At 58.9% G+C, this 230,686-nt stretch carries 210 protein-coding genes and 2 pseudogenes (2 of these 212 cut by a window edge); 118 read left to right on the top strand and 94 right to left on the bottom strand.

From position 1 onward, the window contains the following. Positions 1-2,321 carry the 5' portion of a DUF3772 domain-containing protein gene (locus tag KP808_RS17315; protein ID WP_230016566.1) on the bottom strand. It extends 88 nt beyond the left edge of the window, so the window shows 2,321 of its 2,409 coding nt (coding positions 1-2,321); the start codon lies at positions 2,319-2,321; the stop codon falls past the left edge of the window. Between the two features lie 215 nt (positions 2,322-2,536). On the opposite strand from KP808_RS17315, the pseudogene KP808_RS17310 reads away from it, so the two are divergent. From KP808_RS17310 to KP808_RS17300, 3 genes and pseudogenes are all read left to right on the top strand, one after another. Then, a pseudogene (locus KP808_RS17310) lies at positions 2,537-2,644 on the top strand (TetR/AcrR family transcriptional regulator); the annotation flags it as partial. Between the two features lie 139 nt (positions 2,645-2,783). Beyond that, positions 2,784-3,512, top strand: coding sequence for a helix-turn-helix domain-containing protein (locus tag KP808_RS17305; RefSeq protein WP_230016565.1), 729 nt, complete (start codon positions 2,784-2,786; stop codon positions 3,510-3,512). A gap of 79 nt (positions 3,513-3,591) precedes the next feature. Further along, the gene (locus KP808_RS17300) at positions 3,592-4,554 is read left to right on the top strand and encodes a DMT family transporter (protein WP_230016564.1); all 963 of its coding nucleotides are present in this window, start codon (positions 3,592-3,594) and stop codon (positions 4,552-4,554) included. A gap of 21 nt (positions 4,555-4,575) precedes the next feature. On the opposite strand, the gene KP808_RS17295 is transcribed toward KP808_RS17300, so the two are convergent. From KP808_RS17295 to KP808_RS17275, 5 genes are all read right to left on the bottom strand, one after another. Further along, a complete protein-coding gene (locus KP808_RS17295; RefSeq protein WP_230016563.1) occupies positions 4,576-5,388 on the bottom strand; it encodes an oxidoreductase in 813 nt (270 codons plus the stop codon). A gap of 77 nt (positions 5,389-5,465) precedes the next feature. Beyond that, positions 5,466-6,467, bottom strand: coding sequence for an NADP-dependent oxidoreductase (locus tag KP808_RS17290; protein WP_230016562.1), 1,002 nt, complete (start codon positions 6,465-6,467; stop codon positions 5,466-5,468). A gap of 77 nt (positions 6,468-6,544) precedes the next feature. Beyond that, the gene (locus KP808_RS17285) at positions 6,545-7,405 is read right to left on the bottom strand and encodes an alpha/beta fold hydrolase (RefSeq protein ID WP_230016561.1); all 861 of its coding nucleotides are present in this window, start codon (positions 7,403-7,405) and stop codon (positions 6,545-6,547) included. A 16-nt stretch (positions 7,406-7,421) separates the two neighbouring features. After that, positions 7,422-8,210, bottom strand: coding sequence for an SDR family NAD(P)-dependent oxidoreductase (locus KP808_RS17280; protein ID WP_230016560.1), 789 nt, complete (start codon positions 8,208-8,210; stop codon positions 7,422-7,424). A gap of 343 nt (positions 8,211-8,553) precedes the next feature. Further along, positions 8,554-9,153 carry a TetR/AcrR family transcriptional regulator gene (locus KP808_RS17275; RefSeq protein WP_230016559.1) on the bottom strand — a complete coding sequence of 200 codons (600 nt, stop codon included), beginning with the start codon at positions 9,151-9,153 and terminating at the stop codon, positions 8,554-8,556. Positions 9,154-9,269: 116 nt separating this feature from the next. On the opposite strand from KP808_RS17275, the gene KP808_RS17270 reads away from it, so the two are divergent. The 3 genes from KP808_RS17270 (at position 9,270) to KP808_RS25970 (ending at position 11,801) form a co-directional block, all read left to right on the top strand. Continuing rightward, positions 9,270-10,154, top strand: a complete 885-nt coding sequence (locus KP808_RS17270; RefSeq protein ID WP_230016558.1) for an alpha/beta fold hydrolase — start codon at positions 9,270-9,272, stop codon at positions 10,152-10,154. Between the two features lie 45 nt (positions 10,155-10,199). Next, entirely contained in the window at positions 10,200-10,514 is a 315-nt protein-coding gene (locus KP808_RS17265) for a hypothetical protein (protein ID WP_058399997.1), read from the top strand. Positions 10,515-10,769: 255 nt separating this feature from the next. After that, entirely contained in the window at positions 10,770-11,801 is a 1,032-nt protein-coding gene (locus KP808_RS25970; protein ID WP_058399972.1) for a methyl-accepting chemotaxis protein, read from the top strand. 134 nt (positions 11,802-11,935) lie between these two features. On the opposite strand, the gene KP808_RS17255 is transcribed toward KP808_RS25970, so the two are convergent. From KP808_RS17255 to KP808_RS17245, 3 genes are all read right to left on the bottom strand, one after another. Beyond that, on the bottom strand, positions 11,936-12,268 hold the full coding sequence (locus tag KP808_RS17255) for a hypothetical protein (protein ID WP_230018910.1): 333 nt from the start codon (positions 12,266-12,268) through the stop codon (positions 11,936-11,938). A gap of 4 nt (positions 12,269-12,272) precedes the next feature. After that, complete coding sequence (locus tag KP808_RS17250) at positions 12,273-14,345, bottom strand: hybrid sensor histidine kinase/response regulator (protein ID WP_230016557.1); 2,073 nt, start codon at positions 14,343-14,345, stop codon at positions 12,273-12,275. 333 nt (positions 14,346-14,678) lie between these two features. Then, positions 14,679-16,130 carry an NCS1 family nucleobase:cation symporter-1 gene (locus KP808_RS17245; RefSeq protein ID WP_058399974.1) on the bottom strand — a complete coding sequence of 484 codons (1,452 nt, stop codon included), beginning with the start codon at positions 16,128-16,130 and terminating at the stop codon, positions 14,679-14,681. Between the two features lie 344 nt (positions 16,131-16,474). Between KP808_RS17245 and KP808_RS17240 the strand changes: the two genes are divergently transcribed. Together KP808_RS17240 and KP808_RS17235 are read left to right on the top strand one after the other, a co-directional pair. Then, entirely contained in the window at positions 16,475-17,194 is a 720-nt protein-coding gene (locus KP808_RS17240; RefSeq protein ID WP_219169716.1) for a GntR family transcriptional regulator, read from the top strand. 10 nt (positions 17,195-17,204) lie between these two features. Beyond that, positions 17,205-17,936, top strand: coding sequence for an aspartate/glutamate racemase family protein (locus KP808_RS17235; protein ID WP_002554379.1), 732 nt, complete (start codon positions 17,205-17,207; stop codon positions 17,934-17,936). Positions 17,937-18,180: 244 nt separating this feature from the next. Here KP808_RS17235 and KP808_RS17230 read toward each other — a convergent pair whose 3' ends face one another. Together KP808_RS17230 and KP808_RS17225 are read right to left on the bottom strand one after the other, a co-directional pair. After that, on the bottom strand, positions 18,181-19,416 hold the full coding sequence (locus KP808_RS17230) for a zinc-dependent alcohol dehydrogenase (protein ID WP_057403113.1): 1,236 nt from the start codon (positions 19,414-19,416) through the stop codon (positions 18,181-18,183). 102 nt (positions 19,417-19,518) lie between these two features. Then, positions 19,519-20,424, bottom strand: coding sequence for a LysR family transcriptional regulator (locus tag KP808_RS17225; RefSeq protein WP_057403112.1), 906 nt, complete (start codon positions 20,422-20,424; stop codon positions 19,519-19,521). Positions 20,425-20,585: 161 nt separating this feature from the next. Here KP808_RS17225 and KP808_RS17220 point away from each other — a divergent pair, with 161 nt between their 5' ends. The 3 genes from KP808_RS17220 to KP808_RS17210 are packed head-to-tail and all read left to right on the top strand — an operon-like array spanning position 20,586 to position 24,159. Continuing rightward, the gene (locus KP808_RS17220; RefSeq protein ID WP_004660684.1) at positions 20,586-21,476 is read left to right on the top strand and encodes an NAD(P)-dependent oxidoreductase; all 891 of its coding nucleotides are present in this window, start codon (positions 20,586-20,588) and stop codon (positions 21,474-21,476) included. Positions 21,477-21,479: 3 nt separating this feature from the next. Further along, the gene (locus KP808_RS17215; protein ID WP_058399977.1) at positions 21,480-22,997 is read left to right on the top strand and encodes an aldehyde dehydrogenase family protein; all 1,518 of its coding nucleotides are present in this window, start codon (positions 21,480-21,482) and stop codon (positions 22,995-22,997) included. Between the two features lie 4 nt (positions 22,998-23,001). After that, positions 23,002-24,159, top strand: a complete 1,158-nt coding sequence (locus KP808_RS17210) for a M20 aminoacylase family protein (protein WP_058399978.1) — start codon at positions 23,002-23,004, stop codon at positions 24,157-24,159. A 123-nt stretch (positions 24,160-24,282) separates the two neighbouring features. On the opposite strand, the gene KP808_RS17205 is transcribed toward KP808_RS17210, so the two are convergent. After that, positions 24,283-25,209, bottom strand: coding sequence for a LysR family transcriptional regulator (locus tag KP808_RS17205; RefSeq protein ID WP_002554373.1), 927 nt, complete (start codon positions 25,207-25,209; stop codon positions 24,283-24,285). 151 nt (positions 25,210-25,360) lie between these two features. On the opposite strand from KP808_RS17205, the gene KP808_RS17200 reads away from it, so the two are divergent. Beyond that, complete coding sequence (locus tag KP808_RS17200) at positions 25,361-26,143, top strand: YqcI/YcgG family protein (RefSeq protein WP_230016556.1); 783 nt, start codon at positions 25,361-25,363, stop codon at positions 26,141-26,143. A gap of 6 nt (positions 26,144-26,149) precedes the next feature. Next, a complete protein-coding gene (locus KP808_RS17195; RefSeq protein ID WP_058409604.1) occupies positions 26,150-26,791 on the top strand; it encodes a LysE family translocator in 642 nt (213 codons plus the stop codon). A 13-nt stretch (positions 26,792-26,804) separates the two neighbouring features. On the opposite strand, the gene KP808_RS17190 is transcribed toward KP808_RS17195, so the two are convergent. Then, positions 26,805-28,181 carry an L-serine ammonia-lyase gene (locus KP808_RS17190; RefSeq protein ID WP_058409603.1) on the bottom strand — a complete coding sequence of 459 codons (1,377 nt, stop codon included), beginning with the start codon at positions 28,179-28,181 and terminating at the stop codon, positions 26,805-26,807. Between the two features lie 129 nt (positions 28,182-28,310). Here KP808_RS17190 and KP808_RS17185 point away from each other — a divergent pair, with 129 nt between their 5' ends. Then, positions 28,311-29,222 carry a LysR substrate-binding domain-containing protein gene (locus tag KP808_RS17185; protein WP_122281815.1) on the top strand — a complete coding sequence of 304 codons (912 nt, stop codon included), beginning with the start codon at positions 28,311-28,313 and terminating at the stop codon, positions 29,220-29,222. Between the two features lie 12 nt (positions 29,223-29,234). On the opposite strand, the gene KP808_RS17180 is transcribed toward KP808_RS17185, so the two are convergent. The 3 genes from KP808_RS17180 to KP808_RS17170 form a co-directional block, all read right to left on the bottom strand. After that, positions 29,235-30,563 carry a DUF3100 domain-containing protein gene (locus KP808_RS17180; RefSeq protein ID WP_230016555.1) on the bottom strand — a complete coding sequence of 443 codons (1,329 nt, stop codon included), beginning with the start codon at positions 30,561-30,563 and terminating at the stop codon, positions 29,235-29,237. 630 nt (positions 30,564-31,193) lie between these two features. Then, on the bottom strand, positions 31,194-32,585 hold the full coding sequence (hglS, locus tag KP808_RS17175) for a 2-oxoadipate dioxygenase/decarboxylase HglS (RefSeq protein WP_230016554.1): 1,392 nt from the start codon (positions 32,583-32,585) through the stop codon (positions 31,194-31,196). Between the two features lie 23 nt (positions 32,586-32,608). Then, on the bottom strand, positions 32,609-33,856 hold the full coding sequence (locus tag KP808_RS17170) for a 2-aminoadipate transaminase (protein WP_230016553.1): 1,248 nt from the start codon (positions 33,854-33,856) through the stop codon (positions 32,609-32,611). A gap of 253 nt (positions 33,857-34,109) precedes the next feature. On the opposite strand from KP808_RS17170, the gene amaB reads away from it, so the two are divergent. After that, positions 34,110-35,600, top strand: a complete 1,491-nt coding sequence (gene amaB, locus KP808_RS17165) for an L-piperidine-6-carboxylate dehydrogenase (RefSeq protein WP_230016552.1) — start codon at positions 34,110-34,112, stop codon at positions 35,598-35,600. Between the two features lie 44 nt (positions 35,601-35,644). Then, the gene (gene amaA, locus KP808_RS17160; protein ID WP_230016551.1) at positions 35,645-36,931 is read left to right on the top strand and encodes an L-pipecolate oxidase; all 1,287 of its coding nucleotides are present in this window, start codon (positions 35,645-35,647) and stop codon (positions 36,929-36,931) included. A gap of 12 nt (positions 36,932-36,943) precedes the next feature. On the opposite strand, the gene KP808_RS17155 is transcribed toward amaA, so the two are convergent. After that, complete coding sequence (locus KP808_RS17155; protein WP_230016550.1) at positions 36,944-38,317, bottom strand: sensor histidine kinase; 1,374 nt, start codon at positions 38,315-38,317, stop codon at positions 36,944-36,946. Further along, entirely contained in the window at positions 38,314-38,976 is a 663-nt protein-coding gene (locus tag KP808_RS17150; protein ID WP_002554362.1) for a response regulator, read from the bottom strand. Before KP808_RS17150 ends, KP808_RS17155 begins: the two co-directional genes overlap by 4 nt. Before the next feature lie 168 nt (positions 38,977-39,144). Here KP808_RS17150 and KP808_RS17145 point away from each other — a divergent pair, with 168 nt between their 5' ends. The 7 genes from KP808_RS17145 to KP808_RS17115 all read left to right on the top strand — a co-directional run bounded on the left by KP808_RS17145 (position 39,145) and on the right by KP808_RS17115 (position 47,149). After that, positions 39,145-39,408 carry a PepSY domain-containing protein gene (locus tag KP808_RS17145; RefSeq protein ID WP_002554361.1) on the top strand — a complete coding sequence of 88 codons (264 nt, stop codon included), beginning with the start codon at positions 39,145-39,147 and terminating at the stop codon, positions 39,406-39,408. Beyond that, entirely contained in the window at positions 39,408-39,953 is a 546-nt protein-coding gene (locus tag KP808_RS17140; RefSeq protein ID WP_230016549.1) for a cytochrome b/b6 domain-containing protein, read from the top strand. The genes KP808_RS17145 and KP808_RS17140 overlap by 1 nt, the downstream gene beginning before the upstream one ends. Before the next feature lie 38 nt (positions 39,954-39,991). Further along, positions 39,992-41,290, top strand: coding sequence for a sialidase family protein (locus tag KP808_RS17135; protein WP_230016548.1), 1,299 nt, complete (start codon positions 39,992-39,994; stop codon positions 41,288-41,290). Further along, on the top strand, positions 41,287-41,907 hold the full coding sequence (locus KP808_RS17130; protein ID WP_230016547.1) for a hypothetical protein: 621 nt from the start codon (positions 41,287-41,289) through the stop codon (positions 41,905-41,907). The genes KP808_RS17135 and KP808_RS17130 overlap by 4 nt, the downstream gene beginning before the upstream one ends. A gap of 10 nt (positions 41,908-41,917) precedes the next feature. Further along, a complete protein-coding gene (locus KP808_RS17125; protein WP_230016546.1) occupies positions 41,918-43,951 on the top strand; it encodes an LTA synthase family protein in 2,034 nt (677 codons plus the stop codon). Between the two features lie 349 nt (positions 43,952-44,300). Continuing rightward, complete coding sequence (locus tag KP808_RS17120; RefSeq protein WP_230016545.1) at positions 44,301-44,915, top strand: biliverdin-producing heme oxygenase; 615 nt, start codon at positions 44,301-44,303, stop codon at positions 44,913-44,915. Further along, the gene (locus KP808_RS17115; RefSeq protein ID WP_122258035.1) at positions 44,912-47,149 is read left to right on the top strand and encodes an ATP-binding protein; all 2,238 of its coding nucleotides are present in this window, start codon (positions 44,912-44,914) and stop codon (positions 47,147-47,149) included. Before KP808_RS17120 ends, KP808_RS17115 begins: the two co-directional genes overlap by 4 nt. Positions 47,150-47,195: 46 nt before the next feature. Here the strand turns inward: KP808_RS17115 and KP808_RS17110 are convergent, their stop codons facing one another. The 14 genes and pseudogenes from KP808_RS17110 to pobA all read right to left on the bottom strand — a co-directional run bounded on the left by KP808_RS17110 (position 47,196) and on the right by pobA (position 64,402). Next, entirely contained in the window at positions 47,196-47,888 is a 693-nt protein-coding gene (locus KP808_RS17110) for a permease (RefSeq protein ID WP_230016544.1), read from the bottom strand. Next, positions 47,885-48,341 (bottom strand): annotated as a pseudogene (locus KP808_RS17105) (hypothetical protein); the annotation flags it as partial. The pseudogene KP808_RS17105 and the gene KP808_RS17110, both read right to left, overlap by 4 nt. Before the next feature lies 1 nt (position 48,342). Further along, the gene (locus KP808_RS17100; RefSeq protein ID WP_122281806.1) at positions 48,343-49,047 is read right to left on the bottom strand and encodes a permease; all 705 of its coding nucleotides are present in this window, start codon (positions 49,045-49,047) and stop codon (positions 48,343-48,345) included. Positions 49,048-49,099: 52 nt separating this feature from the next. Next, positions 49,100-52,477, bottom strand: coding sequence for a toxin VasX (locus tag KP808_RS17095; RefSeq protein WP_230016543.1), 3,378 nt, complete (start codon positions 52,475-52,477; stop codon positions 49,100-49,102). 293 nt (positions 52,478-52,770) lie between these two features. Further along, entirely contained in the window at positions 52,771-53,541 is a 771-nt protein-coding gene (locus KP808_RS17090; protein WP_230016542.1) for a DeoR/GlpR family DNA-binding transcription regulator, read from the bottom strand. Between the two features lie 39 nt (positions 53,542-53,580). Beyond that, positions 53,581-54,267, bottom strand: coding sequence for an SDR family NAD(P)-dependent oxidoreductase (locus KP808_RS17085; RefSeq protein ID WP_058408790.1), 687 nt, complete (start codon positions 54,265-54,267; stop codon positions 53,581-53,583). 54 nt (positions 54,268-54,321) lie between these two features. Continuing rightward, positions 54,322-55,446, bottom strand: a complete 1,125-nt coding sequence (locus KP808_RS17080; RefSeq protein WP_230016541.1) for a sialidase family protein — start codon at positions 55,444-55,446, stop codon at positions 54,322-54,324. Next, a complete protein-coding gene (locus tag KP808_RS17075; RefSeq protein WP_005744538.1) occupies positions 55,433-56,848 on the bottom strand; it encodes a sodium:solute symporter family protein in 1,416 nt (471 codons plus the stop codon). The genes KP808_RS17080 and KP808_RS17075 overlap by 14 nt, the downstream gene beginning before the upstream one ends. Positions 56,849-56,926: 78 nt before the next feature. Continuing rightward, positions 56,927-57,961: a 4-hydroxythreonine-4-phosphate dehydrogenase PdxA gene (gene pdxA, locus KP808_RS17070; protein WP_005731526.1), complete on the bottom strand. Its 1,035-nt coding sequence runs from the start codon at positions 57,959-57,961 to the stop codon at positions 56,927-56,929. Then, a complete protein-coding gene (locus KP808_RS17065; RefSeq protein WP_230016540.1) occupies positions 57,954-59,213 on the bottom strand; it encodes a four-carbon acid sugar kinase family protein in 1,260 nt (419 codons plus the stop codon). Before KP808_RS17065 ends, pdxA begins: the two co-directional genes overlap by 8 nt. Then, entirely contained in the window at positions 59,210-60,379 is a 1,170-nt protein-coding gene (locus KP808_RS17060) for an iron-containing alcohol dehydrogenase (protein ID WP_230016539.1), read from the bottom strand. The genes KP808_RS17065 and KP808_RS17060 overlap by 4 nt, the downstream gene beginning before the upstream one ends. Before the next feature lie 10 nt (positions 60,380-60,389). Then, positions 60,390-61,268: a 4-hydroxy-tetrahydrodipicolinate synthase gene (gene dapA / locus KP808_RS17055; RefSeq protein ID WP_230016538.1), complete on the bottom strand. Its 879-nt coding sequence runs from the start codon at positions 61,266-61,268 to the stop codon at positions 60,390-60,392. 170 nt (positions 61,269-61,438) lie between these two features. Then, positions 61,439-62,764, bottom strand: a complete 1,326-nt coding sequence (locus KP808_RS17050; protein ID WP_230016537.1) for an MFS transporter — start codon at positions 62,762-62,764, stop codon at positions 61,439-61,441. 453 nt (positions 62,765-63,217) lie between these two features. Continuing rightward, positions 63,218-64,402 carry a 4-hydroxybenzoate 3-monooxygenase gene (gene pobA, locus KP808_RS17045; RefSeq protein ID WP_005731534.1) on the bottom strand — a complete coding sequence of 395 codons (1,185 nt, stop codon included), beginning with the start codon at positions 64,400-64,402 and terminating at the stop codon, positions 63,218-63,220. Between the two features lie 152 nt (positions 64,403-64,554). Here pobA and KP808_RS17040 point away from each other — a divergent pair, with 152 nt between their 5' ends. Beyond that, positions 64,555-65,424, top strand: a complete 870-nt coding sequence (locus KP808_RS17040) for a helix-turn-helix domain-containing protein (RefSeq protein WP_230016536.1) — start codon at positions 64,555-64,557, stop codon at positions 65,422-65,424. A gap of 51 nt (positions 65,425-65,475) precedes the next feature. On the opposite strand, the gene ppnN is transcribed toward KP808_RS17040, so the two are convergent. After that, positions 65,476-66,849, bottom strand: a complete 1,374-nt coding sequence (ppnN, locus tag KP808_RS17035; protein WP_002554339.1) for a nucleotide 5'-monophosphate nucleosidase PpnN — start codon at positions 66,847-66,849, stop codon at positions 65,476-65,478. Between the two features lie 452 nt (positions 66,850-67,301). Between ppnN and KP808_RS17030 the strand changes: the two genes are divergently transcribed. The 7 genes from KP808_RS17030 to KP808_RS17000 all read left to right on the top strand — a co-directional run bounded on the left by KP808_RS17030 (position 67,302) and on the right by KP808_RS17000 (position 73,597). Beyond that, a complete protein-coding gene (locus KP808_RS17030; RefSeq protein WP_005731537.1) occupies positions 67,302-67,976 on the top strand; it encodes a TIGR04211 family SH3 domain-containing protein in 675 nt (224 codons plus the stop codon). A 366-nt stretch (positions 67,977-68,342) separates the two neighbouring features. Further along, entirely contained in the window at positions 68,343-69,944 is a 1,602-nt protein-coding gene (locus KP808_RS17025) for a tetratricopeptide repeat-containing response regulator (protein WP_122281114.1), read from the top strand. Beyond that, the gene (locus KP808_RS17020; RefSeq protein ID WP_010212559.1) at positions 69,941-70,636 is read left to right on the top strand and encodes a sensor histidine kinase; all 696 of its coding nucleotides are present in this window, start codon (positions 69,941-69,943) and stop codon (positions 70,634-70,636) included. Before KP808_RS17025 ends, KP808_RS17020 begins: the two co-directional genes overlap by 4 nt. A 276-nt stretch (positions 70,637-70,912) precedes the next feature. Next, positions 70,913-71,122, top strand: coding sequence for a hypothetical protein (locus tag KP808_RS17015; RefSeq protein ID WP_058401306.1), 210 nt, complete (start codon positions 70,913-70,915; stop codon positions 71,120-71,122). A gap of 53 nt (positions 71,123-71,175) precedes the next feature. After that, entirely contained in the window at positions 71,176-71,937 is a 762-nt protein-coding gene (locus tag KP808_RS17010; RefSeq protein WP_230016535.1) for an SDR family NAD(P)-dependent oxidoreductase, read from the top strand. After that, positions 71,934-72,575: a dTDP-4-amino-4,6-dideoxy-D-glucose acetyltransferase VioB gene (vioB, locus tag KP808_RS17005; protein WP_230016534.1), complete on the top strand. Its 642-nt coding sequence runs from the start codon at positions 71,934-71,936 to the stop codon at positions 72,573-72,575. Before KP808_RS17010 ends, vioB begins: the two co-directional genes overlap by 4 nt. 5 nt (positions 72,576-72,580) lie before the next feature. Next, the gene (locus tag KP808_RS17000; RefSeq protein ID WP_057455990.1) at positions 72,581-73,597 is read left to right on the top strand and encodes a ketoacyl-ACP synthase III; all 1,017 of its coding nucleotides are present in this window, start codon (positions 72,581-72,583) and stop codon (positions 73,595-73,597) included. Between the two features lie 63 nt (positions 73,598-73,660). On the opposite strand, the gene KP808_RS16995 is transcribed toward KP808_RS17000, so the two are convergent. From KP808_RS16995 to vioA, 3 genes are all read right to left on the bottom strand, one after another. Then, entirely contained in the window at positions 73,661-77,182 is a 3,522-nt protein-coding gene (locus tag KP808_RS16995; RefSeq protein ID WP_230016533.1) for a glycosyltransferase, read from the bottom strand. Positions 77,183-77,256: 74 nt separating this feature from the next. Next, the gene (locus tag KP808_RS16990) at positions 77,257-77,982 is read right to left on the bottom strand and encodes a class I SAM-dependent methyltransferase (RefSeq protein ID WP_057402142.1); all 726 of its coding nucleotides are present in this window, start codon (positions 77,980-77,982) and stop codon (positions 77,257-77,259) included. After that, the gene (vioA, locus tag KP808_RS16985; protein WP_230016532.1) at positions 77,982-79,100 is read right to left on the bottom strand and encodes a dTDP-4-amino-4,6-dideoxy-D-glucose aminotransferase VioA; all 1,119 of its coding nucleotides are present in this window, start codon (positions 79,098-79,100) and stop codon (positions 77,982-77,984) included. The genes KP808_RS16990 and vioA overlap by 1 nt, the downstream gene beginning before the upstream one ends. A gap of 384 nt (positions 79,101-79,484) precedes the next feature. Between vioA and KP808_RS16980 the strand changes: the two genes are divergently transcribed. Then, positions 79,485-80,726 carry a glutamine synthetase family protein gene (locus KP808_RS16980; RefSeq protein ID WP_230018908.1) on the top strand — a complete coding sequence of 414 codons (1,242 nt, stop codon included), beginning with the start codon at positions 79,485-79,487 and terminating at the stop codon, positions 80,724-80,726. A 54-nt stretch (positions 80,727-80,780) separates the two neighbouring features. Beyond that, positions 80,781-82,190 (top strand): MFS transporter, encoded by a 1,410-nt coding sequence (locus KP808_RS16975; RefSeq protein ID WP_004664422.1) that lies wholly within the window; start codon positions 80,781-80,783, stop codon positions 82,188-82,190. A 79-nt stretch (positions 82,191-82,269) separates the two neighbouring features. Here KP808_RS16975 and KP808_RS16970 read toward each other — a convergent pair whose 3' ends face one another. The 4 genes from KP808_RS16970 to flgA form a co-directional block, all read right to left on the bottom strand. Continuing rightward, entirely contained in the window at positions 82,270-83,016 is a 747-nt protein-coding gene (locus tag KP808_RS16970; RefSeq protein ID WP_004658708.1) for a flagellar brake protein, read from the bottom strand. 82 nt (positions 83,017-83,098) lie between these two features. Then, entirely contained in the window at positions 83,099-83,566 is a 468-nt protein-coding gene (locus tag KP808_RS16965) for a flagella synthesis protein FlgN (protein ID WP_230016531.1), read from the bottom strand. Between the two features lie 49 nt (positions 83,567-83,615). Then, positions 83,616-83,930 carry a flagellar biosynthesis anti-sigma factor FlgM gene (gene flgM, locus KP808_RS16960; RefSeq protein ID WP_058408781.1) on the bottom strand — a complete coding sequence of 105 codons (315 nt, stop codon included), beginning with the start codon at positions 83,928-83,930 and terminating at the stop codon, positions 83,616-83,618. Between the two features lie 161 nt (positions 83,931-84,091). Beyond that, a complete protein-coding gene (gene flgA, locus KP808_RS16955) occupies positions 84,092-84,850 on the bottom strand; it encodes a flagellar basal body P-ring formation chaperone FlgA (RefSeq protein WP_002554323.1) in 759 nt (252 codons plus the stop codon). Positions 84,851-84,928: 78 nt separating this feature from the next. Between flgA and KP808_RS16950 the strand changes: the two genes are divergently transcribed. After that, complete coding sequence (locus KP808_RS16950) at positions 84,929-85,855, top strand: chemotaxis protein CheV (RefSeq protein WP_002554322.1); 927 nt, start codon at positions 84,929-84,931, stop codon at positions 85,853-85,855. A 51-nt stretch (positions 85,856-85,906) separates the two neighbouring features. Next, positions 85,907-86,734, top strand: coding sequence for a protein-glutamate O-methyltransferase CheR (gene cheR / locus KP808_RS16945; protein ID WP_005744560.1), 828 nt, complete (start codon positions 85,907-85,909; stop codon positions 86,732-86,734). Between the two features lie 92 nt (positions 86,735-86,826). Here cheR and cynR read toward each other — a convergent pair whose 3' ends face one another. Beyond that, positions 86,827-87,738 (bottom strand): transcriptional regulator CynR, encoded by a 912-nt coding sequence (cynR, locus tag KP808_RS16940; RefSeq protein ID WP_230016530.1) that lies wholly within the window; start codon positions 87,736-87,738, stop codon positions 86,827-86,829. 73 nt (positions 87,739-87,811) lie between these two features. Here cynR and cynS point away from each other — a divergent pair, with 73 nt between their 5' ends. The 7 genes from cynS (at position 87,812) to KP808_RS16905 (ending at position 93,899) form a co-directional block, all read left to right on the top strand. Continuing rightward, on the top strand, positions 87,812-88,279 hold the full coding sequence (gene cynS, locus KP808_RS16935; RefSeq protein ID WP_004658714.1) for a cyanase: 468 nt from the start codon (positions 87,812-87,814) through the stop codon (positions 88,277-88,279). A 10-nt stretch (positions 88,280-88,289) separates the two neighbouring features. Further along, on the top strand, positions 88,290-88,763 hold the full coding sequence (locus tag KP808_RS16930; RefSeq protein ID WP_003370064.1) for a nuclear transport factor 2 family protein: 474 nt from the start codon (positions 88,290-88,292) through the stop codon (positions 88,761-88,763). A gap of 279 nt (positions 88,764-89,042) precedes the next feature. Continuing rightward, entirely contained in the window at positions 89,043-89,450 is a 408-nt protein-coding gene (flgB, locus tag KP808_RS16925) for a flagellar basal body rod protein FlgB (RefSeq protein ID WP_002554317.1), read from the top strand. Between the two features lie 3 nt (positions 89,451-89,453). Next, on the top strand, positions 89,454-89,894 hold the full coding sequence (gene flgC, locus KP808_RS16920) for a flagellar basal body rod protein FlgC (RefSeq protein WP_002554316.1): 441 nt from the start codon (positions 89,454-89,456) through the stop codon (positions 89,892-89,894). Positions 89,895-89,909: 15 nt separating this feature from the next. After that, positions 89,910-90,596, top strand: coding sequence for a flagellar hook assembly protein FlgD (gene flgD / locus KP808_RS16915; RefSeq protein ID WP_002554315.1), 687 nt, complete (start codon positions 89,910-89,912; stop codon positions 90,594-90,596). A 25-nt stretch (positions 90,597-90,621) separates the two neighbouring features. After that, positions 90,622-91,947 (top strand): flagellar hook protein FlgE, encoded by a 1,326-nt coding sequence (gene flgE / locus KP808_RS16910; protein ID WP_230016529.1) that lies wholly within the window; start codon positions 90,622-90,624, stop codon positions 91,945-91,947. Positions 91,948-92,138: 191 nt separating this feature from the next. Next, positions 92,139-93,899, top strand: coding sequence for a flagellar hook-basal body complex protein (locus KP808_RS16905; protein ID WP_230016528.1), 1,761 nt, complete (start codon positions 92,139-92,141; stop codon positions 93,897-93,899). Here the strand turns inward: KP808_RS16905 and KP808_RS16900 are convergent, their stop codons facing one another. Beyond that, positions 93,900-94,091: a hypothetical protein gene (locus KP808_RS16900; protein WP_122258547.1), complete on the bottom strand. Its 192-nt coding sequence runs from the start codon at positions 94,089-94,091 to the stop codon at positions 93,900-93,902. Between the two features lie 283 nt (positions 94,092-94,374). On the opposite strand from KP808_RS16900, the gene KP808_RS16895 reads away from it, so the two are divergent. The 50 genes from KP808_RS16895 (at position 94,375) to KP808_RS16650 (ending at position 150,338) form a co-directional block, all read left to right on the top strand. Continuing rightward, positions 94,375-95,115: a flagellar basal body rod protein FlgF gene (locus tag KP808_RS16895; protein ID WP_058401318.1), complete on the top strand. Its 741-nt coding sequence runs from the start codon at positions 94,375-94,377 to the stop codon at positions 95,113-95,115. Between the two features lie 46 nt (positions 95,116-95,161). Further along, positions 95,162-95,950 (top strand): flagellar basal-body rod protein FlgG, encoded by a 789-nt coding sequence (gene flgG, locus KP808_RS16890; RefSeq protein WP_058401319.1) that lies wholly within the window; start codon positions 95,162-95,164, stop codon positions 95,948-95,950. Between the two features lie 84 nt (positions 95,951-96,034). Beyond that, positions 96,035-96,748, top strand: coding sequence for a flagellar basal body L-ring protein FlgH (flgH, locus tag KP808_RS16885; protein WP_003370084.1), 714 nt, complete (start codon positions 96,035-96,037; stop codon positions 96,746-96,748). A gap of 13 nt (positions 96,749-96,761) precedes the next feature. Further along, on the top strand, positions 96,762-97,871 hold the full coding sequence (locus tag KP808_RS16880; protein WP_058401320.1) for a flagellar basal body P-ring protein FlgI: 1,110 nt from the start codon (positions 96,762-96,764) through the stop codon (positions 97,869-97,871). Positions 97,872-97,881: 10 nt separating this feature from the next. Further along, complete coding sequence (flgJ, locus tag KP808_RS16875; protein ID WP_058408776.1) at positions 97,882-99,126, top strand: flagellar assembly peptidoglycan hydrolase FlgJ; 1,245 nt, start codon at positions 97,882-97,884, stop codon at positions 99,124-99,126. A gap of 11 nt (positions 99,127-99,137) precedes the next feature. Continuing rightward, positions 99,138-101,198 carry a flagellar hook-associated protein FlgK gene (flgK, locus tag KP808_RS16870; protein ID WP_230016527.1) on the top strand — a complete coding sequence of 687 codons (2,061 nt, stop codon included), beginning with the start codon at positions 99,138-99,140 and terminating at the stop codon, positions 101,196-101,198. Between the two features lie 13 nt (positions 101,199-101,211). After that, positions 101,212-102,804, top strand: a complete 1,593-nt coding sequence (locus tag KP808_RS16865; protein WP_230016526.1) for a flagellar hook-associated protein 3 — start codon at positions 101,212-101,214, stop codon at positions 102,802-102,804. Between the two features lie 88 nt (positions 102,805-102,892). After that, positions 102,893-106,468, top strand: a complete 3,576-nt coding sequence (locus KP808_RS16860; protein ID WP_230016525.1) for a glycosyltransferase — start codon at positions 102,893-102,895, stop codon at positions 106,466-106,468. A 141-nt stretch (positions 106,469-106,609) separates the two neighbouring features. Continuing rightward, positions 106,610-109,516 carry a glycosyltransferase gene (locus KP808_RS16855; RefSeq protein WP_230016524.1) on the top strand — a complete coding sequence of 969 codons (2,907 nt, stop codon included), beginning with the start codon at positions 106,610-106,612 and terminating at the stop codon, positions 109,514-109,516. 284 nt (positions 109,517-109,800) lie between these two features. Then, a complete protein-coding gene (locus tag KP808_RS16850; RefSeq protein ID WP_002554302.1) occupies positions 109,801-110,727 on the top strand; it encodes a ketoacyl-ACP synthase III in 927 nt (308 codons plus the stop codon). A 327-nt stretch (positions 110,728-111,054) separates the two neighbouring features. Then, positions 111,055-111,903 carry a flagellin domain-containing protein gene (locus KP808_RS16845; protein ID WP_057402995.1) on the top strand — a complete coding sequence of 283 codons (849 nt, stop codon included), beginning with the start codon at positions 111,055-111,057 and terminating at the stop codon, positions 111,901-111,903. A 72-nt stretch (positions 111,904-111,975) separates the two neighbouring features. Continuing rightward, positions 111,976-112,368: a flagellar protein FlaG gene (locus tag KP808_RS16840; protein WP_058408770.1), complete on the top strand. Its 393-nt coding sequence runs from the start codon at positions 111,976-111,978 to the stop codon at positions 112,366-112,368. 82 nt (positions 112,369-112,450) lie between these two features. Continuing rightward, entirely contained in the window at positions 112,451-113,929 is a 1,479-nt protein-coding gene (gene fliD, locus KP808_RS16835) for a flagellar filament capping protein FliD (RefSeq protein ID WP_230016523.1), read from the top strand. A gap of 125 nt (positions 113,930-114,054) precedes the next feature. Next, positions 114,055-114,453, top strand: a complete 399-nt coding sequence (fliS, locus tag KP808_RS16830; RefSeq protein ID WP_058408768.1) for a flagellar export chaperone FliS — start codon at positions 114,055-114,057, stop codon at positions 114,451-114,453. A 26-nt stretch (positions 114,454-114,479) separates the two neighbouring features. Then, a complete protein-coding gene (gene fliT, locus KP808_RS16825) occupies positions 114,480-114,776 on the top strand; it encodes a flagellar protein FliT (protein WP_002554297.1) in 297 nt (98 codons plus the stop codon). Positions 114,777-114,953: 177 nt separating this feature from the next. Further along, complete coding sequence (gene fleQ / locus KP808_RS16820; protein WP_002554296.1) at positions 114,954-116,429, top strand: transcriptional regulator FleQ; 1,476 nt, start codon at positions 114,954-114,956, stop codon at positions 116,427-116,429. Positions 116,430-116,551: 122 nt separating this feature from the next. Then, positions 116,552-117,766: a sensor histidine kinase gene (locus KP808_RS16815; protein WP_230016522.1), complete on the top strand. Its 1,215-nt coding sequence runs from the start codon at positions 116,552-116,554 to the stop codon at positions 117,764-117,766. Further along, positions 117,766-119,181: a sigma-54-dependent transcriptional regulator gene (locus KP808_RS16810; protein WP_230016521.1), complete on the top strand. Its 1,416-nt coding sequence runs from the start codon at positions 117,766-117,768 to the stop codon at positions 119,179-119,181. Before KP808_RS16815 ends, KP808_RS16810 begins: the two co-directional genes overlap by 1 nt. Positions 119,182-119,424: 243 nt before the next feature. Beyond that, positions 119,425-119,754, top strand: coding sequence for a flagellar hook-basal body complex protein FliE (gene fliE / locus KP808_RS16805; RefSeq protein WP_002554293.1), 330 nt, complete (start codon positions 119,425-119,427; stop codon positions 119,752-119,754). Positions 119,755-119,769: 15 nt separating this feature from the next. After that, the gene (gene fliF / locus KP808_RS16800; protein WP_002554292.1) at positions 119,770-121,554 is read left to right on the top strand and encodes a flagellar basal-body MS-ring/collar protein FliF; all 1,785 of its coding nucleotides are present in this window, start codon (positions 119,770-119,772) and stop codon (positions 121,552-121,554) included. After that, positions 121,547-122,563, top strand: a complete 1,017-nt coding sequence (fliG, locus tag KP808_RS16795) for a flagellar motor switch protein FliG (RefSeq protein ID WP_002554291.1) — start codon at positions 121,547-121,549, stop codon at positions 122,561-122,563. The genes fliF and fliG overlap by 8 nt, the downstream gene beginning before the upstream one ends. Positions 122,564-122,578: 15 nt before the next feature. Continuing rightward, positions 122,579-123,397 carry a flagellar assembly protein FliH gene (fliH, locus tag KP808_RS16790; protein WP_230016520.1) on the top strand — a complete coding sequence of 273 codons (819 nt, stop codon included), beginning with the start codon at positions 122,579-122,581 and terminating at the stop codon, positions 123,395-123,397. Next, entirely contained in the window at positions 123,387-124,745 is a 1,359-nt protein-coding gene (gene fliI, locus KP808_RS16785; protein ID WP_230016519.1) for a flagellar protein export ATPase FliI, read from the top strand. The genes fliH and fliI overlap by 11 nt, the downstream gene beginning before the upstream one ends. Before the next feature lie 6 nt (positions 124,746-124,751). Then, positions 124,752-125,201 (top strand): flagellar export protein FliJ, encoded by a 450-nt coding sequence (fliJ, locus tag KP808_RS16780; protein WP_002554288.1) that lies wholly within the window; start codon positions 124,752-124,754, stop codon positions 125,199-125,201. Between the two features lie 85 nt (positions 125,202-125,286). Continuing rightward, positions 125,287-125,637, top strand: coding sequence for an STAS domain-containing protein (locus KP808_RS16775; protein ID WP_058401333.1), 351 nt, complete (start codon positions 125,287-125,289; stop codon positions 125,635-125,637). Further along, complete coding sequence (locus KP808_RS16770; RefSeq protein ID WP_058401334.1) at positions 125,594-127,300, top strand: fused response regulator/phosphatase; 1,707 nt, start codon at positions 125,594-125,596, stop codon at positions 127,298-127,300. The genes KP808_RS16775 and KP808_RS16770 overlap by 44 nt, the downstream gene beginning before the upstream one ends. Before the next feature lie 33 nt (positions 127,301-127,333). Further along, entirely contained in the window at positions 127,334-127,690 is a 357-nt protein-coding gene (locus KP808_RS16765; RefSeq protein WP_058401335.1) for an Hpt domain-containing protein, read from the top strand. A gap of 125 nt (positions 127,691-127,815) precedes the next feature. Continuing rightward, positions 127,816-129,219 (top strand): flagellar hook-length control protein FliK, encoded by a 1,404-nt coding sequence (locus KP808_RS16760; protein WP_230016518.1) that lies wholly within the window; start codon positions 127,816-127,818, stop codon positions 129,217-129,219. A 768-nt stretch (positions 129,220-129,987) separates the two neighbouring features. Beyond that, positions 129,988-130,488: a flagellar basal body-associated protein FliL gene (gene fliL / locus KP808_RS16755; RefSeq protein WP_058402554.1), complete on the top strand. Its 501-nt coding sequence runs from the start codon at positions 129,988-129,990 to the stop codon at positions 130,486-130,488. 9 nt (positions 130,489-130,497) lie between these two features. After that, positions 130,498-131,466, top strand: a complete 969-nt coding sequence (gene fliM, locus KP808_RS16750; protein ID WP_058402555.1) for a flagellar motor switch protein FliM — start codon at positions 130,498-130,500, stop codon at positions 131,464-131,466. 61 nt (positions 131,467-131,527) lie between these two features. After that, complete coding sequence (fliN, locus tag KP808_RS16745; RefSeq protein ID WP_002554280.1) at positions 131,528-131,986, top strand: flagellar motor switch protein FliN; 459 nt, start codon at positions 131,528-131,530, stop codon at positions 131,984-131,986. After that, positions 131,987-132,427: a flagellar biosynthetic protein FliO gene (fliO, locus tag KP808_RS16740; protein ID WP_058402556.1), complete on the top strand. Its 441-nt coding sequence runs from the start codon at positions 131,987-131,989 to the stop codon at positions 132,425-132,427. It abuts the gene before it with no gap. Beyond that, positions 132,427-133,179 carry a flagellar type III secretion system pore protein FliP gene (gene fliP / locus KP808_RS16735; RefSeq protein ID WP_058402557.1) on the top strand — a complete coding sequence of 251 codons (753 nt, stop codon included), beginning with the start codon at positions 132,427-132,429 and terminating at the stop codon, positions 133,177-133,179. The genes fliO and fliP overlap by 1 nt, the downstream gene beginning before the upstream one ends. Before the next feature lie 25 nt (positions 133,180-133,204). Then, complete coding sequence (locus KP808_RS16730) at positions 133,205-133,474, top strand: flagellar biosynthetic protein FliQ (RefSeq protein ID WP_002554277.1); 270 nt, start codon at positions 133,205-133,207, stop codon at positions 133,472-133,474. A gap of 6 nt (positions 133,475-133,480) precedes the next feature. Beyond that, positions 133,481-134,266, top strand: a complete 786-nt coding sequence (fliR, locus tag KP808_RS16725) for a flagellar biosynthetic protein FliR (RefSeq protein WP_002554276.1) — start codon at positions 133,481-133,483, stop codon at positions 134,264-134,266. A gap of 1 nt (position 134,267) precedes the next feature. Further along, positions 134,268-135,404 (top strand): flagellar biosynthesis protein FlhB, encoded by a 1,137-nt coding sequence (gene flhB / locus KP808_RS16720; protein ID WP_230016517.1) that lies wholly within the window; start codon positions 134,268-134,270, stop codon positions 135,402-135,404. Between the two features lie 450 nt (positions 135,405-135,854). Further along, positions 135,855-137,984, top strand: coding sequence for a flagellar biosynthesis protein FlhA (gene flhA / locus KP808_RS16715; RefSeq protein WP_002554274.1), 2,130 nt, complete (start codon positions 135,855-135,857; stop codon positions 137,982-137,984). 11 nt (positions 137,985-137,995) lie between these two features. After that, the gene (gene flhF, locus KP808_RS16710; RefSeq protein WP_002554273.1) at positions 137,996-139,324 is read left to right on the top strand and encodes a flagellar biosynthesis protein FlhF; all 1,329 of its coding nucleotides are present in this window, start codon (positions 137,996-137,998) and stop codon (positions 139,322-139,324) included. Between the two features lie 115 nt (positions 139,325-139,439). Next, positions 139,440-140,273, top strand: coding sequence for a flagellar synthesis regulator FleN (gene fleN / locus KP808_RS16705; protein WP_003412391.1), 834 nt, complete (start codon positions 139,440-139,442; stop codon positions 140,271-140,273). Continuing rightward, complete coding sequence (gene fliA / locus KP808_RS16700; RefSeq protein ID WP_002554271.1) at positions 140,270-141,010, top strand: RNA polymerase sigma factor FliA; 741 nt, start codon at positions 140,270-140,272, stop codon at positions 141,008-141,010. Before fleN ends, fliA begins: the two co-directional genes overlap by 4 nt. A gap of 252 nt (positions 141,011-141,262) precedes the next feature. Further along, the gene (locus tag KP808_RS16695) at positions 141,263-141,637 is read left to right on the top strand and encodes a chemotaxis response regulator CheY (protein WP_011169086.1); all 375 of its coding nucleotides are present in this window, start codon (positions 141,263-141,265) and stop codon (positions 141,635-141,637) included. Between the two features lie 19 nt (positions 141,638-141,656). Beyond that, positions 141,657-142,442 (top strand): protein phosphatase CheZ, encoded by a 786-nt coding sequence (locus KP808_RS16690; RefSeq protein WP_002554269.1) that lies wholly within the window; start codon positions 141,657-141,659, stop codon positions 142,440-142,442. 33 nt (positions 142,443-142,475) lie between these two features. Further along, positions 142,476-144,758, top strand: coding sequence for a chemotaxis protein CheA (locus KP808_RS16685; protein WP_230016516.1), 2,283 nt, complete (start codon positions 142,476-142,478; stop codon positions 144,756-144,758). Between the two features lie 50 nt (positions 144,759-144,808). After that, positions 144,809-145,969, top strand: a complete 1,161-nt coding sequence (locus tag KP808_RS16680; protein ID WP_058402389.1) for a protein-glutamate methylesterase/protein-glutamine glutaminase — start codon at positions 144,809-144,811, stop codon at positions 145,967-145,969. Next, complete coding sequence (locus tag KP808_RS16675; RefSeq protein WP_054987607.1) at positions 145,969-146,709, top strand: flagellar motor protein; 741 nt, start codon at positions 145,969-145,971, stop codon at positions 146,707-146,709. The genes KP808_RS16680 and KP808_RS16675 overlap by 1 nt, the downstream gene beginning before the upstream one ends. A gap of 6 nt (positions 146,710-146,715) precedes the next feature. Further along, complete coding sequence (motD, locus tag KP808_RS16670) at positions 146,716-147,603, top strand: flagellar motor protein MotD (RefSeq protein WP_004664478.1); 888 nt, start codon at positions 146,716-146,718, stop codon at positions 147,601-147,603. Positions 147,604-147,647: 44 nt separating this feature from the next. Next, the gene (locus KP808_RS16665) at positions 147,648-148,436 is read left to right on the top strand and encodes a ParA family protein (RefSeq protein WP_057403002.1); all 789 of its coding nucleotides are present in this window, start codon (positions 147,648-147,650) and stop codon (positions 148,434-148,436) included. A gap of 75 nt (positions 148,437-148,511) precedes the next feature. Continuing rightward, positions 148,512-149,399: a CheW domain-containing protein gene (locus KP808_RS16660; RefSeq protein WP_230016515.1), complete on the top strand. Its 888-nt coding sequence runs from the start codon at positions 148,512-148,514 to the stop codon at positions 149,397-149,399. Between the two features lie 57 nt (positions 149,400-149,456). Then, entirely contained in the window at positions 149,457-149,936 is a 480-nt protein-coding gene (locus tag KP808_RS16655; RefSeq protein ID WP_003370201.1) for a chemotaxis protein CheW, read from the top strand. Next, complete coding sequence (locus KP808_RS16650; protein ID WP_004644274.1) at positions 149,937-150,338, top strand: DUF2802 domain-containing protein; 402 nt, start codon at positions 149,937-149,939, stop codon at positions 150,336-150,338. A gap of 566 nt (positions 150,339-150,904) precedes the next feature. Here KP808_RS16650 and KP808_RS16645 read toward each other — a convergent pair. Further along, positions 150,905-151,453 carry an adenine phosphoribosyltransferase gene (locus KP808_RS16645; RefSeq protein WP_122280570.1) on the bottom strand — a complete coding sequence of 183 codons (549 nt, stop codon included), beginning with the start codon at positions 151,451-151,453 and terminating at the stop codon, positions 150,905-150,907. A 61-nt stretch (positions 151,454-151,514) separates the two neighbouring features. Beyond that, entirely contained in the window at positions 151,515-152,249 is a 735-nt protein-coding gene (gene fnr, locus KP808_RS16640) for a fumarate/nitrate reduction transcriptional regulator Fnr (protein WP_122280569.1), read from the bottom strand. A 152-nt stretch (positions 152,250-152,401) separates the two neighbouring features. Between fnr and KP808_RS16635 the strand changes: the two genes are divergently transcribed. After that, positions 152,402-152,872, top strand: coding sequence for a hypothetical protein (locus KP808_RS16635; protein WP_058402106.1), 471 nt, complete (start codon positions 152,402-152,404; stop codon positions 152,870-152,872). 14 nt (positions 152,873-152,886) lie between these two features. Here KP808_RS16635 and hemN read toward each other — a convergent pair whose 3' ends face one another. The 8 genes from hemN to KP808_RS16595 all read right to left on the bottom strand — a co-directional run bounded on the left by hemN (position 152,887) and on the right by KP808_RS16595 (position 160,428). Then, positions 152,887-154,269 (bottom strand): oxygen-independent coproporphyrinogen III oxidase, encoded by a 1,383-nt coding sequence (gene hemN, locus KP808_RS16630; RefSeq protein ID WP_122280568.1) that lies wholly within the window; start codon positions 154,267-154,269, stop codon positions 152,887-152,889. Between the two features lie 96 nt (positions 154,270-154,365). Next, positions 154,366-155,049: a sulfite exporter TauE/SafE family protein gene (locus KP808_RS16625; RefSeq protein WP_122280567.1), complete on the bottom strand. Its 684-nt coding sequence runs from the start codon at positions 155,047-155,049 to the stop codon at positions 154,366-154,368. After that, positions 155,042-155,245 (bottom strand): cbb3-type cytochrome oxidase assembly protein CcoS, encoded by a 204-nt coding sequence (gene ccoS, locus KP808_RS16620; RefSeq protein ID WP_122280566.1) that lies wholly within the window; start codon positions 155,243-155,245, stop codon positions 155,042-155,044. The genes KP808_RS16625 and ccoS overlap by 8 nt, the downstream gene beginning before the upstream one ends. Next, on the bottom strand, positions 155,224-157,698 hold the full coding sequence (locus tag KP808_RS16615; protein ID WP_122280565.1) for a heavy metal translocating P-type ATPase: 2,475 nt from the start codon (positions 157,696-157,698) through the stop codon (positions 155,224-155,226). The genes ccoS and KP808_RS16615 overlap by 22 nt, the downstream gene beginning before the upstream one ends. Positions 157,699-157,700: 2 nt before the next feature. Then, positions 157,701-158,237, bottom strand: coding sequence for a FixH family protein (locus KP808_RS16610; protein ID WP_122280564.1), 537 nt, complete (start codon positions 158,235-158,237; stop codon positions 157,701-157,703). 10 nt (positions 158,238-158,247) lie between these two features. Continuing rightward, positions 158,248-159,660 (bottom strand): cytochrome c oxidase accessory protein CcoG, encoded by a 1,413-nt coding sequence (gene ccoG / locus KP808_RS16605; protein ID WP_122280563.1) that lies wholly within the window; start codon positions 159,658-159,660, stop codon positions 158,248-158,250. A gap of 64 nt (positions 159,661-159,724) precedes the next feature. Beyond that, positions 159,725-160,177 (bottom strand): type II toxin-antitoxin system VapC family toxin, encoded by a 453-nt coding sequence (locus KP808_RS16600; RefSeq protein WP_058402113.1) that lies wholly within the window; start codon positions 160,175-160,177, stop codon positions 159,725-159,727. Beyond that, positions 160,177-160,428 (bottom strand): type II toxin-antitoxin system prevent-host-death family antitoxin, encoded by a 252-nt coding sequence (locus KP808_RS16595; RefSeq protein WP_057404212.1) that lies wholly within the window; start codon positions 160,426-160,428, stop codon positions 160,177-160,179. Before KP808_RS16595 ends, KP808_RS16600 begins: the two co-directional genes overlap by 1 nt. 564 nt (positions 160,429-160,992) lie before the next feature. On the opposite strand from KP808_RS16595, the gene KP808_RS16590 reads away from it, so the two are divergent. After that, on the top strand, positions 160,993-162,564 hold the full coding sequence (locus KP808_RS16590) for a metallophosphoesterase (RefSeq protein WP_230016514.1): 1,572 nt from the start codon (positions 160,993-160,995) through the stop codon (positions 162,562-162,564). Between the two features lie 71 nt (positions 162,565-162,635). Here KP808_RS16590 and ccoP read toward each other — a convergent pair whose 3' ends face one another. The 4 genes from ccoP to ccoN are packed head-to-tail and all read right to left on the bottom strand — an operon-like array spanning position 162,636 to position 165,857. Beyond that, positions 162,636-163,613 carry a cytochrome-c oxidase, cbb3-type subunit III gene (gene ccoP, locus KP808_RS16585; RefSeq protein WP_230016513.1) on the bottom strand — a complete coding sequence of 326 codons (978 nt, stop codon included), beginning with the start codon at positions 163,611-163,613 and terminating at the stop codon, positions 162,636-162,638. Then, a complete protein-coding gene (locus KP808_RS16580; RefSeq protein ID WP_005744598.1) occupies positions 163,610-163,801 on the bottom strand; it encodes a CcoQ/FixQ family Cbb3-type cytochrome c oxidase assembly chaperone in 192 nt (63 codons plus the stop codon). Before KP808_RS16580 ends, ccoP begins: the two co-directional genes overlap by 4 nt. Before the next feature lie 5 nt (positions 163,802-163,806). Then, positions 163,807-164,415: a cytochrome-c oxidase, cbb3-type subunit II gene (ccoO, locus tag KP808_RS16575; RefSeq protein ID WP_058409187.1), complete on the bottom strand. Its 609-nt coding sequence runs from the start codon at positions 164,413-164,415 to the stop codon at positions 163,807-163,809. Then, entirely contained in the window at positions 164,415-165,857 is a 1,443-nt protein-coding gene (gene ccoN / locus KP808_RS16570; protein WP_122258529.1) for a cytochrome-c oxidase, cbb3-type subunit I, read from the bottom strand. Before ccoN ends, ccoO begins: the two co-directional genes overlap by 1 nt. Before the next feature lie 670 nt (positions 165,858-166,527). On the opposite strand from ccoN, the gene KP808_RS16565 reads away from it, so the two are divergent. Then, positions 166,528-167,217 (top strand): alpha/beta family hydrolase, encoded by a 690-nt coding sequence (locus tag KP808_RS16565; protein ID WP_230016512.1) that lies wholly within the window; start codon positions 166,528-166,530, stop codon positions 167,215-167,217. 1 nt (position 167,218) lies between these two features. Here KP808_RS16565 and KP808_RS16560 read toward each other — a convergent pair whose 3' ends face one another. The 3 genes from KP808_RS16560 to KP808_RS16550 form a co-directional block, all read right to left on the bottom strand. Then, on the bottom strand, positions 167,219-167,677 hold the full coding sequence (locus KP808_RS16560; protein WP_230016511.1) for a hypothetical protein: 459 nt from the start codon (positions 167,675-167,677) through the stop codon (positions 167,219-167,221). Positions 167,678-167,768: 91 nt separating this feature from the next. Then, a complete protein-coding gene (locus KP808_RS16555) occupies positions 167,769-169,361 on the bottom strand; it encodes an Ig-like domain-containing protein (RefSeq protein WP_230016510.1) in 1,593 nt (530 codons plus the stop codon). 51 nt (positions 169,362-169,412) lie between these two features. Then, entirely contained in the window at positions 169,413-171,293 is a 1,881-nt protein-coding gene (locus KP808_RS16550) for a hypothetical protein (protein ID WP_193601267.1), read from the bottom strand. A 765-nt stretch (positions 171,294-172,058) separates the two neighbouring features. Between KP808_RS16550 and KP808_RS16545 the strand changes: the two genes are divergently transcribed. Further along, positions 172,059-173,924, top strand: coding sequence for an autotransporter outer membrane beta-barrel domain-containing protein (locus tag KP808_RS16545; protein WP_230018906.1), 1,866 nt, complete (start codon positions 172,059-172,061; stop codon positions 173,922-173,924). A gap of 64 nt (positions 173,925-173,988) precedes the next feature. Here KP808_RS16545 and KP808_RS16540 read toward each other — a convergent pair whose 3' ends face one another. The 4 genes from KP808_RS16540 to acnA all read right to left on the bottom strand — a co-directional run bounded on the left by KP808_RS16540 (position 173,989) and on the right by acnA (position 180,784). Then, on the bottom strand, positions 173,989-174,513 hold the full coding sequence (locus KP808_RS16540; RefSeq protein WP_193601266.1) for a hypothetical protein: 525 nt from the start codon (positions 174,511-174,513) through the stop codon (positions 173,989-173,991). A 942-nt stretch (positions 174,514-175,455) separates the two neighbouring features. Next, positions 175,456-177,021 carry a methyl-accepting chemotaxis protein gene (locus KP808_RS16535; RefSeq protein WP_058402127.1) on the bottom strand — a complete coding sequence of 522 codons (1,566 nt, stop codon included), beginning with the start codon at positions 177,019-177,021 and terminating at the stop codon, positions 175,456-175,458. Positions 177,022-177,117: 96 nt separating this feature from the next. Next, complete coding sequence (locus KP808_RS16530; RefSeq protein ID WP_230016509.1) at positions 177,118-177,909, bottom strand: CPBP family intramembrane glutamic endopeptidase; 792 nt, start codon at positions 177,907-177,909, stop codon at positions 177,118-177,120. A gap of 130 nt (positions 177,910-178,039) precedes the next feature. Then, positions 178,040-180,784: an aconitate hydratase AcnA gene (gene acnA / locus KP808_RS16525; protein WP_230016508.1), complete on the bottom strand. Its 2,745-nt coding sequence runs from the start codon at positions 180,782-180,784 to the stop codon at positions 178,040-178,042. Positions 180,785-180,976: 192 nt separating this feature from the next. On the opposite strand from acnA, the gene rlmM reads away from it, so the two are divergent. After that, the gene (gene rlmM / locus KP808_RS16520; RefSeq protein ID WP_230016507.1) at positions 180,977-182,050 is read left to right on the top strand and encodes a 23S rRNA (cytidine(2498)-2'-O)-methyltransferase RlmM; all 1,074 of its coding nucleotides are present in this window, start codon (positions 180,977-180,979) and stop codon (positions 182,048-182,050) included. A gap of 931 nt (positions 182,051-182,981) precedes the next feature. Here the strand turns inward: rlmM and KP808_RS16515 are convergent. The 5 genes from KP808_RS16515 to KP808_RS16495 all read right to left on the bottom strand — a co-directional run bounded on the left by KP808_RS16515 (position 182,982) and on the right by KP808_RS16495 (position 188,248). Further along, positions 182,982-184,442 (bottom strand): aldehyde dehydrogenase family protein, encoded by a 1,461-nt coding sequence (locus tag KP808_RS16515; RefSeq protein ID WP_230016506.1) that lies wholly within the window; start codon positions 184,440-184,442, stop codon positions 182,982-182,984. Positions 184,443-184,626: 184 nt separating this feature from the next. Continuing rightward, positions 184,627-185,487 carry a GNAT family N-acetyltransferase gene (locus KP808_RS16510; RefSeq protein ID WP_122280554.1) on the bottom strand — a complete coding sequence of 287 codons (861 nt, stop codon included), beginning with the start codon at positions 185,485-185,487 and terminating at the stop codon, positions 184,627-184,629. A gap of 38 nt (positions 185,488-185,525) precedes the next feature. Next, complete coding sequence (locus tag KP808_RS16505; RefSeq protein ID WP_230016505.1) at positions 185,526-186,710, bottom strand: NAD(P)/FAD-dependent oxidoreductase; 1,185 nt, start codon at positions 186,708-186,710, stop codon at positions 185,526-185,528. 19 nt (positions 186,711-186,729) lie between these two features. Next, on the bottom strand, positions 186,730-187,122 hold the full coding sequence (locus tag KP808_RS16500; RefSeq protein ID WP_058409115.1) for a RidA family protein: 393 nt from the start codon (positions 187,120-187,122) through the stop codon (positions 186,730-186,732). Continuing rightward, positions 187,112-188,248: a DSD1 family PLP-dependent enzyme gene (locus tag KP808_RS16495; RefSeq protein WP_230016504.1), complete on the bottom strand. Its 1,137-nt coding sequence runs from the start codon at positions 188,246-188,248 to the stop codon at positions 187,112-187,114. Before KP808_RS16495 ends, KP808_RS16500 begins: the two co-directional genes overlap by 11 nt. Before the next feature lie 95 nt (positions 188,249-188,343). Between KP808_RS16495 and KP808_RS16490 the strand changes: the two genes are divergently transcribed. Together KP808_RS16490 and recR are read left to right on the top strand one after the other, a co-directional pair. Beyond that, positions 188,344-189,228 carry a LysR family transcriptional regulator gene (locus KP808_RS16490; protein ID WP_058409113.1) on the top strand — a complete coding sequence of 295 codons (885 nt, stop codon included), beginning with the start codon at positions 188,344-188,346 and terminating at the stop codon, positions 189,226-189,228. Between the two features lie 110 nt (positions 189,229-189,338). Then, a complete protein-coding gene (recR, locus tag KP808_RS16485) occupies positions 189,339-189,941 on the top strand; it encodes a recombination mediator RecR (RefSeq protein ID WP_002554228.1) in 603 nt (200 codons plus the stop codon). Positions 189,942-189,962: 21 nt separating this feature from the next. Here recR and KP808_RS16480 read toward each other — a convergent pair whose 3' ends face one another. Together KP808_RS16480 and fliK are read right to left on the bottom strand one after the other, a co-directional pair. Further along, positions 189,963-190,286: an EscU/YscU/HrcU family type III secretion system export apparatus switch protein gene (locus KP808_RS16480; RefSeq protein ID WP_005744620.1), complete on the bottom strand. Its 324-nt coding sequence runs from the start codon at positions 190,284-190,286 to the stop codon at positions 189,963-189,965. Next, a complete protein-coding gene (fliK, locus tag KP808_RS16475; RefSeq protein WP_230016503.1) occupies positions 190,286-191,923 on the bottom strand; it encodes a flagellar hook-length control protein FliK in 1,638 nt (545 codons plus the stop codon). The genes KP808_RS16480 and fliK overlap by 1 nt, the downstream gene beginning before the upstream one ends. A 190-nt stretch (positions 191,924-192,113) precedes the next feature. Here fliK and ccmA point away from each other — a divergent pair, with 190 nt between their 5' ends. The 10 genes from ccmA to KP808_RS16425 are packed head-to-tail and all read left to right on the top strand — an operon-like array spanning position 192,114 to position 199,492. Beyond that, complete coding sequence (gene ccmA / locus KP808_RS16470) at positions 192,114-192,755, top strand: cytochrome c biogenesis heme-transporting ATPase CcmA (protein ID WP_058409111.1); 642 nt, start codon at positions 192,114-192,116, stop codon at positions 192,753-192,755. Beyond that, positions 192,752-193,423 carry a heme exporter protein CcmB gene (gene ccmB, locus KP808_RS16465; RefSeq protein ID WP_230016502.1) on the top strand — a complete coding sequence of 224 codons (672 nt, stop codon included), beginning with the start codon at positions 192,752-192,754 and terminating at the stop codon, positions 193,421-193,423. Before ccmA ends, ccmB begins: the two co-directional genes overlap by 4 nt. Positions 193,424-193,477: 54 nt before the next feature. Beyond that, the gene (locus tag KP808_RS16460) at positions 193,478-194,281 is read left to right on the top strand and encodes a heme ABC transporter permease (RefSeq protein WP_230016501.1); all 804 of its coding nucleotides are present in this window, start codon (positions 193,478-193,480) and stop codon (positions 194,279-194,281) included. Beyond that, positions 194,278-194,454: a heme exporter protein CcmD gene (ccmD, locus tag KP808_RS16455; protein WP_057401186.1), complete on the top strand. Its 177-nt coding sequence runs from the start codon at positions 194,278-194,280 to the stop codon at positions 194,452-194,454. Before KP808_RS16460 ends, ccmD begins: the two co-directional genes overlap by 4 nt. Beyond that, entirely contained in the window at positions 194,451-194,918 is a 468-nt protein-coding gene (ccmE, locus tag KP808_RS16450; protein WP_058400919.1) for a cytochrome c maturation protein CcmE, read from the top strand. Before ccmD ends, ccmE begins: the two co-directional genes overlap by 4 nt. A 3-nt stretch (positions 194,919-194,921) precedes the next feature. Next, positions 194,922-196,895, top strand: coding sequence for a heme lyase CcmF/NrfE family subunit (locus KP808_RS16445; protein WP_230016500.1), 1,974 nt, complete (start codon positions 194,922-194,924; stop codon positions 196,893-196,895). Then, positions 196,892-197,428, top strand: coding sequence for a DsbE family thiol:disulfide interchange protein (locus KP808_RS16440; protein WP_230016499.1), 537 nt, complete (start codon positions 196,892-196,894; stop codon positions 197,426-197,428). The genes KP808_RS16445 and KP808_RS16440 overlap by 4 nt, the downstream gene beginning before the upstream one ends. Next, on the top strand, positions 197,425-197,895 hold the full coding sequence (locus KP808_RS16435) for a cytochrome c-type biogenesis protein (RefSeq protein ID WP_004665807.1): 471 nt from the start codon (positions 197,425-197,427) through the stop codon (positions 197,893-197,895). The genes KP808_RS16440 and KP808_RS16435 overlap by 4 nt, the downstream gene beginning before the upstream one ends. Further along, the gene (ccmI, locus tag KP808_RS16430) at positions 197,892-199,073 is read left to right on the top strand and encodes a c-type cytochrome biogenesis protein CcmI (protein WP_230016498.1); all 1,182 of its coding nucleotides are present in this window, start codon (positions 197,892-197,894) and stop codon (positions 199,071-199,073) included. The genes KP808_RS16435 and ccmI overlap by 4 nt, the downstream gene beginning before the upstream one ends. Before the next feature lie 11 nt (positions 199,074-199,084). Next, positions 199,085-199,492, top strand: coding sequence for a hypothetical protein (locus KP808_RS16425; protein ID WP_122257972.1), 408 nt, complete (start codon positions 199,085-199,087; stop codon positions 199,490-199,492). A gap of 59 nt (positions 199,493-199,551) precedes the next feature. On the opposite strand, the gene KP808_RS16420 is transcribed toward KP808_RS16425, so the two are convergent. Both KP808_RS16420 and KP808_RS16415 read right to left on the bottom strand, forming a co-directional pair. Continuing rightward, a complete protein-coding gene (locus tag KP808_RS16420) occupies positions 199,552-200,550 on the bottom strand; it encodes a sulfate ABC transporter substrate-binding protein (protein WP_002554215.1) in 999 nt (332 codons plus the stop codon). A 103-nt stretch (positions 200,551-200,653) separates the two neighbouring features. Continuing rightward, the gene (locus KP808_RS16415; RefSeq protein ID WP_005780523.1) at positions 200,654-201,487 is read right to left on the bottom strand and encodes an ion transporter; all 834 of its coding nucleotides are present in this window, start codon (positions 201,485-201,487) and stop codon (positions 200,654-200,656) included. Between the two features lie 417 nt (positions 201,488-201,904). On the opposite strand from KP808_RS16415, the gene KP808_RS16410 reads away from it, so the two are divergent. After that, positions 201,905-202,450 (top strand): GNAT family N-acetyltransferase, encoded by a 546-nt coding sequence (locus tag KP808_RS16410; protein ID WP_230016497.1) that lies wholly within the window; start codon positions 201,905-201,907, stop codon positions 202,448-202,450. A gap of 20 nt (positions 202,451-202,470) precedes the next feature. On the opposite strand, the gene KP808_RS16405 is transcribed toward KP808_RS16410, so the two are convergent. The 6 genes from KP808_RS16405 to KP808_RS16380 all read right to left on the bottom strand — a co-directional run bounded on the left by KP808_RS16405 (position 202,471) and on the right by KP808_RS16380 (position 208,042). Continuing rightward, positions 202,471-203,904: an efflux transporter outer membrane subunit gene (locus KP808_RS16405; protein WP_058400924.1), complete on the bottom strand. Its 1,434-nt coding sequence runs from the start codon at positions 203,902-203,904 to the stop codon at positions 202,471-202,473. Continuing rightward, a complete protein-coding gene (locus tag KP808_RS16400) occupies positions 203,901-204,785 on the bottom strand; it encodes an efflux RND transporter periplasmic adaptor subunit (RefSeq protein WP_230016496.1) in 885 nt (294 codons plus the stop codon). The genes KP808_RS16405 and KP808_RS16400 overlap by 4 nt, the downstream gene beginning before the upstream one ends. Beyond that, positions 204,782-204,991 (bottom strand): DUF1656 domain-containing protein, encoded by a 210-nt coding sequence (locus KP808_RS16395; RefSeq protein ID WP_005744635.1) that lies wholly within the window; start codon positions 204,989-204,991, stop codon positions 204,782-204,784. Before KP808_RS16395 ends, KP808_RS16400 begins: the two co-directional genes overlap by 4 nt. Beyond that, positions 204,988-207,075: an FUSC family protein gene (locus tag KP808_RS16390; protein ID WP_230016495.1), complete on the bottom strand. Its 2,088-nt coding sequence runs from the start codon at positions 207,073-207,075 to the stop codon at positions 204,988-204,990. The genes KP808_RS16395 and KP808_RS16390 overlap by 4 nt, the downstream gene beginning before the upstream one ends. After that, complete coding sequence (locus tag KP808_RS16385; RefSeq protein ID WP_002554194.1) at positions 207,072-207,524, bottom strand: MarR family winged helix-turn-helix transcriptional regulator; 453 nt, start codon at positions 207,522-207,524, stop codon at positions 207,072-207,074. The genes KP808_RS16390 and KP808_RS16385 overlap by 4 nt, the downstream gene beginning before the upstream one ends. 278 nt (positions 207,525-207,802) lie before the next feature. Continuing rightward, positions 207,803-208,042, bottom strand: coding sequence for a hypothetical protein (locus KP808_RS16380; protein ID WP_010198023.1), 240 nt, complete (start codon positions 208,040-208,042; stop codon positions 207,803-207,805). A 37-nt stretch (positions 208,043-208,079) separates the two neighbouring features. Here KP808_RS16380 and KP808_RS16375 point away from each other — a divergent pair, with 37 nt between their 5' ends. Then, positions 208,080-208,748 carry a polysaccharide lyase family 7 protein gene (locus KP808_RS16375; RefSeq protein ID WP_005733740.1) on the top strand — a complete coding sequence of 223 codons (669 nt, stop codon included), beginning with the start codon at positions 208,080-208,082 and terminating at the stop codon, positions 208,746-208,748. Positions 208,749-208,767: 19 nt separating this feature from the next. Here the strand turns inward: KP808_RS16375 and KP808_RS16370 are convergent, their stop codons facing one another. Next, positions 208,768-210,156 (bottom strand): heavy metal sensor histidine kinase, encoded by a 1,389-nt coding sequence (locus KP808_RS16370; RefSeq protein WP_230016494.1) that lies wholly within the window; start codon positions 210,154-210,156, stop codon positions 208,768-208,770. Continuing rightward, complete coding sequence (locus KP808_RS16365) at positions 210,135-210,824, bottom strand: heavy metal response regulator transcription factor (protein WP_002554192.1); 690 nt, start codon at positions 210,822-210,824, stop codon at positions 210,135-210,137. Before KP808_RS16365 ends, KP808_RS16370 begins: the two co-directional genes overlap by 22 nt. 170 nt (positions 210,825-210,994) lie before the next feature. On the opposite strand from KP808_RS16365, the gene KP808_RS16360 reads away from it, so the two are divergent. The 3 genes from KP808_RS16360 (at position 210,995) to KP808_RS16350 (ending at position 213,062) form a co-directional block, all read left to right on the top strand. After that, positions 210,995-211,600: a hypothetical protein gene (locus KP808_RS16360; protein WP_122280541.1), complete on the top strand. Its 606-nt coding sequence runs from the start codon at positions 210,995-210,997 to the stop codon at positions 211,598-211,600. A 74-nt stretch (positions 211,601-211,674) separates the two neighbouring features. Beyond that, positions 211,675-212,295: a cytochrome b/b6 domain-containing protein gene (locus tag KP808_RS16355; RefSeq protein WP_058409100.1), complete on the top strand. Its 621-nt coding sequence runs from the start codon at positions 211,675-211,677 to the stop codon at positions 212,293-212,295. After that, positions 212,292-213,062, top strand: coding sequence for a molybdopterin-dependent oxidoreductase (locus tag KP808_RS16350; RefSeq protein WP_003370326.1), 771 nt, complete (start codon positions 212,292-212,294; stop codon positions 213,060-213,062). The genes KP808_RS16355 and KP808_RS16350 overlap by 4 nt, the downstream gene beginning before the upstream one ends. 330 nt (positions 213,063-213,392) lie before the next feature. On the opposite strand, the gene efeO (KP808_RS16345) is transcribed toward KP808_RS16350, so the two are convergent. Genes efeO (KP808_RS16345) through efeU form a run of 4 tightly spaced genes read right to left on the bottom strand, consistent with a single transcriptional unit; the run spans position 213,393 to position 217,668 of the window. After that, positions 213,393-214,217 (bottom strand): iron uptake system protein EfeO, encoded by an 825-nt coding sequence (gene efeO / locus KP808_RS16345; protein ID WP_005733750.1) that lies wholly within the window; start codon positions 214,215-214,217, stop codon positions 213,393-213,395. Positions 214,218-214,246: 29 nt separating this feature from the next. After that, positions 214,247-215,569: an iron uptake transporter deferrochelatase/peroxidase subunit gene (gene efeB, locus KP808_RS16340; protein ID WP_230016493.1), complete on the bottom strand. Its 1,323-nt coding sequence runs from the start codon at positions 215,567-215,569 to the stop codon at positions 214,247-214,249. Positions 215,570-215,593: 24 nt separating this feature from the next. Beyond that, the gene (efeO, locus tag KP808_RS16335) at positions 215,594-216,805 is read right to left on the bottom strand and encodes an iron uptake system protein EfeO (protein ID WP_230016492.1); all 1,212 of its coding nucleotides are present in this window, start codon (positions 216,803-216,805) and stop codon (positions 215,594-215,596) included. A gap of 8 nt (positions 216,806-216,813) precedes the next feature. Further along, positions 216,814-217,668, bottom strand: a complete 855-nt coding sequence (efeU, locus tag KP808_RS16330; protein ID WP_044323083.1) for an iron uptake transporter permease EfeU — start codon at positions 217,666-217,668, stop codon at positions 216,814-216,816. Positions 217,669-217,981: 313 nt separating this feature from the next. Here efeU and KP808_RS16325 point away from each other — a divergent pair, with 313 nt between their 5' ends. Together KP808_RS16325 and ada are read left to right on the top strand one after the other, a co-directional pair. Then, positions 217,982-218,596, top strand: a complete 615-nt coding sequence (locus KP808_RS16325; RefSeq protein ID WP_122259462.1) for a DNA-3-methyladenine glycosylase family protein — start codon at positions 217,982-217,984, stop codon at positions 218,594-218,596. Between the two features lie 70 nt (positions 218,597-218,666). After that, positions 218,667-219,773, top strand: coding sequence for a bifunctional DNA-binding transcriptional regulator/O6-methylguanine-DNA methyltransferase Ada (gene ada, locus KP808_RS16320; RefSeq protein ID WP_230016491.1), 1,107 nt, complete (start codon positions 218,667-218,669; stop codon positions 219,771-219,773). Here the strand turns inward: ada and ampC are convergent. Further along, positions 219,762-220,919: a class C beta-lactamase gene (ampC, locus tag KP808_RS16315; protein ID WP_058409094.1), complete on the bottom strand. Its 1,158-nt coding sequence runs from the start codon at positions 220,917-220,919 to the stop codon at positions 219,762-219,764. The two genes, ada and ampC, sit on opposite strands and share 12 nt — an antisense overlap. Then, a complete protein-coding gene (locus KP808_RS16310; protein ID WP_005744526.1) occupies positions 220,919-221,065 on the bottom strand; it encodes a hypothetical protein in 147 nt (48 codons plus the stop codon). Before KP808_RS16310 ends, ampC begins: the two co-directional genes overlap by 1 nt. Between KP808_RS16310 and KP808_RS16305 the strand changes: the two genes are divergently transcribed. Both KP808_RS16305 and zapE read left to right on the top strand, forming a co-directional pair. After that, entirely contained in the window at positions 221,064-222,509 is a 1,446-nt protein-coding gene (locus KP808_RS16305) for a SulP family inorganic anion transporter (protein WP_058400933.1), read from the top strand. The genes KP808_RS16310 and KP808_RS16305 overlap by 2 nt on opposite strands. A gap of 50 nt (positions 222,510-222,559) precedes the next feature. After that, positions 222,560-223,675: a cell division protein ZapE gene (zapE, locus tag KP808_RS16300; RefSeq protein ID WP_058400934.1), complete on the top strand. Its 1,116-nt coding sequence runs from the start codon at positions 222,560-222,562 to the stop codon at positions 223,673-223,675. A gap of 3 nt (positions 223,676-223,678) precedes the next feature. Here zapE and rarD read toward each other — a convergent pair whose 3' ends face one another. The 8 genes from rarD to KP808_RS16260 all read right to left on the bottom strand — a co-directional run. After that, on the bottom strand, positions 223,679-224,563 hold the full coding sequence (gene rarD, locus KP808_RS16295) for an EamA family transporter RarD (protein WP_058409093.1): 885 nt from the start codon (positions 224,561-224,563) through the stop codon (positions 223,679-223,681). 177 nt (positions 224,564-224,740) lie between these two features. Beyond that, positions 224,741-225,388: an HAD family hydrolase gene (locus tag KP808_RS16290; RefSeq protein ID WP_058400936.1), complete on the bottom strand. Its 648-nt coding sequence runs from the start codon at positions 225,386-225,388 to the stop codon at positions 224,741-224,743. A 6-nt stretch (positions 225,389-225,394) separates the two neighbouring features. Further along, a complete protein-coding gene (locus KP808_RS16285) occupies positions 225,395-226,621 on the bottom strand; it encodes an MFS transporter (protein ID WP_230016490.1) in 1,227 nt (408 codons plus the stop codon). Next, complete coding sequence (locus KP808_RS16280) at positions 226,618-227,532, bottom strand: ABC transporter substrate-binding protein (RefSeq protein WP_230016489.1); 915 nt, start codon at positions 227,530-227,532, stop codon at positions 226,618-226,620. Before KP808_RS16280 ends, KP808_RS16285 begins: the two co-directional genes overlap by 4 nt. 8 nt (positions 227,533-227,540) lie before the next feature. After that, positions 227,541-228,137, bottom strand: a complete 597-nt coding sequence (gene nudK / locus KP808_RS16275; RefSeq protein WP_058409091.1) for a GDP-mannose pyrophosphatase NudK — start codon at positions 228,135-228,137, stop codon at positions 227,541-227,543. Continuing rightward, positions 228,134-229,042, bottom strand: a complete 909-nt coding sequence (gene mtnP / locus KP808_RS16270) for an S-methyl-5'-thioadenosine phosphorylase (RefSeq protein ID WP_058409090.1) — start codon at positions 229,040-229,042, stop codon at positions 228,134-228,136. The genes nudK and mtnP overlap by 4 nt, the downstream gene beginning before the upstream one ends. Continuing rightward, positions 229,039-230,160: a fatty acid desaturase family protein gene (locus KP808_RS16265; RefSeq protein WP_230016488.1), complete on the bottom strand. Its 1,122-nt coding sequence runs from the start codon at positions 230,158-230,160 to the stop codon at positions 229,039-229,041. Before KP808_RS16265 ends, mtnP begins: the two co-directional genes overlap by 4 nt. A 2-nt stretch (positions 230,161-230,162) precedes the next feature. Further along, positions 230,163-230,686, bottom strand: the 3' portion of a protein-coding gene (locus tag KP808_RS16260) for an HAD family hydrolase (protein ID WP_058409089.1). 175 nt of this gene lie beyond the right edge of the window; the window shows 524 of its 699 coding nt (coding positions 176-699); the start codon falls outside the window, past its right edge; the stop codon is at positions 230,163-230,165.

Here is a 230,686-nt window from a genome sequence, read left to right as displayed (position 1 = left end):
CTTAGACGCCCCAGGACCGTAAACAACAGGTCACTCCGTGCGCCGCCCACCGAACGCGGGCTGTTCACGTAGCCACTGGCGCTGATGATCAAACCGGTATTGGTCAGGTCTTTGAAGGTGACTGAAGGTGCAGGCGTGTCGAGTATCGCTTCGTGCTCGGTAAAGGCCTGCAACAGCAGCTCGCGTATTTGCAGAACATCTGTTTCGAGGGGCAGGGTAAGCGTGATTCCGACCACCCCCAACGCATTGCCCATGGTGACGTTGCGCACGTTTTGCGTGATGAACTGCGAGTTCGGCACGATCACCGTCGAGCGGTCGCCCATCTGGATTTCGGTCGCACGTACGTTGATCCGGCGAATATCGCCTTCGACCCCTGCCAGGCTTACCCAGTCTCCCACTTTGACCGGACGTTCGGTCAGCAGAATCAGGCCCGAGATAAAGTTCTGCACAATGGCTTGCAGGCCGAAACCGATCCCCACCGATAGCGCACTGACCACCCAGGTTAAATTGGTCAGGCTGATCTTGAGCGTGGACATCACCACGGCCACCACCAGCACAAAGCCGATATAGCCGATCAAGGTCACCAGCGAGGCCTGCATGCCCGCATCCATGTTGGTCTCGGGCAGCAGGCGTTCTCCGAACCATTCCTTGAGTACACGCACGCCCAGCAGGCCGACAACCAGGCAAATCAGTGCCATCAGAATATCGCTGGGGACGATGTTCAGGTTGCCCAGGGATTTGGACGTGACGTCCATTTGAGTGAAACTTGCGAGCAGGTCGCCCGGGCTGGAACCCGAAGGCAGGAAAGCCAGCAGCAACGCGGTAAGCAACAGCAGGGTACGGCCTATGCCTGCCAGTACGGTGCTCGCCTGGGCTTGGTGACGGGCGGACAAGCCCAGCGCCGAACCCAACGCCATGCCGCCAGGTTGTTTGGGCGACAGAAGGGTCTCGCAGATGTCACCGAAGCAGGCGATTAATAGATACGCAGTGGACGCCACCACGCTCACCCAAAGCAGTTTCACCGCCAGAAAGTAAGCCAGCGTCAGGTAGCCGCTGAGCAACGCCAGCAAGCTCAGGCCGACCCATACCGCAACGATAAAGGGAAGCAGCCCGACGAAACCTGCTGGCCGCTCCAGCTCGAAGCGTCGGCGGGTTCGGCGGTAGCGCACCAAGGCGTAGAAAAACACCAGCGAAACCGCCAGCGCTGTCAGGCCATTGACCGCTACCGTCAGGGCCAGGCTGCTGGCTATGACACTGTTGATGCGCTCCTGCGTGCCGATGATCATGAGTGCCAGCGCCAAGGCTGGCGGGAAGCGGCCCAGTGCCGTGGCGATCTGGTCAGGGATTTGCGGCAGACGCCATGAGGCGTGTGCCCGCATCAACAACGCGCGGCCCAGACCGACGATGAAAGCGCAGAAAGTGATCAGCGTCTGCACCTGATCGAGCAGGTTGACCACGTCGTTGCTGAGCACCGCATTGCGCACGATCCCCCAGCGCAACAAGGAAGTGGCAACGGTAATGGTGAGAATGGTCGATAGCCCTACAGCCAGTGCCAGGGCGCTGCGGCGCAGGCGGCCTTCGGGTAGCCAGCGAATCATCGACCAGATCAGCAAGCGCTCCAGCAGGCGGCGAACAACGACCCACACGAACAGCGCGGCGACTACGATGCTGATGAATTGCACACGGTTTTCCGGTGCCAGCGTGCTGCTGAGCACTTGGCGGACATCCACCAGAAGTCTGTTCAAGCGTCCCAAGTCGTCATCGGTAGGACGAATCAGCGTGGACCAGAACGCCGAGCTGAGCGGGCTCGCTGTCCGCGTGCTGATCTGCGAATCGAAAAGGCTGCGGCGCAGATTGAATATCTGCGTAGCCAGGTCCCGGGCTGACTGGCTTAGCGTGTTGGTTTGGCGCTCATCATTGACCAGCGCGTTTTTCTGAGCGGTCAATGTCTTGCGCTGACTGGTCAGACTTTGCGCCTCGTCCGGTTGCGCCGGCCCGAGAATGTTGAGCTGATCATTCAGGTGTTCGATGTCGACAGCTTGGCGGGCAGTCAGATTGTCGGCTTGTTTCTGGACCTGCAAAGCGGCCTGCCGCAGGCTTGAAAGCAGGTCATCGTTGGCGCTGCCCGTCACTTTTTGACGGATCTGATCCAGTTGTTCGCTCAAGTCATCCAGGCTCGGTGCATCCACTGCCGGGGATGCGCTACTGGCGCTATCGATTTGAGGTGCCGGGCTATTCTGGGCCAGCGCTGGCAAGGTCACGCACAGCAAAAGCAAGGCGAGCAGCCCAGTATGAAAACGGTTCAGCGAAGCGTGCTGCATTATTTTCCCTTCTTTGCACTAAGCGGCCTGGCAAGACCTGTGTATTTCAGGCACGGGCCTTGTCTGTCTTGAGCTGCACTCACGCGTCACTAGAGCGCAGTCAAATAGAATACCAAGGACTTCACGTTTGAGCGCTGAAAACGGGGGGCAACCAGCCAATATTGACTGTCACTTTCCAGGCAAGGCTGACCTGGGCGTGGCTGTTGTCAGGCGGTTTTTCCGCTGTGGCGGGCGCTCAGCTCATTGCAAGAAGCCGGTCGGACATTGCCCTTTTTGATACATTGATCGACACCTGTCGTGCCTGCGTGCCGCTACCGGCTTAAGCAGATGCTGATCGGCGTCGATCAGACAAAGGCGGGATCAGGACTGATCTGTTGCTGAAGCCGCTGAACGCCTAAGCATGCGCGCAGGCACTGTGGAGCGCCAGACCTCGAATATCACCAGACGGCAAGTGGTGCACTAATGTTTCTAAGCCTTGAAGTTCGCAGCTACAAGACGCAAAGCCCTCAGCACTGTCACGACCATGCTCAGTTGGTACTGCCGATTCGTGGCCGAATGGAGATTGACGTGGACGGTCGCGGTGGCTTTATCGATCAGTCATTGGCAGCGCTGGTAAAGCCAGGTTCGCTGCACTCGCAAGAGACTCACGTCGACAGCCGTTTTCTGGTGCTGGACTGCGCACCGACGACGCTGGAAACATTGCAGATGGGGCGTCTGGCCGAGAAAATATATGTGCCTGTTTCGCCCGCGACCCGTCGGCTTATCGAATTCGCCGAGCTGATCGGTAACCAGCAACTGGCCATTAATGCCTCACAGCTGGGACCTCTGCTTCTGTCGTCCCTTGGCTCGGACACCTGCCGTTTTTCGTCCCCGATAGAGCAGTTGATAGCCCGTCTGCGAGCAAATCCTGGCGCACACTGGAGCAACCAGGCCATGGCCCAAGTCGCAAACATGAGCATGAGCCAGCTGCACCAGCGATTCCGGCAATTATTCGCGATGAGTCCTCAAGCGTGGTTGACTGAACTACGCATACAGGAGGCCCAACGATGGTTGCGTGGCACCTCGCTGCCGATAGCCGAGATTGCCTTGCGTGCAGGTTTTTCCGATCAGGCATCGCTGACGCGCACTATGCAGCGTTTGAGCGCCACGACCCCGGCGGTTTATCGTAAAGCGCAAAAACAGTCCGGGTAAAAAAAACCGCAGTTACCGACAATATCCTCCAGACCCGACGCTCCAGACTTCATGCTTTAGGCGTTGGAGCGCTGGTGAAATGTTTGCTGATCGATCATTGCTCAAGGGCATTATTTATGGCGTTTGCGCCGGCCTGTGCTGGGGCGTGATCTTCCTGGGCCCGCAGCTGACTCCGGGTTTGAGCGGTTTGCAGTTCGCGGTCATAAGATTTCTCTGTTACGGCGCGATTTCTGCAGCCCTGCTGATGCTGCGTTGGCGGCGTGTTTGCGCCAGTCTCACCCTGTCCGACTGGAAGTCACTCTTCTGGCTTAGCCTGATCGGCAACCTCATCTACTACTCCCTGGTGGGCACAGGCGTGCAGTTGGTCGGTATCGCCACAACGTCGTTGATTGTCGGACTTATTCCGGTGCTCGTAACCCTGGCGGGTCGTCATGACGCAAATGCCGTTTCTCTGCGCAAGCTCTTCCCTTCACTGTGCTGCGCGGTGGGGGGCGTTGTGCTTATCAGTTGGCACGCGCTGATCAATGATCAAAGGCCCGATACAGCGGCAAATATTGTCGGGATTTTATGCGCGACAGGTGCGTTGCTGACGTGGAGCTGGTTTGCGGTGAGCAATGCCCGCCGGCTGGTGCAGGTCGCCAACGTCTCCGCGCATGACTGGGCGATGCTTATGGGCGTCATGACAGGCGCTCAATCACTGCTTTTGGCAGCGCCCGTGCTGGGTTCTCAAGCGGGTATCTATGGTATTTCCGAATGGCTGCATTTTCTCGTGGTGGCCGGTGGCGTTGCCCTTTTGTCTTCGGTTGTCGGTGGTGCCTGCTGGAATCAGGCGAGCCGACTTCTACCCTTGGCACTCAGCGGGCAAGTGCTCGTGATTGAAACGCTGGCGGCGCTCGTTTTCGGTTTCTTATGGGAGCGCCGACTACCCGACGGCTACGAGCTGGCTGCCATTGCCTTGCTGGTCTGCGGTGTGGTCTGGTGTCTGAACTGTCATCGTGTGCCACTGCATTCCCCGACTATCCAGCCCAAGCACCGCCCCTGAAGTGACCGGCTCGCGTGCGTTTCAGGCCGGTAAACGAAGCTCCTTGCGCAGGCTCTTGTCAAACATCCCGGCAGGCGCAAAGCGACGCAGCATGCTGATTTGTCGGGCTGTCTTGCCGGCAGTGTAGCGACGCTTGGGGCGGGTATCGCTCGCCGCTTTAAGCACTACAGCCGCCACGACTTCCGGCAAATCGGCTTTCGGCATTACATCGGCGAGCAATGCCTTGAATTCTGCGCGGGCCTGATCGTATTCCTTCAATAGCCGTTCCGGCTCAATGCCGTTTTGATCAAAGACGGTTCGTACAAATGCCGGCTCGATGACCGAGACGCGAATATTGAAGGCGCGCACTTCGTGATCCAGAGATTCCGAATAACCTTCCAGCGCATGTTTGACCGCCGAATAATGAGAAGAGTAGGGCGCGGGTATCAGGCCCAGAATCGATCCGATATTGATAATGCGCCCCTGGCCACTTTCGCGCATCGACGGCAATACCGCATTGGTCATGCGGATGACGCCGAACAGATTGACATCAAACAACGCCTGCACCTGGGGTATCGAGAATTCCTCGGAGCCGCCTATCAGGCCAATACCTGCATTGTTGACCAGCAGGTCGATCCGCCCGGTCTGCGCAAGTACGCTGGAAACGAGCGCGCTGACCGAGTCATCGTTAGTTACGTCGCAAGTACGCATGGACACCTGCGTTGCACTTTCGCCAATCTTGCGGCTCGTGCCAAACACGTTATAGCCCGAGCGCACCAGCGCCTCGGCCGTTGCGCGACCTATACCGGATGATGCACCGGTGACAATGGCAGTTTTTCCGGAAGAAGTGCTCATGTGATGCTCCAGTGTTCAAAAGGCTGGGGGCCGACAAGTTGCTTATTTGGGGAATTTAAAACGCGGGTCACCGACACTTACCTGATCTTCACCACTACTTTGCCTTTGGCACGCCCCCGGGCCAGGTACTCAAGTCCTTCTTTGGCCTGCTCCAGTGCAAAGACCCTGTCAATGACGGGTTTGATTTGTCCGCTTTCAAGTAACACGGCAATCTTCTCGAGTTGAGCCCCCTGCGGGCGTACGAACAGAAACGAGTAGGCCACGTGGTGTTTTCTCGCACGGCGCCTGATTGAGTGGCTCATCAGCCCGAAGAGGAAAGTGAAGAAGACATTCATCCGGCGAGCCTTGGCGAACGCTTTATCCAGTGGCCCGACGAGGGAGATGATCAAACCTCCTGGCTTGAGGATGCCGACGGCTTTTTTAATCGTGTCTCCTCGCGTTGTACCCAGCACCAGGTCGTAGTCGCGCAATACTTGCTCAAACGCCTGCTTTTTATAGTCCACCACTTCATCTGCACCCAGGCTGCGCACCAGCTCTACATTGCCGGTACTGGTGGTCGTGGCAACGTTGGCCCCCAGGTGTTTTGCCAGTTGAATAGCGAAGGTGCCGATACCTCCAGCCCCGGCCGGTATGAATACCTTCTGGCCGGGTTGAAGATTGGCGTGTTCCTTCAAGGCTTGCCAGGATGTAAGCCCGACCATTGGAATAGAGGCCGCTTGTACGAAATCCAGATTCGTCGGTTTAAGTGCAGCAGCGCGCTCAGGAACGGCTGCAAATTCGGCGATGCTACCTTTGCCGAGGTCAAAGATACTGGCGAAAATGGCGTCACCCGCCTTGAAGCGGGTGACAGCTTTGCCTACTGCTATGACCACGCCGGAAAGATCACTGCCCATAATGGCGGGTAGTTCGTGTTTGAGGACGGCCTTGAACGTGCCTGTGGTAATCATGTTGTCGATCGGGTTCAACCCGGCCGCGTGAACTTCCACCAACAGTTCATCAGGCTTGATGGTTGGCAGAGGCACATGCGTTATCGCAATTTCAGGCGACTTGCCATAGTTTTCGAAGGTAAGTGCTTTCATGACGCTAGATTTCCAGGGTCGTCTGACAGTGATGGGTTGTTTTTAAAAAAACGATGTGCAGTTGAAGTTCGAACGCTTTATGCAAGGAACTCCAGAGCCGTTGAGACGAAGTCGGCGTGGTACTGAAAGACGCAACCGTGGCCCGCGTCTTGATAAACCACCAGTTGCGCCTGCGGGAGACGTTGGCTCATATCGCGACTCAACTCGCTTGCGACCATGACGTCGCTGTCCCCGACGACGATAAGTACAGGCATCCGCAGGCGTGCAAGATCCTGCGCTGGCTGTTTTCCCCAGGCTTTTATTGCTTTGAGTTGGCGAAGCAGCAAGCGAGGCGTCGGCGGCTTGTCGCGGTCGACGGTGCGTTCCTTCACCCTGCTCAAATAGCCTCTGCCGGCGCGTCGGCCATTGAGTGTGGAGGTGAAAAACATATAGACCTTGGGGTCTCGCAGCGTCAGCAAGCCTTTGAGAATAAGCGGCCAGGCCAGCGCACCTATGCGCTCTATACCGTCTCCGCCTGCCGGCCCAGTGCCTGCCAGAATAACCTTGCGTACCAGATCGGGTGCCTTCAATGCCAGGTCCTGGGCCACGAAACCGCCCATTGAAAAGCCAATCAGATCCACTTGCCTGTAGCCCATTGCCCGCACCAGCTCGAGGGTGTCCCGAGCCATCTCGCCTATCGTCAGCGGCGCGGTGCCGGTGGATAAACCAGCCCCGCGATAGTCGATGGCGATAACGTGATGTCGGGTGGCAAGACCGTCAACAATGCGCGGGTCGAAATCGTCCAGTACCGCGCCCCAATAGTTGAGCAACAAGAGCGGCACGCCACCACGCAAACCTGACTCGCGATAGGCGAAGGCAATGCCTGCGACTGTTGCGATTTTATTAGGCGCCTGGACAAACGACTGCGTCGAATGAGTCTGCAGATTTGAGCTAGGCATGATGCATACCCTGGTTTCAGGCTTTGGTCAGATAGCGCTCTGCGGCGTTCGCTTGCCGAATGTCCGACAGCAACCCTTGCCGCGCGCCATCAAGCGCGTCCCAACGACCCGCAACGTGCAGTGGCGGAATGGTCACCAGTTCGCGACGGTCGAAGCCCACCAGCGCTGCATCGACCAGTTCTTCGACGTCCATCACCTCGGGGAGGGTGTTGAGGTCGATACCGGCGCGCTCCCAGATTTCGGTGCGGGTAGCAGCAGGCAGGACCGCCTGGACGTACACACCCTTGGCTGCCAGTTCCAGGTTCAAGCCTTGAGACAGGAACAGCACATAGGCCTTGGTAGCACCGTAAACGGTCATGCCGAACTCTGGCGCCAAGCCCACCACCGACCCGAGGTTGACGATTGAACCGGTACCGGACTGTGCGAAGCGGGGGGCTACTGCGGCAGCGAGTCGTGTCAGTGCAACAATGTTCAGGGCGACGAGTTTTTCAATGGCCTCAGCGCTCTGCTCAATGAACCCGCCGGACTGAGCTATACCTGCGTTATTGATGAGGACGCCGATGCTGGCATCGTCGCGCAGGCGAGTTTCAAGCGCTGTGAGGTCGGCAGAGTTGGTCAGGTCGGCCTGAAGCACTTCGACAGCTACGTTGTTTTCTTCACTCAGCCGTGCTGCCAGAGCATCGAGGCGTGGCTTGTCACGTGCGACAAGCACCAGGTTGTGGCCGCGACGGGCAAATCGCTCGGCATAAATGGCACCGATACCGCTGGAAGCGCCAGTGATGAGAACAGTGAGGAGAGTAGTCATTGGTGATGTCCTGACAAGTAATGCAATGAGGGCAGCCAGGCGTTTGCGCCTGCGATTGTCGGTCACCCGGCAGGGCATTCGACGCTGACGCTGAAGGGCCCTGCCAATTGATCCTTGGCGTTATGATTACGATCTAAATCTAAGATGTCAACGTATAGATGTTGAGCGACATCAAAATGCGGCGAGGTCGTGCGCACCCTGTATTCAGAGGCGAGGAGGAAGGAGAATCGTGCGCGCGGTTGCTTTCGCCGTTCTGGAGATGCGGCGCAGATGGCGTTTCAGAGGGCGTTTCAGAGGGCTAAGTGGACGTGGAGGCACGGCCGCATTTGCGGAGCGCGGAGCGCTATGGTGTAAGCAAAAAAGACGCCATCGGTTTGAGTATCGATTCGGCCGAGACCACAGAGAGTTCATCCGGCTTTCTGTCGATCGCCAACGAGGCATACCCATGCGCAGTGCTCCAGGCGAGGAAGGTGCGTTGCTCAAGCACTGTCGGGTCTGGTTCGGCACCATTTTTTGCGACCCACGCCGTACGTATCGACTGACGAAGCAGTTGCAGCGTGGCTTCGCCCGAAGTGAGCAACCTGGGTAATGTGCGGTTGACCCCGCCCATTCCGAACATCAACCGGAAGTGCTGTGGGTAGTTTTTAGCGAAATTGACATAGCCTATCCCGCAGCCCAGTACACAGTCGTCAAGGTCCCGCTGCGCGGCGTGGATAGCGTCGACCATCCGTTCATAACCATCGGCCACCACCTCTGCCATCAGGTTTTCCAGAGAGCCGAAATGGTGTGCAGGTGCGGCGTGTGAAACGTTCGCCCGTCTTGCGCATTCACGCAGTGAGAGTCCTCGTATGCCTGCTTCCCCCACGATGTCCCAGGCCGCCTGCCGCAAGACGGTCGGCAAGTTGCCGTGGTGGTAAGTACGCGGGGTATCTGAGGTCGGCATGCGAAGCTCCCTGTCATGAAATAAAAGTTATACCGCCATCGTACAGCCTATCTTGTCACTGACAAGATAGGCTGCTCTAATTGCGTCAGGTCTTATGGCTGGCGCGGAGAATACCGATGAGCAAACTTACCAACAGGCTTCGATTATTGACGCTGCGTGGCACCTTCATGCTTGCCAGCCGTGTTCTACCGGGCCCCACCGGAAGATACCTTGCCCGACGTTTCGTGACACCCCACGCCGCCGGACGTGCCAAAGCTGCCGCTGCGCTCAGCGCATCGGCGGATGTGCAAACGGGCACTCTGGAACTGAACGGGATCAAGATCTGCACCTACGTGTGGGGAGATCCTTCCAGTCAACCTTATGTGTTGTTCTCCCATGGATGGTCGAGCTACGCGATGCGTTTTGTCGGCTGGGTGCCGTTGTTACGATCGATGGGCTATGCGGTGGTTGGTTTTGATCAGCCTGCTCATGGATTGAGCGCTGGCGATATCAGCCACATGACGCAGTTCGTGAAAGTGCTTCGGCACGTCGGCCGCCATTTTGGAAAACCAGCGGCCGTGATTGGCCATTCGATGGGGGCCTCGTCAACCGTATTTGCTCAGGATGAGCAATGGCGTCCCGAGCGCTTTGTGTTGATTGCACCGTATCTAGTGCCAGCCCAGAGCGTATTTCAACAGTTTGATAGCGTCGGTGTTGCACACAAGGTATTCGTTCCCTTTGAGGCAGACATACATGCTCTGACGGGCGAGCGTTTCGCGGACTACGACGCTTCTCTGCGACTACATCTGCTCGACCGCCCGGCGCTTATTGTTCACGACCGCCACGATCGTGAAGTCCCTTGGGAAAACGGTGCCCGGTTCGCAAAACTATGGCCCGGAGCGCGTTTCTTCACCACGGAAGGGCTGGGTCATAACCGACTGATTGATCATCCCTCCGTTACTGCTGAAGTGATGGAGTTTCTGAAGCCGGGTAGTCACTTGCCAACGCCGATTGAACCCTGACCTGGCTGGAGAGGCGGGCCATGGTTGCGCAAGCGGGAGGTCACTGTGAGTAATCATCATTTTTCCGATGAGTTGGCCGTGCTGGAAATCGTTAACAACGCCCATTTTTTCCGCCCTGGAAAGATGACGTCTGGTCAGCTTTACCTGAATTTGATTCGTCTCCAGCCAGCGGTTCCGGCAATAGGGGAGTTCATGGAGATGATTGATCATCTCGTGAAAGAAGGCCTTTTGATTTCAGGTGCCGTATTGCCCTGCGACGCTTCGTTTCCCTATGTGCAGCATATTATTTTCGGTCTTACCGACGTGGGCGAGGCTGCATTGCAAGCAACGAGGTTTCAGCTAGAAAGCGTCAACAGCTGAGCGCCTGCACTCAGCCCGAAGCCCCCCGCACACATGTTCCTGAAATCTGTAGTGCAAACGTTCCGCGCGCAATGCTTGCAGATTGTCGACCTTCAAAACTACATTAGCGGGGTTGAGGGCATTGCGACATCAGTCGATAAAAACAGGAAGCCCAGACTTCCGCGCCCTTGAGAGTGACAACTTCTTTCCCTCTGTTTTTGCACGACGATCGTGCGATGGCTGCCGCCTACGGTAACTCATTGAAGCAGAAAGAAAATGATCGAACCCGAACGAATTGTGACCCTGTCCCGTGAAGTGGAATCGCTGGCGACTCGTGGTGTCAGCGATATACAACTGATTACCCGCCAGACTCGATTGCTGGCAATAAACGCGCTGATCGAAGCGGCGCATGCAGGGAAAGCCGGTCGGGGTTTTGCAGTGGTGGCCGAGGAGGTGAAGAATATCTCCGAGCAGATATCAAAAATTGCCAGCGGTCTGACTCAAGACCTGCAAGCATCGGTCAATGAACTGACCGAACTTGGTAAGGGCATGTGTTTTGATGTACGAGGTCAGCGGCTGGCAGACCTCGCGCTGAACCTGATCGAAATCATTGATCGCAATTTGTACGAGCGCACGTGCGATGTTCGCTGGTGGGCGACCGATGCATCGCTGGTTGATGTACTGATGACCCCAACTGCGCAGAATCGCGCTCACTCCAGTGAGCGCCTCGGCGTCATTCTGGACAGTTATACGGTGTACCTGGACATCTGGGTTGCCGATACAACCGGCTGCGTGATTGCGTCCGGTCGGCCCGATACCTTCGGCAAGGTTATCGGCGCGAATGTAAATGATGCGACCTGGTTCAAGCAGGCGGTGCGGCACTCATCGGGCGATCAATACTTTGCCGGTGAAGTCGCTGTAGAGCCCTTGCTCAACGGCTCACAAACCTGTGCGTTCAGTGCAGCCGTGCGCAGTAACGCTGGCAAACACTCGCCTGTGATCGGCGTCATCGGGATTTTCTTTGACTGGAAGAATCAGTCGGACTCGGTGATCAATGGCGTGCGTCTGAGTGATGAAGAGCGCACCCGTACCCGAGTGATGATGGTCGATGCCAGCCACAGGATAATTGCCAGTTCCGACACCCAAAGCCCGTTGGGCCACAGTATCGATTTGCAGACCAGAGCGGGACAGGCCACCGGCTACAGCACACTGCCCAACAACAGCATTCAAGGCTATTCAATGACCCCGGGCTTTGAGACTTATCCCGGTATGGGGTGGCTGGGGGTGATTGAACAGCAGTTGCCTTAAGGGCCAGCAGGTTAGTCTGTTGAGGTGCTGTTGCGCTTTGACAGACGGCTCATGGCCGCGATAGGCGGCTGGGTGGCAATAAGCGTGGATGCCCCAGGGCACTTAAATGACCAGACAACGGACTGTCCATGCGGTCACAGCTTGAGGGCTGCTGGGTCATTCAACTCAAGATACCACTGCGCATAGGGTGTGTTTTCCACCTTGCACCGATTGAAATCCCTGGCCCCGTCAGTCCACCAGACGTCGCCGCGCTCGCCAAGCGCAACCTTGGCCTGGTGAACCCCGGCCCGGGCGGCTTTCAGTGCATCTGTATCCGTGCACGCCTTGGCTGCCTTGACCTTGCGCCGGGCAGCCATCAACTCATCCACGCGTCGCTGACGAACCTCTTCGCTCAGGGGCGGATTGGAACATCGCCAGAGCTGTCCCTTGACCACAAAATACCGGCCATCGGGTGTCGTAGGGTGCACGCTATCAATAGCCGCGAGCGGCAGCATCCGCGCCGATCAGGCCCGTCACTCGCCCGGCGAGCGTATCCAGCCCGAACGGCTTGGTCAGCACTTGTGTGCACGGCCGCAGGTGGCAGTCGTCCAGCACTGAAGTCTTGGCGTAGCCGGTGATGAACAGTGTCGGCAGACCCGGCCGGCAGTCACCCGCAGCGTCGGCCATTTCCCGGCCGTTCATGCCGCCCGGCAAACCGATGTCACTGATGAGCAGGTCGATGCGGGTATCTGACTGCAGGATCTGCAAGCCCGACTGGGCGTCGCCTGCTTCCAGGCAGTTGTAGCCCAGGCCGGTGATCACTTCGGCGACAAGCATTCTGACCGAGGGCTCGTCATCAACGATCAGAACGGTCTCGCCGGTGTGGTGCGCTGGCTCTTCGGTTATTTCGGGCTCGGCAGCGCGTGGAGCGTTTTCAGCAATATGGCGTGGCAGGTGCATGACCACGCTGGTGCCCTGGCCTTCAACCGACTCGACCCGTATCTGACCGCCGGACTGGCGCACAAAACCGTAGACCATCGACAGGCCCAGGCCGGTCCCGGCACCAATAGGTTTGGTGGTGAAGAACGGTTCAAACGCCTTGGCGACGGTGTCCGGGCTCATACCCATGCCAGTGTCTGTGACGCGGATGCTCAGGTGCTCGCCGGCAGGAATGCCATGGTCCGGGTCGGTGCATTCTTCAATGGACGCATTGGCTGTTTCGATGATGATGCGCCCGCCATTGGGCATTGCGTCACGGGCGTTCAGGCACAGGTTCAATAACGAACTTTCCAGCTGGGCATGATCGATCAGCGCAGGCCACAAGTCATCGTGGGCAACGACTTTTATATCTATTTCCGGGCCGACTGTGCGTGCAATAAGCTCTTCCATGTCCTGAATCAACACGTTGACGTTGGTGACTCTCGGGGACAGGTTCTGGCGTCGTGAAAACGCCAGCAGTCGGTGAGTCAGCGAAGCCGCACGCCGTACCGCGCCCTGAGCGACCGACACATACCGGTCTACATCGCCGACACGGCCTTGGGCCAGTCGTTTGGTGATCAGCTCAAGACTGCCGGAAATGCCAGCCAGCAGGTTGTTGAAGTCATGTGCGATGCCGCCTGTCAGTTGCCCGACGGCCTCCATCTTCTGTGAGTGGCGCAGGGCATCCTCAATCTGCTCACGTTCGAAAACGGCTTGTTCGATGCGTTGTTCCAGTGTCTGGTTGAGCTCCTTGACGGCTTCTTCGGCTGTTTTTCTTGCCGTTACATCAATGGAGGAGCCGATCAGGCCGATGACTTCGCCGCTGCCATTGAGCAGGGGGGCTTTGGTGGACAGCCATACCGCTGCTGAGCCATCAGCCAGATTGACCCGTTCTTCGATCTGTTCGGCGGCGTTGCTCTGCATGATCCGGTGGTCGGTTTCCATCAGGATCCGCGCCTGCTCCTTGTCATCCAGAAAATCCATGTCGGTCTTGCCGATGAAGAAGTCTGGCGGCTTGCCGATCAATTCAGCGGTGCCTCGGTTGGCAACCAGCATTCGGCCTTCCAGGTCCTTGGCGTAGACAACGCCTGGCACGGCTGCCGTGAATATCTTGAGCAACTCGTTCAGCCGGTCGCGCTCGGCTTCAGCGCCACGCCTGCTGTCGATATCAAGCACTACGCCTGGGCTGCGAACGGGCTTGCCGTGACTGTCGCGTTCAATTTTTCCGCTGGCTTCAACCCAGCGATAAATGCCGTCCTGGTGTCGAACCCGGTATTCGCATCGGTAGGTATCGCCGCCGAGCAGTGCCTCTTCGATAGCCTTGTCGACCCTGAGCGAGTCGTCGGGGTGAATGGACGCGGTCACCAGCTCAAGCGGCAGCCCTTTGGCACACAGCTTGGGGCACAGGCCGAATGTCCTGGCAAACCGCTCATCGCCCGTCAGTCGATCAGCAACGACGTCCCACACCCAGGTGCCCACCACTGCGCCTGAATCCAGGGCGAGTTGCAGCCGCTCGGCGGCTTCCTGCGCCGATGGACGGAGTGGCTGGGGGGCGAATGGCATGCCGCCGGAAACATCATTGCTCATTACTATCGACCCACTTGAACGCCTGGTTCACAAAGACTCAGTCATAGGGCAGCGCAGCAGCCTGAAAGTTGTACAAATTTTATTCTATTTTGTGCCTCAGGCCTTACAGGCGATCAGTGACACCTGATCATTCTATGGTTTTGGTCTGGAAGTGATATTAAATTAATATCATTTGATAGGTGTACTGTTTTCTATGGGGCACGCGCGGGGCCGTGCTTTCAGCCCATGCCGGGCTTGCCGAGCCAGCTGAAAGCACTGATATCACGAGGGGAGGGGTCTTTGTGCAACGTGCAGGCGCTGGTCCCGGTCAGGTGCCCAGCGCCTCGGCAGTTCTCAGTTCTGGCCGACAGGCGCAGGCAGGTTGGCAGCCTGCGCCGGAGACCAGCGGGTCATCGCATAAAACAGTGCGCCACCCAGGATGCAACCGGTGAACCAGGCAAAGTTGGCAATGGGCTTGAACCACTCGATAAAGGTAAAGCACAGACCGACCAGCGCCGTCAGCACTAGCGCTTTGACCGCGATCCAGTTCACGCCATTGGTGTACCAGTAGCGACCGCTTGGCGTGTCATTGAACAGGGCGTCGACATCAATCTGCTGCTTCTTTATCAGGTAGTAATCCACCAGCAGGATGCCGAACAGTGGACCGATGCAGGCCGCAAGCACGTCCAGGGTGTAATGAATCACTTCAGGGTTGTTGAACAGGTTCCAGGGTGTGATGAAGATCGACGCCACGGCAGCAATCATGCCGCCTGCACGCCAGCTGATGCGGCTGGGGGCGACGTTGGCAAAGTCGAAGGCCGGGGAAACGAAGTTGGCGACGATGTTGATGCCGACAGTGGCGGTCACGAAAGTAAATGCGCCGAGCAGCACGGCGGTGGTGTTATCGATACGCGCTACGGTGGCAATAGGGTCGTGGATCATTTCACCGAAAATCGGCAGCGTGCCCGACACAATCACCACCGTCACCAGTGAGAACGCCAGAAAATTCACTGGCAAACCCCAGAAATTGCCGCGGCGCACGTCAGCCATGCTGCGGCAATAGCGGCTGAAATCACCGAAGTTCAGGGTCGGGCCGGAGAAGTATGAGACCACCAGCGCGATGGCCATGACCACTTGCCCGAACGCCGCCCAGCCGGATAACTCTTTTTCAGCCAGGGTGAAACTGATGTTATCCCAGCCGGCGCGCCAGACAATCCAGCCTGCCAGCGCGAACATCACCGCATAAACGGCAGGACCGGCCCAGTCGATGAAACGTCTGATCGACTCCATGCCGGTCCAGAACACAGCAGCCTGAACCACCCACAACGCCAGAAAGCCGAACCAGCCAAGCCACGACAGCCCGAGAAAGGTCACGTTCTGATACGCAGCCAGTTCCGGGAAGAAGCGCAGAACCACGATCACCAGTGCGCTGGACGCCAGATAGGTTTGAATGCCATACCACGCCACTGCAATCAGCCCGCGGATGATTGCAGGAATGTTGGCACCGAAAACGCCGAAGGCCAGGCGGCAGATGACCGGGTAGGGCACGGCGGCTTGCTGGCTGGGTTTGGCGACCAGATTGGCAATCACTTGAATGATGCATATCCCCACCAGCAGCGCGATCAGCACTTGCCAACTGGCCAGGCCCAGAGCGAACAGACTGGCCGCGAAAACGTAGCCGCCGACGCTGTGCACGTCGCTCATCCAGAACGCCAGAATGTTGTACCAGGTCCACTTCTGCGGCACCGGCCCCAGATCATGGTTGTGCAGGCGCGGGCTGTATCCGGCCGGGCGTTGGTCTGTCATAGCGTTACTCCCTCGATGGATCGTGGCGGGATCGGGGTACGATCGATGATATTTTTGTATACGATCGTGTACGCAAAAGATGTGCCATACGTTTTTTCATAGGCAAAAAGTCAATGCGCGCTATGCCAGCTGGCGTTCCAGCCCAGAAAAGTCAGCACAGTGGGCACGTCCGTCATAGCGTTTAAAGCGCACACTAACGGAGCGCAATGGCCCATTTTCGGTGCGATTTTGCAGGCTGCCCAGCCCATAGGCGTTGCTTGGCGGCTTAGATAGCGCTATTCATCAAGTGGTACATCGGGCACTATTCCTGTATACGATCTGTACCGAAAAAGTGATCTGAAACCATGACTCGACCTGCCAGCGCTCCCTTGTTCCTGACGCCCGCTGCCGATGAAAAAGGCCGCGACGAGCAAATTTATCAGCACGTACTGGAAGCAATCGTCGAGCACCGGCTTGCGCCAGGCACGCGTTTGCCCGAGGACGCATTGGCTGAAGTGTTCGAGATCAGCCGGACCGGCATTCGCAAGGTCTTGCAGCGTCTGGCCCTGGAACGGCTGGTGACCTTGCGTCCCAAGCGCGGCGCAGAGGTCGCGCAACCGTCGGCGCAGGAAGCGCAGGATGTACTGGGTGCCAGACAGTTGATCGAACCCGCGCTGATGGCCGATATCGCCGCACGGGTAGGCGGCCAGCGTCTGGAATCACTGCGTACGCTCTGTGACCAGGAACATGAGGCGCAACACGCCGGGCGTCACAGCGAAGCTATTCAGCTGTCGGCGCGCTTTCATGTGCAGTTGAGCGCGCTGGCGGGCAATCAGGTATTGACCGAGCAAGTCGCACAGCTCACTACGCGTTCATCGCTGATCGTGGCGGTGTACGGTTCGCGGCGCAGCGTTGGCTGTGATTGTGGTCAGCACGTTGACTTGCTGACCTTGCTCGAAGCCGGGCAGGGTGAGCAGGCCCGCGAGTGGATGGCTGAGCATCTGCGCCTTATCCGCGCCAGCCTCAAGGTAGATGCACCGGTGAGCGAGACAGTGGATTTTCATAGCATTTTTAAACGGCGCTGAAGGAGTTCCGGTGCGTATTCAAGTAATCAACCCCAACACCAGCGAAGCCATGACCCACAAGATTGGCCTCGCGGCGCAAGCCATTGCGCGCCCCGGTACGCAGATTCTTGCGTGCAGCCCCGATGATGGCCCGGTGTCTATCGAAGGCCATTTTGACGAAGCGATAGCGACCCTTGGCGTGCTGGAAGAGATACGCAAAGGCCGTGAGCAACAGGTCGACGCGCACATCATCGCCTGTTTCGGCGATCCTGGCCTGCTGGCAGCCCGCGAGTACGCCAGCGCACCTGTTATCGGCATTGCCGAAGCGGCTTTCCATATGGCCAGTCTGATTTCCACCCGCTTCGCAGTGGTCACCACGCTGACCCGAACGCGGATCATCGCCGAGCACCTGTTGCAGCGCTATGGCTTCAGCGAACTGTGCACCTCGGTACGTTGTATCGATCTACCCGTACTGGCGCTGGAAGAGAGCGGGCCCGAACTGATCGAGTGCATGGCCGAACAGGCTCGGCGTGCGCGCGATGAAGAGGGGGCAGGTGCCATTGTACTGGGCTGCGGCGGGATGGCGGATTTGGGCAGGCAATTGAGTGAAGCGATTGGTCTGCCGGTGATCGACGGCGTGGCGGCGGCGGTGAAACTGGCAGAGTCGCTGGTGGACCTTGGGCTGAGTACCAGCAAGCACGGCGACCTTGCCGACCCCATCGGCAAACCGTTTAAAGGACGATTTGCCTACCTGAGCCGATAAAATGTGCGTTCGCAAATGCACTGACACACGCTTTGGGTGATGCTCCGCGGCACAAAGATCGGACGCAGAGCGTCCAGAACGGCATTCCCACGCTGGAGCGTAGAGAACGATAGTCTCAACGACCACTGTCTTCTGGACGCTCCGCGTTCTCTAGCGACGGAGCGTGTGGGGATCGCTCCCACGCTCCGCGTGGTAGCGCACTTCTGGACGCTCTGCGTCCGATCTTGCGCACCAAGGAGGCGCCTCACATGGCCGGCACACCCCCCGCAACCAGCGCTTCGGTTTCAGTATCCGGAAGCACAATGGTGTTGTTACCCGGAGTCAGAATCACCTTGCGGCAATCCTCTTCCTTCTTGTCGAACAGCTTGTAACCCTTCGCGGCATCTTCCAGCGACATGCGGTGGGTGATGATGGCTTCGGGTTCAAGTCGTCCGGCTTCGATGTGCTCAAGCAGTTCAGGCATGAAGCGATGGACATGGGTCTGGCCCATCTTGAACGTCAGGCCCTTGTCGAACGCATCGCCGAACATGAAGCCGTGGATAAACCCTGCGTAAACGCCCGGTACGCTCACCACGCCGCCACGCCTTACCGCCGCGATGCACTGACGCAATGCCTTGCCGCTGCTGCCTTCCAGCTTCAGCGTGGCCAGAATGGTTTCGGTGGTGCTGCCCTTGGCTTCGAAACCGACTGCATCCACCACACCGTCCACGCCGCGCATGCCAGTTGTCTGACGGATGATGGTGTCGGCCGGGTCATCGTCGTCATCGAAATTGATCGGGATCACACCATAGGTTTTCTGCGCGTAGGCCAGGCGATACGGGTGGTGATCGACCATGAATATCTTCTCGGCACCGAGCATTCTCGCGCATGCGGCGCTCATCAGGCCCACCGGGCCAGCGCCATAGATGGCAACGCTTGAGCCCTGGCCGATTCCCGCATTGGTTACCGCCTGCCAGGCTGTGGGCAAAATGTCGGAAAGGAACAGAACCTTCTCGTCAGCCAGTGTGCCAGGCACTTTGAACGGGCCGACATTGGCCTTTGGCACACGCACGTACTCAGCCTGGCCGCCGGGAATACCGCCATACAGATGACTGAAGCCGAACAGTGCTGCCCCTGGCGGAATGGACTTTTTGTTGATGATCGCGCCACGCCCGGTGTTGGTGGTTTCACAGGCTGCGAACAGGTCGATGTTGCAGAAAAAGCAGCTGCCGCAAGCAATCACAAAAGGGATCACTACGCGATCACCTTTCTGCACAGCAGTAACCGCCGGGCCAGTCTCTTCGACAATGCCCATGAACTCATGGCCGAATATGTCGCCGTGTTCCACCGTGGGTATCTTGCCGCGATACAGGTGCAGATCAGAGCCGCAGATTGCGGTCGCAGTAACTTTCAGAATGATGTCGTCGGCTTCTTGTATTTCCGGGTCCGGCACTGTGTCGACCTTCACACTGTTCGCGCCGTGGTAAGTCAAAGCTCTCATGATTAATCCTCGATGGCAGCAGAAGTTCTGATCCGTACTGAAGATGAACCATGAGGATTTTGTTGGTTCAGCGCGATTGGTCGATGCGGGACTAACGGTAGGTCAATTGCGAAACGCCGTCATGTCCTGCAACAGCATGCCCATCAGGCGGTTGGCACCGACGCTGAGCTGGCGACCCAGACGGCTGATCAAATGCGTCTGCGGGCTGCTGAACACCTCATGCTGCAAGGGCAGGGCGCGCAGTTTTCCGGCCTTTATCTCTTCCTCTACAACGAAGGTCGGCAGCAGCGTGACGCCACCCTGCATGGCGAAATGCTTGAGCATGGCGAAGGTGCTGCAGGTCAGGGTCGGTTGCACTGTGACACCCAGCTGATGTTCGGCTTGCAGAAGGATCTGGCGAATGCCGTAAGACACCGCGGGCAGCGCGACACGGTAGTGTTCCAGTGCCCGCAGCTCTATCGGAGCCTGCTCTTGCGTCAGCGGATGATCGGGTGCGGTGATCACGCACACTGGCTTGCGCTGATGGGCGTGAGAGCGGATTTTCGGGTCGGCAGCGGGGTTGAAGACCAGGCCGATATGCGCTTCGTCCTCCACCACCTGGCGAATCACCTCGTTGCTGCCACAAACGTTCACGAGCAGTTCGATGCGCGGGTATAGCTCGGAAAACCGGGCCAGCGGCTGCGCAAGGCTTTCAAGAAAACCTTCTCCGGACACCAGTGTCACCGAGCCGCTGTGCAGGCCCTTCAGCGCCTGGATCGAGTCCAGCAAGACCTCCTGCTGCGTCAGCCGCTGGCGGTAATAGGCCAGCACCTTGTCGCCTGCTTCGGTAGGTTTCACCCCTCGACGATGACGCTCCAGCAGGGGAGAGCCCAGCTCCTGTTCCAGTTGCGCGATCTGACGGCTGACCGCCGAAGGCGCAACGTTGAGGAAGTCGGCAGCAGCCCGGACGCTGCCCAGCCGCACGGCTTCGAAAAAATACAGGATGCGTCGATCTTGAACGAGGCTCATGGGCTTCCAGTGTTGCGCTAAAGGCAACATAAATTCGATTTTTGGATTATTGCTGAGAGGGGAGAGCGCTGTCCATACTCGAATCATCAGCACATTGCAGGCCGAAGGGGCCCGCAGCGTCATCCTCTAATTCGTACAAAATCTTTGATCGGGATGCAGACATGACTTTGAAAGCAGGTGTGATCGGATTGGGCAACATGGGCGGCGGCATGGCTGCCACGCTGGCGGGCAAGGGCTTTGATGTCAGCGGCTTCGACCTGTCGCAGGCTGCGCTGGCCCAGGCTGAAAGCAAAGGCGTCAAGCCGGTTGCCGACCGCAAACAACTGATTCAAGGCGTGGATATTCTGATCCTGTCGCTGCCCAAGGCCGAGCATGTGGAGTCGGTGTGCCTTGGTGCGGGCGGTATCAGCGAGTTCGGTCGCAAGGGCTTGATCGTGGTCGATACCACCACATCAACACCGGAAATGAGCCGTAAGGTCGCCGCCGAACTGGCCAAAACCGGCATTGCCTTTATCGATGCACCTGTCTCGGGCGGCCCGAAAGGCGCAGCTACCGGCACCATGTCGATGGTCATCGGCGCTGAAGATGCCGATCTTGCGCGCGCCATGCCGATTTTGGAAGGAATGAGCGGCACACGCGTGCACGTCGGCCAGTGCGGCGCAGGCAATGTGGCCAAGATCGCCAACAACATGCTCGCCGCCTGCCACCTGATCAGCACTGCCGAAGCCGTGGCGATGGCCGCGCGTGCAGGTGTCGATCCGGAAAAACTTCTGCAGGGCCTGAATGCCGGTTCTGGACGCAGCGGTGCCACGCAAGTGATGTTCCCGACCTGGGTACTCAACAAGGCCTATGACTCGGGTTTCACCATGGGCCTGATGCGCAAGGACGTCGGCCTGGCCAGCGATCTGGCGGACAGCCTCGACATGGACCTGCCGCTGTCGCGCGTCGTCGCGCAATTGTGGCAGGCCAGCAGTGAAACCCTGGCGGACAACGAAGACTTCTGCGCCATCGTGCAACGCACCGATGGCAAACTTTACGGTCATGGAGAATAAGCGATGAGCACTGCAAAAATTCTTGAACTGATGCGTCCTTACTGGGGCGATCGCAGTGTCATTGCCAGCTACGTCGGCGGCCAGTTCATTGAAGGCCACGGCGCGCCGGTTGAAGTGCGCAATGCCCATGACGACAGCCTGCTGCTGAGTTTTCCGGACGCCGACGAGTCGTTGGTCGATGTCGCCGACAAGGCCGCCAAGGCTGCGCAGCAGCAATGGTGGGCGCTGACCGCTCAGGCGCGGGGTCGCGCGATGTACCAGGTGGGCAATCTGATTCGCGAAGAGCTGGAAAACCTCGCGCAGATCGAATCCCTGACCGCCAACAAGCCGATCCGCGATGCCCGCGTCGAAGTGCTCAAGGTTGCCGAGATGTTCGAGTATTACGCCGGCTGGGCAGACAAGCTGCATGGCGAAATCATCCCGGTGCCGACCACACACCTTAACTACGTGACCTACGAACCGCTGGGCACGGTGTTGCAGATCACCCCGTGGAACGCGCCGATCTTCACCTGCGGCTGGCAGATCGCCCCGGCGATTGCGGCGGGTAACGCAGTCATCCTCAAACCGTCGGAACTGACGCCGCTCAGCTCGCTGATGGTCGGTGTGCTGATCGAGCGCGCGGGCGTACCGAAAGGGCTGGTCAACGTGATTGCCGGTTTCGGTCATTCCATCGGCCAGGCGTTCATTGCCAAGGCTGACATTCGCAAGGTGGTGTTCGTCGGCTCGCCAGCGACCGGTCGCCATATCGCCGTGGCTGCGGCGCAGCGTTGCATTCCTGCGGTGCTGGAACTGGGCGGCAAGTCAGCCAACATCGTGTTCGACGATGCTGATCTGGAAGTGGCTTTGCGTGGTGCTCAGGCGGCGATTTTCTCCGGTGCCGGGCAAAGTTGTGTCTCCGGCTCACGGCTGTTGGTGCAGGAATCGATTTTCGAGAAGTTCACCAAAGCGCTAGCGGTGGCGGCAACTCAGTTCAAGGTCGGCGACCCCGGCGACCCGGACACCCAGATTGGCCCGATCAACAATGCCAAGCAGTACAACCATGTGAAGAGCATGGTCGAGCGTGCATTGAAAGACGGCGCAAGGCTGGTTGGCGAGCAGGCCGATCCTATCCCGAACAAGCCGGGTTACTACGTCAATCCGACGGTGCTGGCGGGCACCAACGAGCTGCATTGTGCGCAGGAAGAAATCTTCGGCCCGGTGGTGGTAGCGATTCCATTCAAGGACGAAGAGGACGCGATCCGTATCGCCAACGACAGCCGTTTCGGTCTGGCCGGTGGTGTCTGGACCCGCGATGTCGGGCGCGCTCACCGCGTTGCAAAGCAAGTGCGAGCGGGGACCTTCTGGGTCAACGGCTACAAGACTATCCACGTCAGCTCGCCGTTTGGCGGCTATGGTGAAAGTGGTTATGGCCGTTCTTCCGGTCTGGATGCACTGCGCGAGTACAGCGAAGTGAAAAGCGTCTGGGTCGAAACCGCCGCCAAGCCTGCCGCCAGTTTTGGCTACGGCGCGAGTCTGGAGTAAGTACATGCCTATTTCAAAGACACTGATCGACGAAGCAACTGTCTGGCGCCGCACGATCCACGCTGCGCCGGAGCTGGGGTTTCAGGAGCTGAAAACCTCGGACAAGGTGGCTGATCTGCTGAGTAGCTTCGGCATTCAGGTGCACCGCGGTCTGGGCGGTACTGGCGTGGTCGGCACCCTGCGCAATGGCGACGGCCCGACTATCGGCATTCGCGCCGACATGGACGCCCTGCCGATTCAGGAGCTGGGCGACAGCGTGCACAAGTCGGCCCATAAGGGTTGCATGCACGCCTGCGGACACGATGGCCATACGGCGATTCTGCTGGCCACCGCCCGGCACCTGTCGGAAACCCGCCGGTTTGCCGGCACGGTGCATTTTGTCTTTCAGCCTGCCGAGGAAAACCTCGGCGGCGCGCAACGGATGATCGAAGACGGCCTGTTCGAGCGCTTTCCTATGGAAGCGATCTACGGTCTGCACAACTGGCCGGGCGTGCCTGCTGGCAAGGTGGTGATCAATCCGGGGCCGATGATGGCGTCGCTGGACACCTTCGAAATCACCCTGACCGGCAAGGGCAGCCATGCGGCCATGCCTGACAAGGGCAATGACCCGATCGTGGCGGCTGCCGAACTGGTGCTGGGGCTGCAAACCATTGTCTCCCGGCGCCTGTCACCGCTCGACTCGGCGGTGGTCAGCATCACTCAGTTCAATGCCGGTGAGGCGATCAACGTCATCCCGGAAACCGCTGTTTTGCGCGGCACGGTGCGTTGTCTGCAAACGCCGGTGCGCGAGAAGGTTCAGCAACTGATCGGCGAGTTCGTCGAGCGTTTGCCGACGGCCTTCGGGGTGCGTGGCGAACTGGTCTACAACGTGGGGTATCCGGTGACTGAAAACCACGTCGATGCCGCTGCTACGATCCGCCGCGCAGCGGTCGCAGCGGTGGGGGAGAACAACGTGCAGTGGGGCTGCAACCCGTCGATGGCCTCCGAAGACTTCGCCTTCATGCTGCATGCCTGCCCGGGTGCGTACATCTGGATGGGCGTCGATGGCGACAAACCGTCAGCGGCGTTGCACAACCCGTACTACGACTTCAATGATCAGGTCATCGAACCTGGCGTTGCGGTCTGGACCTCGCTGGTGGAGCAGTGTTTGCCGCTGAGTTGATGGCTCGCATACATATGCCGTAGGAGTGAGCTTGCTCACGAAGGCAGTGGTCCAGACGCCCTTTTTTATGGGGTTTACCGGCCTCTTCGTGAGCAAGCTCACTCCCACCGGGAGCGGACTCCGTCAAGGTGCTGCGAGCAATTCCACTGCAATACCGGATATGTCCGGCAGGCAGGTCAGCAGGTGGTCGCGCAGTTCCAGTACTCGCTGGCGCTTGAAGCTGTCCTGCAGCCAGACCAGGTAATAGGCATCCCCGGTGCCAACCGCCGAGTTGAACGGCAGAAAAACCTGGCCTTCGTTCAAGTCATCAGCGACCAGAAACAGATCGCCAATCGACACACCGTGCCCTCTGACCGCAGCGGTAATGCCCTGATCAAGCGTGTCGAACACCTTGCCTTTGCTCAACGTCACCTGACCAGAGAGGTCCATCCGGCTCAGCCAGCGCCGCCAGTCGCGGCGGTCGCTGGATGGATGGATAAGTTCAGCGGCCTGAAGCCTCTCTGTTCCCCACGGCTGGTCGCCTAACGTGTCTGCCGAGCAGATCGGAATCAGCCATTCATCGAACAGCTTGCAGGTTTCCACCTCGGCACCAAAGTTGCCATTGCCCAGCAGAATCGCGCAGTCGAAAGGCTCCGAATAGAAATCCACGCTATCAAAATCCATCCACACGCTGGAGAGCTGCACCGGCAGGGCGGGTGCAGGCTTTTTGAAGGACTCCAGCGCGTGTAGCAGCCAGCGCATGGTCAGGGTGGACGGTGATTTGAGGCGCAGATTCGCGCCCTGACCCCGGAAGGGCTGGCAAGCGTCCTCGATAATCCGGAAGCCGATCTTGAGCTGGCTGGACAGCCGCCGGCCCTCGTCACTGAGCGAAAGCCGCGGGCCATTGCGCTCGAACAATCGACAGCCAAGGGTTTCTTCCAGGGTACGAATATGGCGGCTGATGGCACTCTGGGTAAGAGAGAGCTCCTGCGCAGCACGCGTAAATGAGCATGATCGGGCCGCTACTTCAAAGGCTCTCAGCGCGTAAAGAGGCGGTATACGTTCAGTCATGTGATAACTAACCATGATTATTTGTCATAGTAGGTTACACCTTTTTCCATTTTTCCGCGCACGCGTCTCCGGTCAGAATCGCCGGCTCGTCCACTGTCGTAAAAATCAAACAATAAGGCGGTGTTCTTATCTGCTGCGTGCGTGAGGGAATATGCTGCCCAAGTCCGAAAAGCTGTTGCGCCAATCTGTTGTAAGACATTTGCTGGAAAGTGACACCGCCCTGGAAATGGGCTGGCGGGTTCAGGCTTACAGGCAGTTCGAGCAGGTGCTGAGTGACAAGGGCTTCCCTTGTCTGTTTGGACGCCGTGCCAACAAGTCAGGAAGTTGTCTGCTGCTGTTCATCCCCTGTGAGAATGAGCAACAAGCGCTACGTGACGGCATGGAAGAGTACGTGAAGTTCGTTAATGACACGCCACTTGAAGATCGCCTGTTCAACCCGTTGATTGTCATTTTCGAGAAAACCGATTTCAACACTTTGGCCGAAGAGCAGGCCTATGCCTGGGCCACCTTGCAGCATTTACATGACGGTGACCGAACGCCCTGGCCGGCCAAAGCCTGCACAGACCCTGAAGTGTTCGAGTGGACCTATCACTTCGCCGGACTGCCGATGTTCATCAACATGAGCTTTCCCCGTCACAGCGCGATGAAAAGCCGTTCGCTGGGTGGGCACATTGTGTTTGTGGTCAACCCTCGGGAGAACTTTGACGAGGTGGCAAGCGCCGAGACGGAAAGTGGTCGCAAGGTCAGGGAAAAGATTCGCCAGCGAATCGCCGATTACAACAACGGCGTGGTACCCGACACGCTGGGTTTTTTCGGCGACCGTAGCAGCCTGGAATGGAAGCAATACCAACTGTATGAAGAAGGCGGGCTTTCACTGTCCCGTTGTCCTCTGCACATCAAAGTCGACAAGACTGGCCATTTGAACGAGCGTTGAGTACCCATGGATATATCGTTGCTGCTGATCTACATGTTCAGCGTCTTCATGCTGATCATCACCCCTGGTCCGGTGGTGGCACTGATCGTCAATACCAGCCTGGCGTGCGGGCCGAAACGCGCGATGCTGACGGCGTTGGGCACCAACTGGGCATCACTGGTGCTGGTGTTGGTCGCGGCATTGATTCTGACGGGAACGCTGTCGGTGAGCGTAAGCATGCTCAACTGGATCAGCCTGGTGGGCTGTTTCTTCATCGCCTATCTGTCTATGCAGGCGCTGGAACAGGCGTTGCGTTACGCCCCGACGCCGCCTGAAGCAGCGCCAGCGCCGTTGCCTGCGCGTAGCAGGCACAGCGGGCTGGTGACCGGTTTTCTGGTCGGGATTTCCAATCCGAAGGACATCATCTTCTTCGTCTCGTTTTTTCCGCAGTTCATTCACGTCACCGAATCGTTCAAGGGCAGCATCGCCTTGTTGTCGTTGCTGTGGATCATCATTGATCTGTCGATCCTGTTCGCCTATATCTTCCTGATGCGCCAGAAACTGGCCTTGAAGTACAAGCGCAAGATCGAAGTCGCCTCCAGCGTAACCTTGCTGCTGATCGCGCTGGGCGGGATATTCTATTCGGGCTCGACACTGTTGAATCAGTAAACGCCTGCGCCGATCAGCACTCGATCAGATTGACTGCCAGCCCGCCGCGTGAAGTTTCCTTGTATTTGTCGTGCATATCCGCGCCGGTATCGCGCATGGTGCGGATGGCGTGGTCCAGCGAGATGAAGTGCTCGCCGTCGCCGCGCAGGGCCATTTGTGCAGCGTTGATTGCTTTCACGGCAGCAATTGCGTTGCGCTCGATGCAAGGGATCTGCACCAGCCCGCCGACCGGGTCGCAGGTCAGTCCCAGGTTGTGTTCCAGACCAATTTCCGCCGCGTTTTCCACCTGTTCGGGCGTGGCACCGAGAATTTCCGCCAGGCCAGCGGCGGCCATTGCGCAGGCCGATCCTACTTCGCCCTGACAACCCACTTCGGCACCGGAAATGGACGCGTTCTTCTTGCACAGAATGCCGACCGCAGCTGCGCTGAGGAAGAAACGCACCACGTCATCATCATTGGCCGTGGGCTTGAACTTCATGAAGTAATGCAGCACCGCAGGCACGATACCGGCCGCGCCGTTGGTGGGTGCAGTCACCATGCGCCCGCCCGCGGCGTTTTCTTCGTTGACCGCCAAGGCGAACAGGTTGACCCATTCCATGGCGCTCAGGGTCGAGCCGATCACGTTCGGGTTATCGAGGTTCTGCAGGCTCTGATGCAGGCGATAGGCGCGACGGCGCACGTTCAATCCGCCGGGCAGGATGCCGGTTTCAAGCAGGCCCTTGTCGACGCAGGCGCGCATCGCGGCCCAGATGACCATGATTTTCTCGCGGATTTCTTCCTCGCTGCGCCAGACTTTTTCGTTGGCCATCATCAGTTCGGAAATGCTCATGCCGTGGGTCTTGCACAGCTTCAGCAGCTGCGCGCCACTGAAAAAATCGTAGGGCAGAACAGTAGTGTCGTTGTCCAGCACGCCGCTGGCTGCCTGTTCGGCATCGATCACAAAGCCGCCACCCACCGAATAGTAGGTTTGCTCGTAAACTTCACCAGTCTTGCCGTAGGCGCACAGGGTCATGCCATTGGGGTGATAGGGCAGGTTTTCATTGAGCAGGCACATGTCCCGCTCCCAGACGAAGGTGATGGCCTGCTCACCCGCCAGCATCAACTGGTTATCGGCACGCAGCGCGTCGATGCGCTGGTTGACCTGGCCAGGGTCGATCTGGTCCGGCCATTCGCCCATCAAGCCCATGACGGTCGCTCGGTCGCTGCCATGACCGATGCCGGTGGCCGACAGAGAACCGTACAATCGCACCTCGATACGTTCTACGCTATGCAACCGGTCCTGGTTGCGCAGCTCGGTCACGAACAGAGCCCCGGCGCGCATTGGCCCGACGGTATGGGAACTGGACGGCCCGATGCCGATTTTGAACATGTCGAAGACGCTGATAGCCATCACGAAGGTCCTTCAGGTGAGATGATGCACGGGAATTTGGTATTCCCCTTTTTCTGTTACTCATCTTTGGCTTCGGCTGTCGAAACGACAAACGATTGTTGCTATGCAACGCTTTAGCGGAACTCTTCAATGAGCAGAATCTTCAACGCACAGATGCACGCCTGGTTACAGGTGTTCGCCTGCGCAGCCCGACATCTCTCCTTCACCCGGTGTGCCGAAGAGCTGCACGTCACCCCCGGCGCGATCAGCCAGCAGATGCGCCAGCTTGAAGAGCGCTTGGGCTTCGCGCTGTTTCACCGGATCGGGCGCGGGCTGGAGCTGACCGCCGAAGGTCAGCGTCTGGCGGTGGTCGCCAACGAGGTGCAGAGCCGTATCAGTGAAGAGCTGCGTCTGCTGTATTCCGGGCGCATCGGCGGGGTGTTCAAGTTGCGCTGCATCCCCTCATTCCTCAGCAAATGGCTGATGCCGCGCCTGCCACGCTTGCAGGAAGCGTTTCCGGACATCCAGTTGCGGATCATCGCCGAAGATAGTAGCGGGTCGTTGCGCGATGACGATTTCGATCTGGCCATCGACCTGAACGACGGCAGCTATCCGGGGCTGTCGACCACTCCATTGCTGGAAGAAGAGCTGTTTGCGGTCTGTTCGCCAAGCCTGCTGGTGGGCAAGCCGCCACTCGATACGCCCAGCCAGCTGGTGCATTTTCCCTTGCTGCATGACATCACTGCCTGGCGCGGCAGCTACGAATACGCTGAGTGGGAGTTTTATCTGACCGCCATCGGCGCTGATGGTATCGACGTGCGCCGTGGTCACACCTTCAACCGCAACCACCTGACCATCGACGCCGCGCGCATGGGCATGGGCGTGGCAATTGCCCGCAAAGCGCTGATTACTGATGAGCTGGAACAAGGCTTGCTGATCGTGCCGTTCGGGCATCCGATCAAGGCCAGGAAGAAATACGTCCTGGCCTATCGTGAGGGTGCGCTCTCTACTCCGGCACGCCGCGCCGTGCATGACTGGCTGGTGAACGAAGCGGTGATCTAGTCCGCTCCGGAATCAATGAAACATCTCGGCAATCAGCACGGCGCCGATGAAGGTACCGAAGTTGGCCAGGAACGATACCAGCACAATTCGCCAGCCCAGACGGCGGAAGGCTTGCAGGTCCTTGGCAATCGACAGGCCGGCAAAGGTCAGCATCGGGGTAATGACCGCCAGCATGTTGATCGAACTGGTCATCCGGGCAATCTCGGCTGCCCAGGGGCAGGCCGGTGAAGTCAGGAACATCGCCACCAGCGACACCATGCACACCGCCGGGATCTTGCGACGGATCAGGTTGCACAGCGCTTCGCCGACGAAGGCACAGAAAATCATGATGCCCATGCCGGTGAATGCATCGGCCGACAGCGTCTTGTAGCCGACATAATTGGCAATCAGCGCCAGTGCACCGGCGGCCAGCCACGCACTGATCTTGCCCGCCCAGCCCAGTTCCGGAACCTCCAGCGACACATCGCCGTGGCGCAGGCCTTCATCAGTCATGGACGCCTTGGTGGTGCGGCCGATCAGCGGCTCCAGCACCCGATAGCCCCACACCGCCAGTGGCAGGGAGATAAACAGGGTGAAGTAGGTGCCGATGGTGGTGGTGATCAGGTTTGATGCCGCCGCCAGCGTCATGACCTCCTTGGCGACTTCCGGTGTCTGTTGCGCGGCAATCGCCCCGGCAGCGGCGGCCATCATGCTGCCCGAACCGATGCCCGAGCCCATCGCCAGCGAATTGGGATGGAAGATCCCCAGGCTGGCGATAAAGCCTGCAACGATGGCAATGAACAGCGCACCGAACAGGGTGCCGGTCAGGTACTCGGCCAATACGCCGCGGCCTTCCGGGGAGTCCATGCCATAGCGCTCGCCGATGATTGCCAGACTGGGCTCGCGGCCAACCGAGAACGTCGCGCCGATTGCCTCACGCTTGATGCCCAGCAGCAGCGCGACCGGCAGGCCGAGCACCACGGTGCCGACAAAGTGACCAAACTCCTGAAACACCAGCGCCCATCCCGAGGCGAACACTACCGGCAGCGATCCGCCGACGACGAGACCGAGTTTGGCAATGAAAATCAGCAGGGCGGGTTGCAGGATCGAGGCCGAGCGCAGCTGGATGCCGTGATCGATACCGATGCTGCCTGGCAGGCGGCGACTGGCGATCCCGACCATCGCACCCAACAGCAGCGCCCACACCATCGGTAGCAGCACCACCTTGCCGGGGCCCAGCGGGATACTGATGGCACCGATCATCTCGGCAATGATCAGGATAACGGCGGCCCAGAGATACAGCTTCACCGTCGATGAAACGGCCTGATTGTCGCCCGACACTGCAGCGTGTGAGTTTTGCATGATGATCCCCTTGCCTGCTGAATGGCCTTTTTCAGGCCTTATCAATCGTTATTCTGTTTTTCAGGTCGGCGCGATGAGGCGCCAGGGCAGCGTTGGAAAGTCCATGAAGTCATGGAGGCCGTTATCCGGCCGAGTATTTTTATGAAGTCTGAATGTGATCCAGACCCAGGCTGCTTCGAGCCTTTGCAAGGGGATTACAGGGTGCGTTATTTGAAGGGATGAGCCTTTGAACACGGCACTTTGCTGTCCACACGCAATCGCAGTATGCATAGCGCGAGGTTGCACACCAATATTGCGAATTTTATTTATCGTTGCGTTAAACAGAACACAGAAAGGGCTGCACCGCCCTTGAAAGTGACTATCGTGCGACGCTCCGCGTCGCATGCCGTTCCGGACGCTCTCGAAGGCTTGGCTATCGTGCCGACGCTCCGCGTCGGTATGCCGTTCCGGACGCTCTCGAAGGCTTGGCTATCGTGCCGACGCTCCGCGTCGGTATGCCGTTCCGGACGCTCCGCGTCCTCTTTTTTCGACGCAGAGCGTCGAGAGCTGCATTCCCACGCAGAGTGAGGAACGATCATCTTAACTATCGTGCTGGCGCTCTGCGCGGGCATGCAGCTCTGGTTGCTCCCACTAGTAAGCGGGACTGCTCAGCTCAAGCGCCTTGGCGCATTCCTCCAGCGAGCGCCGCTGGGTGTCCGCATACAACTCCAGTTCGTTGAGCGTATTGCGCCCCAACGCCCGCTCAAAATCCTGCTGGTTCGAATTCGTCGCGTAATGCGCCTGTGCGTTGTCACCCAGGTTGGACTGGAAGATGCCCGCCGCACTGACTGGCAGAAAGTCTTCATACACCAGCGGCTCGAAGCGCACATGACCAGCTTCCACAAGCTGCTCCAGACTGCCGGATGCGCGCTCGGCAACACCTGATTCAGTCGGAAAATAGCGAAAGTAGGCCAGCCCCTGTCTACGCATTTCATGATGACTGTCCGGAAAAGCCTGAAATGCCTTTTCCAGCAATTCTGCATAGCGCACGGCGTTGGCTTCGTTGGGAAACTCACCCAGTTCGTCGCGAGCTTCGTTCAACAGCCGGTCATACAGCGCGCGACCTTTGGGCGTCAGGGCTGCGCCGCGCTGTTCGATCTCGCCGAAACGTGCCGAATGACTGCCTGACTGACTACCCCCCTGACCAATGAACGTGATGGGTTCTTCAAGCGCCTTGAAGCTGGTCTGGCGCAACAGAATCGGACACTGGCGACGCGGTGGTCCTTCAACCACGGCCTTGGGCGTGATGCCTTTGCCGGGCATGCCGCTTTGCACCGCATCGATGTCCAGCGTACGCGGGGTGAGGTGGTTGATATGCGGACCTCGAAATGCCACCACATCAGCGATCAGGCGATGTTGAGTGTTCAGCTTCTGGTACTCGTCGAGCGAGACCGTCGCCGTGTTATGCCAGCGAAAGGTTTCCAGCGCCTGCTGAATGAACTCTGCAGCGTCGGGCTCGCTCAACCCGCCGTCTGTCTCATGCTTGTCGATCAACGCCAGGGCACCGGGCGTGAAGATTCTGCGCTTGGCCAGCACCTGACTGGCAAACTCGCGCAGGCTGTCACTCTCGATCAGTTCCAGGCGCAACAGTGAGGTAAACACGCGAAACGGACTGACCTGCAACGCCTGTTCATGCACGGCACGAAAAGCTGTGGAGTGAACCGGCACACCGGCTTCGCTCAGGTCGTAATAACCGACCGGCTGCATGCCCATCACCGCAAACAGGCGGGCGAGGGTGGCCAGTTCCTCAGCCGTACCGACGCGGATCGCACCGTGGCGTTCCATGTCCAGCCGCTGGATCTCGCCTGTCTGGCGCAGGCTGCTCAGCACCTGGCTGTCGCGGCTCATGACCTGCGCGTTGACCTCGCTGACCAGCGCCATCAGCGTGCCGTACAGTGGCACTTCGTGCTGGTACATCTGCGACATGGCGCGAGAAAAGCCCGCGCGGATCTGGTCCGGGTCGGCGAAGCGTGCAGTGCTCATCAGGATTTTTTCTCCATACGTGTTCAAGCCAGCGCCGCCAGGCAACGCTCGAAAATATCCAGCCCCTCGTGCAGAACATCGGGCTCGATGGTCAGCGGGATCAGCAGGCGAATAATGTGCCGCGCCTTGCCGCTGGGCATCAACAACAGGCCAGCGTCCCTCGCTGAGGCCAACAGGTCGGCAAGCTGCCGGGTCCCGGGCTGGCCATCCGCTGTGATCAGTTCGACACCGCGCATGCAGCCCACGCCGGTCAACCTGCCCAGGTACGGCGACAGCTTGCCTGCCTGCCAGGCGTTGTAGCGCGAAACAATGGCGTTTTCCTGCTGTTCACCCCAGGTGGATAAATTGGCATCAGTCATCTGCGCCAGCGAGGCCAGGCCCGCAGCGCAGCCAATCGGGTTGCCGGAATAGGTGCCGCCCAGCCCGCCCTTGGGCAGGTTGTCGAGCAAGTGCTTGCGACCAACCACGGCACCCAACGGAATGCCGCCCGCGATGCTTTTGCCCAGCAGGATGAGGTCCGGCTCGATGCCCAGCCGGCTGAACGCAAAGCGCTGCCCGGTACGGCCGAAACCGGACTGAATTTCGTCGGCGATCAATACGATGCCATGTTCATCGCAGAACGCTCGCAGCGCCTGAGCAAAATCCGCCTCCATGGCCAGAAAACCGCCTTCACCCTGCACCGGTTCGAAGATGATGCAGGCCACGTCGTTGACATCGATCTCTACGCTGAACAGTCGGTCCAGTGCCTTTAGCGCCTGCTCGGTGGTCACGCCGTTGTCCTTGCTGGGAAACGGAATGTGAAAGACCGGGCCGGGCAGCACGCCGACTTTCTGTTTATAGGGCGTCACCTTGCCATTGAGGTTCAGGGTTGCCAGTGTTCGGCCGTGAAAGCCGCCATCGAAGGCAATCACAGCCGTGCGCCCCGTTGCGCCACGTACGATCTTCAAGGCGTTTTCCGCCGCTTCCGCACCGCTGTTGGTGAGCATGCCGCTTAGCGGGTAACTCACCGGTACGAACTCCGTCAGTTGCCGCATAAAGCGGATATACGGATCGTGAGGCGTAGCGTTGAAGCAGTAGTGGGTCAGCCTTGCCGCCTGATCCTGAATGGCCGTGACCACCTGCGGGTTGCAATGCCCCAGATTGAGCACGCCGATACCGCCGACAAAGTCGATGTAGCGCTTGCCGGTGGTGTCCCAGACCTCGGCATTGCGGCCGTGGGATAACGTCATGCTGTGGACAAACGAAATGGATTCGCTGATGTGTTCGCTCATCGGCCTGGCCCTGACTCCGGTGGATCATGATGGCCTTATCCAAACAAACATCGGGCAACGCTCGCAAACGAAATAAAATCACCGGGTCATTCCAATAATTCCCGATGTAGCGGCGTTCATTGCTGTTAATGGGAGGCAGTTCATTCCTAAAAGGAATCATGTTTTTCAAAAACGTCGTTTGTGGGCCAGTCCCGAGTGGATCAATACTGGGTTCATCAGTGATTTCCACCGTTTCCATGACAGGAGAATCAACATGGTTGCCGAGTTATTAGCATGTCTGGGCGTGGCGAACAGTGCCCACACACAAGGGGACTATCCGGTTTACACCCCGATTGATGGCAGCCAGATTGCCTCGGTCACGCTTGAAGGCAAGGCGCAGGTCGTGGCGCGCATAGACAGCGCCCACAGCGCGTTTCTGAAGTGGCGCACAGTACCGGCACCGCGCCGTGGCGAGCTGGTGCGGATCTTTGGTGAAGTGCTGCGCGAACACAAGGCTGACCTGGGCGAACTGGTGTCGGTCGAAGCAGGCAAGATCACTCAGGAAGGCCTGGGTGAAGTCCAGGAAATGATCGACATCTGCGACTTCGCCGTCGGCCTGTCGCGCCAGCTGTATGGCCTGACCATCGCTTCCGAACGTCCCGGCCACCACATGCGTGAAACCTGGCATCCGCTGGGCGTGGTCGGGGTGATCAGCGCCTTCAACTTCCCGGTTGCAGTCTGGGCCTGGAACACCACGCTGGCGCTGGTCTGCGGCAACCCGGTGATCTGGAAGCCTTCAGAAAAGACTCCGCTGACCGCCTTGGCCTGCCAGGCGCTGTTCGACAAGGCGCTGAAGATTTTCGGCGATGCACCCGCAGCGCTTGCCCAGTTGGTGATCGGTGATCGTGACGCTGGTGAAGCGCTGGTCGATGACCCGCGCGTACCACTGATCAGCGCCACCGGCAGCACCCGCATGGGCCGCGAAGTCGGTCCGCGTGTTGCTGCCCGTTTCGGGCGCAGCATTCTGGAGCTGGGCGGCAACAACGCGATGATTCTGGCCCCCAGCGCTGATTTGGACCTGGCCGTGCGCGGCATTCTGTTCAGCGCCGTGGGCACTGCCGGTCAGCGCTGCACCACGCTGCGTCGTCTGATTGTGCATCGCTCGATCAAGGACGAAGTGGTTTCCCGGGTCAAAGCGGCCTACGCCAAGGTGCGTGTCGGTGATCCTCGTGAAGGCAATCTGATCGGTCCGCTGATTGACCAGCAAGCATTTTCCGCCATGCAGAATGCGCTGACCAAGGCGCGCGACGAGGGCGGTCAGGTGTTCGGTGGCGAGCGTCAGTTGCAGGACCGATACCCGAACGGCTATTACGTTACACCGGCCATCGCCGAAATGCCTGGGCAGAGCGAAGTGGTGCGTCACGAAACCTTCGCGCCGATTCTCTATGTGCTGGCCTATGACGACTTCGAAGAAGCCTTGCGCCTCAACAACGAAGTGCCTCAGGGGCTGTCGTCGTGCATTTTCACCACTGACCTGCGCGAAGCCGAGGCTTTCCAGAGCGCGGCGGGCAGCGACTGCGGCATCGCCAACGTCAACATTGGCACAAGCGGTGCAGAAATTGGCGGTGCATTCGGCGGTGAAAAGGAAACCGGTGGTGGTCGTGAATCCGGCTCCGATTCGTGGCGCGCTTACATGCGCCGGCAGGCCAATACCGTCAACTATTCCCGCGAGTTGCCATTGGCCCAGGGCATCGTTTTCGACTGATCTGTACCAGGCTATTACTTGAAGGGCATTGCTGGAGTTTTTCGATGGTGCAGTTTGCTGAAGGCTGTCTGTGGGAACAATTGACTCCGCAACGTCCGGTCAGTCCGGCCTTGATTGGGGAACGAAGCGCCGACGTGTGCATCATCGGCGCAGGTTTCACCGGTTTGTCGGCGGCGTTGCGGTTGCTAGAAGGCGGCAAATCGGTGTGCGTGGTCGAAGCTCATCAGGTTGGTCATGGCGGCTCCGGGCGCAACGTCGGTCTGGTGAATGCAGGCACCTGGGTGGCCCCCGACGAACTGGACAAGGTATTGGGCTGTGTCGAGGCCAGCCGCCTCAATAGCGCATTGGGCGCGGCTCCGGCGCTGGTTTTTTCGACTATCGACAAGTACCGCATCGAGTGTCAGGACACCCGCACCGGCAACCTGCACATGGCCCACAATGCAAAAGGACTGGCTGATCTGCGCAGCCGTGCCGAGCAGTGGCAGCGGCGTGGTGCCAGGGTCGAACTGCTGACCGGAAAACCCTGTGAAGACGCCTGTGGCACCGCCAAGGTCAGCGGGGCGTTGCTCGATCACCGTGCCGGTACGGTGAACCCGATGGCGTATGTGTCAGGCATGGCGCTCAATGTTGTGGCGCTTGGCGGTCAGTTGTTTGGCGAGTCTCCCGTCAACGGGCTGCAACGCACTGCGGATGGCTGGAAAGTGTCCACCGCCGCGGGCAGTGTGCGCGCCGAGAAGGTCATCATTGCCTCCAACGCCTACACCGAAGGTGAGTGGACCGACGTCAAGGATCACATCTTCGCAGGCTACTACTATCAGGTCGCTTCACAGCCGCTCAGCGGCAGCGAGCAGGCGGGCATTCTGCGTGGCGGGCAGGGTTCCTGGGACACGCGCACGGTGCTCAGCAGTATTCGTCGCGATGCCCACGGGCGACTGGTGCTGGGCAGCCTTGGCAACGCTTGCAATTATCCGCTGTGGTTTATTCGTCAGTGGGCTGATCGCATCCAGCAGCACTACTTTCCCCAGTTGGGGCGGGTTGAGTGGCAGAGCACCTGGACTGGCCGCATCGGTTTCACCCCAGACCACTTGCTGCGTCTGTTCGAGCCTGCGCCCGGCTTGCTGGCCGCGACCGGTTTCAATGGCCGCGGCGTGACCACCGGAACGCTGGTGGGAAAATGCTTTGCCGATTACCTGCTGAGCAACGACGCAACTGCGCTGCCGGTGAGCTTTTCCAGCAGCAAAAAGGTCTCGGCCAATGGCCTGCGTACGCTGGCTTACGACGCCGGTTTCACGCTGTATCACGCTGGCCAGTGCTTACGCGTGGTGCTCTGAGCCGACTGGCTGTCAAGCCATTCTGCTTTTGATTCGCAGCTCCGCACACAGCCCGCCCTGCGCTGAATTGCGCAGGTGCAGGCTGCTTTCCAGTTTGCGCACGATCATGTCGACGATCGCCAGCCCCAGCCCAGCGCCATTGCTGTGGCCCTGACTGTAGAAGCGTTCAAAAAGGCGTGCTTTCTGTTTCTCGTCGATACCCGGCCCTGCGTCTTCGACTGACAAGTACGCGCTGCCGTCTTCCTGGCGGTTGAGAATCACGCGAATCTCGCTGGCCGGCGGGGCGAAGTTGAGCGCGTTGGTCAGCAGATTCTGCAGCGCGATGGTGATGGCTGATGGGTCGCTGTGGATCACGCAGTCATCGCCCGCCTCGAACACCAGATCGACACGTTTCTCCAGTGCCAGCGGCGTCAGCTCGGCCATTTCCTCGCGCACCAGGGTGTTCAGTTCAAAGGTTTGTAACTGGCTGACTTCAAGGCGCGGCTCAAGTCTGGCCATCGTCAGCAACTGGCTGGCGAGACGGGCGGCGCGGTCGACGCCGTGCACGAGAAAATCCAGCGCTTCAAGACGCTGTTCCGGGGTTTCGGCCTGGCGTGCGTTCTGTGCGTGGATACGCAGAATGGTCAGCGGTGTACGCAGTTCGTGGGCGGCGTCGGCGATAAACCGCCGCTCGCGCTCCAGCACGCTTTCGATCTGGGTCAGCAGACGGTTAAGCGCGTGTTGCATGGGTTCCAGCTCTTTGGGCAGCGGTGTCAGATCAAGCGGCTCAAGGCTTTCGGCATCGCGTTGGCGGATGACCCTGGCCATCGACTGCAACGGGCGCAGGCCCCAGCCGATCGCCAGCCAGATCGCGACCACCAGCAGCGGCACGCCGATCAGCGTCGGCCACAAGGTATGGCTGACAATGCGCTGAATCAGGTCCTGGCGTACATCATCGCGCTCACCGACCCAGATCAGGAAACCCTGCTGCGGGTCGGCCAGGAGAAAGCCGCACCACTCATGCCCGTTCTCGACCAGATCATGCGAGCCTTCTTCAGCGGGAGGCGCACTGAGCAGCGGCGCTTCGGCCGAACGTACCAAAAGCTCGCCCGACGTGCGCCAGACCTGAAACGTCAGCCGGGTTTCGTACGGATGGGCAACGCCACTGGTGCCGACCCGGCTCATGGCCTGATCGAACGCCTGGTACAGCTTGTCCAGATCCTGCTCACCCGCAGCGCGCTGGCGCAGCACACCTTGCAACAGGCGCGCGCTCTGGGCCAGTTGCGCATCGTAGACTTCTTCAATTTCGTGATGACTGTCGCGCAGCGCGAGCAGGCTGATCGCCAGGTCGCCGAGCAGCAACAGCACCAGCACCGGGACCAGAATGCGCGCGCGTACCGAGGTCATGCCTTGAGCTCCAGCAGGTAGCCGACGCCGCGCACGGTGCGGATCAGTTCGGTGGACAGTTTCTTGCGCAGGTTGTGAATCAGCACTTCCAGGGTGTTGCTTTCGACCTTGTCCTGCCAGCCATACAGGGTATTGGACAAGCGCTCGCGGGTGACCACCTTGCCGGGGCGGATCATCAATTGGTGCAGCAGTTGATATTCCATTGGCGTCATCGGCACTTCGCTGCCCTGAAAGCTGACCTGCTGCGACGCCGGGTCAAGGCTGATGCCGGCGTGTTCCAGCAACGGCTGCGCACGTCCCTGGCTGCGTCTGAGCAAGGCCCGGACCCGGGCTTTGAGTTCGTCGACGTCGAACGGCTTGATCAGGTAGTCGTCGGCACCGGCGTCCAGACCGGCAATGCGGTCGGCGGTGCCGTCGCGCGCGGTCAGGATCAGCACCGGCAGGGCGAGTTCTTCGGCGCGCAACTGACGCAGCAGGTCGAAACCGTCCATGCGCGGCAGGCCGAGGTCGAGCAGCAACAGGTCGAAGGGTTCGCTGCGCAGGGCGTGCAGCGCGCTCAGCCCGTCTTCCAGCCAGTCCAGCGTGTAGCCCTCGGTATTCAGGGCCACACGGATGCCTTGGCCAATCGCACGATCATCCTCGACAAGAAGCAGACGCATAGGGTTGTGACCAATGAATAGGGTGAGAAGGGCGCCATCATGCCGTCAGCAGGCAGCGTCGCGAAGTGCCGTGTGTCCGGGAAGATGTTACGAGCTGTTGCGTATTAAGCTTTTCCTAAGACTGGTTTCGCACAGTAGGGGCTCCTTAACTGCCTGTGAGTATCTGTCATGCGTAAAGTCCTGCTGGTTTCCCTGTTGCTGGCCAGCCCGCTGGCCCTTGCCGGTCCGCAATGCACCACCGCTGAAAAGTCCCAATGGCAGGATCAGGCCAAATTCCAGGAGCAGCTCAAGGCTCAGGGTTACGAGATCAGCAAGTTCAAAGTGACTGACGGCAACTGCTACGAGATTTACGGCTTCGACAAGGACAAGCGCAAGGTCGAGATCTATCACGATCCGGTCACCGGTAAAGCGGTCAAGACCGAGATCAAGTAATGAACCGGGTTTCCCTGCGCCTGTGGGACCCGCTGGTCAGACTGTTTCATATCTCGATCGCGGGTGTTTTCGTTGCCAATTACTTCTTCAATGAGGCGGGTGACGACTGGCACGTCTGGCTGGGCTATTACGCGGTTGCCTGGGTGGCGGTGCGAGTGGTGTGGGGATTCATCGGACCAACCAGCGCGCGCTGGAGCGATTTCTGGCCAAGCCCGGCGCGCCTGCGTGCGCATGTCCGGTCGCTGATCAACCGGCAGCCGGTACACAGGCTCGGTCATTCTCCGCTGGGTGCGCTGGTCATGGTACTCATGATGGCGCTGATCTTCGGCATGGGCCTGACCGGTTTTCTGATGGAGGAAGTCGATGCCTTGTGGGGTGCCGACTGGCCTTTGCAGGCTCATGAACTTCTCGCCAATACATTGTGTGCCCTGGTAGTGCTGCACATGGCCGCGGCCATCTTCGAAAGCTTTCAAGTGCGTGACAACCTGCCCTTGTCGATGCTGACAGGCAAACGACGTCCGTTACCTGAAGATCGCCATCGCTGAAACCACCTCCTTGCCCTTCATCACAGTGATGCCTCCTGATGCGTGTTATTTCCCGAAACCTGACTGCATGGAGCGCAGGCCTGATTGTTGTAGTGATTTTTCTCAGTGCATGGCTAAGCCATCCACAGCACCGGATATCTGCCTTTGCCGTGAGCGCAGCGCCGGTCGACGCTGAAAGTGTGGCGCCCACGGCATCCTACATTTCGCGTTTCGCATCTTCTGATCTGGACGATTTCGTGCATTCGTCAGCCGTGACGGCATTGCCTGGCGGCGACCTCATGTCGGTGTGGTTCGCCGGTTCTCGCGAAGGGGCGGGAGACGTTGAAATACGTACCTCGCGGTTCGATGCGTCCAATGGTGAGTGGGGCGACGAGCAGGTGCTGGCGACCCGCGCGTCCACTCAGTCAGGTACCGGCAAGTACATCCGCAAACTGGGTAACCCGGTTATCGCGCTGGCTCCGGACAAGCGCCTGTGGCTGTTCTACGTGTCAGTCTCGGTCGGCGGCTGGGCGGGCAGTACCGTCAATGCAATGGTGTCCAGCGATATGGGTGCCAGTTGGTCGCCGCCGTGGCAGTTGGTGACATCGCCGTTTTTGAACATCAGCACGCTGGTACGTGGCGCGCCGGTGTTTCATGCCGACGGCTCGATCGGCCTGCCGGTCTATCACGAGTTTCTCGGTAAGTTTGCCGAATACCTGTACCTGAGCGCAGATGGCGAAGTCATCGACAAGTTTCGCATCAGCCGCGGTAAAAATTCCCTGCAGCCCACTGTCGTACCGTTGGACGGCCAACGCGCCGTAGCCTTGCTGCGTTATGCCGGCGAGACGTTTCACCGGGTGCTGGCCAGCCGAACCGAAGACGGCGGTCAGACCTGGAGCGAGCCGCAACCGCTGACCCCCAATAACCCCAACTCGTCGTTGGCCGCCGTCGGCGTACCCGGCAAGGGCTTGCTGGTGGCGTTGAATGATCTGCGCGAAGGTCGCTTCAAGCTCAGCCTGTACAGCACCGACGAGCAGATGAAGGTCTGGCGGCCGCTGCCGGATCTGGACAAGTCACCCGATCCGCTGGGTACACCATTCGCCCTGGAAGCCTATAAAGCTGCAATCGGCGAAGGCTTTCGCGCTTCCAGCGGCGCACGTCGCCAGCCGATGGAAGCCGAGTTTCTGAGCAATCTGGACCAGCGTGTCTGTTCCGCGCAGGGGTGTGATTTTGAATACGAATACCCGTACTTCATCCGCAGCCCGGACGGCCTTTATCACCTGGTCTACTCCTGGAATAACACCTTCATCAAACATGTCAGCTTCAACGAGGCCTGGCTGGCGGAGCAACTTTTATGATCGCTTTGGGATTGGCTCATCTGGCGTTTGCCTGGACCCTGTTTGTACTGTTGGCTCCGCTGACCGCATCGTTATGGTGGCGCTGTGGCCTGCTGGCAGCCACCTCGCTGTTGAGCGTTATTTCATTCGACGGTTTGTCGATGGCGTCGTACGCTCGCAGCCTGACCGACGATCTGGCAATCAGCAGCCTGGTGGTGCTGGGCTGGCTGACCCTGCAGCGATTGGGTGTGCTCAGACCGATGGCAGTTTCCCGGCGATGGGTGATGTTGCTGGTGTTCGCCGCGCTGGCGCTGACGTTGTATCCGGCCACGCTGGGTCTGACTTACTTCGACCCCTACCGCTGGGGTTACAATCCGCGACCGATGATCATTATTGTCGCCGTTATCGCGCTGGGGCTGGTCTTTATGCGTAATGCGCTGGCCGTGGTAATGCTGGCTGCTGCGACGATGGCATTCACATTTCGTATCAAGCCGTCGGAAAATTATTGGGATTACCTGATTGACCCGCTTCTCGCCCTGTACTGTTGCGGGGCTTTGCTGAGCCTGGCCATCCGTTTTGTTTATCGCCGGGCAACGGAGTCGCGCCGTTCGGCCACTCTGTCTGCCGGCAATGTCTAGAGGAATGACGATGAGTTGGTTGCAATCGCGACGCCTGCATTATTGGCTGGGCGCGGTCATGTTGGTATTCCTGCTGTCGGCGTTACTGAGGGGGGTGTTTTTCTTCGGGTTTTCAGGCATCGAGCCGGGTGCCCTGTTTACCCATGGCGAGGTCGCGCAGACGCTGGGTATCGGTGTGCGTTTCGACCTGCGTCTGGCGCTGCTGATACTCATGCCGGTCGCGGTGCTGCTCTGGTTGCCGCGCTGGAACCTGGTCAGCAAGCCGGTCTTGCGCTGGCTGGCGCGAGTCTATTTGATTGTCGCGCTGGCTGTTCTGACGATGATTCATATCGTCGACTTTGGTCATTACGCCTATCTCGGGGTCAGGCTCAACGCCAGCGTGATGCGCTATCTGGAGGATGCGCAGATTTCCCGGGACATGCTCTGGCAGACCTATCCGGTGCTGTGGATCACTGCCGGCTGGTTGCTGACCGTTGCAGCGCTCGGCTGGGCGCTGCTCAGGCTTGAACGTGTCACTCTGGACCGCCAGGCCCGGCCGCTCAATCGCTGGTCCGTGGTCTGGGGTTCGGCACTGGTGGTCTGTGCGACCTTTCTCGGTTTGCTGGGCCGGGTCGAGAATCTCAATCTGGAAAATCCCGTACCGCTGCGCTGGAGCGATGCCTTCTTCTCCGGCAACAGCCAGGTCGCGGCACTGGGGCTCAACCCGGCGCTGTTTCTGTACGACACGCTCAAGGTCTCCCAGTCGCACTTCGATGAAGCCCAGGTGCGTGAGCACTATGAGTCGGTCGCACGCTATCTGGGTGTCCAGCAGCCAGATGCACAGGCCTTGAATTTCAAACGTCACCAGCCTGTGCAGCCTTACCGGGTGCGCAGCGAGCGGCCGCCGAATGTCATGTTCGTCATGCTTGAGTCACTGGGCACCAGTGCCGTCGGTGCCTACGGCAACCCGCTGAACCCGACGCCGAATCTGGATCATCTGGCGACCCAAAGCTGGTTCTTCAAGCACTTTTATGTGCCGGTGACCGGCACCGCAAAAACGGTCTGGGCGAGCATCACCGGGGTGCCCGATGTCACCCGCCAGGAAACGGCCACGCGTCATCCGCTGCTGACCCGTCAAAACACCATCATCAATGACTTCAAGGGCTACGAGAAGCTGTACATGATTGGTGGCAATTCCGGCTGGGCCAACATGAACGCATTGATCCGCCGCAGTATCGATGACGTTCGCCTGTACGACGAGCGCGACTGGAAGTCGCCGCAGGTGGATGTGTGGGGGATTTCCGACCTGGATCTGTTCAAGGAGAGCGACCGGATCCTGCGCGCGTTGCCAGCTGACAAGCCGTTCTTTGCCTACGTGCAGACCGCTGGCAATCACCGGCCATTCACCATTCCGAAAGACAACGACGGTTTTCAGGTCAGCGACAAGACACTGGAGCAGGTCCAGGCCGCCGGTTCGCGCAGTGTGGAGCAGTACAACGCGGTGCGTCTGCTGGACTTCAATATCGGTCGGTTGATGGAACTGGCCAAGGCGGGCGGGTATTACGAAAACACCATTTTTGTGCTGTTTGGCGATCACAACACACGCATCAGCCAGATCCCGCACATGGCTCCGGCGTTCGAGCAACTGGGACTGGAGAGCAATAACGTTCCGCTGTTGATTCATGCGCCCGGCCTGCTGGGCACCCGGGTAGTCGATGACGCGGTCGGCCTTGCGGATCTACTGCCGACAGTGGCGGGAATGGCCGGTATGCCTTTCACCAGCGGCACGATGGGCCGTGACATTCAGCAGCCCGCTCCCGAAGGCGAACGTGTGGTGCCATTGGTACTGCGTGAAGGCACGTTCCCGCTGATCGGCGGTGTCACCCGCAACTACCTGCTGCAGATGGAGCACGATGGCAGCTCGCCAACGCTTCACGATCTGTCTTCCCCCACGCCGCTGGATAACGTCGCCAAGCAGAACCCGCAAGAGTTCGAGCGGCTGCGTGACCTCACTCGCGGCCTGCATGAAACCTCGCGAATGATGCTGTATCAGAACGTGCGCTGATCACCCGAACCGCGCCAGCCGCAGGATATTGCGCAAGCCTATGGTCAAGGCCGTATGCTTGCGTAATGATGGCATCGGTGGTTGATGATGTTAAAGTGCTTGCCAATGTGAACCATGCACGTATGAAACACGTGCATGGCGCGGTTTTCGACTATCGTCACCAGTCAAGAGCAGTTCTTCGGGCGGTGCAAACAGCCGCCCGAGACGCTGGCTGTTTTTCTGGTGGGTTGTGGTATTTCATCGCTAATACCGGAAAAAACTGTCGGTTTTTGCTTCGAATCTGTATTTTGGCGGCCTGTTTTCGCTCGGATGCGTTTTCTGTCTATTGCACACTCAAGAGCCTTCCTGGATGCCGGCAAGTTTTTCATGTGTTACCCCGCCGAAATTGCTGGCTGCACTGCGTGCTGAAACGAGTCAGTTGCACGTTAAGCTTGAAAAACGCATGCCGTTTTTTTCATCTGCGCTGGATCATGCTCTTTACCTTCGTTTGCTTAAGGCTTATTACGGTTTTTATGCACCGCTTGAAGCTGTATTGCACGACAGCGCATTGATGCCTGCGGAGCTTACCCCGCAAGATCGGGTCAAGACCGCTGTGCTGGTCGAGGATCTGCGAGCTCTGGGTCTGTCTGATGACGACATCAAGCAACTGCCTCGCTGCGAGCAGTTGCCGGCAGTGGATTCGCCCGGTTCTTGCCTGGGAGTTATGTACGTGCTTGAAGGTGCAACGTTGGGCGGGCAGGTGTTACGGCGCGAAATAAACAGGCGCCTGGGTCTGGATGAGCAGAGTGGAGCGGCCTTTCTCGATGTTTACGGTGCCGATACCGGACCTCGCTGGAAGGCGTTTCTGAACCATCTCGATGCAGTGCCGCGAGAAGTTGTTTTTACTGACGCCGCAGCGTTTGCGGCACAGTCCACATTTGCATGCTTCGAGCAATGGCTCGATGGTCAAGAGGTACTGCTATGAGCCAACTCGACAAGGACGCTTTTGAAGTCCTCCTGGCCAATTGTGCGGATGAGCCTATTCAGTTTCCCGGAGCCATTCAGCCTCACGGGCTGTTGTTCACTCTGGAAGAGCCAAACCTGACGATCCTGCAGGTCAGTGCGAACGTGCAGAGTGTGCTGGGCCATGCACCCGAGCAGGTTCTCGGTAAAGGCCTCGAGCATGTTCTGGGTGCCGGTTGGGCCGAGGTGATCCGAAGCGCCAGCGCTCATGATTCGTTCGTTGATGCGCAACGCTTGTTGATGACGGTCAATGGCATCGAGTTCGAAGCCTTGATGCACCGCAATCAGGATGTACTGGTTCTGGAACTCGAAATTCAGGACAAGGAAGCGCAAGCGGTCAGTTATACCGAGCGCACTGGCAACATGGGGCGTATGTTGCGTCAGTTACACGCGGCGAGTGATCTGCAAACACTGTATGAAGTCAGTGTTCGCGAGATCCAGCGGATGACCGGTTACGACCGGGTACTGATCTATCGTTTTGAAGAAGAAGGCCATGGTCAGGTGATCGCTGAAGCGTCTGCACCCAGCATGGAACTGTTCAACGGTCTTTTCTTTCCGGCCTCGGACATTCCCGAGCAGGCGCGCGAACTGTACCGCCGCAACTGGCTGCGCATTATTCCTGATGCCGATTACACCCCGGTGCCATTGGTGCCTCAATTGCGCCCCGACACTCAGCAGCAACTCGACCTGAGTTTTTCGACGCTGCGCAGTGTTTCGCCGATCCACTGCCAGTACATGAAAAACATGGGCGTGCTTTCGTCCATGAGTGTTTCGCTGATTCAGGGCGGCAAGTTGTGGGGGCTGATCAGTTGCGGGCACCGTACCCCGTTGTACGTGTCCCACGAACTGCGCAGTGCCTGCCAGGCGATCGGTCAGGTGTTGTCGCTGCAGATCAGCGCGATGGAAGCGCTGGAAATAAGCCGTCAGCGCGAGGCGAAAGTCAGAACACTTGAGCAACTGCATCAAGCCATGGCCGATTCCGAAGAAAACGTCTTTGACGGCCTGGCACAGCAGCCGCAATTGCTGATGGATCTGGTCGGTGCGACCGGTGTCGCGATCATCGAAGACCGGCAGACGCATTGTTACGGTATCTGCCCGGAGGTTTCGGATATACGTGCACTGCACACCTGGATGATTGCAGGCGGCGAGCCGGTGTATGCCAGTCATCATCTCTCCAGCGTCTACGCGCCCGCCGAGGCTTACCAGCCAGTCGCCAGTGGCATATTGGCCATGAGCCTGCCCAAGCCTGTAGATAACGGCGTGATCTGGTTTCGTTCCGAGGTCAAGGAAAGCGTCCAGTGGAGCGGTGATCCGAACAAACCGCTGAACATGGAAAGCTCGGAAGGCGGTATGCGCCTTCGGCCGCGCACATCGTTTGAAATCTGGAAGGTCGAAATGACCGGGATTGCGCCAAAGTGGAGCCATGGCGACGTGTTCGCGGCTAACGACCTGCGCCGCTCCGCGCTGGAAAACGACCTTGCCCGTCAGGTGCGCAGGGAGCAGCAGGCGGTTCGTGCCCGTGACGAACTGGTAGCGGTCGTTTCCCATGACCTGCGCAACCCGATGACGGTCATTTCCATGCTCTGCGGAATGATGCAGAAGTCGTTCAGCTCCGATGGTCCGCACACCTCGCGGCGTATTTCCACGGCAATCGACACCATGCAGCAAGCAGCCAGCCGCATGAATGTGTTGCTCGAAGACCTGCTCGACACGTCGAAAATCGAAGCAGGCCGCTACACCATCACGCCGCAGCCACTTGAAGTCAGCCAGATTTTCGAAGAGGCCTACACCTTGCTGGCCCCGCTGGCGATGGACAAATCCATCGAAATTTCCTTCAATGCCGAGCCAGACCTCAAGGTCCAGGCCGATCCGGAGCGCCTGTTCCAGGTGCTGTCCAACCTGATCGGCAACGCCATCAAGTTCACCCCGAAACTGGGCAAGATCGGCGTGGCGGCGATGTCCAACGGCACTGAAATCGTGTTCACCGTGCGTGATTCCGGCGAGGGCATTCCACCCGAGCAACTGCCGCACATCTTCGAACGCTACTGGACCGTCAAGGAAGGCAATCCGACCGGCACCGGGCTGGGCTTGTACATCTCCCAAGGCATCATCAAGGCCCACGGCGGAGAACTGGGAGCGCAAAGCCAGGTCGGCGAGGGCAGCGAGTTCCGCTTTACTGTGCCGATTGCGCATTGATTGCTTTCTCAGGCTTGAGGCGCAAATGACTCAAGCCTGAGTTGCATCAACCCTGATGCCAGTCAGTGGCTTTTTCGATGTATTGAGCGTTCGCTGGAAGTGCCTTGCGCAGGAACGCGAGATACTTGTCCATAAGCACCTTGCTGGGAAAACGCGCGGCGAATCCGCTGGTTATATCCTCGCAATGGATAATGACCATCAGACGTTTGTGATCAACCGTGACAAATTCGTGCAAATGCCACGGGGCGGTTTGTCGATGGTGGACGGGGTTTTCCCAGTTCAGCAGTTTGATGGCTGTGATAAACGCCATTGCTACCGGACCGACCAGAAACAGCAATGATCCGGTGATTAGGGCGACCAGGACGAAAGCCAGGATGACGAAAAGAGCGATGCCTTTGAAAAACGATGAGGCGAAGTCGGGGTAGTGGAGGTAATACTCGACGGTTGCTCCGTCGGTTTTTAGGCTGTAGTTGTAGATGGTTTTTTGGCGGATGAGCAGGCCTACGAAATAGGCAAGAATGCCAGCGAGCGCTAATACAGTGCCCACTAGTAAATGGGGTGTTTCTAAAAACGGTCTCCAGCCTCCCCAAATATAAAATGAGCTCGCAGCTAGGTAAAATGCGATAAATATAGATTGTATGACCATTGTGTCTCTAGGCGAGCTCGCAAGTGTTTTGATTTTCCAATCCATAACACCGCTACCTTGCGGCAAGGTAGAGGTTTTCTCTTGTGGGTTCATAGCGGCCTGCTCTCCGCAACTTCAAGGGTGAGCGTGCCAGTCCTGCTTAATGCCTTTACTTCAAGTTCTACTGCAGTCAAACCGTCACTATCAGTATCGCCTCTTGTGCCCAGCTCTATCTGAAACAGATAGCCTCGATCCTCCTCGCCAGGATGTATCAGATTGCTGGGATACCAGATTTGCAGCTCAAGATAGGTTGCATCTTTGTCGAGCGGTACCCAGGTTTCCCAGATGAGGCCTTCGCCTTCGTGCGGCATGAGAGGATAGGTGAAGTCTTCACTCGCCTTGTCCGCTGGCTTGTTGGTAAGCGTCCCGAACTGTTCGGCCTTCCTGAATTGTCCCCTTCCCAGAAAGTCTTCATGTACTTGACGATCGATTTTTTCTACCGGCAGCTCACCACGATCGTTTGCTGCTGATGACGTTGAAATGCACAGATTGCCCGCGCAGAGTGGCATCAACCCTGATGCCAGTTAGTGGCTTTTTCGATATATTGAGCGTTCGCTGGAAGTGCCTTGCGCAGGAACGCGAGATACTTGTCCATAAGCGCCTTGCTGGGAAAACGCGCGGCGAATCCGCTGGTTATATCCTCGCAATGGATAATGACCATCAGACGTTTGTGATCAACCGTGACAAATTCGTGCAAATGCCACGGGGCGGTTTGTCGATGGTGGACGGGATTTTCCCAGTTCAGCAGTTTGATGGCTGCGACAAAAGCCATTGCCACCGGACCGACCAAGAACAGCAATGACCCAGTGATTAGGGCGACGAGGACGAATGCCAGGATGACGAAAATAGCGATGCCTTTGAAAAGTGCGGAGGCGAAGTCGGGATAGTGGAGGTAGTACTCAACTGTGGCGCCGTCGGTTTTCAGGGTGTAGTTATAGATGGTTTTTTGGCGGATGATCAATGCAATCAGGTAGAGAGCCGCTCCTGCGGATGTATAGACTAAAAACAGTGCCTCGGAAGGACTGTCTAAGTATATATCCCGGCCAATCCATACAAAAAATAGTGATGGGCATGCACAGATGGTTGTTGTAATCAGCTCAGTCAAAAGTATTTCCTTAGGCGATCTTGCCATAGTTGCTATTGACCAATTCAAGACGTCCTCGCCACTCAGATAGTTTTTGGGTTTACTATTAATCTGTAACGCGTCAGTCATGCTTTCAAGCTCTTTTGGGGAGCAGGTATGGCAGTTCTTTTTTTCATGATTTTTACTCTGCTATTTCGAGTGTCAAGGTGCCAATTCGGCTAGTTGTCTTTATTTCAAGTTCGGTACTGATCAGGCCGTCAAATGTGGTCTTTCCCTCACTAGTTAGTTCAAGCTGAAACAGATATCCGGTATCCTCTTTGCCTGACTTTATGAGGCTGCTGGAGTACCATATTTGTAGCTCAAGATACGTTGCTTCTTTATCAAGGGGCACCCATGTCTCCCATACGACAGCCTCATCCTCAGGAGGCATTAGCGGATAGGTAAAGTCCTCGCACGCATTGCGGACAGGTTGATTGGAGAGCTTTCCAAAATAGTCTGTATTCTTGAACTGACCTCTGTCGAGAAAAGACCAGTGTATGGGGTTATCTATTTTTTCTACCGGAAGAACGCCCAGCGGGCGTTTGCTGCTGATGATATTGAAATGCACCGATTGTCCGCGTACCGCATTTGGCAGAAGTATTTGCACACCTGCACCGTATTGCACCGGAACGCTATGAGGACTGTCTCTACCGAAATATCTGGTTTCGTCACGTGTGGTACTTTTTACGTGGATCTGAGGGCTTAGCTGTATTGTAAGTAGCGCAAGTTTTTCTTCATGTTGACCTTCTGCGTTCGCTGGGTATCGGTATTCAATCGACCTTGACCAACAGCATCTTCGTAACCACCAACCTATGCTGTCCTGTTTAAAATAATTTAATGCCATAGTGGCGAATAGGTAAACTGCGCCAGCCAGTAGAATCGCTACGCTGAACCATGGGCTCATTGCAATTAAGGCGTATGCGGTTGAAGGAAAAATTCCTGTAAGTAACTGAAAGGCACTGCCTATCCCCATGAGGACTATCGCACTAAATTTTACTTTTGTGGTTATTACTTCATTGGTTTTTCTTAGGTCCTCATAGACTTCTAATGCCTCCAGCGTAGCCGCTACAATCCCAAACCCACCCATCGCCACCATCGAAACCCTGAACCCAAATATCGCATCCCCCCAAACCGCATTACCCCGTGCTTTCCAATAAGCCGCCGATTGATCAAGAATACCCACTGTGTACGTACCAATAACCACGGGCTTCGCCGTACTGATAACCGCCCACGGCGCTTCAACAAACACCGCCATCAACAGGTTGAAGCTATACCCCAGCCCATAGGTAACCTTGCCAATATCTTTGGCACTGAAGTCTCCATCCCGAGTAAGGTCCCGGTAAGTGAGCGCGGTATTGATGAAGTTGAGCATTATCACGCCCCAAGTGATTGCCCCGGCAATTCCTCCCAGCCCATCGATCCAGCGCTTGGCGGTGGTCAGCCAGTCTTTCGCCATGGTTTTGCCGGACTGGAAGTGCAGGCGAATCTCGTCCTGCAACTGCTTTGCGTATTGGTTGTTCTGATAGTCGAGCAGGGCGGGGATGCTCAATTCATGCAGACGAAGTTTTTCCTCAAGGACGCGAAGGTGGCTGGCGTTGCTTTTGCGGGTGTTGTAAGCGGTTGGATAAAGCCAGCTGCGACGGGTATCGCTGATCTGTTTGTTGAGGACCTGCCACTCGCGTATCCACTGTTTGAGCTTGGTGAATACCTGTTGATCGACTGCAATACGCGCCTTCGAACCAAGCAACATCTGACCGATCAACAGCGTGCGAAGCAACGCGACGATGTTCTGCTGTTTGCCAAGGGCCATGCGGCTGTCGATGGGCACCCAGGCCAGCAGGATGCTCTCAAGCGTCGTTTTACCTGCGCCGCCGGCCAGTTCGCCGAGGGCTTTGAAGGTGCCCTGAACGGGTTGCTTCAGCGCCTTCATCCACGGCTTGTCGGCAAAGCCCTGGTGATTGAGGGCGCCATTGAGTTCGCCAATACGTGTCGCCAGGTTGGTGACGTCGCCAAGGCCGTTCAGCAGCGCGTCGGCCTCCTGATGCAGTGCTTGTTTGAGGGCGGGTGAGAAGCCGTAGCGCAAGGTACCAAACAGCGTGCTGGCGTTTGCTTCCTGCTCGGCCAGCCAGGTGGTGGCTGCGCTGTCCTGGGCGTAAATGATCTGCAGGTTGAGCATGATCGTTTGCAGGTACAGCAGTTGTGTTGGGCGGGTGGTATCGATAAACAGCTTGAGCGGGTCTGTGCCGATATGTGTCGCCCAGAGCTGAAAATCACTTTGTGTGTCACGCACCTGTTGCAGCAGTGCGTCTCCGCTCGGCAGATGCTGTTGAAGATACTGACGCGCGCCGCTCAGATCGACCTCGCGTCGCCATTTGTGGCGATCTTTCCAGGCCTGCGCAGCCCGTTCGGAAGGGACGCTGCCGTAACGCGCTTCGATCGATTTGCGCATGTCCAGGCTCTTGAACATGTCCGGCAGCAGCAGAAAATCTCCGGGAACGTTGCTGCTGCTGATCTGTGCTTCTTCAAGAATGCATTGCTCGAAGTACGCTTCGACCTCGCTCAGGTACTGGTGCGTGAGTGCCGCATTGCCGCGCACCGACGCTGGCAGTTTTTGCGGGTCGCTCTCGGCACCACACAGTCCGGAGACAGTCTGGGCGATCTGGATTTTGTGTTCGTGCCTGGCTTGCCAGTCGCGAAAAGCCGCCTGATCAGCGGCCAGTTGCATGCCCAGATCGTTGAAAACGGCCAGCGGGTCATCAAGGGCGATGAGCAGGGAACTGTCCTGATCATCGACGCTGCCTTGCCAGAAAACGTCAGCACCCAGCGGTGTCCATAACGGATTGGTTTCTGCATCTTCCGCCAGCGGGCGAGCAGTGGGGATTGCCGAGTCAGCGAAACGGCCGTCGTCAGTGACATGGCCCTTGTCGATGTCCGCCACCGCCTCGGCGATACGGTTCAACGGCAGAGTGTCCGGCTCGGCCATGGTGATGCAGTAGCTGGCCAGATCCAGCGCTTTCATCCACAGCGCGCGGCTTGGGGCGCTGGAACGCATGTGCTCGCAAATTCGCCACGTCCATTGCTGCGGGGAAAAGGCGATGTGCAGTGTGCTACGTCTCGGGTAGAGCAGAAAGGGCTTGCCATCACTGGCACCGCTTCGCTGGTCACTGCCGATCTGCGCGTCCGTCCAGACGATGCGGCTCAGATGGCCGTTGTTTGCTGAGGCGACATATTCATGCAGCGTCCCGGCCGTTTCGTCGAACACATAGACGTAGCCGTCGTACAGCTGGCGCAAAGTGTAGCTGCGTGTTTTCAGTATCGGCATCAGCGTCCAGTTGCCCTGTTTCGGCAATGGTTTCAGCTTCTCGGGCGCGGCGTCGTAGCGGGATCTATCCAGCGCGTAGCGCACCGGCACGATGGCGACGTTCGGTCCTCTGAACGGGCAAAGGCTGATGGCCGTCGCCGGAGTCTTGGGGAACAGTGCGGCGCGTCGTTGCTGGTGTGTGCCGTGTTTATCGGTCATGCGGGAAATTCTCTGCGCAGAAGCGGGCAATTTCGCCTGCTGTATGCAGAAGTACATTCCAAGATGTGTGCCGATAATATTTTTTTCTATTAAAAACAGATGGATAGCGTTTAAGAACTTAAAAAAAGCTCAATAATCAGGCAAAAAATGCGAAATATTGCGCAGGCTTTTGCGCATGTATGCGCAAGCTCGTTTAGGTGCTGGAGGGCTTTGTATATGGGGCGTGACCAGTTTCAGCGGTCATGTGATGCGCAAGAATTTGCACATCACGGTTTTATGCCATGAGCGTGAAGTCAGCCGGGCAGGGCAATTTCCACCTGAATGCTCTTGCGAGCCCTGAATGGGGCGAGCAGTGACTCGTCATCCACCGGGTTGGTGATCAACGTCCAGGGCTGGCGTAACGGTGTCCAGTGCTGCTGACGCGCGCGGCCCAGCTTGGTGACGTCGGCCAGTACGAAGACCTGTGCGGCACGCGCCAGCATGTTTTCCTTGAGGTACGCCTGCTCGGCGCTGGCCTCGCACAGGCCCAGTTCGGCCACCACGCCGTCGGCACTGATGAACAGTTTGTCGGCGCTCAGGTGTTCCAGCGCTGCCTGCGCCGCCACACCATAAGTCGACATGCTCGATGCCCGCAGTGTGCCGCCCAGCACGGTAATACGGCCTTCGGGTATCAGCGCCAGATCGCTGAGGGCCAACAGGTTGTTGGTGATTACATGCAGCCCGCGTCGCTGGTTGAGAATGTGCGCCAGTGCGCTGGTACTGGTGCCACCTTCAAGAAACAGCGTGTCGTGATCGTTGATATGCGCCAGCGCGGCACGGGCGATGTCCATTTTTTCCTGGCTGTGCTGGCGGCTGCGCTCTTCCAGCGAGGTTTCCGGTTCGCGCTGGCCGACATGCGCCGCGCCGCCATAGGTGCGCAGGATCAAGCCATCTTCGGCCAGGGCTGTGAGGTCGCGGCGTACGGTGGCTTCCGAGACGCCCAGTTGGGCGCACAGCTCGTCCACATTGGATTTGCCGGAAAGAACCAGTTCGAGTATCGCTTGACGACGGTTGGCGACTTTCATTACAGCCCTTGCGTTAAAGCCTGGAAACGGGATGCAACCTTACAACGACGCACCGCCGCACACCACCAGGCTTTGCCCGGTAATTGCACCCGCGTCGGGGCCAAGCAGAAAGGCCGCCAGACCGGCGATTTCATCCGGTTGCACAAAGCGGCCGATGGGCGGCTTTCGCGGTGGCGTGCCACTGCGTCCGGGGGCCAGCAACATGGGCGTTTCGGTGGCACCAGGGGCGATCAGGTTGACGGTGATGCCGCGTGGTGCCAGTTCGATGGCCCAGGAACGAACCATGCCTTGCAGCGCCGCTTTGGTGGCAGCGTACTGACTGCGTCCGGCGGCACCCTGCATGGTCCGGCTGCCGATCATCAGAATTCGCGAACCGGCGCGCAGCCGTGGGTACAGCGCGTTGACCATGTGACTGGCAGCAGCGACATGCAGATGCCACATGGCCTGGCCATCGGCGTCGTTCAGCTCGCCCAGCGGCGCGGTGCGCATGAAGCCTGCCGCATGGATCAGCGCATCGATGTGCGGTGTCTGTTGCAGCGCCTTGTCCAGCGCGGCGAAGTCATTGAGGTCGCACTCGCGCCAGGTGAAGTTCGGGTGTTGCAGGTCCGGCGCACGACGGCTCAGACCGGTGACCCGCAGGCCCTGTTCCAGCAGGCGCGTGACAATGGCTTTGCCGATGCCGGAGCTGGCACCGGTGACGAGTACGGACTGAATCGGTTCGGGCATGACATGGGTTCCGCAAAGGCGTCGATCGGCAACAGGCCAATCGACGCGGGTGGGTCAGCGGATCGCGTTCAGCGGCATGTGAACATGCTTGATCTTCTGCCGGAAGTAGGTGAACGCGACGTGCAGGCTGCCATCGGCGGCCTGAATGATGCTGGGGTAGGAGAACTCGCGATTGAGCTTTTCCTGCGAGTTGTTGGTCAGGCAGAAGCCGTCACCCAGCTCCAGATCCAGCCGGGTTGGCCAGCTGTGCCCGCCGTCGCGGGAGATCGCCAGGCTCATCGGTGCGCGGGGGATGCCCCACACCGCTGCCTTGCCGTCCTGACGTGCGCCCGGTGTGACGCGGTCGTCGCCCTCATCCTCGATTTCGTCGTACAGCGAGGCCCGGCGCTGGGCGTGGCCCTCGGCACTGACCGGGTTGTAGACCAGGGCCAGTTCGTCGGTCGCCAGCTTCACGAACTGGATCGACGAATTGTTATTGGGCAGTTCGGTCGGCGTCGGGGCGCTCCAGGAGTGGCCACGGTCTGTTGAGCGGCTGCTGTAGATGAAGTCCGCCCAGCGGCTGCGGAACAGGCCGAGCAGGCTGCCATCCGGCAATTGATGAACATTCATGTGCACGCTGCCAGTGCTGTCCGGCACATCGTGGCGCGTCCAGCTGTGGCCTTCATCGCTGGAGATCATCACCGCGCTGACATCATGGTTGCCGACCCACTTTTCGCCGGGCCCGGTGATGCAGTACCAGACCGGCAGCAACCAGTCGCCGTTATCCAGCACCACTGGCGGCTGGCGCACAAAGGTGCCGGGCTCGTCGAACAGGGTATCAATCGGCCCCCAGCTTTGGCCGTTATCCAGTGACAGACGACGGCGGATGATGGCGGTCTCCTGATTGCCGGAAATCTGTGCTGTCCAGATGAGCCACAACGGGCCACCGGGTGCCTGGAACAGAATCGGGTTCTGTTCCGAGCGGGACGCATCTTCGGACATTTTCTGCGGCTCGCTCCAGACGCCGGTGGCCGGGTCGCGGCGCGACAGCAGCACGAAGATGTCGGCCATGCCCTCCTGAGTACCGGCGAACCAGGTACACAGCAGCGTGCCGTCGGCCAGCTCGTGCAGGTTCGCGGCATGGTTCTGCGCGTAAGGCGTTGGCAGGAACGCGTCCTGGCGGGTATCAGCGGTTGGCATGGGGAACCTCGGTTTGAGCAGGTTTGGACGACGCGGACTGGGGCAGCAGGCGCTCGATGGCAATGACGATAGCCGGTGTCACCAGCGCGATATACATGTTGTCGATGCCGTAGGGGTTGTCCAGCAGATACCAGACGCTGGTGGTGATGGCTGAAGCGATCAACCCCAGGGTAGCGCCTCGGCCCGAACCGAAGAACGGCAAGTAGATCGCGATCATGGCGACCACGGCAATCGACAGCCGCAGTGCACGGGTAAAGAACGACAGGTTAAGGATCTCGGGCACGAAGAACACGAAGAACAGCGGCACGAAACCGATCACCAGTGCAATCAGGCGGGTGGTCTTGAACTCCTGATCCACCGACGGCTTGCGCCACGGCACGTAGAAGTCACGGACCACCAGCGAGGCGATGGCCAGCGCCACGGTGCTGACGCTGACGAAAATCGAGGCAACCAGCGAGATGGTCACCACGCCTGCCAATACTGGGCTCATCGATTGCAGGAAGATCGGCAGGGCGTACAGGCTGCTCATTTCCGGGTGCAGGTATTTGGAGGCGACACCGATGAAGCCCAGCGCCAGGGCAATCGGGATGCACAGCAGCGAGGCGTAGAAGGTCGAGCGGCGTGCCGCGTTCTGATTCTGGGTCGAGGAGATGGCCTGAATGATGAACTGCGTGGAGAAAATCGCGCCGACCGTGCCGATGATCCAGGCCATGATTTTCGAGCCGCCGATGGCCCCGTCCCACGTGAAGTAATGCTCGGGCATGTTCTGCACCACAGGGCTGAAGCCACCGGTCATTTTCAACGCCACGCCCAGTACGATCAATACACCGATGTATTTCACCCCGGTGTGCAGGATGCTCATGTAGGCCACGCTTTTCAGGCCGCCAAACACGTAGTACAGCGTGCTGATGATCGCCGTGATGAACGCCGCGGTGGTCAGGTTGATTTTCAGGACCGTGGCAATGGCTGCCGCGCCGCTGACGTAGTTGCCGACGTTCACCAGCAACAGCGCGTAGATCATGATGATCGAGACCGCGAGTTTGGTGGAGGTGCCGTACTTTTTGGCGATGAAGCCGGAAATGGTGAACTCGCCGGAGCTGTACAGTTTGCGCGCCATCAACAGGCCGAACAGCGGGAAGCCGATGGCCGCGGCGATCACCGACCAGGAGGCGGCGAAACCACTCTCGAATGCGGCCTGTGCCGTACCGACCGTAGACTTGGCACCGATGAACTCGGACATCATCAGCACGCCGACGACGAAGGCGGGCATGGTGCGCGAGGCGACCATGTATTGCTCGCTGGTCTTGCTGCGCAGGCGCATGCTCATCCAGGTGGTTATGACGATATAGACGACCACCATGCCGATGATGATCGAGGTGTCTTGCGCGTTGAAGGTATCCATCAGTCTCGCTCCATTGTTGTTGTTCTGGCGCGTTATGGGGTGCCGCTCGGTTAGGCCGCTGCAGTCAGTGCAGCGGCCTCAGACGGCGATGGAATTGCGGGTGTCGCGTTTACGGGTTGCCAGTTCCACGGCCTGGCGCATGGCTTCGATCAGGCTGCGTTCGTCGGCAATGCCTTTGCCGGCAATGTCGAAGGCGGTGCCGTGGTCCACCGAGGTACGAATCACTGGCAGGCCGATGGTTACGTTGACGCCGGCTTCCAGGCCCATGACCTTGACCGGGCCGTGACCCTGGTCGTGGTACATCGCAACCACCGCGTCGAAGTCGCCACGTCCGGCGCGGAAAAACAGCGTGTCGGCGGGCAGCGGGCCTTCGACGCGCCAGCCGCGGGCGTGCAGTTCATCGATTGCGGGCTGAATCTTGGTGGCTTCCTCGCCATAACCGAACAGGCCGTTTTCCCCTGCATGCGGGTTGATGCCGCACACCGCGATCAACGGATTTTCGATACCGGCGCGGATCAGGGTTTCCCGGGCGCGTTCGATGGTGCGCTTGACCAGCCCTGGCTCGATCCGCGCAATGGCGTCGATGATGCCGATGTGCGTCGTGACGTGAATGACGCGCAAGGTCGGGGTCATCAACATCATCGAGACTTCTTCGATGCCCAGCAGGTGCGCGAGCATTTCGGTGTGGCCGGGGAAGATATGCCCGCCTGCGTGCAGCGCTTCCTTGTTTAGCGGGGCGGTGCATATGGCGTCCAGCTCACCGGCCTGAGTCAGTTGCACGGTGCGCTCGATGTAGCGGAAGGCTGCATTGCCGGCCACCGCTGACAGTTTGCCGTAGGGCAGGTCAGCGGGTATCAGGCCCAGATCGATGCAGTCCACCGTGCCCTGGGTGAAACGGGCTTCTGCAGGGCTGGCGATGCTGTTGACGCGCAACTGGCTGCCGACGATGCGGTTGGCGTCTTCCAGGCGTTGGGCATCGCCGATCACCAGCGGACGGCAGGTGGCGTACACCGAGGCGTGGGTGAGCATTTTCATGATGATTTCCGGTCCCACCCCGGCGGCGTCGCCCATGGTGATACCAATGACGGGACGTTCAGACAGACGCTCAGACATAGGAAGCTTCCTCGTTGAAAGGGGTGCCGGTCGCAGCCGGTGCATGGAGCAGTTGCCAGGCGGTGAGCAAGGTGTCGGGGTTGCCGAACCCCCCGGCTTTGGTCACGACATTGAACGTGTGCTTGCCCAGTCGGGCCTCGGCCAGAACCACGCCGGTGGCCAGTTCGCCAAACAGCGTCAAGCGTTTGATATCCGCTGCAATCAGAATGGCTCTGGCGGTTTCGCCACCGGTGGCTACCATTGAACCGGCATGGGGCAGGGCGGGGGCCAGCCACTGCGCCAGCGCGTTGCTCAATGTGGCCGCCTGCGCCGGGTCGCGTTGTTGTTGATCGAGGCGTACCAGCACATCTCGCCCGTCGGTCAGATGTTCTTGGAGTTGCAGGTACGCTGCGGCGCGCTCGGCGTGCGCATCTTCATTGAGTAACATTGCCGGTTGCAGTGTCAGGCACAGTGGCTTGCTGGCCTGTGCGAGCCGGTCAGCCTGGGCCTGAGAATGCCGGGACATGCTGCCCACCACGGTCAGCACCGGTGCACGCGGCTCGACCTTGATCGGCAAGGCTTCGGCCAGCCCGAAGGCGTGCGGTAGATGGCGAGCCAGCCCGGCCGAGCCGACCCAGAACAGTTCGTCATGCCAGGCCACCGATGCCTGGGCCAGTTGCAGCAGGTCACTGTCCAGTTCTGCATCGCAGACCAGCGCCTGCACACCCTGTTCAAGTGCGTTGCGCAACGTGGTTTTGAGCCGTGAAGGATCACGCAGGGTGTCCAGGCCGAGCCACTGGGTACGCAGGCCCTGCGCGACAAACAGATCCAGCAGGTTGCCGGTGCCGTGCAGGTTCTCGTTGCGCCAGACATCGCTCTGATCGACCGGCACACCGTCAATCAATTGCACGCCCTGAACGGTCGTGCGTTTCATGGCCGGGAACGCCGGAGCGACCAGCGCCATGCCGCGCAGGCCTTGCAAGGCATCGACCTCACTGGCGACGTTGCCGCGCAGTGTGGAGTCGATTTTCTTGTACAGCGCCATCCCGGTTCGGGACTGCTGTTGCAGGGCTGCGCGGTTCTGTTCGGCGGCCTGTTGCGGGTCAAGGCGACGTGAGTCGGCATCAATGGCGATCACCCCCGACAAGTCTTTGGCATTGCCGGTCAGGACCACGTGAGTGTCGATCCGTGAAGCAAAGTCCGCTGCGCAATCGGCTGCCCCCGACAGGTCGTCAGCAATGATCAGCAGGCCCGGAAATTCGGCGCGGCTCATGGCAGCAGGCACCGATACAGTTGCTGGATATCATCCAGGCTGAGGGCTTTGGGGTTGTTGGTCATCAGGCGTGTGACCTTGGAAGCCGCTACCGCCATGTCCGCCAGATGCTCTTCGGCAACCCCGAATTCACGCAGGTTTTGTGGGATGTTCAGCACTTGGGTCCATTGGCGAATCTGTTCGATCAGCTTGTGAGCAGCGGTCTCGTTACTGTCGTCCTGCTGCGCCACGCCGCAGACCAGTGCCGCGCGCTTGAGGCGTTCGGCACAGCTGTCCAGATTGAAAGCCATCACGTGGGGCAGCAGCATGGCGTTGGCCACGCCGTGGGTGACGTGAAACTTGCCGCCCAGCGGGTAAGCCAGTGCATGCACCGCTGCGGTTCCGGCGGCGGTCAGCGCCAGGCCCCCATACATCGAGCCCAGCAGCATATCGCCACGTGCGCGAACCGATTCCGGTTGTTGCCAGGCTTCGACAATGCTGCCTGCGATCAGGCGCATCGATTCCAGCGCAAACGCATCGCTGATCGGGTTGGCCTTGGTGGAGATGAAGGACTCCAGCGAGTGGGTGAAGGCATCCATGCCGGTCGCGGCGGTGATCGGGCGCGGCAGGCTGAGGGTCAGCAGCGGGTCGAGAATGACCAGCGTTGGCAGCAGATGACGGCTGACGACGCCTATCTTCAGTTCTTCATCGGGCAGAGTGACGATGGCATTGGGCGTCACTTCCGACCCCGTACCGGACGTGGTCGGGACCAGCACCATAGGCTTGCCGGGGTGAGTCACCTTGTCGATGCCCAGCAGGTCTCTGAGCGGTGTGTCGTTGGTCAGCATGACGGCGAACAGCTTGGCGGCATCCAGCACGCTGCCCCCGCCAATCGCGATCAGGGCGTCCGGGGCGTGCGGCGCGACATCTTCGCGGAATACCCGCTCGATATTTTCCAGCGTCGGTTCTATTTCGACGTTATCAAGCATGTGCACACGGATATTCTGCGCATTGAGTTGCTCGGTGACGCGCTGGGTAACCCCCAGGTTATGCATGGCGTTCTGGGTAACCAGAATCACGCTTTTGACCGGCACATCGAGCAGCGGCAGTTTTTCGCTCAGCAGGTCGAGGCTGCCGGGGCCGTGGACCACATGTTTCACAGTCTGGAAGTGGTAGGTAGCAGACATCGCGATTACCTCAGTCTTGGCGGTAGACGGCCAACAGGTTCTGGAGTTTTTCCAGTGCGGCGGCATCAAGCGGCTGCACGGGCGCACGGCATGGGCCGACCGGGACATTGAGCAGTTGCGTTGCGGTTTTCAGCACCACCGGCATGGTGCCCAGCGCGAAGGCATCGCGTAGCGGGCGCAGGGCTTCCTGCGCGGCACGGGCCGCTTCGTGGTTGCCTGACTGGAAGTTGTTCCAGATCGACATGACCACCTTCGGCACGGCGTTGGCGGTTGCAGCAATGGCGCCGTCACCGCCAGCCAGCAGGTTCCAGTAGATCAGCGAGTCGGTTCCGGCGAACACCGCAAAGTCGTCGCTGCGGTAGTGCATCATCTGCACCAGTGCGTCGAAATTGCCGGCGCTGTCCTTGATGCCCTTGATCTGCGGATGCTGGCTGAGGGTTGCCACTGCACCGATGCCGATCGACATGCCGGTCTTGGCCGGGATGTTGTACATCATCAGCGGCAGCTCGGAAGCGTCGGCGATGGCGGTGTAGTGCTTGATCAGCTCGGGCTGGCTGATGGCGTTGAAGTACGGTGTGATGATCGACAGGGCATCTGCGCCCACATCAATCATCTTTTTGTTCATTTCAATCACTTCATGCGTAGCGAACGCGCCGGTACCGACCACAACCGGCACACGTCCTGCCGCGGCTTCGACAGTGATTCGAGCGATTTTGAGTTTTTCCGATTCGGAAAGGGTAAAGAATTCGCCATTGGTGCCCAGTACGAAAAGCCCGTGAACGCCTGCATTCAGGAGGTTTTCGATCAGATTGCGCAGGGCCTGCTCGTCGAGTTGCTGATCAGCGGTGAAGGGTGTGACCAGAGCTGGAATGATGCCGCGAAATTGCATGGCCAGGTTCTCGTTTTATTTTTAGTAAAACGATATTGATTGAATCAATCATTGCTGGCAAGCGTTTTGATCGTTTTTTTCACGTGTGAGTAGGTTTTCTGCCTGAAAGTGACAGGTTCAATCAAAAAGCCAGGCACATGGCCTGGCTCAAAAGAACTGTGTGGTTAAGTTCAGGCGGTCGCCGCAACCTTGCCTGCCGATTGACGACTGACCCGCAAGGCCACCAGGCTGCCGACGATGGTCAGCGCGGCCAGCGAGTACAGCGCCAGAGTGGTCGAGCCGGTCTGGTCCTTGATCCAGCCCACCAGATACGGGCTGAGGAACCCTGCCATCTGGCCGATCGAGTTGATCAGCGCCAGCCCGCCCGCTGCAACGCTGGCGCTGAGCAGTGCGGTTGGCAAGGGCCAGAACATTGGCAGGCTGGTGAGGGCACCCATGGTCGCGATGGTCAGGCCGAGAATAGCAATGATGGGCACTGTCGCGAAGTTGGCGGCGATGATCAGGCCCGTGGCGCCCATCAGCATCGGCACCACCAAATGCCAACGGCGCTCATTGCGCAGGTCGGCGGAGCGGCCGACCAGCAGCATGAACACGCCTGCCATCAGGTAAGGCACGGCGCTGATCCAGCCGATCACCAGGGCATCGCTGAAACCGAGGTTCTTGATGATTGACGGTAGCCAGAAGTTGATTGCGTAGACACCGCTCTGAATGCAGAAATAGATAAAGCCCAGAATCCATATGAACGGCATGCTCAGCACCGAAGCCACCGAGCTTTTACCCTGCACCGGGCGGCTCAGTTCATCGTTGGTGATATCGGTCTTGACCCGCTGACGCTGCTCAGGCGTCAGCCAGCGAGCTTCCTCGACCTTGTCACACAGCAGAACGAACGCCAGCACACCGAGCGCAACGGTCGGCAGGCCCTGAATCAGGAACATCCACTGCCAGCCCGCCATGCCGCCCTGACCCGCGGCGAAGTGGTTGAGGATCCAGCCGGAAAACGGACCGCCCAACAGCCCGGAGACCGGAATGGCCGACATGAACAGTGCCATGATCCGCCCACGCCTCTGGTTTGGGTACCAGCGCGAGAGGTACAGCACAATGCCGGGGAAGAAACCGGCTTCTGCCATGCCGGTCAGAAAGCGCAGCACGTAGAACTCGACCGGCGTGGTGACGAACAGCAGGCAGGTCGAGAAGATGCCCCAGGTAGTCATCATCAGGCCGATCCAGCGGCGCGGCCCGAAGCGGTTCAGCGCCAGATTGCTGGGCAAGCCGCACAGCACGTAGCCAATGAAGAAGATACCGGCACCGAGGCCATAGACAGTCTCGCTGAAACTCAGGGCGTCGAGCATCTGCAGCTTGGCGAAGCCGACATTCACGCGGTCCAGGTAATTGAACAGGTAGCAGATGAAGATAAACGGGATAAGGCGCAGGGTGATACGACGGTAGACATGATTGCCGTCAGCGTCGCCCGCCTCGTGGGTCGAGGTAGCGGTCATGGCGTGTGTTCCTCTGTGCTTGTTGTTTTTATGCAGCTATGGAGCTGTCGGGTGCACTCCCGATCATAGGGCGGTGTCCATGAAAACGCTTTGGGGTTTTGCACGGCTGTGAAGGGTGTGCGTTGTGTGATTGCACAACGTAAGGCTCTGCGCTGGCCTGCATCAGTTGGCTGCGCGTCCTTTTGCGACGCGGCTCAAGATTGGACGCAGAGCTCACTACCGCTATCGTGCGACGCTCCGCGTCGGCATGCCTTTCAGGACGCTCCGCGTCCTCTTGGCGACGCCGCTTAAGATCGGACGCAGAGCGTCCAGAACTGCATTCCCACGCTGGAGCGTGCGGAACGATGATCTCACTACCGCTATCGTGCGACGCTCCGCGTCGGCATGCCTTTCAGGACGCTCCGCGTCCTCTTGGCGACACGGCTCAAGACCGGACGCAACGGGTGAAATACGCTACTCAATCGCCTCATACGGCAAGCCCACATAATTCTCGGCAATGGTCCTGCGCCCGGCTTGCGAGCCGACGTAGTAGTCCAGTTCGGTCTGCTGGATGCGCTGGCTGAACGCATCGGTGTCGGGGAAGTTGTGCAGTACCGAGGTCATCCACCAGGAGAAGCGCTCGGCTTTCCACACGCGGCGCAGGCAGATTTGTGAATACTTTTCCAGCAGGTCAGTACGGCCTTCGCGATAGACCTTGAGCAAAATCCGGTACAGCGTGCTGACATCGCTGGCCGCCAGGTTCAGGCCCTTGGCACCGGTCGGCGGGACGATGTGCGCAGCATCGCCGAGCAGGAACAGACGGCCATATTGCATGGGCTCCACCACGAAGCTGCGCAGCGGCGCGATGCTTTTCTCGATGGACGGGCCGGTCACCAGGCGGTCTGCCAGATGCTCGGGCAGACGGGCTTTGAGCTCGGTCCAGAAGCGTTCATCCGACCAGTCTTCGACCTTCTCTTCGGCGCTGACCTGCACGTAATAGCGGGTACGGATGGCCGAGCGCATGCTGCACAGGGCAAAGCCGCGCGGGTGATTGGCATAGACCAGCTCTTCATTGACCGGCGGCGTGTCGGCCAGTACGCCCAGCCAGCCAAACGGGTAGACGCGCTCGAAGATTTTCAGCGTTTCAGACGGGATCGATTGCCGCGATACACCATGGAAACCGTCGCAGCCGGCAATGTAGTCGCAGTCCAGGCGCACGGTTTCGCCGTCTTTCACGAACGTGACATAGGGACTGTCGGTTTTTGGGTCGTGGATGTTCACGTCAGACGCGTCATAGACAGTCATCGCACCTGCTGCTGCGCGCGCGGCCATCAAGTCGCGGGTGACTTCAGTCTGGCCGTAGACCATCACGGTTCTGCCACCGGTCAGTGTTTTCAGGTCGATACGCTCGCAGCGCCCGTCGAAGGCCAGCTCGAAACCGTCATGAATCAAGCCCTCGGCGTCCATTCGTTCGCTGACGCCTGCTTCACGCAACAGGTCGGTCATGCCTTGCTCAAGCACGCCGGCGCGGATGCGCGAGAGGATGTAATCGGGGTCCTTGCGCTCGACAATTACGTTGTCGATGCCGGCACGCTGCAGCAGTTGGCCCAGCAGCAGCCCTGAGGGGCCTGAACCGATAATGGCAACCTGGGTTTTCATGGCGATGGTCCTGTTTTTGATCCCTGCCAAGCGTCATCAGCGGGATATGATTGTTTTTGTCTCCTGCATTTTTAATGGATGCCATCGAGATAAGAAGGCAATATTCGACGCATTATCTGGACTTTTCGAGGATCCGGACGGGAGAGCAACACATGGCCAGACCTGCCACTGCAACGATACCGGTGTTCAAGCTTTACGGGGAAACAGCCGCCTGGCCGACCCCGGACCTGATCCATTGCGAGTCGATCCCCGAGCGCAGCAAGATGCACGAATGGGAGATCAAGCCGCATCGCCATGGAGATCTGGTGCAGTTGCTGTATGTGCAGTCCGGCAGGGCGATGCTCAAGGTCGAGGATGTGGTCACCGAGGTCGAGACACCTTCGCTGCAGGTGGTTCCGGCGTTAAGCGTGCACACCTTCAGGTTTGCCGAAGATATCCAGGGGCACATTCTCAGTCTGGCCAAACCCTTGGTGGAGCAGCTTGAGACGGCACTCGACAGCTCGGCAATGCGCACGGCACGGTGTTACGAGCTAGGGTCGGACAGCCATTACGTTGATACGCTGTTCAGCGCCATCGCCCGTGAGTACCGGCAGCCCAGGGCTGGTCGCGATCTGATGTTGCATTCATTGATCAACGTGCTGGTGGTCTGGCTCAGTCGGCGCAGCAGCGAGCATGCTGGCGAAGAAATTCACGCCATGGACCGCGGCCGTGAGCATTTGCAGGTGTTCATGCATCAGTTGGAAGCGAGTTTTCGCGAGCACTGGTCCATTCACCAGCATGCGCAGGCCATGGGCATCAGCGCCGCGCATTTGAATTCGCTGTGTCGTCGCCTGTGCAACCAGTCGGCCTTGCAGATCATCAGCCAGCGGCTGTTGCTGGAGGCCAGGCGCAACCTGATCTACACCACCATGACCATCAATCAGGTGTCCGACAGCCTCGGGTTTTCCGAGCCCGCTTATTTTTCGCGCTTCTTCAAACGCGCTACCGGGCAGTCACCCAAAGCGTTTCGTCAGCAGAAATAGAAACGGGGCGCTCAAGAGCGCCCCGTTTGCCTGCCGGTTATTGCCGTGGGATCAGGCCACGACCTGATAGCACGGCACGTAGGCCGCGCCACCGGGCAACTTCATCCGGTGCTGATCGACAAACGCCTGCAGCAGTTTGTCCAGCGGCCCCATGATCGAAGGATCGCCCTGAATCTGATAAGGCCCGTGCTCCTCGATCAGGCGAATGCCCTTGTCCTTGACATTGCCCGCGACAATCCCGGAAAACGCCCGGCGCAGGTTGGCGGCCAGCTCGTGAGTGGGCACGTCGTGGTTCAGTTGCAGTTTCGACATGTTCTCGTGAGTCGGATCGAAAGGGTGCTGGAAGCTTTCCTCGATCTTCAGCAGCCAGTTGAAGTGAAACGCGTCATTCCGCTCGCGGCGGAACTGCTTCACTTCTTTCAGGCCCTGAGTCATCTGCCGGGCGACGTCTGCCGGGTTGTCGATGATGATCTGGTAATGACGCTGCGCTTCTTCACCCAGCGTGGCACCGACGAACGCGTGCAGCTGTTGCAGGTACGGCTCGGTATTTTTCGGACCGGTCAGGATTACCGGGAACGGCACGTCCTTGTTGTCCGGGTGCATCAGAATGCCCAGCAGGTAGAGGAATTCTTCAGCCGTGCCTGCACCACCTGGAAAGATGATGATGCCGTGGCCGACGCGCACGAAGGCTTCGAGGCGTTTTTCGATATCCGGCAGGATCACCAGTTCGTTGACGATCGGGTTAGGTGCTTCGGCAGCAATGATGCCCGGCTCGGTCAGGCCCAAGTAGCGACCGCCGACAATGCGTTGCTTGGCGTGGGCAATGGTCGCGCCCTTCATCGGGCCTTTCATCACGCCAGGGCCGCAGCCTGTGCAGATATCCAGGCTGCGCAGGCCCAGTTCATGGCCGACTTTCTTGGTGTATTTGTATTCTTCAGTGTTGATCGAGTGACCACCCCAGCACACCACCATCTTCGGCTCTACGCCAGCGCGCAACGTGCGGGCATTGCGCAGCAGGTGGAACACGTAATCGGTGATGCCCTGGGAATTGCTCAGGTCGATGCGCTGGCTGTCCAGTTCGCTTTCGGTGTAAACGATGTCACGCAGGGCGCTGAACAGCATCTCGCGGGTGCTGGCGATCATTTCACCATCGACAAACGCATCGGCCGGAGCGTTGAGCAGCTCCAGGCGCACACCGCGGTCCTGCTGATGAATTCGCACTTCAAAGCTTTCGTACGCCTCAAGAATGGTCTTGGCGTTATCGACGTGGGCGCCAGTGTTGAGAATGGCCAGGGCGCACTGGCGAAACAGGGTATAGGTGCTGCCTGAACCGGCCGCGCTGAGTTGCTGCACTTCGCGTTGGGACAGGGTTTCAAGGCTGCCTTTCGGGCTTACGGTGGCGTTAATCACTTGTCTTGGGATCATTCTATTTTCCATTAGAGCGATGCAGTCGAGCATCAGGATGGTGAACATTGAGAACATTCACCCCTGTGGAGCCTTTTCTACAGCACTTGGCCGGGAAAGCAAACGCCGGACCGCAGACGTCCCCTGTTTGAGCCTTTGTGCGCCATCGCAGGATTGAATCGGCAAGCGAATTCTTTTGAAAGCAGGCACTTGCCCGGCATGACCGTGCGGCTGAATTTTGACGCGGACAACGGGCAATAGTGAACCTGACCCCGTTAACGGAGTCTGTTAGCTGATGGACTTTCTGGACGGCCTGCACGAAAGGGATCATCAGGTGCTTTTTAAGCGCGCCTGATAGGCAGACATTCCGTCCGGGCAGGAGTTGCAAAACCTTTGATCGCCTGCCGCTCCCATCCTTAGCCGGCCCGTTAAACGAGGCTTTATTTTCATTTCAGATAAAGATAATTATCGCCATGTCTCGTCATTTCTCCGCACTTCTTTCCCGAGCCCCTGGCCTGTTCGCTGTTTCGCGTCGCTTGCTCGGCGCAGGCCTGTTTGGCGCTGCATTGACCGTTGTCGTTCCTGGCAACGCGCAGGCCGCAGGCAGCGATCGCTGGGTCAGCGACAGCCTCACCACCTACGTACGCAGCGGACCAACCGATGATCATCGGATTGTGGGGACGCTGAAATCCGGGCAGAAGGTCGAGCTGCTCAGCTCCTCGGGCAAGTTCAGCCAGGTGCGCGGCGAAGGCGGTTCCACAGTGTGGATCCCCAGCACTGACCTGCAGGAGGTGCCTGGTCAGGCCGAACGTGTGCCGCAATTGACCCAGCAGGTCACCGAGCTGACTGATCAGTTGGCAGGCATCGACAATACCTGGAAGACCCGCGTGCAAGGCATGCAAGAGACCCTTGATGCGCGCAAGAAACTGGTCGACGAACTGGAAGCCCGCACCAAGACCCTCAACGATCAACTGGCTGATTCTCAGGCCGAATTGCGTGCCACTCAGGCGCGGCTCGGCGACGAGAACAAGCAGGTAATGATGCGCTACATGGTTTATGGCGGCAGCATTGCCGGTGCAGGCCTGCTGGTGGGTCTGATCCTTCCGGCGCTGACCAAGGGCCGCAAGAAGAACGATGGCTGGGTGTAAACCTGCCTGAAACATCTGCTCATGCCCGCGCCGCGCGCTGGCATGAGCGATAGGTGACGAGCCTCCCCGAAACTCCCTTCCTGCTCCCGCAATTACGATCCAGCCCGCAAAATTTCTGCATGCCTGCCGCCCGGACAATGCGCGAAGTTGATGTTCGTTCTACAGTTTCTGCCCGTATGGTCGAAAAACTGAGTGTTGCCCTGAACCGCGTGGCTTGTTGCGGGGACGGCGGTAACGGCGAACTGTGTTATGGCATGTTGCCATCAGTTATTATGTGCGTCCTGAAAAATGGGCTGCCGAGTCGGGTCTGAGTGGTTTTCAGGCCGTGGGTCTCATATTTTCACCCTCTCCTGTGCAGGAATCCGGATGCTGGCGTACAACCAAAAAAGCTTTCTTATCGTTGATGACTTCTCTGACTTTCGCAGTTCAGTGCGGTCGATGCTGCGTGAACTGGGCGTCAAGGAAGTGGATACCGCCGACACCGGCGAGCAGGCGCTGCGCATGTGCTCGCAAAAGCGTTATGACTTCGTATTGCACGACTTCAACCTGGGTGATGGCCGCAAGAATGGCCAGCAGGTGCTGGAAGACTTGATGATCGAGCGGCTGCTGAGCTACGAAAGCGTGTTCATCATGGTCACCGCCGAAAACAGTCAGGCGATGGTCATGAGTGCGCTTGAGTGGGAGCCGGACGGTTACCTGACCAAGCCGTTCAACCGTGCCGGGCTGGCCCAGCGCCTGGAAAAGCTGGTACAGCGCAAGACCCTGCTCAAGCCGATTCTGCAGGCCCTCGACCGGCGCAAACCGGCCGAGGTACTGGCCGCGTGCAACAAGCTGATCGAGCAGGACCCGCGTTATGCGCCGTTGTGCTTGCGCTACAAGGCGGATGCCTTGCGGGACCTGAAGCAGAACGAGCCACTGGAAGCCTTTCTCAAGACCATTCTGGCTGATCGTGCCACGCCGTGGGCTTATGGCGCATTGGGCAGTCTGTTGCTCAAACGCGGCAAGACCGCCGAAGCGCAGGCCGTCTATGAACAGGCAATCAAGGCGTTTCCGGCCATGCCGGCGCTGTTCGACGGTCTGGCTGATGTGCTGGTAGCGCTTGGCGATGCCAAACGAGCGCAGACGGTGCTGGAAAGCGCCGTGCGCCTGTCGCCTCTGGCAGTCCGTCGACAGAAGCTGCTGGGCAAGCTGGCGCTGGGCAACGAGGATTTTGAAAGTGCCTCCAAAGCCTATCGCCAGGCGGTTTCCCAAGGCCAGCATTCGCGTTTCAAGGACCCGGAAACCAACCTCGGGCTGGCACATGCTCTGATCAGCAAGGGCGGCGAGCAGGGGCTGGATGCGCGCACGCGTGTCGAGATCAACAACGCCCTTGTCGACGTTGCCAAGGAACACACCGACGACGAAGGTCTGCAAGTGCGCACCCGCCTGATGAAGGCTGCCAGCCTGCAGCACTCGGACCCGGAAACCGCAGCCAAGCTCACCGAACAGGCGATGGCCAGGCTCGATGGCATGCAGCAGGTACTCAGTGCCGATGCTGCCCTGATGGTGGCTGCGCAGCTCAAGAAACTGGGCCAGGAAGAAGCGGGTGCCAGTGTTCTGAAGAGCTGTGCTGAAGCCTATGGCGATGATCCGGCGGTGATGAAAAGCGTCGCCAGCATGACCGACGATCCCGCGATTCTGGGAGCCAGCAAGGCTGCCGTCGATTTCAACCTGCAAGGCGTGCGCAGTTACAAGGCCGGTAACCTCACCGAGGCGCAGGCGTTTTTCCGCAGCGCGCTGGGCTTGCAGCCGAAGAACATCAGTATTGTGCTGAACATGGTGCAGTCGCTGCTTCATCCGGGGCAGAACCTCGGGCAGGCCGGCATTGACGAGTGCCGCGCCAGCCTGACCGTGCTGGGCAAGATTCCGGAAAGTGATCCGCGTTATGAGCGTTACCAGAAACTCAGGGAGAGGGCGTTTGGCGCATGAGTGAAGAGACAGAGCAGGGCCTCGACTTTTCCATGGTGATCGCCTCCACCGTACATGACATGAAAAACTCGCTGGCGACCCTGACACAGGCGCACAGCGAGTGGCTGGCGAAGCTTTCCGGTCAGCAGCGTGACACGCCGGAACATGGGGTCATCGACTATGAGTTCGCCAACCTCAACGGCATGCTCGTGCAACTGCTGGGCCTATATAAACTTGGTGTCAACCAACTGCCGTTGCGTCCGGATTACCACGAACTGGACGATTTCATCGAAGCGCAGCTGGCGCACCATCAGGACGTGCTGGCCAGCCGCGGTATCGCCGCGCGCTATGAAATCGATGACATGAGCCCCTTGGGCTTTTTTGACCGTGAACTGGTGGGCTCGGTGGTCGGCAATATCATCGTCAATGCCATCGGCTTTGCCCGCGAGCAGATCGTGATCAGCATCGGTGAAGAAGGCGGTCAGTTGAAAATCACCCTCAATGACGACGGTCCCGGTTACCCGGCGTATCTGATCGAGCGTCAAACCGAATACGTGCAGGGCATCAATCAGGGCAGTGGCAGTACCGGCCTGGGCTTGTACTTTGCTGCGCACATTGCCCGGCTGCATGTGCGCAACGGCATGCGCGGGCGAATCGAAATCGCCAACGGCGGCGTGCTGGGCGGGGCGATGTTCAGCATTTATCTGCCCTGAAACCCAAACTGCAATTGCTGCGAAATATGAGACAGCCGCGCACCAGCATTATATTGACGCGGTGCCGCGCACTTGCGTTATCCCGTTGTCGATAAGCCTGTCATGTTTTTGACTTTGGTGTCTTCAATGCCTGCCTTTTGCCCCTGTCCAGCCCGGTAACAGGGGCTTCCCCGTATGCTCAATGGCTTGGTTCGATTATTGCTAACGTCCTGTCAGGCGCCGGCTTTGGTCCGCGCAGCGTTTTAATCCAATAGCAGGCTGTCCGGGAGCATCGAGATGGAAGACACAGTACTCAGGCTGATCGAAGAAGCGATGGAAGCAGACGAAGGCACCTTGAGCAAAGGACAAAGTCTGGATTGGGACTCCATTGCGGTCCTGACCTTCATGTCGCTTGCGAATGAAAAACTGGACAAGAACCTCTCGGCCAACCGTCTCAACGCTTGCAAGAGTGTGGATGACGTCATCGGTCTCGTTACAGAGTCATAAGCGATCAAGGGGCTTTCCAGGCGGTGCCGGTCAGCCCGGAAGAGGAACGTTGGGTGGTGAGTAATCCGTTTTCATTGAGCGGCAAATTGATCATGGTCACAGGTGCCTCTTCCGGCATCGGCAGCCAGGTTGCGATATGGCTGAGTCAGCAGGGCGCCCGGGTGGTGCTGGTTGCCAGGAACACCGAGCGGCTTGAAGCGACAAGGCGTCAGCTTCACGGTGAAGGTCACGGGGTCGAGCCTTTCGATTTGCTTGACGGGCATGCTGTCCCGGCATGGATGAAAACCCTGGCCAGGACCTACGCGCCCTTCGACGGGCTGGTGCATGCCGCCGGTGTACAGATGCCGCTACCGATTCGAGCCCTGGCAATCGAGCAATGGGAAACGGTATTTGCCACCAACGTGACCTCTGGCTTTTCGCTGATAAAGTCATTCAGGCAGAAAGGGGTCTTCGTTCAAGGGGCCAGTATCGTTCTGCTTTCATCGGTGATGGCCCAGGCTGCCCAGCCTTCTCTGATGGCCTACTGCGCCAGTAAAGGCGCAGTGGAATCGATGGTCCGCGCTGCGGCACTTGAACTGGCCAGAGACGGAATAAGGGTCAATGCCATTGCGCCGGGCATAGTGCGAACCGAAATGACCCGCAAGCTTGAAGATCTGGTCGGTATCGATTCCATGGCCGTGGTTGAGCAGAAGCACCCGCTGGGGTTTGGTGACCCGCTGGACATAGCCTATGCGGTCAATTACCTGTTGTCTCCGGCGGCTCGCTGGGTGACCGGAACATCGATGGTTGTGGATGGAGGATACCTGGCGCAATGAATGCCAATAGATTGCTCATCGTAGGTGCCGGTGCCTTCGGCCGTGAAGTGCATGCGTGGCTGACCGATTGGGTAGAGAAGAACCCTGGATGGCTCATCGCCGGATTCATCAATGACGGCCCCGGCTCGACCGAACGCTTCGAGCATTATCCGCCTGTCGTTTCGACGGTGGATGGCTACCAGCCAAAGCCTGAAGAGTATCTGGTCTGTGCGATCGGCGACCCGAGCGGCAAGCGCCTGGTTGTTGGAAAACTCCTTGCCAGGGGCGCGCAATTTTTCACCCTCATTCACCCTTCGGTCATCATTGGCGAAAATGTTTCCATTGGTCAGGGTGCGGTGATCTGTCCTTCAACGGTGCTCACGGTCGATCTTCGTATCGGCGCATTTGTAACCCTCAATATTGGTTGTCTGGTGGGGCATGACGCAGACATCGGCGACTTCTCCACCTTGAGCGGGCATTGCGATATCACTGGCGGTGTCGTGCTGGAGGAGGGTGTTTTCATGGGGACGCATGCCAGCGTCCTGCCAAAGGTAAGGATCGGCAAACAGGCTGTGGTCGGAGCGGGTAGCGTTGCAATACGCAATGTAGCCGCTGGCACTACAGTATTCGGTGTACCTGCCACACGCATATCGGGGTAACGCTCATGGGCGCTCATGCCAGGATCGTGAACATAGAATATGAACTGCCTGCTCATTCGCTAGACAATGAAACACTGGCGCGCGAATTTCCCGAGTGGGATGTCGAGAAAATCTTCTCGAAGACCGGTATTGGCGAGCGGCGTATCGTCGACAAGGATGAAACTGCGTCCGACCTTGCGTACCGCGCCTGCGAGAAGTTGTTTCTCAACGGAGATATTCAGCGCAGCGAAGTAGACGCGTTGATTTACTGCACGCAAAGCCCGGATTATGTATTGCCCGCCACCGCCTGCATTCTGCAGCACCGCTTGCAGCTCCCCACCCACTGCGCCGCCTTCGATTTCAATCAGGGCTGTTCAGGCTACATTTACGGACTTGGCATCGCCAAAGGGCTGATCGAGTCAGGGCAATGCCGGAATGTGTTACTGGTGACGGCGGAAACCTACAGCCGCTACATTCATCCGCAGGATAAAAGTGTTCGTACCCTGTTCGGTGATGCCGCGGCCGTGACCCTGCTCAGCGCGACCGAGGGCGGGCCTTTCCTGGAGCGTTTTCGTTATGGCAGTGATGGCTCCGGGGCGGAAAACCTGATGGTCCCGATTGGCGGTGCGCGAAGACCCTCGGCGGAAAACCTTCAGCCTGCCGAGTATCAGGATGACGGCGGCAGTGTGCGTACCGATGCACACCTGTACATGAATGGCCCGGCGATTTTCGAGTTTTCCATGACCCGCGTACCGCAGTTGTTCGCGTCGTTGTTCGATGACGAACTGGGTGTAGCCGATGTCGATCTGTTCGTGTTTCATCAGGCCAACCACTTCATGCTGGATGCCCTGCGTCGGCGTTTGAAGTTGCCGGTCGAGAAGTTCGTTTCTGCCTTCCAGCACTGTGGCAATACGGTGTCGTGCACCATTCCCATTGCGCTGAAGGAATCCTTGAACCGGGGTACGCTGAAACCGGGCGACCGGGTTGCTGCGGTCGGGTTCGGGGTGGGCTATTCGTGGGGGGCGTGCGTCATACGCTGGTAAACATCATCGCTCTGCGTCACCGCCCGGACGCAGAGCTTGTTGTCGGTTTGAATCCTTCCCTGATCAGCCCTTCAGCCAGGCATCGCGCCAGGCTTGCAAGTGATCGGCCTCAAGCATCCAGTTATCGATGACTGCCTGCCTCAAGGCATCGCCCTTGCGTGCGCACTCATCCAACTGGTCAATGTGTTGCTCGATGGCACTGACCCAGGCATTGGTTTCGTTTTCCACCCGAGTGACGGGCAGGTCTTCAGGCACGCTGAGCACATCACTGCAAATGACCGGAAAACCGCAGGCACCAAACTCCAGCAAGGCCACCGGGCTTTTGCTCCGGTTGATCAGATTCGACTCGGCCGGCACCAATACCAGATCCAGATTCAGACTGGCCAACGCCTCGGGGAACAAGGTGCCCTCCACGGGCGAACGCAGTTCATGAATGTAAGGGCGTAGCCAGCGCGTGCAAGGTCCCATGATGACCCACTCCACACGGTCTGCCAGCGCCTTGATGACTTCTGACAGAATCAGCAGGTCGCCTGTTTCTGTCGCCGTGCCTACCCAACCTACACGAGGTCTGGGACGAGTCTGGCGCTGGCTTCGCAGATTGCGCCACGGATCAGGCGCAAGTCGGGTTTCAACCACCTGAATGTTGAGGTGTGAGCCCTCTAGCAGCTCCGCCAGTGCTGTTGTGGGGACGGTGATCAGATCTGCCCGCGCCAGCCCGTGGCGCAGGGAAGCCTGCACTGTAGCGAGTGGCGCAGCGCTCTTGTCGATTTCAGCGTACGCCGGGTAGTGCGGCAGGTCGTAGGCCACCCAGGCGTTGGTGTGGTCCTTGATCGCGTTGATGCTGGCAATCAGGCTTTCATCTATCGGCCCCTGGATGACCACTGCATCCGGGCTGAGCCTGGCAATTTCCACGAATGGAAGCGGCGCATGGCTGATGATGCCGTCTGCCTCGCGCTCGGCGCTCAGGCTTTGCAGCGCGGTGCTGATGCGATTGCCGGCAGCCGCATGATTGCAGGGCAGAGCAAGGACCACCGGCAGTGGACGGTGGGTCAACGGCCGCCAGCTCAACTGCGGGTTGCTCTGGGCGACGAAACTGTCAGTCAGCATCAGGTTCTTGTTGTATGCAGGGTCCCAGGCCATGTAATGCAGCCAGCGGTGGTAGAGCGCGCGCGTCGCGAAGTCCAGTGCTTCAGCGTCGCTCTGTGCGTCGTCCGGGCGCAGCGCGACGATGGCGTGCGGTGTCCAGACGACCAGATGCCCGGTGCTGCGCGCCTTCAGGCACAGGTCCACATCATTGAAGTGCAGGGGGAACAAGTGTTCGTCCAGGCCTTGCACCTCTTCATGCACGGACTTGCGAATCATCAGGCAGGAGCCGCTGACAGCGCTGTAGTTCTGATCTGTTTCCAGACGTTGCGCATCGCTCGCAGATCCTGCGATGTCGCTGGCAGTGACGGTGGCCGCGGTGCCATTGAGGCCCATGATGATGCCGGCCTGCACGACATTACCATCCGTCGAAATGAGTTTCGCGCCGACAACACCCACTTCAGGGCGCAGTGCGTGGTTGAGCAGGTGGTTGAGCCAGTCCTGCTGAATGATCAGGGCGTGGCTGTCGAGCATCACAAGATAGTCGCCCAGCGCGTGTTCGGCTGCAGAGTTGAGCAGCGCCGACGGGCTCAGTGCCTGTTCGTGGCGAACGATGCGAATCCGTTCCGACTGCATCGAATCGATGGTCGCCAGCCATTGCGTGGTCTGTGCCGACTGGCTGTTGTTGTCGCAGATCAGAATTTCATAGTGCGGATACGTCGTGTTTTCCAGAATGCTCTCTACGCAGGGCAGCAGCGTTTCGAGCTGATCCTGCGAGGTGACGAGAATGGAGACCAGAGGCTGTTCGGCATGGCCGTAATCGATCCGGTAAAGTCCCGACTCCAGCGCATGCACCTTACTGCCTGGGTAGCCACGCATGTGCAGATGCCGTTGCACGGTGCGCGCCTGATCGTAGTTCTCCTGTGCCTGCCATAAGGGCGAGATGATCATCGGCTCGCAAGAGTGCGCAAATTCGGTATAGCCCGGACCCTCGATCATGCGCAGGATCAGGTCGAGTTCAATGGCCTGCGCGTGGGCTGGGTCGAAGCCGCCCACCTCCAGAGCTTTTTCACGATTGAACAGCCAGTTGCGGCTGGTTGCCGCCGGGCAGGTCAGCAGGTAATCCAGGCTGAAGTCCGGGCGAAAGGCCAGATGCGCGCCTGCCTGCGCATGCAGGGTCACTTCGTCGCCGAACACTGCGCAGGCTTCGGGCGTTTCGATCATTTTCATGACGGCGCACAGCAGGCCGCTCGAGGTGAACGTCGTGCCGGCGTCGACCAGGATCCACCACGCTTGATCGTTTTCCTGCATCAGCGCGTTGATGACCGTTGCACGGTTTTCCACGCTGGCATCCCGCCAGGGCAGTTGCGCTTGCAGCGGCGTCTGCTGGTCCCGGTCGTAGTCGGCAAGGACAAACACCTTGAGCTTGTCGAGCAGCGGCGCGTCGGACGCCAGGCTTTGCAGCGTGCTCAGCACGCTCTCGGGCTGCTGATTGAAATCTGACACGACAATAGCAATCGCAGGGCCGCCGTTGTGTTGTTGCAGGTGCTCGTTGAGCAACGCATGCTGGGCTGGCGTAGGTCTACGCTGACCGAGCCAGCCAGCGACACGGGTATTTCGAACGGTAGCTTCGGGCCTTCTGTCGAAGTAGGCCAGCAGGTCCATTTCCTGAATATTGTCGCGTTGTGACAGCGGAGCAACCTTGACCTTGCCATTGAGCTCGTCAGGCCTTACCCAGCCCAGCTCTGTGGGAATGCGCCTGAAGTTGGCGTGACCTTCGCGAGGCAGGGTCGGGTCTTTTCTGAATGCCTCGCTGCTCTGCTGATCCGACACCCGAAAATAGGACAGCGGGCGGGCGAGCATCGCCAGGTTGCCATGACGCAAGAGCTTTGCGTACATGGCCAAATCACCCAGCCCCCAGATCAGCACCTGTTGCAGGGACATGATGTCCTGCCCGAATACCAGCAGGTCTTCGCGACGACACATGACTGCACTGGGCTCGCCGACGAAGTTGATCGGGTGACTGGCCAGAAAGGACACCAGCTCCGGACCGTCCAGAACGACGTTTTTGCCGAATGGGTAGGCCGTGTAGAGGTTGTCTGCCAGCAGAGTGCCGTTGGCGTCGATCCTCTTTCTGGTCGCGGACACGACTTTGATGTCCGGGCTGTCGTGCATGACATCGAACATCAGGCGCACGCAGTCCGGGAGAAGGATGTCATCGTCGTAGAGAAACTTGATGTACTCACCCTGCGCACGCGCTATGGCGTGTGCGATGTTGTGAGGTTCGCCCAGCGGCGTTGCGTTTTTGAAATAGTGAATGGGCCAGCGGCTGTCCGGGCTGAGCTTTTCGACGATAGCCTTGATGCCATCGTCACGGCAGTCGTCGGTGATGATGATCTCGATGTCGTCGTGGTTCTGGCGCAGCGCGCTGGCAAGCGCTGCTTCGAAGAAAGCCGGTTTGTAAGCGGGGATGACAATACTGACCAGGCGTGAAGAACTCATCGCAATACCACTTTTGAAAAAGTTTTAAAAACCAACCGGGCAACGCAGTCGGCGTCCATGATCTGCAGTTGTCGTCAGCTTTTTTGGCCTATATACAAAACCGACTGTTCCGTAATGCCGTGCTGCTTGAAGACGCCTTCACCGAATGCCTGCGAGCCTAGGGCTTTCACGTCGAAACCGGCCTGCGTCAAACGGGACTGGAAGTCTTGCCTGGCATACATCCGCACATGATCGTCCTGGCCGAAGCGCGCCCAGCGCTCATCGACGCTTGGCTCGTCCGGGTCTTCTTCGGTTTCGGTGGCGGTCAGCAGAATCGGCACCATCAGGATGGCAGAGCCGCCTTTGGCCAGTACCCGAAACAGCTCGGACATGGCCTTGCGGTCATCAGGTACGTGCTCAAGTACGTGGGAGCACACGATGAAATCGAAGGACTCGTCGGCATACATGTGCATGTCCATGATATCGACCACGTCATCAGCCAGCGGCGAGAACAGGTCGGCCGAGCGATATCGGGCGTTGGGCAGGCTGCGCAGAAACTTCGAGAGCACCACTGCTGGCGCGATATCGAGGATACGCAACGGTTTGCCCGGCGGGTTGTCGAGCATGTTCATGGCAAACAGCGCGTAAAGCCGGTCGCGGTCCGACGCCATGCATTCGGGGCAGCTGTATTGCCCGACGTTAAGGGTTTCGAAGTCTTCGATGCAGTAGTGGACGTTCAGGCGGTGGAGGATTTCCAGATGGCTTCTACCCAGCGGATAGAAGTTCGGGAAACGACAGGAGCAGACCGGGCACGTTCGCATTAGCAGTTCTCTTTACTGGCTTTGACGATCACATCAATGATGCTGTCGAAGGCTTCATCCGTCAGGCTGTCGTAGATCGGCAGGCACAGGATCTGACTGGACAGACCGGTCGCGACACGCAGGCGATCGGGTTTTGCCGAGTCAAGGCCCCGGTACATCGGGAATGTGGAAATGAGCGGGTAAAAGTAACGGCGCGCCAGGATGTTGTGGTCGCGGAACCGCTGATAAAGGTCATCACGGGAAATCGCGAAGTCTTCGGTGACCAGCACCGGGAAGTACGAGTAATTGTGTTTTTCGGTGCTTTTCCAGAGGATTTTCAGCCCCGGCACCGTTGCCAGCGCATCGCGATAGCGTTCATCGATACGTTGCCGTTTCAAGAGCGCTTCGTCGATGTACTTCAACTGAAGCAGACCGAACGCAGCGTTGATCTCACTCATCTTGCCGTTGATTCCCGGCGCGACCACGGTCACTTCGTCAGCAAAGCCGAAGTTCTTCAGGTAATCGATACGTTGCTTGGTCTTGGCATCCGGACTGATGATGGCCCCGCCTTCGAAGGTGTTGAACACCTTGGTGGCGTGAAAGCTCAGCACCGACAGATCCCCGTGATTCAGCAGGCTTTGCCCGCCATGCTGAACACCGAACGCATGGGCGGCATCGTAGATGACCTTCAGGCCATAGCGATCGGCAATCTGCTGAATGCGGTCGACGTCACACGGGATGCCGTAGCAGTGTACGGGCATGATCGCCGTGGTTGCCGGGGTAATGGCTTCTTCGATGCGCTCCGGGTCCAGGTTGTAAGTACCCGGGTCGATGTCGACAAACACCGGCGTCAGGCTGTTCCAGAGCAGCGAATGGGCGGTCGCCACGAACGAGTAGGGCGTGGTGATGACTTCGCCCTTGATGCGCAACGCCTGAATCGCTGTCATCAGCGCCAGCGTGCCATTGGAAAACAGCGAGAGATGCTGCACGCCCAGGTACTCGGCCAGCTCCTTTTCAAGCTGCTGGTGAAACGGACCGCCATTGGTGAGCTGGCGGCTTTCCCATATGTGTTCGAGGTAGGGAATGAACTCCTCCAGAGGCGGTAACAGAGGACGAGTTACGGGAATCGGTGCGCTCATGGAGGGTTCTCTGCTCGTGTTTTATCCGATTGCTGTTCGAAAGGGCATCTGCTTCAAGGGCTTCCGGCAAAGGCGTTGCCATTGACATAAAAATGACAGTCGAACTGTTGTGACCGGGGTACACAGCAAGAACCCGGCCAAGACCGCTTTTGCCGGATCAGGTAGAGGTCGGGTAGTGATCCTTCTCACTAAGGTGTTTCAGTGCTTGATATCCCGAACGCCCGCTGCGTATTTTGTACGGGTTGCCGCCAAGCGGCCTGGCCCATGACAAAGGATTGAACCATGACACGCAATGACCCCCATCCGCTGGCACAGCTGCTGATGGGCATTGATGAAGTGGAGTGTGTGACCCCGGACCTGAACGGCGTGCCTCGCGGCAAGGTGATGACCGCTGCCGGTTTTCTGCAGGGCAGGCGATTGCAGCTTGCGCGGGGTGTGTTGCTGCAATGCATCATGGGCGGGTACCCGCCGTCACGGTTTTACGGTAGCGATGATGGCGACCTCGCGCTGCTCAGCGATCCGCAGCAGGTCCATCGTCTGCCCTGGAGCGAGCAACCGCGCGCCCTGGCCATCTGCGATGCCGAGGAGTTGAGCGGCGAGCGTTGCATGCTCTCGACGCGCAGCCAGCTAAAGGCCGTCATCGCCCGCTACGCCGCACGGGGGTTGGCACCGGTTGTGGCCACCGAACTGGAGTTCTTTGTCTTTGCGCCCAACCCCGAGCCGCTGTATCCGTTCGTGCCGCCGACAGGGCTGGACGGACGACGCGAGCAGGGGCATTCAGCGTTCAGTGTCAGCTCGAACAATGGCTTGCGGCCTTTTTTCGCCGAGGTATACGCCTGCATGGCGGCGTTGGGTCTGCCGCGTGACACGGTGATGCACGAGATGGGCGTCAGCCAGTTCGAGATCAACCTGCTGCATGGCGACCCGCTGCTGCTCGCCGACCAGACCTTTCTGTTCAAGCACCTGCTCAAGGAGGTCGCGCTCAAGCACGGGCTTATTGTTGTCTGCATGGCCAAGCCGCTCGCGCACACGGCGGGCAGTTCGATGCATCTTCATCAGAGCGTTGTAGCAACAGACTCCGGGGTAAACGTCTTCAGTGGTGCAGATGGCCAACCGACTGACACGTTTCGTCACTTTATCGCGGGTCAGCAGGCCTGCATGGCTGATTTCACAGCGCTGTTCGCGCCCAACGTGAATTCCTATCAGCGCCTGTGCCAGCCCTATGCTTCGCCCAATAACGCCTGCTGGTCCTACGACAATCGCGCAGCCGGCCTGCGCATCCCGTCGAGTGCAGCGGCGGCTCGAAGGGTGGAGAACCGTTTGCCAGGCGCCGACGCCAATCCTTATCTGGCTATCGCCGCAAGCCTGGCAGCCGGGCTGCATGGCATCGAGCAAAAGCTGGAACCCACCCCGCCCATGCAAGGCGCGATTAAGGTGCCGGAAGAATTGTCATTGCCGTGTACCCTGCACGCCGCTCTGGAGCGTCTGAAAAGCAGTCAGTTGGCCAAGGAACTGTTTGGTCATGAATTCATCGAAGGCTACATCGCGTCGAAGACCCTGGAACTGACCAGTTTTTTTGACGAGATAACCCCCTGGGAACGGCGCGTTCTGGCTGCTCAGGTTTAAGAATCGCAGTGTTGGGCTCGCCCGGTCGGGCGACTCCCTATTTTTGGAAAGTTGATGCGCCAAATCTGGAAGTCCTTTCGAGCGCTTTATTTTGCCTCGTTGATGATGTTGATCGGTTCAGGTCTGCTGAGCACTTATCTGGCCCTGCGCCTGGCGGCCGATCAGGTCGACAGCCTGTGGGTCGGTGCGCTGATGGCCGCCAACTATTTCGGTCTGGTCCTGGGGGGCAAGATAGGTCACCGCCTGATCGGCCGTGTCGGTCATATTCGGGCCTATGCCACCTGCGCCGGTATCGTCGGTGCGGCGGTGCTCGGGCATGGCCTGATCAGCTGGCTGCCCGCCTGGCTGGTACTGCGGGTGATTGTCGGTCTGGGCATGATGTGCCAATACATGGTCATCGAGAGCTGGCTGAACGAGCAGGCCGCCGCCAAACAGCGCGGCATGGTGTTCAGCGGTTACATGATTGCGTCCTATCTGGGCCTGGTGCTGGGGCAACTGGTACTGGTGGTCCACCCGCAACTGGGCCCTGAGCTGCTGATGCTGGTGGCATTGTGCTTCGCGCTGTGTCTTGTGCCGGTCGCCATGACCCGGGCAATTCACCCCGCACCGTTGCACCCGGCACCGCTGGAGCCGCTCTTCTTCATGAAGCGTGTGCCGCAGTCGCTGACGGCGGTGTTGGGTGCCGGGCTAATCATCGGTTCGTTCTACGGTCTGGCACCGGTTTACGCCGCCGAACAGGGGCTGTCCACCGAGCAGGTCGGTCTGTTCATGGGCTGCTGCATTCTGGCCGGGTTCCTGGTGCAGTGGCCATTGGGTCTGCTTTCCGACCGCTATGACCGATCCGTACTGATGCGCATCTTTGCCGCTGCACTGGTGGTGGCGTCATTGCCGCTGGCGGTGTTTCCGAGTGTGCCGGTCGAAGTCCTGTTCGGCGTCGGCTTTCTCGCCTCGCTGATGCAGTTCTGCCTCTATCCACTGGCGGTGGCATTTGCCAATGACCACGTCGAGGCCGAACGCCGGGTGTCGCTGACGGCCATGTTGCTGATGACCTATGGCATCGGCGCGAGTATCGGCCCGTTGGCTGCCGGCGTGGTCATGAAGCTGTTTGGCGGCCACATGCTGTATGCGTTCGTCTGTGGTGCCGGGGTGATTCTGGTGCTGCTGATCAGACCCAAGGCCGTTACCCATTTGCATCAGGTCGAAAACGCACCGCTGCATCACGTCGCCATGCCGGACAGCATGTCCAGTTCGCCGCTGGTGGTTGCACTGGACCCGCGTGTCGATGAGCAGGTGGTTCAGGAGCAGATGCAGACCACCGTCGAGCCGGAGTCCGAACCTGAGTCTGAAGTGGTGGCCGATGCCGACGCAGAAACCGAGGCACAGGCCGAGCCGGTCGCGGGCACGGAAACAGCCGAAGCTGAAGAGCACGAACGCGAGCGTGAAAGCGAGACCTGGAAGGCTTGAGTGTAGCGGGGGGGCAGAGCAGGGGATTACGGTGTGATTGCGGCAGGTTGCCGCAATCACCAGCAAGCAGAAGCGGGGATCAGAAGTCGTCGTCTTTGTCGAAGCGGCGAGCTTCACGCTGCAACTGGTAGACGAAACGCTCAACCTGACGCTGCACAAGCCCACTCATGTTGTGGAAGCGCACGCCGGCAAAGGTGGTGTGAAATCTTTCTTCGAAGTGCAGATAACGCAGCTCTACGGGGGCTGTCATTGCTCCGAATGGCAACTTCGCAATAAAGCGTTCGTATACCTGGCCCAACTGCATGCGCTCGGACACATCGCCTTCAAAGCGCAGTTTGCAACCGGTTGCAGAGATGTCCAGCAGTTTGCCGGTCAGAGGGGATTTCAAACGGTCGCCGCCGATCTCGATGTCGACCAGCTGTGCCAGCTTCAGCGCTGCACGAAATGCGTTGCGCCGCTGGTGGTAAATCACTTCTTCAGGCAGCGGTCCGCGGTACAGGCGCTGCCCGTCGGTATCGACAATCTCCATCTGAGACGAGCTTTCCCAGGCGATACGCACGCCGTCGTGAAAACCTTCGACGCGGAAAGACTCGCCATTACTTAAAAAGCGTTCGCCATCGCGGGGGATCATTTCGTCGAGCGCCATGACGTTGCTGTCACGGTCGACTTCAAGCAGGTAGCTCTGAAAGCGTTGGGCACGCTCATGGAAGGTAATGATCAGAGGATCATGACTCTCGAGTAGCAACCGCAGGTTAGCGGCAATTTCCAAAGGTGTGTTGAGGACCTTCGGGGGCTGCGGAGCATCGTCCGCGCTTGAGCCATTCACGTTCTTGAATCTCCAGGCAAAATACTACGGCAACGCAACAACAGGCATTCTGCCACTACGCACGAAACCTTGATACAGGAAGTTACGCCTGACTCAGAGGGCGTGGTTTTGCTCTAAGCGCAGTTGACCCGCGACTGTCATAGAGCGTGGGCGTCTCACTGCCGTTCAGTATGCGAAGCTGATGAGCCGTGCTGATCTGTTGCAGCTGGATCAGACTACCATTCTGCTCGTTCAGCGTCTGGCATTCATTGATCAACGCATTCAGTTCGTCACCGGCCATCAGCAATTGCTCGCCGACATCCGACTGGCTGGCCAGTTGCTGGAGACCACTGCGATTGGCTGGCAGCCCCATGCCCGCAAGCACCTGGCTACGTTTGCGCCCATGTTGATCGAGAAGAATGACCAGCGCCTGTTTCTGCGCCAGCACCTGCTCCATCTCGCCCATGTCGCGGCCGTGAAGAATCAGGGATTCGGCCTGCAGCAGCTCTAGAAGCTGTCGGGCCGAAACCATGTCGTCAGTGATCATCTGCAACAAAGTAGTGTCTTGCATCGCATGCTCTGGTTTTTAAGCGTCCAGAATATCCAGCGCCAGCCTTGGCTTAGCGTTGGGTTTCGAAATTCAACAGCTTGCTGGCGACACGGTTGCTGTCCACTGTGTAACTACCGTCGGCGATGGCCTGCTTGAGCTCGGCAACGCGAGCACTATTGACGGTTGGCAGATCGGTCAGCTTGTCCGTGATTTTCTGCAACTGTTGAGCCTCACTGCTCAAAGAAAAAGTTTCCCCGGTGCTTTTGACACCTGCGGTGGATGCAGGAGCTGTCGCATCGGTTTTGACGGTGTCTTTGCTGGCGCTGGTACGTGATGTACCGGCAACAGACTGTGAATTGTTAAGGCGACTGAAATCTATGACCATGATTGAAAAAACCTCTGGGTGTTTGGACGCTTGCCTTGTTTTCGGCCAACCCCTATCAAACTTTAGGCCGATTGTGAGAAAGCTTCCCAATAGACGCTTTTCACCGTCGGATATTCCCCGCAGTCTAAAAAAAACACACCCTGTGCGCCAGCATCAATGCATTACATGGCCACTTCCACCTGCCCTGGGCCGGTGACATTCGCTTTGATCACCCGCTGGGAATTAAGGTTTTTCACCCGTATCTGTTCGTTGAAACCTCCGTCGGACATCGCTTCGCCGGGCATGCGCACCGCCAGCGAACCGCTGCGGGCGATGATGACCACCTGGTCGCCCTTGTGAATCATTTGTGGCTGTTCCAGTGCCACCGGGGTGACGACCTGGTCGATGACCATTTGTCGGACAACCTTTTGACCGACGGCCTGATCAAGAGAGGCCAGGAATCCCTGGCCCAGGCTGCTCACGTCGCGCTCACGCAGCGCAACGTCTTCTTCAGTAACGATGGCATCGCGTTTCAGCGGGCGCATCACGGTTACAACGTTGCGATACAGCAGCACCTGGGCTGGCACAAATACTGTCCAGGGCGAAGAACCTTCGCAGCGTACCCGCACCGTAACCCGGCCGACCGGGCGCGGGCTTTCCAGTGTGGCTGTCAAATCCTTGTCACAGGCACCCATCCGTAAACGCGGGTCGAGCTGCTTGACCTGTATGTCATGACGCCCGTCAATCTGGTTGGTTGCCAAATAGTCTTCTACTGTGAACTCAAGAAACCCTTGGGTGACGCCGATAAGCTGTTCAGGCAGTGTGAAATTCTCTGCGCGAGCAAGGCTCACCGTGCCACAAAGGCACAGCAGAGCGATTGCGCACAGAAGCCTGCGGGTTTCTAATGCGAGGTGTCGAGAAATTGTCGTCTTTGCGTTCATGAGGTAATAAATAGCAAAGCCCGTGCCGCTTGTTGATCTGGTGTCTGGGCGGCGGTCATTTTGGTAAGGGGGTTCGGCATGGCAGGTGTAATGGATTCGGTAAACCAGCGAACTCAGCTGGTGGGTCAGAATCGCCTGGAGCTGCTCTTGTTCCGTCTCGACGGCAAGCAGCTCTACGGGATCAACGTCTTCAAGGTAAAAGAAGTACTGCAATGCCCGAAACTCACCATCATGCCCAAATCGAGCAAGATCGTCCGGGGTGTGGCCAATATTCGTGGCGGTACGATCCCGATCATGGATCTGGCGATGGCGACGGGCTCCACGGGCATGATTTCGTTGGTCAATTCCTTCGTCATCATTACTGAGTACAACACCAAGGTTCAGGGTTTTCTGGTGCATTCTGTAGAACGCATCGTCAACATGAACTGGGAGGAGATTCATCCACCACCCAAGGGGACCGGGCGCGATCATTACCTGACCGCCGTCACCCGGGTGGATAATCAGTTGGTGGAAATTATCGACGTCGAGAAGATTCTTGCCGAAGTCGCACCTATTTCCGAAGAAGTGTCGGTCGGTGTGATCGATGCCGAGGTTCAGCACAAGGCAATTTCGCTGCGTGTGCTGACGGTCGATGACTCGTCGGTAGCCCGCAAGCAGGTCAGCCGCTGCCTGGAAACCGTCGGTGTGGAAGTGGTTGCCCTGAACGATGGCCGTCAAGCGCTGGATTACCTGCGCAAAATGGTCGAAGAGGGTAAAAAACCGGAAGAAGAGTTCCTGATGATGATCTCCGACATTGAAATGCCGGAAATGGATGGCTATACCCTTACAGCTGCGATACGTAATGACCCGCGTATGCAGAAGATGCACATCACCTTGCATACCTCTCTGTCCGGGGTATTCAACCAGGCGATGGTCAAGAAAGTCGGCGCTGATGATTTTCTCGCGAAATTCCGGCCTGATGATCTTGCGGCCAGGGTTGTTGCGCGGATCAAGGCAGCAGAATAACCAGCCGGGGGCGTCGTCCCCGGTGATTCACATGATTTGAGAGGCGGCACCTTGTCTACGGGTAATTTGGATTTTGATCAGTTCCGGGTATTTCTGGAAAAAGCCTGTGGCATCTTGCTTGGGGAAAACAAGCAGTATCTGGTGTCCAGCCGCCTCAACAAACTGATGGAGCAGCAAAGCATCAAGTCGCTTGGCGAGTTGGTTCAGCGCATCCAGACCCAGCCGCGCAGCGGGTTGCGCGAACAGGTTGTCGATGCGATGACCACCAACGAAACCCTGTGGTTTCGCGATACCTATCCGTTCGAAGTGCTGAAGAACAAAGTGCTGCCCGAGCAGATCAAGGCCAGCCCTGGTCAGCGACTGCGCATCTGGTCGGCGGCCTGTTCATCGGGCCAGGAACCGTACTCGCTGTCGATGTCGATTGATGAGTTCGAGCGCGCCAATCAGGGCCAGCTCAAATCGGGCGTGCAGATTGTTGCCACCGATTTGTCTGGTGCAATGCTCAACAACTGCAAGACTGGCGAGTACGACAGTCTGGCTATCGGCCGTGGCTTGTCGCCGGATCGTCTGCAGCGTTTCTTTGATGTAAAAAGTCCGGGTCGCTGGGTCGTCAAGACGCCGATCAAGAGCCGTGTGGAGTTCCGCTCGTTCAACCTGCTCGACAGCTACGCCTCGCTGGGCAAGTTCGACATCGTGTTCTGCCGCAACGTACTCATCTACTTCTCCGCTGAAGTGAAGAAGGACATCCTGCTGCGCATCCACGGTACGCTCAAGCCAGGCGGTTACCTGTTTCTGGGGGCTTCCGAAGCGCTCAATGGTTTGCCGGATCACTATCAGATGGTTCAGTGCAGCCCCGGGATCATCTATAAGGCCAAGTGACGGTCTGTCAGTTGCCTGCGATAAAAAAAGAGACCTTCGGGTCTCTTTTTTTGTGCGCGGCTGAGAACAGCTTCGATCGTCTGACCATCGGTTCATGTTTGCGTACTGTTACTCACCAGTTTTGCAAAAGCGTTGGCGGCGGCGCTCTGGTAGCCGTTTTTACGCCGCAGCAGCGCAACCGTCCGCCCAGGCAGGGCAGGGATCGTCTGAACTTCGCGCAACCCGGGCTGCTCGCGAACGATGGCATCGGGAAGAATGGTCGCCATGCGCCCCTGGGCAACGACCTTGAGCAAAATGGCGATCGAGTTCGCCTCCAGGCCGACCGTAGGCTTGAAATTCTGCGTCTGGCACCAGGCATCCAGCAGCTGGCGAGTGGCGAATCCGGGGGCGAGCAAGGCAAAGCGAAGCGTTTGCAGGTCCTCAAGTGTCAGCGCGGTCTGTTTTTCGGGGGCAGACTTGGTCATGACCAGGCACAGTTGTTCATCGAACAGAGGCTGGCTGTCTATCTCGACAGCATGACTGCCGGCAAAACCAATGGCCAGATCGAGCGCGTCATTGATCAATGCCTCGGTAATCTGCTCCAGAGGCAGCTCCGTGAGGATTATCGCCACGCCGGGGTACAGCGCGCTGAAGCGGTCGATCAACGGCGCTATCAGGTATTCACTGAAGGTTGGCGTGACGCCGAGGCGCAATTGTCCGCGTGACAGGTCGCTGACATCGTTGAGCGCACGCTTCCCGGCCTCCAGCTCAAGCAGGCAACGACGCGCGTGGTCCAGATACACGCGGCCGGCATCGGTCGGCACGACGCTGCGGCGGGTGCGGTCGAACAGTTGCACACCCAGGCTGCTTTCCAGCTGCCTGATCTGTTGCGACAACGCCGGTTGCGAGACATGCAGGGCCTCGGCCGCCCGGGTGAAATTGCCATGGTCGGCGACTGCCAGCAAATAACGTATATGGCGTAACAGCACGGCATCACCATAAGGCAGGATTATGGCGATGATCATAAATCAGTCTTGGATCTTATGGTGATAGTTGCCGATGCTGTGATTGATGTGAATTCATTCCGGAGGCTTACCTATGCCGCACAGCAACATTTCCAGAGCGCCGCGCCAGAATCTGACTGAACGTGTGCTGCAGGCCAAGACCGCAAAGAACCTGACGTGGGCAGGGCTTGCAGAGGGTACGGGGTTGAGCGTGGTGTATGTCACGGCTGCATTGCTCGGTCAGCACCCATTGCCGGAAGCGGTGGCCGAGGTAGTCGCCGAGCGTCTCGGGCTGGACAGGGACGCGGTCGCCGAACTGCAAACCATCCCGTTGCGCGGCAATGTCGAAGACGTCTCCAGTGACCCGACGATCTATCGTTTCCACGAAATGGTTCAGGTCTACGGCACAACGCTGAAGGCATTGGTGCATGAGCAGTTCGGCGACGGCATCATCAGCGCAATCAACTTCAAGCTCGACATCAAGAAAGTCGAAGATCCGGAAGGGGGCGAGCGAGCCGTGATCACCCTTGATGGAAAATTTCTGCCCTATAAACCGTTCTGAGGACGCTGAGATGAGTGATAAAGGAAGACCGCCATTTCCACCCTTTACCCTGGAGACGGCTGTCCAGAAAGTCCGTGGCGCCGAGGATGGCTGGAACTCTCGCGATGCGGCGAAAGTTGCGCTGGCCTACACCGAAGACACGTATTGGCGTAACCGCAGCGAGTTCATCAATGGTCGTGCAGAAGCTCAAGCCTTTCTGGAGCGCAAGTGGCGCAAGGAACTGGACTATCGGCTGATCAAGGAGCTCTGGGCATTTACCGATAACCGCATTGCCGTGCGCTATGCCTATGAATGGCATGACGACTCTGGCAACTGGTTCCGTTCGTATGGCAACGAAAACTGGGAGTTCGCTGCAAACGGCCTCATGCAAAGGCGCTTTGCCTGCATCAACGATTTGCCGATCGCCGAGTCCGAGCGCAAATACCATTGGCCACTGGGGCGGCGACCTGATGACCACCCTGGGTTAAGTGAGCTTGGCCTCTGATTCAGTCGTCAAAGAGACCTTCGGGTCTCTTTTTTATTGGGCGTCCGAATGAGGCAATGATGAAGTGCCGCCATTGTCAGGCGGCAAGTCGACACTGGCAAAAAAACGGCACCCCGCTTGCCGCTTTCTCCTCCCACAGCGGAAATGCCTTGCCGCTTTTCTGGCATTGCCGCCTCGCCGCCGCCTGCGGGCCCTGCAAACATTGGCTTTTACAACATGGCACGCCGATTGCTTTGTCAGTAACAACAGAATCAGGTCAACCGGCAAAGGTTTCCCGAAATGAGCATCAGCTTCGATAAAGCGCTAGGCATACATGAAAAGGCTCTGAACTTCCGGGCTCAGCGTGCAGAGGTGTTGGCCAACAACATCTCCAACGCCGATACCCCGAACTTCAAGGCTCGCGATCTGGACTTCTCGTCGGTGCTGGCTGCCGAAAACGACAAGGTGCAGAACGGTCATTTCGCGCTGAACAAGACCAACAGCCGCCATATCGAAGCCGAAGGCATGGGCAATGATGACGGGACGCTGCTGTATCGCACCCCGTCGCAGCCTTCGCTGGACCAGAACACCGTCGATTCCCAGGTCGAGCAGGCCAGCTACACCGAGAACGCCATGGGCTTTCAAGCCAGCTTCACATTGCTCAACAGCAAGTTCAAAGGGCTGGTTGCAGCCCTTCGCGGAGAATAATTCATGTCACTAGCCAATGTGTTCAACATTGCCGGTAGCGCCATGAGTGCCCAGACCACGCGTCTGAACACTACGGCCAGTAACATCGCCAACGCCGAGACCGTGTCTTCGAGCATGGACCAGACCTACCGCGCCCGTCACCCGGTGTTTGCCACCGTGATGCAGGGTCAGCAGTCCACAGGCGGTTCGCTGTTCCAGGATCAGGGCGAAGCCGGGCAGGGCGTTCAGGTCAACGGCATCATCGAAGACAGCTCGAACCTGGAAGCACGTTACGAGCCCAATCATCCTTCCGCTGACAAGGACGGGTATGTCTACTACCCCAACGTCAATGTCGTGGAAGAAATGGCCGACATGATTTCTGCCAGCCGGTCTTTCCAGACCAACGCCGAAATCATGAACACCGCTAAATCCATGATGCAGAAGGTTCTGACCCTCGGTCAGTGATAGAAGGCGAACGTTATGGCCGATAACACCACAGCAAGCAGCGTCTCATCGACGTTCTTGAACACACTGCAGAATCCGACGCCGACCGCGACGAATTCCACCGGTACGCTGGGCAAGGACGCGTTCCTGCAGCTGCTCGTGACGCAGATGAAGAACCAGAACCCGCTGGACCCACAGGACAACACGCAGTTCGTGGCCCAACTGGCGCAGTTCAGCAGCCTTGAAAGCATGCAGAACCTGACGTCGACGGTTGACACGATTGCAACCAGTTACAAGTCGTCCCAGGCGTTGCAGGCATCGTCGCTGGTAGGTCGCTCGGTGATCATCGATTCGAGCTCCACCACCGTGGATACCACCAAGGGTATGACCGGTTCGATCGTTATTCCGAGCGCCACTACGGCGACAAGTATCAAGGTTTACGATTCGCAATCGAATCTGGTCGACACCGTCGAGCTGGGCGCGCAGAAAGTCGGCACCACCAGCTTTTCCTGGGACGGTACGGACAGCGACGGTACAGCGCTTGCGTCGGGCAACTATACCTTCAAGGCTGAAGGCTCGGTTGACGGCAAGAACACACAGCTTTCGACTTACCTGCCTGCCACGGTCAACAGCGTCACGTTGGGTGTGAATGGTGCAGAAACAATGCTCAACCTGGCCAGCGGCAGTGTTGCCCTGTCCAAAGTTCAAACCATCGGATTGTAGAGCCTACCAGGCGCAGGAGTGAAACATGTCTTTCAATATCGGCCTTAGTGGGCTCTATGCTGCAAACAAAAGTCTCGACGTTACCGGCAACAACATTGCCAACGTTGCGACCACCGGCTTCAAGTCTTCGCGCGCGGAGTTTGCCGATCAATACGCTCAGTCGATTCGCGGCACTTCCGGCCAGACCAATGTGGGCAGCGGCGTAACAACCGCAGCGGTTTCCCAGCAGTTCACGCAGGGCAACCTGACTACCGGTACTGCCAACAGCCTCGACCTTGCCATCAACGGCAACGGTTTCTTCATGCTCAGCAATAACGGCGAGAAGCTGTACACCCGTGCTGGTGCATTCCACACCGACAAGGAAGGCTACGTCGTCAACAGCGGCGGTATGAAGTTGCAGGGTTACAACGTTGATGCCAACGGCAGTGTGGTGACCGGTGCATTGAGCGACCTGCGGGTGGATTCGTCCAACCTTCAGCCCAAGGCAACCACCGCCATTACCAACGTTGCCAACCTGAATTCGACCACTGCCTTGCCGTCGCTCACTACGTTCGACGCGACTGACACCAAGTCGTACAACATGAAGTACAGCACGCCGACCTATGACACTCAGGGTAACGCGCATACGCTGGATCAGTATTTCGTCAAGACCGGCACCAACACCTGGTCCATGTACTCGCTGATGGACGGTCGCAGCATTTCCGACCCGTCCACTACTACGGCCGACAAGAACGACCTGACATTCGACTCCTCGGGTAATCTGGTCGTCGCAGCGCCGGGCACCGTACCGACCGACAGTGCGAACATCAAGTTCAACACTGATGGCACCTTTACTGTCGCCAACTGGGTACCAGGCGTGCAATCCGGCACCGGCACGACCACCAGCTGGGGCGCGAACGGCGCTACTGGCGCCTCCATCAAGCTGAACATGGCCGGCATCACCCAGACCGCGTCGGTCTCGGGCCTGATCACTCAGGACCAGGACGGCTACGCCACTGGCCAGCTCAGCGCAATGAGCGTTGATGCAACCGGTAACCTGTTCGCCACCTACACCAACGGCAAATCCCAGGTGATCGGGCAGACCTCGCTGACCAACTTTGCCAACGTGCAAGGCCTGGCGCAGGCAGGTGGCACCAACTGGCGTGAAACCTTCGCTTCCGGCGTACCGGTCAGCGGTACGCCGCAATCGGGTACCCTCGGCTACATCACTGGTCAGGCGCTGGAAGAGTCCAACGTCGATCTGACCATGGAACTGGTGAACCTGATCAAGGCGCAGAGCAACTACCAGGCGAACGCCAAGACCATCTCCACTCAAAGCACCATTATGCAAACCACTATTCAGATGACTTGATAGTGTAGAGCGTTAAATAAAGCCCCTTTTCGAAGGGGCTTTTTTTTTGCTTGTTTTTTATAAAGTGATGCACGTTCGAGTTTAATTAAACTTGCGGAAAGTTCGGTCAATGTACTTGGAAATCTCCTACGCGCGATGATGTGAGAATCAAAACTCCTCTATGAGTTGCCCTTTGGGGCGAAGGAGTTTTCATGTCGTTCAATACCGCGATCAGCGGCATTCATGCCGCGAACAAAAGGCTGGAGGTGGCCGGTAACAATATTGCCAACTCCGGCACTATCGGGTTCAAGTCGTCGCGTGCGCAGTTCTCGGCGCTGTATTCAGCCAGCCAGTTGGGCAGTGGTCGCAATGCTGTAGGTGATGGCGTACGTCTTGCTTCAATGCAGCAAAACTTCAATCAGGGAGAAAGCATGACCACGTCGGGTAATCCGCTCGACATGCGTATTCAGGGCAACGGCTTTTTTGTGGTGAGTGACGGTGGGTCTCTTGCCTATACCCGTGCCGGAGCGTTCCTCAAGGATGCGGCGAACTTCGTCGTCGACAGCGAGGGTGGACGATTGCAGGGCTATGCGGCAAACGAGCAGGGCGAGATCAAGCGTGGGTTGCGTACCGACCTGCAGATTGACACATCGAATGTATCGGCCAGAGCCACCACGCGGGTTGCCGAGAACATCAATCTGGACGCCTCGCTGCCTTCGCTCGCGCGCTTGCCGGTCTTCGACCCGGCCGATCCTGCGACCTACACGCGGGCCGTTGGCCGTACCATTCAGGATGCGGGGTCTGGAGCGGGGGCCACTGCGGTGCCCGCGGCGGATCATGAGCTCAAGCAGTATTTCGTCAAGACCGGCGACAGTCAGTGGTCCATGTATGTACTGATCGATGGGCGTAATCCGGTGGACCCGAACAGCGTGGCGCCGTTGCACGTCACCCTTGAGCAAAGACCAAACGGATCGCTGTCATACAGCGGCAATAGCCAGCACCTTCGTAAAATCTCGGATACCGAATTTGCCCTGCAAGGCTGGCGGCCGGCTGAAGAGGTCAATGGTGCCTGGGTCAGTAACGGCGCTGCTAATGGCGGCACAGTGTCGCTGCCGTTGAATAATGGATCGATCAGCATGCTTGACCCTGGTGATGCGTTGATGGATCGCCCGGTTCCGGCGTTCGATCCATCGGACCTGAAGACGTACAGCGATATGTTTGCCAATGCGATTTTCGACAGCCAGGGCAATCAGCACGAGCTGAAGCAGTATTTCGTGAAGGACGGCACCAACAGCTGGCGCATTCATGCGCTGATTGATGGCCGCAACCCGCAGATGCCTGATTCCACCGACCCGCTGACGGCAAACATCGTGTTTGATTCTGGCGGCTGGGTACAGTCATTGACCGGCGGCCCTGGTTTTGCGAGTACCCATAGCAACGGTCTGCAACTAACCGGCTGGACACCGGCCATGCCTGCCGAGCGCGTCACAGGGCCAGAAAAATGGGTGCCCAACGGTGCGGCTGGCAGTGCGAAGGGCATCGCGATCGACTTCACCAACCTGCTGCAGCACAACGCCGCCAGTTCGCGTTCTTCCACTCACGTGGATGGCCATGCCGCGGGGCAGTTGAGCAGCCTGAGCGTGGGGCGCGATGGCATCCTGCGTGCCGGGTTTACCAATGGCATGAACAAGAATATCGGTCAGGTGATACTCGCAAGCTTCGCCAATCCGCAGGGGTTGCAGGCGCGCAGTGATACGCGCTGGACCGAATCCGCCGACTCTGGCGTTGCTGACTACGATGTGCCGGGCGTTGGCACGCTGGGCAGTCTCATCGGCGACGGGCTGGAGGGGTCCAATGTTGTCCTGGCCGATGAACTGATTGCTTTGATCCAGGCGCAGACGGCTTATCAGGCCAACTCCAAGGCGATATCGACAGAGGCGACCGTGATGCAGACGCTGATTCAGTCGACCTGATCAGATTGAACAGTCGGACTTGATGAAGTGACCTTTCAGCCGTGTCCAGCCAGGCCCGGGGCTGGTCTGGGCGCAGACAATCCGGCTGTCGCCCTGCCATTTGTAATAGTGGGCGGGGGCGGCCTGGGCGAGGAGGGCGAAGGTCATCAGGCTCGCGCTGGCGATGCCGGCAATGCACGCACGAAAAAGCATGAGGGTTCCCGTTCAGGGCTGCGGTGTCCGCAAGATTATCACTGTCGATCCTCTTGTCAGCCCATACCAATGAAGTTTTTTTGGCGGTGCTCGCTGCTTGATGATCGGCAGGCGGCAGTCCTCCGCCGCTATTGGGTGGCGCTTTGCCCGAAGGGCATCATCGAATGCCGGTTTTTGCTGGTTAATCAGGCATTTGTATCGAGCCTGACAAGTTGGTTCAAAAATTGCTTTAACCCTTTCAGAACAGCTACAGGCGGCAAGCGTCTGTCGGAGGAGGAAGACTGTGGACAAGTTGCTTTACGTCGCAATGAGCGGTGCATCCGAAAACGCGATCGCGCAGAAGGCTCACGCCAACAACCTGGCAAACGTATCAACCAACGGTTTCATGCGTGACCTTGAACAGGCCCGCTCGATGCCGGTGTTTGGCGAGGTCATGCCGTCGCGCGCCTATGCGATGAGCGAACGTCCGGGGACCGACTTTTCCTCCGGCGCCATGGTTGAGACCGGCCGTGAACTGGACATCGCCGTCAAGGGTGATGGCTGGATTGCCGTGCAGACTCCCGACGGTGGCGAAGCCTATACCCGCAGTTCCGGCATGAACATCGATGCCCTGGGTGTGTTGCGCGACGGCAGCGGTTTGCCGGTAATGGGCAATGGCGGTCCGATTGCCGTGCCGCCTCAGCAGCAGATCGAGATCGGTGCCGACGGCACGATCAGCATTCGCTCGCTGGGCGAAAGCCCGCAGGTGATGGCGCAGGTCGACCGGATCAAGCTGGTCAAACCTGACCTCAAGACCATGGAAAAAGGCCCCGATGGCCTGATCCACACCAAGAGCGGCCAGCCTGCTGCTGCCGATGCCACCGTTCAGGTCGAGTCCGGCTTTCTGCAGGCGAGCAACGTCAATGCGGTCGAGGAAATGACCTCGGTACTGGCCTTGTCCCGTCAATTCGAATTGCACGTCAAGATGATGAAGACCGCCGAAGAAGACGATCAGTCTATGGCTCGCGTCTTGCAACTTGGCTAATCAATGACAGCTTGCGCCGACAAACCGGCGCTTGAGGAGAACACACATGCTTCCTGCACTATACGTCGCTAAAACCGGCCTTGCCGCTCAGGACACCAACCTGACCACCATCTCCAACAACCTGGCGAACGTTTCGACCACAGGTTTCAAGAGTGATCGTGCCGAGTTCCAGGACCTGCTTTATCAGATCAAGCGTCAGCCGGGTGCCCAGTCCACTCAGGACAGCGAGCTGCCATCCGGTCTGCAACTGGGTACCGGTGTGCGCATCGTCGGCACGCAGAAGAACTTCACGGCCGGTAGCCTGCAGACCACCAACAACCCGCTGGACCTGGCGGTAAACGGTCGTGGTTTCTTTCAGGTGACCCAGCCGGACGGCACTGTTGCCTACAGCCGCGACGGTACTTTTCACCTGAACGCCAACGGCCAGATCGTGACTGCCAACGGCTACGCCCTTGAGCCTGCGATTGTCGTTCCACAGAACGCCCAGACCTTCACTGTTGGTCAGGACGGTACTGTTTCCGTCACGCTGGCCGGTGCAACCGCCACACCGCAGATCATCGGCAACATCCAGACCGCTGACTTCATCAACCCGGCTGGCCTGCAGGCCATCGGCGGCAACCTTTATCTGGAAACCGGTTCAAGCGGCGCGCCGCAGATCGGCACGCCAGGCCTCAACGGTCTGGGTCCGACCCTGCAGAACACTCTGGAAAACTCCAACGTCAGCACCGTTGAGGAACTGGTCAATATGATCACCACCCAGCGTGCTTACGAGATGAACTCCAAAGTGATCTCGACCGCCGACCAGATGCTGCAGAACCTGACTCAGAACCTGTAAGTGTTTGATGTTGTCGCTCGTAAAACTGCTCAATCCGATGGGGCGCCTGATAAGCGCCTGTTACACCGCGAGGTTTCAAGTGTCATGAACCGCCTTAGTGTTCCGCGTTTTTCAGTGTTGATCGCTTCATTGTGCGGGATCACCCTGCTGTCTGGCTGCGTTGCGCCGACGGCCAAGCCCAATGACCCTTATTACGCTCCGGTGTTGCCGCGTACACCCATGTCGGCCGCTGCCAACAATGGTGCCATCTATCAGGCCGGTTTCGAGCAGAACCTGTATGGCGACCGCAAGGCTTTCCGTATCGGCGACATCATCACCATCACGCTTTCCGAGCGTATGGCAGCCAGCAAGGCGGCCACTTCGGCCATGACCAAGGACAGCACCAACAGTATTGGTCTGACCTCGCTGTTCGGTTCGGGCCTGACTACCAACAACCCGATTGGTGGCAATGACCTGAGCCTTAATGCGGGCTACAACGGCGCCCGTACTACCAAGGGCGATGGCAAGGCCGCACAGAGCAACAGCCTGACCGGTTCGGTCACTGTGACGGTGGCGGATGTGTTGCCCAACGGCATTCTGGCGGTGCGTGGCGAGAAGTGGATGACCCTCAATACCGGTGACGAGCTGGTGCGTATTGCCGGTCTGGTTCGAGCTGATGACATCGCCACCGACAACACTGTGTCGTCGACCCGTATTGCCGATGCACGTATTACCTATTCGGGGACTGGAGCCTTTGCCGATACCAGCCAGCCAGGCTGGTTCGACCGGTTCTTCCTCAGCCCGTTGTTCCCTTTCTGATAGCGGGATAGACATGATCAAGCTCAAGCAACTGATAGCGGCGACCTTGTTGTTGTCCACAGCGTTCGGCGTTCACGCCGAGCGTTTGAAGGACATCGCAAGCATCTCCGGCGTGCGGGCCAACCAGTTGATCGGTTACGGTCTGGTCGTGGGTCTCAACGGTACGGGCGACCAGACCACCCAGACCCCGTTCACCCTGCAGACGTTCAACAACATGCTGTCGCAGTTCGGCATCAAGGTGCCGTCCGGCTCCGGTACTGTGCAGTTGAAAAACGTTGCAGCAGTTGCTGTGTACGCGGATCTGCCAGCGTTTGCCAAACCGGGTCAGACGGTCGACATCACCGTTTCCTCGATCGGTAACTCCAAGAGCCTGCGCGGCGGTGCGCTGTTGATGACGCCAATGAAGGGTGTCGACGGCAATGTTTACGCCATCGCACAGGGCAACCTGGTGGTCGGCGGTTTTGATGCGGAAGGCCGTGACGGCTCGAAAATCACTGTCAACGTTCCGTCGTCGGGCCGTATTCCTGGTGGTGCTTCGGTCGAGCGCTCGGTGCCGAGCGGCTTCAATCAGGGTAATACCCTGACCCTCAACCTGAACCGGTCCGACTTCACCACTGCCAAGCGGATTGTGGACAAGATCAATGAGCTGCTCGGCCCTGGCGTTGCTCAGGCGCTGGACGGCGGCTCGGTACGTGTGACCGCGCCGCTTGATCCGGGCCAGCGTGTCGACTACCTGTCGATTCTGGAGAACCTGGAAGTCGACCCAGGCCAGACCGCTGCCAAGGTCATCATCAATTCGCGGACCGGCACTATCGTGATCGGTCAGAACGTCAGGGTTTCGCCTGCTGCGGTAACGCACGGCAGCCTGACCGTGACCATCACCGAAGACCCGATTGTAAGCCAGCCGGGCGCATTGTCCGGTGGCCAGACAGCGGTCGTGCCGCGTTCGCGGGTCAATGCCCAGCAGGAGCTGCACCCGATGTTCAAATTCGGCCCAGGCACCACGCTGGACGAGATTGTTCGTGCGGTCAATCAGGTGGGCGCTGCGCCCGGTGACCTGATGGCCATCCTCGAAGCCCTTAAGCAGGCCGGCGCGTTGCAAGCCGACCTGATCGTCATCTGAGGACTCGATTATGGACATGCCCAAGAGCGGAATTTCGTCAGCGGTCGACTCCGGTGCCTATACCGACGTCAACCGTCTGGCAGCGTTGAAGCATGGCGACAAGGACAGCGTGGCCAACCAGAAGAAGGTTGCTCAGGAGTTCGAGTCGCTGTTCGTCAGCCAGATGCTCAAGGCCATGCGTTCGGCCAACGAAGTGCTGGCCAAGGACAACCCGATGAACACTCCGGCGACGCGGCAGTATCAGGACATGTATGACCAGCAATTGGCGGTCACCCTGTCTACCCGTGGCAACGGCATCGGTTTGCAGGACGTGCTGATGCGTCAACTGTCCAAGGACAAGGGTATTCAGCACGCAGCGCCGACCGATACGACAGCCACGCCTGCAACGACTGGCGATACGACCCCGGCCAAAGCCGGCCTGGCGACCAGTGTCTATCAGCGTCCGCTGTGGGCCACGCGCTCGGCGGCGGCAGATCAGGCGGCTGCCGCAGTTTCTGCATCTGGTGATGGACGCAATGACATGGCGGCGCTCAACTCGCGTCGTCTGTCGTTGCCAACCAAACTCACCGACCGATTGCTGGCCGGCATCGTGCCTTCCGCCACCGCAGCCGTCAGCAACAGCCCTGTACCTGCTCGCGCAACCGCCAGCAGCGACGGCTCCAATGGTGACTGGACACTCGACCCCAACCTGGCACCCGCGCCTGAGTACGTGCGTTCCATTGCCCAGCCACCGCTGGCACCGGCCAAGCGCGCATTCAGCAGTGCCGACCAGTTTGTCGAAACGATGTTGCCGCTGGCCAAGGACGCAGCCGCACGCATTGGCGTCGACCCGGTGATGCTGGTGGCGCAGGCTGCGCTGGAAACCGGCTGGGGCAAGTCGATCATGCGTCAGCAGGATGGCAGCAGCAGTCACAACCTGTTCGGCATCAAGGCGGCGGGTAGCTGGAAAGGCGCTGAAGCGCGCGCCATTACCAGTGAGTTCCGTGACGGCAAGATGGTCAAGGAAACCGCAGACTTCCGTTCCTACGATTCCTACGCCGACAGCTTCCACGACCTGGTCAGCCTGTTGCAGAACAACAATCGGTATAAAGAAGTGGTCAATTCGGCCGATAAACCGGAACAGTTTGTAAAAGAATTGCAGAAGGCCGGGTATGCAACTGACCCAGCCTACGCCAGCAAGATTTCGCAGATCGCGAAGCAGATGAAGAGTTACCAGACTTACGCTGCTGCATCGGGCTCTTCCACGACTTTATAAGGTTTTGAATCATGTCGCTGATTTCAATTGGGCTCTCAGGTATCAATGCCAGCAGTGCCGCGATCAACACCATCGGTAACAACACGGCCAACGTGGATACCGCCGGTTACTCGCGTCAGCAGGTAATGACCACGGCTTCGGCACAGATCAATATCGGCCTGGGTGTCGGTTACATCGGCACCGGTACGACGCTGTCCGACGTGCGTCGTATCTATAACAGCTACCTTGATGCCCAATTGCAAACCAGTACTGCCCTGAGCGCCGACGCGGTTGCGTACTCCGGCCAGGCCAGCAAGACCGATACGCTGCTGTCCGACAGCGCGACTGGCGTGTCCACGCAGCTGGCTGACTTTTTCACCAAGATGCAGGGCATTGCCACCAACGCTACGCAGTCCTCGGACCGTTCGGCATTCCTGACTCAGGCTTCTGCGTTGAGCTCGCGTTTCAATTCGGTCGCCTCGCAGTTGTCATCGCAGAATGACAACGTCAACGCTCAGCTCACCACCTTCACCAAACAGGTCAACGAGCTGACCACGACCCTGGCAAGCCTGAACAAACAGATCACTCAGGCAGGGGCTGGCAACACCACGCCCAACTCGCTGCTCGATTCGCGCAATGAGACTGTGCGCCAGCTCAACGGGCTGGTGGGTGTCAAGGTAATCGAGAACAACGGCAACTACGATATCTACACCGGCACGGGCCAATCGCTGGTCAGCGGTGGCACGTCGTACACCATGTCGGCGACCCCGAGCCCTGCCGATCCTCTGCAGTACAACGTACAAATCGCTTACGGCCAGACCAAGACTGACGTCACCTCGGTGATCAGCGGTGGCTCGATTGGCGGTCTGCTGCGCTATCGCTCCGATGTGCTGGTGCCTGCGACCAATGAGCTGGGCCGTGCCGCGATGGTGCTGGCCGATCAGGTCAACAGCCAGATGAGTCAGGGCATCGACAGCAAAGGCAACTTCGGTTCCAGCCTGTATTCCAACATCAACAGTGCCGACGCCATTTCGCAGCGCAGTACCGGCAAGACCACCAACAGCGCCGGTTCCGGCAACCTGGACGTGACCATTGGCGATACCAGCAAACTGACCGCCGACGATTACGAAGTCACCTTCAGCGACGCCTCCAACTTCACGGTTCGTCGCCTGCCCAACGGCGAAAGCGTCGGCACCGGTGCGCTGACTGACAACCCGCCCAAACAGTTCGATGGCTTCAGTGTCAGCCTCAATGGCAATGCGCTGGCTGCTGGCGACGTTTTCAAGGTTACTCCGACACGCAACGGTGCCTCGGGTATCTCGGTGGTGTTGACCGATCCCAAGGACATTGCAGCCGCCGCACCATTGACAGCGACTGCCGGGTCCAGCAACTCGGGCACAGGTGGCTTCACGCAGCCAGTGCTCAATACCAAATCGGACATCTACGACAGCGTTCAGACCTCTGACCTGCGTAACGCGATCAAAGACTCCGCGCCGATGAAGCTGGTGATGGGTGCGGTCAGCAGTACCGGTGTGCAGAGCTACACGCTGATCAATGCCAGCGGTGCGCCCGTGCTTGACCAGAATGGCAGCGCGGTAAGTGGCACGATCATTCAGGGTCAGAGCAACGCTGTAAAGCTGAGCATCGGTTACACCGATAACACCACCACCCCGGCAGGCAAGACCGCGTTCGAAGTGCAGATGACCCTGTCCGGTTCGCCATTGGTCAATGACACGTTCAGCATCGGCCTGACCGGTGCCGGCTCTTCGGACAACCGCAATGCGCTGGCAGTGGTGGGGTTGCAGACGGCCAAGACCGTCGGCGTCACCAACGGCGGCGTGGGCACCAGCCTGTCCGGCGCTTACTCCGATCTGGTCTCGGTCGTCGGTACATTGGCAGGGCAGGGCAAGAGCGATGTCACCGCCAGCGCTGCCGTCGTTGCACAGGCCAAGTCCGCGCGTGATTCGGTCTCGGGCGTGTCGCTCGATGAAGAAGCGGCCAACCTGATCAAGTATCAGCAGTACTACACGGCCTCTTCGCAGATCATCAAGGCGGCCCAAACCATTTTCAGCACGCTGATCAACAGCCTTTAAGGAGTCGTGAACCATGCGGATCTCAACTACCCAGTTCTACGAATCCACCAACACCAATTATCAGCGTACGTATTCGAATGTGCTCAAGACCAGTGAAGAGGTCTCCAGCGGCATCAAACTTAATACCGCCAGCGATGATCCGGTAGGCGCTGCACGTGTCCTGCAACTGGCTCAGCAGAACTCCATGCTGACCCAGTACGCGTCGAACATCGGCACGATCAATACCAACATCGTCAACTCCGAGACCGCGCTGACCAGCATCGTCGATACGATGCAGACGGCCCGTGAAGTGATCGTGTCGGCAGGCAACGGTGCCTACACCGATTCCGACCGCCTGGCCAAGGCTGCTGAACTCAAGCAGTATCAGAGCCAGCTTCTCGGCTTGATGAACAGCCAGGACTCCAACGGCCAGTATATTTTTGCCGGGTCCAAGTCTTCGGCGCCGCCGTACGCGCAGAATGCCGATGGCACTTACAGCTACAGCGGGGACCAGACCAGCGTCAATCTGGCGATTGGTGATGGCCTGGTTTTGCCGAGCAACACCACAGGCTATGAAGCGTTCGAGCAAGCCGTCAACACTACCCGTACGTCTTCGACGCTGCTTTCGCCTGCGACCGACGACGGCAAGGTCGGCCTGACTGGCGGTCAGGTGACGTCCACCAGCGCCTACAACTCGGGCTATCAGGCTGGCGAACCGTACACCATGACGTTCCTCAGCGGTACGCAGTTCAAGATTACCGATGCCAGCGGCACCGACGTCACGACCGATGCGTCAACTGCCGGTAAATTCAGCTATGGCTCGTTCGCTGATCAGACCTTCACCTTCCGCGGTGTAGAGCTGACCATGAACATCAACCTGTCAGCTGCCGAATCTGCCACGCCTGCAACGGCCGCTACTGCACTGACCAATCGCAGCTATGAACTGGCCTCGACGCCAGACACGGTCTCGACCTCGCGCAGCCCGGGTAACACATCGGCCGCCACCATCAGTAGTTCGGCAGTGGGCAACACAACGGCTGACCGCACGGCGTTCAACAACACCTTTCCGCCCAATGGTGCGATTCTCAAGTTCACCAGTGCCACTGCCTACGACCTGTATGCGTCGCCCGTGACCAGCAGCAGCAAACCCGTGTCGAGTGGCACGTTGACCGGTTCGACGGCCAATGCGTCGGGCGTCAATTTTACGGTCAGCGGCACGCCAGCAGCCGGTGATCAGTTTGTCGTGGAGTCCGGCACGCACCAGACCGAGAACATCCTCAATACGCTGACCGCGGCGATCAAGGCGTTGTCGACACCCACTGATGGCAATCTGGTTGCCTCGCAAAAGCTTGATGCCGCATTGGGCTCGGCGCTTGGCAACATTGCCAGCAGCATCGACCAGGCGTCCACAGCGCGCTCCGCCGGCGGTGCACGTCAATTGGCGGCGACGGCGCAAGGCACGACCAACGATTTGCTCAAGGGTAACAACACAGTTGAGCAAGGCACCTACGTCAACGCCGATATCGTTGAGGCCACCACCCGGTTGACGCTGCAGAAGACCATGCTGGATGCCTCTCAGCAGGTATTTGTCCAGTTGTCCAAGCTGAACCTGTTCAGCCAGCTGTAACCCTGGCATTGAGCATCCGCCGTCTTTATTTCAGCGGTGAGGGAGGTTACTTGACCGGTAGCCTCCCGCCGCTCGCGAGTCTGCAATAGTGAATTCAGTCCCCCTCGTCAGTATCGTCATTCCTGCCCTCAATCCCCGGTTCTTCCGCGCCGCGCTACAAAGTGCCTTGAATCAGGTTTACGACAACCTGGAAATCATTGTCTGCGACGATTGCCGCACCGATGAAATCAAGGCCGTTTTCGACGAACTGGTGCCCGCATCCAGCAACCTCGCACGTTACGTGCGCAACCCGCAGCGGCTGGGGTTTCAGGGCAACCTGCTGAAGTGCCTTGAAGAATCGCGCGGCGAATACATCAAGTTTCTGTGTGACGACGACCGCCTCTTTCCGTACTTCATCGCTAATCAGGCAGGCGTTCTGGATGCCTATGAAGACGTGAGTCTGGTCGTTGGCCGACGACATCTGGTCGACATCGATGACTACGTATTGCCACCCCGTCTGGAAAACGTCGGGCTTGTGCCCTACGACGCGGTGTTCAAAGGCGAGGACATGCTGGCGATTTTCGAGCGTACGCCACGCAATTATCTGGGTGGGTTCAGTGCTGCTTTGATGCGCCGGGCCGATGTTATGGAGTACCTGCCTTCGATTGCCCAGTCGGGACAGGGGTTTATCGCGCTGCTGGATTTTGCGCTGTTCATATGCCTGTTGCGCCGTGGCAACCTGGTGGCGCTGCACACTATTCAAAACGTCGAGCGCCGGCACCCGGATCGTTTCAGCGGCCAGCCCGACGTGATTCAAAAGGCCGCCACTGAATGGGGCTGGCTGAACGAAATGCTCAAGGCACGTAGCGGTGAGCAGGCCCCGGCCCAGGGCTGGGTGCGCTTTTTGCCCTTGCGCAAGGCGCTGGAACAGCCCCGTGAGTGGGACGAGGTCGGCCTTTACGGGATAATGGCCAGCCGTCAGGGTGTCATGCACAGCCGGGTGGGCAGCAAGAGCGAAACCTACGCCGAGCTTTACACCGAGTGGCTGTCGTGTCGGCAATTTACCGCCCCGCAGAGAAAACTGATCGAGAAACGCATCGGACACTGGACGTGGCAGCCGCGCATCGTTCCGGTGGTCGTTGACCCGTTTGGCGATGCCGAAGGGCTGGACATCACCCTGCGCAGCATTGCCGAGCAGGATTACGCCGCTGATTCAGTGGTTGTGTTGACCAATGCCGATGTTGACGATCCGCAGGTGCTGCGCTTCTCGTTGCAGCCGGATTGGGCGCGCCAACTGAACGAAGTGCTGCCGCTGCTGGAGAACGCCGACTGGGTTTATCTGCTGCGTGCCGGGGACCGGCTGACTCAGCCGTCACTGCTGGTGCTGGCAGAGCGAGTCGCGCAAAGCGAGGGCCTGTTGTGCGTTTACAGCGATGAAGGCGCTCTGGTCGATGGGAAATCCAGCGAGCCGATCTTCAAGCCTGATTTCAACCTGGACCTGATGCGGGCCTATCCTTATGTTGGCCGCACGCTGGCGTTCCAGCGCCGCAACCTGCTGGACACAGGCGGCTTCGACCCTGTACACGGCGAACTGGCACCGCACGATTTCATCTGGCGTCTGGTGGAAGGCGTCGGGCCTCAGTCTGTCGAACACATCGCCGAGGTTCAGGTTGAATCGACCCTGACCTACGCTGAATGGCTTTCGCTGCCTCAGGTGATCGAGCATAACGAGTCGGTCGTATCGGCCCATCTTTCGCGCATTGGCCGAGAGCACGTCATCCACCATGATCAGCTGCCACTGCTGAACCGGATCGAATACCGGCATGCTACAACCCCGCTGGTATCGGTGATCATTACCACCCGGGATCAACTGGCAGCCCTGGAGCGGTGTGTAGAAAGCCTGCTCAGCAACACGACTTACCCTTATTTTGAAGTGCTGATCGTCGACAATGCCAGCGAGAGCGCCGATACCCGCGCCTGGTTTGCCGCGATGAGTGAGCTGGGCAGCGACAAGCTGCGCATTTATGCGCTGACCGAGCCCGGCAGCGAAGCCAGTGCTCAGAACCTCGCCGCGCGGCACGCCAACGGCGATTATCTGCTCATGCTCAGCCCGCATGCTGTGCTGCATCAGGCTGACTGGCTGCAAAGTCTGCTCAACCATGCCCAGCGTCCCGAGGTGGGCATCGTCGGGCCACGAATCCTCACCCCGCAGGGCAATATTCTGTACGCAGGGATGGTGATGGGCATGGACGGGCTGGCGGGGCGGCCCTTCATCAATTATCCGGCAGGCTCAAGCAGCTACATGCAGCGTCTGCAGTTGACGCAGAACTGGAGCGCGGTCAGTGGCAACTGCCTGATGGTCCGCAAGGAAGTTTTCGACCAGGCAGGCGGCATGGAGGCTGCAACCTTCACTCAAGGGCTGCAGGATCTGGACCTGTGCATGCGGGTCGGGCGTGACGGCTACCTGATTGTCGGCACACCCGATTCGTCACTGGTATTGGCCGAGCCTGCCGCCGCCGAGCGCTCTGAAACGTCTCGTCAGGCGCTGGATAACGAGCAGCAATCGTTCTTTGAAAAATGGCTGCCAAAAATGGCTCGGGACCCGGCCTATAACCCCAATCTTCATCTCAGTGAAGTGCAGGCTTTCGATCTTGACCCAGGTCTGCAAGTGGGCTGGGAGCCGTTCTGCACCCGCCATCTGCCTTCGATTCTGGGCATGCTGGTCAACTCGTCGGCAGTGGGTCATTACCGTGTCAGCCAACCGTTGCTTGAGCTGATAGCGGCCGGGCGAGTGGTTGGCCGAATGTCCTATGAGTCGACTACGCCCGTCGAGATCGAGCGCCAGCGTCCGGACGTCATCGTTTTTCAAGGGCGTTATTCCGAACCCAAGATCAAAGATATCGTTCTGGCCAAAAACTACTCCAGTGCCATGCGCATTTTTGAACTGGATGACTACATCATTGATGTGCCCGAGCGAAACGAGCACCGGCGCAGCATGCCCGACAACATTGCCGAGATGCTGCGCAAGGGCATAGGCCTGTGCGACCGCGTGGTGGTGTCTACCCAGCCGCTGGCTCAGGTGCTGTCGAGCATGCACAGCGACATTCGTGTCGTGCCGAACATGTTGGCGACGCACTTGTGGAGCAGCCTCAAAAGCCAGCGCCGCACCTCCGGCAAGCCGCGGATCGGCTGGGGCGGCGGGACCAGTCATCGCGGCGACCTGGAATTGATTGTCGATGTCGTGCGTGAACTGGCCGATGAAGTCGAATGGGTGTTCTTCGGCATGTGCCCGGACTTGCTCAAGCCTTACATTCATGAGTATCACACAGCTGTAAGCCTGCAAACCTACCCGGCCAAACTGGCCAGCCTGAACCTTGATCTGGCCCTGGCACCGCTGGAATTCCATATCTTCAATGACTGCAAGAGCAATCTGCGTCTGCTGGAGTATGGTGCGTGCGGCTACCCGGTCATCTGTTCGGACACCGAGGCGTACCGCGGCCATTTGCCGGCTACGCGGGTCTACACCAACAGCTCCGAAGAATGGTTGCAGGCGATTCGCATGCACCTGTCAGACCCCAATGCGAGCTATCGTATGGGCGACGAATTGCGCGAAACCGTCTTGCGCGATTTCATGTTGCGTGGAGAAAACCTGCAATATTGGGCTAACGGCTGGTTGCCCGACTGACCCGACCTGTTTGATGCGCTCCAGCCACTGATGGCTGGAGCTGTGTTGTTTGCTCTTGCGTTGACCGGGTCTTTTGGTTATCAGGGTTGCTTCTGGTCACCAGGATTAGAGACGCCATCGGCACGCTATCAAGGAAAGCTCATGCAAAGCCATTCTGGAAATGAAACCACACCGTTGAGCCAGCGTTTGACCCTGCTGTTGCTCGCCGAGAATCAGCCGGATTTCCTGCGTCGTGCGCTGAAGTACTACAGCAGTTATCCGTGCAATGTGATTGTGGTCGATGCCTCGCCTGCGCCCGACGCGCAGGTTGCGGAGCGTGCCGGGCTGCAGTACATCCACAACGCCGCCCTCAGTGAAACCGGGCTCAGCGCCAGAATTGCAGAAGGCCTCAAGCAGGTGTCCACGCCCTTTGTGGTGTACGCGCAGGTCGACAGTTTCTTGCTGCCTGACGCACTGACCGAGGCCGTGAGTTTCCTTGAAAGCAACGAGCGTTACGGTGCTTGCCAGGGCTATAGCCTGGGTTACCAGGCTTACGTCGATCACGTGGATTATTTCCGCCGCGACCGCAAGGTTCATGAGGACTACGCGTCTGATCAGGCCGACGAGCGGCTTCTGGGCTTCATGGGGCAGAGCCTGTCGCTGCTCAATGCCGTGACCCGGACCGGGCTGGCGCGTCAGTGGTTCACTTCAGTGCCTGAGGGCACCGAGCTGCACTGGCAGGAAATCGGCCATATGACCTTTCTGGTTGCGGCTGCTGCCTTGCGCATCCTGCCCATTCCCTATGCGTTGCACGTCAACGCCGGCAGGGAGGCAGAGCATCGCTATGGCGCTGCCATTGCAGGCGCAGTCAAGCATATCGACCCCAAGGCCAAAGCCGAGCGCGAAACGCTTGCGCGTCTGGTTGTTTCGTCGCTCGGCAATAGCCGCGATCTGCAAGGTGAGCAGGGCGAGCACGCTGTACTGGCCGGCTTGGCAGCCATGGCTGAATGCCTCGAAACCCAGCCGTATCAGGGCGGCGAAAAAATCATCAGTTCAGCGTGGAACGTTGCCCTGACGCAGGCAGATGCGCAGTTCGAGCCTCGCCAGTTCGTTGAACTGCCGTTCTACAACCAGCCGTTGTTCGACGAACTGGCGCAAATCGAGTTTCTGATCCATCTCTTGCCGGCAGGGCAGGTGCAGATGGAAGGGCTGGAGTCCGTGCTGGTCAAGCAGGCCGAGCTGTTGCGTGTACAGAGCAACCCGGACGCCGAGTCGCTTTTGAGCCGTCTGTGGCAAGCCTATGCACACTACTCCTTCAGTCACAGCGTCGTGCAACGTCTGGCCGATGAGCTGGGCAAGTCCGAGGACGAGGACGACATCGAGCGCGCCGAGCGCATCGTTGCCTGGGGCCAGCGCCTGCAGTCTGATTCCGCTTTCGATAACAGCCAGCTGTTGCGTGGCATGCCTTCCGGCAAGTTGCTCGACTGGCTCGATTCGCGTGATCCGGCACCGGCACAACTGAAAAAGCTCACCACGCAGCTGGCGCGTCGGCCAGCCGGTTCGCAAATCGGTATTTTGCTGCTTGATCTGGAAGCCGACGTGTTCAAGCTGCAGGCAACCTTCGACAGCCTGATCAACAGCCATTATCGAGCGTTCAAGGTCGTGGTATTCACCACCGGTGATCTGCCGGCAACCACCAGCCTGAACGACACCCTGCACTTCGTCAAAGTCGCCGAAAACAACTATGTCGACAAGATCAATCAGGTCGTCAAACAGGCCTCCAGCGACTGGCTGATGCTGGTACAGGCGGGTGAAGAGTTCACCCGCAGCGGTCTGCTGCTGGCCAGTGCCGAGTTGATTGACGCCGGGCAATGCCGGGCCGTAGCTGTGGATGAGATTCACCGTCAAGCCAACGGCACCCTTACGCCGTTGTTCCGTCCGGGCTTCAACCTTGATCTGCTGCAAAGTGTGCCGACACTGGCCGCTCGGCACTGGCTGATTCGCCGCCAATTGCTGGTCGAGGCGGGCGGCTATTCGCGAGAGTTTCCCAAGGCGCTTGAATTCGATCTGCTGCTGCGTCTGATCGAGCAAGGCGGCATGAGCGGTCTGGCTCATTTGAGCGAGCCCGTGCTGATCTGCGATGCCCCCGAACTCGAAGATAATCAGGACGAGCAAAAGGCGCTGACACGTCACCTGGGGCAGCGTGGTTATCAGGCTGAGGTCAGTTCGGCGTTGCCTGGCACCTACAAGATCGATTATCGCCATGCCCATCGGCCGGTGGTCTCGATTCTGCTCCACAGCCAGGACAATCTGCCGGAACTGCAACGTTGCCTGCACAGTATCCTGCAACGCACCCGCTATCAGCGCTATGAAGTGTTGATCGGTGATAACGCCAGCACCTCTGCCGAATTGTCGACCTGGCTCGACCAGCAGCAACAGCTGTCCAGCCGGGTACGCGTATTCCGCGCCGAGCAGCGTGTCAGCACGGCCGCCTTGCGCAATCTGGTCAGCCAGGAAGCCAAGGGCGAGTACCTGATTCTGCTGGATGCCGAAAGCCAGATCGTCAATGTCGGCTGGATCGAGTCGTTGCTCAACCAGGCACAGCGTCCGGAAGTGGGCGTGGTCGGGGTGCGTCTGGTGGACCGTGAAGGAACCATTACCCAGGCAGGTCTTGTTCTGGGACTCAATGGCGGTGTCGGTTCCGGCTTCGTTGGCGAGCCGAAGACGTCACATGGCTATATGCAGCGACTGGTGGTCGAGCAGAACTACTCCGCCGTGTCATCAGCCTGCCTGATGATTGCCAAGGCGTTGTACGACTCACTGGACGGGCTGGACGAAGAGGCTTTTGCCGAGTCGCTGGGCGATGTCGACCTGTGCCTGAAGGCTGCACAGGCGGGCTATCTGACCGTCTGGACCCCGCATGTTCAGGTGGTTCATTCAGGCGTGGTAAATGCTCCCGAACCAGCGCTTGGCGCGCTGAGCGGAAAGTGGGCGGCGCAGTTTGCCCAGGACGAAGCTTATAACGCCAATCTCGATCTCAACGGCAAGGGGTTCACGCTGGCGGTTTAAGCTGCATGCATCATGCGATCCGGCTGTTTTACGGCCGGATCGTCTCCCTTCTGCTGTGGCGTCATTTTGTTTTTTCCCTCCGCCAATAATCGCAAAGCGTACAAACCGGCGTGACCTGCGGGTCATAACGTGCATCTTCACTGTATTGTGTTACAGGGAGCGACACGCGCCTGGCTTGCTTTCACATGCCTTGCGCCCTGAAAATGTCTGCAATCACCCTTATTCGGTAGCGCCCTGATCTTATCGGGACGAAAAATGACCTGTTTACTCATCGGGAAGCCATGATGATTGGCATTAAAAGCATAGCGAGTTACGTGCCCACTGCTGGCGTGGATAACTACGCTCAAGGTGCCAGTTTCGGCAAGGATGAAGATTTCATCCTCGGGAAAATCGGTTCCACGTTTCTGCCGCGTAAAGACGCTGGCCAGGAAACCTCGGACCTGTGCGTTGAAGCGGCCAATACCCTGTTTGCCAACAACCCGCAGCTCAAGCGCGAAAGTATTGACGTTTTGATCGTCGTCACCCAGAACGGCGACGAAGAGGGGCTGCCGCATACCGCAGCCATCGTTCAGGACAAGCTGGGTCTGTCGACCAATGTCGCTGCGTTCGACATTTCGCTGGGCTGTTCCGGCTATGTCTATGGCATCTACGCGATCAAGGGGTTCATGGAAGCGGCAGGGCTGAAAAACGGTCTGCTGATAACCGCTGACCCGTATTCGAAAATCGTCGACCCGCAGGACCGCAACACCACCATGTTGTTTGGCGATGCAGCCACAGCGACCTGGATGGGCGAGGACGCTGCCTGGCAACTGGGCAAGGCTAAATTCGGCACCGACGGTTCGGGTGCGCCGCACTTGAAGGTCAGCAATGGCGTGTTTTTCATGAACGGTCGTCAGGTGTTCAATTTTGCGCTGCTGAAAGTACCGGCGCACCTGCATGAACTGTTGGGAGAGTCAGACCTGACGCCTGACGATATCGATGCATTCTGCATTCACCAGGGCAGCGCTGCCATTGTCGATGCCGTGGCGCGCCGCTTTGAAGACAAGCCCGAGAAGTTTCTCAAGGACATGGTTGAGACGGGTAACACCGTGTCGTCGAGTATTCCATTGCTGATTGAAAAGCACGTACTCAACTCTTCGTGGCATCGAGTAGCGCTGAGCGGTTTTGGCGTGGGGCTTTCCTGGGGTTCTGCGATTATCTATAAAGCCTGAATCGCCGCAGGCTAAAACAGCGCCCGTGACTAGTTCACCGGGCGCTTTTTTTTGAATAATCGATTCTGGTCACATTTTTGAACTTCAACAGTGGCCTGCTCTTTCTGGAACGTGAAGTTCAGACAACAGGTTTCCTCGCGTCATGTTGGTTTGGTTTCGCCTCAAACCCTTGTTTTATAAGGGGTGCAGGCATGATGGCAAAATATTCAAAAAAAACACTCAAGCAACCTGCCATCGCGACGATAACTATTACGAAGGTTCTCTAGGCACACCCGGCGCTTGCAGGGGCCGGAAGCCACGTAGTACCAAACCAACGAGGAATTCATCATGGCTTTAACAGTAAACACCAACGTAGCATCGTTGAACGTCCAGAAGAACCTGGGTCGCGCTTCCGACGCACTTTCGACCTCGATGACTCGTCTGTCTTCCGGTCTGAAAATCAACAGCGCCAAAGATGACGCTGCCGGCCTGCAAATCGCTACCAAGATCACTTCGCAGATCCGCGGCCAGACTATGGCGATCAAAAACGCCAACGACGGTATGTCCCTGGCGCAGACCGCTGAAGGCGCTCTGCAAGAGTCGACCAACATTCTGCAGCGTATGCGTGAACTGGCTGTTCAGTCGCGAAACGACAGCAACAGCTCCACTGACCGTGACGCGCTGAACAAAGAATTCACCGCGATGAGTTCCGAGCTGACCCGTATCGCTCAAAGTACCAACCTGAACGGCAAGAACCTGCTTGACGGTTCCGCCAGCACCATGACTTTCCAGGTTGGTTCCAACTCTGGCGCTTCGAACCAGATCACCCTGACTCTGAGCGCAAGCTTTGACGCCAACACCCTGGGTGTCGGTTCGGCAGTAACCATCGCTGGTTCCGATAGCACCACTGCAGAGAGTAACTTCTCTGCCGCTATCGCCGCCATCGACTCGGCTCTGCAGACCATCAACTCCACGCGTGCTGACCTCGGTGCTGCACAAAACCGTCTGACCAGCACCATCTCCAACTTGCAGAACATCAACGAAAACGCCAGTGCTGCACTGGGTCGCGTACAAGATACCGACTTCGCTGCTGAAACTGCACAGCTGACCAAGCAACAGACCCTGCAACAGGCTTCCACCTCTGTTCTGGCTCAGGCTAACCAGCTGCCATCCGCTGTACTGAAACTGCTTCAGTAATAGCGACATGAGTTTTAGCGGGGGAGTGCGTAATAGCGCTCTCTCGCTTTTTTACTTTCGGAGGTGATGGTTATGGATATGAGTGTAAAACTGAACGTTTCTTATCCGGCCGCCCAACCGGCGAGTCAGGCTCCAATGCCGGACAAGTCTGTTGACAAGCCTGCCGATACGCCGTCAGTCGAGCGTGTTGCCGCTACAGCGGAAAGTAAAGGCTCAGATCTGCACAAGGATGACTCCCACGACGAGGCGAAAGTCAAAGCCGCGGCAGAAGACATCCAGAAATTTTTTCATTCGGTGAAGCGCAATCTCGAGTTTTCGATCGATGAAGCTTCTGGCAAAGTGATCGTCAAGGTCATTGCCAGTGACTCGGGTGAAGTGGTAAGACAAATTCCCAATGCAGAAATCCTGAAGCTGGCCGATAGCCTGAGTGATGCGAACAGTTTGTTGTTCCGAGCCAAGGCCTGATTGTCAGTACGGTATGTGTTGCCGTTTTGCGAGACCTCTGAAAAGGCAGTGAAACCGGCGACTTCTTGAAGGGAGAAGCAAAATGGCAAGTCCAATTACATCTTCAACAGGCCTGGGTTCGGGTCTGGCAATCACGGCCATCGTCGAAGGTCTTGTTGGTGCTGAAAAAGCGCCCAAGCAAAACCAGATCGACAAGCAGACCGCCGCTACAACTGCATCGCTGTCGGGTGTGAGTCAGCTGACGTCGGCACTGGCTGCGTTCCAGAAAACCCTGGATACCCTGGGCAGCTCCACGACGCCTGCGTTTCAGGGCTTTGCTGCGACATCTGCCAACGAGGCGGTGGTCAAGGCAACTGCCGGTAACACGGCCGTCAACGGCACTTACGCGATCGGTATCACCCAGCTGGCAACGCCCTCCAAAGTGGCCACAGCCGCACTGAATTCCACGCAGGCGAGTGCTATTCCGAGTGGTACCCTGAAAATCACTCAGAATGGCACTGACTACAACGTCAATATCGACAAGACCTCGACGTTGCAGGAAGTGCGCGACAAGATCAACTCGTCGCTGCAGGGTAAGGGCATTACTGCCAACATCATCAACGACGACAATGGTGCCAGGCTGGTATTCAGCTCGACGACCACCGGCAAGGGCAGTGACATTTCGGTCGTGGGTGCTTCTGGTCAGGAAGCGCTGAATATCGACGGCACCAAGCTGATGAGCGACACCAGCACGGGGACCGATGCCAGCGGCAAGGCGATTCCCGGTGCTGGTGCGATTACTGATGTGGCGAAAGACGCAGCATTCACCGTCGATGGCCTGAGCTTGACCAGCAAGACAAATACAGTCAGTACCGCGATTTCCGGGTTGACCTTCGATCTGGTCGCGCCAAGCGCTGCTGGAGCAACCACTACCGTCACGGTGGCGACCAATACCGATGGGTTGAAGGCATCGCTGCAGTCCTTTGTGGACTCCTACAACACGCTTGCCACCTTGGTGACCTCCCTGACCAAGGGTTCGATCAGTGATAAAGGCGTTTTCACAGCCGCCGCCCTTACCGGCGATGCTACGCCGCGTGCGCTGCTGGCGACTATCCGTGATCAACTGGCGAGTGCCTCTTCAAGTGCCGGTCTCAGTGCTCTTTCGCAGTTGGGCATCAAGACTCAGCAGTCCAACGGTACGCTGTCACTGGACACTGTTACATTCACCGCAGCGCTGAACGATAAAAAACTGGGCAGTCAGATTCAGACGATGTTCACTGGTACGGGTGCAAAAAATGCCGACGGTACGGTTGATGGCGGCCTTGTTTCGCGTATGACCAAGGCGCTTCTGCCCTACACAAAGTCTGACGGTGTTCTGGCAAGCAAGACGAGCAGTCTCAATAAAATACAGACCCGTATTGCCAGCGATCAGGACGCACTTGATCGTCGTATTGCCAGCTTGACGACCAGTCTGACCAAGAAATACAACGCCATGGACCTGGTGGTCGGGCAGCTCAAGGCGACCGCTACCAGTATCACTTCGATCTTCGAAGCGATGAACGCGCAGAAAAACGCTTCTTAAATTCGTTTTACAGAAGTATCCAGAACCCGACTCCGTGTCGGGTTTCTGCTTTTAGGCTAAAGTTTCTGCGCCATGCGTCGATAGCTTGAGTATCAGTATTATGGATTTGCGACGAGGTCCCCTTTATGAATCCGATGTTAGCGTTGCGGCAGTATCAGAAGATCGGCTCCCAGGCTCAGACCTCGGAAGCCAGTCCTCACCGTCTGGTTCAAATGTTGATGGAGGGTGGCCTCGACCGTATCGCTCAAGCCAAGGGTGCCATGGCACGCAAGGACGTCGCCAACAAAGGCGTGTTCATCAGCAAGGCTATCGGCATTGTAGGTGGTCTGCGTGAAGGGCTTGACCTGGACAACGCCCCCAGCGAAGCGCTGGTCAGGCAGGACAGCCTTTATCACTACATGATGACGCGTTTGGCCGAAGCCAACGCACGCAACGATCAGAAGATGCTCGACGAGGTTGCCGGGCTGCTGATTACCGTCAAGGAAGGCTGGGACGCTATCGGTACCGCACAAGCACAACAATAAGTTGCTGCCCTGAGGAGAACAACAAGATGAGTGCTGCGCTCAAGCGTATCGAAGAAACCCGGGAAGCCCTGGTGGGGGCGCTTGCCGAACGCGACTGGGAGGCTATCGTCAAACTTGACCTGGCGTGTCGCGAATGTGTCGATGCGGTAGTCAGCGAAGCACCTGCTGACGAACCGGCTCTGCGCAGCAATCTCGAGGAGTTGTTGGGGGTCTACAGGCAACTGATTGATGTTGCAACCGGGGAGCGTCAAGCAGTCGTCGATGAAATGACTCAAATCCAGAATGCGAAGAACGCGACGAAGGTATACCATCTGTTCGGTTAATGTTTAATTGTCATTTTTATTGTTCGACAAGAATTTCGCCATAAATTTGACTGTGTTCGTTTTTTTGACTTAACTAGTGATGTTTACTATTTTCTGGCGTCTCAAGGTTTATACGGCTGAGATGCCAAGCTGCCCCCCAATCATGGGCATTGAGTTGACTAGGGAAGTTGCTATTGCATGTGGCGTGAAATCAAGATTCTGCTAATCGATGACGATAGCCAGCGCCGCCGGGATCTGGCGGTTATCCTGAATTTTCTTGGCGAAGAAAACCTCTCCTGTTCAAGCCAGGACTGGCAGCAGGTGGTCGGCTCTCTGGCATCTCCGCGAGAAGTTCTTTGTGTGCTGGTCGGTAGCGTAAGTGCTCCGGGCAGCCTTCAAGGGCTTCTTAAGACCATCGCAGCATGGGATGAGTTCCTTCCTGTGCTGCTTATGAGCGAAAATTCTTCTGTCGAGCTGCCGGAGGACCTGCGCAGGCGGGTTCTTTCCGCGCTCGAAATGCCGCCCAGCTACAGCAAGCTGCTCGACTCCCTGCACCGTGCCCAGGTCTATCGCGAGATGTACGACCAGGCCCGCGAGCGTGGGCGTCATCGTGAGCCGAACCTGTTCCGCAGTCTGGTGGGGACCAGTCGCGCGATTCAGCATGTGCGGCAGATGATGCAGCAGGTCGCTGACACTGACGCCAGCGTTTTGATTCTCGGTGAGTCGGGGACCGGCAAGGAAGTGGTAGCGCGCAACCTGCATTATCACTCCAAGCGTCGCGATGCGCCGTTTGTGCCGGTCAACTGCGGTGCCATTCCGGCCGAGCTGCTCGAAAGCGAGTTGTTCGGGCATGAGAAGGGCGCGTTTACCGGGGCAATCACCAGTCGTGCCGGCCGTTTCGAGCTTGCCAACGGCGGTACGCTGTTCCTTGATGAAATCGGTGACATGCCGCTGCCTATGCAGGTCAAGTTGCTGCGCGTGTTGCAGGAACGCACTTTCGAGCGCGTGGGCAGCAACAAGACGCAGAGCATCGACGTGCGCATTATTGCCGCGACGCACAAGAATCTCGAAAACATGATCGAGCTTGGCAGCTTCCGCGAAGACCTTTATTACCGTCTCAATGTGTTCCCCATCGAGATGGCACCCTTGCGCGAGCGTGTCGAAGACATTCCGCTGTTGATGAACGAACTGATTTCGCGCATGGAGCACGAAAAGCGTGGCTCGATTCGTTTCAACTCCGCCGCCATCATGTCGCTGTGTCGTCATGCCTGGCCGGGCAACGTTCGCGAGCTGGCCAACCTGGTCGAGCGCATGGCGATCATGCACCCGTACGGCGTGATCGGCGTGGCCGAGCTGCCGAAGAAATTCCGCTATGTCGATGACGAAGACGAGCAGATGGTCGACAGCATGCGCAGCGATATCGAAGAGCGCGTCGCCATCAACAGCAACACGCCGAATTTCGCGTCGGGCGCAATGCTGCCGCCTGAAGGTCTGGACCTGAAAGACTATCTGGGTGGTCTGGAGCAGGGTCTGATTCAGCAGGCGCTCGACGATGCCAACGGTATTGTTGCCCGTGCTGCAGAGCGTTTACGGATTCGTCGCACCACGCTGGTCGAGAAGATGCGCAAGTACGGTATGAGCCGTCGCGAAGGTGATGAACAGGCAGATGATTGACGCCTGTCTATAGCGCCAAAAATCAAGCCCCTGAATTTTCAGGGGTTTTTTTTCGGCACGAGGATTGCAAAGTCCCTCTCAACACACCGTTTACTGACGGTTCGCCACGAGAGAGATGAACTATGTCCCAGGCCGCCCAACTGACTTCCGCCCTATCTGCTCAGGCTCAATACTCCCCGGAGCTGGAAAGTCGTCAGGGGCTTGAGCAGGCGTTCTCGCTGTTCAATCAAATGTCGGCGCAATTGACCGACTCCTATGGTCTGCTCGAAGCGCGTGTCACTGAACTCAAGGGCGAACTGGCCCACGCCGGTGCCCAGCGTCTACAAGAGCTGGCGGAAAAGGAGCGGCTGGCCAACCGCCTGCAAAACCTGCTTGATCTGCTCCCCGGTGGCGTAATCGTGATTGATGGCATGGGCGTGGTGCGCGAAGCCAATCCTGCGGCAATCGATCTGCTGGGCCAGCCCTTGCTGGGCATGCTCTGGCGTCACGTCATCAGTCGGTGTTTTGCCCCGCGCGAAGACGATGGCCACGAAGTCTCGCTCAAGGACGGCCGCAGGCTTTCCATTGCAACCCGCTCGCTGGACGCTGAACCCGGGCAGTTGGTGCTGCTTAATGACTTGACCGAAACCCGCCGTCTCCAGGAACAATTGGCGCGTCACGAGCGGCTGTCATCGCTGGGTCGGATGGTTGCTTCTCTGGCGCATCAGATTCGTACGCCTTTGTCGGCCGCCATGATCTACGCCAGTCATCTGACCGAGCAGGAATTGCCGGTGGAAACCCAGCAGCGCTTTGCCGCACGGCTCAAGGATCGTCTGCATGAGCTCGAGCATCAGGTTCGCGACATGCTGGTGTTTGCCCGTGGCGAGTTGCCGCTGACGGATCGCCTGACGCCCGTTGCCTTGTTTCAGGCTTTGCAAAACGCTGCGGTCACCCATGTGCAGGGCGTACCGGTGCGTTGGCAGTGCGACAGTATTGAAGGCGAGTTACTGTGCAATCGCGACACGTTGGTTGGTTCGTTGCTCAACCTGATTGAAAACGCCGTCCAGGCCAGTGCTGGCCGGACACTGCTGAAAGTTCATGTGTACAGCCGCGGCAATGTGTTGCGCATATGCTTCAGCGATAATGGCAGTGGTATGGACAAGGCTGCGCTGGCGCGTATCGGCGAGCCGTTTTTCACCACCAAGACCACCGGCACCGGGCTCGGTCTGGCGGTGGTAACTGCCGTTTCGCGTGCACATCAGGGCGGCGTGCATTATCTGTCGCGGGTCGGTCGTGGCACCTGTGCAATCGTCAGCCTGCCATTGATTCCGTCTTCCGGCTCGTTGGGTAGCAACTGATGTCGATCAACGTGCTGTTGGTCGAGGACGACCGTTCACTGCGCGAGGCGCTTGGCGAAACCCTGGAATTGGCCGGCTATGGATACCAGGCGGTCGGCTCTGCCGAAGAAGCGCTGGTCGCTGCCGAGGCGCAACCGTTCAGCCTGGTTGTCAGCGACGTCAACATGCCGGGCATGGACGGTCATCAGTTGCTGAGCCTGTTGCGCAGTCGGCATCCGCAACTGCCGGTATTGCTGATGACCGCTCACGGTGCCGTTGATCGCGCGGTCGATGCCATGCGTCAGGGCGCGGCCGATTATCTGGTCAAGCCTTTCGAGCCCAAGGCTCTGATTGCTTTGGTTGCGCGGCATGCACTGGGTCGCCTGGAACCTGCCGAGCGTGACGGGCCGATTGCTGTTGAACCCGCCAGTATCCAGTTATTGAACCTGGCCAGCCGTGTGGCGAAGAGCGACTCCACTGTGCTCATCTCCGGTGAGTCCGGCACAGGCAAGGAAGTGCTGGCGCGTTTCATTCATCAAAATTCTCCGCGTGCCGATAAGCCTTTTATTGCGATCAACTGCGCTGCGATTCCGGACAATATGCTGGAAGCGACGCTGTTCGGTCATGAAAAGGGCTCGTTTACCGGCGCCATTGCCGCGCAGGCCGGCAAGTTCGAACAGGCTGACGGCGGGACAATCCTGCTTGACGAGATTTCCGAAATGCCACTGGGGCTGCAGGCCAAACTGTTGCGTGTGTTGCAGGAGCGGGAAGTCGAGCGCGTGGGTGCGCGCAAGCCGATCATTCTGGATATTCGCGTTGTGGCTACTACCAACCGCGATCTGGCAGGGGAAGTGGCGGCGGGGCGCTTTCGCGAAGATCTGTTTTATCGCCTGTCGGTATTTCCACTGGCCTGGCAGGCGCTGCGTCAAAGGACTGCCGATATTCTGCCACTGGCCGAGCGGCTTCTGGCCAAGCACGTCAATAAAATGAAGCACGCGCCGGTTCGTCTTTCTGCCGAGGCGCAGCAGTGTCTGGTCAGCTACCCCTGGCCTGGCAATGTGCGTGAGCTGGATAACGCCGTGCAGCGAGCCTTGATTCTGCAGCAGGGCGGGGTGATACAGGCGCAGGATTTCTGTCTGTCCGGGCCGGTGACAAGTCTTCCATCCGCTGCGGTGGTGGAGGCGTTGCCGTCTTTGCCTGTCACATCCTCGCCTGATAATGCAGGTGCAGGTGCCAATGCGGAATCTGTCGGTGCACTGGGTGATGACCTCAGGCGTCGCGAGTTTCAGATGATTATTGACACGCTGCGTGCGGAGCGCGGTCGTCGTAAAGAGGCTGCCGAGCGCCTGGGCATCAGCCCGCGTACCTTGCGTTACAAGCTGGCGCAGATGCGCGATGCCGGGATGGATGTGGAGGCCTATCTGTTCGCTACCTGAGCCGGTGCCGCTGATCGGTGGTTGTGATCGCCGGTCACTGAATATTCGTATAAACGGCGCAAGCCGGAAATATCCGGATACCCCCATGAATACGGGAGGTCTGGAGTGATTTGATGTCGGGCAACATGGCATTCCCATTTGGTGTGGCAAATAGCCGCCATCTAGCTGGCACCGTTGTTGCTATGTCTTCTGTACCCGCTGAATCAGTGTCAAAAATTTGCGGGCCTTACGAGAGAAACGTCCATGAGCCAAGGTGTTGAATTTAATCGCTTGATGTTGGATATGCGGGCCATGCAGATGGATGCGATGTCTGCACCCAAGCCCGTGTCCGGCGCGCAGGAAGCCGGCGCCAGCAGCTTTGCCGACATGCTTGGCCAGGCCGTCAACAAGGTCGCGCAGACCCAGCAGGCCTCCAGTCAGCTGGCCAATGCATTTGAAATCGGCAAGAGCGGCGTGGATCTGACCGACGTCATGATTTCGTCGCAGAAAGCCAGCGTGTCTTTTCAGGCGTTGACCCAGGTGCGTAACAAGCTGGTTCAAGCTTATCAAGACATCATGCAGATGCCGGTTTAAGGGACGTACTGAGTCATGGCCGAAGCAACTGCCGATCCCGTTCCAGCAAGAGCGGGCGCTTCCGATAAGAAACCGTTGTTCGGTTTGTCTTTTCTGGAAAACCTTTCTGAAATGACCATGCTGCGTCAGATAGGCCTCATGGTCGGTCTTGCCGCGAGCGTGGCCATCGGCTTTGCCGTGGTGCTCTGGTCCCAGCAGCCTGACTATCGTCCGCTTTATGGCAGCCTGGCGGGCATGGACAGCAAGCAGATCATGGACACCCTGACTGCGGCGAATATCAACTACACCGTCGAACCCAATTCCGGCGCGTTGCTGGTCAAGTCCGATGATGTGCAGCGTGCGCGTATCCAGCTGGCGCAGGCAGGCGTGGTGCAGAACGACGCCAACATCGGTTTCGAAATCCTCGACAAGGATCAGGGTCTGGGGACCAGTCAGTTCATGGAAGCCACGCGTTATCGTCGTGGTCTGGAAGGCGAACTGGCACGTACCATCTCCGCCCTGAACAACGTCAAGGGTGCCCGTGTGCACCTGGCGATTCCGAAGAGTTCGGTGTTTGTCCGTGACGACCGCAAGCCAAGCGCTTCGGTACTGGTCGAGCTGTATGCTGGCCGCTCGCTGGAGCCCAGCCAGGTTATGGCCATTATCAACCTGGTGGCCACCAGTGTTCCCGAGCTGAGCAAGTCGCAGATCACCGTTGTCGACCAGAAGGGCGCTTTGCTGTCAGATCAGGCGGAAAATTCCGAACTGACCATGGCCGGCAAGCAGTTCGACTACAGCCGTCGCATGGAAGGCATGCTGACCCAGCGCGTGCAGAACATTCTGCAGCCGATTCTGGGCAATGATCGCTACAAGGCTGAGGTCTCGGCAGTGGTCGATTTCAGCGCCGTCGAATCGACCGCCGAAAGCTTCAACCCTGACCAGCCTGCCTTGCGCAGCGAGCAGTCGGTCAACGAACAGCGCTCCAGCAGTTCAAGCACGGGCGGCGTTCCGGGGGCGCTGAGCAACCAGCCACCAGGTCCTGCAACTGCTCCGCAGAATGCAACTGCCGGTGCGGCCGGTGCTGCCGGCCCTATCGCGCCAGGCCAGCCGCTGCTGGATGCCAATGGTCAACAGATCATGGACCCGGCGACCGGTCAGCCAGCGTTGGCTCCGTACCCGGCCGACAAACGCGTGCAGTCGACCAAGAATTTCGAGCTGGACCGTTCGATCAGCCATACCAAGCAGCAGCAGGGCCGTCTGACTCGTCTGTCGGTTGCGGTGGTAGTCGATGACATGGTCAAGACCAACGCCGCCAACGGCGAAGTTACTCGTGCTCCGTGGAGCGCTGCTGACCTGGCTCGCTTTACCCGTCTGGTGCAGGATGCCGTCGGTTTCGACGCCAGCCGCGGTGACAGCGTCAGCGTGATCAACGTGCCATTCTCCAGCGAGCGCGCTGAAGTGTTGCCAGAGGCGTCGTTCTACTCGCAACCGTGGTTCTGGGACATCGTCAAACAGGCGGTGGGTGTGATCTTCATCCTCATCCTGGTGTTTGGCGTGTTGCGTCCGGTGTTGACCAACATCACCACCGGCAAGAGCAAGGAACTGGCCGGTTTCGGTGGCGACGCCGAGCTGGGTGGCATGGGCGGCCTGGATGGTGAGTTGTCCAACGACCGCGTCAGCCTGGGTGGCCCGCAAAGTATTCTGCTGCCTAGCCCGACCGAGGGTTATGACGCACAGCTGAACGCAATCAAGAGCTTGGTGGCCGAAGATCCGGGTCGTGTGGCCCAGGTCGTGAAAGAGTGGATTAACACTGATGAATGATCGAGCCATGGTAGCCAAACTCTCCAAAGTCGAGAAAGCTGCAGTGTTGCTGCTTTCCCTCGGCGAAACCGACGCTGCTCAGGTGCTCCGGCACATGGGGCCCAAGGAAGTCCAGAAAGTGGGCGTAGCGATGGCTCAGATGCGCAACGTGCATCGCGAGCAGGTCGAAGAGGTCATGAGCGAGTTCGTCGATATCGTCGGCGATCAGACCAGCCTTGGTGTCGGTTCCGATGGCTATATCCGCAAGATGCTGACCCAGGCACTCGGCGAAGACAAGGCCAACGGCCTTATCGACCGGATCCTGCTGGGTGGCAACACCAGCGGTCTGGACAGCCTCAAGTGGATGGAGCCGCGTGCCGTCGCCGACGTGATCCGTTTCGAGCACCCGCAGATTCAGGCCATCGTGGTGGCTTATCTTGACGCCGACCAGGCGGGCGAGGTGCTTGGGCATTTCGATCACAAGGTCCGTCTGGATATCATTCTGCGCGTTTCTTCGCTCAATACGGTGCAGCCAGCAGCGCTCAAAGAGCTTAACCAGATTCTCGAGAAGCAGTTCTCCGGTAACGCCAACACGTCGCGTACCACCCTGGGTGGTATCAAGCGTGCAGCCGACATCATGAACTTCCTCGACAGCTCCATCGAAGGCGCGCTCATGGATTCGATCCGCGAGGTCGACGAAGACCTTTCGGTACAGATCGAAGACCTCATGTTTGTCTTCAACAACCTCTCCGACGTGGACGACCGCGGTATTCAGGCGTTGTTGCGCGAAGTATCCTCGGACGTGCTGGTACTGGCGCTCAAGGGCTCGGACGAGGCGATCAAGGAAAAAATCTTCAAGAACATGTCCAAGCGTGCCGCCGAACTGTTGCGCGACGACCTGGAAGCAAAAGGTCCGGTGCGTGTCAGCGACGTGGAAACCGCCCAGAAAGAAATCCTCACCATTGCGCGTCGTATGGCCGAGGCCGGCGAGATCGTACTCGGTGGCAAGGGTGGCGAGGAAATGATCTAAGGATTCAGCCGACTCATGTCCAGTTCCAATAAAGAATCGGCCAGCGACCTCATTCGCGCCAAGGACGCCGGGTTGCTCGATATCTGGGCGTTGCCCAGCTTCGATCCACATGTGGAGCCCGAGCCTGAGCCCGAACCGGAACCGGTCGACGAGCCGGCCGAGATGGAAGAAGTACCGCTGGACGAAGTTCAGCCGCTGACCCTGGAGGAGCTGGAAAGCATCCGCCAGGAGGCCTGGAACGAAGGCTTTGCCACCGGTGAAAAGGAAGGCTTCCACAGCACACAGTTAAAAGTGCGCCAGGAAGCGGAAGTTGTTCTAGCGGCCAAGGTCGCCAGCCTGGAACAACTGATGGGCCACCTGTTGGCACCTATCGCCGAGCAGGACACGCAGATCGAAAAGGCCGTCATTCATCTGGTCGAGCACATCGCGCGGCAGGTCATTCAGCGCGAACTGGTCACTGATTCCGGTCAGATCGCCAGCGTGTTGCGCGATGCGCTCAAGCTATTGCCGATGGGTGCGCAGAACCTGCGAATTTTCATCAATCCTCAGGACTTCCTGCTGGTCAAGGCCATGCGCGAGCGTCATGAGGAGTCGTGGAAAATAGTCGAAGACGAAGACTTGCTGCCGGGTGGTTGCCGTATCGAAACCGAGCATAGCCGTATTGATGCCAGTGTCGAAACGCGAATCGCGCTGGCTATTTCCAAAATGCATGATCAGTTGCATGAGCAAGTGACGCATCCGGCTGCGGCGGACCTCAGCGTCGACCTGCAAGCCTCGCCCGGCAAGGCTTCCAGTGCAGCCGAAGCTGACGCGGACACCCTCGATGCGCCTTGATCGCACCAGTTTCGGCAAGCGCCTCGGTTCCTATGCCGAGTCGATCAGTCTGCCTGCCCAGCCGGTAGTAGAGGGTCGCCTGCTGCGTATGATTGGCCTGACGCTTGAGGCCGAGGGCCTGCGTGCGGCGATGGGTAGCCGTTGCGTGGTCATCAACGATGACAGTCATCACCCGGTCGAAGTCGAGGCCGAAGTGATGGGGTTTTCTGGCGGCAAGGTGTTTCTGATGCCGGTCGGCAGCGTGGCGGGCATTGCGCCCGGCGCGCGCGTGGTGCCGCTGGCCGATACCGGTCGCCTGCCGATGGGCATGAGCATGCTGGGCCGCGTGCTTGACGGCGCGGGCCGGCCGCTGGATGGCCGCTCGCCGATCAAGGCTGAAGACTGGGTGCCGATGGATGGCCCGACCATCAACCCGCTCAAGCGTGACCCCATCAGCCAGCCGCTGGATGTCGGCATTCGTTGCATCAACGGTTTATTGACGGTTGGCCGCGGCCAGCGTCTTGGGTTGTTTGCCGGTACTGGTGTGGGCAAGAGTGTGCTGCTGGGCATGATGACGCGCTTCACCGAGGCGGACATCATCGTCGTCGGCCTGATCGGTGAGCGGGGTCGTGAGGTCAAGGAGTTCATCGAGCACATTCTTGGCGAAGAGGGTCTGAAGCGCTCGGTGGTGGTTGCATCGCCAGCCGATGATGCGCCGCTGATGCGGCTGCGCGCTGCCATGTATTGCACGCGGATCGCCGAATACTTTCGTGACAAGGGCAAGAATGTCCTGCTGCTGATGGACTCGTTGACCCGTTTTGCTCAGGCTCAGCGGGAAATCGCCCTGGCCATCGGCGAGCCGCCAGCCACCAAAGGCTACCCGCCCTCTGTGTTCGCCCGGCTGCCCAAGCTGGTGGAGCGTGCTGGCAATGCCGAGGCGGGTGGTGGTTCCATCACGGCCTTTTACACGGTGCTGTCGGAAGGCGATGACCAGCAGGACCCGATTGCCGACTCCGCGCGGGGTGTGCTCGACGGTCACATCGTGCTGTCCCGGCGTCTGGCTGAAGAAGGTCATTACCCGGCCATCGATATCGAAGCTTCCATCAGTCGGGTCATGCCTGCGGTGGTCAGCCCCGAGCACATGGCGCGTGCGCAGCATTTCAAACAGTTGTGGTCGCGTTACCAGCAGACCCGCGACCTTATCAGCGTGGGCGCCTATGTCGCGGGTGGCGATCGCGAGACCGACATGGCGATTGCGTTGCACCCGGTGTTGGTGCGCTATCAGCGCCAGGGCCTGCGAGACAACGAAAGCATGCAAGGCAGTGGCGAGGCGCTGGCGTCGATATTCGCACCGGCACCTGGCGGCTGATAGCCTATGGCTCAGAGTCGAGCGGCGCGTCTGGCGCCAGTGGTCGAGATGGCGGAAGCCGCCGAGCGAACGGCGGCTCAGCGGCTTGGGCATTTTCAGGGGCAGGTCAATCTGGCCAACAACAAGCTGCAGGAACTTGACCAGTTTCGTCAGGATTATCAGCAGCAATGGTTGCAACGCGGCAGTGCCGGGGTTTCCGGGCAGTGGTTGCTGGGTTATCAGCGCTTTCTCAGTCAGCTCGATGTCGCCGTTGCCCAGCAATACAAAAGTCTTGAGTGGCACAAGGCCAATCTCGATAGGGCGCGTAGCGCCTGGCAGGATTGTTATGCGCGGGTTGAAGGCTTGCGCAAGCTGGTGCAGCGTTATATGGATGAAGCACGCAGACTGGAGGACAAGCGGGAGCAGAAATTGCTCGACGAGTTGTCGCAGCGTCTGCCTCGTCACGAACAATTCTGACGTTTGACTCAATCAGACCCGCGGTGATTTCTCTGGCTGGTCTACGCTATCAATGTCTCGGTGATGAAACACCTCGAGGTTCCTCATGACAGTCACTTCCGAACGCTCTGCCGATGGCCAGACGCTGACCCTTTACATCGAGGGGCGCTTTGATTTTCAATCCCATCAGGCGTTTCGCGCAGCCTACGAGGATTACCCGCAGACGCTGAATTATGTGGTCGACCTGCGGGGCACGCATTACCTGGACAGTTCTGCGTTGGGGATGCTGTTGCTGTTACGCGACCATGCCGGTGGCGATAAAGCGGTGGTGCACCTTGTCAATTGCACGTCTGATGTACTGAAGATTCTGGCTATTTCCAATTTCTCGAAGTTGTTCGAACTGAGCATACCCAGTGCAGTCATCCCCGAAAAAACTGTGCATTCTGATCGCCGATGACAGTGCCAGTGACCGGTTGCTGCTTTCAACCATCGTTGCGCGGCAGGGGCACAGGGTTCTCAGTGCTGGCAATGGTGTCGAGGCTGTGGCCATCTTCAAGGCCGAAAGCCCGCATTTGATCCTGATGGACGCCATGATGCCGGTCATGGATGGCTTCGAAGCGGCGCGACGGATCAAGGCGATGAGTGGTGAGTCGCTGGTGCCGATCATCTTCCTCACCTCGCTGACTGAAGGCGAAGCGCTTGCACGCTGTCTGGACGCCGGTGGCGACGACTTCATGTCCAAGCCTTACAACCCGCTGGTGCTGGCCGCCAAACTCAACGCCATGAACCGCTTGCGGGTGTTGCACGAAACTGTCCGTCAACAACGTGACCAGATCAGCAAGCACCACGAGTACCTGCTCAACGAGCAGCGTGTCGCCAAGGCGGTGTTCGATCAGATTGCCCACGCCGGTTGCCTTGGGGCCGGCAATATTCGCTACTTGCAGTCTCCTTATGCCTTGTTCAACGGCGACCTGATGCTGGCCGCCTACACGCCGGCCGGGCACATGCAGGTCTTGCTTGGGGATTTCACCGGGCACGGCTTGCCGGCTGCCGTCGGGGCGATGCCGCTTGCCGAGGTGTTCTACGGCATGACCGCCAAGGGCTACGGCCTGGTTGAAATCCTTCGTGAAATGAACGCCAAGCTCAAACGCATCCTCCCCGTCGACATGTTCTGTTGTGCAACGCTGCTTTGTATCAACCTGGCACAACGGCAGGTCGAGGTCTGGAGCGGGGGCTTGCCGGACGGCTACTTGTTGCGCGGCGCGCAGGGTGAGCATGTGCCGCTGGCTTCCAGTCACCTGCCATTGGGCGTGCTGAGTGTCGATGCTTTCGATGCACGCACCGAGGTCTATCCGTTGGCGCCGGGCGATCGCATATTCCTGCTGTCCGACGGGGTGCTCGACACCAGTAACAACAATGACGAACTATTCGGTGCGCAGCGTTTGCGCCAGGTGCTTTCTGCCAACCGCGAGCCGCACTTGCTGATTGAGGAAATTCTCGTAGCGCTCAACGATTTTGGTGGCAAGGCACGTGACGATGTCAGTCTGCTGGAAATCAGCGCCGTCGATGAGCCATTGCAGAGTCTGCCTGCCCTGACCTATTCGGACAGCGGCGCCTCCAGCCCGCTGGACTGGTCGGCCAGCTTCGAGTTTCGCGCTTCGACCCTGAGGCGCTTCAACCCGTTGCCGTACGTCTTGCAGTTGCTGCTTGAAGTTCATGGCCTGCGCAATCAGGGTGCCGCACTGCATATGGTGCTCGGCGAGCTTTATAGCAATGCGCTGGAACATGGTGTGCTAGGGCTGGATTCGTCGCTCAAGCATGATGCGGCAGGTTTCGCCCTGTATTATCAGCAGCGCGCCGAGCGTCTCGGCATGCTTCAGACCGGGTTCATCCGCGTGACTGTGCGGGTCGAGCCAGTTGCAGAGGGTGGTCGGCTGACCCTCAGCGTGGAGGACAGTGGTCAGGGATTTGATGTTGAAAAAGTCCGGATGCAGATACCCGCGAGCAATGAACTGTATGGTCGCGGGCTACGCCTGGTGTGTGAATTGAGTCGTGAGGCTCGGTGGTCTGCGGATGGCAGGACGGCGTGCGTGGAATTTTCCTGGGAGGGAGTGGCATAATCCCCCCTGGAGTCTTGATCAAGGAGTGAACAAGTGTCGATTCATCTGGATTACAGCGTGCTGAATGCCTTGCAGGAAGTCATGGAGGACGAATATCCGACCTTGCTGGATGTGTTCCTCAAGGATTCCGAGCAACGTATCGCGCAACTGCGTCTTGCTGTTCAAACAGGCCATCCTGACTTTCAGGAATTGAGCCTCACCGCGCACAGTTTCAAGGGCAGCAGCGGCAATATGGGTGCCTTGCAACTTTCCGAGCTGTGTCGTCAGTTGGAAGAGCAATCCCGTCAGCAGTTGTTCACCGGTCTGCCAGAGCTGATCGGCAAAATCGACAGCGAATACATGACTATTCGCGGCTTGTTTAACGCAGAGCGGCAGTTGTTTGTCAGCTGATCGCTGATTTCCAGATCCCCGATCTTTCTTTATCCGGCAACCTTTCAAGCGGTCGTGAAAGGTTGGCCCGCATATTGCTAAATATTCTGGTAAGGCGATAACCAGCAGCTTATGCGGAGACCGAAATGCCCCTCGCTACCAATGCGCTTCTTCAGGCCACAAGCACTGCGACCTCAAGGTCCGGTACGGCCAATAATGCGGTCAAGTCTGCTGACAGCAGCAAGGACGGGGCCTCCAGCTTTTCCAATGTGTATGCCAAACAGGCCAAGGATGCTGTTCCTTCGCGTGATGATGCGCCAGTCAAGTCGGCTCGCGACAAGGCAGCGCCTGACAAGGACAAGGTTGCCGCCGGCAAGGACAAGTCTTCCGGTGATCAGACCAATGCCGCTGACACGTCCAGTGTTGCCGATAGCGGCAATGATTTGCCAACCCGTTCGACTGCCGCTGAGGATGATGCTGCCAGTGCCGGTTCAAAGCAGGATGATGCACAGGCATCTGCAGACCCTGCATTGACTGAAGGGCTGGCGATTGTCGACCCGGTGCTTGACCCGGCGTTGCAGGCGATGGCTGCGCAAGCGCCTGCCTTGTCGGTCGCCAGGCCACAAAGCCCTGACGTCACGGCTGCGCCTGCAGCGACCGCGCTCACGGTCACTCAGGCTACTCCGCCCGCAGCGACTGAAGAAGCATTCAATCCGGACGCCGATCCGCTTGATGGTCTGGATGCGGTGCAATTGGCGCTGGAAAATGCCAACGCCAAAACGCAGCTGGCTGCGCAGAATACCCATGCTGCCAACAAAGCGACGCCGACCAACGCAGAAGCTGATCCAAACCAGAATCTTGTCAATAACCTGTCGGCCCTGAGCGAGCAGCTTCCCTCGGAAGAGAGCAGCACGGAAAGCAGTGACAAGTCGTTCAGCGGCTTGATCGGCGAAGGACTGAAGGATGTCAAAAGCGCCGCGGGCGACACGCGCGTCGACAACTTTGCCGATCGCCTCGCTGCGCTGAGTCAGGCCGCGCAACCGGCCCGTGTTGCGGCAACACCTGCCGCTGCGCCGTTGATGAGTCAGCCGTTGGCCATGCATCAAAGCGGCTGGACCGAAGGCATTGTCGACCGCGTCATGTACCTGTCGAGCCAGAACCTCAAAACCGCCGACATCAAGCTGGAGCCCGCCGAACTCGGACGTCTGGACATCCGCATCAACATGGCACCGGAGCAGCAGACCCAGGTAACGTTCATGAGCGCCCACATGGGTGTGCGTGACGCACTGGAAAGTCAGATGTCGAGGTTGCGTGAGTCGTTCGTTCAGCAGGGGCTTGGCAACGTCGACGTCAACGTTTCCGACCAGTCGCAACAGCAGGCCCAGCAACAGGCTCAAGAGCAGGCCAGCCGCGCCCAGCGCAACGGTCGTGGCAATGGCGTGAGCTCAGGCGACACTTCGGATGAGATTGCAGGCGTCGATGCTGCTGTTCCGGTCAGCCAGCCGGCTGCACGCGTGATCGGCAGCAGCGAGATCGATTATTACGCATGATGCTCCTGCGTCACATGGCAGCCGCGACGCGAAGTCATGCCTTGCCTGCTAGTTGTTAACGCAGAAATGTTTTTCGAGCTCGATGGTACAGACGACACAAATTGCGACCTTAGTGACGGCTGAGTCCTGGCGCTGATCCGGGGGTAGCCTGGCAGGACGCCAGGCTAGACGTACCGGGCCATGGATGGCCCGTTGCGGCGACCCCCGGATCAGTGACAGGGCGAAGGAACCCGACGAAGTCGGGCCGGAAACAGGAGCGAGGGGGTTTGCCTACTTTGGCCCCATCAAAGTAGGTCGCCGAGGGGCGAAAAGGTGACCTGAGCCGGACACAAACATAACTGACATAGCAGAACCGCTGTGTGACGCAGAGCGTCACGAAAGGCATTACCACGCGGAGCGTGGGAACGAGAATCTGGGCCGAACGCCAATCCACCTGATCTCGCAGGACCGCTGTGTGACGCAGAGCGTCACGAAAGGCATTACCACGCGGAGTGGTGGGAACGAGAATCTGGGCCGAACGCCAATCTACCGGATCTCGCGGGACCGCTGTGTGACGCAGAGCGTCACGAACACGCGGAGCGTGGGGACGATAGTCATCAGCTCCCGGGTCGCGCGCTTCAGCACTGACACAAGCATCACGATCCCTCCACGCCCGGCCACGTAACCGGTTGTGTCCAATACATCGTCATCTCGTACAACTCTGGCATAACACTTGCTCTGCCTCTGTCACGTATTGAAGAACCTCTTGAATAGTGACGGATTATTGGCATGGCGAAGAGCGAAGAAGTTAAAGACCCGGCAACCAAAGGCAAACTCAAGCTCATCATCCTCGCCGTTGTGGCGTTGCTGCTGGCGGTAGGTTTGTCGGTGGGTGCGACCTGGTTCCTCATGCACAAGAGCGAAAGCACACCAGACCCGGCTGCTGCCGCTGCCGCAGCCAACGTCAAGCCAGTGGCGGTGTTCGAACCCATGACCCCGGCCTTCGTGGTCAACTTCAACTCCAATGGTCGCCAGCGCTACATGCAGGTCAGTATCACCATGCTGTCGCGCAATGCCGCCGACATGGAAGCGCTGAAGGCGCACATGCCGCTGATCCGCAACAATCTGGTCATGCTGTTTGCAGCTATACCCTTTGAGTCACTGGCCTCGCCGATCGGCCAGGAAATGCTGCGTCAGAAAGCGACCGCGAGCATTCAGGAAGTGGCACAGAAAGAACTCGGCAAGACTGTGATCGAACAGCTGCTCTTCACTAACTTCGTATTGCAGTAGGACTCTCACATGGCCGTGCAAGACCTGCTCTCCCAGGATGAGATCGACGCGCTGCTGCATGGCGTCGACGACGGGATGGTCCAGACCGACACCGTCAGCGAACCTGGCAGTGTCAAAAGCTACGACCTGACCAGTCAGGACCGGATTGTCCGCGGGCGCATGCCGACGCTGGAAATGATCAACGAGCGATTCGCCCGCTACACGCGTATCAGCATGTTCAACCTGCTGCGCCGCTCGGCGGACGTGGCGGTGGGTGGTGTTCAGGTCATGAAGTTCGGCGAGTACGTGCATTCGCTGTACGTGCCGACCAGCCTCAACCTGGCCAAGATCAAGCCGCTGCGGGGCACTGCGCTGTTCATCCTCGACGCCAAGCTGGTGTTCAAGCTGGTGGACAACTTTTTCGGTGGCGATGGCCGCCACGCCAAGATCGAAGGCCGTGAGTTCACGCCGACCGAACTTCGCGTCGTGCGCATGGTGCTGGATCAGGCTTTTATCGACCTCAAGGAAGCCTGGCAGGCGATCATGGAAGTGAACTTCGAGTACATCAACTCGGAAGTGAACCCGGCCATGGCCAACATCGTCGGGCCGAGCGAGGCCGTGGTCATTTCCACTTTCCATATCGAACTGGATGGCGGTGGCGGCGATCTGCACGTGACCATGCCGTACTCGATGATCGAACCGATCCGCGAAATGCTCGATGCCGGTTTTCAGTCGGATCTGGACGATCAGGACGAGCGCTGGGTCAACGCGCTCAAGGAAGATGTTCTGGACGTCAACGTGCCGCTCACCACGACCATCGCTCAGCGCCAGTTGCCATTGCGGGACATCCTGCACATGCGCCCTGGTGACGTTATTCCGGTGGAACTGAGCGACTCGCTGGTCCTGCGTGCCAATGGCGTACCGTCATTCAAGGTCAAGCTTGGCTCGCACAAGGGCAAGATGGCCCTGCAAGTAATCGAACCCATAGCGCGACGCTGACCTGTCTGGTCAACGTCGGAAATTGTTGCGTAACTGAAATACTGCGTGCAGAGGACAACTGATGGCTGATGAAAACGATATGACGTCTGCTGAAGATCAGGCGTTGGCCGATGAGTGGGCTGCTGCATTGGGCGAAGCTGGCGACAGTCAGGCTGATATTGATGCGTTGCTGGCGGCGGATGCGGGGAATTCGGGTAGCCGGATGACCATGGAAGAGTTCGGCAGCGTGCCGAAAAGCACGGGTCCGGTTTCTCTGGACGGTCCTAACCTGGATGTGATTCTCGACATCCCGGTGTCGATCTCCATGGAAGTGGGCAGCACCGATATCAACATTCGTAACTTGTTGCAGCTTAACCAGGGCTCGGTGATCGAGCTGGATCGCCTGGCTGGCGAACCGCTGGATGTGCTGGTCAACGGCACGCTCATCGCGCATGGCGAGGTGGTGGTGGTCAACGAGAAGTTCGGCATCCGTCTGACCGACGTGATCAGCCCGAGCGAACGCATCAAGAAGCTGCGCTAAGTGAGGCGCTGGCTGAGTGTTCTGCTGACCCTGCCGTCGCTGGCCTGGGCTGCCGAGCCCGCTGCTCAGGCCGCACCTGCGCAAGTGGCCAACACGGTATCCGGCGGTATGGGCGGGCAGTTAGTACAACTGCTGTTCGGTCTGATACTGGTGGTCGGTCTGATTTTCGTGCTCGCATGGCTGATGCGCCGCGTGCAGCGCGTGGGGCCGAACAATGGTCAGGTCATCGAATTGGTGAGTTCGCGCGCGCTCGGTCCGCGTGATCGGCTGGTGCTGGTGCAGATCGGCGGCGAACAGGTGTTGCTGGGTATCACGCCAGGGCGTATCACGCCCCTGCATGTGCTCAAGGAACCGGTACAGGTGCCTGTGCGTGAGCAGGCGACCCCTGAATTCGCTCAGCGCCTTATGGAGCTGATGGGCAAGGATAAGGACAAGAAGTAATGGGCGCGTTGCGTTTCCTGATACTGCTGTTGCTGGTCATGGTGACGCCTGCTGTGCTGGCGGCCGATCCGCTGTCGATACCGGCGATCACGCTGTCCAATGGTGCCGACGGTCAGCAGGAGTATTCGGTCAGTCTGCAGATCCTGCTGATCATGACCGCGCTGAGCTTCATTCCGGCGTTTGTCATGCTGATGACCAGTTTCACCCGGATCATCATCGTCTTCTCGATTCTGCGTCAGGCCCTTGGTTTGCAGCAGACACCTTCGAACCAGATCCTGACGGGCATGGCTTTGTTTCTGACCATGTTCATCATGGCGCCGGTTTTCGACCGTGTGAATCAGGATGCGCTGCAGCCTTATCTGGCTGAAAAACTCACGGCGCAGGATGCGGTCGCCAAGGCGCAAGTGCCAATCAAGGATTTCATGCTGGCACAGACCCGTACCAGTGACCTTGAGTTGTTCATGCGTCTGTCCAAACGTACCGATATCCCGACACCTGATGCTGCGCCGCTGACCATTCTGGTCCCGGCGTTCGTGATTTCGGAGCTCAAGACGGCGTTTCAGATCGGCTTCATGATCTTCATTCCGTTTCTGATCATCGATCTGGTGGTGGCCAGTGTGCTGATGGCGATGGGTATGATGATGCTGTCGCCGCTGATCATTTCGCTGCCGTTCAAGATCATGCTGTTCGTGCTGGTAGATGGCTGGGCGCTGATCGTCGGCACCCTGGCTGGCAGTTTTGGTGGCGTATGAGTCGTTTCACTGAGGAGTCTGCCCGATGACGCCGGAAGTAGCTGTCGATCTGTTTCGTGAGGCGCTGTGGCTGACCACCGTGCTGGTCGCGATTCTTGTGGTGCCGAGCCTGTTGTGCGGTCTGCTGGTGGCGATGTTTCAGGCGGCCACGCAGATCAACGAACAGACCCTGAGCTTCCTGCCGCGCCTGTTGGTCATGCTCGTGACCCTGATTGTCATCGGCCCCTGGCTGCTGAAAATATTCATGGAATACATGCTGTCGTTGTACACCAGTATTCCGACGCTGATCGGCTAGCGCCGCATGCAGCCGATGCTTGCGCTGACCGATATCCAGATCAGTACCTGGGTAGCGAGCTTCATGCTGCCGATGTTTCGTATCGTCGCGCTGCTGATGACCATGCCGGTGATCGGCACCACGCTGGTTCCCCGGCGTGTGCGCCTTTACCTCGCATTTGCCATCACTGTGGTGGTCGCGCCAGCGCTGCCAGCCATGCCGCCGGTTCAGGCGCTTGACCTCAGTGGGCTGTTGCTGATCGGCGAGCAGATCATCATCGGCGCCGGCATGGGGCTGTCCCTGCAGATGTTTTTCCATATCTTCGTGATCGCCGGGCAGATCATCTCGACGCAGATGGGCATGGGCTTTGCCTCGATGGTCGACCCTACCAACGGCGTATCTTCGGCTGTTATCGGCCAGTTTTTTACCATGTTGGTCACGCTGCTGTTCCTGTCCATGAACGGCCATCTTGTGGTGTTGGAGGTGCTTGTCGAAAGCTTCACCACGATGCCGGTGGGTGGCGGTCTGCTGGTCAATAATTTCTGGGAGCTGGCGAACGGGCTAGGCTGGGCGTTGAGTTCAGGGCTCAGGCTGGTGTTACCTGCTATCACTGCATTGCTGATCATCAACATCGCTTTTGGCGTCATGACCCGTGCAGCGCCGCAACTCAACATCTTCTCGATCGGTTTCCCGCTGACCCTTGTGCTGGGCATGGTCATTCTGTGGATGAGCATGGGCGATATTCTCAATCAGTATCAGCCGATTGCCAGTCAGGCACTGCAATCGTTGCGCGACATGGTGAGGGCTCGTTGAGATGGCAGAAAACGAGAATGGCCAGGACAAGACAGAAGACCCCACGGAAAAAAAGGTCAAGGACTCCAGAGCGGATGGGCAGATTGCGCGCTCCAAGGAACTGACCACGCTGGTGGTCATGCTGATGGGGGCGGGCGGGTTGCTGATGTTCGGCTCAGGCATCGCGCAGATGATGTCCGAGCTGATGCGCGACAATTTTACGATCAGCCGCGAAACCCTCATGGATCAGTCATACATGGGCAAAGCGTTGCTCAGCTCCGGCCTGCACGCACTGGTCGTGATGTTGCCGTTTCTGATCGCCATGCTGGTGGCGGCGCTGGTGGGGCCGATCATGCTTGGCGGCTGGTTGTTCGCAACCAAATCGCTGATGCCCAAATTCAGCCGGATGAACCCGGCGGCAGGGCTCAAGCGCATGTTTTCACCGCACGCGCTGGTTGAGCTGCTCAAATCCTTCGGCAAGTTTCTGATCATCCTTGCCGTTGCGCTGGTGGTCTTGAGCAAGGAGCGCAATGATCTGGTGGCTATCGCTCATGAGCCATTGGAACAGGCGATGATCCACAGCCTGATGGTGGTCGGCTGGAGCAGCTTCTGGATGGCCTGTGGCCTGATATTTATCGCTGCTGCCGACGTACCCTTTGTGCTGTATGAAGCGCACAAGAAGCTGCTGATGACCAAGCAGGAAGTGCGCGACGAGCACAAGAACAGCGAGGGCAGCCCCGAGGTTAAACAGCGTATTCGCCAGTTGCAGCGCGAAATGTCCCAGCGGCGGATGATGGCGTCGATTCCGGAAGCGGATGTCATCATTACCAACCCGACGCACTTTGCCGTAGCCTTGAAATACGATCCCGAGCAGGGCGGGGCGCCGATGTTGCTGGCCAAGGGCACTGATCTGGTAGCGCTGAAGATTCGCGAAATCGGCGCGCATAACCAGATACTGATTCTGGAATCTGCGGCGTTGGCCCGTTCCATCTACTACAGCACCGAGCTGGACCAGGAAATTCCTGCCGGGCTCTACCTGGCTGTGGCCCAGGTGCTGGCCTACGTCTACCAGATCCGCCAGTTCCGTGCCGGTCAAGGCAAGCGCCCGGATCCACTGGGCGACATCAAGATCCCGCCCGACCTGCAGCGCGATGCGTAGCCCTTTGCTTCGTCGCCAGCAGACCACCCTCGCGCCCGCGCTCCGCATGGGTATGCGGTTCCTGAAGCTCTGCGTCCGCTCTTGGGCGTGTGGTGCGGCGCAGATTTGTGACGCAGAGCGTCACCCACGGCATTCCCACGCTGGAGCGTGAGGAACGATCATCTCAACTATCGTGCGACGCTCCGCATTGCATGCCGTTCCGGGCGCTCTGAGCGTGAGGAACGATCATCTCACTATCGTGCGACGCTCCGCGTCGCATGCCGTTCTGGACGCTCTGCGTCCACTCTTGAAGATTTTCTGACTGCGCAAGGTATGCCGGTTTCACGTTAATTCTGCCTCTAAAGCCTTACCAGCACTGGCTTTGTAAAAGTTGGACAGCTTTTTGCAACAGGGTCGATACAGGTCGCCATCGGCGTCAATGTTTTGATCTAGTGCGCAGGTAAACAATCAGTGGATCGTTCTCAGATATTCAGTAGCGCACGCAGCAATATCACGGGCCTGGGCCGTGGTCAGCTGGGCGTTCCGCTGTTGTTGCTGGTCATGATGGCAATGATGATGTTGCCTATGCCGCCGTTCCTGCTGGACGTGTTCTTCACGTTCAACATTGCACTGTCCATCGTCGTGTTGCTGGTGTGTGTTTACGCTCTGCGGCCGCTGGACTTCTCGGTGTTTCCAACCATTCTGCTGGTCGCCACGCTGTTGCGTCTGGCACTGAACGTTGCTTCCACGCGAGTGGTCATGCTTCACGGTCAGGACGGTCACGCGGCTGCGGGCAAGGTGATTCAGGCCTTCGGTGAGGTGGTGATCGGTGGTAACTATGTTGTCGGTATCGTGGTGTTCGCGATTCTGATGATCATCAACTTCGTAGTAATCACCAAAGGTGCCGGCCGTATTTCCGAGGTCAGCGCGCGTTTCACCCTCGACGCGATGCCAGGCAAACAGATGGCAATCGACGCCGACCTCAACGCCGGTCTCATCGACCAGCCAGAAGCCAAGCGTCGCCGTGCTGAAGTCGCTCAGGAAGCCGAGTTCTACGGTTCCATGGACGGTGCCAGCAAATTCGTGCGCGGCGATGCAATTGCCGGTTTGCTGATTCTGTTCATCAACCTGATCGGCGGCATGCTGGTCGGTATTCTGCAACACAACATGACGTTCGCTGATGCAGGCCGCGTTTATACCCTGCTGACCATCGGTGACGGTTTGGTGGCGCAATTGCCATCACTGCTTCTGTCCACTGCCGCAGCGATCATGGTGACCCGCGCTTCCGGTTCGGAAGAGATGGGCAAGCTGATCAATCGTCAGATGTTCGCCTCGCCCAAGGCACTGGCAGTGTCCGCTGCGATCATGATCGTGATGGGGCTGGTGCCGGGCATGCCGCACTTCTCCTTCATCAGCCTCGGCCTGGTGGCTGCGGGTGGTGCGTATCTGCTCTGGAAGAAAGAGAACCAGGTGAAAGTCGAGGCGCTGGCCGAAGTGCAACGCCAACAGGACCTGCTGCCTTCGCCGACCCGTGTTCAGGACGCCAAGGAGCTGGGTTGGGATGACGTCACCCCTATCGACATCATCGGCCTGGAAGTGGGTTATCGCCTGATTCCGCTGGTGGACCGCAATCAGGGTGGTCAACTGCTGGCGCGTATCAAGGGCGTGCGCAAGAAGCTTTCGCAGGAGCTGGGCTTCCTGATGCCGACCGTGCACATCCGTGACAACCTTGATCTGGCACCCAGCGCCTACCGTCTGACGCTGATGGGCGTGATCCTGGCCGAGGCCGAGATTTATCCGGATCGCGAGCTGGCGATCAACCCCGGTCAAGTGTTCGGCACCCTGAACGGCATCACCGCCAGAGACCCGGCGTTTGGTCTGGAGGCCGTGTGGATCGAAATCAGCCAACGCAGCCAGGCGCAGTCGCTGGGTTATACCGTGGTGGACGCCAGTACTGTAGTGGCAACCCACTTGAACCAGATTCTCTACAAACACTCTCATGAGCTGATTGGCCACGAAGAAGTCCAGCAGTTGATGCAATTGCTGGCCAAAAGCTCGCCCAAACTGGCTGAAGAGCTGGTCCCTGGTGTGCTGTCCCTGTCCTCGCTGCTCAACGTGCTGCAAGCGCTTCTGGCTGAGCATGTACCTGTGCGTGATATTCGTAGCATTGCAGAAGCTATCGCCAACAACGCCGGCAAGAGTCAAGATACCGCCGCTTTGGTGGCTGCCGTGCGGGTAGGTCTGAGCCGCGCAATCGTCCAAAGCATTGTAGGTGTTGAGCCGGAGCTGCCTGTTATCACTCTGGAGCCAAGGTTGGAACAGATATTGCTCAATAGTTTGCAGAAGGCTGGTCAGGGTCAGGAAGAAGGCGTTCTTCTTGAGCCAAGCATGGCTGAGAAGCTCCAGCGTTCGTTGATTGAGGCCGCCCAGCGTCAGGAGATGCAAGGGTTGCCGGTAATTCTTCTGGTAGCAGGGCCTGTCCGGGCGATGCTGTCACGATTTGGACGATTGGCTGTACCGAACATGCATGTTCTGGCGTATCAGGAAATTCCGGACAACAAGCAAGTAACCATCGTAGCGACTGTCGGGCCGAACGGCTGAGGTAGTGAGTCATGCAAGTTAAGCGATTTTTCGCCGCCGATATGCGTCAAGCCATGAAACTGGTTCGCGATGAGCTGGGCGCCGAGGCGGCCATCATCGGTAACCGGCGCATTGCCGGTGGCGTAGAGCTGACTGCCGCTCTGGATTACAAGCTGTCCGCCCTGGCACCGCGTGTGCCGAACATGGAGCTCGAAGACGAGCTGCGCAAGACCCAGTCGCGCATCGTCTCCGCTCAGGCCGAATTGAACAACCGCAGCGACAGCGACGCGTCGATCAATCTTCAGCTGTTTTCCGGCAAACCGGTCAGCGCTGTCGATACGCACATCGAGCCGACGCTCGAAGAGCCGCCACGCCCATTCGCTTACACGCCGCCTGCGCCCGCAGAGCCTGCTGTTGGTCAGCGCGCCTATGATTCGATGCGCTCCGAATTGAACGGCCTGCGCGAGCTGCTGGAAGTCCAGCTTGGCTCCCTGGCCTGGAACCAGTTGCAGGGCAGCCGTCCGCAGCAGGCCAATCTGTGGCGCCGTCTGCAACGTGTCGGTTTGTCCGGCCCGCTGTCGCGCGATCTGCTGTCGATGATCCCGGAGATTGACGAGCCTCGTCAGGCCTGGCGCATGCTGCTGGCCCATTTGGCGCGCATGATTGCCGTGCCGGACATCGAGCCGCTCGAAGAGGGTGGTGTCATCGCCATGGTCGGGCCTGCCGGTATGGGCAAGACCACCACGCTGGCCAAACTGGCGGCACGTTACGTGTTGAAGTACGGTCCGCAGAATATCGCTCTGGTGAGCATGGACAGTTTCCGCATCGGCGCACAGGAGCAGCTCAAGACCCTTGGGCGCATCCTCAACGTGCCGGTCACCCATGTCGATCCTGGCCAGTCGCTGGTTCAGGCGCTGGAGCCGCTGCTGCGCAAGCGCGTGGTGCTGATCGACACCGCCGGGCTGCAAGCCAGCGATCCTGCGCTGCGCATGCAGCTGGAAAGCCTGGCAGGGCGTGGCATCAAGTCGCGTAACTACCTGGTACTGGCGACCACCAGCCAGAAGCAGGTGCTGACCGCTGCCTATCACAGTTACAAACGTTGTGGCCTGGCCGGATGCATTCTGACCAAGCTTGATGAAACAGCCAGCCTCGGCGAAGTCCTGAGCCTGGCGATCAGTCATGAATTACCTGTGGCCTACCTCACGGACGGACCCCGTATTCCTGACGACCTGCACACCCCGCGTCGTCATCAACTGGTGAGCCGTGCGGTGAGTGTGCAGATGCAGGATGAGCCGAGCGAGGAAGCAATGGCTGATATGTTTGCTGACCTCTATCACACCCCTGGCAAGAGAGTGGGTTAAGTGATGGATATTATTGGAATGTCCCTGCGTCAACGGTCTGCCATGCGGTGTTCATTTGCGAACGTGCAGCCCTCGATGTGGTTTCGGTCTACGCAAGACAAGGTAAAGAAATAACATGGGCAGCATGCATCCCGTACAGGTTATCGCGGTGACCGGTGGCAAAGGTGGCGTCGGTAAGACTAACGTGTCAGTGAATCTTTCACTGGCCCTTGCCGAGCTTGGCCGTCGCGTCATGCTGCTGGACGCCGATCTGGGTCTGGCCAATGTCGACGTTCTGCTTGGGCTGACGCCTAAACGTACGCTTGCCGATGTGATAGAGGGCCGTTGCGAGTTGCGCGACGTTCTGTTGCAGGGGCCGGGCGGGGTACGTATCGTGCCTGCCGCCTCTGGCACCCAGAGCATGGTGCATCTGTCCCCGGCCCAGCATGCGGGTCTGATCCAGGCGTTCAGCGAGATTGGCGACAACCTTGATGTGCTGGTGATCGACACGGCTGCCGGTATCGGCGAATCGGTGGTCAGCTTCGTGCGCGCCGCTCAGGAAGTGTTGCTGGTGGTATGCGACGAGCCCACGTCGATTACCGATGCTTACGCCCTGATCAAACTGCTCAACCGCGACTACGGCATGAACCGCTTCCGGGTGCTGGCCAACATGGCGCAGAGCCCGCAGGAAGGGCGCAATCTGTTCGCCAAACTCACCAAAGTGACTGACCGTTTTCTTGATGTTGCGCTGCAGTATGTAGGTGCCGTGCCGTACGACGAGTGCGTGCGCAAGGCCGTACAGAAACAGCGCGCCGTTTACGAAGCATTCCCGCGATCCAAATGTGCGCTGGCGTTCAAGGCCATTGCCCAGAAGGTTGATACCTGGCCGTTGCCAGCCAATCCGCGGGGTCATCTCGAGTTCTTCGTTGAGCGACTCGTTCACCAGACCAGTGCAGGGCCTGTGCAATGACTGCGAGCGGCTACCAGATGTACAGCAAGGCTTCCCGTAATTCGCAATACGAGTTGATCGAGCGTTATGCGCCATTGGTCAAGCGTATCGCTTATCATCTGCTGGCGCGCTTGCCGGCCAGCGTGCAGGTCGAGGATCTGATCCAGGCCGGCATGATCGGTCTGCTTGAAGTCTCCACCAAATATGATTCAACCAAAGGTGCGAGTTTCGAGACCTACGCCGGCATTCGCATTCGTGGTGCGATGCTGGATGAAGTGCGCAAGGGCGACTGGGCACCACGCTCGGTGCACCGCAATACCCGCATGGTCAGTGACGCAATTCGTGCAATTGAAGCTAAAACCGGCCGTGACGCTAAAGATCACGAGGTTGCGGCCGAACTCCAGTTGAGTCTTGATGATTATTACGGGATTTTGAATGACACCTTGGGCAGCCGCCTCTTCAGTTTCGACGACCTGCTTCAGGACGGCGATCACGAAGGGCTGCATGAGGATGGCGCAAGCGGTTCGCTTGAGCCGTCGCGCGACCTGGAAGACGAGCGCTTCCAGGCAGCGTTGGCCGATGCAATTGCCAATTTGCCAGAGCGTGAGCGTCTGGTGTTGGCGCTGTACTACGACGAAGAGCTGAACCTCAAGGAAATCGGAGAGGTTCTTGGGGTCAGCGAATCGCGGGTCAGTCAGTTACACAGCCAGTGCGCAGCTCGTTTGCGGGGGCGTTTGGGGGAGTGGCGAGCGCGTTGACGGCAGTGCGCGACGTTTGTCGTGCGCTGTCTGCATGCCGGCTGTGCAAAGCGTTACGTGGTAGCAGGATGGACGAGGCAAGGGCCTGTCGGGCAATGTCTCGATGGGCTTTAGTCGCAGTCTTGACTGTCGTTGTGCCAAGCCCGTCGTCGTTTCGTATAGCTGGGGGTGTGCTGTGCCAGTATTGAGTGAACAGCGTGTTCAGGTGCTGAACGCGTTAAAGACTGCTTGGAGGTCGAATTGGACAAGAACATGAAAATCCTCATCGTTGATGACTTCTCAACGATGCGGCGGATCATCAAGAACCTTTTGCGTGATCTGGGGTTTACCAACACATCTGAAGCGGATGACGGTCTGACCGCATTGCCGATGCTGCAGAGCGGTGCCTTTGACTTTCTGGTGACGGACTGGAACATGCCTGGCATGACCGGTATCGACTTGTTGCGTCAGGTCCGTGCGGACGAGCGTCTCAAGAGCCTTCCTGTACTGATGGTTACTGCCGAAGCGAAGCGTGAGCAGATCATTGAAGCTGCCCAGGCCGGGGTGAACGGTTATGTAGTCAAGCCATTCACGGCTCAAGCGCTTAAAGAGAAGATCGAAAAGATCTTTGAACGCGTCAATAGCTGATGCATGCCGCGAGGGCGCTATGGATAACAATGATTCGATGGCCGACTTTGAGTCGACCTTAAAGAGACACGCGCAGGAACTCGTCACCAGCCTTGAAAAGGGCCGCTTCGGTGACGCTGTGCAGCTGATCCATGAACTCAACCAGACACGCGACCGCGGCCTTTATCAGGAAGTGGGCAAGCTGACTCGTGAGCTGCACAGTGCAATCGTCAACTTTCATATTGATCCGCACATGCCTCAAGCCGAGGAAGTGTCGCAGATCACCGACGCAACCGAACGCCTGTCGTATGTGGTGAGGCTGACCGAGAATGCGGCCAACCGTACTATGGACCTGGTCGAGGAAAGCACACCGCTCATGAGCGGTCTGAGCTCCGATGCCAAGGCATTGAGTGACGACTGGGGTCGTTTCATGCGCCGCGAAATCGGTGCTGAAGAATTTCGTGAGCTGGCCAAGCGGGTAGATGGTTTTCTGACGCGTACCGAGCAGGAGGCCGATAGGGTTTCCGGGCATCTCAACGATATTCTGCTTGCCCAGGATTACCAGGACCTTACGGGGCAGGTTATCAAGCGCGTGACGCAACTGGTTACGGAAGTCGAGAGCAATCTGCTCAAACTGGTGCTCATGGCCAGCCATGTCGATCGCTTCGCAGGCATCGAACATGACGAAGAATCCATCCTTGCTGAAAAAGATCCTAAAAAACATCTCGCCAAGGGTGAAGGTCCGCAGATTCATGCCGATAAACGTGAAGACGTCGTATCCGGACAGGATGATGTAGACGATCTGCTATCGAGCCTCGGCTTCTAAGATCTGTTGACGGTTAATTTTAGGGAGCACCCCATGAGCTTCGGCGCCGATGAAGAAATCCTTCAGGATTTTCTGGTAGAGGCCGGCGAAATTCTGGAGCAGTTGTCAGAGCAATTGGTCGAGCTGGAAAGCCGACCGGATGATGCTGATCTGCTCAATGCAATTTTTCGCGGTTTTCACACTGTAAAAGGGGGCGCCGGCTTCCTCCAGCTCCATGAGCTGGTGGAGTGCTGCCACATCGCCGAAAACGTGTTCGACATCCTTCGCAAGGGTGAACGTCGCGTTGATTCCGAACTGATGGATGTGGTCCTGGAAGCTCTGGACACCGTCAACAGCATGTTCGGTCAGGTACGTGAACGGACTGACGTAACTGCGGCGACGCCAGAACTGCTGGCTGCGCTGTCGCGATTGGCCGAGCCACAATCTGCCGACGAAGTCGCAGCGCCCGAGCCTGAGCCCGAGCCGGTGGTTGAAGCCGCCGCTCCGGCTGCGGTTGCCGAGCAAGCGGCCGGCGATGACATCACCGATGATGAATTCGAGCAGCTGCTCGATTCGCTGCACGGCGCCAGTCCGGTGTCTGCGGCACCATCAGCGGCACCGGCTTCGGCACCTGCGGTCGCGCCAGCTGGCGATGAAATTACCGATCAGGAATTTGAATCCCTGCTTGATCAGTTGCATGGCAAGGGCAAGTTTGCGGCCGATGCTGTAGCCGCTCCAGCCCCTGCGCCTGCGGCACAGAGCAGTGGTGCAGCGCCTGCCGGCGATGAAATCACCGACGACGAATTCGAAGCCTTGCTTGATCAACTGCATGGCAAAGGCTCGTTTGACGGCGCCATAGCCGCTCAGGCGGCTGCTGCACCTGCGGCCGTTGCTGCCAAGGCACCTTCTGCTGCAGCGGCATCGGACGAAATTACCGATCACGAATTCGAAAATCTGCTCGACGAACTGCATGGCAAAGGCAAGTTCGAGCCTGATGCGGTCGTTGCCAAGGCACCTGCTCCGGCAGCCGCCGTAGCTGCTGCTCCGCCACCGGCTGCCAAGCCCGCTGCGGCGCCTGCACCTGCTGCGAAGGCTGAGCCCGCCAAGCCTGCTCCAGCGCCTGCACGTGCTCCAGCGCCCACCGGTGAAAAGCCGGTTGCGACTGAAGCCGAAACCACGGTTCGTGTGGATACCGCCCGACTGGACGAGATCATGAACATGGTCGGCGAACTGGTGCTGGTACGTAACCGCCTGGTGCGTCTGGGTCTCAACAGCGGCGATGAAGCCATGTCCAAAGCGGTTTCCAACCTGGATGTGGTCACCGCCGACCTGCAGACTGCGGTGATGAAAACCCGCATGCAGCCAATCAAGAAAGTCTTTGGCCGCTTCCCGCGTCTGGTTCGTGACCTGGCTCGCCAGCTCAAGAAAGAGATCAACTTGGAGCTGGTCGGTGAAGAGACCGACCTCGACAAGAACCTCGTAGAGGCGCTTGCCGACCCGCTGGTCCACTTGGTGCGCAACGCGGTCGACCACGGTATCGAAACGCCGGAAGAGCGCGAAGCCACGGGCAAGTCTCGTGGTGGTCGGGTCATCCTTTCGGCAGAGCAGGAGGGCGACCATATCCTGCTGTCGATTTCCGATGACGGCAAGGGCATGGACCCTAACGTGCTGCGCTCCATTGCGGTCAAGCGCGGTGTCATGGACAAGGACGCAGCCGATCGTTTGAGTGACACCGATTGCTACAACCTTATCTTCGCACCGGGCTTCTCGACCAAGACCGAGATTTCCGATGTATCGGGTCGCGGTGTGGGCATGGACGTGGTTAAAACCAAGATCTCCCAGCTCAACGGCTCGATCAACATCTACTCGACCAAGGGCCAGGGTTCGAAGATCGTCATCAAGGTCCCGCTGACCCTGGCGATCATGCCGACCCTGATGGTGATGCTGGGCAACCAGGCTTTTGCCTTCCCGTTGGTCAACGTCAACGAAATCTTCCACCTGAATCTGTCCACTACCAACGTGGTTGACGGTCAGGAAGTGGTGATCGTACGTGACAAGGCCTTGCCGCTGTTCTACCTCAAGCGATGGCTGGTCAGTTCGGCGGCTCATGAAGAGCAGCGAGAAGGGCACGTCGTGATCCTGACGGTCGGCACCCAGCGCATCGGCTTCGTTGTCGATCAACTGGTAGGCCAGGAAGAGGTGGTTATCAAACCGCTGGGCAAGATGCTGCAAGGTACGCCAGGCATGTCGGGCGCCACCATCACCGGTGACGGTCGCATCGCCTTGATTCTCGATGTACCCAGCATGCTCAAGCGTTACGCCGCACGGCGTATCTGAACCCGGGGGTGCGGGCAGCCTGGCTGCCTGCAACACCTATTGGAGTGTTTATGGCAGTCAAGGTCCTGGTGGTGGATGATTCCGGTTTTTTCCGCCGCCGTGTTACGGAAATTCTTTCTTCGGACCCCAACATTGTAGTGGTCGGCACCGCCACCAACGGCAAGGAAGCGATTGAGCAGGCGCTGGCGCTCAAACCTGATGTCATCACCATGGACTACGAAATGCCGATGATGGATGGCATTACGGCAGTTCGCCATATCATGCAGCGTATCCCCACCCCGGTATTGATGTTCTCGTCGCTGACGCACGAAGGTGCGCGCGTGACGCTGGATGCTCTGGACGCCGGTGCGGTGGATTTCCTGCCCAAGAATTTCGAAGATATCTCGCGCAACCCGCAGAAGGTCAAACAGCTGCTGTGCGAGAAAATCAACAGTATTTCACGCAGCAACCGCCGCTCAAGCGGTTTTGGTGCGGCGAGCGCTGCATCGGCTGCTCCGGCAGCGCCGACGCTGTCCAGCCGCGCACCTGCGCCCGCCGCCGCGCCAGCCCGTGCTGCGCCGACGCGCACAGCAGCGCCTGCCACGGCACCTGCGGCTCATGCTCACCATGCACCGGCGCACCCGACCACCTCAGGCACGCCCAAGCGCAAGGCTTACAAACTGGTGGCCATCGGCACCTCCACCGGCGGCCCGGTTGCGCTGCAACGGGTACTTACCCAGTTGCCGGCCAGCTTTCCGGCACCGCTGGTGCTGATTCAACACATGCCTGCGGCCTTCACCAAGGCCTTTGCCGAGCGTCTCGACAAACTGTGCAAGATCAGCGTCAAGGAAGCGGAGGACGGCGACGTTCTGCGGCCTGGTCTGGCGTTGCTGGCACCGGGCGGCAAGCAAATGATGGTGGATGCGCGCGGTACGGTGAAGATTCTGCCGGGTGACGAGCGCCTGAATTACAAACCCTGTGTAGACATCACCTTTGGCTCTGCCGCCAAATCCTACGGCGACAAGGTGCTGTCGGTGGTATTGACCGGCATGGGTGCCGATGGCCGTGAAGGCGCGCGCCTGCTCAAGCAGGCGGGCAGTACCGTATGGGCGCAGGACGAAGCGAGCTGCGTCATTTACGGCATGCCGATGGCAATCGTCAAGGCTGAGCTTGCAGATGCGATCTACAGTCTGGATGACATGGGTCGGCACCTGGTAGAGGCCTGTCTCTGATGGATGTACTGAGTCTTATTGGTCTGATCCTGGCGTTTGTCGCGATCATTGGCGGCAACTTTCTTGAAGGCGGACACCTCGGTGCATTGCTCAATGGCCCGGCAGCCCTGATCGTACTGGGCGGCACGCTGGGTGCTTCGCTGTTGCAGTCACCGATGAGCGCGTTCATGCGCGCCATGAAAATCATCCGCTGGATCATTTTCCCGCCTCGTATCGATTTGCCCGGCGGTGTCGATCGGGTGATCGGCTGGAGCATGACCGCCCGCAAGGAAGGCTTGCTCGGTCTGGAAACGGTCGCCGATTCCGAACCCGACAGTTATGCCCGCAAAGGCTTGCAGCTGTTGGTCGATGGTGCCGAACCTGCAGCGATCCGGAGCATTCTTGAAGTGGATTTCATCACCCAGGAAACCCGCGATATTCAGGCTGCCAAGGTATTCGAAAGCATGGGCGGCTATGCGCCGACCGTGGGCATCATCGGCGCGGTAATGGGTCTGATTCACGTCATGGGCAACCTGGCTGACCCCAGTCAACTGGGCAGCGGCATTGCGGTGGCTTTTGTCGCCACCATTTATGGTGTGGCGACGGCCAACCTGATCCTGTTGCCAGTGGCCAACAAGCTCAAGGCCATTGCCCACCGGCAGTCGCGTTATCGCGAAATGTTGCTCGAAGGTCTGTTGTCCATCGCCGAGGGTGAGAACCCGCGCTCCATCGAACTCAAGCTGCAAGGCTTCATGGAGTAACAGTGCATGGCTCGCCGACGTCAGGCCGAAGAACACGAAAATCATGAACGCTGGCTGGTGTCGTATGCCGACTTCATTACCCTGTTGTTCGCCTTTTTCGTGGTGATGTACTCGATTTCCTCGGTCAACGAAGGCAAATACAAGATTCTGTCCCAGGCATTGGTTGGCGTGTTCAACGATACCGAGCGGACCATGAAGCCGATCCCTATCGGTGAGCAGCGCCCGGTTTCGGTCAAGCCTGCCGAGCCGTTGGTAAAGGACAGCGAACAGACCGATGCCGGCATTGGCCAGGCTTCTGATGATCCGCTGCAGACCATCGCTCAGGATGTGCGCGATGCGTTTGGCGACCTGATCAAGTCCGACCAGATGACGGTGCGCGGCAACGAGTTATGGATCGAGATCGAACTCAATTCCAGTCTGTTGTTCGTCAGCGGCGACGCCATTCCCAGTGACAAGGCCTTCACGATCATTGAAAAGGTCTCTGGAATCGTCAAACGCTTTGATAACCCGATACACGTTGAAGGCTTCACTGACGACCAGCCGATCAGCACTGCACAGTTTCCGACCAACTGGGAACTGTCTTCGGCGCGATCTGCCAGCATTGTGCGCATGCTGGCGATGGACGGAGTCAATCCGGCGCGGCTGGCCTCTGTGGGGTACGGTGAGTTTCAACCGATTGCGCCCAACACCACCGCCGCCGGGCGTGCCAAGAACCGCCGCGTAGTGCTGGTCATCTCGCGAAATCTGGATGTACGCCGCAGCCTGACCAGTTCAGGGTCGGCCAATGTGCAGCCGGATGCTGCACTGAGGCGTGCTGGCACACAAACTGCACCGGTGCCAGCAAAGCCGCCGGTACGCGCGAACGCCGTCAATTCTCCGTCACCTGCCCCCTAACATCGTATCGGTATGGTCGTTGCTGTACGCAAGGAAAAACATCAATGAGAGTCTGGGCAGTAGCCAACCAGAAAGGTGGAGTCGGAAAGACCACCACGACCATCGCCCTGGCCGGCTTGCTGGCCGATGCGGGCAAGCGTGTGGTCGTGGTCGATCTGGACCCCCACGGCTCCATGACCAGCTATTTCGGGCATAACCCGGACGAACTGGAACACAGTGCCTTCGATCTGTTTCTCCACAAGGGTGCGGTGCCGGAGGGTCTTCCGGGCCAATTGCTGTTGCCGACCAGTGACCAGCGTATCTCGCTGATACCCTCCAGCACGGCGCTGGCCACACTGGAGCGTCAATCCCCTGGCCAGAGCGGCCTGGGCCTGGTGATTGCTAAAAGTCTGGCGCAGTTGTGGCAGGATTTTGACTATGCGCTGATCGACAGTCCGCCGTTGCTGGGCGTTCTCATGGTCAATGCACTGGCGGCCAGCCAGCAGTTGGCGATACCGGTACAGACAGAATTTCTGGCCGTGAAAGGCCTGGAGCGTATGGTCAATACCCTGACCATGATCAACCGTTCGCGCAAGGTGCCATTGCCTTACACCATCGTGCCGACCTTGTTCGACCGTCGTACCCAGGCATCGATGGGCACCTTGAAATTGTTGCGCGACAGTTTTCCCGAGCACGTCTGGCAAGCCTACGTGCCGGTCGACACGCGGCTGCGCGATGCCAGCCGTCTGGGGCTTACGCCGTCGCAGAATGACAGCAAGAGTCGCGGTGTGATTGCTTATCGGGCATTGCTCAAGCATATGCTCGCCGAGCAGCTCAATGCTCAGGTGGCCTGACGTGAACGTCCATTCTTTCTACACAGTTTGCTCAAGTGATGCCTCAATGCGGCCGATAACTCTATCAGGTTGCACATGCTCCATTTTTTGTTGGGCCCCGGTATGAACCGCCCTGTAGAAGTAGCAACACGACCCAAACTGGCGTTGCAGTCCTATCTGGACGCATTGCTGTACGACGCGACTGAAGTGCTTGAAGAGCCTGTCAGCAGCATCGATGAATTTCAGGCGGCTGTGCTCGAAGAGCAGGCCTTTGATGCGCGGATGCAAGCGCAGATCAAACCGTTGGCGGTTGCGGTGGCCGCGCCGGCTCCGGTGGCTGTAGCAGTAAAGGTCGCAGCGCCTGCGCCGGTGATTGAAGTCGCTCCGGTGATTGTTGCCGAAGTGGTGAAGGTTGAAGAAGCAGTGGCGACCGTTGAGCTGGTCGAGCCGGTCGCCGAGTTGAGCACACTGGTGACCCAGCGCACGCCGACGCCGCCGCCGACCAGCGATGGTCGCCCGGCATGGGCCGCCGAGCCGTTCGAATGCCTGTTGTTCGACGTGGCCGGGTTGACGCTGGCAGTGCCGCTGGTATGCCTGGGGTCGATTTACCCGCTGGCAGGGCAGGAGCTGACGCCACTGTTTGGTCAGCCGGACTGGTTTCTCGGGATCCTGCCTTGCCAGGCGGGCAACCTGAAAGTGTTGGATACCGCGCGCTGGATCATGCCTGATCGCTACCGCGACGATTTTCGCCAAGGATTGCAGTACGTGATTTCGGTGCAGGGATACGAGTGGGGACTGGCGGTGCATCAAGTCAGCCGTTCGTTGCGTCTTGATCCGAACGAGATCAAATGGCGCACGCAGCGAGGTCAGCGTCCATGGCTGGCGGGCACGGTTATCGAGCACATGTGCGCGTTGCTGGATGTTGCAGAGTTGGCCGAGCTGATAGCCAGTGGCGCGGTCAAGCAGTTGAACAAATCGAAATAATCATGGGTCGATGCCAATGGCATCACCTGCAAAGAACACACGTGAGGGGTTGGGGTTATGAATAAGTCGTCTGCACAAGGTTCCGAAGATCCTATCCTGCAATGGGTTACGTTCCGCCTGGACAACGAGTCCTACGGCATCAACGTGATGCAGGTGCAGGAAGTGCTGCGCTACACTGAAATCGCCCCGGTCCCGGGTGCGCCAAGCTACGTACTGGGCATCATCAACCTGCGCGGTAACGTTGTCACTGTGATCGATACCCGTCAGCGCTTTGGCCTGGCTCCGGTTGAAGTCAGCGACAATACGCGTATCGTGATCATCGAAGCCGACAAGCAAGTGGTCGGGATTCTGGTCGACAGCGTGGCTGAAGTGGTTTACTTGCGTCAGTCTGAAGTCGAAACCGCGCCAAACGTGGGTAACGATGAGTCGGCCAAATTCATTCAGGGCGTTTGCAACAAGAACGGCGAACTGTTGATTCTGGTTGAACTGGACAAAATGATGTCCGAAGAAGAGTGGTCCGAACTGGAGAACATCTGATTGATCTTTGAGGTAGCTGTCGTCTTCCTGGGCATTCTCTGGGTAGTCACCCTGTTTATGTTCCTGGCCCATACCAGGCGTCAGCGCAAGCTCGACGCCGAGCGTGATGAGGCGGCTGCCTTGCGTGATCAGCGGATCAAGGAGTTGGCCAGGCGCCTGGACAACTACCAGAACGGCACGGTGCGCATGGGCGAAGCGTTACACGAGCTGCGTGCCATTGTTGCGCCGTTGCCGGACAAGCTCACTGCACTGGAACAGCGCGATCCCTCCACGCTGTCCTTTGCCCAGGCTGCACGCCTGGTCGGCATGGGTGCCAGCATCGATGAGCTGACCCAGTCCTGCGGCCTGACCCAGGCTGAAGCGCAACTGATGACCAAACTGCACAGCAATACTGCGAGCTAGTTTCTCTTTGGTACATGCCTGCGTTGCCCATTCAAGGTCGTACGCAGAGCGTCCAGAACTGCAACGATAATCTCAACTGTCGTGCGACGCTCTGCGTCGCATGCCGTTCTGGACGCTCTGCGTCCTATTTTGAGTATGATTCTCGTGCCAATCACTCTGCATTGGCATGCTCTTCTTAACGCTTGGCGTTGCAAATTTCCGGTGCGGCAGAACATCATGCCTTACTTGTTGATGCTGCCATACAATGCTTTTTTATCGCGATGCTACTGACGACGCAGAGTGCGACGTTAGTGACGGCTGAGTCCTGGCGCTGATCCGGGGGTAGCCTGGCAGGACGCCAGGCTAGCCGCACCGGGCCATGGATGGCCCGTTGCGGCGACCCCCGGATCAGTGACAGGGCGAAGGAACCCGACGAAGTCGGGCCGGAAACAGGAGCGAAAGGCTTTGGTTACTTTGGCCTCATCAAAGTAACTCGCCGAGGGGCGAAAAGGTGACTTGAGTCGAACCCCAATCCATCTGACATCGCAGAACCGCCGTGCAAAGCGGAGCCACGGTCAGCGCCTGTCTTACTGCTCGTCCAGCGCAAACTCGGTCAGGCAGAACGTCGGGATCTTCAGATCGCGCAGGCGTTGCGAGCCACCCAGTTCCGGCAGGTCGATGATCGCAGCGGCTTCATGTACCTCGGCGCCCATGCGGCGGATGAGGTTGGCGGCGGCGATCAGCGTGCCTCCCGTCGCGATCAGGTCATCGAACATGATGACTGAGTCACCTTCGCACAGACTGTCGGCATGCACTTCCAGATACGCTTCGCCGTATTCGGTCTGATAGGCCTCGGAGAGCACGTCGGCAGGCAATTTGCCTTGTTTGCGAAACAGCACCAGCGGCTTGTTCAGTTGGTACGCAACCACCGAACCAATCAGAAAACCACGCGCGTCCATGACGCCGATATGGCTGAAATCGGCCTCTATATAGCGCTGCACGAAGCTGTCGATTACCTGACGGGTAGCCTTGGGCGACTGAAAGAGGGGAGTGATGTCGCGAAACACCACGCCCGGTTTGGGGAAGTCTACGACCGGGCGTATCAGGGACTTGAAGTTCGATTGATCGAAAGTCATCAGGGGGATCCATGGCAGGTTTGGCCGATAGTTTAAGCCGACCCGCCACAGATCGCACGTCTCAGCTTTGCATTGAGCCGCCCGCCAGCGCACACAGCTCGATCGGGGCAAGGATATGAATCTCTTTGCCTTCTGCAGCAATCAGCTGATTTTGCTGGAACCGGGTGAATACTCGCGACACCGTCTCGACGGCCAGGCCCAGATGATTACCGATTTCGTTGCGCGACATGCTCAGACGAAACTGATTGGCCGAGAAGCCTCTGGCTCGAAAGCGCGCAGACAGATTGATCAGAAACGTGGCAATACGCTCATCGGCGGTTTTCTTCGACAGCAACAGCATCATTTGCTGATCTTCGCGGATCTCGCGGCTCATGACGCGCATCAACTGGCGACGCAGCTGCGGCAACTGCACCGACAGCTCGTCCAGGCGTTCAAATGGAATTTCGCACACTGAAGTGGTTTCCAGTGCCTGCGCCGAGACCGGATAAGCCTGGGCGTCCATGCCTGACATTCCGACCAGCTCGCTGGGCAGATGAAAGCCGGTGAGTTGTTCTTCGCCGTTGTCACTGATGTTGAAGGTCTTCAGCGCACCGGAACGTACTGCGTAGACCGACTCGAAGGTATCTCCCTGGCGGAATAGGAATTCGCCTTTTTTCAGCGGACGGCCCCGTTTGACGATCTGGTCAAGGCAGTCCATGTCTTCCGTATTCAACGAGAGGGGCAGGCAGAGTGGAGCGAGACTGCAATCCTTGCAGTGAGCCTGGTTTTGAGCGCGCAACTTTACTGGCTCGGACATCACTTAATTCCTTGTGGGAAAACACACATAAGCCGTAAGGGTAACTCACCCTTGCTTGTCGGGGCCAGCCTACAAAGACTTCTGCACCATCAAGGTTCCGCAGCGGCTGCCGATACGCCTGTATTCCCTTGGATGAACCAGGATGCCTTGGCATGTCAACGACACTTCCGTTGATCAACAGTATTACGATACGTACTGCGACCTCGCAGATTACGTACAGCAGCCAGACCAGCGAAAGCAGCGTCGAGGCGCCTGCAGGTGAGGCAAAGGGTGTAGAAGTCAATCTGTCGTCAGCGGGCAAGGCCGCAGCTGCGTCGTCTTCCAGAAACGCCGATATCGAGCAGAGCGGCCTGCCGTCTTCTGTGCAGAAGATCCTCAAGGCGATTCGCGAGCTTCAGCGCAGGATCGCGGAAACCATGGAGCAGATCCAGAAGGCTTTGAAGGACCCGAGTCTGAGTCCCGAGGAGCGCCGCACCAAAGCCGCGGCGCTACAGACCGTGCTCACCACATTGCAGGCGCAGGTGAGCAATTCCACGGCCGATTTGTCGACGCTGATGAATAGCCTGAACTCCAGCGACGCCGACAAGATCAAGGCGGGCATGCTGGTTCTGGCCAAAATGTAGAATCAGGCCGCTGGTCATATCACCCGCGAGAACTGCTGTCTGTTCTGCCGGGTCAGGTACGCATCGAAGACCATGCACACAGCACGCACCAGCAACCGGCCTGCCGGTCTGACTTCAATCCCTGCATCGCTCAACGCAATCAGCCCGTCCTCTGCCATGCCAAGCAGTTGTGGCCACGCATCGCTGAAATAGTCTCTGAAATCGATGGAAAATGTTTTTTCAATCTCGGCGAAATCCAGCATGAAGTGGCAGATCAACTGCTGAATGACTGCGCGTCTGATCCGGTCGTCAGCGCTGCACATCAGCCCTCGTCTGGTTGCTGGCTGGTCGCTGTCCAGCAGCCTTTGATAGTCGCTCAGGTCGCTGCTGTTCTGACTGTACAGCCCGCCGATCTGGCTGATGGCCGAGACGCCCAGCCCGATCAGATCACAATGACCATGCGTGGTGTAGCCCTGAAAATTGCGTTGCAGGGTCAGGTCTTCCTGGGCGATGGCCAGCTCATCGTCGGGTAGGGCGAAATGGTCCATGCCGATGTAGCGATAACCGGCGCTGCCCAGTTGCTCGACGGTGCGTTCGAGCATGAGCAGTTTGCTCCGGGCATCCGGCAGTTCGGCCGTTTCGATGCGCCGCTGCGGCATGAAGCGTTCCGGCAGGTGGGCGTAGTTGAACACAGACAGCCGGTCGGGCTGTAATTCGATGATTTCATCCACTGTGCGGCTGAACGCTTGCGGGGTTTGTCTGGGAAGGCCGTAGATCAGGTCGATATTCACAGAACGAAACTGCAGCGTGCGGGCGGCTTCGACGATGGCGCGGGTTTCCTCCAGGCTCTGCATGCGGTTTATCGCCCGTTGCACGGTCGGGTCCAGGTCCTGCACGCCAAGGCTGACCCGGTTGAAACCCAGCTCGCGCAGCAGGCCCATGGTCGACCAGTCCGCTTCGCGAGGGTCAATCTCGATGCCATAGTCGCCGGAGTCATCCTCCAGCAAGTTGAAATGCGCGCGCAGCTGCGCCATCAACCGGCGCAGTTCATCATGACTCAGGAAGGTCGGCGTGCCGCCACCCAAGTGCAGTTGCTCCACCACCTGATCGGGTGCCAGGTGGCAGGCGAGCATCTGTATTTCGTGTTCTAGCCGCTGCAGGTAAGCCTGGGCGCGTCCGCGGTCCTTGGTGATGACCTTGTTGCAGGCACAGTAGTAACAAATGTTCGCGCAGAAGGGCAGATGCACATAAAGCGACAGCGGGCGCAACGCCTTGCGGCTTTCCCGCAGTGCATGCAACAGGTCGAATGCGCCTACCTGTGTGTGAAGTTGCACTGCTGTCGGATAGGACGTGTAGCGCGGTCCTGCCACATCGTAGCGATGGATCAGGTCTGAATCCCAACGAATGGCGTCAAGCATGCGCACGTTTCCCGGTCAGGCTGGCGATGTCGTGAGCATACGCAAGCGCTCAAGGCCGGGCGTTGACGTGGATCAAGCGGGATGAGCTGCCCGGCCTCAGTGCCCCATCAGCCAATGCTGATGCGGCCCCGGCAAGGTCCAGAGACCAAACACGATCACCAGCAACCCTCCGGCCATGCGAACACCCCGCTGGCGCAGCAGGGCAGTGGTGCTCTCGGCGGCAAGTCCGGTGGCCAGCAGAACGGGCCAGGTGCCCAGCCCGAAGGCCAGCATCAGCAGAGCGCTGTGGAGAGGATTACCCTGGCTGGCGGCCCAGAGCAGGGCGCTGTAAACCAGCCCGCAGGGCAGCCAGCCCCACAGCGCGCCGAGCAACAAGGCGCGGGGCAGGCTGGACACCGGCAGTAAGCGACTGGCCAGCGGTTGCAGGTATCGCCACAGGCCTCGGCCCAGGCGCTCGATATGCGTCAGCCCGCTCCACCAGCCGGCCAGATAAAGCCCCATTACGATCAGCAACACTGCGGCGATGACCCGCATACCCGTTGCCAGCGGACTTTGCGCGACTGCCCAGCCGACCAGCCCGGAACCCAGGCCAGCAACCGTGTAACTGAGAATGCGCCCAAGGTTATAGGCCAGCAGCAGCCGGAATCGACGGCTGCGCTGTTCCTTGGGAATGGCCAGTGTCAGCGCCCCCATCAGGCCGCCACACATCCCCAGGCAATGGCCGCCGCCCAGCAGCCCGAGAATGAGCGCCGAGAGCAGCGTCGAAGCAAGTTCAAACATCGTGTTTCTCGTCAGCGCCAGGCCGTTGCGGTTCTGGCCGGGCATGATCCACCGGCGGCGGATCATCGAACAATATGCTGTGCGCCGGGCCTTCCATATCGTCGTACTGGCCGCTGTCCACCGCCCAGAAGAACACGTAGATCGCGACACCCACCAGCAGCAGCGCAGCAGGGATCATGATGTAAAGCGCGGGCATGAAACCTCCGGGGCAGATTGTGATGTGAGGGCGCGGCGCGGCATACGGGTCAGGCGCAAGGCGTTGAGCACTACGGTCAATGAACTGAGCGACATGCCGATGGCCGCCCACACCGGGGTGATCCAGCCCAGTGCCGCGAATGGCAGCATGAGGCCATTGTACAGGCCGGCCCAGAGCAGATTTTCGATAATGACGCTGCGCGTGCGTCGGGCCAGATTCAGTGCGTCGATCAGCACCGGCAAACGGTTGCACAGCAGCACGGCGTCAGCGCTGGTTTTTGCAAGGTCGGTGGCCGAGCCCATTGCCACACTGATGTCGGCAGCGGCCATGACCGGGACGTCATTCACCCCGTCACCGATCATCAGCACTTTGCGTCCCTGGGCCTGAAGTTGTCGCAGCACCTCCAGCTTGTCGTCCGGGCGCATGCCGCCACGCGCTTCGTCTATCCCCAGCGCCTGCGCGACACTGGCGACCATCGGCGAGCTGTCTCCGGACAGCAGCAGCGTTTTCCAGCCTCGCGCCTTGCAGGTCTGTAACAAGGTGCTGGCATCGTCGCGCAGTCGATCGTCGAGTACCAGCCAGGCCAGCGGCCCTTGCGCATCGCCCAGCAATAGCCACTGGCCGGACTCATCGGTGATCACCGGCGCTTCAGTGCCGCTCGGCGCACAGACAAACGCCGCCTGGCCGATGCGCAGCAGTTTCCCGTCAACCCATCCTTCCAGCCCTAGCCCCGGTGTGCTGCGCACCTCTTCGGCAGCCCTTGACGCTCGACCAAAGGCGCGGGCAATGGGGTGCTCGGAACGGTTTTCCAATGCAGCCGCCAGCTCCAGGCAGCGGTTGGCGTCCAGTTCGCGTAGCGGGTGAATGCTGCGCAGCGCCAGACGTCCCTCGGTCAGGGTGCCGGTCTTGTCGAAGATGACTGTGTCGATCTGATTCAGGCCCTCCAGCACATGACCTCGGGTCAGCAACAGACCAAGCTTGTGCAGCGTGCCGGTGGCTGCTGTCAGCGCGGTCGGCGTTGCCAACGACAGCGCGCAGGGGCAGGTGGCGACGAGCATTGCCAGGACAATCCAGAACGCGCGGGATGCGTCGATTTGCCACCAGACAACACCGATCAGTGCCGCCGCCATCAGCGAAAACAGCAGAAAGGTCTGTGCAGCCCGGTCGGCGATCTGCGCGAGACGGGGCTTCTGCGCTTGGGCGCGTTCGAGCAGGCGGACAATGGCCGAAAGACGGGTTTCCTGACCCAGCGCCGACACGGCAATGGTCAGCGGACTCTCGACATTCAACGTTCCTGCGGTGACAGCGTCGCCCGCGCCGCGCGTTTGTGGCAGGTACTCGCCGGTCAGCAGGGACTCATCGATGCTGGAATAACCTTCGAGGATCCTGCCGTCAGCCGGTATCACCGCACCGGGGCGCACTAATACACGATCAGTCAAACGCAGCTCGCTGAGCATGATGCGCTGGTTCTGGCCATCGTCACCAAGGCGCAGGCATGAGGCGGGCAACAGGTTGACCAGTTGCGCCGTGGCTGCCGCCGTGCGCTCGCGGGCGCGGCGCTCCAGGTAGCGTCCGGCCAGCAGGAACAATGCAAACATGCCCACCGCATCGAAATACAATTCGCCAGCGCCGGTGACCGCAGTCCAGATACCGGCGACATACGCCGCGCCTATTGCCAGCGACACCGAGACGTCCATCGTCAGTTGACGGCTGCGCAGGTCGCGCAACGCGCCGCGGAAGAACGGTGCGCAACTGTAGAACACGATCGGAGTGGTCAGAAACAGCGCCACCCATCGCAGGATGGTGTGCATCTGCGGGCTGAGGTCGATGTTGAACTCCGGCCATGTCGCCATGGTTGCCATCATTGCCTGAAACCACAGCAGGCCGGCGACTCCCAGTTGCCGTAACGCCAGCCGGTTTTCAATTGCCAGACGCTCGGCGGCGCGATCGGCCTGCCAAGGGTGAGCGACATAACCAATTGCGTGCAGTTCGCTCAGCAACTGACTGAGGGCAAGCTGGTCGCCGCGCCATCGTACGTGCAGGCGATGGGTGGAGAGGTTCATGCGCGCTTCGGCCACTGCGGCCAAGCGGCTCAGGCGTTTTTCGATCAACCAGCCGCAGGCTGCGCAACTGATGCCCTCGACAAGCAAAGTGGCTTCTGACAAATCGCCGTCGTGGCGCACGAACGGTGCCTGTACTTCAGGGCGGTCGTAGAGTGCCAGCTCATCGATCAATTGCGTGGGCAGGCTTTCCGGGTTGGCCGAGGCCTCGCTGCGATGGCGGTAGTAGCTTTCCAGACCGCTGGCGACGATGGCCTCGGCCACCGCCTGACAGCCGGGGCAGCAAAGCTCTCGGGACTCACCGAGCACAACCGCCGTGAAATGGCCACCGGCTGGAACGGGCAGGCCGCAGTGGTAACAGCGCATTGGAGTGGCAGGGGGCAACGTTGCCATGTTCAGTCTTTCCGGCGTTGTGCGGCTTGCAGTGGTTCGTCGCCCAGGGTCAGGTCAGCAGCGCCGACCTGTTCTTCTTCGAACAGACGCCAGGTCTGGTCGCCTTCGACACCCAGCAGCTCCACAAAGCGCCGACCCTCGACCCGGTCCTGCAACTGCCCGATGTAACGGCCCGGTTCGGACGGACTGCGGGTCAGGAACACGCGGCGATCACTGTCGGGGCGCGTCGGGGAAATGAGGTTCAGCTCCAGACGCTCCGGCGTGCTGATGCCGCTCAGGTGTAACACGACCTCGCCGGTCAACTCGTCCAGATGCAGACGGGCGTGCAGTTTGAGGTTTTGCGCAAGCATTTCCCTATTCAGCGAGCGATTGATGCCCTTGCCGGCTTCGTAGTAGTTATCGGTGACCAGCGGGTCAGGGTTGCTCACTGCGATGAACACCATCGACAGGCTCAACGTCACCGAGCAGGTCAGAATGGCGATGATGATCCATGGCCAGAGGTGCCTGTACCAAGGGCTTGCAGCAGTCGCAACGGGCATGACGGTGCTCTTAACGAAGGGGTGGGCCGATGAAGCGGCTTTTGGTGTCGACGCGTGTGTCGCTGTCGATGCCCTTGAGGGTAAAGGTGACTTCGTTGCTGTGTGCCGGGAGTTTTTCCGGCGCGCTGGAGAGCTCCACCGGCAGGCTGATGATCTCGCCTGCCGGGACGCTGATTTCCCTGCGGCCCTGCAGTTTCAGGTCGGGCAGGCCGCTGGCCTCCAGCACATAGTCATGATCCACCTGATCCTTGTTCATCACTTTCACGGTGTAGACGTTTTCAATACGGCCTTCGGCGTTTTCCCGGAACAGCATACGGTCCTTGCTGACATCCAGACCCACCAGGGTGCGCATGCAGAAGGCTGTGGTCAGTAGCCCGATCATCAGCAGCAGGACCAGTGCATAACCGATCAGGCGTGGGCGCAAGGTGCGGGTGCGCTGCCCGGAAAGATTATGCTCGGTGGTGTAGCGAATCAGTCCGCGAGGGTAATCCATCTTGTCCATGACTGTATCGCAGGCATCGACACAGGCCGCGCAGCCGATACATTCGACCTGCAGGCCGTCGCGAATGTCGATGCCGGTCGGGCAGACCTGAACGCACATCGTGCAGTCGATGCAGTCACCCATGCCCTGAGCACGGTGATCGGCTTCCTTTTTACGCGGCCCGCGGGTTTCGCCACGATTCGGGTCGTAGGAGATGATCAGCGTGTCCTTGTCGAACATCACGCTCTGGAACCGCGCGTAGGGGCACATATAGATGCACACCTGCTCGCGCAGCCAGCCTGCATTGAGGTAAGTGGCCAGGGTGAAGAAGCCGACCCAGAAATACGCCCAGCCATCCGCTTCGCCCGTGAACAGATCAATGCACAAGTCGCGAATGGGAGAGAAGTAACCCACGAAGGTCATGCCCGTCGCAAAGCCGATCAGCAGCCACAGGCTGTGCTTGGCGAGCTTGCGCGCCAGTTTGCCGGTGCTCATCGGGGCATGGTCAAGCCTGATGCGCTGGTTGCGGTCGCCCTCGGTGACTTTCTCGCACCACATGAACATCCAGGTCCAGACGCTTTGCGGGCAGGTGTAGCCGCACCATACCCGTCCGGCATAGACCGTGATGAAGAACAGCCCGAAGGCTGCAACGATCAGAATGCCGGACAACAGGATGAAATCCTGCGGCCAGAACGTCGCGCCGAAGATGTAGAACTTGCGTTGCGGCAGGTCCCACCAGACCGCCTGGTGCCCGCTGCGATTCAGCCAGACCGTGCCAAAAAAGATAAGCAACAACACGGCACCGCCCAGCATGCGCACATTGCGAAACAGACCTTTGAACGCGCGGGTGTGGATTTTCTCGCGCGAGGCATAGAGGTCGATGAATTCGCCGCTTTTTTCGGATGGCGGTGTGATGTCGTGTACTGGAATCTGGTTGCTCATTGATGGGTCCAGCGGCGGTTGAGTAGCCCGGGCCGATACAGGTCAGGCAGGTTTACATCCGCGTTCAACGTGACGCACGTGAGTAAACGGCCGCTTCTTCATTCAACTGGCTGACCCAGGGGTTGAGCAGCGCGACTCCGCACGACTGAAAGTCGATTGTGTTGCGTGTGACCACGGTCATGCCATGCACCAGCGCAGTAGCCGCGATCAACGCATCGCATTCGCTGCGCGGGTCGGGGACATGCAGTTGGGCGCAGCGCCTTGCGACCTGAGTGTCGACTGTCAGGATACGCCCGGCGAACGCTTTCAATACATGCTGCTCAAGCCACATTCGCAATGCTGTGCCCTGTGCCGGGTCGCGGCGTTCGATACGCAGGATACCTGTTTCGAGCTCAAGAATCGTGATGGACGAGATGAACAGGCTGGACGCCATCTGGGTTCGCGACCAACGGAGCACGTTCGCATCGGCGTTGCGTTTTCTGAGTTCTGACACCACGTCGGTGTCGAGCAGGAACATCAGGACAAATCAACCGGTCGAGTCGTGATGACAGCCCGTTGCGGCTCGAATTCGATATCGAGGTGCGTCGGCATGATCAACAGGTCAGCGATGCTCGCTGCACTGCCGGTCAGTTGCAGGTACGCCTCGATCGAAAGCAGCACATGGGCAGGGCGGCCTCGGTCGGTAATGAACACCGGGCCTTCATTCGCGGCCTTCTTGGCCCCGCTGGTGTCTTGGTTGAATTCGCGGCTTGAGAGGGTAGTTGTCATGAAAGCGACCTCCGGAATGGGCAGACACATCGTTGTCATAATGAGCAATTCTAAGCGTGTAGAGATGTAACTACAATGCGTGCAGTGACGCACATTACTACCGCGCACTGCTTGCCTGGTATCCCGATGCTAAAAATCCACTTGATCTGATGGTTCCTGACGCAGCGTTATGCAGTGCTTATCTGCATGCGCGTCAATGCGCGTCGTCAGCTTCTCTTGGTATTTCAGATTGTAGAAAGGCGAAATTTATTACCGAAGCCCGTCACGTAGGCGTGGAGTAATAAGCAGCCCCTATGACTGGGTTGCTTGTTAAAAAACGTCGTGCCGTGTGTCACTCAAAGAACTGCCGTCGGTATCCAATAGCCGACCTATCAGTTCTGATAGTAGAGTTTCAGCAGATGTTTGTAATAATGAATACAGCCGAAATGCTCTGAGTAACGCTTTCTGTCCGCGTTTGGGTTCTGGGATTTTAGTTTTCATGAGGGTTTTGATATGTCTAACTACAGGCTTTTTCCTTGTGCGTTGTTCAGCACATTGTTATTGATGTGCGGGTGCGTTAGTGATGTGAAAAATGAAAGCCCAGACGCTGTGGTGAGCACGGGCGGGGTCGGGCCTAAGGGCATAATAAGGCATATTATATTTGCTTCTGACCCTCAATACCCTTGGTCAAAGGATAAAAAAAACACAGAGGACAGTCTGGGCGCTTTGCCGCACCAGCAATCGCAGGACGTCCTACTGCAATCCCGCTCCTCGGTTAACGAGGTTAGTACTGAAGACCTCGTCAGAAATCAATATTCTGCGATACAAAAATGGCGTGCCGGAGCCATGGGCGGGACCGGCAATAACCCGGTCATCATAAACGGAGACATGACGGCGTTTGGCCATGGCGAGGAAAGGGCATTTTTGTACGGGACACTGGATTCAATATTGTCGACGAATTGGTATTTTGGACTGGGTAATCATGATTACAAGAATAATATAGACGGCTGTGAAAATAATGGCTGCGCCCGAGACAGTATGGAGGACCTTGCAGGCCGGATGGGCGGTAATCGGATGGATTATAGCGTTAATGAAAGCGGACTTATTCATACCACCAAAAAGTATTCAGGAAGCTTTGCGTACTTTAAGGATTTTGGAAGTGTGCGGTACATTCAGCTGAATTTGGATCCTTCGTATACAAACTGGTTTTATTCTTCAGGTGTATGGACAACAAATGAGTTTGATATTTTGTCACCCGTTGAGAATGGCTGGCTGGAGAATCAGCTGATTCATGCAAGGGATAATGGAAAATTTGTCATTATTGGTATGCATGACGCAGAGGAATGGACCCGGACATCCGATCCACGTACTCAAGCTATCCTCACTAAATTTCGTAACCTGTTAAAGGAGTATGATGTCTCAGCCATTTTTGCAGGTCACTTTCACACCGCTGCCGGAATATATCCAAGTCCCTATGAAGGGGTGCCTGTTTTTCTGAGTGGTTCGGCAACTGAAGAGACTTTTCTCATCACCGATATTGATGAGAGCTCAAGAAAAATTTCCGTCTGGCTCGTTAGAAATAATACGCCCGAGACCGCGCAACATCTGGGTGTGTTTCCTCTCAAACAATCAGTTAAAACTCCACCAACCGACGAATATGACAATGCGGGGAGTTGGGGGACCTGGGGGCCATCGGCACTGTGTCCAAGTGGACTGTACATAAACGCTTTTGATGTAAAGGGGGAAAAATGGCAGGGCGACGATGACGATACGGCCGTCAATGCGATCGTTATGTACTGCCACGATGATGTCGGCCTGAGAAGCAAAGAAGGAGGATGGGGGACTTTTTCAGGATACAGGAAGTGCCCTGCCGACCAGGCGATCGTTGGATTTCAGTTGAAAATGGAGCCCTCTCAAGGGGACGGAGACGACACAGCAGTGGACTCTGTCAGGTTTGTTTGTGAAGGGGGACAGTCCATAGCCGCAGCCTATGACACAAGTTATGGCGTTTGGAAAAAAACTTTCCGCTGTCCTGCCGGAATGGTTGCTATCGGTTTTGAAACACGCGTCGAAGACTATCAGGGGGACGATGATGATAAGTACGACGACGATACGGCTTTGAACGGCATGAGGATGAAGTGCGGTTCCAAGCCTTGATGTGTCGGCAATGGCAGTCGTGAGGGTTTCAGGCCGTCACGACGCCAGGCGCACTGTCTGTAAGAGCCGTATCACTCTTTTTCAGCAGGTTTCTCCTGGCGGGACAGGCTGTAAACATAGGCAGCCAGAATGTGAACCCGGTCATTGCCTTGCAGTGCCTGCTGAGCGGGCATCTGGCCCTGGCGGCCATCGCGAATGGTCTGCTGCAACTGCGCGAAGCTGGAACCGTAGATAAACGCGTTGGGGTGCGTCAGGTCCGGCGCGCCGAGGATCGGCATTCCCTTGCCTTCTGGCCCGTGACAGGCAACGCAGAGTGTCGCGAAGGTCTTCTGGCCCGCGACCGGGTCAGCTTTGGCACCTTCGGGCAACTGCCGGGCGTCCAGTTGGGTCAGCACGTAGGCCGACACATCACGCACACCCTGTTCACCCAGCACTTCGCCCAGGGCGGGCATCACGCCCATGCGCCCGGCCATGATCGACGTCTTGATCGCCTGGGCATCGCCGCCCCAACGCCAGTCGGCATCGGTCAGATTGGGAAAGCCGTAGGCGCCTTTCGCGTCAGAGCCATGGCAGACCGAGCAGTTGGAGGCAAACAGGCGAGCACCGATTTTCAGCGCCTGCGGGTCTTTGGCCACCTCCTCGACGGGCATGGCGGCGTATTTGGCGAACAGCGGGCCGTAGCGTGCTTCGGCAACAGCCACTTCCCGTTCCCATTCGTGGACACTGCTCCAGCCTTGCCTGCCGTCGGAGAATTGCGTCTTGCTGTCCTTGTCCCGATAGTCGTAACCCGGCAGCAAACCCTGCCAGTTGCCCAGGCCCGGGTACAGGACTAGATAGCCCAGCGCAAAGACGATGGTCGCTACGAATAGATAGAACCACCATCTGGGCAGTGGGTTGTCGTACTCCTCGATACCGTCGAACGTATGGCCGACGGTTTCATCTGTCGGTTCGTCGGGCTGACCTTTGCGCGTGGACAGCAGCAGCCAGAGCATGGCGATGATTGTGCCCAGCGTCAGGACCGCGACGTACAGGCTCCAGAACGTACTCATGGTTGGTCTTCCCGTTCAGCTCTGGCGCGCTCGACCTTGCCGATGGCCTCGGGGTCATCCGCGAAAGGCAACAGGGTCGCATCGTCGAAGTGTGCCTTGCGGGCAGGGCTGAACACCCACAGCATCAGGCCGATGAACGCCACCATCACGACCAGTGTGCCAAGGCCTCGAATCATTCCGATGTCCATCATGTTCACCGTTTGCTCTTGATGAGCGTGCCGAGGCCTTGCAGATAGGCCACCAGCGCGTCCATTTCGGTCTTGCCCTGCACGGCCGCCGCCGCACCGGCGATGTCTGCGTCGGTGTACGGGGTGCCAAGGGTGCGCAGCACTTGCAGCTTTTTCGCCGTCTGCGTGCTGTCGATCTTTTTCTCGGCCAGAAACGGATAGGCGGGCATGATCGACGTTGGGACCACGTCCCGTGGGTTATTCAGATGCACACGGTGCCACTCGTCCGAGTAACGACCGCCGATCCGTGCCAGGTCCGGCCCGGTGCGTTTGGAGCCCCACAGGAAAGGGTGATCCCAGACGCTTTCGCCTGCTACCGAGTAATGCCCGTAGCGTTCGGTTTCGGCGCGTAATGGCCGGATCATCTGCGAGTGGCAGCCTACGCAACCATTGGCGATGAACACATCACGGCCCTCTACTTCAAGCGCGCTGCGTGGCTTCATGCCTTCGATCGGTTGATTGGTCACATCCTGAAAAAACAGCGGGACGATCTGCGTCAGCCCGCCGATACTCACGGCAACGACCATGAAGAAGGCCAGCAGGCCGATGTTTTTTTCGAGCACATCATGTTTCATCAATGCGCTCCCACGACGGAAATGCGCGCAGCGGCCTCGACCGCCTGCGGGTCAGAGGCGCGCACGGTACGTATCACGTTGTAGGCCATCAGCAGCATGCCGCTGGTGAAGATGGCACCGCCTATGGCCCGCACGATGTAGCCCGAGTGACTGGCCTGCATGGTTTCGATGAAGGAATAGGTCAGCGTGCCGTCGTCGTTCACTGCACGCCACATCAAGCCCTGGGTAATGCCATTGACCCACATCGAGGTGATGTACAGCACGGTGCCCACGGTCGCGAGCCAGAAATGCGTGTTGATCAGGCTGACGCTGTGCATGTGCGGACGGGCGTAGAGTTTCGGAATCATGTGATAAACCGACCCGATGGTAATCATCGCCACCCAGCCCAGTGCCCCGGCATGCACGTGACCGATGGTCCAGTCGGTGTAGTGCGACAGCGAGTTGACGGTCTTGATTGCCATCATCGGGCCTTCAAAGGTCGACATGCCATAGAACGCCAGCGAAACCACGAGAAAGCGCAGTATCGAATCGGTCCGCAACTTATGCCATGCACCCGACAGCGTCATCATGCCGTTGATCATCCCGCCCCAGCTGGGTACCAGCAGAATGATCGACATGACCATGCCCAGCGACTGCGCCCAGTCTGGCAGGGCGGTGTAGTGCAGATGGTGCGGACCGGCCCAGATATACAGGGTGATCAATGCCCAGAAGTGCACGATGGACAAACGATAGGAGTACACCGGGCGCTCGGCCTGTTTGGGCACGAAGTAATACATCATGCCGAGAAAGCCGGTGGTCAGGAAAAAACCTACGGCATTGTGCCCGTACCACCACTGGATCATGGCGTCGGTCGCTCCGGCGTAGGCCGAATAGGATTTGAACAGGCTGACCGGCAGCGAGATGTGGTTGACGATGTGCAGCATGCCGGTCACCACGATGAATGCGCCGTAAAACCAGTTGGCGACATAGATATGCCGGGTCCGGCGTTTGACGATGGTGCCGAAAAACACTGCAGCGTAGGCGGCCCAGACGATCGCCAGCAGAATCGCCACCGGCCATTCAAGTTCGGCATATTCCTTGGTGGTGGTATAGCCCATGGGCAGCGTCACGATGGCGCCGACAATTACGGCTTGCCAGCCCCAGAAGGTAAACGCCGCCAGGCCATCGGAAACAAGCCGCGTCTGACAGGTGCGCTGCACCACGTAATAAGAGGTGGCAAACAGTGCGCAGCCACCGAACGCAAAGATCACCAGATTGGTGTGCAACGGCCGCAGGCGTCCGAAGGTGGTCCATTCAAGTTCCAGGTTAAGCCCTGGCCAGACCAGTTGCGAAGCAATGAACACGCCCAGGCTCATGCCGATCACGCCCCAGACCACGGTCATGATGGCAAACTGGCGCACCACTGTGTAGTTGTAGGTCGTCGGACTGGTTGTTGTGTTCATTACAGACTTCCACGATTCAGATGTTGACCGCAGACGTAATCGGGCTCGGGCGATGCATCGCTGGAAATGGCATCGAGGCACACGAAAAGGCAGGGGCAGGAACAGACAGGCACATTAGCGAGCGTCAAATGGTTGCAGCAGACGTGTGTCGACGAGTTTAGCTTTGAAAGAAGGGTGTGGGAAGCCGCAACGCGGAGCGGATAATCTGCGTTGTATTGTCAGCGAGTATTCCGCACCCCGTTGCAGGGTGCGGAGTTCACGCATCGCCGCTGGATTGGAGCAAAGCGGTGTCGACCCTCGCGTACAGACGAGTTGATCAGGACTCGCGCAAAGACTGTCACGCATGTTCAATCGGCGGTTGCATCTGTCATAGCCCAGCAAACTGGCCTGAGCAGGCATATGACTCTGGCGACCGACTCAGCGGTTCTGTTGCAATTGTGCGAGGCCAGTACCGTCAATGAAACCGCCCGGCGGTGTCAGGTTTGGGGCGCTCATCGCCTTGGTACTTTTACCTTGTGCACCTTGACAGATTAACCGGGCGGACCTGAATGGTGGCTGTCCGGCAGGGCGTCCCTGTCGATGCGTCCACGCGCTCTGCGCTTGCGCGATTCACGCAGGCTTCGCGGTTATAGTAGCGGGCTACTCTGAGACTCATCTGAACGAGGCAAGCATGAGCAAAGGCCCACAGCCCGGCATCGGCAAGGATCAATGGCTGCAACTGATCAACGAAAAAGGCTGGTTATGGACGCCCACCCTGCGGGCAGACGCGCAGGAGGCGCCCACCTTGCTGCTGGCACATGGCGCAGGCGCACCGATGGACAGCGATTTCATGAGCCACATGGCCACCGATATTGCGGCGCAAGGCGTCAGCGTCCTGCGCTTCGAGTTTCCTTACATGGCCCTGCGGCGTCACGGCGGCAGCAAGCGTCCGCCCAATCCGCAGGCGCAATTGCTGGAATGCTGGCGAGAGGTCTATGCCTTGGTCAGGCCTTTTGTGGCTGGGCGACTGGCTGTTGGCGGCAAGTCGATGGGCGGGCGAATGGCCAGCCTGATTGCCGATGAGATCGAGGCGGATGCGCTGGTTTGCCTAGGGTATCCGTTCTATGCCGTGGGCAAGCCGGAGAAACCGCGCGTGGCCCATCTGGCTGAATTGAAGACACCTGCTCTGATCGTTCAGGGCGAGCGCGATGCGTTGGGTAATCGCGAAGCAGTGGAGGGTTATGCGTTGTCCAGCGCCATTCAACTGCACTGGTTGCCGACCGCCAATCACGACCTCAAACCATTGAAAGTCGCAGGTATCAGCCATGAACAATGCCTGGTCGAGTCGGCGCAAGTGATTGCCCGCTTTCTGCGCACCTGATTTATCGGCAATGTACGTCGAAAAAGCCGTTGGTCACTTCGAAATTAATCGATGACATGCTGAAACTGAAGCGTCCGCGCAGGCGCAGAGTATAGGGATTGGCTTCCAACAGGCTCAGGGTGCCGTTTTGAAAGTGTGCCGAATGATAGAGGGTGTTCTGCCGATGCTGCGTCTCGTTGTAAATCACTTTGATCTGGGCATGGCCTGGCAGATTGTGATCACCGGGTTTCAGGTCGTTGTCCAGAAACAGCCCGATAGTCGTTCGTTTTGTGCCCACCTTGCCGTCGACGATCAGCTTCCATACCCACTGCTCGGGTGCCTGCTCCAGCTCTGCCCGCAAGGTCAACTGGCCCGCCAGGGCAAGCACCTTGAACGGTCGCTTGTTGACGCTGGCCTGAAAAATGCCTTCACAGGACGGTGGACGAACAAAGCGTTTGGCTGGGGATGTGGTGTGGTGCATGGCCTGACTCTGTGAAACGTATGAATAGAAGCAGGGCGCTGCCCTCTCGGGTAACGCCCTGTTTGATGATTACAGGTTCATCAGTTTTCGATCATCTGATGCCAACGCCAAGACTGGAGTTGTGGCTCTTCAACTTGAAGTTTCCGCCAGAGACCATGTTTTTCACGTAGTACCAGTTCCAGCCCCCGATGCCGGCGCTTGAAACAGTGGACGACCAATAATTACCGTTGCCCATCGGCCAGCGATTGCCGTACAGGTTATAGATCTCCACCAGTTCGTGAATGGTCGGAATCCTTGCGCCGTTGTTGCCTGCGTTTTTGCTGATCTGAGAAAAGCTCCCGCTGCCCAGGCCGATGCAATGGATGACGCCGACGACGGTGATCAGGTAGCTTTTACTCGCGCCCGAAGCATCGGTCGCCGTAATGGTGGTCGTGCCGTTGCCTCGAACCGAGGCCAGCCCGTTGCTGTCCACTTTCGCGACCAGCGGGTTGCTCGATGTGTACTGATAGGGCGCCTGTCCGCCACTGGCCTGACGCTGAAGGGTGGTGTCGGCCGGGAAGTTCGGCAACAGTTCCGGCAAGCCTGGGAGCAGATACACCTTGCCGGCCAGCGTAACCGGCGAAGTGTCCAGCACCAGCTCGGGCTGCCCCATCAGAATCTGCAAGGCCAGTGTGTCGGATACCTGTACCAGACCATTGATGCGATTGACCACATAAGAAACCGCCACCGTCTGCCCTGCGTTTGCCGTTACCAGCGCCGCAGCAAACACTACCTCCAGCGTCTTGCCCGCGTCCGCGCCGGTCAGCGTCTTTTCCCGTGTGTCATTGCCGTTGGGCCCTTGCCATTGCACGATCACCTGATCGCCGGCTTTCAGGTTGGCGGTGGCGTCGATCACTACGGTTGCCCCGGATGGGGCGTTAGCCGGGTCTAGCGTGTTGCCGGCGGCTTCTTTTATGGTTGGGGTGGGCAGGGGCGTTGCTTGCGCGAGTTGCAGCTTCACGTCCACCGCCTCCGAGGCCATGGACAGATTCCCTGCCAGATCTGTAATCGTGTAGTAAACCGGTGCCTCAATGTCGCCGATCAACTCCAGAAACGGCCTGGCGAAGTCGACCATTGTTCGTTTAAGACCCACGTCATCACTGCTCACCACCGCCATCGGACCGGGCAGATCATTCCAGTAGGTGCGGACAACATCGCCCTCCTGCATGCCGTTGTAGCTGGCAATCGTCCCTGAAAGCACGTTACCCATGGTTTGCAGTTCTTCTGAGGTCAGACCGTTCTGTACCTGCGTGGGAAAAATGATGGGGGCCAGCAGCGGATCGCCAGGCGGGGTTAGGTCTACGATTACAACTGTCTCGGCAGAAAACTCGACGACCATATTGATCGGGTTTTCGACCGCGTAAGCCACAGAGTGACGGCCTTCGGTCAACAGCTCGGATGGAATGTGCAGCATGAGGTCGTCACCTGGCATCTGCGAAAGCAGGATCTCTTTCTTGAGACCAATAAGCACCCCATCGAAGTACAGCTGATAGGTATAGCCAGGGCGCGCGCCTTGCCAGACGTTCAACAGCACTTCGAGGGGCGTGTTCAAACTGTCGATGGGTAATAGCCCATCGTTCAAGGCGGCTGCGATGACTGGCGCAGTCAGCACGGTTTCTTTTTTTTCAGTCGCAAGGTTATACATGGGTGTTCCTTATAAGTTTAAAAGTTGCGGGCGTTGTGAGCCCGCAACGGTTTAGCGACTCAGACAGGTAAAGTCGGTAGGTTTAAGCATATGCACGATGACGCGAGTGACCGTGGAGTTTGCCGGACTTTGATTGCTGCCTTCGACAGGGTCGACGGTATAACTCGCCTCCGCAAACCCTGTGCAAATAAGCAGTGTGTTGATCTGAGGGACCTTGAATACATGCCCTTGCACAACATCCACTTCATCCAGCTTACGAGTCGTCACATAAGTAGCGGCTTCGATGGGATTATTGAAGTCGTCAAAACCCTTGAACGTGAAGGTGATCTTCTGGCCCTCGGCAATATTGACATAAGGTGAAACTTTTACATCGGCACCGTCCGGATTTTCATTGGGGCCCAGCACTCCGTTGGACGTGAGATTGAACGTGGGCCCGGTCAATCCGTTTTCGCCACCGGGTTGCTCTTCTCGAGACCGTACTGTTACAGGCTGAGTCGGACTCGTCATACTGTTTGGGTTTCCTGTACGCGTGACTGTGAAATACACGGGAATGGCTTCGCCGGTGCCTTGCAACTTCATCAGCTCGTTATCAATCGGAATAATCAAGTCTCTTGCCGCTGCAACGTCGCTAGACCGTATTTGATACCATTGCGTTTTTACCTGATTGCCCCAGTACAGGTTCAGATCATCATTGATTTCGAACCCCGTATTCCAGGCCACCACTCCTCTGCCGTTCAACTCGTAATCGTCTTCATCGATAAAGTTGTCCTGAGTGTTCGGGTTTTGTACGCTCGTCCCTTGTATCGTCAAATTGTTCAAGGGGGTGGGGAAGGGAAGTGTTGTAAAAACGTCTATATGGGTGTCCAGCGATGTGCCCGTCAGTTCGCCGTTGCGAAACACTTCATAATGAACCGCTGTGTCGCCTTGCGGACCTTGGGCAACGGCCTCGAATGGCAGTTTCAACGTGAGTATGACGGCTTCATCTTCGTCTCCAGGCGTGACGAATACAGGGGTCAAGGGATTACTGGTGCCCCAGAATAGCTGGATGCTATCAAGCGCCGCTGCGCCCGGATAATGGGGGATGTCGACCAATACTCCGGCCTGAGCTTCCAGATAGTCAATCAGATCGCCTAGCGCTTGATCAATCACAGGTGCCGGATAATCAGAAGGCAAGTCTTTCAGCCTTAATTTCACCGCTACAGTGTTCGAGAGGATTGAAGGGTTGCCCGCACGGTCGATGACCTGGTAACAAACCTGCTTTTCTTCCTCCCCCAACGTTTGCAGAAACGCTCGTGTAAAAGTGACCGAGACCTTGTCCAGCCCCATGTCGGTTTCGTTGACGACAGCAGTGGGGCCTACGATATCTCCCCACCTGGTCAGAATGCGGTCATGCTTGGCCATACCGGTGTAGCCGGCAATCTGTACATCAAGTTGGCCACCCAGTTGATCGAGCTCGGCGGCAGTCAGACCGTTCTGGATCTCGGCTGGGAACTGTATGGCAGCAAGCTCCGGAGCGCCTGGCGCTGTCCGGTCGATCTGAATCCGGAAAATTTCCGATTTCTGTTCTACCTGATTGATCGGATTGACAACGACGTACGCGACATCGTGGAAACCTTCCAGCAACAGTTCGGCCGGGATCTCCAGGTGCAGGGGGTCTCCTGGTGCATGTGAGGGCAGAATCAGTTTTCGGGGACCGGTCGCGATACTGTTGAACAGCAGTTGATAGGTGTAACCAGGAAGTGCGGCTGGCCATACAACGAGATCGACCGTCAACGTTTGGGATGCGTCAGCGACCGGTATGAGCCCTGGCGTATCCTGATCATGAAATGCGACTGCAATATCGGGTGCAGTCAATACAAGATTCAAGTTTCGATGCCTGTTTCCGGAAACTGAAACAGGTGTTGGGAGATAGTTGTTTGAGCAATTTTTCATGTGTAGATGCCTTGTCATTAAAATTTTGTAGGGGATTTCCTACTTTTTCGAACGTGTTTCTGAATGAGGTTTTTTGGCTGGTACTTGGCGAAAGAGCTAATGATGTTCTCAGTCGCAATTGGACGTAATAGGGTTTCAGTGGGTTGGTCAAGTGGTTGCGTGGGAATTATTTAATTGGTTTGCGAATTTTTTGCTTGGCGTCCATTTGGATGCTCGCTGTAAGAAAGTTCTTATATTATTTTGGGAATGCTCCTACGTTTTGGGTATTGAACAGGGCCAGAGTTTATGAATTAAGTGAGCTATCTTTCCACTCTCAAAAAAACGAGGAGATGGACGGTGTCTAGTAGAAAAAGTAATGTCGTTAAGTCGCGGGGTGGCGCGTTTCAACTTGCCGTGATTGCCTTTGGTGCTCTAGCTAATGTGCAGGCGTCGGCAGCGGCATCGAGCGATAATAATGGTCTGTCTTTAGACACTGAAGCAGTCACCGGATTGTGGCCGGATGAAGAGTTGCCAGATGAAACCGTTAGACGGGCTGAAATCATTACCGTAGGTCCTGATACTCCCTTCGATTCTTATCATATTGGTGATCAAAGTATTCTTAATATTGTCGGTGGGCGAGCAGACCAGGTGGTCGTGAGAGACTCTACGGTCAATATTCAGTCCGGCGTGGTTGAGAGCGGTATCAGCCTTTCCGATGCGCTGGGTAATCTCTCCAACGCTACCGTGAAAAACGCGACAGGTAGCGGCATCGTTCTTCATGGAGTGATGGGCTCTATCAACCCTGGCTCCACGGTATCGGCTCATTCAAGCGATGTATCGGGATCGGGCTACGGTATTTCAGTCGGGTTGTGGGGGGCACTGAGTATTTTCAATACCGATGTGCGCGGGTTTGCGTCGCAAAGCAAAAGTGGCCAGGGGATTTTTGTTTCTGGCGCCAATGTGCTGATCGCCGACAACAGTCATGTGACAGGCGACATGAATGGAATCCATCTGGTAGATGGATCCCAAGCCGGAATACTGGTCGGAAACAAGTCCGTTGCTGTGATTGACCGATCGATAGTCCAGGGTTTGGCCGGGGCCGCCATCAAAGTAAACCAGCGCGCTGCGCTCGACATCGAGGCCGACATTGCTGTGCAAAACCATTCCGAGCTATGGGCCGGAAATGGCAACCTGCTGGAGGTGGAAGATCACAGCACTGTCAACTTCAACGTCGACAACAGCACCCTCTACGGCGACCTTGTCGCCGATGACACCAGCACCCTGAACATCACGCTGCAAAACGACGCGCAATTGAACGGCGACATCGTCAATGGCAACCGTCTGGCGATTACCTCGGGCAGTCACTGGCAGATGCAGGGCGACAATGCCGTCAGGTCGCTTTCCCTGCACGGGGGGAGGGTTTCGTTTGCTGGTGAAGGGTTCCATACACTTTCGCTGAATGAGTTGTCAGGGGGCGGCACGTTTGGCTTGCGCGTGGATCTGGACAACGGTGTCGGAGATCTCATCGACGTCAACGGCCAGGCCAGTGGTCAGTTCGGGTTGCGGGTGCGCAACACGGGGTTGGAGGTTGTCTCTGCTGACATGGCACCGCTCAAGGTGGTGCATACCGAAGGTGGTGACGCGCAATTCAGCCTGCTGGGCGGGCGTGTCGACCTCGGCGCCTATTCGTATCTGCTGGAGCAACAGGGCAATGACTGGTTCATCGTCGGTAAAGACAAGGTAATAAGCCCCTCGACCCAGAGCGCGCTTGCGCTTTACAGCGCGGCACCTGCCATCTGGATGAGTGAGCTGTCTACCCTGCGTTCGCGCATGGGCGAGGTTCGCGCGAGCGGCAGGGCGGGCGGTTGGATGCGTGGCTATGGCAACAGGCTTAATGCCACGACCAGTGATGGTGTCGACTATCGGCAGAAGCAAAGTGGCCTGTCGCTGGGTGCCGATGCGCCTGTCGAGGTCAGCAGCGGCCAATTGGTGTTGGGTGTGCTCGGAGGGTACAGCACGTCCGGTATCGATTTGAGCCGTGGCACCACCGGAAAAGTCGACAGCTACTATGCAGGTGCCTATGCCACCTGGCTGTCGGACGATGGCTACTACGTTGACGGGGTGCTCAAACTCAACCGCTTTCGCAACAAGGCAGATGTTGCCATGAGCGATGCAAGCAAGGCCAAGGGTGACTACACCAACAACGGGGTAGGGGGCTGGGTAGAGTTCGGCCGCCACATCAAGCTGGCGGACGATTACTTCCTTGAGCCCTTCGCTCAGCTGTCCAGCGTTGTCGTTCAGGGGCAGGAGCTGCGCCTGGACAACGGCATGAAGGCGAAGAACGACCAGACTCAGTCGGTATTGGGTAAGGTTGGCACCTCGCTCGGCCGCAGTGTTGCGCTCAAGGAGGGCGGGGTGTTGCAGCCTTATGTACGTGTCGCCATTGCACAGGAGTTTTCGCGCCGTAACGAGGTGAAAGCCAACGACGTGAGGTTCGATAACAGCCTGTTCGGTTCGCGCGGCGAACTGGGCGCCGGGGTATCGGTGTCGCTGTCCGAGCGTGTGAAACTGCATGCAGATTTCGATTACATGAAAGGTCGGCATATCGAGCAACCCTGGGGGGCGAATGTGGGGCTACGCCTGGCATTCTGATTCTTAAGGCCAGTGCCTGAGCAACACCAAAGCCCCCGGTGAGTGATCACCGGGGGCTTTTCAGTTATTGATCGGTAAACCTGCGTTTGCGTTGCCTCTGTCGGGACGTGACAGGCACTGCGTAGTTGACGTTCACCCGCAACACCGGCGATGTGCCGATCAGGCGATGATCACGATAAAGCTCGTAATACAGGTCAACCAGACCGTACTGAACATAGGGCGTGAAATTGTAGGAAATACACAGCACCCGTACCACGCTGTTTTCGCCTACCCGATGGAAAAGCGTTGTCGATGACAGGTTTTTCCCCCAATAGAAATGGATTTCGTCACCCCAGCACATTTTGACTGACCCGGGGATATGAATGGTAATGCCCGCATGTGCCTGCTCGTGACTGATGGAATCAGGATCGATGTTAGGCAACACAGGTGCTTTCAGCGTACTGGAAATATCGGATGGAAGGTGGAGGGGGCTCGCCTGTCGGTAGAGACTCTCGTGAGGTGGTGCTTCTTGAACAGCATTCGCGCTTTTTGGGTTGTTTTTTTCTTTTTGGGTGCGCGCCGCTACATCCGTGGATTGTTCTTTATCCATCGTAAACTCTTTTATTGACATTAAGTTGAGTTGTTATGTATATGCCGGCAGTTGTCGGCAGCGGAAATATTACAAGGCACATAAGTGTTCAGGTCAAGTGTCTGCCCATTTCAAAGCCATGCATGGGTTGTGTATGGTTGTGCAGTTACATTTTGTAGTATGTGCCTACTAAATTATTGATCATTAGTGTCAAAGATGCTGTAAATAAAGGGTAAAGCTTGGGGTGGGTGTTTTTTCAGAAGTTTTTTTGTGTCAAATACCTGTAGGACGTTAACTACAGATAAATCTTACAAAAGGTAAAAAACTGCGTTTTGTCTGGATTCCCACTCATGCATAGGAATATTCACTCAACTTTATCATTAGGGTCTCGCGCGCATCAGCGTGCGAAACCGTCAAGGTTGTAGGCAAGAAATGTAGGCTGCTGTGCTTAAAGCTGCATTGACAGCGTCACGGAATGCGAGAGCAATGACACGTTGCCCGCACAGGCGATGACCTGATAGCTGATCGTGACATGGTCGCTGTCCTGGCTCGGCAGGAACGCCTGACTGAAAGCTATCTACAGAGCTGGCTGCTGGAACACGTGGTGCGGAAAATTGATAGTGCTGGCTGGAATCTTTCATTTTTCTCTCCAATTAAAAAGCCAGGCGCCACATGGCGCTGAGCTAAAGTTTTACTCAGGTGATAAACGATAGTTACAGGGGTAATAAATAACTACCGCATCACCTGAATTTCAACTAATCGGAGTATGCATTCGCTGTCAATGGTCAAGAGTGCTACATTGCTGTCGTCAAAGGTGTTAAAGAAATATCCTACGCAGTCTTCAGATCGCTTCTCAGATTCTGTCAGATTGATATTTAAAGCTAACCGCGCACAACACGGGCACCCCATAAAAAAGCCCCGACCAACCGAAGTTTGTCGAGGCTTTGAGAACAGTCTCAAGTCTCAGCGATTAAACCGCTCCACCAGCGAATACTGCGAGTTTGCCGTATCGGTCAGTTCACCACTCAACACTGCCGAGCGATGGGCTTCGTCCGATGTCTGGTCAGCCAGGCTGGCGATGGTGGCGATATTGCGGTTGATCTCCTCGGCGACGGCGCTTTGCTCTTCAGTGGCGGTGGCGATCTGGGTGGTCATGTCAGTGATGTTGGCGACGGCCTCGCTGATGCCCACCAGTGCCTGGTCCGCTTCCAGCACCCGGGCCACGCCTTCTTCTGCCTGACGGCGACCTGTGTCCATGGTTTGTACCGCGTCGTTGGCGGTCTGCTGCAGTTTGGCGATCAGGCCATGAATCTGCCCGGTGGACTCGGCGGTGCGTTGCGCCAGCTGGCGTACTTCATCCGCCACGACCGCAAAGCCGCGGCCCATCTCGCCAGCGCGCGCCGCTTCGATCGCCGCGTTGAGAGCCAGCAGGTTAGTCTGGTCGGCGATGCCTTTGATCACATCGACCACGCCGCCGATTTCATCGCTGTCCTTGGCCAGTCGGGTAACGGTCAGGCCGGTTTCGCCCACCGAGGTGGACAGGCGCTGAATGGCTTCGCGGGTTTCACCGGCGATATCGCGGCCGCGACGCGTCAGTTGATTGGCCTGCTGAGTGGCATCGGCGGCACGGTTTACGTGGCTGGCGACTTCCTGGGTGGTGGCGGCCATCTGATTGATGGCAGCGGCAACCTGCTCGGTTTCCACACGCTGGCGCTCCAGCCCGGTCGAACTGGCATTGGCCAGCGAGTTGGACTGACGAGCCTGACTGGTCAAATGTTCGGCGGTGTCCTGCAAACGCGTCAGACAAGTCTTCAGACGTGCTTCCTGGCTGAGGATCGACATTTCCAGGCGCGCTTGTGGACCACGGCTGTCGGTATACATCTGTGCGATGAGCGGGTCAGAGGTCGTCTGCTCAGCCAGGCGCAACAAGCGTTTGGTGCCGCGCTGCTGCCAGGACAGCCCCAGCAGGCCCAGTGGCACTGAAAGCGCCGCCGCCAGGGCAAAGCCCCAATGCGAGTTGAGCCATACGCCGATCAGGAAGCTCAGTTGACTGACCAGAATGAACGGCAGCCAGTCCTGAAGTACCGGCAGCCATTTGTCGCGGCCCGGTATCGCGCTCTTGCCCTTGTTGATCCGGGCATAAAGCGCCTCGGCACGACGGATCTGTTCGGCGGTCGGTTTGATGCGTACCGACTCGAAACCCACCACCTTGCGGTTTTCCAGCATCGGCGTCACGTAGGCGTTGACCCAGTAATGATCGCCGTTCTTGCAGCGATTCTTGACGATGCCCATCCACGGCTGCCCGGTCTTGAGCGTGGTCCACATGTGCTCGAAAACCGCAGGTGGCACGTCCGGGTGACGCACGGTGTTGTGCGCTGCACCGAGCAGTTCCGCCTCGCTGTAACCACTGATATCGACGAAGGCATCGTTGCAATATGTGATCGTACCGCGGGTGTCGGTGGTGGAGATCAGTCGCTGCTCGGCAGGAAAAGTCCGCTCATGTTGAGTGATGGGCTGGTTGTTGCGCATTGGGTTTCGATCCTTCGATCCGGAAGACTATGGTGTGTTATCGGCCGGCGTGTCGATAAATTGAGCGGTGCGTCACAAATGACCGGGCAGTCAGCATTACCGGCCAAGCATGGGGTAGGTGAAAAGCCCGAAGTGCACCAGATTCAGACCGAAGTGACTGATTATCGCCGCTTGCAGGCCACCAAAACGAAACGCGATGCCGTACCCCACACCTGCCACGCCCGCCAATACTATCCACTCCCAGCCGGCGCCCGCGTGAGCGAGCCCGAACAGGCTTGCAGCGAGGGTGATCGACAGTGCGGTCGCAAACCTAGAGCCCTTGAACAGGCGCTGCAGACCGCCTTGCAGATATGCGCGGAAAAACAGTTCTTCGGTCAGGGTCACCAGCAGCAGGTTGTTGAGCAGCCATATCAGGCCTTGATCAGGCCATTTGGGTGACCAGCCGACAACGTTGAGAACGACGGCTGCGGTCATGCAGAACGCTGACGTCACGATCAACGCCAGAACGCCGGTTTGCAGCGAATGGGTCATGTCGACCCTGGGCACGATCCACGGGCAGGCCAGTATCAGCCAGAAGCCGATCAGAGGCTTGTCCAGATAAAGCGACATGGAAAAAGCCTGGGCATCGGCCGTGAATCGGGTGGCCTCGATGACTTGCGCACTATTGAAGCCGGGTGCCAGATGAAAGGCCAATGCGAGGCCCGTCACAATAAACAGCGCATGACCAAAAAGGCGGATGTATTGATGGGAGGGCAATGCCACGCATAACCAGGCGACGAGCAACAGGCCGAAACTTGCGGCCGCAGAAGGGGCAAGGCTGCCATAGGACAGTGCCAGCGCGTAGCCAGCACTCAGCAGAAAGAGAACCAGCCAGTGCCTCGTACTCATGAGATACATCCTGCTTCAAGAAGCGCAGGATTCTATCCGACGTCCAGCGATGCCGGTTTGAGCTTATACAAATCTTCATGCACAAGCCTGACCCCTGAGCGGGGGGCAGGCTGCGTGTCAGGCATGCGTGTCAGGAAGCGATCAGCTGTCGCAACACGTAATGCAGAATGCCCCCCGCCTTGAAGTATTCCACCTCGTTAAGCGTGTCGATGCGGCACAGCACGTCGACGGTTTCCTTGCTGCCGTCTTCGCGGTTGATATGCAGAGTCAGGCTCATGCCTGGTTGCACGTCTGCGTTGGTCAGCCCGGTGATTTTCAGCGTTTCCTTGCCGGTCAGGCCCAGTGTCTTGCGGGTCTGGCCGTTCTTGAACTGCAAAGGCAGCACGCCCATACCGACCAGATTCGAGCGGTGAATCCGTTCGAAGCTTTCGGCGATGACAGCCTTGACGCCTAACAGATTAGTACCCTTGGCCGCCCAGTCGCGACTGGAGCCAGTGCCGTATTCCAGCCCCGCGATGATCACCAGCGGCGTATTTTCTGCCTGGTAGCGCATGGCTGCATCGTATATCGCCAGCTTCTCGCCGGAGGGCACATGCACCGTGTTACCGCCTTCCTCACCGCCGAGCATTTCGTTGCGAATGCGGATATTGGCGAAAGTGCCGCGCATCATCACTTCGTGGTTACCGCGGCGTGAGCCGTAGGAGTTGAAGTCCTGATATTTGACGCCTTTTTCCTGAAGGTAGCGTCCGGCGGGGCTGTCGACCTTGATATTCCCGGCAGGGGAGATGTGATCGGTGGTCACCGAGTCGCCCAGCAAGGCGAGGATGCGCGCATTTTCCACGTCTTCGATAACCGGTAATGGACCACCGATGTCTTCGAAGAACGGCGGGTGCTGAATGTACGTGGAGTCGTCCTGCCAGACATAAGTGGCGGCCTGTGGCACTTCGATGGCTTGCCATTGTTCGTCACCGGCAAACACTTCGGCGTATTCCTTGTGGAACATACCGGTGTTGACGCTGGCCACCGCGTCGGCGATTTCCTGCTGGCTTGGCCAGATATCGCGCAGGTAAACCGGTTTGCCGTCCGACCCTTCGCCCAGCGGCTCGCTGCTGATGTCGATGCGCACCGAGCCTGCCAGTGCGTAGGCGACCACCAGAGGCGGCGATGCCAGCCAGTTGGTCTTGACCAGCGGATGGACGCGACCCTCGAAGTTGCGGTTGCCCGAGAGCACCGAGGCCACTGTCAGGTCGGATTGCTGAATGGCTTTTTCGATAGGCTCCAGCAGTGGGCCGGAGTTACCGATACAGGTGGTGCAGCCGTAACCCACCAGGTCGAAGCCCAAGGCGTCGAGGTATTGGGTCAGACCTGCCGCGTTGTAATAATCGGTGACTACTTTCGAACCGGGTGCCAGCGAGCTTTTCACCCAGGGCTTGCGCTTCAGGCCTTTCTCGACAGCTTTTTTCGCCACCAGCCCGGCGGCCATCATGACGCTGGGGTTGGAGGTGTTGGTGCAGGAGGTGATCGCCGCGATGACCACGGCACCGTCCTTCAGGTGATAGGTCTGGCCGTTGTACTCATACTGGGTTTCGCCGCTGACCTGGGCCTCGTTGCCAACCGCGACACCGCCACCGCCTTCGCTCTCCAGGCGACCTTCGTCGACCTTGGCGGGCTTGACCTGCAAACCGAGAAAGTCGCTGAATGCCTTGGATACATTCGGCAGCGCGACACGGTCTTGAGGACGTTTGGGGCCTGCAAGGCTGGCTTCCACGGTACTCATGTCCAGTTCCAGACTGTCGCTGAACACCGGTTCCTGACCTGCCAGACGCCACAGGGCCTGAGCCTTGCAATACGCCTCGACCAGCTTGACGGTCTCGTCAGGACGACCGGACAGACGCAGGTAGTCCAGCGTCACCTCATCGACCGGGAAGAAACCACAGGTCGCGCCGTACTCCGGTGCCATGTTGGCAATGGTCGCCCGGTCTGCCAGTGGCAGATCAGCCAGGCCGTCGCCGTAGAACTCGACAAACTTGCCGACCACACCTTTCTTGCGCAGCATCTGGGTGACGGTCAGCACAAGATCGGTGGCGGTGATGCCTTCCTTCAATTTGCCGGTCAGCCTGAAACCGATGACTTCCGGGATCAGCATCGACACTGGCTGGCCAAGCATCGCCGCCTCGGCTTCGATCCCACCCACGCCCCAGCCCAGCACGCCCAGGCCATTGATCATCGTGGTGTGCGAGTCGGTACCGACCAGCGTGTCGGGGAACGCGTAAGTGCGGCCGTCTTCTTCCTTGGTCCACACAGTGCGGCCCAGGTATTCGAGGTTCACCTGATGGCAAATGCCGGTGCCGGGCGGCACTACACTGAAGTTATCGAAAGCGCTCTGACCCCAGCGCAGGAACGCGTAGCGCTCACCGTTGCGCTGCATCTCGATGTCGACGTTCTCGCCGAACGCTTCGGCGTTGCCAAACTTGTCGACCATCACCGAGTGGTCGATGACCAGGTCCACCGGGGACAGCGGGTTGATGCGCTGCGGGTCACCACCAGCCTTGGCCACGGCAGCGCGCATGGCGGCCAGATCGACCACTGCCGGCACACCGGTGAAGTCCTGCATCAGCACGCGGGCAGGGCGGTATTGAATTTCCCGGTCCGAACGGCGCTCGGTCAGCCAGTCGGCAATAGCCTTGAGGTCGTTGCCAGTGACGGTCTTGTTGTCTTCCCAGCGCAGCAGGTTTTCCAGCAGCACCTTGAGCGACATGGGCAGCTTGTCGAGGTCGCCGAGGGAGCGGGCAGCTTCCGGCAGACTGAAATAGTGGTAAGTCTTGTTGTCGATTTCGAGCGTTTTCAGGCTCTTCAGGCTATCGAGGGAAGGCATGAATATCTCCTTTCTGGATTGTTCTCCGAACATCGGTTAACGGGCTCCATGTGCATCAGGTCGGGAGCGCCGCATCAGGCTTCAACTGCTGTGGACTGTTCTGCAGCACCAGTGGTTCCTGGATTGGGCTATCATGCGCGGCTTTCAAGTCTGCGGGGTTACGCCCGAGTGCCCATTGCCCAGGAGTAACCCATGAATACACTGTTTATGCATTGCAGACCCGGTTTTGAAGGCGAAGTCTGTTCGGAGATATCCGATCACGCTGCGCGCCTGGACGTTGCCGGGTATGCCAAGGCACGCCCCGATACCGCCTGTGCCGAATTCATCTGCACTGAGGCGGATGGCGCCGAACGATTGATGAATGGCCAGCGCTTCGACGCGCTGATCTTTCCCCGGCAATGGGCGCGGGGGATGTTTCTCGAGTTGCCGGAAACCGATCGCATCAGCGTGATTCTTGCGCAGCTTTCGGCGTTCCCGGCCTGCGGCAGCCTGTGGCTTGAGGTCGTGGATACCAACGATGGCAAGGAGCTGTCGAATTTCTGCAAGAAGTTCGAGGCACCGCTGCGCAAAGCTCTGATGCAGGCAGGCAAGCTGGTTGACGATCCGCGCAAGCCGCGTCTGTTGCTGACGTTCAAGAGTGGCCGTGAAGTGTTTCTTGGTCTGGCCGATGCGGACAACTCTGCCATGTGGCCGATGGGCATCCCACGCCTCAAATTTCCCCGCGAGGCACCCAGCCGTTCTACCTTGAAGCTGGAAGAGGCATGGCACCATTTCATCCCCAGAGACCAGTGGGACGAACGTCTTTCCGGCGACATGACCGGCGTGGACCTTGGCGCCGCACCGGGTGGCTGGACGTATCAACTGGTGCGCCGCGGCATGCTGGTGACGGCCATCGATAACGGGCCGATGGCGGAAAGCCTGATGGACACCGGGCTGGTCCAGCACTTGATGGCTGACGGTTTTACCTACAAACCCCGGCACCCGGTGGACTGGATGGTCTGCGACATCGTCGAGAAGCCTGCGCGCAATGCCGCGCTGCTGGAAACCTGGCTGGGCGAAGGCCTGTGCCGCGAGGCAGTGGTCAACCTCAAGCTGCCGATGAAACAGCGTTACGCCGAAGTACGCCGCTTGCTCGACCTTATCGAAGAAGGCTTTCAGACGCGAGGGGTACGGGTGTCCATCGGCTGCAAACAGCTCTACCACGACCGCGAAGAAGTCACCTGCCACCTGCGCAGGCTTGATGTGGCCAAAGCGGCGAGAAAGTGATTTCTCACACTCGCGCCGCATGCTTCAGTGACTATAGGATTTCAGTGACTATCGGATTATCGTGCCAATGCTCCGCGTTGGTACGCAGTTCGTGACGCTCTGCGTCACAAATCATCGATACGAAACAATGTCATGCCTTACACGCAGTCGCTGCCAACGCATTGCTTTTCAACCGCGATGGCACTGACGACGCAGAGTGCGACGTTAGTGACGGCTGAGTCCTGGCGCTGATCCGGGGGTAGCCTGGCAGGACGCCAGGCTAGCCGCACCGGGGCCATGGATGGCCCGTTGCGGCGACCCCCGGATCAGTGTCAGGGCGAAGGAACCCGACGCAGTCGGGCCGGAAACAGGAGCGAGGCGGTTTGCCTACTTTGGCCCCATCAAAGTAGGTCGCCGAGGGGCGAAAAGGTGACTCAAGTCGAGCCTGAATCTCACTGAATCGCAGAACTGTGTGACGCAGAGCGTCACGAAAGGCATTACCACGCGGAGCGTGGGAACGAGAATCTGGGCAGACCGCCAATCCACCTGACGCCACAGAACCGCTGTGTGACGCAGAGCGTTACGAAAGGCATTACCACGCGGAGCGTGGGAACGAGAATCTGGGCCGAACGCCAATCCACCTGACGCCACAGAACCGCTGTGTGACGCAGAGCGTCACGAAAGGCATTACCACGCGGGGCGTGGGAACGAGAATCTGGGCAGAACGCCAATCCACCTGACGCCACAGAACCGCTGTGTGACGCAGAGCGTCACGAAAGGCATTACCACGCGGAGCGTGGGAACGAGAATCTGGGCAGAACGCCAATCCACCTGACGCCACAGAACCGCCGTGTGACGCAGAGCGTCACGAACTGCATGCCTACGTGGAGCGTTGGAACGATCCTCATCGTAGTCTGAGCCCCATTTTCCGGGCTTTCAGCACCAGCGCCACTCAACCAAACCCCACAATAGCCTTGGTCTCCAGATACTCCTCAAAGCCATGCACGCCATACTCGCGACCATTGCCCGAGCGCTTGTAGCCGCCGAACGGGGCCATCGGGTTCCAGGCGGGGTAGTTCAGATGCACTTGTCCGGCACGAATGCGCGAAGCCACCGAGCGCGCCTGCTCAAGGTCCTGCCCCTGTACATGCGCGCCCAGACCGTAAACGGTGTCGTTGGCAATCGCCACGGCCTCATCAATCGTGTCGTAGGCAATCAGGCACAGCACCGGACCAAATATTTCTTCCCGGGCGATACGCATGGACGAGTCCACTTCGGAAAATACCGTTGGCCGCGTGTAGAAGCCTTGCTCATGGCCTTGCACACGACCTGGCCCGCCGCAGACCAGCTTAGCGCCTTCACTCAGCCCGGCATCGATCATCGCCTGTACGCGGTGAAACTGTGCCTCGTTGGCGATCGGGCCCAGCACTGTTTCCTCCCGCTGCGGATCTCCCACAATGATTGCCCTGGCCGTTTCGGCAGCCAGCGCTTCGACTTCTGCCAGCCGGCTTCTGGGCACGATCATGCGGGTAGGCGCGCTGCACGACTGGCCCACGTTGCGGAACGCGGCCATTACGCCGGGCGGCACGGCTTTGGCGAAGTCGGCGTCGGGCAGCAGAATGTTCGGTGATTTACCGCCCAGTTCCTGAGTCACCCGTTTCACGGTCGGTGCGGCAGCTTGTGCAACCAGCGCGCCTGCACGGTTGGAACCGGTGATCGAGATCATGTCGATGTCAGGGTGCGCCGCCATCGCGCCGCCCACTTCAGGGCCGCTGCCATTGACCAGGTTGAATACCCCAGGCGGCAGACCCGCATCGTGAACCAGTTGCGCGAACAGCAAGGCGCTTAGCGGCGACAGTTCGCTGGGTTTGAGCACCACTGTGCAGCCAGCGGCAATCGCCGGGGCGACTTTTGCCGTAATTTGATACAGCGGCCAGTTCCACGGCGTGATCAGCCCGCACACACCGATGGGTTCGCGTTCAATCGCGGTGCCGCCTTCGACGCTCTGGAAGCGATAGGTCGCCAGCAGGTCGCGTGCAACACGAACGTGCTCCGCGGCAAGTGGCACCTGCATCGCCCGCGCAGAACTGATAGCTGCGCCCATCTCCAGCGAGATGGCCTGCGCCAGTTGTTCCTTGCGCTCGAGGATAAGCTCGTGGATGCGCCCGATTATCTCGGCCCGGGCGTGCGCCGAGGTGCCGGACCAGCCCGCAAAGGCTGCCCGCGCCGCTGCAACCGCGCGGTCGACGTCGGCGGCCGAGCCACTGGCAACGTGCGCCACCACTTCTTCGGTTGCCGGGTTGATCACCGCAATACTGGCCGGGTTGAGCGGCGCCGACCAGCGACCATCGATATAGAATTTCTGCGCGGTGTCTGGATCAACGCGATGGCTGTTCAAGGACTGTGAGGTCATCCAGCGAGCTCCCTGGAGCGATAATGGGCGAGGTCAGGCCGTTTGATATCAGGCCGTTATATGCCTATAAGCTAACAAAGCGATCTGGATAAAAAGCGCCGATCTGCCGGGCTGCAAAGAATAATCTGCTGTATGCAACCCGTTAACATTGCGGACCTGTTCCGGGGCTTTATCCGCGCCGATTTCAGCCTATGGCCTGGGTCACCAGCGCAAACTGCTGCACGTCCTTGTTCGATCGCGGTGGCGTTCCGAGCACCATGCGCGGAGCCCTGTCGACACACGGCAGGCCAAGGCTTTCGAGCCACGGTGCCAGGCCGCAATCAGCCAGAATGTCGAAGCGCACGAACATGTCTGGTATCCGTTGCAGCAGGTGGGCAATCAATTGCCGGGCCTGCTCTGCATCACCGGCCACCAGCGGGCCGATGATATGCCCGCGGCCGAAGCGGCGCAGCAGGGCGATGCCTGTCAGGCGCCCTTCATGGTCGATGCCCACCGCCTGTTCTACATCGCGCGACAACAGGTCATTCAGCACGACAGTGCGATCCAGACCGCTGCCTGCATTGGCCAGCCTGATCAGTTCGGCATGGTCGGCCGGACCCAGCGTGCGAATCGGCAGACCAACGCTCGGTGTCGCCAGCCCTGACAGGTCAGCAATGCCCTGATGCTGCTGGATCCGCGCAAAATCGACAAAGCCAAGGCTCCGGTACAGCGGCGCGCCCAGTTCCGTGGCATTGAGGATCGGTGTACGCGGTGCGGTTGCGTCAAGGCACAGATGCATCAGGCGGCGGCCGATGCCTTTGCCCTGATGTTCATCGCTGACAATCACCAAACCGATGGATGACCAGTCGCCCTGGTGGCAGGTGAATGCCACGCCCACCAGTTGGCCGTCACGTTCGGCGACAAAACCCTCAGAGGTGCGTTGCACCATCGCCCAATCCTCTTCGCGGTGCGGCCATTTGAGGTGTACCGAGAGGGCATGGGCCGCCGGAATGTCCGCCTCAGTCACCGGGCGATATCGATAGAGGGTATCTGGGGTCGCGGGCATGGAGCCTCCGTTGCAAGGGCGAGGTGGGTTGGTTCGGCTCATATGAGCTTGCCTGTGCTCATCAGGCTGGACGTGAACGGCATCTCGATGGCCGTCGGGTCAGTGAAGCGGCGAATATCGAACGGGCTGATCAAGGTGCGCGTGCTGCCGGTGCTGATCAGCTCGGCCATGACATCGCCGACGCCGGGGCCGAGCTGAAAGCCGTGGCCGCAGAAGCCAAACGCATAGAACAGGCCGTCCACCTTGCCGCTGCGGCCCATGATCGGCAGCGAATCCGGCGTATAGCTCTCGATGCCGCTCCAGACACGGATGATGTTCAGCTTCTCTGCGCCCGGTAACAGGCGTTTCATCTGCTTCATCTGGTTGATCAGGCTTTCTGGCTTGAAGTAGGCACGGCGGTTGACCATGTCCGGTTTGTTGCGATTACCGCCGCCGATGATGATGTTGCCGCGCGGTATCTGGCGGAAATAGATCACTTCTTCCTTGATTTTGGTGAACACTCCGATCACCGTCGGCAGGGCGTAGGGCACCGGTTCGGTCACCGACATCTGCGGGCCGTTCGGCTCGAGAGGGACGGGCTCGCCGAATTGTTCCGCCAGCCTGGCTGCCCAGGCCCCGGCAGTGATGAGCAATTGTTCGGCGACGAATAACTGACCATCGGCAGTGGTGACATGAAACTCACCGCCGACTTTCTGTACGTCAGTCACTTCAGTGCGCTCTTCGATCCGTGCCCCGGCCCGAATCGCCGCACGGGCGAAGGCGGGTGCGGCCAGGCGCGGGTTGGCATGCCCGTCGTGGGGCGCATAAGAGCCGCCTTTGACTTCCGGGCCGAGGAACGGAAAGCGCTCGTGCAGGGCCCTGCCGGAGAAAATCTGCAAATCCAGCTCGCAGGCTTCGGGTGCGGCGGCATAGGCCTCCAGTTCAGCGATCTCGTCTTCGCGGTAGCAGACGCGCATGTGCCCGCTGGGGATGAACTCCAGGTCTTCGCCGATCAGCTCGGGCAGGCGTTTCCACAGCGCCCAGGAGCGATTGGCGAGTTCCAGTTGGCCGAGAAAGCGTCCCTGGCGGCGCACATTGCCGAAATTCACGCCGCTGGCGTATTGGCCGATCTGGTCGCGCTCCAGCAGAGCCACCGAGCGGCCGTGCTGGCGCAGGAAAAACGCTGATGACGAGCCCATGAAGCCGCCGCCGATAATCAGAACGTCGCTTTTTTGTGGGGTCATGAGGTGCTCCCGGTCATGTTCATCGCCCGCTGCGCGCCTGGGCTTCGATTTCGATCAGATAACCGTGATGCAATTGTGGGACCGGCACCACGGCGCGTGCAGGGCGATGCTCGCCCAGATAGCCTGCGTAAATGCGGTCGAAGGCCGGCCAGTGCTGGATACCTGCGATGTAAATGGTCACTTTCAGCAGGTCATCGGTCGTGCATCCTGCTGCCTCAAGAATGGCAGCCAGGTTATCCAGCGCAATAACGGCCTGAGCCTCGAACGGTTCTTCGACGCTGTGGCTGCCGTCGGCGCGCACCGGCAGTTGCCCGGAAACATGCAGCGTGCCTTGATGCAACACTGCCTGGGAATAATGCCCGCCTGGCGCAGCGGCCAGGGGCGTGCGAATCAGTTCGATATCACCAGCCATGCAAGCGACTCCAGGTGTGAATTGCGCCTTCGGCATCGCAGGCGTGGTAGTCCGGGAACTGCGCACCGGTGGCGCAGGCGTGGTTGGGCAGAATGCGCAGCCGGCTGCCGATGGGGAAGCGCGCAGTGATGTCTGCCTGGCTGCCGGTGGCAAGCGTGATGATGCCATGCTCCTGATTGGCACCGGTCACCCGTGCGCCGTCGATCCACTCGCCGGTTTCGCTGCACACCTGGCCGTAGCCGAAATCCTCACGCTGGCGCTGGGTACCGCGATCCCGGCTCATGGCCATCCAGCCCGCGTCAACGATGATCCAGCCCTTGTCCTGCTGATGGCCGATGACCGTGGTCAGCACACTCAGGGCCAACTCGTCCGCGCGGCACACGCCGATGTTGTGCATTACAAGATCGAAGAATATATAGACCCCGGCACGTACTTCGGTCACGCCTTGCAGGCTCTGCGCCGACAGCGCGGTAGGCGTCGAGCCGATGCTGACTTCCGCGCAGGGCAGCCCCTCTTGCCGAATGCGCTCGGCGGCGCTGACGCAAAGCCTGCGCTCCTGCTCGGCGAGGGCTTGCAGCGCTTCGGGGGTGTCGAGGTCGTAGCTGGACCCGGCATGGGTCATGACCCCTCGCAGGTGCATGCCGCCCTCGACCAGCGTTCTCGCGACGTCGACGAGCGCAGGGTCATCGACGGTCAGCCCGGAACGATGACCGTCGCAATCGATTTCGATCCACACATCAAAACGCTCATCATGTTTCTGGCCGAAGGCGACAATCGCCTGGGCAGCCACCACGCTGTCGGTCAGGATGCTCAGGCGGCAACCGTTGCGCCGCAGTTTGAGTGCCTGATCCAGTTTGCCGGGTGCGATGGCGACGGCGTAGAACACGTCGTCGATGCCCTCGGCAAAGCAGTGTTCGGCCTCCTTCAGGGTCGAAACCGTTACACCGCTGGCACCTGCAGCTATCTGCGCCTGAATCACCGGCAGGCATTTGCTGGTCTTGACGTGCGGCCGCAAGCGCACACCCAGCTCATTCATGCGGTTTTGCATGCGCTGGATATTGCGCTGCATGCGCGGCACATCAAGCAACGCGACAGGTGTATCGAGAGAAGACAAGAGGGCAGACATGGCAGAGCTCGCGTGACTGGGTACGGCCGCCACTCTACTCATGGGTGATGAAGCTGTGGTTCAATGCTTTGTCATCAATCCTTAAGCTGAGCTGAATGATCGCTATTGAAGACCTGCGTCTGGCCGTGACCCTGTCGCGCTGCGAATCCCTCAGTGCTGCTGCCAGAGTCCTGAATGTCTCGCCGCCTGCGTTGTCGATGCGCTTGCGCAAGCTGGAGACGCAACTGGGCATTACCCTGGCCAATCGTGACGCCAGGCGCTTGAGCCTGACGGCCGATGGCGAACGTTTCGCCCGGGAAAGCGCACATTTGCTGGAACAGTTGGAGGCACTCCCGGAATCCTTCAAGCAGCGTGACGAACGACTGGTCGGCACCCTGCGCCTGGCCGCGCCTTTTGGTTATGGACGCCAGCGCATTGCGCCGTTGCTGGCGCGCTTCGCCAAACTGCATCCGCAATTGCGTCTGCACCTGGACCTGCGCGAAACGCCGTGGCCCGACCGACATGACAGCGACGCAGTGATTCATATCGGCAGCCTCAATGACAGCCTGTGGATCGCCAGACCATTGGCGCACAACCATCGCTGGCTGTGCGCCAGCCCGGCTTATCTGGAGCAGCACGGCGCGCCCTCGACGCCTGACGAGCTGGCGCGTCATCGCTGCATCTGCATTCGCGAAAACGATGAAGACGTTACCCTTTGGCACCTGAGCAAGGGCCAGGCGAAAAAGACCCTGCGCATCGAGCCTGCGCTGCTCAGCAACGACGGCTCGGTTGCCCGGCGCTGGGCCGAGCAGGGGCTGGGCATCGTCTTGCGCTCGCAGTGGGACGTCAGCGATGCCATCGCCAGTGGCAGGCTGGTGAGGGTGCTGGCCGATTGGCAACTGGCCAGCGCGCCGATCAACCTGCTGGTACCCGTGCGCAAGCACCGCAGCGCGAGGGTGCAGGCACTGACGGAGTTTCTGGAGACGGCCTTGAAGGCTTGATCATGGACAGCACCCGCGCGCTGTTGGTCGCTGGGTTGCACACCTCAATTGACGCTCACGGCAACGCGCGGGTATAAACCGCGTCTTGTGTTTTTGTCGGATTTTTCTCCATGAGCTTCAGCCCCCTGATTCGCCAGTTGATCGATGCCTTCCGCGTGCTGCCGGGCGTCGGTCAGAAAACCGCTCAACGCATGGCGTTGCAGCTGCTGGAGCGCGACCGCAGCGGGGGCTCACGGCTGGCGCTGGCATTGGGGCAGGCGATGGATGGCGTTGGTCATTGCCGCTCATGCCGCACCCTCACCGAAGAGGAGCTCTGCCCGCAATGCGCCGACCCGCGCCGTGATGACACGCTGCTGTGTGTGGTGGAAGGGCCGACGGATGTCTACGCGGTGGAGCAGACCGGTTATCGCGGTCGCTACTTTGTGCTCAAGGGCCATCTGTCGCCGCTCGATGGCCTGGGGCCGGAAGCCATCGGCATTCCGCAACTGATGGAACGTATCAGCCAGCAGGGCACCTTCACTGAGGTGATCCTCGCCACCAACCCGACGGTGGAAGGCGAAGCGACGGCGCATTACATCGCCCAGTTGCTCCACGAAAAAGGCCTGGTCGCGTCGCGCATCGCCCACGGTGTACCACTGGGTGGCGAGCTGGATCTGGTCGACGGCGGCACCCTGGCGCACTCGTTTGCAGGGCGCAAGCCGATTGCGTTGTGATGCGCCCTTGCTCCTGCTCTATCAGTAGCGCGGCGTAATATCCCGCTCGACAGGCGGCGCATTCGGGTCCTGGCCTGCCGGAAACTTGCCTTTCAGGTGCCAGGCAAACGCGATGATTTCGGCAATCGTGCGGTAGAGCGGCTCGGGGATGCTGTCGCCCAGTTCCATGCGTGCCAGCAGTTTGACCAGTTCGGCGTTCTCGTAGATCGGCACTTCATATTCACGGGCAATGGCCAGAATGGCCTCGGCCAGCTGGTCGTCGCCCTTGGCGCTGAGCGTCGGGGCCTGTTGGCCGTCGTAGCTCAGGGCAATAGCCTGGCGCGGGACATGATCGGGTAGGGACATCAGGCGTTCTCGTCAATCCAGCGTTGTTCAAGGGCGGTGCGCGGGCCGCTGGGCGGTGCGCCGTGGCTGCAGGCCAGTTCGCCCACTGCCAGGCCGCAGGCAATCAGCCGCTCGCGCAAATATCCCAGTTCATGTTCGATCAAGGCCGCGCTGTCGGGCCGCTCGGCCCATAGCTGACTGGACAGCGTGCCGCGCAACAACTGCGCATGCACCTGCAGCGGCCCCAACGGCTCAAGGTCGAATGCCAGATCGACTTTCCAGAGCTTTTCCCGGGTTTCCTTGATCTCGACATCGTCGCGGTCTTCGGCAGCTTCCTGATCCGGCTTGTCTTCACGCTGCACCTTGACCTGCAAGGGCACGATGTCATGCGCGTTACGCATCGGCACTTCCAGTTGCCAGGTGGTCACCTGCGTGCCGTCGGCATTGGTGCGGGTCTGCTCCAGACCGCCCAACTGGTGGCTTTGCAGGCGCGAAACAGCTGCCGCAGCCAGCTTGAGCAGAATCTCCAGGTCGTCCTCTTTTTCGCCACCGCTAACGTTGCGCGATGGCAACGGAAAGATGCTCGGCTGGGTGCGTGCGGCAACCAGCCCAAGGGTGCCCAGGGCATTGCGAATCGCGTTGGGCATGGCCCGCGCCAGGGTATTGGACGCAGCGGCGGCGCTGTAAGTGGTGTTGTCCGGCAACCCCGGAAGAATCTGCGCAATCAGGCGCATCAGGTTGGCTTTCATGTCCGGAACCTGAGCCGGATTGAGCCCGGCAAGCAGCTTTGCTTCCAGAAACACGCCACTGGCATTGAGGGCCTGGGCGACGCCTTTCGGTGTGCTCATCTGCTCTATGTCGGGCAGGTCGTCCAGCAACTGGCTGATGGCGGCTTGCAGCGGGGCGCTGATCCCAGAGTTGCTGGCAGGGCTGGCACTGGTTGAATTGGCTGACTGCAGGTTTTGCAGGGCGTTGATCAGGTTATCCAGCGAGCCCTGGCGGTTTTGCTGAACAGCCAGTTGCTGGGCCACGGCCAGTTGATCGAAACGGCCGGGCAGGGCGACGAAGTTCAGCGCCTGGTTGCCTTGTACCTGCGCGCTCAGCAGGCTGCCGACCGTCAGCGGCTGCGGGCTTTCGATGGTCAGGCTGGAGCCCGCCAGCGCAGTATTGAGCAGCATCACGATGGAGCGATAGGTGGGTGTTGCGGCGGCCGGGTTTTGCGTGGCCAGTTGATTGACTGCCTGCGCGATCACCTGGCTGGTCATGACCTTGCCCTGCAACAGCGTGCCGACCGGCAATTGTTGCGTATCGATGCTGGTCATCGAGTTTTTCAGTGCGCTGTTGATCTGTTGCAGCGTCAGCGTCAGCTCGTTGGGCGAGGCTTGCGCCACCTGCAACAGGCTGCCGGGCGTGAACGGTACGCTGCTGGTGACCTGCAGGTTGGTCAGGCTGCCATTGGCGAGTACCAGCCGCAGCAGCAACTGGAAGTTCTGGTTGACCTGCTTGAGGGTCAGCACTTCGGCGTCGACGGTTTCGCCTTCGGGAATCAGATTATCCGCCGATTGCAGCAGGGTCAGCACCTGCGCAGGGGAGATGCCGGCGCGCAGCAGGGTTGTGGTAGGGATTGTCGCCGGGACGCTGGTGATGTCGCCTGTCATTGAAATATCGACCTGAGGAAATTGCCCCTTTGATAACAGGACTCGCATGTATAATACCGGCCAAAACCGGACCAGCCGCCATTAACTTCTCTTCATGTAACGGCCATATCACCCCCGACTTGAACCGCCTTCTACTGCGTATGTGTCTGTTTTGGTACATTTCGCGACGCTCCAGCACTGGAAACGCCCGATGATCTCAGCCCCCCCATTTTTGCAAGCGACGGCTCTGACGTGTGAGCGGGACGGGCGGATGTTGTTCGAAAACCTTGATTTGCAGGTGCGCACGGGGGACATGTTGCAGGTCAGCGGCCCCAATGGCAGCGGCAAGACCAGCCTGCTGCGCCTGTTGTGCGGGCTGATGCAACCCACGGCCGGGCACGTGCTGCTCAACGGCCAGCCAGTGGGCCGCCAGCCGACAGCGCCGGGGCTCAATCTGTTGTGGGTTGGCCATGCGCCGGCGCTCAAGGACCTGCTGACACCGCTGGAGAATCTTTCCTGGCTCTGTGCACTTCACCACCCGGCCGATGCCGAGGCCATTTTCAATGCGCTCGACGCGGTCGGGCTGGCAGGTTTCGAAGATGTGCCGTGTCACACCTTGTCGGCCGGACAGCAGCGTCGTGTTGCACTGGCGCGCCTGTATCTGCCAGGCCCGCCACTCTGGCTGCTTGATGAACCGTTCACCGCGCTGGACCGCCAGGGCATTGCCCAACTGGAAAATCATCTTGCCGGGCACTGTGAAAAAGGCGGCATGATCGTCATGACCACTCATCACACCCTGAGCCGCCTGCCTGCGGGCTATCGGGACATCGATCTGGGGCAGTGGGCAGCATGAGCAAGGTCTTTGCCCTGCTGATCGCCCGTGAGTTTCGCCTGCTGGCCAGGCGTCCGGCAGAGCTTGCCAACCCGCTGGTGTTCTTTGCGATAGTGGTCGCCTTGTTCCCGCTGGCGCTGGGGCCGCAGACGCAATTGTTGCAAGCCTTGTCACCGGGGCTGGTCTGGGTCGCGGCACTGCTGGCCTTGTTGCTGTCGCTGGACGGGCTGTTTCGCAGTGATTTCGAGGATGGCTCGCTGGAACAGTGGGTCCTTTCGCCGCACCCGCTGGCCCTTCTGGTCTTGAGCAAAGTGCTGGCACACTGGGTTTTTTCCGGACTGGCACTGGTATTGTTGTCGCCCTTGCTGGCGCTGATGCTGGGGCTGCCGGTGCGGTGCCTGCCGGTGTTGATGGTGTCGCTGCTATTGGGCACGCCAGTGCTCAATCTGTTGGGTGCAGTCGGTGCGGCGCTGACCGTGGGTTTGAAGCGCGGCGGCCTGTTGTTGGCATTGTTGATTCTGCCGCTGTACATCCCGGTATTGATTCTGGGCAGCGGTGCGTTGCAAGCCGCGCTGCAAGGCATGCCAGCGACTGGCTATCTGCTGTGGCTGGGCTGCCTGAGCGTGCTGGCGATTACTCTGACCCCCTTTGCGATAGCCGCTGGCCTGAAAATCAGCGTCGGTGAATAAATTGAGGTTCCGGGATCGAGAATTCGATGCCGGTCAACACCCTGGATACACCTGATGAAAAGCAACGCCATGAAAAGCAGCATCGGTTGGGCCTGGTTGCACACACTCGGCTCACCGAAAGGGTTTTACCGCATCAGCGCACGTCTGCTGCCGTGGCTGAGTGTGGGCACTGCACTGCTGCTCGGCATCGGCATCATCTGGGGCCTGGCGTTTGCGCCGCCGGATTACCAGCAAGGCAACAGCTTCCGGATCATTTATATCCACGTGCCTGCCGCCATGCTCGCTCAGTCCTGCTACGTCATGCTGGCCCTGTGCGGCGTGGTCGGGCTGGTCTGGAAAATCAAACTGGCCGATGTCGCGCTGCACTGCGCTGCACCCATTGGCGCGTGGATGACCGCGCTGGCACTGGCGACCGGCGCGATCTGGGGCAAGCCGACCTGGGGTGCGTGGTGGGTCTGGGACGCGCGCCTGACCTCGATGCTGATTCTGCTGTTCCTGTATTTCGGCCTGATCGCGTTGGGCAATGCCATCAGCAACCGCGCCAGCGCTGCCAAGGCCTGTGCACTGCTGGCCATCGTCGGCGTGGTGAATATCCCGATCATCAAATATTCGGTCGAGTGGTGGAATACCCTGCACCAGGGCGCGACGTTCAGCCTCACGGAAAAACCGGCCATGCCTGCCGAAATGTGGCTGCCGTTGCTGTTCACAGCGTTGGGTTTTTACTTCTTCTTCGGTGTTGTATTGCTGTTGCGTATGCGCCTTGAAGTGCTGCGTCGCGAGTCGCGCACCCAGTGGGCCAAGGCCGAGGTTCTACGTAGCCTCGGACAAACGCCAGAACCGTCGGAGAACAGGTCTTGAGCTTCGCATCATTCAGCGACTTTCTCGCCATGGGCCGCCACGGGCTGTTTGTCTGGTCGGCCTACGGTCTGTGCCTGTTGGTGCTGCTGATCAACGTGGCAATGCCGCTAGTGGCGCGCCAGCGGTTCCTGAAACAACAGGCGCGTCGCCTGAAGCGGGAGAATCGCTCGTGAACCCGTTGCGCAAAAAACGTCTGCTGATCATCGCGACGCTGCTGGTTGGCGTCGGCCTGGCAGTGAGCCTGGCGCTCAGTGCGCTGAAGGAAAACATCAATCTGTTCTACACCCCAAGCCAGATCGCCAACGGCGAAGCACCGCTGGGCACGCGCATTCGTGCTGGCGGAATGGTGGAAAAGGGCTCATTGCAGCGTTCGGCGGATTCGCTGGATGTGCGTTTTGTGGTCACCGATTTCAACAAGTCGGTGACCATTACGTATCGAGGCATTCTTCCCGATCTGTTCCGCGAAGGGCAGGGGATTGTCGCGTTGGGCAAACTCAATGCGCAGGGTGTGGTGGTCGCCGATGAGGTGCTGGCCAAACATGACGAGAAGTACATGCCGCCCGAAGTCACCAAGGCGCTGCGCGACAGTGGCCAGGCGGCACCGGGCGGCTCTTCCACACCTGCGAAACAGGGCTGATCGATGATTCCCGAACTCGGCCAGCTGGCCATGATTCTGGCCCTCGGCTTTGCACTGGTGCAGGCCATTGTTCCGCTGATTGGTGCATGGCGCGGCGACCGCCTGTGGATGAGCCTGGCGCGTCCGGCGGCGTGGGGCCAGTTCAGTTTTCTGATCTTCGCCTTCGGTTGCCTGACCTACGCGTTCATGACCGACGACTTTTCCGTTACCTATGTGGCGCAGAATTCCAACACGGCGCTGCCCTGGTACTACAAATTCAGCGCCGTATGGGGCGCGCATGAAGGCTCGTTGCTGCTCTGGGCGCTGATTCTCGGCGGCTGGACCTTCGCTGTTTCGGTGTTTTCCCGGCAATTGCCTCAGGTAATGCTGGCGCGGGTGCTCGCCGTGATGGGCATGATCAGCCTGGGCTTCCTGTTGTTTCTGATCCTCACCTCCAACCCGTTCGCCCGTCTTCTGCCGCAAATGCCTGCCAACGGACGCGATCTCAACCCCCTGTTGCAGGATATAGGCCTGATCGTGCATCCGCCGATGCTCTACATGGGCTATGTCGGTTTTTCCGTGGCCTTTGCCTTTGCCATCGCCGCCTTGCTTGGCGGCCGACTCGACGCCGCCTGGGCGCGCTGGTCGCGGCCATGGACGCTGGTGGCCTGGGCCTTTCTCGGTGTCGGGATCAGCCTTGGCTCATGGTGGGCTTATTACGAACTGGGCTGGGGCGGCTGGTGGTTCTGGGACCCGGTGGAAAATGCCTCGTTCATGCCCTGGCTGGTGGGCACTGCGCTGATTCACTCGCTGGCGGTCACGGAAAAACGTGGCGTGTTCAAGAGCTGGACGGTATTGCTGGCGATTGCCGCTTTTTCCCTGAGCCTGCTGGGCACGTTCCTGGTGCGTTCCGGGGTGCTGACTTCGGTGCACGCCTTTGCCTCGGACCCGGCACGCGGCGTGTTCATTCTGATGTTCCTGCTGGTCGTGGTGGGCGGCTCGCTGACCCTGTTTGCGATTCGTGCGCCGGTGGTCAAAAGCCATGTCGGCTTCGGCCTGTGGTCGCGGGAAACCCTGTTGCTGGGCAATAACCTGTTACTGGTGACTGCTGCGTCGATGATCCTGCTGGGCACCCTTTATCCGCTGGTGATCGATGCCATGAGCGGAGCCAAGATGTCGGTCGGCCCGCCGTATTTCAATGCGCTGTTCGTACCGTTGATGGGGCTGTTGCTGGTGGTCATGGCGGTTGGCGTGCTGGTTCGCTGGAAGGACACACCGCTGAAATGGTTGCTGGGCATGCTTGCCCCGGTACTGGTTGGCAGCGCCGTGCTGGCAGTGCTCGCCGCTCTGCTCATGGGCGATTTTCAGTGGGCGGTGCTGGCCACCTTCATGCTCGCCGCCTGGGTGCTGCTGGCCGGGGTCCGCGACTTGCTCGACAAGACCCGTCACAAGGGCCTGCTTCGCGGCGCACGCGGTCTTGCCCGCAGCTATTGGGGCATGCAACTGGCGCACCTTGGTATCGTGGTGTGCGCGCTGGGCGTGGTGTTGTCCAGCCAGAACAGCGCCGAGCGCGATTTGCGCATGGCACCTGGCGAGTCCACTGAGCTGGGCGGTTACGTCTTTGTATTCGAGGGCGCGAAGCATTATGAAGGGCCGAACTTCACCTCCGATCGCGGCACCGTTCGCGTCCTGCGCAACGGGGCGCAGCTCACTGAACTGCACCCGGAAAAACGTCTGTACAGCGTGCAGCAGTCAATGATGACCGAAGCAGGCATTGATGCCGGTTTCAGCCGCGATCTTTACGTAGCGTTGGGTGAACCGCTAGGCAATGGCGCATGGGCCGTACGAGTCCACGTCAAACCGTTTGTGCGCTGGATCTGGCTCGGCGGCCTGCTGACCGGTCTGGGCGGTGTGCTGGCGGCGTTTGACCGTCGTTATCGCACGCGGGTCAAAAGCAAGGTGCGCGAGGCATTGGGCATGTCGGGAGTTGCACTGTGAAGCGCTGGGTCATGCTCCTGCCGCTGGCGTTGTTTCTCGGCGTGGCGGCGTTACTGTATCGCGGTTTGTATCTGGACCCCGCCGAGCTACCGTCGGCGCTGATCGGCAAGCCGTTTCCGCAGTTTTCGCTGCCCGAAGTTCAAAGCAGCCGCGTATTGACCCGCGCCGACCTGCTGGGCAAACCCGCACTGGTCAACGTCTGGGGCACCTGGTGCGTGTCCTGTCGGGTGGAGCATCCTGTGCTGACCCGGCTGGCGCAGCAGGGCGTGCTGATCTACGGCGTGAATTACAAGGACGTCAACACCGACGCGCTGAAATGGCTCAAGGAGTTTCACGACCCTTATCAGCTGAACATCCGCGACGAAGACGGCTCGCTGGGGCTGAACCTGGGCGTGTACGGTGCGCCGGAGACCTTCCTGATCGACCGTCAGGGCATTATTCGTTACAAACATGTCGGGGTCATCGACGAGGCTGTGTGGCGAGAAAAGCTTGCCGCGCGTTATCAGCAACTGGTTGATGAGGCGCGGCCATGAAGCGCTGCCTGATGATTGTCCTGCTCAGCGTGCTGTGCTCAGGCATCGCCCACGCTGCCATCGATGCCTATACCTTTCGCGACGACGCCGAGCGTGCCCGCTACAGCGAACTGACCAAGGAACTGCGCTGCCCCAAATGCCAGAATCAGGACATCGCCGATTCCAACGCGCCGATTGCCGCTGACTTGCGCAAGGAAATCTACCGCATGCTGGGTGAAGGGCAGAGCAATCAGCAGATCATCGACTTCATGGTTGATCGCTACGGTGACTTTGTTCGTTACAAACCCAGCCTCAACGCCCGCACCTGGCTGCTCTGGTTCGGCCCGGCCGGTCTGCTGATCGGCGGTCTGGTGGTGATCGGTTTCATCGTCGGGCGGCGTCGCAAGGCGCACTCCGAACAGGCCGATGTGCTTTCCGAGGACGAGCGACAACGCCTCGCCGCATTGCTGGATGACCACCGCCCATGATCGATTTCTGGATGGCCGCCGGGCTTCTCTTGCTCGTGGCGCTGGGTTTTCTGCTGATACCGGTGCTGCGCGGCCATCGTGCGCAACGTGAAGAAGACCGCACAGCCCTGAACGTGGCGTTGTATCAGGAACGGCTTAGCGAGTTGCAGGTTCAGCAAGAGCAGGGCGTGTTGTCGGTGACGCAATTGCAAGGCGCTCGTGCCGAAGCTGCGCGCGAGCTGCTCGCCGACACTGAAGGCGCAGAGCCTGCCCGCACATCGCGTCTGGGCAAGCCCTCGCTGGTGCTGGCTGCGGTGCTGGTGCCGGTATTGGGGCTGGCGGGTTATCTGCAACTGGGTGCCAGTGACCGGGTTGAACTGAGCCGCGAATTCTCTCGACCACCAACCTCGCTGGCAGACCTGACCCAGCGTCTGGAGCGCAGCGTGCAGGCTCAGCCGGATTCAGCCGAAAACCTGTATTTTCTGGCGCGCAGCTACATGGCGCAAAATCGTCCCGGCGATGCAGCCCGGATGTTCGAGCGCTCGGTGGCACTGGCCGGAAGATCGCCAGAGTTGCTCGGGCAGTGGGCACAGGCGTTGTATTTCGCCAGCGACAAGCACTTCACCGCTCAGGTGCAGGCGCTGACCGACGAAGCGCTGCAGTCCGATCCCAAAGAAGTTACCAGCCTGGGCCTACTGGGGATCGCCGCGTTTGAGACCCAGCGTTATCAGGCAGCGGTGGATTACTGGACTCGCCTGCTGGCGGCGTTGCCCGCGCAGGACGCCTCGCGCTCGGCACTGGAAGGCGGCATAGCCCGCGCCAGAGAAAACCTTGCCGGGCAGGCCGCGCCGGTCAAGGCCAGCGCGCTCAAGGTGCGTGTCGCGCTGGCTGCCTCGCTCAAGGGTAACGTTCAGCCTGGTGACAGCGTGTTCATCTTCGCCCGTGCAATCAACGGCCCGGCCGCGCCACTGGCGGTCAAACGCATCACGGTGGCGGACCTGCCTGCCGAGGTTGAACTGAGTGATGCCGATGCAATGATGCCGCAACTGAACCTGTCGAACTTTGCGCAAGTCCAACTGGTTGCGCGAGTGTCTCGCGCAGGGCAGCCAACCGCCGGTGAGTGGGTCGGCCGCAGTCAGCCGCTGGCCAGCGATACTCAGGCGCAGCAGGCTTTGACCATCGACAGTCCGGATAACTAGAGAAATCGCTTATGTACCGTACCGCACGCATCACCTTGTTGGGTCTGGTCGTTGGCCTGAGTGCCTGTGCTGTCCAGCATCCGGCACCGCCTCACAGTCAGGATCCGATCCTTAACCTGCCGGGCGGCCAGCAACCCGGCGCACCGCGCCCGAGCACGGCGCCTGCCGAGCCTGCCAAAGCGCCAGCCGCAGCGCCGAAGACCTCGGCCAGTTTCGCCCCGCCACCGGGCGGTGGCAGCCATTGGGACCCGCGTCTGGGCGTGTACGTGATGGACGATCAGCCCAACACCTTCTATCGCCAGCGTACTTACTACCAGTGGAACAACGGCTGGAGCTGGGCAACCAACCCTAACGGTCCGTGGCAGGCGACCGACGCCAGCGGCGTACCGGCCGGGCTGGGCAAGCAGTTCAGTAACTGATTCAAGCCTGCAAATGAAAACGGCGACCTGATGGGTCGCCGTTTTGCGTTTCGGGGGGGTTATTTGCCTGGATAGATCTGGTCGAACACACCACCGTCAATGAAGTGGGTCTTCTGCACTGTGCGCCAGTCACCGAAGGTTTTCTCGACCGACAGGAAGTCCACTTTCGGGAAGCGGTCGGTGTATTTGGCCAAGACCTGCGGGTCACGTGGGCGCAGGTAGTTTTTCGCCGCGATTTCCTGACCTTCCGGTGACCACAGGTATTTCAGGTAATCTTCGGCCAAGGCGCGGGATTTTTTCTTGTCCACGACCTTGTCGACCACACTCACCGGCGGCTCGGCTTCTGCCGACACGGACGGGTAGACCACTTCAAACTGGTCGCGACCGAATTCACGGGCGATCATTTCCGCTTCGTTTTCGAAGGTCACCAGCACGTCGCCGATCTGGTTGGTCATGAACGTCGTGGTCGCGCCTCGACCGCCCGTGTCGAGCACTGGCACATGGCGGAACAGTTCACCGACGAATTTCTTCGCGGCCGCTTCATCGCCACCTTTTTTCAGGGTGTAGCCCCAGGCCGACAGGTACGTGTAGCGGCCGTTGCCCGAGGTTTTCGGGTTAGGCACGATGACTTCCACGCCATCCTTGATCAGGTCCGGCCAGTCTTTGAGGGCTTTCGGGTTGCCCTTGCGCACGATAAACACGGTGGCCGAGGTGAACGGCGCACTGTTGTTCGGCAGGCGGCTGACCCAGTCTTTCGGCACCAGCTCGCCATTGTCGGCGAGCGCGTTGATATCGGTGGCCATGTTCATGGTAATCACGTCAGCCGGCAGCCCGTCGATGACCGAGCGCGCCTGCTTGCTCGAACCGCCAAAGGACATCTGCACAGTCACGTCTTCATTTTTCTCGGCTTTCCAGTGCTTCTGGAAGGCGCTGTTGTAGTCCTTGTAGAAATCACGCATCACGTCGTATGAGACGTTGAGCAGCGTCGGGGCTGCCTGGGCAGCGCTGGCAAAGGCCAGGCCAGCGGCCAGTAGCGAGGCGGCGAAGAGTTTATTCACTGCAGGGTCCTTGAGATGAAGAGTCGTGTGATCAGTCTGATGGCGTAATGCCGCGACACTATCAGTATCGCGCCTGCTGTTTAAAGACTGAAAAGGTCTTTGCTTATGCCTTGTGTTCTACTTTTGCAAACAATTGATTACCGCAGCGTGAACAGAACGCCGCGCCGTGCTCGTGGAAATTCTTCGAGCACACCGGGCAATCGTGTTTCAGCTGTTCGCCGCGCATGGCGTTGGCCAGTTCGGCGGTGAATATACCGGTGGGCACGGCGATGATCGAGTAGCCGATGATCATCACCAGCGACGAGAGCATCTGCCCGACCGGCGTCTTCGGCACGATATCGCCAAAGCCCACAGTGGTGAGGGTCACGATAGCCCAGTAAATGCCTTTGGGGATGCTGGTGAAGCCGTGCTCCGGGCCTTCGATCACGTACATCAGCGTGCCGAACACCGTGACCAGAGTGGAAACGGTGACCAGAAACACGATGATCTTCTGCTTGCTGCCACGCAGCGCAGCCAGCAAATAGTTGGCCTGGCGCAGGTAAGTGCCGAGCTTGAGCACCCGGAAAATCCGCAGCATACGGATGATCCGCACAATCAGCAGGTACTGCGCGTCGCTGTAATAGATCGACAGAACCCCCGGCACGATGGCCAGCAGGTCGACCAGCCCGTAGAAACTGAACGCGTACTTCAGCGGTCGGGGCGAGCAGTACAGGCGCAGGATGTATTCGATCGCGAACAGCAGGGTAAAGCCCCATTCGATCCAAGCGAACAGCATTGCGTAATCGCGGTGAATGCTCTCGATGCTGTCAATGACCGTGACCAGCAGGCTGAGCAGAATCGCCACCAGCACAATCTTGTCGAAGGTTCTGCCGGCAGGCGTATTCGCCTCGAAAATAACGATATGCAACCGCTCGCGGCGGCTGAGAGAGGTGTCCATGGTGCTTCCTGAAGCAAAGATCGGCAGAGCCTAGGAGTATTGGGTGGTTGAGTGCAAGCACACAACACCTGCGGGAGCGAGTCGTGCGACGCTTCGCCTGCTCGCGAAGAGGTCGTTATAGCCCGCGTAAACAGGGTGTTTGGAGCAACGTCTTCGTGAGCAAGCTCACTCCCACAGAAGTCTTTATTCACAGTTCGACAGGCGGCAGACCCGCTTTTCGGGTTCTTGTAAGACCTACGTAGACAAATCGGCGCTGGAGCGTAAGGAACGACAGCTTTAATTATCGTGCGTCGCTCTGCGTCGCATACCGTTCTGGACGCTCCGCGTCCTCTTGTGGCGCAGAGCGTCCGGTGCTGGAATCATCAGGTATAACAAGCCAGGTGGTGAGCGTCGGCAATGACTGACGCGGGAGGATGCATGCAGTATTCGGGCGAGGGCTTTTCTATAAGGGTATTGGCGTTTGATGATTGCGAGTTGATCAACCGGTACGAAAAGGCCAATCGCAAGCATCTGCAGCCTTGGGAACCGTTGAGGGACGATGACTATTTCATCCTCGAAAACGCCAGATCCAGGGTTCAGCAGCAGTGGGAAAGCATGCAGGCCGGCAGCGCGGTTTTCTTCCTCGTCACCGAGCCAGACGGCGGCGAATTGCTGGGGCGGTGCAGTTACACGAATATCGTGAGGGGCGTTTTTCAGGCCTGCAGTCTCGGCTTCTCGATGGCAGAGACTGCTCAGGGACGTGGCTTGATGAAAAGGGCGCTTGAGGTGACCAATAGCTATTGTTTCGAGCAGATGAGGCTGCATCGAATCATGGCCAGCCACATGCCAGCCAATATACGTAGCGAGCGACTTCTGCAATCACTCGGCTTCGAAAAGGAAGGGTACGCGCGCGCCTACCTGAAAATTGCCGGCGTCTGGGAAGACCATGTCCTGAGGGCACTGATCAATCCGAACGAGGCCTGATAGCGGGGCGAACGCCCTTCCTACTTCTGCGCCACGTCATCCTTTTCCCAGCCGCCGCCGAGTGCCAGAAACAGGTTGATCTGTCCCATGGCCACTTGGGTGTTGGCTTCTGCCATCTGTGCGCGTACGTCGGTGTAGGTGCGTGTGGCTTGCAGGTCGGCGAGGAACGAGGCGCGTCCGGCCTGGTAGAAGCGGTGGGTCTGGTCAGCGGCTTCCTTGGCCGATTGTTCGGCTTCCTTGAGAGCATCGCGACGGTCGAGCAGGGCGGTGTATTGCGCCAGACCGGTCTGGGTCTCACGGATGGCGTTGAGCACCACACCGTCAAAGCGCGCCAGTGCAGCTTGCGCCGAGGCTTCAGCCTGATGGATACGTGCGCGTGAGCCGTTGGACGGGATGGTCCAGTTCAGCAGCGGCCCGAAGCCCCAGCGGTTGGCGGCCGGTTTGCCGAGGTTCTCGATCAGGCCGGTAGTGCCAATGCTCGCGCCGATGCTGATGTCCGGATACAACTCGCCGGTGGCAACACCGATTTGCGCTGTCGACATCGCCAGATGGCGTTCAGCCTGACGCACATCCGGGCGGCGTTTGAGCAGTGTTGCGCCGTCGCCTACCGGCATGACCTGCGCAATGTGCGGCAGCGCATTGCAGCTGCTGACCCCGGCGGGCAGTTGCTCTACAGGTTTGGCCAGCAGCATCGACAGGCGGAACATCGCTGCCTGACGCCGCGCTTCGTAACGGGGCATTTCGGCGCGCAATGACTTGAACTGCGTCTGCGAGCGAGTGACCTGGGTTTCATCGCCTCGCCCGGCATCGCGAAGACGCTGGTTGAGGGTTACGCTCTGTTGCTGCAGGTCCAGCGATTCGCGGGCGATGTCGAGCTCTTCGTTGGCCGCGCAAATCTGCGTGTAGGCGCGCACCACATCGGCGACCACGGTGATGCGTGCGGTATCGACCGCCGCCTGATTGGCATCGACATTGGCCTGCGCTGCTTCGATACCGCGCTGCAAGGTGCCGAACAGATCGAACTGATACGACGTGGTCAGGCCCACATCCCCGACGTTGGCGACCGGCACCTTGTCGGTCAGCAGAAACGCTTCGCCTGATTCCTGCACGCGCTGTGCGCCGATTTTCGCGCCGTTGGTAAATCCGCCCGCCGCTTCGGCCTCCGAGGTCTGGTAGCGGGCGCGTTGCAGGTTGGCGGCGGCGATGCGCAGGTCGGTATTGGAGGCGATGGCCTGGCGCACCAGTTCATCCAGACGCGCATCCTGATACAGCCGCCACCAGTGCGCAGGCACCGGGGCCGATACCGTGTTTACCGAGCGCCCGGCCAGCTCGCCCTGTAAATCCGGACGATTGATCGCGCCATCCTTGGGCAGTTGGTAATCCGGCCCGACTACCTGACAGGCCGACAGCACGGCAGTAAAACCGAGTGCGGCCACGCGTAAGGCACGTTTCATCGTGTGCGCTCCTGCGTATCGTCGATGATCGACACCGTTGCAGTACGCCCGGCGATCATACGGAAGTCGGCGGGCACGTCATCGAAGGCAATGCGCACCGGAATACGCTGTGCCAAACGCACCCAACTGAAGGCCGGGTTGACGTTGGGCAGCAGGTTCGAGCCGCTGCTGCGGTCGCGGTCTTCGATACCGGCAACGATGCTCACCACGTGGCCGGTCAGCCGTGCGTTGTCACCGATGACGCGAATGTCGACGCCCTGGCCGACATGAATGCCGTCCAGTTTGGTTTCTTCGAAATAGCCGTCGATATGGAACGATGCGGCATCGACCACCGATAACACCGGACGCCCGGCGGTGACAAATTCATGGTCGCGGGGCGCGCGGTCGTTAAGGTAGCCGTCCACCGGGCTGCGGATCACCGAACGATCCAGATTCAGCTGCGCGGCATCCACTGCGACCTTTGATTCACCGAGCGCAGAAAGGGCACGCGCTTCGCGGGACTGGCTTTCTTCCAGTTGCTCACGCGCCACCAGGTTGCCCAGGCCACGGTTACGCTTGTTCTCGCGGCGTGCCTGCTCCCAGGTTTCCTGGCGCTCGGCGACTGTCGCCTGCGCCTGACGCAAGGCCAGGCGGAAGCGGTCCTGATCGATGGTGAACAGCACCTGGCCCTTGTGTACGGGCTGATTGTCGGTGACCTCGACCTTCTGGATCAGCCCGGACACGTCCGGCGCGATCTGCACGATATCGGCGCGAATATGCCCGTCGCGGGTCCACGGCGCGTACATGTAATACATCACCATGCGCCACACAACGACGGCAGCCAGAGTGACAACCAGCAGGGTCAGGACCACGCGGCCCAGTGTCAGTATCGGTTTTTTCATGTCATCAGGTATCGACTTAGAGTATCCACGGCGCCGAGCAACAAAGCGTATAGACCTACGTTGAACAAAGCCCGGTGCCAGACCAGACGGTAGAAGTGGGCACGCGACAGCAGCGCGTGCACGGCGAGAAACAGCAGATAGGCGATGCCCATCATCGCCAGGAACGTGGGGATGAAGATCCCGCTGATATCCAGATCACCGATCACAGGGGCGCTCCATCGATGTTATGCGGCAGTTGCTCGGTCAGTTCGCCGCCCACGGTGACAATCTCGACCCCCGGCAACAAGGCCAGACGCAGGCCGCTGAGGGCGTGCAACAGGTGCAGCCGGGCCGGGTTGTCGCCCATCTCCTGAGCCGTCAACGAACGGCGTGCGCGGTCCATGGCCATCAGCAGGCCGCGGGGCGCGGGCAGCCTTTCACCGGCCTTGCGACAGTGTTTGAAATAGCCGCTGACTTCATCGATCACCTGACGCAACAGCACCTGGGCCGCAGGCGTGGCGCGTCGGGTGTAGGCCAGCAGGTCGAGCATGTTCAGCGCGACGCGCAATTCACGCAGGGCAATCCCGGTGTCCTGCGCGGTGAGTGTCAAACGCGGCAACTGCTGCATCAAACGGTCGAGCATTTGCACGCCCATGCGCCGGTGTTCGGCCAGAGACGCGTCTTCGCTAAGGCTGGCGATGTCACGCCAGCTGAAACGGGTCAGACGCTTGACCGCCAGTTCAACCCCGAACGGGCGGAACACCAGCGTCCAGATAAAGGCGAACAACAGCCCGGCAGGTCCGGCCAGGTTTGAGTTGAGAAAGTTCATGAAGTCCGCGTCGTAGGCGCTCTGAATGCTGATGAACGACGAGGTGTTGACGATGGTCAGCAGCGTGCCGAGAAAGAAACGCGGTTGCACAGTCAGGGTGCCGACGCAGATGAAGGGCACCGCAAAGGCCAGCACCAGCATCGGAAAGTCGTGCAGGTTAGGCAGCACCACGAACAGGTACAGGCTGGCAAATACCACCGAAAGCAGAGTCCAGAAAAAGAACCGGTAGATTTGCGGGGCAGGGTCGTCCATGGCTGCGAAGAAGCTGCACGACACCGCTGCCAGCGCCACGGCACTGGCGCCGTCTTTCCAGCCCAGCAGAATCCACAACACCGATGCAGCGATTATCGCCAGCACCGTCGAGGTCACTGAATAGAGCATCAGGCCGCGGTCCAGAAACGGCGTCAACCGACCCAGACGCCAGTGGCGATAGACCGCTCTCCATGATGACTGATCGTCTGTCTTGATCGCGTATTGCAGGGTCCGGCAATCCAGCCACAGGTCAATCCACTCGCCGAGCCTGAAAAGCGTGTTGGAGAGCAGCAGCTGATCGCGGTCGTCCAGTTGCGTAGAGTTCGGCTGAAGGCGTTCCAGCTCATCATGCAACTGTTGCCATTGCTCCCGTTGCGGGCCGTCGGCAGTGCTTTCAAGCCAGTCGCAAGCCTTTTGCAGCACGGGTTTCAGGCTGGCCAACAGCTCAGGCGTGCGTCGCTCCAGCGCCCACAATGCGTCATCCAGTGCATCGATGACCGGCAAGAGGTGGATCATCCGGCCGCGCAGCTCATTGGCGTTGCGTACGGTTTGCTTGCGTGCGCCCTCGTGGCTCAACTGGCCGATCATCATTTCCAGAGAGTTGAAGCTGCCAACCATCGAATTGCGCAGTGCGCCGATTTCCTCGGGCTGACAGGTGCGGCTGATAAAGCGCTGGCTGTAGGTCGAGGCGTCACTGAACCATTTTTCCGTGGTGGCCTGAAATACCGGTGCCAGACGTCTGGGCCAGAACATTGCACCCACGACGGCGGCGCAGATGATGCCGAGGAAAATCTCTTCGGTACGCGACACGGCGATGTCGAACACGGCCTGCGGGTTGTCGACCACCGGCAGGGAAATCAGCGGCATGGTGTAACCCGCCAGCATCAGTGCGTAGCTGTTGGCCGTGCGCAAGTGCAGGGAAAGGAACAACAGGGTGCCGGTCCACAGTCCGACCACGATGGCCAGTAGCAAGGGCGTCTGTACGAACATCGGTACCAGCAGCACCGACGCCGCTGCACCGGCCAGGGTGCCGGCGGCCCTGTACAGGGCTTTGGAGCTGGTCGGGCCGACAAAGGGGCTGGAGACAATGTACACCGTGGCCATGGCCCAATAGGGGCGAGGCATTTCCATCAACAGCGCGATGTACAGCGCCAGCATCGACGCGCCGAAGGTACGCACGCCGTAGAACCAGTCGCGTGCCGGTGGGACGCTGGAGAAAAATCCGTTCAAACCTGCCCCCCGTGCTCACCTTGTGCAGCCTCGGCGAAGGCCTGAAATACCCGCAAGGTGGCTTCGAGATCGGCAGGTTGAAGGCCCTGAAGCACATCCGCCCGCAGACGCGTCAGCTCCTGTTCTATCGAGCCTGCCAGCGCACGACCCTTGTCCGTAAGGCTGAGGGCCTTGGCGCGGCGATCATTGGGGTCTTCGCTGCGGCAGACGATGCCGGCCTTGCACAGCTGGTCGAGCAGGCGCACCAGTGTCGGGCTTTCCATGCCGGCCGCCTGCGCGACTTTTACCTGATGCACGCCGTCACCCAGGCGCGCAATGGCCAGCAGTGGCCCGGCACATGCTTCAGAAATTTCATAGGTGACCAGTGTGTTCTGGCAAATGCGTCGCCATTGGCGAGAGGCGGCTACCAGGCCGCTACTGACAGCGCGATGCAGTGGGTCGACAAGCATGAATCACCTGGGGCTGAGTCGTGAACAATTTAGTTAGGAACAATATTGTTAGGGAGGATATTAGTAGGATGCTAACTAATATCTCGTAACAAGTTCTTACAGTCAACCCGTAACTGCCCAGTGGTGCTTTTTGGGTCGCTGGGACGCCCGAAAGGGTTTTTTGAGGGAGAGTAGAGGCGATGAACGGCTGTTTGCGTCCGCTTTTAGCGGGGAAAGTTCATTATTTCAAAAAATAATTGCTACCGTTCGTCGGTAATAAGCCCAAAAATGCCGAGCTTTTACTCAGCCTCATTCAAAAAAATGGCGCGGCACCCGATAGAAGGGTCCTGATGAATCGCCGTCTGCAGCAAATGGATGGCAATCTGCCTTGTGTCGTGATCTGACATCAAAGTAGTGGCATCGGTCTTTTTGTGGCGGTTTATTGGCGTCATTGCGTTGTCGTTGCTGTTTAAAAAATAAACGATTGAGCCGATAGTCTGGTTGACCACAACGGGCCAGCACGCCCGTTCCAGAGCCATTCTGTCGGTGCGCAATGCGTACCTTGCGAGCTACTCCATGATCGACCTTGCCACCTGGAATCTTTCCGTCCCTGTCGGAAGTCCCGCGACCATCATCGAAACCCCCAAGTTGGTTAAGGGTTATCGGGATGGCTATTTTCAATCCGGGGATACGCTGTTTTTCTGGGCACCGGTGACCGGTTCCACCACAGAGAACGCCAAGTACCCGCGCTCCGAATTACGCGAGACGACGTCCGATGGCAGGGTCTTCAACTGGGCCTACTCAAGCGCTGACAATTTTCTGCGCGCGACGCTGGAGGTCGATCAAGTGCCTTCCACGGGCAAAATCGTGATCGGTCAGATTCACTGCTACCAGAGCACCGAGCCGCTGCTGAAGGTGGAGTACCAGTACAAGGAGAAGCTGCAGACCGGCAATATCGTCGCCAAGTTTCGTCGTACGCCAGACTCGGAAATCGAGGTCATTACCATTGCGCAGGGCGTGCCGCTCAACAAGCAGTTCAACTACACCATCAACCTGTCGCCCAGCGGCGACCTGACGGTCAATGCCTTCGACGCAGTCTGGTACGCCAAGCTGGATTCAGCCTGGGCCAGTAAACTGTTCTACTTCAAGGCAGGGGTCTATACCCAGGACAATACCGGTTACACCACTGAAGGCGGTTCGGCCACTTTCTACAAGCTGGCCATTGCCCACGAGAAAAAGAATTGATCGTTACGGTCTGGAAGATTCAGACCGCTGGAAATATCAGACTGAAGCAGATTCTGCCGGCGGCGGGTTGAGCCACTTCGACCCGCCCGCCATGCAGGTGCATGATTGCTGTAACAATGGCCAGCCCCAGGCCGTTGGAGTCCGAGCGCTCATGGCGCGAGGCGTCACCCCGATAGAAGCGGTCGAACAGTCGCGCGAGCGTGGCTTGTGGTAATACCGGGCCCTGATTTTCTACCTCGATTCGCCACTGACGATCAACTGCCGCAACACGAATCAGGATTTCGCTGTTTTCATTCGCATAGCGAATTGCGTTGGCGACCAGATTGCTCAGTGCACGGCGCAGCAGGATCGGGTCGGCCAGCAACGTGCCTTGTCCGCTGTGGCTCAGCCGCAGATTACGCTCTTCAGCCAGCCCTTCGAAATAACCAGCCACGCGTTGCAATTCATCGTGCAGGTCCAGCGGTTGGCGTTCCAGCGCAGCCTGGGCTTCGTCCGCTCGAGCCAGAAACAGGATGCTTTCCACCAGCCTTGAGATACGTTCCAGCTCTTCCAGATTGGAAGCCAGCAGGACCTGATATTCGTCGGCGCTGCGGTTCTGGCGCAAGGCAACCTGGCAGTGGCCCATCAGCGAACCGACCGGCGTACGAATCTCGTGGGCCAGATCGGCGGAGAACTGCATCAGGCGTCGATAGCCATCGTCCAGACGGTCAAGCATGGCGTTGAAGGCGTCGCTCAATTGTTGCAGCTCGACGGGCGTATCACGGCTGTCGAGGCGTTTGTGCAGGCTGGCGGGGGTGATTGCGGCGGCATGGGCAGCCATTCTTCGCAGTGGACGCAAGCCGCGACGCAGCAGTACATAACCCAGGGCTGCGGTGATCAGAAACGCCAGGGCCACGGCTATATAGATGCGCTGACGGAAGCTGGCGAGCATGGCCATTTCCTTGACCATCAGGTGCGCTGCCTGCAAATGTACTTCGACACCGTTGGACATCACCTGTACGGCAGCAGCGCGCAACGGCACGCCTTGCAGGCTCATGCCGCTGCGCAGGTCATCGACACGCAGCGGTTGGTCCTGCGCCACGGTCGGCAGTTCCGGCAAGGGCGCGTGCTGCGGGTTGACGGAGATAACCGGTGACTTGCCCGGCTCTCCGATGATGAAGATATCTTCTTCGCTGTCGAGCATGTTCTCGAACAGCTGCGGGCTGCCCTTGAGGTTGTCCATGGTCAGGTCATAGCGCAGCAGCTTGCGAAAGTGGTCCAGTCGCGCAAGCACGGCATGGTCACTGCGTTGCATCACTGTTGCTTCGATTGACTGATACAGATACAGGCCGGCACCGCTGACGGTGAGCATCGCCACCAGGGCAAATGCCAGGGTCGAGCGCAGGGTCAGGGAAGGCTGGCGTCGCATGGCCGTACCTCGCACACATAACCAATGCCGCGCACGGTGTGGATGAGCTTGACCGGGTAGGGCAGGTCGACCTTGCTGCGCAGACGCTTGATGGCGACGTCGACGACATTGGTGTCGCTGTCGAAATTCATGTCCCAGACTTCCGAGGCAATCTGTGCCCGTGACAGCACGTCGCCTTCGCGGCGCAATAACAGGTGTAGCAGGGCAAACTCCTTGTTGGTCAGCACGATGACCTGCTGCTGACGCGTCACGCGGCGGCGCAGCAGGTCCAGTTCAAGGTCGGCCAGATGAAAATGGTCTGCCTCGCGCACCACGCCCCGGCGCAGGATGGTGCGGATGCGCAGCAGCAGTTCAGTGAAGGAAAATGGCTTGACCAGATAATCGTCAGCGCCGAGCTCCAGCCCGCGAATCCGGTCCTGCAACTGGTCGCGAGCGGTCAGGAATAGCACCGGCACGTCCTGCCGGGCGCGCAGCACTTCGATGATCTGCCAGCCATCGATGCCTGGCAGCATCACATCCAGCACGATCAGGTCGTAGCGGTTTTCCAGTGCCAGGTGCAGGCCGTCGGCACCGTGCTGGGTCCAGTCCACCTTGTAGCCGGACTCACCCAGACCCTTCTTCAGGTACTCGCCGGTTTTGGTGTCGTCTTCAATCAGCAGGATATGCATCGTTTTGTCCGCTACGCTTTTGCCTGCACCCATGGTGCGCCGATGCCGGAGTCTAACCAGTTGCCGACGAGGTGTCCGGCGAATGACAAAAATGTCATTGCCCGGTCATTCTGCGGTGCCGGTAACGGTGCAAGGATGGGTTTCAGATATCAACTGCCAAGGAAGTACCGATGAAGACTGCACTCTCTACTACGTTCGGCCTGCTGTTGCTCAGCGCTGCTGTCATGACTCAGGCTGCTGACATGAAGGTGGTTAAACCGATGCGCGGGACCGTCGACAGCGTCAGCGCCGACACCCTCGATTTCACCACCCGTTCGGGTCAGCACGAAAGTATCAAGCTGACTGACAAGACCGGTATTCGTCTTGTGTCCGAAGCTGACTTCAAGCAAATCAAAGGCGACAGCTTCGTGGGTTCGGCTGCCATTCCCCAGGCTGATGGCACGTTGAAAGCGCTGGAAGTGACCGTGTTTGAAGCGAGCCTTAAAGGCAGCGGCGAAGGCCATTATGGTTGGGAAAACGCGGATGGCAGCACGGGCACCATGACCAATGGCACTGTCGGCACTCTGGCCGGGGCTGATGGTCGCACGCTGACCGTCAAGTACGAGGGGGGCGAGAAGAAGCTGGTGGTGCCACAGGATGTGCCTATCGCCTACGTTGAACCGGGCAAGGTCGACCAGTTGACCAAAGGCGCCAAGGTCGTGGTGTTCCCGGCTGACGACGGCAAGTCGGCACGCGGTGTGGCAGTCGGCAAGGACGGGTTTACCCCGCCGATGTAATCACCGCCAGGGCTGTCAGGGGCGCAAGGCTGCCCCTGACAGCCTTTTCCATGCCTGATCAGAGGGATCTCGACATGAAAACCCGCCCCATTCATCCGTGGCCGGTGCGCCTGACGCACTGGGTCAATGCCGTGGGCATGGTCTGCATGTTCATGAGCGGTTGGGCGATCTACAACGCATCGCCACTGATGCCGTTCACCTTTCCCAAATTCCTGACACTCGGCGGCTGGCTGGGCGGTTCCATTGCCTGGCACTTCGCGGTGATGTGGCTGTTGGTGATCAACGGCCTGCTGTATGTGCTGTATGGCGTGTTCAGCCGCCATTTCAAACGCGACCTGCTGCCGGTTCGGCCGTCCGAAGTGACGCGTGACATGAGTGACGCGTTGCGTTTTCGACTGGTCCACGTCAAAGGCCGTTACAACGCGGTGCAACGGCTGATGTACTGGCTGGTGCTGGCCATGGGTGTGTTGGTGGTGCTGTCCGGCCTGGCGATCTGGAAGCCGGTGCAGTTTCAGGGGCTGGTCAGTCTGCTGGGCGGATTCGATTTCGCCCGTTGGGTACATTTCGGGGCGATGACCGCCATCGGCGCATTTGTCATCGTCCATCTGCTGCTGGTCGTGCTGGTGCCCAGTACTTTGCTGCCGATGATTACCGGCGGCCGCCAGCCGAACGAAGACGGAACTGCGCAATCATGAACGAACCACGTAAACGCATCACTCAGCGTATCCGCCTGGAGCCCGCGCAGGAGCGTCAACTGATCGATATTCAGCGCCGCTCGTTTCTGCGCGCGGGGCTGACCGTGGGCGCGATGTCGATGCTCACGGGCTGCAACCTGCAGGATGGCGATCAGGTCGACAAGGTGCTGTGGGCCATGTCGCGCTGGAATGACCGGGTTCAGGCCTGGCTGTTCAACGGCCAGAAGCTGGCGCCGACCTACAGCAAGGCGCAGTTGACCAACCCGTTCCCGTTCAATGCCTTCTACCCTGAGTACAACGTGCCGGAGCTGGATCTCTCCGATTACCAGCTGGCGGTGTCGGGGCTGGTGCGGGACAAGCAGCCGTGGACGCTGGGGGCGCTGCGCAAACTGCCGCAACGCACGGACATCACGCGGTTGATCTGTATCGAGGGCTGGAGCGCGATAGGGCAATGGGGCGGTGTGCCGCTGAAGACGTTTCTGGAGTACATCGGTGCCGATACAACGGCACGTTTTGTCGGCTTCAAGTGCGCCGATCGCTATTATTCAAGCCTGGATATGCCCACTGCGCTGCACCCGCAGACGTTGCTGGCGCTGGACTTCGGTGAAGTGGCTCTGCCACCTGATTACGGTTACCCGTTGCGGGTGCGGGTGCCGACCAAGCTGGGCTTCAAGAACCCCAAGCACATCGTCGAGATTTTCGTCAGCAACGAGAATCCTGGGGGGTATTGGGAGGATCAGGGGTACAACTGGTTCAGCGGGATCTAGGAGCGGACGCAGAGCGTCCAGAAGGGCATTCGACGCAGAGCGTCGCACGATGGCGGTAGTTAGATTATCGTTCCTCACGCTCCAGCGTGGGAATACCCTTCGTGACGCTCTGCGTCACATGGCGGTTTTTTCTTTGTCAGGTGGCTTGAGGTTCGGCTCAGGTCACCTTTTCCCCCTCGGCGAGTGACTTTGACGGGGCAAAGTAACCAAACCCCCTCGCTCCTGTTTCCGGCCCGACTTCGTCGGGTTCCTTCGCTCTGGCACTGACGTCGCACTCTGCGTCGTCAGTGCCATCGCGTTAAAAAGCGCTTTCAGGCGCGGCGTTTCAGGTCAATTCAGGCCCAGTTTGCCGCGCAGGGTCGAGAGGTCTTCGGCGAGGGTGTTGACCGGGCCGACCAGGGCTTTGCGGTCGTTCTCTTTGACTTTGTCGTAGGTTTCAAAGCCACCGTCCTTGGTCTTGTACTTGGCCAGAATCTTGTCCACGGTGGCGAAGTTCTTGTCGACTTTGCTGGAGAAGGCTTTGTCCTGCTGCTCGATCTGCGGGCGGAACAGGTCGACGATTTTCTTCGCGCCGTCGATGTTGCCCTGGAAGTCATACAGGTCGGTGTGGCTGTAACGGTCTTCTTCGCCGGAGATCTTGGTCGCCGCCACTTCTTCCAGCAAGGCGGCTGCGCCACCGACGACTTTTTCCGGCGGGAAGGTCAGGTCGGCTACGCGCTTTTCCAGGTCCTTGACGTCGCTCATCAGCTTGTCGGCGATAGGGCCCTGGTCCTTGGTGGTGTTCTGCGAGAACAGCGCGTACTCCAGACGATGGAAACCGGTGAAGTCTTCTGCCGTGACGCCTTGTTCGTGGTCGTCGACGCGTGAGTCGATGGACGCGTCCAGGTCACTGAACAGTTCGGCAATCGGCTCTACCGACTCGTAGTACACGCGGGTAGGGGCATACAGTTTTTTAGCCGTCGCGATGTCGCCCTTCTTCACGGCATCGGTGAACTTCTGGGTATGGCTGACCAGTTCTTCGATGTTTTCGGTTACGTAAATCTTGTAGTCCGAAACCGGACCTACCAGGTCCAGCGGCGCGGTGGCGGCAAAGGCAGCCAGTGGCGTCTGGAGCAGGCCAAGGGTCAAGAGCAAAGCCAGGGGCGTCTTTTTCATGGGTGTCTTCCGGGTCTGGAGTGGGTAGGTCATGCGGTTTTAGTGGGCGAAGCAGCTGCCAGCAGCGAGCGGCCGATGAAATCCTGGTCACCGGTTACCCCCGGCAGGGTGAAGAAATAACCACCACCGACCGGCTTGAGGTATTCCTCCAGCGGCTCGCCGTTGAGGCGGCTCTGAACGGTTATGAAGCCTTTTTCCAGGTCGGCCTGATAGCAGATGAACAGCAGGCCCATGTCCAGCTGACCGTTCTTGTTCACCCCGTTGGAGTAATTGAACGGACGGCGCAGGATCAGGTTGCGCTGGCTTTCGGCGGTACGCGGGTTGGCCAGGCGGATGTGCGAATCCAGTCGGGTTTTCTTGCCTTCCGGGTCTGCCGCGTAGTTGGGTACGTCGGTCTCGACCTTGCCGTCCATAGGTGCACCGGTGCTTTTGCTGCGGCCGAAAATCGATTCCTGCTCCTGCAATGGCGTGCGGTCCCAGCGTTCCACGAAGTTACGGATGATTCGCACGGCCTGATAGCTGCCGTTGGCGGCCCACGCTGGCTCGTCGCTGCCCGGCTGCACCCAGACCAGCTCGTTCATGGTCTTCTGGTTGTTGGAATCCGGGTTTGCCGAGCCATCCCGGAAACCGAGGAAATTGCGCGCGCTTTCCGGCGGCTGGCCAGGCTTCTTCGGTGCCTGGGGCGGCACGGTGCCTTCCTGTTTCCAGCGCACCAGCAGCAGGTCAGGCAGGTTCTTGACGATGTCGCGCAGCGCATGGATGTTGCTGTCGGCAGTGTTGGCGCAGAACTGTATGCTCAGGTCGCCGTGGCAACTGGCCGGATCCAGCGCATCGTTGGGGAAACCGGTCATGCGGCTCAAGCGTTTCGGCTTGACCGGGGCCAGACCAAAACGCTCATCGAACAGCGATTCGCCTACCGACACGGTAATGGTCAGGTTGTCCGGGGTGACCACCGGGCCAAGAATGCCGGAATCAGGCGGTGGCAGTTTCGGATCAATCTCCGGCACCGGGCCGCCGGTCATCAGGAACGCGATGCGCTCATTGAGCGTGCGGAACAGGCGCTCGAGGTCTTCGCGGTCGGCGGCCAGCACGTCGAACGCGACCAGCATGCCTGCGGCCGGACGCGGGTTGACGATGCCGGTCTGATGCAGGCCGTGAAACTCGTTGTGGTCCTGAGTCTTTTCGCTGTTGGGCGCTTCGGTGACTTGCGCCGGCGTTGCGGCCAGTACGTTGCCGCTCAGGCTGCTACCAGCCAGCGCGGCACCGGCAGCACCGAGACCCATCAGGACACGGCGACGCTGTATTGAAGCGGGGGCGTTAGTAGCGTCTGGATTGCTGTCTGGGTTTTTCATCGTAGTGTGCTGTGCTCCAGTGAATCAGAGGTCAGAAAGGCCAAGTGCCGCGTCGATGCCGTTGAGTGCGTCAGCCAGTGCGCCAGCCTTGGCGGCGATTTGCCGACGCTGCGTCTCGTCCACCTGGTCATAGGGGAGCATGCCCCCATCAGCGGTGCTCAACGCATCAAGTGTGGTGTCCAGATCAGCCATGGCCGCATCGATCTTCTGCAGCAGATCGGCAGCACTGCGGGTCAACAACGGACGCAGCAGATCGACGATTTTGCGGGTTCCGTCCAGATTGGCGGCAAAGCCGTTGAGGTCGCTGTGGCTGTAGCGTTCTTCTTCGCCGTTGCTGCGTACGTCAGCCAGGCTGCGCATCGTGCGGGTGGCGATGGCGGCCAGTTGTTCGGGGGCCAGCGATTGCGCCATCAACTGCTGTTTGAGCTGAGTGACATCGGTTTGCAGGCGCTGCGCGACGGGCGACAGGCCCTCGACGCTGTGCTGATCGAACAATGCGTATTCAATGCGATGGAAGCCGGTAAAGCCCGGATCCTGTTCACGCTTCTCGTAGTAATCGGCGCGGGCGTTGATGGCGTTGTCCAGTTCCGAGAGGCGCTGAGCAGCCGGAGCAATACGCTGATACGCGGTGCGGGCGGGCAGGTAGGCCGCCTGAGCGGCGCTCAGGTCGCCAGCTTCAATGGCTTGTTGCAGAGCCGTCACGGCCTTGATCAGCGCCGAACCTTGCAGGCTCAGGTACACCCGGTATTCGGAAAGAGGGCCGATGAATGCGGTCATCGACGGGCGCGCCTTGGCTTTTGCATCGGACTCGGCGGTCGGGGTGACGTGCAAGGTCCCGCGCGGGTTGCTGAGCAGGCCGCAGGTGATCGCGTAATCGCCGGGTGCCAGGTTGGCATTGATCACCTGGCTCAACCCCGGCGCAATGTTTTCCCGCTCTTCAACCACCAGCACGCCATCGAGAATTTCCCATTCGACGGCGCGTTCCGAGCGGTTGACGATGCGGAAGGCATTCTTGCCCGCCGCCACTGTCAGCACATTCGGCTCACAGTTGCGGGCGTGAATATTGACCACGGTTTCAGTGCCGGCATTGGCCGCGCGCTTTTTTGCGGCGACCTGCGAGGCGTAATAGAACAGCCCGCCAGCGGCAATCATCAGGATCACCGAACCGGCGACAGCCAATTGCAGGACACGGGGCGGCCGGGCGTTCTCGGAAGGCCCTGGGGTACGGATAGACATGGGTGCCCTTATTCGTTCGTCACAGAAGATGTTTTCGGCTGTAGGGTCTTGCCGGACGCCGGGGTGTGCGGCATGAAGAACAGCAGCAGCGCCCCGATCAGGTAAATCAGGTAGACGCTCAAGGTGCTGACGGTCGGAGCGTCCTGGTAACCGAACATGCCGGCCAGTACCGAGCCGGCAGGCCCATCCATCGGCAACAGTGCGCTGATGTCGAAGACCACTTCCTGCAGATGATTCCAGATCCCGGCTTCATGCAAAGCCTGAACGGAATTGGCGAGAATGCCCGCGGCTACCACCAGAATGAACAGCCCGGTCCAACGGAAAAACAGGCCCAGGTTCAGGCGCATGCTGCCGCTGTAAATGGCTACGCCGAAGCCTACGGCCAGCAACAGGCCGAGCAGGGCACCCAGCGGTGCGCCCGAGCCTTCGCTCTGCTGGAACACCGCGAGCAGAAAGAATACGGTCTCCAGCCCTTCGCGGGCCACGGCGAAAAACACCATGGCGATCAGTGCGTAGGTCTGGTTTTTCGAGCCGGTGAGGGCAGCGTCCAGAGATTCGTGCAACGCGTGCTTGATCGAGCGGGCAACCTTGCGCATCCAGAACACCATCGAGCTTAAAATGCCCACGGCGATCAGGCCGACAATGCCTTCGAACAACTCCTGTTGCTTCTGCGGAAACTCGGCGCTCATCAACTCAAGCCCGCCACCGACGAACAGCGACAGCGCGGCAGCGAGGAACACGCCGATCCACACCGCAGGCATCCACTCGCCGCGGCCGGTCTGCTTCAGGTAACTGGCGATAATGCCAACAATCAGCGCGGCTTCGATGCCTTCGCGCAGCATGATCAAAAACGGAACGAGCATATCTCACCGGGTCAAAACTGTAGGGTGAACGTGCTTCAGCGAGCCATAAGCCGGAAACACTGCGTAACATAATGATACTCATTCTTGAATGCGGGTAGTTGTTTTTTATCTGCATCCCGGTTTTGGCAGGTTGTTCAGGTCAGGTTCAGCTGGGCTGGCTTGAGCGTAGTAAATACCGGGGGCGGCCACTGGGTGGCCTGACCTGCCCATTTCTATTTGGGAAAACACGATGTCATCAGAATCAGACGCACCTGGCAGCGAGTGCGCACAGCCAATTGACGCGAACGCTGCTGCACATGCAGAGGCGGTCGAAATGCTCAAGGCCATCGACAGTCGATGGGAGTCACTGATCAATCACGTCGGCCCCTGTCTGCACCCCGTCACGGCTGCGCAGGACCCATTCCAGGCGCTGATCAAGGCCGTCGCCTATCAGCAACTGCATGCCAAAGCGGGTGACGCTATGGTCATGAGGCTGCGCGCCCTGTTTCCAGACGCGGCTTTTCCGGCCGCGCAGGCATTGGTCGAACTGGATGAGCAGACACTGCGCTCCTGCGGTTTCTCGGCGTCCAAGTGCCGTGCGATCAAAGCCATTGCCGCGGCACGGGTCGACGGTCTTGTCCCCGATGTCAGCGCTGCATTGGCCATGAGCAATGAAGCGCTTGTCGAGCGCCTCATCCAGTTGCCGGGCGTAGGTCGCTGGACGGTCGAGATGATGCTCATTTACGGTCTCGGTCAGATGGACGTGATGCCCGCCAGCGACTATGGCGTGTGCGAAGGCTATCGACGGCTGTATGCTCTCGAACTCAAGCCGGGTCATAGGGAAATGGCCAGAATTGGCGAACGGTTCGGCCCTTACAGGACGATTGCCGCCTGGTATTTGTGGCGAGTACCGGCCAACTTCAGCGACATCGACTTATCTCGAATTTGAAAGCAAGACTCGGAGTGCCTGTGTGTTGCGGCAGGGATAGGCTCATCGAAACTCAAGACAGGCCATCAGCATGGAAAACATGAAAGGCACGTTGAAAACGCGCGCGCCACGAACCGAAGAGGATCCGCGCTGGGAGGTCCTGCTCAATCGTCGTTCAGGTGCGGGCGCTGACTTCGTCTACGGTGTGCTGACAACCGGTATCTACTGCAAACCCGGCAGCCCGAGCAAACTCCCAAAGCCGGAAAACGTCGTGTTCTTTTCTTCGGCAAGCGAGGCTGAAGCTGCCGGGTTTCGCCCATCGCGGCGCACTGGCAGTGATCAGCAAAGCGTGGACCTCAAGCATGCTTCGGCCGTTTCCGAAGCCTGCAGGCTGATAGACGCCTGCGACTCGATGCCCAATCTCGCTGCGCTTGCGGAGAAGGTCGGGATGAGCAGTTTTCATTTTCACCGCACTTTCAAGAAGCTCACCGGGTTGACGCCCAAAGCCTACAGCGTCGCTTCCTTGCGCTCGCGAGTGAAAGTCCAGCTTTCCCACGATGTGACCATCACCAGTGCGCTGTATGAAGCAGGCTTCAACTCCAACAGTCGATTCTATGAGGCTTCGCAGAAAATGCTGGGCATGAAACCTTCTGAATACCGCGCAGGCGGGACCAATGTCGATATCAGGTTTGCACTGGGTGAAAGCTCGCTGGGCTCGATTCTGGTGGCCAGAAGTCCCAAGGGTATCTGCGCCATTTCGCTCGGAGACGACCCCAATGTTCTGGTCGAAAAGTTTCAGGATCAGTACCCCAATGCCAATCTGATCGGCGGGGATGAAGAGTTTGAACAACTGGTCGCCCGGGTCGTGGGCTTTGTCGAGTCGCCTGCGACCGGCCTCGCGCTGCCGCTGGATATCCGCGGCACGGTTTTTCAGGAGCGGGTATGGCAGGCGCTCAGGGATATACCTGCCGGATCGACCGCAACCTACACCGATATCGCCACACGTATCGGTATGCCCAGCGCGGTTCGGGCAGTGGCGAATGCGTGCGGCACCAACACGCTGGCAGTTGCCATTCCCTGCCATCGGGTCGTGCGCAGCGACGGGTCGTTATCCGGCTATCGCTGGGGTGTCGAGCGCAAGCGCAAGCTGCTTGAAATCGAAGCTGCCGAGGGAACAGGGCTTCTTTCAGGGCTTTGAACAGCACCCTGACTCGCCGAGAATCCGGTAGGCCAGCCTTACCCGTTCTTCATTCGGATAGTTCTTGTTGGCCAGAATCACGATGCCGAGCTGTTTTTCCGGTATGAACGCGACATAGCCACCGAAACCGTTGGTTGATCCGGTCTTGTTGACCCAGACCGCAGATTGCGCTGCCTGCGGCGGCTCGATCACTTCGGTTTTGAGCGTGTTCAGCATGGCACTGGCGTTGCCTTCAAGCAGCTGCGCCAAGCCAACCGGCATCGGATACTGCTCCCAGATCAGGTCCTGAGTCATGCCGCCGACTTTGAAATAGCTGATCCGTGTGTCGCTGAGCGCGCGTTGCAGCGGCGCGTCGTATTGACCAGGCCCAAGGTTTGCCTCGACAAAACGGATCATGTCCCGAGCACTCGATTTCACGCCGTAGGCTTCACTCGCCAGAGGACCTGGGTTAACCCTGACCGGTTCGTCGAGTTTGTTGTAGCCCTGTGCATAAAGCGCCTGCTTTTCGTCCGGTACGGTCACGTAGGTGTTGCTCAGGTTCAGCGCCGGAAACAGACGCTGCTGGAGGGCTTTTTCATACGGCAGCTTCATGCTGCGCGCTGCAACCATGCCGAGCAGGCCCACACTGGGGTTGGCATAGGTGCGGTGGGTGCCGGGCAGGTAGTCGGGCTGCCAGGCCTTGAAATAGTCCATCAATTGGCGAGTGTTCTGCACCTTGTCGGGCACTTGAAGGGGGAAACCGCCTGCTGTGTGGGTGCCGAGGTGAAAGACCGGTATTTTGCCCAGACGTGTGTCATTCAATTGCGGCAGGTAGGTGTCGATGCTGTTGTTCAGCGACAACTGCCCATTGGCCTGCGCCCAGGTGGCCAGTGTGGCGGTGAAGGTTTTGCTGATCGAGCCCAGTTCGAACAACGTATCGCTGGACACCGGCTGGCCGGTTGCTTTTGAGGCGACGCCGTAGTTATAGAACTGTTGTGTACCGTTGCGGGTGACGGCGATGGACATGCCTGCAATGTTGTTTTTCTGCATCACCTGCTGCGCCGCTTGCTGCACAACGGTATCAAGGTCAGGTGCCGGGTCTTGAGCGCAGGCAAGGGAAGCGTTCAGCACAAGCGCCGCGCATAACAGTGTCTTATTCCATGGCATCACATGATTCCTTGTTGTTTTGGGTCGCCGCCGATCATCGAAGAACGCTGTTTTGAAGCCTTGCTGCGGTGGTCGGTGGCGGCGGGTTTGCGTAATATGCCTCCTTTTTTGCGCTTCCTCCACGGGGCGCGGTTCAGGTAACCCATGAAATCAATCCGTATACGCGCCGAAGTCCTGGCCGGGCTCACGACATCCTTTGCCTTGGTGCCCGAGTGCATTGCCTTTGCACTGGTGGCCCATCTCAACCCGCTGATGGGGCTCTACGGCGCGTTCATCATTTGTACGCTGACGGCCCTGTTCGGCGGGCGTCCGGGCATGGTCTCCGGTGCGGCCGGTTCGATGGCGGTGGTGATCGTCGCGCTGGTGGTGCAGCACGGCGTGCAATATTTGCTGGCGACCGTGCTGTTGGGCGGTTTGATCATGATCCTGTTCGGGCTGCTGCGGCTCGGCAAACTGGTGCGGCTGGTGCCTTATCCGGTGATGCTGGGCTTCGTCAACGGCCTGGCGATTGTCATCGCGATGGCGCAATTGGAGCACTTCAAGGTGGGTGAGTCATGGCTCAGCGGTACGCCGCTGTACGTGATGCTCGGTCTGGTGGCGCTGACCATGGCGATTGTCTATCTGTTGCCGCGCCTGACTCGTGTTGCACCGCCTGCGCTGGTGGCGATCCTGAGCGTCGGGCTGGCGGTTTATTTGCTCGGCCTGCCGACCCGCACCCTGGGCGACATGGCGCACATTGCCGGTGGCCTGCCGGTATTCGCCATGCCGGACATTCCGTGGAGCCTGGACACCCTACGCATCATCGCCCCGTACGCCATCCTGATGGCGCTGGTCGGTCTGCTCGAAACCCTGCTGACCCTGAACCTGACCGACGAGATCACCGAGACCCGCGGTTATCCGGATCGCGAGTGCGTGGCACTGGGTGCTGCCAACGTGGTGTCCGGTGCCTTCGGCGGCATGGGCGGTTGCGCGATGATCGGCCAGACGGTGATCAACCTCAGTTCCGGCGGCCGCGGTCGTGTGTCGGGCGTGGTGGCGGGTTTGATGATCCTGATGTTCGTGCTGTTTCTGTCGCCGCTGATCGAGCGCATTCCATTGGCGGCGCTGGTCGGGGTGATGTTCGTGGTCGCTCAGCAGACGTTCGCCTGGGCCTCGTTGCGTGTGCTGCGCAAGGTGCCGGTCAATGACGTGTTGGCGATCATTGCCGTGACCGTGGTCACGGTGCTTACCGACCTGGCCACTGCGGTGCTGTTCGGCATCATCATCGCGGCGATCAACTTTGCCTGGCAGCAGGCCCGCGAGCTGTATGCAGACAGCCATGTAGAGGCCGACGGCAGCAAGGTCTACCACCTGCACGGCACGCTGTTCTTCGCCTCGACCACGCCGTTTCTCGACCAGTTCAACCCGGCCGATGACCCGGCACAGGTGACACTGGACTGCCGCCACCTGAGTTTCGTCGATTACTCGGCCATTGCTGCGCTCAAGACCTTGCGCGAGCGCTATGCCAAAGCGGGCAAGCATTTGCGCGTGGTGCACCTGTCCGAGCGCTGCAAGCGGCTGCTCAAGCGCGCCGGCGTGCAGCACGCATGAGCCGCATTTAGGCCGTATGTCTTTTCTCTGATACCGAAGGTGTGTGCCTGATGGATGCCGTCTCCCCGCTGCAAGCCTACGAACGTGCCGTCCAGCGTGGTTTTCAGCCTGATCAGGCGCAGTTGCAGGCTGCCCGACAGTTGCAGGCGTGCTATCAGGCCCTGACCGATGCGCGGGGTCGGACACAGGGCGTCTATTTGTGGGGGCCGGTCGGGCGCGGCAAGACCTGGTTGATGGACCGCTTTTTCGAAAGCCTGAGCGTCCCGGCCCGGCGTCAGCATTTTCATCACTTCATGCGCTGGGTGCACAAGCGCATGTTCGAGCTGATGGGCACGCCTCAGCCGCTGACCGTGGTCGCCAAAGAGCTGGCGCGGGAAGTGCGGGTGATGTGTTTCGATGAGTTGTTCGTGACTGATATCGGCGACGCAGTGATTCTCGGCGGGCTGCTGCAGGTGATGTTCGAAGAAGGCGTAGTGCTGGTCTGTACGTCCAATCAGCCACCGGAAAAGTTGTACAGCCACGGCCACAATCGTGAGCGTTTCCTGCCTGCGGTCGCCGCAATCCTGAAATACATGAATGTGGTGGCGGTCGACGGCGGCGAGGATCATCGCCTGCACCCCGGACAGTTGCACCAGCGTTACTGGGTTGCGCAGGCCGGTCAGCCAAGTGCATTGAAGGCGATATTCGAAGCGCTGAGCGCTGGCCAGCCGGTTCACGACTCGCAGGTCATGCTTGGCTATCGCAGTATCAATGTGGTTCAGCATTCCGACACGGCCGTGTGGTGCCGCTATCGCGACCTGTGTGAGCAACCGCTGGCGGCGATGGATTTCATTGCGTTGTGTGATCGTTTCTCGGTGATTCTGCTTAGCGAAGTGCCGCCCCTCAGCGCCGCCCAGCGCGAGGCGAAGATTGCCCGTGGCACCGAGGATGGCGTGGAGCAGGTGACGGCAGGCGACCGCGAGCTGCCGCAGTTATCGCCCAACGACGACGGCGTGCGACGTTTCATTGCACTGGTGGATGAATGTTATGACCGGCGTATTCCGCTGTATGTCGAAGCGCCGGTGCCAATGGACGAACTGTACACTCAGGGTTATCTGTCGTTTGCCTTTCGGCGCACCCTGAGTCGGCTTCAGGAAATGCAACTGGAGCGTTTCACCGAGTCCTGAGCCTCAAGCTGCATCCCGACGGCGCTGGGCCAGCATGTGTTTGGCGCCTTCGATCATCAGCACCACGACGGCCAGCCAGATTGGCAGGTAAGTCAGCCATTCATCGCGGCCGATGCTCTCGCCCAGCAACAGGGCGACGCCTACCAGCAGCACCGGTTCGACATAACTGAGCAAGCCGAACAGGCTGAACGGCAGCAACCGGCTGGCAACGATGTAACTGACCAGTGCCGAGGCACTGATGACCCCGAGCACGGGAATCAGCAGGTACAGCAGCGGTGCCTGCTGGATGGCTTGCGGATGGCCGTTGGCGATAAACCACAGGCCGATGGGCAGCATCAGCAGCATGTCGAACCAGAGCCCACCGAGGTGGTCGGTCTTGAGCTTGCGTCGCAGCACGAAGTACAGCGGATAACCGCCCGCGACCAATAGCGTCTCCCACGAAAAGCTGCCCAGCCGCCACAGCTCATGGCCGACACCGATCATGGCAAATACTGCCGCGACCTTTTGCAGATACGAGAGGTGTTCGCCGTACACGATGCGGCCGGTGAGAATCATGCTCAGCGGCAGCAGGAAATAACCCAGCGACACCTCCAGGCTGCGCCCGTGCAGCGGTGCCCACATGAAGATCAGCAACTGTGCGCCCAGCAACAGCGAGGACAGCAGCAGCCCGGCTATCAGCAGCGGCTGCCGCCTGAGCCGACCCGCCAGTTCACGGACCCGCGTCCAGTCGCCGCTGACCCACATGAACAGCGTCGCGCAAGGCACGGTCAGCAGCATGCGCCAGCCGAATATCTCTTCACCGTCGAGGGGCGACATCAGCGAGGTATAGAAATACATGACCCCGAACAGCACGGAAGCCAGGATTGACAGCGCGACACCTTTGTACACAATGGCCTCTTTTGCGGATGCTCGGGCATGGGCTTGCGCACCGGTCTGGTGCGAACGGAGGCCAGTTTAGTGTGCAGGTGAGGAAAAAGCTCGGGTTTGCAGGCGCAATTTTGCTCAGGCAACGGGCACACCGTGGTATGTCCCGGCACCTGACAGGTCAGAGATGCATCAGCAGGATTATTTCAGCGTATTCCAGAGTGCATCGTCGTTGAAGTCGCGGATAACGCTTTTGGCTCCGGCCGCCCGAAGCTGAGCTTCGTCAAGCCCCGACAGCATGCCGAAGGTATGAATCCCGGCGGCGCTCGCCGATTGCACTCCCGCCAGCGAGTCCTCGAAAGCAAGCGCCTGGTCGGCCGTCACGCCCAGCAACTCCAGAGCTGTGAGGTAAGGCATGGGATGCGGTTTGCCGCGCTCCAGCTCGCCGCCGATCACAATGATTTCGAAGCGGTCGACAATGCCCAGCCCGGTCAGCATGGCCATGGCATTTTCGCGTGGAGCATTGGTGACCACCGCCGTGCGCAGGCCGCTTTGCCGAGCGTGGTCAAGGATACGCAGCACGCCCGCCACGGGAATCGTTTCACCCAGTTGAGCGCGAAACATTGCCTCTTTTTCCGCTGCCAGACCAGCGTATTGCGCCGCAGGAATATCGGGAAACAGACCGCCAAAAATCATGTCATCCGGAAAGCCCATGACATGGGCCTTGTAGTAGCCGATGTCCATCGAACGGTCCCAGCGGGCCAGCAACTGGTTATAGGCGTTCAAATGCAGTTCATCGGTATCGATAAGGGTTCCGTCCAGATCGAACAACAGCGCGCAAAGAGCCATTGGTTCTTACTCCTTTGAAGGTTCGGTAGGGTTGCCGACAGACCAGACGCCACGCAGGGCGGGTACCCACGGCAACATGAGAAGGGGGTAGACGATCAACAGGCTGAAGGCAGCTTCGACTCCGATTCGTTCGGACAGCAGCCCGAGCAGAAACGGTGCCAGCAGGAGCGCCACGCCGACCGCCTGTGACGCTTGCGTGCTGAGCGCGGAGCTTGCGTGGGGCGCAACGCGCATGGCGGATCCCAGGATCAGCGGAAAGAAGTTGCCCAGACAGGCACCGAGCACGAACGTGAGGATCGCGGTGCCGACCACCCCTTCGATCAACGACAGCACCAGCAGTGTAGCAATGGCGCTCAGTATCACCACGGTCAGCAATGTAAAGGGGGAAACCCGGCGCAGCGCATAGCTGCTGACCAACCGCCCGCAGACGGTGCCGGCAAAGTAAAGACTCATCAGCGTAGCGGCGACCGACGCGCTGGTCTGTACGTGGGTCTTGATGTATTCCGCGCCCCAGAACCCCACACCCCATTCCGCCGAGATGCCCAGAATCACCAGTGCCCACAGGCTGAGCCGAACCAGACGCTGTGGGCGCAGGCTATCGGCTATTGGCGACGACCCGGCCTGGCCGGGCATGGCCCGATGGATCGTCTGCGGTGCGCAAAACATGATCAATGCCCATGCGCTGATCAGCAGCGGAGCCATGCGCCACGACAGCCCGATAGCCGTCGCTGCGCCCACCAGCAGCGCGCCGCCCAGCACACAGAGGCCTGCTACGATGTGGGCTTCCACCAGTTTCGCGGCGGCCTGCTGGCCATAAAGTTTGCCGAGCATGGCCTGTCCGACAGCCATCACCAGACCTCCCGAGAACCCCATCAGTACGCTGCCGGGCAGGGTCATGGTTAAACCGCTGGCGATCGAAAACAGCCCGCTGGCCAGCACAATCGAACCGATAGCGATACGTCCGGTGCCGATGGGCAGTGCCCGGCTTTCCAGCCAGCGATACGGAATTCCGATCAGTACCAGCCCCAGCGCATAGGCGGCAAAATGCAGGCCGGTCCAGCGCAGATCAAGATCGAATTCGGCACGCAGAAACGGCATCAGCGGCCCGAGCATGCCTTGCTGAGCCCCGAACAGGCCGAACATCAGGTAAATCGACCAGGGCCGCCGCTCCGTTCCTGCTGGCGCAGACGACGAGGGCGGCTGCGTCGAAGGGATGTGGGCCATGTCGGTCATAGGCCCGCCTTTGTGTCGAACAGTGAATGCCAGCGTGCACAACGGGCGACCTTGGCATGGCTGGCCTCGATTGCATTCAGCGCCTTGAGATCGACGGTCGCCAGGGTCTCGCTCGAGACGCCGCCGACCACCACCTTGCCGTAGTGTCGGCTGATTGCAGCAGCGTCCGGCGAAAGCATCCAGCCAAGCGCCTGTACCGCCTGTTTCGCACGTTGCGAACCGGCGCGGCAGCCGAACACTTCGAACTCGTAACGACGTGCGTCATCGGGGACGCACCAGCGCAAGGAACTGTGCTGCGCTGCTGCGCGAGTGGCCGCCGTGGAAACCGTAACGCCGACGTATGCACGGCCTTCGGTCACAGCGTCTATCGGCGCTGTGGAAGACCCGCTGATCGAAGGTCGCAATTGTGCCACTTGAGCCAGCATGCCCCAGGCCCCCTCGCCATACGCTTCCAGCAACGCGCTCAGGTGCAGATAGCCTGCACCGGAGCGGCCCGGATCTGGCAGGGCAATGCGCTGCGCCCACTCTGGCGCGCAGAGCGCCTCCCAGGAGAGTGGCGGCGTGAGGCCGTGTGCGGCGAGCACTTCAGGATCAAAGCAAAAGGCTGGCACGAAGCCTGAAGGGCTGAACCAGCGCCGGTCAGCGGCAATCGCCTGTGCAGGCAAGGTCGAGCAGTCAAGCGCGTCAAGAATCAGCAGCTGTGAGTTCAGTGCGGGATCAAGCAAGGCGGTGGCCGCAGTTCCCAACAACAGGTCCCAGTCGCCCGCCGTGCCGTTGCTCACGCGGTCGATCAGCTCTGATGTGGACCAGCGAGAGAGGCGCACGGGCACCCCGATATGCTCGCTGATGCCTGCCACGAACTCGGCCAGTTCGGCATTTTCCATCGAGCTGATAGCGATAAGTTCATCCATGTCAGGCCTCAATCCAGCAGTCCATGCAGTTTGGCGTATTGCAGCAGCATGATGGTCTTGCCGTCGCAGATCGCTCCGGTGTCTATCATCGCCAGCGCTTCGTCCAGAGGCAATTCAAGAACCTCGATTTCTTCGCCTTCCGCCTCCAGGCCACCTCCGTCGCTCAGCTTGTTTTCGTCGAAATATTCACCGACAAAAAAATACAGACGCTCGGTCACCGACCCCGGGCTCATGAACGCCTCGAACACCTTGCGCACTTCCTGAATGCGATAACCGGTTTCTTCCTCGGTTTCCTTGCGGATACAGGTGTCTGGATCGTCACGATCCAGCAACCCTGCGCAGGTTTCGACCAGCATGCCATCGTGCTCGTTGACGAACGCGGGAAAGCGGAACTGCCGGGTCAGGACGACGGTCTGCTTCAGCTTGCTATAGAGCAGGATGGTTGCGCCGTTGCCCCGGTCGTAGGTTTCGCGGGTCAGTGTGCGCCACGTGCCGTCGCGCCCCTGAAAGTCATACGTGGTCTTGCGCAGTACGTACCAGTTGTCCGAGAGCACATCGACCTTTTTGATTCGTACCCGGTCCTGGGTGGTCAGCGCCTTGCTCATGCTTTCGCTCCCAGGTGAGTGGCGTAGGGAGCAACTGTCAGCAGGCGTGCGACCATTTCCGGATCACGGTGCTCGGGGGCGGTCATCACCGCCGTATCCAGTGCATGATCGCACCCGGATGAACAGGCCCCCTTATGTTCGCCCAAACGCGTGACGGCTTCGGTGACCAGACGACGGGTCAGTGCGAACGTATCAGCCATTCTCTGGGCAACCAGCGTCGCGTTGACCTCCTCATGGGATTCGTGCCAGCAGTCGAAGTCCGTGGGGATGGCAATCATTGCGTAGCAAAGCTCTGCTTCACGCGCCAGTTTGGCTTCCGGCATTGCGGTCATACCGATCACGGTGCCGCCCCATTGGCGATAGAGACTGGATTCGGCACGCGTCGAAAACTGCGGCCCTTCCATGACCACGTAGGTGCCGCCATTGAGAGCCTGTACATCAGCGGTTTCTGCAGCGCTGGCCAACACCGAGCGCATGCGCCCGCACACAGGGTCGCCAAACGGTACGTGGCCGACCAGGCCCGGGCCGAAAAACGTCTTGTCACGCTTGATCGTTCGATCAATGTATTGATCGATCAGCACGAAACTGCCTGGCGGTGCGTCGTGGCTCAGACTGCCCACGGCACTTACCGATAACAGCTGAGTGCAGCCGACACTGCGCAGCGCGGCGATATTGGCGCGCACGTTGATGAACGCTGGCGGGATGGTGTGCCCGACACCGTGGCGCTGTACGAAAGCCACTGGCACATCATTGAGGGTGCCCAGCGTGACGGGGGACGAGGGTTTGCCGAACGCCGTTTCGCACTCGACAAGCTGTATGTCTTTCAAACCGGGCAATTGCTGAAGGCCACTGCCGCCGATGATGCCGATACGTTGAGTCTGCTGGTGAGCCAAGGGGGTATTCATACGCTGCCTCTGGTCTTCAAGGTGGTTTCGGGGTGTCCGGCAGTCACCAGACGCTCATACAGTTCGGAAAGCGCGGTGGGTGCGCTGCCGCGTCGCAGCAGCAGGCCTTCACTGGCGTTGTTGCTGTAGCGTGGTTCGTGAATTTTCAAGTGCCGGTCAATCGCTGGCAGGTAGTTCCAGCGCACGCCCGGGTACAGCGAGTGCGCCAGATGGTAGGCATCCGATGTTGGCGCGATGAACACGCGGATCAGCCATCCGCTAACACCGAAATAATCGGTGGGGCGGCCTGCCAGGTACTCAAGATCGCGGCGGTCTCTGGACGTCCCTTCGACAAACCAGCGGTGCTCGGTGAGCAGTGACACCCAGGCAAATACCGGGTATGAGGTCAGCAATGGCACCAGCCAGCCAAACAGCACGCCTTTCCAGCCGCCTGCCCAGTAGAGCAGGGCGGCAACCGTCATCAGGCACAGCACACGGACCGCTGTGGTCAGGTGCGAGTGATTCAGCAAACTGTTGCGCGCCATGGTGCTCAGATTGACCCAGGCACCCTGAGGCGTCAGCGGATAGAGCAACAATGAATGAAATTTTCCGGGGGATATTCCGGCCACGTAGCCACCTGCGTGTACCCGCGCGCGGTTGGGGTCAAGATGCGGATGATTGGGGTTGCGATGATGTTCCAGCGTGTGGGTCTGGTGTCGGCTGCGCATGTCGCGTTTGAATGCCGGGAACTGATAGAAGATGTTGCTCAGCCACCACTGCCATTGGTGATTAGGGCATAGCGCAAAATGCACGGCGTTATGACCGAACTCCTGCAGCGCCCGAAACCGTCCGCCGCTCCAGAGCACGACCAACAGCCATGTCAGCGGTGACGAGTAGAGCGATGCGAGCAGTACGGCGGCCACGATATCCAGCCATGTCCAGATGAACGGCAGCGGCGCAAGCCATTCATCCAGCGGTCGGTAGTAGTGCTCCTTGCGGTCGGGAAGCCTTGGTATCAGACGCAGCAATCGCAATATGCGCTGCGTGTCGCGGTAATAAAAAGCCACGGTCGCACGCAAAGCCAACGCAGTGGCGATCAGGGCAGCCAGAACAAGGTGCGATGTGCTCATGGTGCTCATGGTCAGGCACTCCCGGTCTTGGCGAGCAGGGCGTGACCGTGCGTGAAGCGCTCAAGCAGATCGCCCAGGCCACTGAACAGCGGGGCGCCGCTGAGCTGCAGGCGTTGGTAGTCCTGATGACCTGTCGAAACCAGAACCGGTGACCAGCCCACTGCCTGCGCGACGTCGAAATCATGCAGCGTATCGCCGACAAACAAGGTTCGTGAGGCGGGCGTGCCCAGTTTTTTTTGCAGCACTACGGCTTCGGCCGTTTTGCTGGTGGCCTGGTTATGGCTCAGACCGACGACATGCTCGAAACTGTCAAACAAACCCTTGGCTCGGAGGGTTTGTACCAGAACGTCGCAGTGCGATGCCGACAGGATCGAAACGCCGATCCCGAGCTGGCGCGCCGCATCGAGAAACTCGATCACGCCCGGTTGCAGCGGGCATTGAGCGACATTTGCGTCAAAGTGTTCGAGGTAGTGTTTGACGATGACAGAAAAGGGCACACGGTCCAGATCAAAGCCGAGCGACGCGTAGAAACCGG

The sequence above is a fragment of the Pseudomonas savastanoi genome (assembly GCF_020917325.1).
In the GTDB taxonomy this organism is placed as follows: Bacteria; Pseudomonadota; Gammaproteobacteria; order Pseudomonadales; family Pseudomonadaceae; genus Aquipseudomonas; species Aquipseudomonas amygdali.
This window is presented reverse-complemented; position numbering and strand designations above follow the sequence as displayed.

What these genes read in the sequence shown, in the direction of transcription:
- hemN (WP_122280568.1), bottom strand. Translation starts at nt 154,269, where the DNA reads ATGCTTGACGCCATTCGTTGGGATTCAGACCTGATCCATCGCTACGAT.
- KP808_RS16290 (WP_058400936.1), bottom strand. Translation starts at nt 225,388, where the DNA reads ATGGCTCTTTGCGCGCTGTTGTTCGATCTGGACGGAACCCTTATCGAT.
- KP808_RS16460 (WP_230016501.1), top strand. Translation starts at nt 193,478, where the DNA reads ATGAAAAGCAACGCCATGAAAAGCAGCATCGGTTGGGCCTGGTTGCAC.
- KP808_RS16385 (WP_002554194.1), bottom strand. Translation starts at nt 207,524, where the DNA reads ATGCTTGTCGACCCACTGCATCGCGCTGTCAGTAGCGGCCTGGTAGCC.
- KP808_RS17140 (WP_230016549.1), top strand. Translation starts at nt 39,408, where the DNA reads ATGAACCGGGTTTCCCTGCGCCTGTGGGACCCGCTGGTCAGACTGTTT.
- hglS (WP_230016554.1), bottom strand. Translation starts at nt 32,585, where the DNA reads ATGAGCACTGCACGCTTCGCCGACCCGGACCAGATCCGCGCGGGCTTT.
- KP808_RS16690 (WP_002554269.1), top strand. Translation starts at nt 141,657, where the DNA reads ATGGATAACAATGATTCGATGGCCGACTTTGAGTCGACCTTAAAGAGA.
- KP808_RS17075 (WP_005744538.1), bottom strand. Translation starts at nt 56,848, where the DNA reads ATGGATACCTTCAACGCGCAAGACACCTCGATCATCATCGGCATGGTG.
- KP808_RS17130 (WP_230016547.1), top strand. Translation starts at nt 41,287, where the DNA reads ATGATCGCTTTGGGATTGGCTCATCTGGCGTTTGCCTGGACCCTGTTT.
- ccoG (WP_122280563.1), bottom strand. Translation starts at nt 159,660, where the DNA reads ATGAGCAACCAGATTCCAGTACACGACATCACACCGCCATCCGAAAAA.
- KP808_RS16555 (WP_230016510.1), bottom strand. Translation starts at nt 169,361, where the DNA reads ATGTATAACCTTGCGACTGAAAAAAAAGAAACCGTGCTGACTGCGCCA.
- KP808_RS16950 (WP_002554322.1), top strand. Translation starts at nt 84,929, where the DNA reads ATGGCAGGTGTAATGGATTCGGTAAACCAGCGAACTCAGCTGGTGGGT.
- efeU (WP_044323083.1), bottom strand. Translation starts at nt 217,668, where the DNA reads ATGCTCGTTCCGTTTTTGATCATGCTGCGCGAAGGCATCGAAGCCGCG.
- pdxA (WP_005731526.1), bottom strand. Translation starts at nt 57,961, where the DNA reads ATGTCTGAGCGTCTGTCTGAACGTCCCGTCATTGGTATCACCATGGGC.
- vioA (WP_230016532.1), bottom strand. Translation starts at nt 79,100, where the DNA reads ATGAGCGCACCGATTCCCGTAACTCGTCCTCTGTTACCGCCTCTGGAG.
- KP808_RS16850 (WP_002554302.1), top strand. Translation starts at nt 109,801, where the DNA reads ATGATTGGCATTAAAAGCATAGCGAGTTACGTGCCCACTGCTGGCGTG.
- KP808_RS16400 (WP_230016496.1), bottom strand. Translation starts at nt 204,785, where the DNA reads ATGAAAAAACCGATACTGACACTGGGCCGCGTGGTCCTGACCCTGCTG.
- flhF (WP_002554273.1), top strand. Translation starts at nt 137,996, where the DNA reads ATGCAAGTTAAGCGATTTTTCGCCGCCGATATGCGTCAAGCCATGAAA.
- rlmM (WP_230016507.1), top strand. Translation starts at nt 180,977, where the DNA reads ATGAATACACTGTTTATGCATTGCAGACCCGGTTTTGAAGGCGAAGTC.
- cynR (WP_230016530.1), bottom strand. Translation starts at nt 87,738, where the DNA reads ATGATCATCGCCATAATCCTGCCTTATGGTGATGCCGTGCTGTTACGC.
- KP808_RS17205 (WP_002554373.1), bottom strand. Translation starts at nt 25,209, where the DNA reads ATGACTGAACGTATACCGCCTCTTTACGCGCTGAGAGCCTTTGAAGTA.
- KP808_RS16880 (WP_058401320.1), top strand. Translation starts at nt 96,762, where the DNA reads ATGATCAAGCTCAAGCAACTGATAGCGGCGACCTTGTTGTTGTCCACA.
- KP808_RS17120 (WP_230016545.1), top strand. Translation starts at nt 44,301, where the DNA reads ATGCCGGCAAGTTTTTCATGTGTTACCCCGCCGAAATTGCTGGCTGCA.
- KP808_RS16610 (WP_122280564.1), bottom strand. Translation starts at nt 158,237, where the DNA reads ATGCCCGTTGCGACTGCTGCAAGCCCTTGGTACAGGCACCTCTGGCCA.
- KP808_RS17050 (WP_230016537.1), bottom strand. Translation starts at nt 62,764, where the DNA reads ATGACCGCTACCTCGACCCACGAGGCGGGCGACGCTGACGGCAATCAT.
- KP808_RS17100 (WP_122281806.1), bottom strand. Translation starts at nt 49,047, where the DNA reads ATGACTGACGCGTTACAGATTAATAGTAAACCCAAAAACTATCTGAGT.
- KP808_RS17125 (WP_230016546.1), top strand. Translation starts at nt 41,918, where the DNA reads ATGAGTTGGTTGCAATCGCGACGCCTGCATTATTGGCTGGGCGCGGTC.
- KP808_RS17015 (WP_058401306.1), top strand. Translation starts at nt 70,913, where the DNA reads ATGGAAGACACAGTACTCAGGCTGATCGAAGAAGCGATGGAAGCAGAC.
- KP808_RS17185 (WP_122281815.1), top strand. Translation starts at nt 28,311, where the DNA reads ATGAGCAGAATCTTCAACGCACAGATGCACGCCTGGTTACAGGTGTTC.
- efeO (WP_005733750.1), bottom strand. Translation starts at nt 214,217, where the DNA reads ATGAAAAAGACGCCCCTGGCTTTGCTCTTGACCCTTGGCCTGCTCCAG.
- KP808_RS16415 (WP_005780523.1), bottom strand. Translation starts at nt 201,487, where the DNA reads ATGGACACCTCTCTCAGCCGCCGCGAGCGGTTGCATATCGTTATTTTC.
- KP808_RS16845 (WP_057402995.1), top strand. Translation starts at nt 111,055, where the DNA reads ATGGCTTTAACAGTAAACACCAACGTAGCATCGTTGAACGTCCAGAAG.
- KP808_RS17280 (WP_230016560.1), bottom strand. Translation starts at nt 8,210, where the DNA reads ATGACTACTCTCCTCACTGTTCTCATCACTGGCGCTTCCAGCGGTATC.
- fliE (WP_002554293.1), top strand. Translation starts at nt 119,425, where the DNA reads ATGAGCCAAGGTGTTGAATTTAATCGCTTGATGTTGGATATGCGGGCC.
- KP808_RS17090 (WP_230016542.1), bottom strand. Translation starts at nt 53,541, where the DNA reads ATGAAAGTCGCCAACCGTCGTCAAGCGATACTCGAACTGGTTCTTTCC.
- KP808_RS17150 (WP_002554362.1), bottom strand. Translation starts at nt 38,976, where the DNA reads ATGCGTCTGCTTCTTGTCGAGGATGATCGTGCGATTGGCCAAGGCATC.
- fliK (WP_230016503.1), bottom strand. Translation starts at nt 191,923, where the DNA reads ATGACAGGCGACATCACCAGCGTCCCGGCGACAATCCCTACCACAACC.
- KP808_RS16545 (WP_230018906.1), top strand. Translation starts at nt 172,059, where the DNA reads ATGGGCTCTATCAACCCTGGCTCCACGGTATCGGCTCATTCAAGCGAT.
- ccoO (WP_058409187.1), bottom strand. Translation starts at nt 164,415, where the DNA reads ATGAAACATGATGTGCTCGAAAAAAACATCGGCCTGCTGGCCTTCTTC.
- KP808_RS16665 (WP_057403002.1), top strand. Translation starts at nt 147,648, where the DNA reads ATGAGAGTCTGGGCAGTAGCCAACCAGAAAGGTGGAGTCGGAAAGACC.
- KP808_RS16370 (WP_230016494.1), bottom strand. Translation starts at nt 210,156, where the DNA reads ATGCGACGCCAGCCTTCCCTGACCCTGCGCTCGACCCTGGCATTTGCC.
- KP808_RS17305 (WP_230016565.1), top strand. Translation starts at nt 2,784, where the DNA reads ATGTTTCTAAGCCTTGAAGTTCGCAGCTACAAGACGCAAAGCCCTCAG.
- KP808_RS16635 (WP_058402106.1), top strand. Translation starts at nt 152,402, where the DNA reads ATGTCAACGACACTTCCGTTGATCAACAGTATTACGATACGTACTGCG.
- KP808_RS17220 (WP_004660684.1), top strand. Translation starts at nt 20,586, where the DNA reads ATGACTTTGAAAGCAGGTGTGATCGGATTGGGCAACATGGGCGGCGGC.
- acnA (WP_230016508.1), bottom strand. Translation starts at nt 180,784, where the DNA reads ATGCCTTCCCTCGATAGCCTGAAGAGCCTGAAAACGCTCGAAATCGAC.
- KP808_RS16480 (WP_005744620.1), bottom strand. Translation starts at nt 190,286, where the DNA reads ATGTCCCTACCCGATCATGTCCCGCGCCAGGCTATTGCCCTGAGCTAC.
- KP808_RS16280 (WP_230016489.1), bottom strand. Translation starts at nt 227,532, where the DNA reads ATGGATGAACTTATCGCTATCAGCTCGATGGAAAATGCCGAACTGGCC.
- KP808_RS16965 (WP_230016531.1), bottom strand. Translation starts at nt 83,566, where the DNA reads ATGCAAGACACTACTTTGTTGCAGATGATCACTGACGACATGGTTTCG.
- KP808_RS17200 (WP_230016556.1), top strand. Translation starts at nt 25,361, where the DNA reads ATGCTGCCCAAGTCCGAAAAGCTGTTGCGCCAATCTGTTGTAAGACAT.
- KP808_RS17065 (WP_230016540.1), bottom strand. Translation starts at nt 59,213, where the DNA reads ATGAGCCGCGCCGAATTTCCGGGCCTGCTGATCATTGCTGACGACCTG.
- pobA (WP_005731534.1), bottom strand. Translation starts at nt 64,402, where the DNA reads ATGAAAACCCAGGTTGCCATTATCGGTTCAGGCCCCTCAGGGCTGCTG.
- KP808_RS17145 (WP_002554361.1), top strand. Translation starts at nt 39,145, where the DNA reads ATGCGTAAAGTCCTGCTGGTTTCCCTGTTGCTGGCCAGCCCGCTGGCC.
- KP808_RS16660 (WP_230016515.1), top strand. Translation starts at nt 148,512, where the DNA reads ATGCTCCATTTTTTGTTGGGCCCCGGTATGAACCGCCCTGTAGAAGTA.
- KP808_RS16405 (WP_058400924.1), bottom strand. Translation starts at nt 203,904, where the DNA reads ATGAAACGTGCCTTACGCGTGGCCGCACTCGGTTTTACTGCCGTGCTG.
- KP808_RS17170 (WP_230016553.1), bottom strand. Translation starts at nt 33,856, where the DNA reads ATGAGCGAACACATCAGCGAATCCATTTCGTTTGTCCACAGCATGACG.
- fleQ (WP_002554296.1), top strand. Translation starts at nt 114,954, where the DNA reads ATGTGGCGTGAAATCAAGATTCTGCTAATCGATGACGATAGCCAGCGC.
- KP808_RS16840 (WP_058408770.1), top strand. Translation starts at nt 111,976, where the DNA reads ATGGATATGAGTGTAAAACTGAACGTTTCTTATCCGGCCGCCCAACCG.
- flgB (WP_002554317.1), top strand. Translation starts at nt 89,043, where the DNA reads ATGAGCATCAGCTTCGATAAAGCGCTAGGCATACATGAAAAGGCTCTG.
- fliN (WP_002554280.1), top strand. Translation starts at nt 131,528, where the DNA reads ATGGCTGATGAAAACGATATGACGTCTGCTGAAGATCAGGCGTTGGCC.
- KP808_RS17115 (WP_122258035.1), top strand. Translation starts at nt 44,912, where the DNA reads ATGAGCCAACTCGACAAGGACGCTTTTGAAGTCCTCCTGGCCAATTGT.
- KP808_RS17270 (WP_230016558.1), top strand. Translation starts at nt 9,270, where the DNA reads ATGAGCAAACTTACCAACAGGCTTCGATTATTGACGCTGCGTGGCACC.
- KP808_RS16595 (WP_057404212.1), bottom strand. Translation starts at nt 160,428, where the DNA reads ATGACAACTACCCTCTCAAGCCGCGAATTCAACCAAGACACCAGCGGG.
- KP808_RS17215 (WP_058399977.1), top strand. Translation starts at nt 21,480, where the DNA reads ATGAGCACTGCAAAAATTCTTGAACTGATGCGTCCTTACTGGGGCGAT.
- KP808_RS17240 (WP_219169716.1), top strand. Translation starts at nt 16,475, where the DNA reads ATGACTCGACCTGCCAGCGCTCCCTTGTTCCTGACGCCCGCTGCCGAT.
- efeO (WP_230016492.1), bottom strand. Translation starts at nt 216,805, where the DNA reads ATGTCTATCCGTACCCCAGGGCCTTCCGAGAACGCCCGGCCGCCCCGT.
- ccoN (WP_122258529.1), bottom strand. Translation starts at nt 165,857, where the DNA reads ATGAACACAACAACCAGTCCGACGACCTACAACTACACAGTGGTGCGC.
- fliJ (WP_002554288.1), top strand. Translation starts at nt 124,752, where the DNA reads ATGGCTCAGAGTCGAGCGGCGCGTCTGGCGCCAGTGGTCGAGATGGCG.
- fliG (WP_002554291.1), top strand. Translation starts at nt 121,547, where the DNA reads ATGAATGATCGAGCCATGGTAGCCAAACTCTCCAAAGTCGAGAAAGCT.
- nudK (WP_058409091.1), bottom strand. Translation starts at nt 228,137, where the DNA reads ATGAGCAAGGCGCTGACCACCCAGGACCGGGTACGAATCAAAAAGGTC.
- KP808_RS16550 (WP_193601267.1), bottom strand. Translation starts at nt 171,293, where the DNA reads ATGAAAAATTGCTCAAACAACTATCTCCCAACACCTGTTTCAGTTTCC.
- fliM (WP_058402555.1), top strand. Translation starts at nt 130,498, where the DNA reads ATGGCCGTGCAAGACCTGCTCTCCCAGGATGAGATCGACGCGCTGCTG.
- KP808_RS17155 (WP_230016550.1), bottom strand. Translation starts at nt 38,317, where the DNA reads ATGACCTCGGTACGCGCGCGCATTCTGGTCCCGGTGCTGGTGCTGTTG.
- KP808_RS17230 (WP_057403113.1), bottom strand. Translation starts at nt 19,416, where the DNA reads ATGAGAGCTTTGACTTACCACGGCGCGAACAGTGTGAAGGTCGACACA.
- KP808_RS17225 (WP_057403112.1), bottom strand. Translation starts at nt 20,424, where the DNA reads ATGAGCCTCGTTCAAGATCGACGCATCCTGTATTTTTTCGAAGCCGTG.
- fliI (WP_230016519.1), top strand. Translation starts at nt 123,387, where the DNA reads ATGCGCCTTGATCGCACCAGTTTCGGCAAGCGCCTCGGTTCCTATGCC.
- KP808_RS17245 (WP_058399974.1), bottom strand. Translation starts at nt 16,130, where the DNA reads ATGACAGACCAACGCCCGGCCGGATACAGCCCGCGCCTGCACAACCAT.
- KP808_RS17180 (WP_230016555.1), bottom strand. Translation starts at nt 30,563, where the DNA reads ATGCAAAACTCACACGCTGCAGTGTCGGGCGACAATCAGGCCGTTTCA.
- KP808_RS16495 (WP_230016504.1), bottom strand. Translation starts at nt 188,248, where the DNA reads ATGTCTGCCCTCTTGTCTTCTCTCGATACACCTGTCGCGTTGCTTGAT.
- KP808_RS17040 (WP_230016536.1), top strand. Translation starts at nt 64,555, where the DNA reads ATGGCCAGACCTGCCACTGCAACGATACCGGTGTTCAAGCTTTACGGG.
- amaA (WP_230016551.1), top strand. Translation starts at nt 35,645, where the DNA reads ATGGTGCAGTTTGCTGAAGGCTGTCTGTGGGAACAATTGACTCCGCAA.
- KP808_RS17080 (WP_230016541.1), bottom strand. Translation starts at nt 55,446, where the DNA reads ATGCCAACCGCTGATACCCGCCAGGACGCGTTCCTGCCAACGCCTTAC.
- KP808_RS16535 (WP_058402127.1), bottom strand. Translation starts at nt 177,021, where the DNA reads ATGCGCAACAACCAGCCCATCACTCAACATGAGCGGACTTTTCCTGCC.
- KP808_RS16490 (WP_058409113.1), top strand. Translation starts at nt 188,344, where the DNA reads ATGATCGCTATTGAAGACCTGCGTCTGGCCGTGACCCTGTCGCGCTGC.
- KP808_RS17060 (WP_230016539.1), bottom strand. Translation starts at nt 60,379, where the DNA reads ATGTCTGCTACCTACCACTTCCAGACTGTGAAACATGTGGTCCACGGC.
- KP808_RS16380 (WP_010198023.1), bottom strand. Translation starts at nt 208,042, where the DNA reads ATGGCTCTGGAACGGGCGTGCTGGCCCGTTGTGGTCAACCAGACTATC.
- KP808_RS16980 (WP_230018908.1), top strand. Translation starts at nt 79,485, where the DNA reads ATGACCGCTGCCGGTTTTCTGCAGGGCAGGCGATTGCAGCTTGCGCGG.
- flgG (WP_058401319.1), top strand. Translation starts at nt 95,162, where the DNA reads ATGCTTCCTGCACTATACGTCGCTAAAACCGGCCTTGCCGCTCAGGAC.
- KP808_RS17210 (WP_058399978.1), top strand. Translation starts at nt 23,002, where the DNA reads ATGCCTATTTCAAAGACACTGATCGACGAAGCAACTGTCTGGCGCCGC.
- KP808_RS16350 (WP_003370326.1), top strand. Translation starts at nt 212,292, where the DNA reads ATGAACGAACCACGTAAACGCATCACTCAGCGTATCCGCCTGGAGCCC.
- KP808_RS16815 (WP_230016522.1), top strand. Translation starts at nt 116,552, where the DNA reads ATGTCCCAGGCCGCCCAACTGACTTCCGCCCTATCTGCTCAGGCTCAA.
- KP808_RS16855 (WP_230016524.1), top strand. Translation starts at nt 106,610, where the DNA reads ATGCAAAGCCATTCTGGAAATGAAACCACACCGTTGAGCCAGCGTTTG.
- vioB (WP_230016534.1), top strand. Translation starts at nt 71,934, where the DNA reads ATGAATGCCAATAGATTGCTCATCGTAGGTGCCGGTGCCTTCGGCCGT.
- KP808_RS16625 (WP_122280567.1), bottom strand. Translation starts at nt 155,049, where the DNA reads ATGTTTGAACTTGCTTCGACGCTGCTCTCGGCGCTCATTCTCGGGCTG.
- ppnN (WP_002554339.1), bottom strand. Translation starts at nt 66,849, where the DNA reads ATGATCCCAAGACAAGTGATTAACGCCACCGTAAGCCCGAAAGGCAGC.
- KP808_RS16900 (WP_122258547.1), bottom strand. Translation starts at nt 94,091, where the DNA reads ATGCTTTTTCGTGCGTGCATTGCCGGCATCGCCAGCGCGAGCCTGATG.
- KP808_RS16435 (WP_004665807.1), top strand. Translation starts at nt 197,425, where the DNA reads ATGAAGCGCTGCCTGATGATTGTCCTGCTCAGCGTGCTGTGCTCAGGC.
- KP808_RS16995 (WP_230016533.1), bottom strand. Translation starts at nt 77,182, where the DNA reads ATGAGTTCTTCACGCCTGGTCAGTATTGTCATCCCCGCTTACAAACCG.
- fliT (WP_002554297.1), top strand. Translation starts at nt 114,480, where the DNA reads ATGAGTGCTGCGCTCAAGCGTATCGAAGAAACCCGGGAAGCCCTGGTG.
- ccmB (WP_230016502.1), top strand. Translation starts at nt 192,752, where the DNA reads ATGAGCAAGGTCTTTGCCCTGCTGATCGCCCGTGAGTTTCGCCTGCTG.
- flgK (WP_230016527.1), top strand. Translation starts at nt 99,138, where the DNA reads ATGTCGCTGATTTCAATTGGGCTCTCAGGTATCAATGCCAGCAGTGCC.
- KP808_RS16560 (WP_230016511.1), bottom strand. Translation starts at nt 167,677, where the DNA reads ATGCACCACACCACATCCCCAGCCAAACGCTTTGTTCGTCCACCGTCC.
- flgA (WP_002554323.1), bottom strand. Translation starts at nt 84,850, where the DNA reads ATGAACGCAAAGACGACAATTTCTCGACACCTCGCATTAGAAACCCGC.
- KP808_RS16730 (WP_002554277.1), top strand. Translation starts at nt 133,205, where the DNA reads ATGACGCCGGAAGTAGCTGTCGATCTGTTTCGTGAGGCGCTGTGGCTG.
- KP808_RS16775 (WP_058401333.1), top strand. Translation starts at nt 125,287, where the DNA reads ATGACAGTCACTTCCGAACGCTCTGCCGATGGCCAGACGCTGACCCTT.
- fliR (WP_002554276.1), top strand. Translation starts at nt 133,481, where the DNA reads ATGCAGCCGATGCTTGCGCTGACCGATATCCAGATCAGTACCTGGGTA.
- KP808_RS16365 (WP_002554192.1), bottom strand. Translation starts at nt 210,824, where the DNA reads ATGCATATCCTGCTGATTGAAGACGACACCAAAACCGGCGAGTACCTG.
- ampC (WP_058409094.1), bottom strand. Translation starts at nt 220,919, where the DNA reads ATGCCATGGAATAAGACACTGTTATGCGCGGCGCTTGTGCTGAACGCT.
- KP808_RS16565 (WP_230016512.1), top strand. Translation starts at nt 166,528, where the DNA reads ATGAGCAAAGGCCCACAGCCCGGCATCGGCAAGGATCAATGGCTGCAA.
- KP808_RS16645 (WP_122280570.1), bottom strand. Translation starts at nt 151,453, where the DNA reads ATGACTTTCGATCAATCGAACTTCAAGTCCCTGATACGCCCGGTCGTA.
- KP808_RS16445 (WP_230016500.1), top strand. Translation starts at nt 194,922, where the DNA reads ATGATTCCCGAACTCGGCCAGCTGGCCATGATTCTGGCCCTCGGCTTT.
- KP808_RS16760 (WP_230016518.1), top strand. Translation starts at nt 127,816, where the DNA reads ATGCCCCTCGCTACCAATGCGCTTCTTCAGGCCACAAGCACTGCGACC.
- zapE (WP_058400934.1), top strand. Translation starts at nt 222,560, where the DNA reads ATGGATGCCGTCTCCCCGCTGCAAGCCTACGAACGTGCCGTCCAGCGT.
- KP808_RS17285 (WP_230016561.1), bottom strand. Translation starts at nt 7,405, where the DNA reads ATGCCTAGCTCAAATCTGCAGACTCATTCGACGCAGTCGTTTGTCCAG.
- KP808_RS16580 (WP_005744598.1), bottom strand. Translation starts at nt 163,801, where the DNA reads ATGGACATCGGAATGATTCGAGGCCTTGGCACACTGGTCGTGATGGTG.
- dapA (WP_230016538.1), bottom strand. Translation starts at nt 61,268, where the DNA reads ATGCAATTTCGCGGCATCATTCCAGCTCTGGTCACACCCTTCACCGCT.
- KP808_RS16530 (WP_230016509.1), bottom strand. Translation starts at nt 177,909, where the DNA reads ATGAGTACGAGGCACTGGCTGGTTCTCTTTCTGCTGAGTGCTGGCTAC.
- KP808_RS16930 (WP_003370064.1), top strand. Translation starts at nt 88,290, where the DNA reads ATGAGTGATAAAGGAAGACCGCCATTTCCACCCTTTACCCTGGAGACG.
- KP808_RS16505 (WP_230016505.1), bottom strand. Translation starts at nt 186,710, where the DNA reads ATGACCCCACAAAAAAGCGACGTTCTGATTATCGGCGGCGGCTTCATG.
- KP808_RS16510 (WP_122280554.1), bottom strand. Translation starts at nt 185,487, where the DNA reads ATGCCCGCGACCCCAGATACCCTCTATCGATATCGCCCGGTGACTGAG.
- KP808_RS16675 (WP_054987607.1), top strand. Translation starts at nt 145,969, where the DNA reads ATGGATGTACTGAGTCTTATTGGTCTGATCCTGGCGTTTGTCGCGATC.
- KP808_RS17085 (WP_058408790.1), bottom strand. Translation starts at nt 54,267, where the DNA reads ATGCCCGAACCGATTCAGTCCGTACTCGTCACCGGTGCCAGCTCCGGC.
- KP808_RS17195 (WP_058409604.1), top strand. Translation starts at nt 26,150, where the DNA reads ATGGATATATCGTTGCTGCTGATCTACATGTTCAGCGTCTTCATGCTG.
- KP808_RS17250 (WP_230016557.1), bottom strand. Translation starts at nt 14,345, where the DNA reads ATGAGCAATGATGTTTCCGGCGGCATGCCATTCGCCCCCCAGCCACTC.
- KP808_RS17275 (WP_230016559.1), bottom strand. Translation starts at nt 9,153, where the DNA reads ATGCCGACCTCAGATACCCCGCGTACTTACCACCACGGCAACTTGCCG.
- KP808_RS16540 (WP_193601266.1), bottom strand. Translation starts at nt 174,513, where the DNA reads ATGGATAAAGAACAATCCACGGATGTAGCGGCGCGCACCCAAAAAGAA.
- motD (WP_004664478.1), top strand. Translation starts at nt 146,716, where the DNA reads ATGGCTCGCCGACGTCAGGCCGAAGAACACGAAAATCATGAACGCTGG.
- ccoS (WP_122280566.1), bottom strand. Translation starts at nt 155,245, where the DNA reads ATGCCCGCGCTTTACATCATGATCCCTGCTGCGCTGCTGCTGGTGGGT.
- fliP (WP_058402557.1), top strand. Translation starts at nt 132,427, where the DNA reads ATGGGCGCGTTGCGTTTCCTGATACTGCTGTTGCTGGTCATGGTGACG.
- KP808_RS16500 (WP_058409115.1), bottom strand. Translation starts at nt 187,122, where the DNA reads ATGGCTGGTGATATCGAACTGATTCGCACGCCCCTGGCCGCTGCGCCA.
- KP808_RS17295 (WP_230016563.1), bottom strand. Translation starts at nt 5,388, where the DNA reads ATGAGCACTTCTTCCGGAAAAACTGCCATTGTCACCGGTGCATCATCC.
- KP808_RS17000 (WP_057455990.1), top strand. Translation starts at nt 72,581, where the DNA reads ATGGGCGCTCATGCCAGGATCGTGAACATAGAATATGAACTGCCTGCT.
- flgD (WP_002554315.1), top strand. Translation starts at nt 89,910, where the DNA reads ATGGCCGATAACACCACAGCAAGCAGCGTCTCATCGACGTTCTTGAAC.
- KP808_RS16375 (WP_005733740.1), top strand. Translation starts at nt 208,080, where the DNA reads ATGATCGACCTTGCCACCTGGAATCTTTCCGTCCCTGTCGGAAGTCCC.
- KP808_RS16310 (WP_005744526.1), bottom strand. Translation starts at nt 221,065, where the DNA reads ATGGGTTACCTGAACCGCGCCCCGTGGAGGAAGCGCAAAAAAGGAGGC.
- KP808_RS16655 (WP_003370201.1), top strand. Translation starts at nt 149,457, where the DNA reads ATGAATAAGTCGTCTGCACAAGGTTCCGAAGATCCTATCCTGCAATGG.
- flhB (WP_230016517.1), top strand. Translation starts at nt 134,268, where the DNA reads ATGGCAGAAAACGAGAATGGCCAGGACAAGACAGAAGACCCCACGGAA.
- fliA (WP_002554271.1), top strand. Translation starts at nt 140,270, where the DNA reads ATGACTGCGAGCGGCTACCAGATGTACAGCAAGGCTTCCCGTAATTCG.
- KP808_RS17190 (WP_058409603.1), bottom strand. Translation starts at nt 28,181, where the DNA reads ATGGCTATCAGCGTCTTCGACATGTTCAAAATCGGCATCGGGCCGTCC.
- cynS (WP_004658714.1), top strand. Translation starts at nt 87,812, where the DNA reads ATGCCGCACAGCAACATTTCCAGAGCGCCGCGCCAGAATCTGACTGAA.
- KP808_RS16425 (WP_122257972.1), top strand. Translation starts at nt 199,085, where the DNA reads ATGTACCGTACCGCACGCATCACCTTGTTGGGTCTGGTCGTTGGCCTG.
- fnr (WP_122280569.1), bottom strand. Translation starts at nt 152,249, where the DNA reads ATGTCCGAGCCAGTAAAGTTGCGCGCTCAAAACCAGGCTCACTGCAAG.
- KP808_RS16305 (WP_058400933.1), top strand. Translation starts at nt 221,064, where the DNA reads ATGAAATCAATCCGTATACGCGCCGAAGTCCTGGCCGGGCTCACGACA.
- KP808_RS16685 (WP_230016516.1), top strand. Translation starts at nt 142,476, where the DNA reads ATGAGCTTCGGCGCCGATGAAGAAATCCTTCAGGATTTTCTGGTAGAG.
- mtnP (WP_058409090.1), bottom strand. Translation starts at nt 229,042, where the DNA reads ATGAATACCCCCTTGGCTCACCAGCAGACTCAACGTATCGGCATCATC.
- KP808_RS16865 (WP_230016526.1), top strand. Translation starts at nt 101,212, where the DNA reads ATGCGGATCTCAACTACCCAGTTCTACGAATCCACCAACACCAATTAT.
- KP808_RS17020 (WP_010212559.1), top strand. Translation starts at nt 69,941, where the DNA reads ATGAGTGAAGAGACAGAGCAGGGCCTCGACTTTTCCATGGTGATCGCC.
- recR (WP_002554228.1), top strand. Translation starts at nt 189,339, where the DNA reads ATGAGCTTCAGCCCCCTGATTCGCCAGTTGATCGATGCCTTCCGCGTG.
- KP808_RS16975 (WP_004664422.1), top strand. Translation starts at nt 80,781, where the DNA reads ATGCGCCAAATCTGGAAGTCCTTTCGAGCGCTTTATTTTGCCTCGTTG.
- ada (WP_230016491.1), top strand. Translation starts at nt 218,667, where the DNA reads ATGGAAAACATGAAAGGCACGTTGAAAACGCGCGCGCCACGAACCGAA.
- fliL (WP_058402554.1), top strand. Translation starts at nt 129,988, where the DNA reads ATGGCGAAGAGCGAAGAAGTTAAAGACCCGGCAACCAAAGGCAAACTC.
- amaB (WP_230016552.1), top strand. Translation starts at nt 34,110, where the DNA reads ATGGTTGCCGAGTTATTAGCATGTCTGGGCGTGGCGAACAGTGCCCAC.
- KP808_RS17135 (WP_230016548.1), top strand. Translation starts at nt 39,992, where the DNA reads ATGCGTGTTATTTCCCGAAACCTGACTGCATGGAGCGCAGGCCTGATT.
- flgE (WP_230016529.1), top strand. Translation starts at nt 90,622, where the DNA reads ATGTCTTTCAATATCGGCCTTAGTGGGCTCTATGCTGCAAACAAAAGT.
- KP808_RS16680 (WP_058402389.1), top strand. Translation starts at nt 144,809, where the DNA reads ATGGCAGTCAAGGTCCTGGTGGTGGATGATTCCGGTTTTTTCCGCCGC.
- KP808_RS17030 (WP_005731537.1), top strand. Translation starts at nt 67,302, where the DNA reads ATGTCTCGTCATTTCTCCGCACTTCTTTCCCGAGCCCCTGGCCTGTTC.
- KP808_RS16905 (WP_230016528.1), top strand. Translation starts at nt 92,139, where the DNA reads ATGTCGTTCAATACCGCGATCAGCGGCATTCATGCCGCGAACAAAAGG.
- KP808_RS17290 (WP_230016562.1), bottom strand. Translation starts at nt 6,467, where the DNA reads ATGAAAGCACTTACCTTCGAAAACTATGGCAAGTCGCCTGAAATTGCG.
- KP808_RS16515 (WP_230016506.1), bottom strand. Translation starts at nt 184,442, where the DNA reads ATGACCTCACAGTCCTTGAACAGCCATCGCGTTGATCCAGACACCGCG.
- flgJ (WP_058408776.1), top strand. Translation starts at nt 97,882, where the DNA reads ATGGACATGCCCAAGAGCGGAATTTCGTCAGCGGTCGACTCCGGTGCC.
- ccoP (WP_230016513.1), bottom strand. Translation starts at nt 163,613, where the DNA reads ATGAGTACGTTCTGGAGCCTGTACGTCGCGGTCCTGACGCTGGGCACA.
- fleN (WP_003412391.1), top strand. Translation starts at nt 139,440, where the DNA reads ATGGGCAGCATGCATCCCGTACAGGTTATCGCGGTGACCGGTGGCAAA.
- efeB (WP_230016493.1), bottom strand. Translation starts at nt 215,569, where the DNA reads ATGAAAAACCCAGACAGCAATCCAGACGCTACTAACGCCCCCGCTTCA.
- KP808_RS16615 (WP_122280565.1), bottom strand. Translation starts at nt 157,698, where the DNA reads ATGGCAACGTTGCCCCCTGCCACTCCAATGCGCTGTTACCACTGCGGC.
- ccmI (WP_230016498.1), top strand. Translation starts at nt 197,892, where the DNA reads ATGATCGATTTCTGGATGGCCGCCGGGCTTCTCTTGCTCGTGGCGCTG.
- KP808_RS16285 (WP_230016490.1), bottom strand. Translation starts at nt 226,621, where the DNA reads ATGACCGACATGGCCCACATCCCTTCGACGCAGCCGCCCTCGTCGTCT.
- flgC (WP_002554316.1), top strand. Translation starts at nt 89,454, where the DNA reads ATGTCACTAGCCAATGTGTTCAACATTGCCGGTAGCGCCATGAGTGCC.
- KP808_RS16990 (WP_057402142.1), bottom strand. Translation starts at nt 77,982, where the DNA reads ATGCGAACGTGCCCGGTCTGCTCCTGTCGTTTCCCGAACTTCTATCCG.
- fliD (WP_230016523.1), top strand. Translation starts at nt 112,451, where the DNA reads ATGGCAAGTCCAATTACATCTTCAACAGGCCTGGGTTCGGGTCTGGCA.
- KP808_RS25970 (WP_058399972.1), top strand. Translation starts at nt 10,770, where the DNA reads ATGATCGAACCCGAACGAATTGTGACCCTGTCCCGTGAAGTGGAATCG.
- KP808_RS17095 (WP_230016543.1), bottom strand. Translation starts at nt 52,477, where the DNA reads ATGACCGATAAACACGGCACACACCAGCAACGACGCGCCGCACTGTTC.
- KP808_RS16810 (WP_230016521.1), top strand. Translation starts at nt 117,766, where the DNA reads ATGTCGATCAACGTGCTGTTGGTCGAGGACGACCGTTCACTGCGCGAG.
- flgH (WP_003370084.1), top strand. Translation starts at nt 96,035, where the DNA reads ATGAACCGCCTTAGTGTTCCGCGTTTTTCAGTGTTGATCGCTTCATTG.
- KP808_RS16600 (WP_058402113.1), bottom strand. Translation starts at nt 160,177, where the DNA reads ATGTTCCTGCTCGACACCGACGTGGTGTCAGAACTCAGAAAACGCAAC.
- fliF (WP_002554292.1), top strand. Translation starts at nt 119,770, where the DNA reads ATGGCCGAAGCAACTGCCGATCCCGTTCCAGCAAGAGCGGGCGCTTCC.
- KP808_RS17025 (WP_122281114.1), top strand. Translation starts at nt 68,343, where the DNA reads ATGCTGGCGTACAACCAAAAAAGCTTTCTTATCGTTGATGACTTCTCT.
- KP808_RS17110 (WP_230016544.1), bottom strand. Translation starts at nt 47,888, where the DNA reads ATGAACCCACAAGAGAAAACCTCTACCTTGCCGCAAGGTAGCGGTGTT.
- ccmA (WP_058409111.1), top strand. Translation starts at nt 192,114, where the DNA reads ATGATCTCAGCCCCCCCATTTTTGCAAGCGACGGCTCTGACGTGTGAG.
- KP808_RS16695 (WP_011169086.1), top strand. Translation starts at nt 141,263, where the DNA reads ATGAAAATCCTCATCGTTGATGACTTCTCAACGATGCGGCGGATCATC.
- KP808_RS17300 (WP_230016564.1), top strand. Translation starts at nt 3,592, where the DNA reads ATGTTTGCTGATCGATCATTGCTCAAGGGCATTATTTATGGCGTTTGC.
- flgM (WP_058408781.1), bottom strand. Translation starts at nt 83,930, where the DNA reads ATGGTCATAGATTTCAGTCGCCTTAACAATTCACAGTCTGTTGCCGGT.
- fliS (WP_058408768.1), top strand. Translation starts at nt 114,055, where the DNA reads ATGAATCCGATGTTAGCGTTGCGGCAGTATCAGAAGATCGGCTCCCAG.
- KP808_RS16410 (WP_230016497.1), top strand. Translation starts at nt 201,905, where the DNA reads ATGCAGTATTCGGGCGAGGGCTTTTCTATAAGGGTATTGGCGTTTGAT.
- KP808_RS16265 (WP_230016488.1), bottom strand. Translation starts at nt 230,160, where the DNA reads ATGAGCACCATGAGCACATCGCACCTTGTTCTGGCTGCCCTGATCGCC.
- KP808_RS16325 (WP_122259462.1), top strand. Translation starts at nt 217,982, where the DNA reads ATGCTCAAGGCCATCGACAGTCGATGGGAGTCACTGATCAATCACGTC.
- fliH (WP_230016520.1), top strand. Translation starts at nt 122,579, where the DNA reads ATGTCCAGTTCCAATAAAGAATCGGCCAGCGACCTCATTCGCGCCAAG.
- KP808_RS16355 (WP_058409100.1), top strand. Translation starts at nt 211,675, where the DNA reads ATGAAAACCCGCCCCATTCATCCGTGGCCGGTGCGCCTGACGCACTGG.
- KP808_RS16360 (WP_122280541.1), top strand. Translation starts at nt 210,995, where the DNA reads ATGAAGACTGCACTCTCTACTACGTTCGGCCTGCTGTTGCTCAGCGCT.